Origin of the sequence: Staphylococcus sp. AntiMn-1, from assembly GCF_001663395.1 — a bacterium.
Taxonomy (GTDB): Bacteria; Bacillota; Bacilli; order Staphylococcales; family Staphylococcaceae; genus Staphylococcus; species Staphylococcus equorum.
In genome coordinates, this window is sequence record NZ_CP012968.1 from 634386 (window position 1) to 865071 (window position 230686).

Consider the following 230686-nt stretch of genomic DNA (forward strand, 5'->3'; position numbering starts at 1 on the left):
CATCTGTTTGAATATACGCCTTCATATCATCTACATGTTTCATTGGTAAACCAGTAAGTTCTGATTCAATGTTCATATATTCGTGTTCACCTTCATAAATGATGTGACCATCTTGATAAGTTAATACAAACAACTCATGTTTTCTACAAAAATCTACAATTAAATCAAAATTTTCTTTTGTTATTGCACGGCTCACTTCAACCGCTTCATCACGAACATTGATTGTTTGACCACCATTATAACTAATCACATAACTATTATGTTGATCTAACTCTAATAATTTCGCAGTGGGTAGCATACCTTCAGTTGGACGACCTGAAGCTAAAATAACTTTATACCCTTGTTTTTGTATCTCAATTAAATAAGATTCTGTTTCAGGGCTGACTTTATTTTCAGCATTCATCAAAGTATCGTCCATATCCATTACTATAACTTTATATTTACTCATGTTGCCTATCTCCTTTCAACATCTTCAATCTATACTACACCAAATTAAAGATGTTGGTACAATACTTTAGATTCTACACCAGATTCGTTGATTGTAACAAGTTCAGATCGGCAATTTTCAAATTCATGCTTCAATTCCCTTACTAGCTCCCCACTTCGTTCAGGTGCGATTAAATTTAATACCGTAGGCCCTGCACCACTTATTACTGTCGCATAAGCTTGGTATTGTTTAGCAATCGCTTTAATCGATTGGAATTCAGGTATTAAATGCTGTCTATATGGTTCATGGAAGCCATCTTGCTCCATCATCTTGCCAGCGAGTTCATAATTGTGCTGTATGAGTGCACTAATCATCGTATTACTTATTGCACTGTTTTGAACCGCCTTTTTGTGTGAAAAAGTATCAGGTAATGCATTTCTTGAGTCAGTTGTCTTCAATTCATACGACGGAATTGTGATAATGATATCTACCTTAGGTGTATCAATATAAGACACATCTGTAACTTTTGTATCTGGATTATAATATCCGAGTACTAAACCACCATATATCGTCGGTGCTACGTTATCAGGATGTCCTTCAAATTCTGTAGCAAGTTGCAGCAATTCATACTTAGACAGCTCTATGTCACCAAAATAATTAGCAATATAAAGCGCACCAACCAAAGCAGACGCTGAAGAGCCTAATCCTCTCGCCAATGGAATTTCACTTCTCATTTCTATCTCTAGGTTGGGTAACATAACGTTATATTTACGCGCAACCTTTTGAGCAACTTGATAAATATAGTGACTGTTATCAGTTGGTAATCCTTCAACATTGGGCCCAATATGGTTAAATGTCCAAACATTACTTTCACTTACTTTCACATCTAAATATAAAAATTTATTTAAAGCCATTCCTATAGAATCAAAACCGACACCTAAATTTGCAGTAGATGCCGGAATTTTTAAATATAACCTATCGCTCATGCTATAGTGCTCCTTTGATGTAGTCTAGAATACTCTTTCTATCATTTGGTAAAGGTTTAATAGGGTTATCTAATAAAGAAATTGCAGTATCAGGATCTTTTAAGCCATTACCTGTTAATATGGCCACTACTTTTTTATCTTTTGGTAATTTTCCAGAACGGTGTAGTTTAATTAATCCCGCGATTGAAGCATTACTTGCAGGTTCACTAAAGACGCCTTCTTTTCGTGCCATAAGTTGATATGCTTCTAAGATTTCTTCATCAGTCACACTGTCGACTAATCCATTAGATTCATTCAATGCATTTGTCGCTTTATCCCAACTTGCAGGGTTTCCTATTCTAATTGCTGTTGCAACTGTATCAGGATCCTTTACTACTTTATTTTGTACAATTGGTGAAGCACCTTCAGCTTGAAATCCATACATGTTAGGTAATTGCGTATCATGTTTGTCGTGATATTCTTTAAAACCTTTCCAATAAGCTGAAATATTTCCAGCATTACCTACTGGTATAGATAGAATATCAGGTGCAACACCGTCTAATTGTTGAATTACTTCAAAGGCACCTGTTTTTTGACCTTCAATACGGTATGGATTCACTGAATTTACAAGTGCAATTTCACCGTTTTCAGCAACTTCCTGAACAATCTCTAAAGCTTCATCGAAATTGCCTTCTATTGAAACAATTTCAGCACCATACATAACTGCTTGAGATAATTTGCCTAAAGCAATTTTCCCTTCAGGTATTACTACGATTGCTTTTAAACCAGCACGTGCAGCGTATGCTGCAGCTGATGCTGATGTATTACCTGTAGAGGCACAAATCACTATCTTTTTGCCTTCTTCTTTTGCTTTAGCCATAGCCATAACCATGCCTCTATCTTTAAACGAACCTGTTGGGTTTGCACCTTCATACTTCACATGTAATTCAATACCAAGCATCTCTGACATGTTCTCACAGTATATTAATGGAGTATGACCTTCGTTTAATGTTAACTGTGGTGTCTCTTCATTTACTGGTAAATATGTTTTAAATTCTTCAACTAATCCTTGCCATCTTTTCATAAATATTAAACCCCTTCTACTGGATAAATTTTCTTAACAATATAACCTGACTCTGTAATAGAGGTCTCTGGTGCTTCATCAATACCCACAATGACTATACCTACAGTATGTGCATCGCGCTCTGATACTGATAATGATTTATGGAAAGGTAATTTACTTTTAATTTGAGTTTCAACTTTGTTTATTTCTTCACCATCTGTTTGGACTACTAAGTAATAACTTTCTTTATCTTTAAGAGAAATTGTATCATCGTCATCCATCATTTCTTTTGTTTCTGCAGTTTTCAATTCAAAGTGTGGTGGTAATGTATGCAAATTCGTTTCGAAATTTAATGTGACATTTAATAAGTCACTTACTACAGCACTACCTGTAGCTAAACTACCCGCACCTTTACCATAGAACATCGTTTCACCGACAGCATCACCAATAACATAAATTGCATTGAATTCATCTTCAACTGAAGCTAATTGATGTGCTTTATTAATTAGTGTTGGCGCAACAGAAGCTTGTACTTGGCTATTTTCATATGTACCTTTACCAATTAATTTGATTTTATAGCCTAATTCATCGGCTACTTTAATATCTGAAAGTTCAACGTCACTAATACCATGTCTATCTACATCAGCTAAATTGATAACTTGATTAAATGATAAATAAGACGTAATTACTACTTTTCTTGCTGCATCGATACCTTCCACATCATCAGTAGGGTCTGCTTCTGCAAAACCTAATCTTTGTGCTTCATCTAAAGCATCTTTAAATGATGTTTCTTCTTGAGTCATTTTACTTAAAATAAAGTTTGATGTTCCATTTAAAATACCCATGAATTTACTGATATTATTTGCATTCAAACCGTTATTTATCGCATTGACGATTGGTATACCACCTGCAACACTAGCTTCATATTTTAAAGCTACATCATTTTTTTGCGCTAATTCTTCTAATACATTCAAGTGAACTGCCAATAAATCCTTATTTGCTGTAATAACATGTTTTTTCTCGCTTAAAGCACTTTTCAACCAATCTACTGTTGGTTCAATACCACCCATGACTTCTACGACGATATCAATTGAATCATCCTTTAATATTTCATCAATATCTTCCGTCAAATGATACTTCGAAACATTTATAGGTCTTGAACGACTCTTGTCGCGTACCAAGATATGTCTAATATTAATATCTTTGTTCATTGTTTCTTTAATTTGTTCTCTATTCTCTTCAATAATTTTTACTACACCTGAACCTACAGTACCTAAACCGAGCAGGGCTACATTTAATTCCTTCATAAATTCATTCCTCCGATTGTTCTTCTAAAAAATACAATTGTACAGTTGAAAAATACTTGAATATGGTATAGTATAAATTCATTCATTATTTTTGTAAAGCTTGAAAATCTAAATCGTATATCTATCCTATCACTCTCGTGATAAAAACTAAACAAAATTTTCTGATTTTTTAGAAAGGTTGTATGTCACTATGAAAGTTTCAAAATTTGGAGGAAGTTCTGTTTCCAACGCAGAACAAATTAAAAAAGTATTAAATATTATCAATTCGGATGAAGATAGAAAGATCACTATTGTTTCTGCACCAGGTAAACGACATAAAGAAGATGTGAAAACAACTGACTTATTAATTCGTCTATACGAAAAAGTAATCGATCATTTAGACTATATTTCTAAAAAAGAAGAAATCATTCAGCGTTATGCCGATATTATTCATGAATTACATATGAGTGATACATTACTATCTACGATTGATCAAACTCTAGAGTCTTACATTGCTACATTAAAAGACAAACCTTCTCGTTTGTTAGATGCATTATTATCTTGTGGAGAAAATTTTAATGCTCAATTGATCGCTGAGTATAATAACAGCCAAGGTATTCCTACCCGTTATATTTCGCCCGGAGATGCTGGCATAACTGTTACAGATTTACCTCAAAATGCCCAAATCTTAGATCAATCTTATGAAGCGTTATATAAATTAAGAGAATATGATGAAAAATTAATCATCCCAGGTTTCTTTGGTCTTTCAAGACAAAATTACATCGTTACATTTCCTCGTGGCGGATCTGATATTACTGGAGCAATTGTCGCTAGAGGCGTTAGAGCAGATATATATGAAAACTTCACAGATGTATCTGGTATTTTTAGAGCCAATCCTTCTATTGTAAAAGATCCTGAAGTGATTGATGAAATTACTTATAGAGAAATGCGTGAACTTTCATACGCTGGCTTTGGTGTCTTCCATGATGAAGCATTGCAACCATTGCATAAAGATAGAATTCCTGTCGTTATTAAAAATACGAACAGACCCAATGATATAGGGACATATATTCGTCATGATAGAGAAATCAACTCTAATAATGTTATCAGTGGTATAAGTTGTGACAAAGATTTTACAGTACTGAACATCAAAAAATATTTAATGAATAGACAAGTAGGTTTTACACGTAAAATATTAGGTGTACTTGAAGATTATGAGATTTCATTCGATCATATGCCTTCAGGTATAGACAGTATCAGTATCATTATGCGTTCAAAAGAAATTCAACATCGAGAAGAACAAGTCTTGAACGATATTCGCGAACGTTGTGATGTTGATGAGTTGAGTGTAGAGCACGATTTAGCTGTACTCATGATTGTAGGAGAAGGCATGCATAGAATTATCGGCACAGCCAATACAATAACGCATGCGCTTGCTGAGGCTAATATAAATTTAAAAATGATGAACCAAGGTGCTTCGGAAATATCTATCATGTTCGGAATAGATGTATCAGATGCAGAAAAAGCGGTTAAATCAACATATGAATACTGCTATAATGGTCAATGTTTAAAGATTTAACATGTTTTATTCATAAATATTAGATAATAAAAATCCTTCAAATCAAATGGTTCTTAAGTTAAAAGACTGACATTCTAATTTGAAGGATTTTATATTGCTTTCTTTTCTGAAATTAATGCTTGGTTAATACGTTCATCTCCTACAACTAAGCGTAAAATAACAAATTGATAATAACTTAATGAATCAATAACGCTCCTGTAATTAGGAATTTGATGATAATCGATAGGATCTAACAATTCATACATCAAGACAATCTCTGGTTTAACATAATCTACATCCCATTTGATTGAATGGAAATAAATATGTTTCTCAGGCATCCTGATATTATGATTCCATCTAAACATCCAATCTTCATCTTCTACATCATAAACAATAATCGTCATGATGATTTCTTCATTATCAAAGATATTGGCATGTGTCACTTTAGGAAAATCAATTTTCGTGAAATCTGACGTTGAGGATGTGCCATCATAAAGCACAGATTTAAATGTTTTTGGTATATATTTTAAAACTTCCCCTAAAAATTTCCTTTCAACACTGATATCTACTTTTCCATTTAAATTAAATTCATCATGCAAAAATAATTGTTTAGCAACTTCACCATTATATTTAAATAAACTAGCTACATTTTCGTTTAACGTCTCTACAATTTGTTTAATATTTTTATTTTTAGTATCTGGCAAATGAGCACCTCCTATTCAAAGTAAGCGTTTCCAATAATATTCATTATATAATTTGTAGAAGCGTTTTTCAATGTATAAAACATGAAAATGTGAAATAAAACACATTTAATTTTAAAAGTCTCCTATATGTATAAAATCATGTGCTAATCTGGTATTTAGAAATTCAGGTCTATTTATAACCAAAAACTGATCAGCACTTTGTTTTAGTGCAATTTGAATTTCAGCTACTTCAGGTATAGTCTGATACAATGAATTATCTGCCATATAAGGCATTGCAGCAAAATACCGACTAATACGATATTTTGAAAATGTTTGAGCAACATCTGTGCCTACTATAATATGATATTCACTACTTACCACGCCATTTGATAATATAATGTTAAAGTTTGTATATTTAGCTACATATTTAATAATATCCGTAGAATAACTAATCACTGAGATTTTAATTCCATTATAAAATAATTGATCAATTATTTTATAAGCAGCAGGATGATTATCAAATGCAATAATTTCATTTTCATTGATTTTCTCAGTAATTTGTTCGAGATAACTTTTAATTGCACTCAAATTGTCGTCCTCCATCTACACTATTTATATTGCGCATAATTTATTATATCTATTTATGGTCATAAATAAAACTATAAATCATTGTTCAAACGTTCGTTTTGTTAACTTTTATTATAGAATTAATCGTAACAATCATTACAATCATTATTAATAATTATTTTATTGTATTTTTATAACAATTTAATAAATACAATTTGTACTACTTTAAAGAAAGGCGTAAAATAAACCTTGTTAAAAATTAAATTAAGATTAGGATGGTACACATGTTTTTAATTTCTATTTTACTCATAATAATTGTTCTATTAATTATTATTGTATTTATAAATCATCACCTTATGAAACATAAGCTTGATACTGAAATATATTCTAAGAATCAATTAGTTAATAAAATCAGTATGGTTACGAGTGAAAACACACATTTAAAAAATCAGATGTTAGATATTGACGCAAATAACGATACATATCATCATGGATTAAGAAAAGCTAAACAAGTTTTAAATGAAATTTTATCACAATACAAAACAGATGCTCAGATTAAGTTTTATGACATTATTGCTACGAGTAATCTTGCGGTAAAACATCCGTTATTTGAATATGCAAGAACATTCGATTATATCATCATAACTGATAAAGGGCTCTTCAACATTAATGTTAAAAATTGGAAACAAAAAACGTTCTACCATTTTAATGCTGACTCTAACTTAGAAACTTTATCTAATAATGACGACACTGTAAATCAAACTGTCGGTCGCTACATTGCGAATCAATACCATTCACAATTTCAAACAAAGCGAAAAACAAATTATACATTTATAGAACGTATCAAAAATAATTCAGTAATTTTTGAATTTTATAATTATGATCCATATGAACAATCTTCGCAAAATGCCAAAGTATTAGAAGATAAAATAAATGAACATCTCAAACGTCAAATCAAGAGTATAGGCCTTGTTTATTTTACAGATGGTAGTGTGAATATCATAGATGGACCAGCAATTAGAGGAAATTACGCAGAAACCGTCTCTTCAAAATCATCTTTAAAAGAAGTCATTGGTGAAACACTAGCATCTTCTAACGAATCATTAACTGAAGAACAATATAATAAATTAGTAAATCATATGCATTAATCGAATTACAACAAATGTCATTTCAAAATCGATATTACTAGAAAGAATAGTAGCAAAAATAAAAGGTAGCTTCCTAAAATGGGAAGCTACCTTTTATTTTGTGCACAAAGTCACATGATTTCTTTTAGCATTTATGTGCATACCTTGTACAAAAATGTTCAGTTAATTACTTTAACTCCAAATATTCTCATTGTTATTTTTTGCTTGTTGTTCAGCTTTTTCAAATATATCTCTGTATTTACCATTAGGTGCATAGTATTTTTCTTTAGCCAAACCTTTTTTTATTAACTCTTCATTAAACATTGTATCCTTATCTAACCATAAATAAGCTAATGTTCTTCCATATTGATCTTCTTGCTCTTCATCATATTCCAAAAAAACGTCTTTGTTCGTTAATTGTGCTTTAGAATAATCTGAAGCTTCTTTACCATATGGTTGAACTGGTGTATCAGGTTTAACTGTTTCTGGTGTATCCACTCCGATAAGTCTAACCTTCAGTTCTTTATTATTGTCATTTTTGGCAACCAAAGTATCACCATCAACAACACGTTCAATGTGCACTTCTTCAGTTTCTTTAGGTCCAGATTCTGATTTTGATCCATTATTTTGAAAAGGCCCTGTTTCATTTATAAATTGAAACGCAAGTACACCTAACACAATCATACTAACAACTAATATTGTCATTTTTTTAGTCGATTTCACAGTTGCACCTACTTCTTTTGAATTGTCCAAATTATCATATAGAAAATCAATTAAGTCGTCAAGTTAGCGTAGTCCACAATATTTTATACTTTAATTCAAATGACAAAATTCTGTTATAATATCCAACGTAAATATAATGACGAATAATAATATTTTATTTCATATCACTGATAAACTCGTGCTATAATACATTAGATAGGAGTGAACAAATTGAGTATATTTAAAGAGAATATGATTACAATCATCGCAGTGATTATTGCAGTGATTGTGGGGCTCATATTACAAAATCAATTTCAATTACCATTAATGGTATCAGCAGTCGTAGCGGTTTGTTTAGGTATCCTTATTGGGTTCATTGTTTTTGTTATCCAAACAATCGTAACGAAATATAAAAAGAAATAATCTTTACTGCCGCATATCAAAATGCAGGCAGTTTTTTTATGTATCATTTGAATACGTATTAACCATAGGATGAGAAAGGATGAAACGTGTTTTTTAGTTTACATAATTATATTATAGTTGAATTAATTCCTTTTAAAGCTTTTTAATTAGTTTCATTACTCTATACGTTGATTTCACTAAATAAAAAAGTCGTGTAAAAAGTTTTATAACTTCATACACGACTTTTTATTTTAATCATTTTTTACGAATGTCAGTATAGCATTAAACTCTTCTTCATTCGATGAGTATGTGCGTTCCTCAACTTCTCGCACTGTAGCATTTAGTAACTGATAACCTGCAACTTCATCATCTTCTAAAAATGCATTAATACTACTCTCTAATTCTTTTAATGATGCCGCTCTCAATGTACTTAGTTTAATCTTGTTCATCTAACCATCCCCTTATCAAGATAAATAATATTTATTAGTTACATATTACTACTTATACATCATACATACAATTAATAATACAATAGCATCAAATATTAACGTGGATTTAAATGCTCTTTGTTGACTCTTATAATCTTTTTATCTTAAAATTAAGTTTCAGTTTATAATGATTGGGGTGATTATTTTCTTCAAATCAAAAGAAGCGCGTGCATTTATTATATACTTTGGAATATGTCTTACTTTATTAACATTATATTTATTACCTTTCGTGCACGCGATATTCGGTTAATATAGTCGTATCATTACAATTATATTATCTCAACAAACAAACAGGTTCAAATCACTCAATAGATTGAGCGATTTGAACCTGTTTTTTAATAAAAATAATTTAGCATAGAATATTCTTTTAAATTCACAAAAATCATTCGTTCACTTCGGTATAAATTTGAAATCTTACCCCAAATTTATCTTTAACTACTCCAAATGCCGGACTAAAACTTGTTTCAGATAATGGCATTTCAATTTGACCTTCTTTTCCTAAAGTTTCAAAAATTTGGCTTGCTTTATTTTTATTATTTAAAGTAATACAGATTATAACTACATTACCCTCTTGAGACGGATAACCTGGGAACGTATCTACAATCATAATTTTCGAATTCTCTATTTCCAACGCTGAGTGAGAAATTAAATCTTTTGTATTTTCAGGAAGTGAAAAACCTGGGTCCTCTGGAAGATCCCCATATGTCATAATCCCTAAATTCTTAGCTCCAAAAGTATTTTCATAAAACTCAATTGCTTCTCTAGCATTTCCATTTAATTGCAAATAAGGACTTAACTCCATCTTTTAGTCTCCTCTTCATCTATTCACACAATTTTCACCTTAATATATTTTAACAATACCCTAGATAAACAAAAGTTAACGATAAAAGTACCAAAAACGAGCATTAAGTGGACCACAACTTTCATAACAATCATTAGTATATGAAACTTTTGAATAAAAGTACTTACATATTTGTCCTTTATGTTCAATTTCTTCAATCTTATTTTCAAAGATAATATTTGGGTCTTCAATTCCAAGTGTGTTTGATATAAAATGATTCATAGGCGCATAATCTCTCCTTAATTTATTTGGTAGGATATTTAAATTATAGATATTTTTGCGCCTTTTTCATACAAAAAACAACCCGAAATCATTCATTCAGAATGACCCGAGTTGTTGATATTACTAATATTATCCCTCTTGCTTAGCACCTAGTATTCTTTAAGGTATTGTTCTCTTTCCCATTCAGAAACTTGTGTTCTATAATAATCCCACTCAATTGATTTAGAGTTAATAAATTGATTATAAATATGATTGCCTAAAGCTTCTTTAATTGGTGCGTTATTTTTCATTGCTTTTACAGCAGTGTATAAAGTTGAAGGTAAATCTTCGATACCAACAGCTTCACGTTCTTCACGATTCATTTCATAAATGTTTTGGTTAACTGGTTCTGGTACTTCTAGTTTATTTTTAATACCATCTAAACCTGCTTCTAAAAGTGCTGCTAATGCTAAATATGGATTGGCAGCTGGATCTACTGAACGTACTTCAACACGTGTAGATAATCCACGAGAAGTTGGTACACGGATTAATGGTGAACGGTTTTTACCACTCCAAGCGATATAACATGGTGCTTCGTAACCTGGAACTAAACGTTTGTATGAGTTTACTAAAGGATTACATACAGCTGTGAAACCACGTGCGTTTTTTAAAGTACCTGCTATGAAATGATAAGCATCTTTCGTCATTTGCATATCGCCATCTGGATCATAGAATGCGTTCTCTTTGCCTTTGAATAATGACATGTTAAAGTGCATTCCACTACCATTAACACCGAATAAAGGTTTCGGCATGAACGTCGCATGTAGATTATGTTGACGTGCAATTGTTTTTACAACAAGTTTAAATGTTTGAATGTTATCACAAGCTGTAATTGCATCTGCATATTTAAAATCTATTTCGTGTTGACCTGGTGCGACTTCATGGTGACTCGCTTCAATATCAAAGCCCATGTCCTCAAGTTCTAATACAATATCACGACGACAATTTTCACCTAAATCTGTTGGTGCAAGGTCAAAGTATCCACCATTATCATTTAATTCTAATGTTGGTTCACCTTTTTCATCTAATTTAAATAAGAAGAATTCTGGCTCAGGCCCTAAATTCAAATCTGTGAATCCTAATTCTCTCATATTTTCTAAGACACGTTTTAAGTTTGAACGTGGGTCACCTTCAAATGGTGTATTATCTGTTTTATAAACATCACAGATCAGTCGTGCAACTTTTCCTTGTCCTGCCGTCCATGGGAAGATAACCCATGTATCTAAATCTGGGTATAAATACATATCTGACTCTTCAATTCGAACAAAACCTTCAATTGAAGAACCATCAAACATCATTTCATTATCTAATACTTTTTCTAGTTGGCTAACTGGTACTTCTACGTTTTTAATTACGCCTAAAATATCAGTAAATTGTAAGCGTAAATATCTTACGTTTTCTTCTTTAGCAAACTTATGAATATCTTCTTTAGTAAATGTACGTTTTTGCATTGTAAATGTCCCCCGTTAATATTATTTGATAAAACGTGATAAGTCACCACGATTTATCGGTATTGCTTCTCGCTGTGGTTTCTGGGTAGCTTCAACTATCATTTGTTTTCTTGTTTCTTGTTCATCATCAGAAAGATGACTTTGCTCTTCATTAAGAATTTGCTTAATACCCTTGATATTAAATCCTTTTTCAATCAGTTTTTTAATTTCTAAAAGTCGTTCCAAATCATTTAATGAAAAGAGCCTCTTATTGCCTTCTGAACGTTGTGGTTTAATCAGTTCATGTGTTTCATAGTAGCGAATTTGCCTTGCGGTTAATTCGCTCAATTTAGTTACAACACTGATAGAGAATACAGGCATATTGCGTCTTAATGTATCGTTTGACTTCAATTCCCTCACCTCTATTTTTGAACTTGTTCTAAATTTAGCACAATTTTTCAATAATTTCAAAAATATGTAAGGTTTCCTTACATATCCTTTGAACCCTTGGTATCACTAGCGTACGTCTTATCAATACTCGTGAATCATATTAATTTTTAGAAAATTCCTTTAATTTGTTCAAAAAAAATCCATATATTTTATCAAAATTCACATCATTAACAAGTATATTACTTCAAAATGTGTGTTTGATAGAATACATGGATTTCAACTTCTTTTTATATCAGTTGCTGTGATTTAAGATTTGCTGCAGCTCTTGTTACTGCCAATTTCACATGTTCGTAGGTTAAGCCACCTTGTACATAGGCTTCATAAGGGGGGCGAATTGGACCATCAGCTGATAATTCAATAGACGAACCCTGGATAAATGTACCAGCAGCCATAATAACATCATCTTCATAGCCTGGCATAGAAGCAGGTTCTGGCTTAAAGTGCGCATTGATCGGTGAAGCTTGTTGAATACTTTGGCAAAATTGAATCATTTGCTCTTTAGTATCGAATTCAACCGTTTGTATAAGATCGGTTCTAGGAACATCGTATCTTGGTTTTGTACGCATGTTCATTTTTTCTAATAAAAGACTTGTAAATAATGCACCTTTTAAACTTTGGCTAACAACATGAGGTGCTAAGAAAAAGCCTTGGTACATTTCTTGTAATGAGTTAAGAGAAGCGCCCGCTTCTTTACCTATACCAGGTGCAGTTAAACGGTATCCACATCTCGCAACCAAGGATTCTTTGCCAGCAATATAACCACCAATTTTAGCTAAACCACCACCTGGATTTTTAATTAATGATCCAGCAATTAAATCCGCACCACATTCTATTGGTTCATGCGTTTCAACGAATTCACCATAACAATTATCTACAAAAATAATCACGTCTGGATACTGTGCTTTTATTGTTTGAATTGCACTCTCAATTACTTCTAAATTAAGAGATGGTCGTTGGTCATACCCTTTAGAACGTTGAATTGCAATAACTTTAGTTTGTGGTTTGATTTGATTCATTACTTCTTCTATATCTATATCATCTTCTTTTAAATCAACTTTATTATAACTCACGCCATATTCTTTCAAACTTTCAATACCATTTCCATTTATGCCAATAACCTCTAATAAAGTATCATAAGGATTTCCTGTTATATATAACAGCTCATCACCATACTTTAATGTGCTTTGTAAAGCAATCGTTATTGCGTGAGTACCTGAAATAATTTGTGGTCTGACAATAGCATCTTCTGCTTTAAAAACATGGGCATAAATTTCTTCTAAATGGTCTCTACCAAAATCATCATAGCCATAACCAGTAGTGCCTTGTAAATCATTTTCAGTTGCTCTTACCGCATGAAATGCATCTAATACTTTTTCCTGATTAACATATGCTGTTGCCTCAATGTTTCTAAAATATGGTGCTAATGTTTCTTCTGTATTAGCAATCAGCTGTTTCATATCTTCCATTAATCATTACTTCCTTCTATTCTTTTTTATATCCTTTAATTTCGTAAGTTGCATCATCTTCATTAAATATTAATTCTGACACAAGTGTATGCTGTTTAAGAAAGTATAATCTATCCGCATTCGCACTTGGGATGGTTTCTTCATAATATGTGAGTATTTTTTTGACTTGATCAAATAGTAATTGTTTTACTTTGTCTATATCTGTTTCATCCCGACTAGAAACAAATACCGATGGCTTATTCGTTGTCGGCGTCGCACCTTCATGCAAATCTTTTTTATTAAATATAATTGCTTGCGGAATTTGTGCCATATCTAAATCTGCAACAATTCCATTCACAGTATCATATTGTGCTCTATACTCAGGATGACTACTATCAACGACATGTAATAATAGATCCGCATTTTTTGCTTCTTCAAGCGTTGATTTAAAAGCTGCAATTAATGTCGTTGGTAGCTTTTGAATAAAACCAACTGTATCAGAAATAATTAAGTTAAACCCATCATTTATCTGGATTTGTCGTGTTTTAGGATCAAGTGTTGCGAATAATAAATTCTTTTCATATGTTGTTTCATTGGCAAGCATGTTAAACCAAGATGATTTACCTGCGTTCGTATAACCTATGAGTGCAACTTGGAAAACATGGTTCTGTTCACGTTTATTACGATAACGTTCACGATGTTCAACCACTGTTTCTAATTGGTGCTTAATTTCGTTCATTCTCGTTCTAATATGACGACGGTCCATTTCTAGTTTCGTTTCACCAGGGCCTCTTGTCCCAATACCGCCACCTAAACGTGACAAACTACGTCCATGTCCTTGCAATCTAGGCATTAAATAATCAAGTTGCGCTAATTCAACTTGTAATTTACCATCTTTACTACTTGCTCTTAATGCAAAAATCTCTAATATTAATTGCGTTCTGTCGATAATTTTCACATTTAAATTTCCATTTAGCGCTTTTGATTGTGCTGTTGTTAATTCATCATTAGCAACAACGACATCGATATCATGATATTCAATATACGCTCGAATATCTTCTAATTTCCCTTTACCAACATAATATTTTCTATCAAAATGTGTTCTGTTTTGAGTAAACTGTTCTTGAACGTTTAGTTGACACGTTTCTGACAATGATGCTAATTCTTCCATTGTCGACTCAAAATCAAATTCGTCATCATTTTGAGCATGTACTCCAACTAAAATAGCTGTTTCTAATTCTTTTTTTGTATTATAAGTTTGTTGTTGGGTCATAACATGCACCTCTTTTCTTAGCTATTCTATCATAGTGTATATATAAAGACTACAGCGCCAAATTATGTTAGATTACTTATAAGAGGTGAATTAAAATGACTATATATGACATAGAAGTTCAGAAACCAAATGGAGAATCGTACAAATTAGATACGTACCAAGGACAACCCATGTTAATTGTTAACACGGCTAGTGAATGTGGTTTTACACCACAGTTCGAAGGACTTCAAAGTTTATATGATAAATATAAAGTTCAAAATTTTATAGTATTAGGTTTCCCTTGTAATCAATTTGGAGGTCAAGAGCCTGGCACTGGTGAAGAAGCTACACAAAACTGTAAAATTAACTACGGTGTTACCTTCCCAATGCATGAAAAAGTTGATGTCAAAGGTGAAAATCAACACCCACTATTTGAATTTTTAACTAAAGAACAAAATGGTGTCTTCAATGAAAAAATCAAATGGAACTTCACTAAATTCCTAGTAGATAAAGATGGTAAAGTTGTAAAACGCTTTTCTCCACAGAAAAAACCTAATCAAATCGAATCAGAAATTGAAGCATTATTATAATTTGAAAATTCTATGATTTTCTGAAACAATATTAAGCATTACAATATCTATAAACAAATATAAGCTACACTAGATATCAATTAATCTAGTGTAGCTCATTTAGTTTTTAACTTTTAATTATATATTTTCTAATTATGATGTTTGAGGTGCATCATCAATAGTGAAAGTACTAATAGCATGTTTATAAATAAAATGCTGTTTACCTTGAGATAATAAGCATACTACATACTTATCATAATCCTCAATAACACCTTTCATTTGAAAACCATTCATTAAAAACACAATCACTTTTGTTTGATCAGTCTTAAATTGTCCTAGGAATTTATCTTGGATGTTTTCTGTTGTCTTCATGTTCTATACTCCTTTTCTTTATTTGGACTGAAACTTCATCTAACATCGATGAAAGTGACATTTTCTCTTTATCTAACCATACTACGTCTAGCTTATTTTTGAACCAAGTCATCTGTCGCTTTGCATAGTTTCGAGAATGTTGCTTTAATTTATCTATTGCGTCATTTTTATTTGTACCGCACTTCACTACAGGCAACATTTCTTTATAGCCTATAGCCTGCATACTTTGACATGATTCATATCCCGCATCTACGAGTTGTTTCACTTCATCAAGTAAACCACGTTCCAACATTATATCTACGCGTTTATTTATCCTTTGATATAATATGTCACGCGACATTTCTATCCCTAATAATAATGTATCATAATTTTCTGTATATTGTTGAACTTTCTTTCGAGAACTTAAAAGTTTTTTTGTTTTTAAATAATATTGAATTGCTCTGCGCACTCTTTTTCTATTATTGGGATGAATATCTTCTGCAGACTCACTATCAAATGATGATAAATACTGATGTAACGCTGCATTTGATAGCTGATCTAATTCTGCTAACTTTTTGTCTACTACTTCACTTTCTTCGTCTGTGATTGTTTCATCTTCAAACGCATAATCGTGTATCAAAGACTGGATATATAAGCCCGTGCCTCCAGCAATTATAGGCACACATCCTCTATCAGTAATCTCAGTTATTAATTGCTGCGCTCTATTTTTAAAATCAAACGCAGAAAACGTTTCATCTGGCTCTAATATATCTACCATATGATGTGGCACACCTGACATTTCATCTGACGTTATCTTTGCTGTACCTATATCCATATGTTTATATACTTGCATTGAATCGCCACTGATAATTTCACCATTAAATTTTTTCGCTAATTCAATGCTGAATTCTGTCTTTCCTACAGCAGTCGGACCTACAAGTACGATTAAAAAAGGTTTATCGTTATGCACGTGTATATCAACTCTCTTTATTTACTATTGTTATTTATCTTTTTTAAAATTTGCTTTTCAATCCATTCATACATGTTATTCCATGTAATATCAGAATCCGTATCGAATAAAACTTCATGGCGTTTATTTTTGTATAAATGGACGGTTACATGTTTCACGCCGCAGCGTTTATATAATTTCCCTAGTTTTCTAATACCTTTACCTTTGCCACCTAACGGATCATCTTTTCCCGATATGAGCAATACAGGAAGTTCTGTGTTCATTTTTTCGATGTTTTTTACACGGCTTGTGCCTAACGCGTGTTTTATTATTTGGTATATGAGTTGATTGGAAACTAAAAAACCAGTATTTGGATCTTTGATAAATTTAGCAACTTCTCGAGCATCGCTAGATAACCAATCGCTTGAAGTTTTTTGATTTTTAATATCTTTATTAAATGATTTATACATTAATCGATTAACCCACTTCAATCGACGTCGTTTTCCTAATATTAAAGTAATGATTTTCATTAACACAGCAATAGGTAGACCTAAATACTTTGGATATTGGGCTGTGCCACTAAGAATTAAACCTTGCGCTGCATCAGGATATTTTTGAGCAAATATACGGGCTATAATAGAACCCATAGAATGACCTATCATAATGTATGGGATGTTCGTGTAGTGTGTACACATTGTCTGCGCAATTTCATATGTATCATCCGCAACTTGCGATATATCATCTATATGTCCACGTTCTTTTTCCTTTATTTCTTTCCCATGACCTCTATGGTTATGGCGTAATACATCATATCCTTGTTGATTAAACGATTCAACAAGTTCATCATATCTTCCCATATGTTCTGCCATACCATGAAGCAAATGTACAACACCAATTGTTTCATGCTTGGCTTTATCTAATTTCACTTCTAACATTGTGCCATCTTCAACAGTAATCTTAAATTCCTTTTGACTCATGTGATAGCCCCCAAATCATGCATCATTTCAAACTTCTTATACTATACAATATACCCTCAAAATTCAATGTTATCAAATAGAATGCAAAACGTTAACCACTAGACAACGATATATTAAAAAACATTGATTTTATAAAAACTCAAGCAAGTGTTTTACTTAATAAAAACGTAATTATTATTCGAAACACTAATATAATTCTATTTTAAAAATGTTATACTCAATATCAAGTATTAAGTCAGGTTGTCGACTATATCAATAACTTTGTTGATAGTTTATTGGTTAAACTATATGGAGACAAATGCATACAAACCTTTTTCTTCATTTCTAATTAATTATTAAATAAAGCAATTAATGAACACAGTTTGTCTCAAAGAAAAATATTTTTTAATATCAAATGCTCTTATAGCAATTGGTTTAGCTACATTTTGAATCAGTAAGTAATAAGTATCGAGTTATTTGTACTCAACATAAAATGTAACACAGACAACAATTCATCGAGGAGGGCATCTAATGGATATAACAATTTTTATTTTTATTTTATTAGCTATATTCTTAGGTGCTTTAGTACGTACATACTTTGGCTTTGGAGAAGCTTTAATAAGCATGCCTTTATTAGCTTTAATAGGTTTAGACATAAAAACAGCAATATCTTTAGTTGGTATCGCTGGTCTAACTGTAGCTTTATTTAATATTTTTTCTGAAATGAAGTATATTAAATATAGAACTTTGGCAGTCATGATGTCAGGTAGTTTAATCGGCATACCTGTAGGCATATGGATACTCCATCATTTTGATACTGGGAAAATCCAATTACTATTAGCTATTTTTCTAATTCTTTATGGTATTTATGCTTTTATCAAAACCGTTTTTCTCACCCACCATTCTAAAATCAAACTAAAATCTTCTCTATGGGAAGGTTTGGCAGGACTTGTTTCTGGTGTATTAGGCAGTGTTTATAATTCACACGGTGTACCAATCGTTATTTTCGGAACGCTAAGTCAATGGCATATTAAAGACTTTAAAAGTACAATTCAAGCTCATTTTCTATTAACAGCTATCTTTGTTGTCATGGGTCAATTATTAGGCGGTATATGGACGAGCCAAACTATTCGATTATTCTTAGCTACTTTACCTATATTGATTGTTGCAGTTTTATTAGGTAAGTATTTATCGAAAAAGACACACCATAATCATTTTGAAAAATGGATTTATATTTTTATAGTTATCTTAGGTATATTAATGCTCTCAACACAGTAATTGGCTTTTTGTATAATTTGCTTCTGAAAACAAAAATACAAATATAATTTAGCAAAGGTTGGTTTATTATTATGTTTGAAGAATATGCTTCTAAAAAGTTAATAAATAAAATGGATGAAATGGTAAATGACTTTTCCCCAGTTAATTTTGAAATTGAAAAATGGAATCGTGAGTATGAAGGTTTTAATTTTAGCTTAACTCATCACACTTTTAAAAGTCGTTTAGCTAAGAAGACACCTAAAAAAACTGGTTATTTCGTTGCAATGTGGCAAAAAAATGAAATAGCTAAAAATATCCCTTTTAATTGCGAGAATTCTAAAGATTACTTGGTTATTAATATTATTGATGGTGCCCGTACAGGACAATTTATTTTCCCGAAAGATATCTTGTTAGCAAACGGCATAATAACATCTACTAAACACAAAGGAAAAATGGCAATGCGTGTTTATCCGCATTGGGAATCCAATTTGAATAAGACTGCACTAAAAACACAAAAGTGGCAAAGCCCTTACTTTTTAGATTTATCTACCACCCTCAATGAAAAAGATATCTGTACATATTATGAGATAAAGTAACACGAAGATATATTGAGATAGACAAACCATTTGCTCTAAAGGCATTTAGTTTATTTTTTTATAAATATAACTTAATTTTAAAAACAAAAAGTGGTCTTTCAGACCATTTCTGGCCCTTTTATAAGCCACATTACCATTTTCTTAAGATTCATGGCAACACTAATCAGCGTGGTATCCATGGAAACTTTTTTGATACCTCTATATCGTGTCCATCTCATACCATGCTGCTCTTTTGCATCTCCAAATCTTCTTTCAATTGTTAGGATTGGATACATACAGTCTGTGACCTATTGGCATTGTTCGTTTAAATATTAATGTTTCATCGTTAGGACAAATATAATTATCATAGTAACCAGAGTCCGGATCAGGCGTACTTACTTTTTTTACTTTTGTATTCCTCCTTCTTTTTCTTTTTTATAGGCTTTTTTCCTTGAGATAATCTTTGTTCATTAATTTCATTATCTAATTCTTCTTGGAAATGAAGAGAATCTTTCTTTTTTCACTAATTCAGTTATATATTTATTTTTATTTGCGTTTGCTTTTATGTGGGTTGAATTAATGAATAAAGATGAATGATCTATTAAATTATTTTTTATTGCGATTTTAAGAATTCTTTCAAATATTTGTTCAAATAAATCTGTATCATGAAAACGACGTGTATAGTTTTTACTAAATGTACCGAAATGAGGTACTTTATCTAAAAAGCTATAACCTAAATACCAACGGCAAGCTACGTTCGTTTCTATTTCTTTTATCTTTTGTCTCATTGATTTTATTCCAATTAATCTTTGAATAAATAATATCTTCACTAAAATTACAAGGTCAATTGATGGTCTTTCATTATCAAGACAATATTTGTCTTCGACAAGTTCATAAATGAAATTTAAATCCAATATATTATCTACTCTACGTAATAAGTGATTACTAGAAACTAATTCCGATATTGAAATCATTTCATATTGATCTCTTTTATCAGTTGATTTATTCAACATTACAAACACCACCATTGTTTAATTTAAATATATTATATTATTTTTGTTTAAAAATGGCAGTAATTTGTGCCGACTCCTGCGGGAAAAGCACTAGCCGAAGACTATAGGCTGAGGCTGTGCCCGCGGAAAGCGTGCACAAAAAAGTGCCAACAAAGTCGGAGACTTTGTCGACACTCTGAAACTGGCGACAAAGTCCTAAGACCTTGTCGCCAGTTTTAATATTTACGCTTTAACTGCTGGTTGGTTATTACCTGTTTGTGCTTCTTTAATCGCAGTTTCTAATTCTTTTGTATATAATTCTTTTTGAATGTTTGTATAGCCTAATAATTCAGCCATTACATCGATTACTTGTTCTTTATAATTTAATACATCATCAATTTTGAAATATAATTTACCTGTACGACGGATAAAGAAATCAGTTGGACGGTGAACCATTTCATTTTGAATTGAATAAATTAATTCTGTGTAGATATCTAACGGTAAACCAGTTTCTTGATATTGCGCAGTTTGTGCAATTTTGAATAACTCTTCAGCGTTTGAACCATATTTAGATACAAAGTGACGTGCAGTCGCTTCGTCGATTTGATAAGCTTTTGCATCTTCAACTTTTTGTTCAATATATTTATCAAAGTTTTTACTGCCGCCTACATCGCCACCAGAGATTGTTAAGTGTTTTGTTGCCGCTTTATCAAAAGTAAGTTTATATTCTGATTTTAAGCGTTTTGCTAATAAATCAACAATCTCTACTGCCATATGACGGTAACCAGTTAATTTACCACCTGCAATTGTTAATAAACCAGATTTACCTTCCCAAACTTCGTCTTTACGAGAAATTTCTGAAGGATCTTTACCTTCTTCTAAAATAAGTGGTCTTACACCAGCCCATGATGATTCGATATCTTCATCAGATACATTAACATCAGGGAACATATAGTTAATTGCTTCAATTAAATAATCTCTATCTTCTTGGTTAACTAACGGTGATGTCTTAACATTGTCATAAAATGTATCTGTAGTACCAACATATGCTTTACCTTCACGTGGAATAGCAAAAATCATACGGCCATCGTTTTCTGTATCAAAGTATACAGCTTGACCTAGTGGGAATTTAGATTGATCAATTACAACATGAACACCTTTTGTTAAACGTAATTCTTTATTATTACGTGCATAATCGCCACTACGTACTTCATCTACCCATGGACCACTTGCATTGATAACTTTTTTAGCTTTAATTGGGTAAGTTTCATTGCTAATTTGGTCTTCTACTTGAATACCATTAACTGTTTCATTTGAGTCATATGTGAAATGAACAGATTTTGTATGGTTAATGATAGTAGCGCCTTTTTCTTCAGCACGTTTCATTACTTCAATAGTTAATCGTGCATCATCTGTACGGTATTCAACATAAGAGCCACCAGCTTTAAGACCAGCTTTCTTAACAAGTGGTTCTTTTGCAAGTGTTTCTTTTGCATTTAACATTGTTTTACGTTCAGCTTTTTTAACACCTGCTAATCTATCATAAACGCCTAAACCAATCGATGTAGTGAATTTACCCATAGATCCGCCTTTATGCAATGGTAACAGCATACGTTCTGGTGTCGTTACATGTGGACCATTTTCATAAACAATCGCACGTTCGCGACCAGTTTCTGCAACCACGCCTACTTGTAATTGTTTTAAATAACGTAAGCCACCATGTACTAATTTAGTAGAACGTGAGCTTGTACCTTGTGCAAAGTCTTGCATCTCTACTAAAGCGACTTTCATACCTCTGTTACTAGCATCTAAAGCAATCCCAGCTCCGGTAATTCCGCCACCGATAATCACAACGTCATAAGCGTCATTTTTCAATTCTTTCTTAATCTGTTCTCTTTTTAAAGTTGATAAACTCATAAAATCCAGCGCCTCCTAAAGTATTAAAAAAGAGAGACTCATCCCATACATATATAATTGTACGAATTGAATCTCTCATTTCTCATCTCGATATTATTAACTTACCCGTATTGTAGCATAGATAACACTTTTAAGTCTAATTTTTTTACTCATCGTCTAATTTAAAGACTTGAGTAGCTTCTACAGCTTTCTTCCAGCCTTTGTAATGTTTTTCTCTTTCTTGTTCTACCATATCTGGATTGAATTGCTTATCTAACTTCCAACGGTTAGCAATTTCATCTTTACTATCCCAGAATCCAACTGCAAGTCCAGCTAAGTATGCTGCACCTAATGCTGTTGTTTCACTAATTTCTGGACGTTCAACACCAACATTTAAGATATCAGATTGGAATTGCATGATGAAATTATTTTTAACTGCGCCACCATCAACACGTAAATTATTTACTTTGATACCTGAATCTTTTTCCATAGCTTCTAATACGTCACGTGTTTGATAACATAATGATTCTAAAGTAGCTCGGATGAAATGTTCTTTTTCAGTACCGCGTGTAAGTCCGAAAATAGCACCTCGTGCTTCTGCATCCCAGTACGGTGTACCAAGACCAACAAATGCTGGCACAACATAAACACCTTCTGTTGATTCAACACGTTCTGCATAATTTTCTGATTGTGGTGCTGAATTAATCATTCTTAATCCATCTCTTAACCATTGAATTGCAGAGCCTGAAACAAAGATAGATCCTTCAAGTGCATAGTTGACTTTACCATCAATACCATATGCAATAGTCGTTAATAAACCACTTTTAGAAGTAACTGCCTCTTCTCCTGTATTCATTAACATAAATCCACCAGTACCATAAGTGTTTTTCGCATCACCACGTTCGAAACATGCTTGACCGAATAATGCTGCTTGTTGGTCACCAGCGATACCAGAAATCGGCACTTCTTTACCGAAGAAATGATAATCTACAGTATTAGCATAAACCTCACTTGAAGATTTTACTTCAGGGAGCATTGAATTTGGAATTTCTAAAATATCTAATAATTCTTGATCCCATTCCAAATCATGAATATTGTAAATTAATGTACGACTTGCATTTGTATAATCTGTGATATGTGCTTTTCCACCTGATAATTTCCATACTAACCATGAATCTATTGTTCCGAATAATAAATCGCCATTTTCAGCTTTTTCTCTAGTACCTTCTACATTATCAAGTATCCATTTTACTTTTGTACCTGCAAAATAAGGATCTAATAAAAGACCTGTTTTTTCACGGAATTTACTTTCTAAGCCTTGGTCTTTTAAGTTCTGACAAATACTTTGTGTTTGACGAGATTGCCATACAATTGCATGATATACTGGGCGAGACGTATGTTTATCCCATACTACTGCTGTTTCACGTTGATTTGTAATACCGATACTCGCGATTTGATCTGCGCCAATATTCTCTTCATTTAACACTTCAGCAATAACTGCTAAAACAGATGTCCAAATTTCATTTGCATCATGCTCTACCCAACCTGATTTAGGAAAATATTGTTTGAATTCACGTTGTGCTACACCTTGGATTTTTCCATCTTGATCAAAAAGAATTGCTCTTGAACTTGTTGTACCTTGGTCAATTGACAAAATATATTTTTTCATAATGATAATCTCCCTTATATTATGTTTGTAGGATGGACAATAATGTATGTAAAATGAATAATTCCCAACAACATATTTATATACATTCTATTTTAATAATCCAACAAACATATTCATATTATTTATTTTTTATAATATAAGACCTGTTTATATTTTAACGTATAAACAGGACAGTTAAAACTTATTTAATAAATTGATTCGATACCTTTTGCACTTTTTGCTTTATTTAAAGCGATTCCAAGCGCAATTGTTACGATTAGCAACACTATTGATACAACAGACATCATATCAAAAGCACCTTTATAGAATAATCTATAAATAACTGCACCCATCATACCACCTGTAATAGGCCCTAAAATTGGAACAATTGCATAACCCCAATTTGAGTTACCTTTTCCAGCAATTGGTAAAATGGCATGTGCAATACGTGGACCTAAATCACGAGCAGGATTAATGGCATATCCAGTTGGACCACCTAAACTTAAGCCGATAGCAACGATTAAACTACCAACAATTAGTGGATTTAAACCATCAGCAATTTTATTCATCCCAATGAATAATAAGCCCATTGTTAAAGCAGCAGTACCAATAATTTCACTTAAGAAGTTGGCAAAGTAATTTTTTATTGCTGGTGCTGTAGAAAACACAGCTAATTTTGTATCTTTGTCTTCAGTTGCTTTCCATTGCGCTAAGTACATTAACCAAACTAAAGTACCACCGATGATACCACCAAGTATTTGACAAATGATGTATCCTGGAACCATACCCCAGCTTAATGCACCGTCCATTGCGAACGCTAATGTAACGGCCGGATTTAAATGCGCACCAGATATTTCACCTGTAGCATAAACACCCATGGTTACAGCAAGTCCCCAACCTGTGGCAATTACAATCCAATCAGCACCGTTACCATTGCTTCGTTTTAAATTAACGTTGGCAACAACGCCACCCCAAATAATACTAATATTGCTGTTCCCAATAATTCAGCAAAATATACACTCATAGAGACTCCTCCTAAAAAAAGACAAAGAGATTCCTACAATTATGTCCAGCGTTAATACACTGGTTTAATGACTGTAGAAATCTCCCATCTCTGTTCTAATTATTAACTTGTGTTTATCTTACACCTCTATTGAAAGCGTTGTCAATCTTTTTTGTGAAAAAATTGCCACAATTTAAAAATCAATAACAGCGCTTTCTTTAATTTCGAATTGCTGAGTATAACAATTTATTTTTGCTGATAAGCCATAAGGCATGCTGTGCTTGGGCTCATTGTGTCCAAATGACAAATTATATAAAATTGGAACGTTTGGATTTTTACTTTTTTTAATAATTTTTAATATTTCATTTTTATACGCTTCATAATATATTTGATTAAATGGTTTACCAAAAACAATGCCTTCAACTTTATCTAACACACCTATTTGTAATAATTGGTTAAACATTTTTGAAAATTCTAAAGGAGATGGTGTATCTTCTGAAGTTTCCAAAAAAAGTATCGCATGATTAAATTGCTCTAATTCCGGAAATATGGAAGTATCTATCAAACTCACAAACGTTTCTAAATTACCTCCGATTAAATGACCACTCACAATATCGGCTCCATTTATAACTTCATAACTTTGGTTATCTCGTTTAGTCCTAGCAATATTTTTATTTTCTACTTTCCATTCTAATCCTGTTGGTCTTGTATAAGGCGTAGGCAATCGTTCGCCAATCGCTGAACTATTGAACCAACATTTTTCAATATCATTAATTGTAAAGCTATCCATTTCTATATTCTCCGCAAAATCTGTTAATAAGGCTTGTCCATAAAAACTAACAATACCCATTTTATAAAACATCATGTGGACAGTCGTTGAATCAGAGTAACCCGAGAAAATTTTTGGGTTATCGTAAATTGCTTGAAAATCTACATAAGGTAATATTCGAATGGCATCTTCACCACCAATACAACTTATAATCGCTTTTACATCACTATCTTGTAATGCTTCATTTAAATCAGAAGCACGCAGTTCAGGGTGTTCACGTACATATTTAATACCTTTGAGTGCATTGGGCATGACTTTCACATGCAAACCAAATACGGATTCCAGTCGTTCGATTCCTTGTTTAGTTCGCCATAAAATCGAATCTTCTCCGGCTAAACCAGAAGATAAAGATACAATTGCAACAGTGTCGCCTCTTAATAATTTTCTTGGTTTTATCATTAAATCTCCCCCTAGGATTTTAATTTATATAAATTAATACTATTCATTAAAAAATGGTAAAAAAAAAGAATTAGCTATAAGCTTTAGAAATGATTATACATTAATAAAATGATTTAATGCGTTTCTAAAATAGCTAATTCTAGTAAGACAATTACATTATAGTCAATGCCATTCAACCTTTATTCTTTATTAGAACGACTGTTAATTTAACTGCTTTAGTTGTATTACCATAAATCCCTATCGCTTGTAGTGATATATTTCGCACCATTTTCCACCGCAACATCAACTTCCTCAACATCATTAATCAAACCACCAGCAATCACAGACGTATTTGTCTCTTCATTAATGATTTTTATTGCCTTTGTTGCTATACCAGGCAACACTTCAACAAAGTCAGGTTCAACACGTTTTATAAGCTCAATACTTCTAGTTAATGCATGACTATCTAGAATAAATACACGAAAAACAGTAGTCGTATTCAACGCTTTGGCTTTGTTTATAACTTTCGTTTTTGTTGATACGATGCCTTTGGGATGGTAGTTTTGAATGATAAATTCACAAGCAAATTCATCGTGACTCATACCTCTAATTAAATCGATATGCATATACACTTCTATATTATTCTTCTTCATCAATTCCATAATGCTTTTGATATGACCTATATGCGTATCTAATAACACACATTCTTTATAATCTGTCTGTATCAGTTTTTCTAAATCTTTCATTGAGCGAATAGCCGGTAAAATATATGGCTTCATCCACTAACCTCCTATATAATACGCTTAAATAAGCGTTCTAATTCATAATTTGAAAAATTAATGATTATCGGTCTGCCATGTGGACATGTAAACGGATCTTCTGTTTCTCTCAATTGATTCACTAAATCTGCCATTTCATTATTTTTTAAATAGTGATTTGCTTTAATTGATTTCTTACAACTCATCATAATAGCAGCTTCTTCACGTATTTTTTTAACATTCACTTTTTTATGCTCTAAGACATACTCAATCATATCTTTAATAATTTCTTCCGCTTCAGCAGCAGGAAACCACACTGGATAACTATCAACAATATAATCATTACCACCAAACGGTTCTAAATGCACGCCTACTTTATCTAATTCTTCTACGTGTTGATTGATAATCATCAACTCGTCTTTTGAGAAGTGAAAAGTTAAAGGAATTAATAAATTTTGTATTTCATTAGAGACATCGCCTATTTTTTCTCTAAAATATTCGTATTTAATTCGTTCCTGTGCAGCATGTTGATCAATCATAAACATACCGTTCTCATTTTGCGCAATAATATATGTGCCATGCACTTGACCTACGACTTCCATATAAGGTATACGCTGTGAAGGGTTGCTACTGATACTTCCTTTAATATCTGATGCCTCAGATACATCTTCAGAAGGTGCTAATGTATCAGTAATATCTTGTTCTTCCATATCAGTCAACACATCTCTTTGCGTCTTAGCATAATCATAAGTCGATTCTTTCACTGAATAGGAATCGTTTGAAGTGGTATTCGGATTTGAGAATGTATTATCTAAGGTTTGATTAGATTGATTTGTTTCATTGGGCTGATTATCATCAAGGTCAAAATTCAAATTCGTTGAATGTGTAGCATCTCTTTGCTGTTTGCGTTTCTCAAAATCAATTTTCTGTTGTTCAAATTTATCCAGCACTTTATTTTTCTGCGTCAATTTATTCATATCATTTTGCGGTATTAAAATACGATCTTTAAAAGCTTCTCGTATTTTTTCTACGATCAGTTCAAACAACTGATCTTCTTTAGATAAACGCACCTCTAATTTAGTTGGATGCACATTGACGTCTACCAGTATCGGATCCATTTCAATATTAATATAACAAATTGGAAATCTGCCAATCATTAGCAGTGTATGATAGCCTTCTAAAATTGCTTTGTTTATTAAAAAGTTTTTTATATATCTACCATTAATAAAAATAGATATATAATGTTTATTACTTCGTGAATGTTCTGGTTTAGCAACATAGCCTTCTAAGCGATAGTCGCTTGTTTCACCCGTAATGTGTACTAAATCCTTAGCCACTTTCATCCCATATATTTCTGCCATAACTTCATTTGTACGTCCTGAACCATTTGTTTTTAGAATCGTTCTGCCATCTGAAATAAGTGAAATACGGATATCTGGATGACTCATCGCCATACGATTTACGATATCTGTAATTTTACCTAATTCAGTATATAAACTTTTAATATATTTTAAGCGCGCTGGTGTATTATAAAATAATGATTCAACCAATATATCAGTACCTTGTTTCGCTTTTGCAGGTTTTTGATTAAGAATTTCACCATTTTCCACATAAATCTCTTGGCCTTCTTGATTATCTGTACATGTTTTCAGTGTCACTTTGGAAACAGAAGAGATACTTGCTAACGCTTCTCCACGAAATCCAAGTGTGCGAATATGAAACAAGTCATCGTCTGCATCTAGTTTACTTGTTGCATGTCGATGAAAGACGAGACCTAAATCTTCTATATGAATACCCGTACCATTGTCAACGACACGAATAGATGCTACGCCAGATTGTTCAACTTCGATATTGATTTCAGTCGCTTGGGCGTCAATGGCATTTTCTAATAACTCTTTGACTACTGAACCTGGACGTTCAACAACTTCCCCAGCAGCAATCTTATTCGCTAATGATGTTTGCAACTCTTTAATCTTACCCATTTGACTTCACCTCTATTTCAATTGTTTTTGTAATTCACTTAATTTAATTAATGCTTCTATCGGTGTCATATTAGATAAATTCAACGTCTTAATTTCATTTTCTATTTCAGATTGCTCGACCGGTACATCAAATAGTTCAAATGCTGTTTGTTCAAATTGATTTTTTTTATCATCCTGTTTTGCATATTCCGATTGCTCAGGATATGTTGCAACTGGTTCTACTACATTTGAGTATTGTGCATCTTGAATACTTGAGTCTACTTCAAGTTTGTTAACTACGACTTGGTTTTCTTGTTTGTCAGTCTGTTCAAACGCATCTAATATGACTTGCGCACGTGAAATTACTTCGTCAGGTAGATGTGCTAATTTAGCTACTTGAATACCATAACTATCATCTACTGCGCCATCTTTAACCTTATGCAAGAAGATAAGTTCACCTTTGTATTCGTTTGCTGCTACATGCACATTTTTCAAACAAGATAAAGACTGATCTAAAGTTGTTAACTCATGATAATGCGTAGAAAATAGTGTTTTAGCATGAGACGTATTCGCAACATATTCTATCATTGATTGTGCAAGTGCTAATCCATCGTAGGTCGAAGTACCTCTTCCAATTTCATCAAAAATAATCAAACTATTTTCTGTCGCATGTGCGAGTGCTTTCTGCGCTTCTAACATTTCAACCATAAATGTACTTTCACCTGATACAAGATCATCTGCGGCGCCTATTCTTGTAAATATCTGGTCAAAGACTGGGAGCGTTGCCGATTCACAAGGGACGTATGCTCCCATTTGAGCCATGATACTAATTATGGCTACTTGGCGCATATATGTGGATTTACCAGACATATTAGGCCCAGTTATTAAATAGACAAATGTATCTTGATCTAATTCACAATCATTTGGCACATAATCATTATGGTCCATCACGCGTTCGACAACCGGATGACGCGAATTGGTTAATTGTAGTGTTTTGTCTTCGCTAAAAGTTGGACGTGCATAGTTATATTTTTGTGCAATTTCTGCAAAACTTTGTAAACAATCAAGTTCTGATATAACTTTTGCTTGTTTTTGTAAACGTTCTGTATAGGTTTTAATTTTTTCTCTTAGTTGAACAAACAATTGATATTCTAAGTCGATTGCTTTATCTTCAGCACCAAGAATAATGTCTTCTTTTTCTTTCAATTCATCTGTGATAAAACGTTCTGCATTAGATAATGTTTGCTTACGATGATATCCAAATGCTGTTGGGTCGAAACCTTGTAAGTTCGCTCTTGTAATTTCAATAAAGTAACCAAACACTTTATTAAAACTAATCTTTAACGATTTAATGCCAGTACGTTGGCGTTCTTTTGCCTGTAATTCAGCTAGCCATGACTTTCCATTTTTAGATGCCTCTAAATACTCGTCTAACTCACTATTAAAACCAGTTTTAAAAAGGCCACCTTCTTTTACAGAGATTGGTGGTTCTTCTTTTAAACTTTCTTCTAGTAAGCCAAGTAATTCTTCTAAAGGCTGTAGCGCTTTAAATTGTGCAGTCATCTGTTCATCAAAATCATTAAGTAGATTTTTAATATTTGGGATTTCTGAAATAGAATGTTTCAACTGAATTAAATCACGTGCATTGACGTTACCATAACTTACACGGCCTACTAAGCGTTCAATATCATAAACTTGATTCAAATGATTTCTTAATGTATCTCTTTCGATGAAATGATTAAGAAACTGTTCTACTGTATCTAAACGAGATTCTATATGTGCTTTATGGATAAGTGGTCTATCAATCCACTGTTTTAATCGTCTGGCACCCATTGGCGTCTTAGTCTCATCCATTAACCAGAGCAATGTTCCTTTTTTAGTTTTTAAACGAATACTTTCTGTTAATTCTAAATTTCGTTTAGCGTAAAAATCCATTTTCATAAAGTCTACCGCTTCATATTTAACAACTGCTTCAATATGGGATAAATCTCTTTTCTGTGTGTGATATATATAATCTAACAACAATTGTGTCGCATTAAACAAGTTGTGTTCTTTCATAGTATTTACATTATATTGTGCATCTGAAATTTCCGATAATACCGTTATCGTTTCAGTTGTTAAACTGATTTGTCGTTTTAAATCATCACCAATATTCTCGTTTACGACGATTTCATTAGGATTAATAGTTGTAATTTCATTCATTAGCGTCGCTTCATCTTCGAAATGTGTAACTTTCAACTCTCCAGTTGAAACATCACAATAACTTAATGCATAAGCGGCACTATCTTTCACAAAACTCAATATATAGTTGTTTTGTTTTTCATCAACGCCACCTTTATCCATTACCGTTCCAGGAGTAACAATTCTAACAACTTCACGACGAACCATACCTTTAGTCTGTCTTGGATCTTCCATTTGTTCACATATAGCTACTTTATATCCATTGCTAATCAATGTTTCAATATAGCCATCTGCTGCATGATAAGGTACACCACACATCGGTATTGGGTTCGTTTTTTTGGCATCCCTTTTCGTCAAAGTGATTTCTAATACTCTTGACGCCTCTTTCGCATCATCAAAAAACATTTCATAAAAATCGCCCAATCTAAAAAATAATAGACAATCTTGATATTGTGATTTTATTTTTAAATACTGTTGCATCATAGGAGTTTGGTTAGTCATTTTGATATTTCACAATCCTTCTATTAGTTTCTTACTTTTAAATTATCAATTTGGATTATACTTAATTTTGAATATGTAAGTTGCATTGTATCAATGTTTTTACATTTATCTATTTAGTAAAAATTAGCATTTATGTTATCGCTATCCATTTAATTTTCTTTAACTTAATTAGTTAATTTAACTCTTAAATTTTAACATAACTTTAGATATTACGCCTATTTATTCAATCATAGCGTTAAAGCTTAATTATTATCAAACGCTTTTATAAGCGTTTTTAGAAAAACCTTAATTTTAAGTATTCAAACTATATTGATGCGTATATATTATATGTATATTGTCTATGCAAATGTAATGATAAAGTCACACGAACAAAACCCCTCACTACTGGCACAGTGAGGGGTTTTGTATTTATACTACAAATCCTAATAATAATCAATTTACATATAATTATTTATGCTTTAATTCTTCATTTGCGGCATTGATAAAGTCATGTACTGTCGCTATATCCATATCGAGCATTATAAGTGAACGTAATGGTAAATTTTCAAAAAGTGGCGCAAGTTCTGGATCTTCTGTTACCTTACCTATGAGTTCGTCTAATTGATATTGTTTCAGTGATTGTTTGATTTCATTTTTTCTTAACACTAATTCATATACATAAGTATCTTCATGAATCCAATACGATTTTGTTTGATTAGTTATATCTAAAGTAATTGATTGCTCTAATCTGATATCTTCAACTGAAGAACCTACATATACTACGTACTCTCCATCATCTATTTGCCATTGTCTCGTATTATTATTAAACCAGCGCAAAGCTTTATAAGGTATATCAAACGTAATTATTTTTGATTCGTTTGCATCTAAAGCAATACGTTCAAAATCTCTAAGTTCTTTGAGTGGCATATCTATATCACTTGCACGATTTCCAATATAAACTTGTATAACTTCTTCCCCAAATATTTTCCCAGTATTTTTGATATCCAGATTAATTTTCAAGCTATTTTCTTGAGGAGCAATTTTGATATTAGAATACTCAAAGGTTGTATAACTTAAACCATGGCCAAATGGAAATTGCGTTTTGATATGTTTTGTATCGTAATATCTATAACCTACATATATGCCTTCTCTGTAATCTTCTTCTGCTTTACTTTGATTAAATGTTAAATACGAGGGAACGTCTTCAAGTCGTTTTGGAACAGTTTCTGTTAATTTACCTGCTGGATTTTGTTTACCAGTTAAGACATCTTTGATTGCTTCTCCTACTGCTTCACCTGATAAATAGGTTTCAACAATAGATTTCACTTTATGTGCCCAAGGCATAAGTACTGTCCCACCATTTTGTAAAACAACAGTTACATTTTGATTCTCTCTCGTTACTACATCTAATAATGTTAATTGATTGTCTGGTAATGCTAAAGCATTTTTATCGAATCCTTCAGTTTCATAACTTTCAGGATAGCCTAAAAATAATATTACTTGGTCGTTTTGTTGCGCTACTTTTACTGCTTCTTGTTGAAGCTTTTGATCTACTTCATGATTACTAATGTAATAACCCTGAGCATATTCAACTTGATGTTTATTAAAAGCTTCCAATGGCGTTACAATGTTATATGGATTAACTTTAGAAGAACCGCCACCTTGAATTCTTGGTTTAGCTGCAAGTTCACCAATCAAGCCTAATGATGATGAATTTATTGGTAGGTTATTGTTTTCATTTTTTAATAAAATAATACTTTTACTTGCTAGTACTCTTGAGAAATCATGGTAACTCGCTTTGTCATAAGACTGCGCTTCATCTTTGATTTGATGTTGTTTAATTAACGTTAAAACACGATCCACTGAGATATCTAGTATATGCTCGTCCAATTCGCCATTTTTTACAGCATTTGTTACTTCAGTCAATGTGCTTTGTCCCTTACCAGGCATTTCTAAATTCAGCCCTGCTTTTAATGAATTGGAACGATGTTTTATCGCCGACCAGTCAGAGACAACGACACCTTGATATCCCCATTCATTTCTCAGCACATCTGTAAGTAGCCATTTATTCTCAGAAACAGGAACATGGTTAATAGCATTATAAGAACTCATAATCGTAGCTGGTTGAGCATATTTTACAACTGTTTCAAATGCACTAAGATAAATTTCTCTCAGTGTTCGTTCATCTATATTAGAAGAATTGGTAAATCGTTGATTCTCTCTATTATTAGCGGCAAAGTGTTTTACACTTGATCCAATACCCTGAGACTGTAAACCATTAATATAAGCTGTTGCAAGCTTACCAGCTACTAAAGGATCTTCAGACATGTATTCAAAATTCCTACCAGCCAAAGGGTTTCTTTTAATATTTATACCAGGACCTAACAACACATTAACTTTTTCACTTTTTGCTATTTGTCCTAAATATTCACCATATTGACGTAGCAAATTTTTATCAAATGAACTAGCAATTAGTGCTAAACTTGGAAAACTAATAGTTTTTATGCTTTGATTTAAGCCTAAAGCATCAGCTCCCTCTTCTTGCTTTCTTACCCCAGAAGGACCATCAGTTAGTAGTAGTGCATTTAATCCTTTATCTTCTAGGTCATACGTATACCAAAATGCATGGCCAGTTACAATTTTAATTTTTTCTTCTAACGATAAATTTTTAATTATTTCATTGTTTTTCATAAGACATTTCTCCCTTAAAATAAGTATTACGAAATTTGTGTCGCTCCAAATGAATTTTTTACTTGTCAAAATTTTCTTGTTTAGTTTGTAATAAAATGAATAGTTTCTTCAAGTGCATCATCAGCTTCAGGTGAATATCCAAGATCATTTATGAATGCGTGATAAGCATTTTCATATAATAGGCATGATACTTTATGCCCAGATTTTTCTAATAACTCAGCGTATTCTATACCATCACTTTTTAGCCCATCATTTTCAGCTACCATAATTAAAGTATTAGGCATTTCAGTTGGTATATTTGCTCTTAATGGTGATACATAAGGTAAGTGTTTGTCCTTTTTGTTCTTTAAATATAAACGCTGACATACGAAAATTAGTTTTTTCATCCCTTGAAAAGCTGCACCTTGTTGTTTATAGCTGGGTTTGTCTAAAGAAACTAAATCTGTCAAAGGATAATATAAAATTTGGTTTTGGATTTTAATCTGTTCTTTTGCTAATTTTAATATTAATGCCGCTGCTAAATTACCACCTGCACTATCCCCGGCTATGCTAATTTGAGTTGTATCAATATCAAAATCACTCGCGTATTTCAATAAATAGTTTAAGCCCTTATAGCAATCGTTTAACCCTTCTGGATATTTAGCTTCAGGTGATAAGGTATAATCTACACTCGCAATAACGTAACCTGTTCTGTCAGCAAGTGCTCTCATGAAATTATCATTTACATAGGAAGAACCACCAATAAATGCACCACCATGAATAAAATAAAGTAGCGGTTTCTTGCCATCCGCGTTACTATCACTTCGATATATATTTAATGAAATTAAATTTTTCCAACCGTAAATTTTATACGTTTCTTTATAAATTGGTTGACTGTAATTTAATAGTTTTTGATCTTGATTTTCCATAGCTTTTCTAAAAGTTTTAAGATTGAATCTAATCAAATATTCTAATACAGGGCCAGGAAGTTTAGTTAATAACTTCATACTATTTATAGCATTTTCTTTTTTATCTTCACTTAATTTTTTTCTTACTATATCCACAGTAGCGTCACTCCTTTTATTTACAAACAGCGTAATAAATAAATCTTTTCTTATATCACTTATTCTATTCTTTTCCCAAAAGATTTAATTGCACTTTTTCCATAAAAATAGTATATTTTCTATCAATAAGGGAGGAAGCTTTATGAAATATGAAAAAAAGATGAACTTGATTATATTTGTAAAATGCTACAAGAAAATACTGGTATGAATATTTCAATAAGCAAGGCAAATATCACTATTAAAGAATTTAAGTTTGTAAATCGGGAAAACCCTTTTCTTCCCACAGATGGACTTTATCAAGAACTATTTACTGAAAATGAATCTATTTTTGAAATACCCTTCATCAGATCACTTAATGATATAGAATGTTTTTTATGTTTACGAACAACATACTTTGACTTAACTATAGGGCCTTGTGTGTTAGAAGAAGTGACTAACAGTCTTTTTTATGATTATATAAAGCGTTATAAAGTGCCACTTTATTTAAAAAAGAATTTAAGAATTTATTTTAACTCCATCCCTATCTATAAAAAAAATGACCTCATTAGTATGGGACAACTAGTTTATTTTCTGTTATTTAACAAACAACTATCTCCATTAACTATTAAAGAACAATCACTTAATACGTTAATCTTAGAAAATGATATTGATTTCGAGCTTTCAATTAAACGTCTTAATGAACAATTACATCATGATATTTTATTAGAAAATAAATTTAATGAATATATAAAACAAGGAGATATTGATAGTATAAAAAATATTTTTAAAAATACAATTGATTTAGAAAAAGTTGGGGTAGTTATGCCTGATAATCTTACTCGTAATGATAAAAATTTAGCTATTTCTGCAGTAGCCATAGCGAGTAGATCAGCAATCGAAGGTGGATTACACTATGAAGTAGCTTACTCAATGAGTGATATACTCATCCAAAAGATAGAGGTAGAAAAGGAAATTGACTTATTAAAATCAGTAGAATATATATTTATAGAATTTGCTAATCAAGTAAAAAAATTAAACAGTGATAAATATTCACAGCCCATTAATTTAGTGCAACAATATATTTATAACCATTTATATCAACTTTTAACTTTAGATATATTAGCAAAGCATGTAAATTTAAGTTCAAAATATTTATCTCATTTATTCAAGAAAGAAGTTGGTATTACGATAAGTGCCTATATTACAGAGAAAAAACTAGAAGAAGCTAAATTATGGCTAGATAACTCAAGTTTATCCATTTCTGAAATAGCTCATCAGCTCAGCTTTTCAGATCAAAGCTACTTTATTAAAGTTTTCAAACGTTCTATTGGACTAACTCCAAAACAATACCGCTTAAAAAATTATAAAACATAAAATACCTTTAATGTTATCAAGATTGTAAAAGTAAAGTAGTCATAAGTCTTTATTCATAAAAACGAGACCAAGTCTCTATAAGTAATCAAGAATATTAGCATGTCATAACTTGTTTCGTTATCCATCCAAAAACTTCATGATTAATTATTTGAGTCTTAATCTCGTTTCGTAAATCTTATATAGCTTATAAGAAGCGTTTTAATATACCTTTTCTTTTCAATATCATTAATAATATATAACTGATGATAGCACCAATAATGCTTGAAACGATAAATGCTAACATTAACGGTTTAATAGCAAAGTTAGAAAAGCCAAGTATCCAGGCTAATGGAATACAAACTATACTACCAATAATACCTGTCCCTATCACTTCCCCTACCGCAGCCATAAAGATATGCTTACGGTAATGGTAAAAACCACTTGCGAGTAGTACACCTACCATACTTCCAGGAAAGGCGAAGAAGCTACCAGTACCAAAAATCATACGTAATACAGAAGAAATAAATGCTTGAGCTAGTCCAAACCAAGGGCCAACAAACACGGCACATAGTACATTAATTAAATGTTGAATAGGTGCTGCTTTAATCGGGCCTAACGGAATGACAATAATACTACTCAACACTACATTGATAGCGATGAATATTGCGGTTAACGTTAACCTTTTCGTCTTAATTGACTTCATTCGGTTCATTCCTTTCCTGAAAGTACATTACTTGCTAGTCCTCATTTTGCTCATGTTGATTCAAACGATCAGACATTGTACTTATCATCATTTGTAATAAATCGTTGGCTTCAGTTTGCGATTCTCTGAATTCTTCCACTATCGGTAGAACATTAATATCTTGCTCAATACCTTGTATTTTACCTTCAGATTGTTTTAAAGCTTCTGTTTTACCGTAATTTTGTAAATTTACGGATTGCTTTTGTGTTTTTTTTAAATCTTTCATGCGTTGTTCAATATTTTTATTGTAATGAATTTGTTGTTCAACAGTGTGATAATCTTTAACTGTATCCAATGATTTGATTCGTTCACTAATGCGATTTGCTTCAGCTAATATGTCATCTTTTTCATACATTATTGAGTCACCACTGCTTTTTCACTCGCACGTAAAAATGTACCGTTTAATGAAAATTGCTTCGCTTCGTCAACTTGTACATCAACAATTCTGCCTATCATTTCTTTAGGCGCTTTGAAGTTAACAAGTTTATTTTTAGAAGTATAACCCGCTAACACAGCATTATCCTTCTTACTGGAACCTTCACACAATACTTGGATTACTTTGCCTTCATATTGCTTCATAGCTTGTTCTGAATAATAAGCCACTTTTTTATTTAATTGTTGTAATCTATCTTTCTTCACTTCTAAAGGCACATTATCTTTCATCTTCGCTGCTGGTGTACCATCTCTTTGTGAATAAATATAAGTATATGCATGTTCAAATTCAACTTCGTCATACAATGTTAAAGTTTCTTCAAATTGTGCTTCAGTTTCATTTGGATAACCTACGATAATATCTGTAGTCAATGCCACGTTAGGTATCTTCATTTTAATTCTATTTACTAAATCTAAATAGCTTTCACGTGTATATTTACGTCCCATAATTTTTAATACTGCGTTGTTACCTGATTGAACTGGTAAATGTACGTGAGGTACAATATTGCCCCCGTTCGCAATAACTTCAATCATACGATCCGTAAAGTCCCAAGGATGACTTGTAGTAAATCTCACTCTTGGTATATCAATTTGTGTAATATCTTCTAATAAATCACCCAAACCATATTCTAAGCCCTCTATATCTTTACCATAAGCATTAACGTTTTGACCCAGCAACGTAATTTCTTGATAACCTTGGCGTGCTAAATCTCTCACTTCAGCAATGATATCTTCTGGACGTCTACTACGCTCTTTACCTCTTGTAAAAGGCACAATACAATATGTACAGAATTTATCACAGCCATACATAATATTTACCCAAGCTTTAATATTACCTTTTCTTACTTTAGGAAGGTTTTCAATAACGTCTCCTTCTTTTGACCATACTTCTACTACCATCGCTTTTGATAAATAAGCTTCTTCTAAAATTTCTGGTAAACGATGAATATTATGTGTTCCGAAAATAATATCAACGTTCTGGTATGATTTAAGAATTTTGTTAACAACTGATTCTTCTTGTGACATACAACCACATACACCGATAACTGTTTCTGGCTTTTCTCGTTTTAAGTGTTTTAAATTACCAATTTCACTAAACACTTTACTCTCTGCATTTTCACGTATTGCACATGTGTTAATTAAAATCACATCAGCATGATTAATATCTTCTGTAGCAGTATAACCTAAAGCGCCTAAAATACCAGCCATGACTTCTGTATCATGCGCGTTCATTTGACAACCATATGTTTTAATTAAGAAGGTCTTCCCTTGACCCATATTGCGGAATTTTTCATCTATGTGGAAATCACGGTTATAGTTCACTTCTTCTTTACCACGTTTACGTGCTTCCTTTAAACTTGGTGGTTGATAGACATGCTCAAAATACTTGCTATAATCTTTAGTCTTCTTATCTCGTTCGGCTAAAATATCTATAGAAGTACTTTTTCTTTGCTCTTCATTCACTCTACAAAATCCTTTCTATATCATATAAACTATGAACACATGTTTTAAAATATGTTTTATATTTTGGTATTTCAACCTAGTCGTTCAAAGTTCTATAACTTTATCCATAATCATTACTTCATTATATTAAATTTAGCCCCAAAGTGCAAAAGTCTTTCCCAATAAGCAAAAACGATTCAACATCTTGATATGTTGAATCGCTTTTCTTTATTATATATTTTTTTAAATTTCGTCATATTTTCCAGTAAGTGTCTCGATTGTAATACCTTCAGGAACATGATAAAACTTAACCTGACTAATCGTACTCGGTATCTCCAATTCGACCATACGCTCATTTAACTTTTGAATCAAGATCAAACATTCATTCATCTCACCTTGTACTGTCGTTTCTAGTGGTCCAACTCTATAAGCCAAACCAGAATCATCAATTATTTTTATCGCTTCATCAACATAAGGTATAACATCTTCACCATTAGCAGTTTTCGGAATAATTTGGACACTCATTAACGTATCATGCATATCACTTCAGCCCCTTATCTGTTTTATTTATCTTTTAGTCTATCAAATAAGATGTTCAAGGCATAGATATAAAGCGTTAATCATTTATCTCATAAGATATATTTTAAAAATCTTCATTGATTTGTGTCATCATTATCATTTTAGCAACCATACCGCCATTGGCCGCTGCATCTATAATTTGGCCAGCGAAATTATCTTTCGTTTCTCCTGCAATATAAAAATGCTTAATTGAAGTTTCACCAAATGCATTGACTTCAAATTTTTCATTTTCATCACGCTCTAAACTCAAATTTTTCAAGAAATCAAAATGAGTATCCCATTGCATTTGGCTAAATCCACCTTCAACTTCAACTTTTTCATCATTTGCTAATGTAATATGAGTCAATTGACCATTTTCACCATTTAAATCAGCAATGAAATCGGTATATATATCAATGTTTTTAGCTTTAAGCCATGCTTTATCTTCGGTTGTAACACTTTCACCATTTGTAAAAACGATAAGATCTTTTGAAAAGTTACTTAATAATTTAACCATATGTGCCATCCTCTCAACTGTATAAATGATAGCCAATTTACGGTGACGCATTTCATAGCCATCACACCACGGACAATAAAATATTGATTGTCCATAAAATTCATTGAAACTAGGTATGTCTGGTCCTCCTTCTCTTAAACCTGTTGCGAGTAACACTTGTCTTGCTGTAAATGATTGTCCTGGGGTAAAAACTTCAAATCCGTCATCGTTTTCCTTAATATCTAAAACACGTTCTGCTAAAAATGATACATCTTTGTATTTAGCAATATCTTGTTTTGCTTTTTGTTTGAATTCAGTTGGTGAAATACCATCTTGCGTTAAATAACCATGTGATTCTGATGTCACTCGATTTCGTGGTTTATCCTCATCAATAACCAATGTATGCATCATACCTCTTCCAAAATTCAATGCTGCGCTTAAGCCAGCAGGACCGCCACCAATAACTATGATTTCATAATCCATTTACTCCACTCCTTTACACCTTTTAAAGATTCTTAATATCTATAATTAATTGAATAATATAAGGACTTAGTATTAAGCTAAGTCCTTTAATTTTTTTTGTTCTAAATTATTTATTAAACTACGTTCCGCTTCATCCATGATTTGTTTAATAGAACAACCTTCACCATGGTTAAAACTATCTTCTAGTAAGCTTTGTTTGCCATCAATAGTTACAATAATTTCATATATTGAAACCTCTTGCCATCCATTTTTTAATTGATAGCCGCCTTTAGCACCACTATTTGCTGAAATTATCCCAGCTTTTACAAGTCGTGTTAAAATTTTAGATAAATAAGTAGTAGAAACTTTCAATGCAGCTGCTAAGTCTTGTACTGGTATTCTTTTTGAATCACCGTTACTTTTTATCATAAATAATAAAGCGTGTAATGCATAATCTGTTGCCTTAGAACATTTCATTTGTTTATCAACTTCCTATTATCGATATCATATATCTATAATATCTTATTATGTTTTGTTTTGCAAATATTAATTATAATGTTGGTTAGAATGACATCATAAATGGTTAATTGGGCTCATGTTGATAATGGTTTACAGCGTCAACAATTGCTTGCGTAAAATTAGTCATTAATGGAGACCAATTATCTCGATTTTCCCTATCATAAAGATTATATCTTTTGTTAATAAAGAATTTTTTTCTTAGACGCGCAGTTATTTCTAGCTGAACGCCAGCTTTGTGTTGACAACAATTAACAAAATTATCATCGTGAAGTCCAGAAATATGAGCTGGCGCATCTTTAACGATGATATTAATTTCAGATAAATATTGTTTAATATAATTTATCAGTGCTTGATCTCTTCCACCAATATATACTTCTGGTTTATCACCCATACAACCGTGAACAGAAATCGCATGTCTATTGTCATTGATCATTTGTAAAAGTTTGGGCTCATCGAAATGTCTTGATGTCACATGTAGTTCGTGATTTTTATTGTGGCGTACCCCTTTAAAAGTATAAAAATCATAGTTACCGCGTTCGCTTATAGATTGAGCAAGTTCAGTTGTTCCACGTTCAATCGCCCCACCATGGACTGCCGTAATAATCATTGGCTGAGCTGTTTGCCGCGTATGAATTTCCCAATCTTCACCTTCACTTGTATGTAACATAAGTTCAGTCATTGAATTAAATTGGTCTATCATGGTATTCCCTCCAAAGTATAAAGCCCTATTTAGTTTCTATAATACTATAAATCAGAATATGTTATTCCTTCATTTACTAAAAAAGCTGATACTATACGGTGTTGAATGTGTCTCAATCCAACTCCGTATGTAATCAGCTTATATGCTATCATTTAATTATTTTTACTATATTAGTATTATCTATACTTCCAATTTAAACAAATTGTTTTGTTAATTCATTGAATTGCGTTTCATCAATATGAATATCTCTTTTAGCTAATGGCGTATCTTCCATTTCTTCAATTTGAGATTCATATGAAGGTGTTTCAGTATCTTGATAAACAATGCCTTTAATTAGCGAATCATACTCTAAAACTTTTTGTGTTGCTTTACTTTTATCTGTAACATCAAAACCTTCTATATCTTCAATGCTTGTAAGGTTTTCTTTAAACCAATCATAAGTATTCACTTTATTATATGTGACACATGGTGAAAAGACGTTCACAAATGAAAAACCGTCGTGGTTAATAGCATCTTCAAGCATTTTTGTAAGTCCTTTTATATCACTTGAGAAACCTTGTGCTACAAATGTTGCCCCAGAAGATAACGCGAGCTCTAATGGTTTAACATTTTGCTCGATATTTCCTTTTGGTGTTGATTTTGTAACAAAACCTGGCGCTGATGAAGGTGATGTTTGACCTTTAGTCAGTCCATAAATTTGGTTATCCATTACAATATATGTCATGTTCATATTTCTACGCAATGCATGAACGGTATGGCCCATACCTATTGCATAACCGTCACCATCTCCTCCGGAAGCAATAACAGTCAAGTCTTTGTTCGCCATTTTCACGCCTTGTGCTAATGGTAATGAACGACCATGTATACCATGTACACCATAAGAATTCACATAGCCAGATAAACGACCTGAACAGCCGATACCAGTAATGATTGCTACTTCTTCAGGTTCCAAGCCAATATTGGCTGCTGCTTTTTGAATCGCTGCTTGGACTGAAAAATCTCCACAACCTGGGCACCAATTGGGCTTAACATTATTTCTAAAATCTTTAAACGTTGCCATTTATACCAGCTCCTTTAAATCTTTGGCAATCTCAAGTCCTTTTGTTTCAATTTCATGTGGCAAGAATGGCGTACCATCGTATTTTGTTTGGTTCACTAATTTATCACCTAATGTAACATTCATTTTCAAGATGCTTGCAAGTTGTCCTTGGTAATTGTGTTCAACTACGACAACTTTTGATGCTTTATCAATGGATTTTTGTAGTGTTTCTTTAGGAAAAGGATGCAATTGTCTAATTTGTAAATGATTTACTTTTAAGCCTTGCGCTTCTAGTCTATCTTTACCTTCTTGAATTGCGCCCTTAGTAGAAATGAAACCTAAATATAAGATGTCTGCTTCATCATGTTGTTCATCTGCCTCTACTGGGTCTTTAATCAGTAAATGCTCAGTTTTACGCATACGTTTATCCATTTGTTGTTGTCTATTATCAGCCGCTTCACTCGTCTTACCTTCTTCGTTATGCTCTACACCTGTTACATGGTGTATACCGCCTTTAACACCTGGAATCGGTCTAGGTGATACGCCACTTTCAGTCAATGCATAACGTTTGAAATACGCTTTGTCATCTTCTTCTCGTTCTATATCAGATTGGATTGTTTCGCCACGGTTAATTTCTATTTTGTTATAATCTAATTTTTCAACAGTTTGTTTGCCTAATGACAATTGTAAATCACTTAAAATAATCACTGGGCACTGATACATTTCTGCTAAATTAAATGCTTCAATTGTTAGATAAAATGCATCTGCTGCATCTGTAGGTGCAACTACGATTTTAGGGATATCCCCATGTGTACCGTAAATCATCTGCATTAAATCAGATTGTTCTTGCTTGGTAGGCAATCCTGTAGAAGGCCCGCCACGTTGAGTATTAACCACTACAAATGGTGTTTCTGTCATACCCGATAGACCAATCGCTTCCATCATTAATGAAAGTCCAGGTCCAGCACTAGCTGTAAAAGCACGTACGCCAGCATAATTTGATCCAATAGCCATGTTTGCCGCAGCAATTTCATCTTCAGTTTGTACAACTGTGCCGCCTACTTTTGGTAGATTATCAATCATATACTCCATAATTTCTGAAGCAGGCGTAATAGGATATGCCGCCATAAATCTTGATCCAGCTGATAAAGCGCCTAAGCCGATTGCATCATTACCAATCATATATAGATGTGGTGTTCCATCTGTTTCTTCTAAAACAAAGTCACCTTCAACATCATTAAGTTGCTCCATCATTAAACGATAACCTTCATTTAATGCTTCTATATTCATTTCGACAACTTTCTCGCCTTTTCTAGTAAACATATTAGTAATAAGCGTTTCAAAAGCTGAAATATCTAATTTCATTACTGCACATGTAGCACCAATAGCAACCATGTTTTTCATTAAGGCAGTGCCTAATTCTTTTGCTGTTGCCGTAAATGGTAAAACTATAAGTTGCGCACGACAACCTTCAGGTTTTTCTGGTTTTGCCTTGCTGTCTGCAATAATAATACTATCTGTTCTCATTTCATGATGGTTAACTTCTATTGTTTCTTGATCAAAAGCGATTAATATATCTAAATCATCACTTATCGCATGTACAGGTGATGTTGAAACTCTTATTTTATTATTCGTATGTCCGCCCATTATTCTACTTGAAAAATGACGATATCCATATAAATAGTATCCTTTACGGTTCATCGCAGTAGCAAAGATTTCCCCCGTTGATTCAATACCTTCACCTTGCTGGCCGCCAACTTTCCATGATACTTGTGATTTCATACCATCTTGCCTCCTAATGGTTATAATAATTCATAATCAATCATATCAAAATAAACCACCCTATTACTATGTAAAGAGTGGTTTATTTTAAAATTCATACTAACGGACGATAATTAAAATGGATGATCATCGTTGATAAGTACGCGTTCAATATGCGTTGCTTTACCATCTTTATTAATATCTATTATAACACCAGACAAGACACTACGTCCTTCATCCGGCACTACATGTCTTTGTGGTAAGCTAGTAATAAAGCGTGTGATAACTTCTCCTCTATTGATTCCAAGTATACCATCGTAAAATCCAGTCATACCTACATCTGTAATATAACCTGTACCACCTGGCAATATTCTTTCATCAGAAGTTTGAATATGTGTATGTGTACCTACTACAGCACTCACTCTATTATCTAAATACCAACCCATTGCATTTTTTTCAGAAGTTGTTTCCGCATGAAAATCTACAAATATATAATCTGTCTCTTTTTGTGCTTCAGCAATTAATTCATCTGCTTTTTTGAATGGATCATCTATGTCTTGCATAAATGCACGACCTTGTAGGTTGATAATCGCCAATTTAAGATCGTTGATTTGAATAATGCGCATACCTACACCTGGCGCTTCATCTGGAAAATTTGCTGGTCGAACCATACGCTTAGCACTTTCTATAAAATCATAAATTTGACGTTGTCCGTATGTATGGTTCCCCATAGTCATGAAATCTACGCCTTCTCTTAATAATTCTTTATATATCTTTTCAGTTAATCCTTTACCATGTGCGGCATTTTCCGCATTTACGATTGTAACTGTAGGACGATGCGTTTGTTTAAGCTTAGGCAAGTACGTGTTAATTGCTTCTCTACCTACTTTACCTACGATATCTCCAATAAATAATATTCTCATTTACTTGTTCATCCTCTCTTAATGCTAGTTTAATGTAAATGATTTACATTGAAAAGGCTCTTTAGTAAATATTCCTTTAATTTTTAAGTTTTATATTTTGTAATGGGGGTATAACTCATTATAGTAATTATTTTAATCCACAATATAGGAGTTGGAAGTAATACATGTCAATTAATATCGATCCACAACATTTTGCTGATCTAGTTGTTACAGCAAACCCATCAAAAAGTGAAGATGCAGAAGATATAGCAAAAGATAGTCTAGAGCTATATATCAATGCTTACCGTTTAGCAGAAAGATATGCAAATATCGCTACAAATTGCTATGACACAGCTGAAATTATCAAAGAAGTTAAAGTTGCAGATTTGGAATTAAACAAATAAACATATAAATTGCTTAGTATAATGAAGTTTACTTCAATATATCGATAAGGAGTCTTTTAACTTTATAGTTAAAGGCTCTTTTTTGTTATTTGAGACTTTGAAGTTCTTTTACTATTTAAATAACATCATAAAACAGTAAATGATACGAATCATCAAAAAACTGCCAACAAGTCCCATGACTTTGTTGGCAGTCTCTAGTTAGACATTTAATGACTAACATTTATTTTGCATATTCAATTGCTCTAGTCTCACGAACAACTGTCACTTTTATATGACCAGGATATTGAAGTTCGTCTTCAATTTGGCTTTTTATATCTCTTGCTAAGCGATGTGATTTTAAGTCGTCGATAGTATCTGGTGATACAATAACTCGAATTTCTCTACCTGCTTGAATTGCAAACGCTTTTTCGACACCATCATAATTTTCAGATAGTGTTTCTAATCTTTCCAATCTTCTAATATAATTTTCTAAAGTCTCTTTACGAGCACCTGGTCTCGCAGCTGATAATGCATCTGCTGCTGCTACCAATATAGAAATAATTGAAGTTGGTTCAACATCACCATGGTGGGAATGAATTGCGTTAATTACTGTTTCATTTTCAGCATATTTTTTTGCTAATTCTACACCTATTTCAACATGGCTACCTTCAACTTCATGATCGATTGCTTTACCAACATCATGAAGTAGACCAGCACGTTTAGCTAATGTAACATCTTCACCTAATTCAGCCGCTAACATACCACTTAAGTGTGCAACTTCGATAGAATGTTTCAATACATTTTGTCCATAGCTTGTACGATATTGTAAACGACCTAAGATTTTAACTAAATCTGGATGCATATTATGCACATTTATTTCAAATGTAGCTTGTTCCCCTGCATCTCGAATAATATCGTCTACTTCTTTACGAGCTTTGTCTACCATATCTTCTATTCGTCCAGGATGGATGCGTCCATCTGAAACAAGATTTACTAATGCAGTTCTTGCAATTTCACGTCTGATTGGGTCAAAACCAGAGAGGATAACCGCTTCTGGCGTATCATCTATAATTAAGTCAATACCCGTTAATGTTTCTAACGTACGGATATTTCTTCCTTCTCTACCAATGATTCGACCTTTCATTTCGTCGTTTGGTAAATTAACAACTGATACTGTAGATTCAGAAGTATGTTCTGCTGCTAATCTTTGAACAGTAGTTGCTAACAATTCTTTTGCATTTTTATCGACTGCTTCTTTTGCTTCTTTCTCTTTTTCCTTAACAAGTATTGCAATATCTTGTGACAATTCATCTTCAACTCTTTGAAGTTGCTCTTGTGCTGCTTCTTCTTGAGAGAGACCAGAGATGCGTTCTAATTCTTGTTCATGCTTATTTATTAATGTTTGAACACTACTCTCTTTTGCATCTACTTGTTGTTGTCGTTCTTCAAGTTTAGACTCTTTTTGCTCTAAAATCTCATCTTTTTTATCTAATAAATCAGATTTTCGCTCTAAGTTTTCTTCTTTTTGCAGAAGTCGAGCTTCTTGCTTTTGAAGATCACCACGTCTTTCACGCAGTTCGTTTTCACTTTGTTCTTTTAAGATTTGGTTTTCTTCTTTAGCTTCTAGGAGCTTTTCCTTCTTAGTATTCTCTGCTTCTTTATTACCTTGTTCAATAATATCTTCTGCAGTTTGTCTTGCTTGTAATTGCTTTTGATGCAATAGATTACGGGCTACAATGTACCCTACAACAACTCCGAGAATAATACCTAGCAAAATGAGTAGGAGGTCTAATAAACTCACACAAACACCCCTTTTTATCTAGGATTTTGCTCTGTATATCAATTTCAATATGATTATATCAAGTTATATAAGAATCATACAATGTAATTGTACGGTTTTAAACTAAGAAGTGTCAAGGTTTCTGACACATTAATTCAATATTTGAGTCTCCTCTTTTACACTATTTCCACTATAATTATTGTTGTCACTTATATTATAAAGCTCATATAGCAAAATATTTGTTATATTATATTTTAAAATTCTTATATTGATGTAAAAAAATAAGCGCATATTTTTACATATACGCTTATTTTATAGTAAATATTTAATTAATTTTAGATAACACTATTCATCTTCAAGAAGCGTAGTTTGTTTTTCACTTTCGTCTTCTTTAACATCACCATCGATAATGCCTAGAGCTTCACGCAATCTACGATTAATATCTTCTTTGATTTCAGGGTTTTCTTTCAGATATAATTTAACATTTTCTTTACCTTGTCCCATACGATCTCCATTGTATGAATACCAAGCACCTGATTTATCTACAATTTCATTTTCAACACCTAAGTCAATAAGTTCTCCTTCTTTAGAGATACCTTTACCATACATCATATCCACTTCTGCAACTCTGAATGGCGGTGCTACTTTATTTTTAACAACTTTAATTTTCGTTCTATTACCAACAATATCTTGGCCTTGTTTTAATTGTTCAGCACGACGTACTTCTAAACGTACAGAACTATAGAATTTCAATGCACGTCCACCCGGTGTTACTTCAGGATTACCGAACATCACGCCTACTTTTTCGCGAATTTGGTTAATAAATACTGCTGTTGTTTTTGATTTAGAAATAGCGCCTGAAAGTTTACGCAATGCTTGTGACATTAAACGCGCTTGTAAACCAACATGTGTATCTCCCATTTCACCTTCAATTTCAGCTTTTGGAGTTAACGCAGCAACGGAGTCAACAACTACGATGTCAACAGCACCACTTCTAACGAATGCTTCGGCAATTTCCAATCCTTGTTCCCCATGGTCAGGTTGAGATAAATATAGATTTTGAATATCTACACCTAAAGCTTCTGCATAAACAGGATCTAACGCATGTTCAGCATCAATAAACGCCGCAATCCCACCATTTTTTTGTACTTCTGCAATAGCATGTAATGCCACTGTAGTTTTACCAGAACTTTCTGGCCCATATATTTCTATAATTCTTCCTTTAGGGTAGCCACCTACACCTAACGCATTATCCAAAGTAACTGAACCACTTGAAACGCTAGACACTCTTTGGGCTTTATTATCGCCTAATTTCATAACTGCGCCTTTACCAAATGATTTTTCCATATTTTTAATTACTGTATCTAAAGCTTTTTGACGATCGTTATCCAATGTTGGACCTCCTAATTGAGATTAATCTCTGTAAAATATCTTAATCCTACTATACCTTGATTTAAATAATTCTGCAAGCGTTTTGCGAATATTTGTTCGCTTATACAGACGGAAGTTACAACGAAAACAGAACACACGTACTATATTTTTAAATTTTTGTAGACTTTAAATGCTTATTTAAACCAATTTAGTAATCGTATTAGTACAAAATTTTGAGTTCTGCTTTTTATTGAATTTCTTCTTTGCGTCATTTTAAAGGACTGAATTCCAAGTCTCTCATTTTCTAAAATGCCTAAATAAATTTTATCCTTATGCTTCATTATTGAAATACCAACTTCTGTTTGATACAAAGCTTTAACGATATTGGCAGAGACAGAAAGTTGAGTTTCAATTGTATCACGTTCATCTATAAATTGTGTATGATGTGGTAACATTCCTTGAAGCAATTGTGATGTATTAAAATTCTGCAGTCTGGAATATAATTCTCCATCTGTAACAGCATCATATATAGCAAATGATTGGTGTATTTGATCCATCAAAGATTGTTCCAGTAATATATCATCAGAACCATAATAATATTCACCAATACGTGATAAAATTTCTGCTTTAATAGGAGCGATGAGTTGCTCGCATTCACGTTGCGTATCTCCATTTGCCGTTAATCTAATATTAACTTCGTGCGTTCCAGCCAATGGCGCAATCGTAGGATTTGTTTGTCCATCTATTAAATCCATTAATACTGTTTCTACTTTAGATTCGCCGATGCCTGCAAAACGCAATAATTCTGAGAATATAGTACTTTCACCATTGAAAAAGAATGGCAAAAGTTCGTTTTTAGCCATAGGTTGCATTTCTCTTGGTGGCCCTGGTAACAATACAATACGTCTTTCATCTTGATCTACTAACATACCTGGCGCCATACCGACTTTATTTTCTAATACATGTGAACCTTCTATAACTAACGCTTGTTGGCGGTTATTTGGAGTCATTTCAATATTCTGTTCTTCGAAGAATTGTTCAATGTAATTCAAAGCATGTTTATCAATTACTAATTCTCGACCTAATACCTTAGCAACCGTATGTTTCGTTAAGTCATCTTTAGTTGGGCCTAAGCCACCTGTTAGTATAACAGTATCATAATGATTAAATGATGCTTTTATGACTCTTTCTAATCGTTCTGGATTATCACCGATTACAGTATGCTCTACCACACTGTGACCTACACCATTTAGCAATTTTGATAAATATTGACCATTGGTATTAGCTATTTGCCCCAACAATAATTCTGAGCCCACCGCAATGATAGATATCTTCACAACTTCTCCTCCTCAACACTAAGTTACATAATTCACTTTAGTCTATACTTTTTACTCACTTAAAAGCGAGCGGAAAAATGTTTTACGATAAACTTAATTATAAATCTTAATTCCTTAAAAAACTAAAGATTAGATTTTTATGTCTTTTTAAAAGCTCCGTAAATCTTAACAAATCAATTTTTTTGTTATTTGATAAAATAACATAAAAACAGCCCAAATTTTATCGCTTTGGACTGTTTTGCTATATCATAGTACTTAATTTTATTGATAAGTATGGGAGTAGTAAATGTATTGGAACTAACCTCAATTATTTTGCTTTAAATACATCTCTACCTTTATAGAAGTATTCAATTCCAGATAACACTGTGAAGAATACACCGATGTATAACAGCACTTGTCCTAATTCAAAACCAATCCAAGTTGCTAAAGGATCACCTAGGAGAATCCAAACAATAGCAACCATCGTAACAGCAGTTTTAATCTTACCTAATTGCCCTGCAGCACTTACAAAACCTTGCTCAATTTGTAATAAACGTAATCCTGTTACAGCGAACTCACGTGCAATGATAATAATTGCAACGATTGAATTTGTTAAATCAATTTGCACAAGTGCGATTAAAGCACTTGAAACGAGTAATTTATCAGCTAATGGGTCCAAGAATTTCCCCATATTTGTTACAAGCTCCCATTTTCTTGCTAAATAGCCATCAACAAAATCACTTAACGACGCGATAATAAAAATAACACCACTAATTAATAATTCAATTCTAATTTCATTACCACCGATAAATGAAATGTTGCCAAATCCAAAATCTATCAGTGCAAATAGAAGAAATATTGGAATTAGTATAACTCTAAAAACAGTTATCCAATTCGGTATATTCATAAAAAGTCCTCTTTTCTTTTTTATAACTTAATCGTTGCTATATATTAATCAATTATAATACTAAAACAGCTAAAATCCATAATAGTGCTGAAATGATAATAACAACACTTACTATAACAGCTACTTGCAGCGGCTCTTTATTCTTACTACGATATGTCGGCTTATTTTCTTTAGAAAAAGCTTCAATCGTCTCTTGCATGCTTTCGTCATTATTTGGAATTTCGTCTCTATGTGCTTTAATTAACTGTACAGAATCAATATTAACGGCTTTTGCATATTTTTTAATAAAACCTTCTGCATAATCAACCTTATTTAATGATTCAAAATCGTTATTTTCTATCAAAGTCAAAGTTTGACGTTTTATCTGTGTGCGTGTTTCTAATTCATTTAAAGTCATACCTAAACGTTCTCGACGTCCCTTTAAAGTTTGACCAACTGTGTTCACGATGTTAGTCCTCCTTGATAACTACTCATTTTTTTATTCAAAGAAACCAAAACCGCCACCAAATTCATCGTTACCAAAATCTAAGTTGTTTTTACTTTTAACAGTTTGTTTCTTCATTTCTTCGTAATGAATTTCTTGGTTCTTATTTTCTCTTAATTCAATAATATAATCGAAATCGCTCATCTCATAGTCACTTGTTTCAACAAACAAGTCAGGATGTTCAACCACCTTGATTGAAGGCAAACTCATAACTTCTTTTACTAATTCTTGGTGTTTTACATTAGATTCTCTTGCTGTTACTGCTCCGTCAATGATATAAACATGATTAGTATCGTACTCACCTTTAATTAATGAGCTACGCACTGTTTGTTTGATTAATGTAGAACTGATGAACAACCAACGTTTATGCGCACAGACACTGCCAGCAACAATAGATTCTGTCTTTCCTACCCTAGGCATCCCCCTAATTCCTATTAGCTTATGACCTTCTTCTTTAAATAATTCTGCCATAAAATCAACGAGCAAACCTAAGTCTTCTCTTTCAAAACGAAATGTCTTTTTATCATCGGCATCTTGCTCTATGTACCTGCCATGTCTCACTGCCAATCGATCACGAAGTTCAGGTTTACGTAATTTAGTAATAGAAATATCATCAATTTCAGTGACAATATTTTCAAATCTACTTACTTTTTCTAAGTTATCAGACTTAATGAGTAAACCTCTACGACCTTCATCAACACCATTGATTGTTACAATATTGATGCCCATCATACCTAACAAACTAGATACATCGCCCAATAAACCTGATCTGTTCAACGTTATCTCATATTCTAAATACCATTCTTTTTTAGTAGCTACTGTCATGAAATAAACACCCCTTAGTTTAAAAACAACGGTTATTTTATAATAGATTGGTGCTCAAGAAACATCTATTAATATCACTTTTTTAAATCCTGTGATTTATTGTATTGTTATTATATCATTGAATGTTTCATAGTTGGCTTATTTTTTTACACAATATTAAAATTTATAAATACCATGCTCCGTTTACTTTTTGTATCGTTCCAGTAATACTCTTAGCTAATGGGTGGCATAAATAACTACATGTATGTGCAATCTCTTCAGGTTCAATCAATCTTTGTTGTGGCAGTTCTTTTGTTATCTCGCTAAGTTCATCTGCTGTCCAAACTTGAGTCATGTTACCACTGACAAACCCGGGTGCGATAGCATTAACCGTGACATTCGTCATAGCTAACTCTTGGCTAAGCGCTTTAACAAAACTAATTTGAGCACCTTTCATAGCTGAATAAACAGTCTCCATGCTGGAGCCAGTTTCACCCCATATAGATGAGATAACGATGATTCTACCATTTGTACTTTGTCTTAATTGATCTGCAAAATATCTACTTGTTCTTATAAATTGACGCACATGTATTTGATAACTCGAATCGATCATTTCGTCTGTCATATCCTGTAGTTGTCCATATAAAGCTGAACCACTAGCATAAATTAAACAATCCAAATTTTTTATGAAAGCAAAAGCTTTGTCCAAGTCATTACACTGAGTTAAATCACATTTTACAAATTGTACTGACTTCTGTTCATAGCGTTTTGTTATAGTTTCTATGTTTGATTTATTATAGTGTACGATGACTTCATACCCATCCGTTAATAAACGATCGACAATTGCAGAACCTATTGTACCAGATCCACCCATGACCAAAGCTTTCATTTTATTTCATCTCCAAACGACTATCTACAACTTGCGTTAGATTTAAACATGTATTTGCTGTTTCGTTCACGCTATCTAAAGTGATACTCTCAACAATGTCTAATAAGTCGAATAAACTTACGCCTTCAAAATAAAGTTTTGTGTATTGGTTAGCAATATACTCTGGAGAATTTAAACCTGAGATAAATTCTCCAATAAATTGTTTTTTTAATAAGTTAAAGGCCTCTGCATCACTTAGTTTACCTTGTGTGTTTTCTAATTCCTCTAATAATAGTGCTTTCAATTTATCAGGGTATTGTGTTGCACTCGTGATAACTGAAAAGCTATAGGTTGGTTCTAAAACAAATTGATAACCAAATGTTTCATCTATTAAATCTTGATTGAGCAACGTTTGATAAAAATCTGTCTCTTCACCAAACACCATTTCATAAAATAGTGTCATTTCTAAATCACGTTTAACATAGGCTTCGTTAGGTTCATTTTTTAAAGTTTCGTTTTTAAAACCAAGCATTAACCTTGGGGATTGAAGTTTCATAGATTCTGTTACATTGAATTCATTAACTTCACTTTTTTCATTTAAAGCATCTCTGACAATTTGTGGTTGATTCACTTTATCTCTTTTATTTTCGTGCTCAGCAATGACTTCATAAATGTGCTCTGCATCTACATCACCTACAACAAATAACACCATGTTCGATGGATGGTAGAATGTTTCGTAACATAGATATAAATCATCTTTAGTTATTTCATAAATGCTTTCAACACTGCCTGCAATATCCACACGAATCGGATGTGTTTCATACATAGCTTTTAATGTATTGAACATTAATTTATAACCAGGTTGTTCTTGATACATTTTAATTTCTTCTTCAATGATTCCTTTTTCTTTATCAACCGTCTCTTTAGTAAAATAAGGCGTTTCTACCATTGTTAATAAGCGTTTGATATTGCGGTCTACATTATCGGTAGCACTGAATAGATAGCTTGTTCGATCGAAGCTCGTAAATGCGTTAACTTGAGCATTGTCTTCTGCAAAAGCAGTAAATAAGTCTTCTTCTTCATTTTCAAATAATTTATGTTCTAAAAAGTGTGCCACGCCATCTGGAACTGTGACATATGTATCACTACCATGTGGTTTAAATTTATTATCTAATGAACCAAATTGTGTTGTATAAGTTACGAAGGTTTTTTGAAATCCTTTTTTCGGAATAATAAATAACTTGAGACCATTATTTAACTCCGCTTCATAAACTTTTTCGTCTATTTGTTTATAATATTTTTCATTCATCAGTCATTACCTCCTTTCGTCAAAATGTAAATCGTATCTAATATTGTTTCTTGTGCTAATTGCTGAATATCTGTTCTAGATACATTTTGTATACCTTCAATAAAACTAGTTTCTGACATATCTTCATCAAGTAATATATTATTATTTAATATTTCAATAATACTTTTCGGTCTATCATGAGATTCTTGACGTTGTGAAATAATCACTTTTTTCGCTAGCTCTAATTTATCGTCATCAAACTCACCATGTTGAAATTTTTCAAATTCAGCTATTATTGTATCTTTAGCTATTTCATATTTATCTGCTGAAACGCCACTAAGTACAAACATAAAACCATTTTTAGCATCCATTTGAGAGTGTATCGAATAAGCTAAACTTTGCTTCTCACGTACTTCATTAAATAATACGGAGGAAGGATCTCCACCAAACATGACATTTAACACGACCATAGCAAAGTATTGTGAATCTCCATATTGTGCTGGGAATTTATATCCCATATTTAGTTTGGCTTGATCCACTATATCTGTTTCAATAATTTCTTGTGGTAAATGATGTGATTTTGGCTTTGGCACTGCATGTGATAATTCAAATTGAAAAGGTTTAAGATCAAAATATGATTGAATTTGTGATTTCACTGCTTGCTCATCTACGTTACCTACTACATAAACCGCGCAGTAGTCATCTTTTAGCATAGATTGATATGTATGATATAAATTTTTAGGTGTTATGCCTGATATGTATTCTACTTGCCCTGACGCTATATGGCGATAAGGTTGGTCTCCAAACATATTTTTCAGTAAGTTTAAAAATGCAATTTGTGATTTATTATCAACTATAGCATCTAATTTTTTTGTTAATAACGATTTTTCTTGTGCAACAAAAGTTTCATCAAATTCACCATCTGTAATTAACGGGTTCCAAATCATTTCTTTTAGTAGATCCAAACCCTTTTCAAATAATGGTGTTTGATCTTTTAAATAACGTTCATTTACGATTTCTAAAGATATTGTAATTACATGCTTGTCTTTGAATTTCGAAATAAAACTGTTAACGTATGCACCATATAATTGTGATAAGTGTTGGTTAAATGCTTTATCCGTTGGCCATTGTTTTGTCGCACGAACGAGTACTTTGCTCAATAGTGAACGTGCTGTCATTGTTTCGCTATCTAATGGCGCCATAAATTTCAATGTGATTGTGGTTGTTTTAAATTTTGTTGTTGGCATTACTTTTATATGCAAGTCATTTTGCTGTTTATCTATCTTCAAATTGTCATGCCTCGCTTTCATAATTTTGTTTTTATATTCTATTTCTAACCGTTTTAAATTTTACTAAACTACTTTTGAAATAATTAAAAGAATAAAGTATTGGATTATCATCATTATCATAATGTATTAATTTCAAAAGCATGAGCCCTTCATGCGGTGATGCATCTAGCACATCCGAGATATGAGGTTCATAACTTATGGCCTCTATTTCTGTATTTGCATAGGCAACTTTTTTATTAGCATAAGCTTCAATCGCATTTAATAAAGATTCATCACTGTTTTGATACTGGGCACACGTTAAATCATCAGCAGGCACTTTATCTAAGCAATATACTACTGGTTGTCGATCTGCGAGTCTCACACGCTCTATAATGGTCACAGAAGCTTTATCAGGAATGTTTAATCTTAATGCATCCAATGAAGTAGCCGGTTTTTCATCTAAGCTTATAAATTCTGTTCTAGCGTTAAAGCCTTGTTGCTCTATCATTTGACTAATACTTACAAGTTCACCTAAAGGATAGAAGAATGGGTGCAGTGATTTAACACTCGCACCTTCCTCTAAATTATTAGATAATACTTGCTCTGTAATCAATTCATCCACAGCATCGTAAACGTCATCTGTTTTAACATTTAGTGTTCTAGCCACTGCTAAATTACTTGGCAATGGCTCTCCAGGACTCAATTTACCTTCTTTAATTTGTTGAATCATCCACTCTTTAACTTTATACACAGAAGTAAGTTCCATAATTACACCTCATCACTATCTAAATCCACAAGTATCTGTCTAGGTTTGCTACCTTTTTGTGGTCCAATAACTTGATTCCGTTCTAAATCATCCATCAATCTTGAAGCTCGATTATAACCAATTCTAAACTGTCTTTGTAACAAGGATGTACTTGCTTTTTGTTGTTCAATTATAAATATATATGCTTCATCATAAAGTGAATCTTCACTCTTCATTTCTGATTTTTCAACTGGTGCATCTGGTTCCATTTCTTTAACATAGTTCGCTTTTTGTTGTTCAACCACATAATTAACAATATCTTGTACCTCTTGATCGCTTAAAAATGCACCTTGCACACGTGTTCTCGTAGAACCACCATTTGCAACATATAACATATCACCTTTACCTAGTAACTTGTCTGCACCGCCACTATCTATAATCGTTCTAGAGTCAATTTGTGAACTCACAGCGAAAGCGATTCTTGATGGAATATTATTTTTGATTATACCAGTTATAACATCTACAGATGGGCGTTGCGTTGCAATAATTAAATGAATACCTGCTGCACGTGCCATTTGAGTAATACGTTGGATTGCATTTTCCACATCTTTACCTGCAACCATCATTAGATCTGCTAATTCATCAACAATCACCACTATATACGGTAACTCAGATTTTTTCTCTTCTAGTTCCTTATTTTGTCGTTTAATTGCTTCGTTGTAGCCTTCAATGTTTCTAGTTGAAGAATGTTGGAATAGATCGTAACGTCTTTCCATTTCAGCAACTACTTTTTCTAGTGCTTGTGATGCTTTATGTGGATTTGTCACAACAGGTATAAGCAAATGAGGTATACCATTATATACATTCAACTCTACCATTTTTGGATCAATTAACATAAGTTTTACTTCATGTGGCTTAGCATTAAGTAAAATACTTGTAATAATACCGTTAATACAAACTGACTTACCACTACCAGTTGAACCTGCTACGAGTAAGTGAGGCATTTTATTTAATTCAACTGTAATTGGATCACCCGAAATATCTCTACCTAATCCAACTTCTAATTTGTTTTTAGCAGGAAACTTCTCATCTAATACTTCTTTTAATGAAACAAGCGAGACCTTGTCATTCGGCACTTCTATACCGACAGCTGACCGTCCAGGTATTGGCGCTTCTATACGGATATCTTTCGCAGCAAGTGCTAAAGCAATATCATTATGTAAATTAACGATTTTACTTACTTTCACACCTTGCGCAGGTTGTATTTCATATTGCGTGACTGCTGGACCAATTTTTATTTGAGTCACCCTTGCATTCACACCAAAGTTTTTGAGTGTTGTTTCTAGTAACTGTCCTTTTTTTTGTACTTCTGCCTTAGATGTAGCTTTTTGCTTGGCAGGTTGATTAAGCAAAGAAAGCGGCGGTATTGTATATGCTTCGTTTTCAACTTCACCTGCTTCAGATATGGAATTTGCACCATCTTCATCTAATGGTTGTTCAGATTCATCTATCAACTGATCTAATGAAGCTTGTTCCTCTTTAGAACTTTGTTGTGATGATATTTGTCCATTGGTGTCTTCTTGATTTAGATTACGTTGGCTACGTTTATAATTTTTATTTTCGGTAGGTTGAGCGCTATCATCATCGTTATCACCATGTCCATATATAGGTATGGATTGTTGCTGTTCTGCAGTTAAATTTGAAACTTCAGGTAAATCACTTACATCTTTAACTTCATTATTGGCTTTATCCTGAGTAGCAGCTTGTTGTGCTTGTAATTCAGCTTTTTTCTCTGCTTTCACACGCGCTTTAGCATCTTTCTTAATTCTATTTTGTTTTCTTTTTTCTTTTAAGTTTACTGAAGCATCTTGACCTTTAACTTTCATCTTTTCAAATACGATTTTCGACACATCACGATGACTTTGTTTTAAAAGTAAAATTGCACTTGAAGCCATCAATAAAATTGTCACAATAATAATACCAATAATAGAAATTAAAGGCGTGAATAAAGTTAATAAGTAATATCCTATTAATCCTCCACCAAAATCAGGAAAGTTTGTCTGTTCATAAGCCTTATAGACAAATGACAATACTGGTTCCCGTTGAGCTTGTGCATTATTAGTAAAGTAAAAAAAGATTTGCGTCACTAATAGTAGTGCTAATTGTAATATAAAAGCACCAACTGTACGTCTTGTCTTTGGTAAAGCTTTATAATAAGTAATAAATATTGTACCTATAAATAGTAATATATAAGTTAAGTAACGGCTATTACCAAATAAATAATTCAAGAAACTATCTATCATTGTTCCAATAATACCAAGCTGAAACGCGCCTAGTACAATTAATACAAAGACGATAATAGCAAAAACATATCTTATAGGACTGTCGCTTTGTTTTTCTTTTTATTTGTTGTTTTTTTCTTGTATTTGTTGGTTTTCTCTTAGTTGTAGTTCTCTTTTTTGTTTGTGCCACGTTCCACACCTACTTTTCTAACTCTGATTTCAATTTCATTTTAATTATATACCCATTGATTCTTATGTGAATCACTTTTATTTATCGTAAATAATATGTATTTAGCTTTTATTATATAAGTATGATTGTATAATAAAAGTTTATTTGTATTCTATAATAACACAAAAGAGGTAAGACAATATTCGCTTTGAGTGGATTTAAAGGTTGCTTGCATGTCATATTTAAGATATAACAATCAACTGCAATCTACTTTTAAATATGTTTACCTAAGCGTTTGTCTTAACCTCTTTGTTTAGTATGGAAACTATTAAATTTCAGAAATAACTGGAATGATCATTGGACGACGTTTCGTGTTTTCAAATAATAATTTGCTAATTTGATCACGCATACTTTGTTTGATTTCAGACCATTCAATTCGTTTCTCTTGTAGTCCTAGTTCAACGATTTCACGTACTTTTTCTTCAGCTTCATTTAATAAAGCTTCACTTTCTCTAACATAAACGAAACCTCTAGATTGAATTTCTGGTCCGGCTGCAATTCGTCTATTTTTCGGATCAAGTGTTACGACCGCAATAAAGATACCATCTTCTGCTAATAAATGACGATCTCTCAGAACGATATTTCCTACGTCTCCAACACCTATACCATCGATAAGTACATTACCAAAATTTACTTTTTCATTTAAAATCATTTCGTCACCATCATAGTTAACGACATCACCTTTTTCCACAAGGAAGATTTTCTCAGGTTGTACACCTGATTCATTCGCTAATTTTGCATGAGCAATTTGCATTTTAAACTCACCATTTACTGGTATAAAGTATTCTGGTTTCATAATATTAATCATCATCTTCAATTCTTCCATGCAACCATGACTTGAAGTGTGTATTTTTTTACTACTAGGTAAGATTTCTGCACCAGCACGCGCTAATTCATTTAGCGTGTTACCAACGATAACTTCCATACTTGCAGAAGCAGTAATTGCTAGGAAAACAGAATCCCCTTGTTCAATATTCATTATTTTATGTTTCTTTTGAGCCATTTGACTTAATGCTTCTACTGGTTCACCTTGCATACCAGTTGCAATAATAATAACTTCATTTTTAGGATAATTTTCAACTTCATTAATTGGAATTAATAAGTCCTTAGAAATATCAAAATAGCCCATCTTTCTAGCAATATTAAATGAACTCTCTAATGAACGGCCTAGGAAAGAAACTTTTCTATTCAACCTCTGAGCCAAATTCAATACTTGCTGAATGCGGATAAAGTTCGATGCGTAACAAGAAACAATCAATCTGCCTTTTACTTTAGTAAATGCATCATACATATGTGATTCAATTACATTTTCTGTGTATTATAACCTTTTTTCTGCCTCAGTCGAATCACTGATAAGCGCAAACACACCCGCTTCGCCTATTTCAGTCATTTTTTTCAAGTCTGGTGCGTAATGACCTTGTAGACTTTGATCAAATTTAAATTCGCCTGTATAAACGATAGCACCATATGATGTATGAATACATACGCCTAAACTGTCTGGAATACTATGCGTTGTATTGAAAAATGTAATGTTTACTCCTTTAAAACGCATAACTGATTCATTATTCACTGTATAATATCTTACTTTTTTATTAACATTACGTGCTTTCATATTTTCTTTAATTAACGCAATTGTCAGTTTAGAACCATACACAGGCGCATCTACTTGTTCTAATACATATGTGACAGCTCCGATAGCGTGTTCGTGCCCGTGCGTTAAAAATATACCTTTTAATTTATCTTTATTCTCAATCACATATTGAATGTCAGGAATTACAATGTCCACACCTAGCATTTCATCTTCTGGGAACATCAGTCCTGCATCTAACATAAACATTTCATCGTCTACTTCAACGACATACATATTTTTCGCAATTTCTCCAACTCCGCCAAGTGGAATTATACGAATATTTTTATTTTTTTTCTTTATTAAACTCAAAATGTTACCTCCTATTTAAATTCCCGTCCATATATAAACTCATAGTATATTATAAGTTAAAATAGGCTTTATGTACACTATTAAAGTAATTACTATAAATAGTTTGGGATTGATATCAATAAATAAACAATTACTTATAAATCTTCGATATTTTCATATTCACGCTTTTACTACAATAGACACTATGAATTTACCAAAAATTAAACTTTAGTCTTATAAACTTATGTATTCCATTATTCATGGAATGATTCTAACTACTATTTGCATTGGAATTAAATAAAAAAGAAACCAGTTACTCTAATATGAAAACCGATTAAAATAGAACGGAAACATTCTATCGTAACGCGATTCATATCATTTACTAGTTTCTAATAAAATTCGATTTTTATTTTATATTAATTTGATAAAAGTACTTTATGAGACGCATTCACGCGACCTTGTTTATCAATTTCTGTTACTTTTATTTTAAATGTATCTCCAATTTTCAATACATCTTCTACTTTATCAATACGTTCATTTGCAATTTGTGAAATATGAACTAAAGCATCTTTACCAGGGAATAATTCAACAAATGCACCGTATTTTTCGATACGTTTACTTTGCCTTCATATACTTGGCCAACTTCAGCTTCACGTGTAATGTCTTCTATGATACTACGCGCTTCGGCGATTGCATCTTTATCAACAGCACCTATAAAGATTGTACCATCTTGTTCAATATCAAGTTTCACACCTGTTTGATCAATGATTTCATTGATTTTCTTACCACCAGGACCAATAACATCTCTGATTTTTTCAGGTTTGATTGTCATCGTAACGACTTTAGGTGCAAATGCACTTAACTCACTGCGTGTTGTATCAATTGTCTGTAACATATGATCTAAAATAGCTAAACGACCTTCTCGTGCTTGATCTAAAGCTTCTCTAATAATCTCTTTTGTTAAACCATCAATTTTAATATCCATTTGTATTGCAGTGATGCCTTCAGGCGTACCTGCTACTTTAAAGTCCATGTCACCTAAAGCATCTTCCATACCTTGAATATCCGTTAAAATAGTATAACTATCATCACGTGTTACTAATCCATAGCAATACCTGCTACTGGAGCTTTAATAGGAACACCTGCATCCATTAACGCTAACGTAGAACCACAAATTGACGCTTGTGAAGATGAACCATTTGATTCTAATACTTCACTCACAATTCTTACAGTATAAGGGAAATCTTTAGTATCTGGAATCACATGACTCAATGCACGTTCACCTAAAGCACCGTGTCCAATTTCACGACGTCCTGGAGAACGAACTGGACCTGTCTCACCAACTGAATAATTAGGGAAATTGTAATGATGCATGAAACGTTTTTGTTGTTCCTCACCAAGACCATCAAGAATTTGATATTCGCTCATTGAACCTAATGTTAACACAGATAGTGCTTGTGTTTGACCTCGTGTAAATAAACCAGAACCATGTACTCGTGGTAAGACGCCAACTTCTGATTCTAGTGGACGAATTTCATTTGATTTACGGCCATCAGGTCTGATTTTTTCTTCAGCGATTAATCTTCTTACTTCTTCTTTTACTAAACTATTTAAAATGCCATGAACATCTTTAATTAGTTCAGCATTATTAGCATCTTCTTCATCAATAAATTCTGCAACGACTTTTTCTTTTAATGTGTCAAGATTGATATCACGTTGTTGTTTGTCAAACGTTAATACAGCTTCTTTTAAACCATTGGCTTCAGTAAGCTGTTTCACTTTGTCTTCAAGCTTTTCGTCTTGTTCAACGGGTGTAAATGGTTTTTTCACTGGTTGGATGTGATCAACAATTTCTTGCTGGAAATTAACTAAACGTTGTATTTCATTATGACCAAAGAAGATTCCCTCAAGCATTTCACTTTCAGTAATTTCACTTGCCCCTGCTTCAACCATATTTACAGCATCTTTGTGTCCAGCTACTTCTAAGTCAAGACGCGACACTTCTTTCTGTGCAACAGTTGGGTTAATCACGTATTCACCATCAACATAACCTACGTTTACACCAGCAATTGGCCCATGGAATGGAATGTCCGAGACACTAAGTGCCATAGATGAACCTATCATTGCTGCCATTTCTGGAGAACAGTCAGGATCAGCACTTAATACGGTATTCATGATTTGTACATCATGTTTATATCCTTTAGGGAAAAGTGGACGAATTGGTCTGTCGATTAAGCGCGCAGTTAATGTTGCTTCGTCACTTGGACGTCCCTCACGTTTTTTAAACCCACCAGGAATTTTACCTGCTGCATACATTTTTTCTTCATAATTTACCATTAATGGGAAAAAGTCAACATCGCGTGGTTCTTTTGAAGCTACTGCAGTAGATAATACTACTGTATCACCATAACGAACTAACACAGCACCGTTAGCTTGTTTAGCAAGTTGCCCTGTTTCAATCGTTAATGATCTATTTGCCCATTCAGTTTTAAAAACTTTTTTCTCTTGAGACATTACGAATCTCCTCTCATATATCTATTAGTTATATCATATCATTTCTCAGAAAAATTTTATATTAGTATATTACTTTTTAAATAATATGCTTTCTAGATTATAAAAAAGGGAAAGGACCCTAAAGGTTCTTTCCCTATCAATATCCATATTAAAATTAACGACGGATACCTAATGATTTAATTAATTCACGGTAACGTTGTACATCTTTGTCACGTAAATAGTTAAGTAAATGTCTACGACGACCTACCATTTTTAATAGTCCACGACGTGAATGGTGATCTTTCGTGTGTTGACGTAAATGTTCGTTTAATGTAGTGATTTCTTCAGTTAACACAGCGATTTGTACTTCTGGTGACCCAGTATCCGCTTCGTGTGTACGATATTCTTTAATTAGTTCATTTTTACGTTCTTGTGAAATTGCCATAGTCAATTTCCTCCTTTTATTTTTATGCGCCTTTAACCGAGCGAACCGTTGGAGACTCGGACTGCCAAGATAAAGGTGCCTTAAATGTGTAAAACACATTCGACTTAAATATTATATGATATTTCGTCTCCAAAATCAACCGATAATAAGTATTTTGCTTTTTCTTTATCTTTATTCATTTGTTCTACTAAAGGATCTATCCCATCAAATTTAATTTCTGGTCTTAAATAATGATGCCAAAATACAGTGACACGCTCGCCGTAAATATTTTCGTTAAAATCAAATAAATTCACTTCTATAACTACTTGTGCTTTAGAAGGATCATGAAATGTAGGTTTTACACCCACATTGGCCACACCTCTATAAACTTTTTTATTTGCCCCGATTTCCATACTAACTGCGTAAACACCATTTTTAGGCAATACATAATCACCACTAGGTTGAACGTTTGCTGTTGGAAATCCAATTGTTCTGCCACGTTTTTCACCTTGTACTACTGTTCCTTTAATGCGGTAGAGATAGTCTAATTCTTCATTAGCCTTTTGCAAGTCGCCTGTTTTAAGCGATTTTCTAATTTCCGTCGTGGAAATTTTTTCGGATTCTATTTCTTGTTTACTTACAACTGTCGTATTAAATTCAGTCATTTCATTTAATATCATCATATTACCTTTTCCAAATTTACCAAATGTAAAATCAAAACCAGCTATTACTTCTTTTACATTATTTTTTATAATATATTCTTCTATAAAAGTTTCAGCGGGTACATTGGCAAATTTTGAAGAAAAGTTAATAACAATACAATAATCTATGCCATAAGACTCTAATATTTCAACTTTATCTTGTATTGGTGTTAAATAATCAGTACGTTTCCGTTCAGGATTTAGAACTACCGAAGGATGAGGATCAAACGTCATCACAGCTTTTTTTAAATTGGATGATTTTGCTTTTTGCTCTAGAGTATCAAATACTTTCGCATGTCCCTTATGCATGCCATCAAAAAAACCAAAAGCCATGGCAACGTCTTCCGTTATATATTGATCTTCTTGAATTGGATGAGCTACTTCTATCACTTTCATGCGTATTTCTCCTTTAGTTAAATACCTTCTTAGGCTTAATTTCGTCATTTTTTTCAGGATGTGGTGCATAAATTGCTAAGACTTTATTGTCTGTAACATCTACTAATGCCACTATCGTATCTATTGCTTCTGTGAATTCTTTTTTATAAAATTTTTGGCCGTTTAAAATTTTGCTTTTTACTATTTCATCTGAAATCAAAATTTGTTTTAAACCTTTTAACCCATATTCTATAGGAAATAACTTTTCTTGTAACGTGTCATGCTCATGTAATTCTGCAACGTCATTGAGTGTGAGACTCTCCTCTAAATCAAACCCACCACTTTGAATTCTAGTTAATTTTGACATATGGGCTGGAAATGCTAAGGCTTTTCCAATATCTGTCGCTAAAGTTCTGATGTATGTTCCTTTGCCACATTCAACTAAAATATCGAAATGGCAACTTTCGTCTTCAAAGCGAAGTTCTGATGTGCGTTTAATTTGTATAATATTAACTTGTCGCTCTGGTCTTTCTACTTCTTCATTATTCCTTGCATATTCGTATAATTTTTTCCCATTCACTTTTACTGATGAGTACATCGGTGGTATTTGAGTAATCGTTCCTTCAAATTGATTCAATATTTGATCAATGTCCTGAGCTATAATTTCATCTTGAGCAATAGTTGTTTGCTCAAGGATTTCACCAGTTTGATCTTCAGTAGTTGTACTGCTTCCAAGTGTAACAGTCGCTTTATAAGATTTTCCCATATCCATGATGTAATCACTAACTTTTGTTGCACCACCAATACATATAGGTAAAACGCCTGATACTTCAGGGTCTAAAGTACCAGTATGTCCAACTTTTTTTGTTTTTAAAATTTTCCTCAATTTAAATACTACATCGTGGCTTGTTAAACCACGTTCTTTATACACAGGCAAAATACCATTATACATTTCCACGCCACCTTTAATGCTCTTTTTTTACATTACTTACATATTAACATGACTCAGCTTACTTTGTGTTACGTAAAAAAGCTGAAACATAAAATCTAAAGAGATTTTGTTCCAGCTTGTTATAATAATTAATCTTTTTTGTGTAAATCTTGAATCATTCTTTCAATTTTATTTCCGTAATCAATTGATTCATCATATTCAAAATTCAATTCAGGAATAATTCGTAATCTCATTCTTGAACCTAGTTCAGATTTAATAAAACCTTTTGCCTTTTCTAACCCTTTAAAAGTATCTTCTTTTTGTTTTTCATTACCTAATACTGTTAAATAGATTGTTGCAATTGATAAATCATTTGTTAATTGCACATCTGTAATCGTTAAAAATCCGATTCTTGGGTCTTTGACTTTGTTATTAGCGATATCCATAATTTCTTGCTTCATCTGTTCGCCAACACGTTCAGCTCTCATATTCATTATATTCACCTCACACGATTTATTTGTCCGGGAAATGTTTCCTTACTTAAAGATTATATGACAGTTCATTTCATAACGTCAAACAAATTTATTATTTCAGTAACTACTATTTTCAAAAGTTTTGTTCGAGTCCTGTACACTTTATATTGTACATTATTAACAAAAAATAAACATTTTATGACACTTAGGCATTATTTTAATTCCTAACTGTTATATTATGAAACATTTTTTCATTAATAGTCAATAAAATCTATTTTAAATTTCTTAAGTGTTTAATATTATGCCCAACTGTTATTTTAAGTGGATTTTCTGACGTACAAATGCATTTCCTTTGTCTATAAATATTTTTTATATAGTTTCACACATTATATAAACTATAATGTTATACTATAAGACAACTTAATAATTAATTTTATTTATTTTAGGAGTTGTAAATGATTGGAAAAACCAGAAAGACTTTTATATATTTATACCCGCTTTTTAAACGGAAAGAAACTCAATAAAGAAGAACTCGCCCAGCGACTAAATGTCAATGTTCGTTCCATACAGCGAGATTTTAGTGATATTAATAATTTTTTATACGAAGATAATGAATGGCATGGCCTTGATGGTGAAATAATATATGATAATAACTTTGAAAAACATTGTTTAAGAATCGACAGATATAAATTTAAAAATAATAGATTACTTAACTTGCTCTTTAGATTGAAAAATTTCACACCGATAATACATGAAGATACTTATAATCTCATTAGAGGGCTGAACGCAAACTCTAATCTTGCTGAAAAAATATTGTCTAACAAACTCTTAAGCCAGTTCAAAGTGACTCGTGAGATGAGCAAAACCACGTTAATTTTTAGACTCCAACTAGCAATTGAAAATAATAACTTTGTTGCAATTCATATAAGTCATGATTTGACTATAAAAGTAATACCTATATATACTAGATATTTTTCAAACAAATATTGGTTTACTTATTTGTATCAAGGAAAGATACAAATATTAAATTTGTCATCAATTATAAATATCGATCAACTTGACGAAGTGTTTGATAAAGCTATTTTTTCAGATATTCAGGCTGTAAAAATACTTATTAAAGATCCTCTTTGGTCCGAAATACAAAGACAGTTCATTATTATTGACACAACTAAAAGTGATTATGGAACTATCGCTAATATTATTATTTCAAAAAAAGAAAGCCTACAAATTGCATATGAATATCCACAGTATATTACAATCATAGAACCTCAATATTATGTAGATGAATTCAAAACACATATCCAGACTATATTTAAAAACTATGACATTTAAAATTAGCCTATACTCGCCTTAGATATCTTCTATGCTGAATATAGGCTTTTTTATAATTTATATTTTAGTGTTGATGTTCTACATCTTTTTGCATTGTGCTAATTTTTCTATAAAAATCTGAATTACCTTTTTCTCGTTTTTCTCTTTGTTCTTTATTCCAATTGTAGTATTCTATTTTACTCAATTCTTGTTTTTTTCTTAAACGTATTTTGTGTTCTTGGTAACTTAGCACATTGCATAAAGTAACATGCCGATTTTGTTTTGAAGCAAGTACAAATAAATGATCAATTAGATAGTCACATAAAGAACTATGAGCAAAGTTCTTTAAAATCGAAATATATAGTTCTTCCTCACTAACAAGATATATACGATGCTTATCATCGTTTAAAAGTTTCAACAACAAATCAAAACTCATTCGCTGAGAAGGTAAGCCATGTTTAAATGTTAAAAAATCTTTAGGTATTCCTGCAGTATGACCCGATTGATAAGGGAAAAAGTTAAGTACCATAACTCTGTTTGGATCAATATTAAAACGTTTTAAAGTCGAAGAAGCGTTATATAAATATTTCATAAACCATCTATGTTTATCGATATAGGGTAAAAACAGTTTCTCTCCATTAAATGTTAATCTACCTTGTATATCCAATAATATTCTTTGGCGATAATCTATCACTACAGATTCTGGTATATCGGGTTCATACATTTTAAAATCATTTTCGGGCTGTTTTTTTAATATAACAATATCTGCTAAATCAGGGTTTCCAAAATATGGTCTAGCTATAGCAGGGTTTATTTCTGCATTTTCAAATAAAATTCTTTGTCTATTTTTATCAATAATTACTTTTCCATTTGCAAAGTCTATCATTTTTTTAAATCTAGGTATTTCAGTAAAGTTATTCCCAAAATGTTCTTTAAAATACGCTAAATCCTGTGGATGTAAAAATGCTGTTGTATCATCATTTTTTATAATTTGTTCTAAAGTATTTTGATCATAAATAGAGTTATATTGCTTTAAATATTCTTGCCAAAATTCATTGATTTCCCTTAAATATTCACTCATCATTTATAACCTCCTATTTCATTTAATTGTAATTAAGTACATAGACAACTAGTGTCAATAAAATAGTTATCCCCAAATTTTACTACAATATTTTTACTTATTCGCAACCAAATAAGTACATATGATGTTGAAAAACATATGTTACCCTTTTAATATAAGATTTAATTGTTGTGAAAATTGTTTCGTTAAGGCGTTTTTTAATTTGATATTTAAAGTAAGCTACATTATTACGAGGTGTTAAAATTTCTATTTCTAGTTGAAGTTGTATAGTTGAGTCGTGTTATATTTTAATCTATAAACTAAATTGTTAGATTTTTATGTAATAATATCATTATACTTATATATTTCACTTTTGGATAGCACTTTAATTCTAATAATTACATTAAAAAATCCACTCATATTTTCAACATAAAATTATAAATTGAAGTGATTATCTGCCATATATACAAATCTGAAGTCAATATAAAAAGCCTCCAAATTATTGGAGGCTTTCTTGTCATTAAATTGGATTAATCTCCAATTACTTATCTTTTTATTTCAACCATTTCGAAAGCTTCGATAATGTCGCCTTCTTTTAAGTCATTGTATTTCTCAACTGTGATACCACATTCGTAACCTTTAGCAACTTCTTTAGCATCATCTTTAAAACGTTTTAGTGTATCTAATTCACCTTCAAATTGTACAATATTGTCTCTAATGACACGAACGCCAGCATTACGCGTGATTTTACCATCAATAACATAACTACCTGCGATTGTACCAACTTTAGAAACTTTGAACGTTTGACGAACTTCTGCTTGTCCAATAATTTGTTCTTCGAATTCTGGATCTAGCATACCTTTCATTGCGAATTCAATTTCTTCTATAACACTATAAATAACGCGGTGTAGACGCATATCAACGCCTTCAGTTTCAGCAGCACGTTTCGCACCTGTATCAGGACGAACGTTAAAGCCAATAATGATACCATTTGAAGCGTTAGCTAGTGTAACGTCAGATTCGTTGATTGCACCCACAGCAGTGTGAATGATACGTACATTTACGCCTTCAACGTCTATCTTCATTAGAGATGCAGCAAGCGCTTCTACTGAACCTTGCACATCGCCTTTAATAATGACATTTAAATCTTTCATTTCACCTTGTTTCATTTGTTCAAACAAGTTATCTAATGAAACACTCTTACTTTCATGACGTTGTTGAATTACGTTCGCTTCATGGCGAGATTCACCAATACGTCTTGCTTGTTTTTCATCTTTGAAAACAACAAATCGATCGCCTGCTTTTGGCACATCATGAATACCAGTAATTTCAACTGGTGTAGATGGTCCTGCAGTTTTTATACGTTGACCTAAGTCATTGACCATAGCACGAATTCTACCATACGTATTTCCAACTACTAAAGAGTCACCAACGTTAAGTGTACCGTTTTGTACTAATAATGAGGCTGATGGTCCACGTGATTTATCTAATTCAGCTTCGATTACTGTACCAACAGCTTTTTTGCTTGGATTAGCTTTTAATTCTTGTACTTCAGAAGTAAGTACAATCATTTCTATTAAATCATCAATGCCATCTCCACTTAATGCTGAGAGTGGAACAAAGATTGTATCGCCGCCCCAATCCTCAGGTACTAAACCATATTCAGTTAATTCTTGCATTACACGATCTGGATTTGATGTCGGTTTATCAATCTTGTTAACAGCAACAATCGTAGGTACATTTGCTTCTTTAGCATGATTGATTGCTTCAATTGTTTGAGGCATAACACCATCATCAGCTGCTACAACTAAAATAGTTATATCCGTTACTTGTGCACCACGCGCGCGCATTGTTGTAAATGCTGCGTGACCTGGAGTATCTAGGAATGTAATTTTTTTACCATCATTTTCAATTTGGTAAGCACCAATATGTTGTGTAATACCACCAGCTTCTCCAGCTGTTACTTTTGTATGACGAATAGAATCTAGTAACGTTGTTTTACCATGGTCAACATGTCCCATGATTGTAACAACTGCTGGACGTTCAACAGCATCTTCATCTTCAGTTTCATCATCGAAGTAAATTGATAAATCTTCTTCATCAATAACAATTTCTTTTTCAGCTTCAACACCGTAATCATCAACGATTAACTCTAGTGTTTCTTCATCTAATGATTGATTAATATTAGCCATAATACCAAGTAAGAATAGTTTTTTAACAATACCTGAAGACTCTACGTTTAATTTCTCCGCAAGTTCACCTACTGTAATACCTTCTTGATAAGTGATTTTTTCTGGAATTTCTTTAGGTTCTTCTTGTTTGATTTGTTTTGATTTTTTATTATTCTTTTTGTTATTCGGTTTATTGTTGTTTGATTTATTATTTTGGTTACCTTTATTATTTTGATTATTCTTGTTGTTTTGGTTACATTTATTATTTGATGATTGTTGCTTGTTTTGAGCAGTTTTTTGTTGTTTTTTCTCTGCTTCTTTTGCTTTTTCAGGTTTGTAAATTTTATCTAATGCGTGAATTTGATTATCTTCTAACGTTTGCATATGACTTGTTACCTCAACGTCCATCTTCTGCAATTCGTCGATAATATCTCTACTCTTTAATTTTAAATCTTTAGCGTATTCGTAAATTCTTTGTTTACTCATATAGTCACTCCTTACGATATTCATCAATCATTGACAATAACTTTTTAGCAAAGCCTTGATCAGTGATTCCAATGTTTACACGTTCTGCTTTACCTAAAGCTTGTCCTAATTCAGCTCTTGTTCCAAATATACGTAATGATATATGGTAACTTTCACATTTGTTCTGCATCACTTTCATTGTGTTGTCAGAAGCATCTGTTGCAATGATTACGAGCTTTAATTTATTATTCTTCAAATCATTTATAATGACTGATTCGCCTGTTTTAACTTTTCCTGCACGCATTGCTAAACCTAAAAAATTCACGATTTTTTCTTTGTCATTTAGGTATCTCTTCACGATAAATAAGACGTATAATCTCTTTATAAACAGGCTCTAACGTTTCAGCATCAGATTTGAAATATCTTTCTAATGTTTCTTTTTGTTGCGCTTCTTCTACTAATTTAACATTTTTAGATACATAAGCGCCACGGCCTTGTTGTTTGCCAGTTGCATCAGCAAAAATTTGTCCGTCTTTATTAATTACAACTCTAATCATGTCATTCTTAGGGTACATTTCATTTGAAAGTATACATTTACGCATTGGAATTTTTTTCTTTTTCATAAAGTTATCACCCCAAGTTATTTTTCAGCGTCTTCTTCTTCAGTTACTGTTTCAGAGTCTTCATTGACTGTGTCTTCCAAATCAACATTCTCTTCGTCAACAACATCATTAAGTTGATCTTCTGTGCCTTCAACATCTGTCGGGTAGACACCTGCTTCTCTAGCATCTGTTTCTGATTTAATATCAATTTTCCAACCAGTTAATTTAGCAGCTAAACGGGCGTTTTGTCCGCGTTTACCTATAGCTAATGATAATTGATAATCTGGCACTACAACTACAGTTGATTGATTTTCTTCATCAACAATAACTTGTAATACTTGTGACGGGCTTAAAGCATTTTTTACAAACACTTTAGGATCTTCATCCCATTGCACAATATCAATTTTCTCGCCGCCAAGTTCTTCAACAACAGCTTCAACACGACTACCTTTAGAACCTACACAAGCACCTACTGCATCGATGTCAAGGTTGTCTGAGTGTACACTGATTTTTGAGCGATCGCCAGCTTCGCGAGCTACAGATTTAACTACTACTGTACCGTCAAAGATTTCTGGTACTTCTTGTTCAAATAAACGTTTTAATAGACCTGGATGGCTTCTTGAAACGTATATTTGTGGTCCTTTTGTAGTTTGTTCAACTTTGTTCACATACACTCTTATTCTTTCATTTGGAATATAGCTTTCATTTGGGCTTCTTTCTGCTTCGGACAATACAGCTTCAGTACGCCCTAAATTCACATATACATAACGATGATCTACTCTGTCAATAAGACCAGTAACAATATCATCTTCTTTGTCGATGAATTCATCATATAGTATTTCACGTTCAGCATCACGTAAACGTTGCATAACAGCTTGTTTAGCTGCTTGCGCCCCTACGCGTCCGAAATCACTTGGTGTTACGTCTTCTTCGTAGATATCACCAATTTCATAAGCAGGGTTTTTTACTAGTGCCGTACTTAAGTCGATTTCTTCTCTGTTATCAAATGATTCTTCAACCACTTCTTTACGTGCGATAACATTAAATGTACCTTCGTCCATGTTTAATTCAACACGAACGTTTCTTGCACTTTCATAGTTCTTTTTATAAGCAGTAATTAATGCCGCTTCGATAGCATCAATTAATACTTCTCTAGGAATTTTCTTTTCTTTTTCTAAGTACTCAGTAGCTAATAATAATTCATTACTTGACACGATTTATCATCCTCCTCGTCACGTTATATAATTACTGCATGACGTGCTTTAGCGATTTTACTTCTTGGTATTTCAACTTGTTTTGTTTTTGATTTCTCTTTAACTTCCATAACTATTGTTTCATCATCAACTGATTGCAATATACCTAACCATTCTTTTGCGCCTTCGATTGGAGCATATAAAGAAACAAATACTGGTTTAGTCACAGCGTTGCGATATTCTTTTTCTTTTTTAATTGGTCTTTCAGCACCAGGTGAGGCAACATCTAAATAATACATCTGTTCGATAGGATCTTCTGAATCCATTACTTCACTTATTTTTTCAGAAGCAAGCGCACAATCATTTAAATCTACGCCACCTTCTTTATCGATAGATACTCTTAAAAAATGATCGTTTCCTTCTTTTGTAAACTCAACTTCTACTAATTCAAAATTTAAGTCGTCAAGGACAGGTTGAATTATTGCTTCAACTTGCTCAGTTATTTTACTCATGCTGACCTCCTGTTTTGGCAAATAGAAAAGAGCGGGTATTATGCCCACTCTTTCTGCCTGAGTCTAATTTTTTAAGCACTGTTATTATATCATATGTTTATTTGGTAGACAAATAACTATATTTGTAAAAAGCCTATAATGACAAGTTAATTCATGCTTTTTGTTATTTATTAAGTCTTTTTGTTTATTACATATCAAAAATTGATAATTGCGCTTTATCAGGTAAATTAGGTAAAGAACCTAATTCATCTAAGTATTCTATTACTTTTTGTGATAATCCAGCTTTTTTATTTAAATCTTCTTTAGATAAAAATGGACCTTCTTCACGAGCTTCTACAATTCTTTGTGCAACGTTTTCACCTAAACCTGGAACAGATATAAATGGTGGAATCAAAGTATCGCCTTCAATAATAAATTCAAATGATTTACTTTTTTCTAAACTGATTGGCTGCATACGGAAACCACGTTGTGCCATTTCATTCATTATTTCAAGCACTGTTAAAGTATCTTTTTCTTTTTTAGCTAAATCCATATAACGTGAGTACATATCATTAACAGTATTACGAATACTTTCTTTATCTTTAATCATTGTAATTAAATCAAAGTCAGATGCGCGTACTGTGAAATAACTTGCATAATAATATAGTGGATAATGTACTTTAAAGTAAGCAATTCTTACCGCCATTAACACATAAGCTGCGGCATGGGCTTTAGGGAACATGTATTTTATTTTTCTACATGAATCTAAATACCAATCAGGTACTTCATTGTCTACCATTGCTTCGACCATATCGTCAGTCAACCCTTTACCTTTACGCACAAATTCCATTGTCTTAAAGGCAAGTGACGGCTCTAAACCATTATACATTAAATAAACCATAATATCATCACGACAACATATTACACTCGCTAAATCACATTTACCTGAACGTATTAAATCTTGAGCGTTCCCTAACCATACATCTGTACCATGTGATAATCCTGATATTCTAACAAGTTCTGAAAATGTTGTTGGTTTTGTGTCTTCTAACATTTGTCTAACAAAGCCAGTACCAAATTCTGGTACACCAAACGTGCCAGTTTTACATAAAATTTCCTCTTGTGTAACACCTAAAGGTTCAGGCGAACTAAAGATGCCCATCGTTTCTTTATCATCCACTGGAATTGTTTTGGGATCTATTCCTGATAAGTCTTGTAACATGCGAATCATTGTTGGATCATCGTGTCCAAGTATATCTAACTTTAGAACGTTATCATGTATGGAGTGGAAATCAAAATGCGTTGTCATCCAAGATGAAGACTGATCGTCCGCTGGGAACTGTACAGGTGTGAAATCATATATATCCATATAATCAGGTACTACAATAATACCACCTGGATGTTGTCCAGATGTACGTTTAACGCCTGTACAACCTTTAACAAGTCTATCTACTTCTGCGCCACGTTTATGGATACCTTGGTCATTTAAATAACCCTTCACATAACCAAAAGCTGTTTTCTCTGCGACTGTACCAATTGTTCCAGCACGGAATACTTTATCATCACCAAATAATTCTTTTGTATAATTATGTGCATTCGGTTGATATTCTCCACTAAAGTTCAAGTCAATATCTGGTACCTTATCGCCTTTAAAGCCTAAGAATGTTTCGAAAGGAATATCTTGACCTTCTTTAATAAGGTCGCTGCCACAAGTTTCACATTTTTTATCTGCTAAATCAAAACCAGAGCCAACAGAGCCATCATCAAAGAATTCACTCGTTTTACATTTTGGACAAATGTAATGTGGTGGCAATGGATTAACTTCTGTGATTTCTGTCATAGTTGCTACAAAACTTGATCCTACAGAACCACGTGAACCAACGAGATATCCGTCATTTAAAGATTTTTTAACAAGTCGTTGTGAAATGAGGTATATAACAGAGAAGCCATTACCTATAATACTCTCTAATTCTTTTTCAAGACGATCAATTACAATTTGTGGTAAATCATCACCGTAGAGGTCTTTTGCATTAGAATAGCTCATTTCTCGAATTTCTTCATTTGCGCCTTCCATTCTTGGTGTATATAGCTCATCTTTAATTGGAACAACACGCTCTATACGATCTGCTAGCTCATTAGTATTCTTAATGACAAGTTCATAGGCTTTTTCTTCACCCAAGAAGTGCAATTCGTCTAACATTTCGTCTGTAGTTCTAAAATGCGCCTTTGGCAATGTAGAACGGTTTAATGGATTACCAGGTTGTGCAGCAATCAATATTTTACGCGCAATCGAATCATGTTCATTCAAATAGTGTGCATTTCCTGTAGCTATAACGGGAATATCGTTGACTTCACCCGCACGAATTAAACGATTATATATTTCATATAATGTTTCATTATCACGTATCAGTTCTCTATCAATTAAGCCTTGGTATAAAGCAGGCGGTTGAATTTCTATGAAATCATAGTATTGAGCTATACGTTCAACTTGAGACTGATCTTTTTGCATTACTGCAGTAAATACTTCTCCTTCGTCACATGCAGAACCAACGAGAATACCTTCACGATATTCATCTAATAATGAACGTGGAATTCTAGGTGTTCTATAATAATATTGGACTAAGGACGCACTTACAATCTTGAATAAGTTTTTAAGACCTTGTTGATTTTGAACAATAAGCGTGACGTGATTCGGACGTGCACGTTTGTATGCATCTTCATTTGATAACGATGTATTAATATCTTGGTGATTATGAACGTCAAGTTCTTCTAATTGTTTAAGCATTTTAATAAACATATAAGCTGTTGCTTCCGTATCATAAATTGCTCTATGGTGTTGTGTTAACTCTACGCCGTATTTTTTGGCTAAGAAGTTCAATCCATGTTTACCGTATTCAGTATTGATTGTTCTTGATAATTCAAGTGTATCTATTACAGCGTTTGTAGACGCACCAATACCGACATGTTCATATCCAGTATCTATAAAGCCCATATCAAAGGATGCGTTATGAGCAACGAAAATAGCGTCCCCTACCCATGCTTTAAACTCAGTAAGAACTTCTTCTATCTCTGGAGCATCAACTAACATATCATCCGTAATATGTGTCAAATTAATAATAACATCGGATAAACGTTCATGTGGATTACTAAAACGTTCAAACTTATCAATGATTTCCCCGTCTTTAACTTTGACTGCAGCGAGCTCGATAATTTTATCGTATTGATTGGATAAACCGGTCGTTTCAACGTCGAATACAACATATGTTGCGGTTTTCAAATCACGGTCCATAGGTTTGTATGCAATAGGTACACCATCGTCAACCAACATACCTTCCATTCCGTAAATCATTTTAATACCATTTTTTTCAGCTGCCGCATGTGCGTCTGGAAAGGCTTGTACACCATTATGGTCAGTCACTGCAATAGCTTTATGACCCCACTTTGCTGCTTGATCTACGTACGCTGAAATATTAGGTATGCCATCCATTTGACTCATTGCCGTATGCAAATGGAATTCTACTCGTTTTTCTTCAGATTTATCTTGTTTCGTAGCTTTTTTAATTTCTTCAATATCTGACATCATCATCACTAAATCACGAACAAATGAATCTTCTTCTATGCGTCCTTGTGCGCGAACCCATTTACCGACGCTCAATGCCTTAAAGTTATCTAAATCATCTTTGTTTTTACGAGTGAACATTTTTAATACGAGCGAATCTGTATAGTCAGTTACCTTCAACTCTACAATGTGTCGCCCACTCTTCAACTCTTTTAAGTTAATATCAAAAATAACACCTTCAACTGCTACTTTGAATTCTTCTTCAATAATAGAATCTATAGGTTTAATATTATCAATTGGGATTGGTTTACCAATTTGACACTTAGTTACCGAACTTTCATTATTATCTTGTTGTTTTGCCTTCTCGGCTTTCATTTTTTCTAATTTTTCAGTAGCTTCACGTGCACTCTTTTCATCTTCTTCTTGAATATGTGCTTCTAATGATGCTAAATCATCTTCGTTTCCAACGCTATCCGTTTCAAAAACTATCTTACTAATATCGAATCCACACTGTTGAAATGCTTTAACTAAGCTACCATTACAGGCTTTATCAAAATGATCTCTCTCGATATCATTTTGACAAGTTACTTTTAGCACATCTCCCGACATAATTAAGCGTTTTTGCTTTAATTGTCCTTTTACTTTAGGTGAAAGTTGTGTTTGATCAATACAATGATTAAAATACTTTATCGCATATTCATCTTGGTTTGATTTATTATTTATCGTAATATTACATTCTACATTTGCAATTGATTTAAACTCTTCTGTAATTGCACCTGTAAAAAGCAAATAATCTTCTATTGATAGAAAGTGTGGTAATGTGATTTGAAACACCCATGTACGATCTGTTGTCTTAACATCCACACGCGTTAGTTCACTTTGTTCCAAAATTTCTGGTTCCAAATGGTTTGTTATTTTAATTTGGTCAGCTAGGATTTTAAATTTTTCCTGATTTGTCATTGCCATGACGATAACCACCTTACTATTAATTACACTGCTTTACTTGTATATGCTTACTTACATTAAATGACGGTGTATGTATTATTATTCCATTCTCTATATTATAACGGATATGTGTGAAATTCTAATAGTTAAACTTAATAAATTAAATTCATATTTTTGTGAATAATAAATGGGAGCGGAACAGAAATCAAACTTTAAAATTTGATTTCGTATTCCCGCCCCCTCCTTAAAAGTTTGAGTCAAACATATCTAAAAATGAGACAGCTAGTGTATATTTTTTAATTTACACTCACAAATATAGATTGTTGAATTTGTGCGTCAGCCTTATGATTTTATATAAGTAACATCTAGCAATTCCCTTATAGATTATAAATTTGTATATAATTCATTTACATAATTGATTAAATTATCGATATGCACATCTTCACTGTCACCAGTATCGCGACGTTTAACTTCTACAATGCCTTCTGCAGCATTTTTGCCTACGACAATACGTATTGGTAAACCGATTAAATCAGCATCATTAAATTTCACACCAGCACGTTCTTTACGGTCATCATAAAGTACATCATAATTTTCTTTTAATTGCGTATATAATTGATCCGCTAATTCACGTTGGTCATCTTTTTTAGGATTGATTGTGATTAAATGTAATTCAAATGGTGTGACTGATTTTGGCCAAATAATACCATTTTCATCGTTATTTTGTTCAACGATTGCACTTAATGTTCTTGAAATACCAATGCCATAACATCCCATTAATAATGGTTGTGCTCTACCTTGGTCATTTAAGAACGTAGCGTTCATTGATTCAGAGTATTTTGTTCCAAGTTTAAAGACTTGGCCTACTTCAATACCTTCTGCAAAGTGCGCTTTGTCTGAGCTATCTGCTAATAATTCACCTTCTAAAATGAATCTAAAATCTCCATAGGCTTCTACTTCAAAGTCACGATCGACATTTGCGTTTAACAAGTGATATCCATCTTCATTCGCACCAACGACGATATTATTCAAATCTTGAATGAAATTATCTGCATAAATTTTAATGTCTTTATCGAAAACTGGACCCAGTGAACCTGGTTTTGCACCTAAAATATTAATAATTTCACCTTCAGTTGCTAACTCCACATTGTCAGTACCAAAATAAGCTTTTAATTTAATATCATTAATTTCATGGTGACCTCGAACTAATACTAATATAAATTCACCATCGACATTAAATATCATAGATTTAGTAATTTCGTCTAATGGTTTGTTTAAAAATGTCGCAAGATCTTGTGCTGTATGCACATTTGGCGTTTCAATTTTTGTTAACGGTTGTACATCTTCATGTTTTTTATTAGGATGGTAAACCACTTCAGCTTTTTCAATATTTGCAGCGTAATCACTTTGCTCACTGTACACAATCGTGTCTTCACCGATTTCGCTTAACGCCATAAATTCATGTGTATGACTACCACCAATTGCACCTGAATCAGCAACAACAGGTCTCGCGTTAATACCTACACGATTAAAGATGCGACCATATGCATGGTACATATCTTCATATGCTTCATCTAGTGACGCTTCATCAGCATGAAAAGAATAAGCATCTTTCATTATAAATTCTCTACCACGTAATAGACCGAAACGTGGACGCTTTTCATCTCTAAATTTAGATTGTATTTGGAAAAGTGTCATTGGCAGTTGTTTATATGATTTCAATTCATCACGAACAATTGAAGTCACAACTTCTTCATGTGTTGGTCCAAGCGCAAATTGACGGCCATTACGATCTTGTAAACGCATAAGTTCTGGACCATATGCACTCCAACGTCCTGATTCTTCCCATAATTCTGATGGTTGCAATGCTGGCATTAATATTTCAACCGCATCAATACGCTCCATCTCTTCGCGTACGATAGCTTCAATATTATTTAATACTCTCGCTGCAATTGGTAAGTAACTGTAAATTCCACTTGTACTTTGTTTGATTAAGCCTGCTTTTAATAATAGTCGATGGCTTAATGCCTCAGCACCAGCTGGCACTTCTTTCATAGTTGGTATAAATACTTTTGATTGTTTCATTTAAATGCTTCTCTCCCTCTTATAAGAAATAACGCTGAATATCGTTCCAAGTCACTAATACCATAACGATTAATACAAATACGGCACCAATGGCGATAATTGTAGTTTCTGCTTTTTTATTTACTGGTTTTCTAAAGATTGCTTCATAAATGACAAATAAAATTCGTCCACCATCTAACGCTGGTACTGGTAGTAAATTCATTAATCCTAAGTTAACGCTTAGCAAAGCAGTCCATGAAATCAAGTTAATTATACCAGTTTTAACGACAGAGTCGACAGTATGATATATACCTACTGGACCATTCAACATATCAAATGAGAATTCTCCAGTGAAAATGCTTGCAATCATACTTACAATTGCAGTGAAAATAATTTTACCTGCACTAAGTGTTTGTTCCACACCCGCTGCAATTGGTTTGAAAATAGTGTGTTCAGTCGCTGCACTATAACCTAATAAATATTTTGTTTCTGAGTGTGTTTTCGTTACTTTTTGTTCAACCTTTTTAGGTTTAATATCAAATGTTTGCTTGTTGCCATTACGTTCGACGACTAATTTTGTCTTGTTATCTTTAATTTCTTTTACTGCTTTATCAATATCATCTTTACCATCAATATTATGGTTTCCTACTTTAACAATCGTGTCACCAGATTTAAGACCTGCTTGTTCAGCAGGTGAATCTTTAACAACTTCATCAACTGAATTTGTTGCTGTACCTTGATAATATGCTAGACCAATAAATAATACTAATGTAAGTAAGAAATTAAACAATGGTCCTGCGAATAAAGTTAAGAATTTTTGATAAGGCTTTTTATACGTGAATTGACGATCTCTAGGTGCAATTTGAATTAAACTACCATTCTCTACAAAGTAAGACGTTTTAGCTATTGCATAGCGTTGTCTTTCTTGATTATATGATGTTACCCCTTCAATGAATAAGCCATCTTTAAAATCACATTGTTTTACTTCTATTGCTTCAATTTGTTGAAATTTGTGTTGATCATCTAAAATGATGTGCGTAATTTCATCTTTGTCATTTAATTTTATTTTTACATGCATACCTGGTTGAACTGGTGGTTCTTCTAAACCATCACCAGCCATGCGTACGTAACCTCCGACAGGTAATAATCGAATCGTATATAACGTTTCATTCTTTCTGAAACTAAATATTTTAGGTCCCATACCAATTGCAAATTCCGGACACATAATGCCTGCGCGTTTTGCAAAAAACATATGTCCATACTCATGAACTGTGACAAGGACACCAAAAACGATTATAAATGAAATAATTGTTACTAGAAAACTCACTTTGCTACACCTCATATTTTCGAAATAAATTGTTTGCTCATACTTCATATATTAATTCATATGATTCATTTTCTTATGACTAACTGCTTACTTTAGATTATAAAAGTATAACACAACAATGCTGAGTGACACACGTAACTTTAATATGTCTTCTAGTCACTCGCTTACATTATTCTTATCATTGTACAGTCGTAATTACACAAAGTATTTTTGCTTGTGAAAAGGAGTTAATAAATAAAATAACTGCATTGAAGCACTCAGTTATTTTATCTCATTAACTCCTTATTTTTGTTTATATAATTGTATAGTATCACTTTGAATTTGTAGTTAAGCTTGTATTAACAAGATGTTTAATAGTGGCAATACAAACATAAAACTGTCAAAGCGATCTAAAATACCACCATGACCAGGCAAAATTCGACCAGAGTCTTTCACACCAAAATGGCGTTTGAAACCTGATTCAACAAGGTCACCAAGTTGTCCAAACATACTTAAAATGATCGTAACAATTAATAATATCCACGTTGCAATATTAAAGTCTACAAACATAATCATAACAAGTGGAATAATTAAACTACAAATCAATCCACCAACAAAACCTTCTATTGTTTTATTAGGACTAATCACAGGCCATAATTTATGTTTGCCCATTAAACGACCAAAAATATATGCCCCTGTATCTGTTGACCATACGATTAGAAATGCAAATAGTATGTAGTGTAAGCCTTCAGATCGTGTTTCATAAAGATACATGAAACCAATACCAACATACGCAATCGTCATTAAACAAAATGCAGCGTCCATAAAACTAAATCTATTTTTAGAAAGCACTGTATAACTTAATAAAATAAAACTCATTGCTATTAATGACTTTAATTGTAAATCATTAACCCAGTTACCCGCACCTTGAGGTAACATAATAATTAAAATTCCTAACGCACTTATGATACCTGGCACCGATAAAAACTTAATCATATTCATATTCAGCAATTCTTTCAATGCTATGAACGCTAATAAATACGAAAACAGCATTAATATAACTCCGCCCTTTAGTAAGACCGGGAGGAAAATGATAAGTCCTATGATTGCCGTCAAAGTTCTAACTTTCATACTATTCTCCTAACTACTTATAATCCCCCAAAACGCCTTTGACGAGATTGATAAATTTTAATACAGTTTATTAATTCTTCTTTATCAAAATCTGGCCATAATTTTTCATTAAATAAAAATTCACTGTAAGATACTTGCCAGATTAGGAAATTACTAATACGTTGCTCTCCTGATGTTCTAATCAAAAGATCTGGGTCAGGGTAGCAATGAGTCATTAAATGCTCATTAATCATTTCTTCAGTGATTGCTTCACTTGTTAAACCTTCAGCAGTCAATTTGTCGTAAATTGATTTCACACTGTGGACAATTTCGGCTCGTCCGCCATAATTTATAGCAAAGACCAATTTTAAGCCCGTATTATTTTTTGTTTCTTCTTTTGCTTTATCTATCGCTTTAAGTGTAGATGTTGGTAAATGCTCAATAAAACCAATCGTCTCTACTTTAACATTATTTTCTATCAACTCTGGTAGAAATGTTCTTAAAAAGTTAACTGGCAAGTTCATGATGTAATTCACTTCATTTTTAGGTCTTGTCCAATTTTCTGTAGAGAAAGTATACAATGTTAAATATTTAATTCCTAAATCACTAGCTGCTTTAGTAATTTTTTTAACAGTTTGCATACCTTGGTAGTGACCTTTTATTCTAGGCAATTTTCTTTGTTTAGCCCAACGACCATTACCATCCATAATTATAGCAACATGTTCGGGTATATTATGTACTTCCAAATCTATATCGGATTGCTTATACTGATTTTCTTTCTTCTTTTTTAACTTTTTAAACATGGTATTTCCTCCGAGCTTGATCATCTCTGTTTATTATAATTAGATTCTAGATGCAATTATCTACCATTTTATCATAATAGATAGGTGCATTGAATAAACAAATAAAAAAACTGTACCAAAGTCTGATTTGATACAGTTCAGATAAATAAATGATATACCTCTTCTTCAAGCTCTAACTATAAGTAATTATATACCTTAATGAGTGAATAGAAGTATAATCATCATTACCATGTTTATACTGACATTATATCTTTTTCTTTTTCTTCTAATAATTTATCAATTTCTTTAATTGAGTTGTCAGTTAATTTTTGTACATCATCTGTTTGTGATCTTAAATCATCTTCAGTGATATCGCCATTTTTTTCTTGTTTTTTAAGTACATCATTTGAATCACGACGAACATTTCTAACTGCTACTTTCGCATCTTCGCCAATTTTCTTAACTTCTTTTACAAGCTCTTTACGGCGGTCTTCAGTTAATGCTGGAATAACAATACGTATAACTTCTCCGTCACTTGAAGGATTCACACCTAAGTTAGCAGCATTGATTGCTTTTTCAATATTACCGACAGATGATTTATCATATGGTGCAATTACTAATAAACGTGCTTCTGGCACATTGATACTAGCAAGTTGTTGAACTGGTGTTGGAGCACCATAATAATCAACATTTACGCCATTTAATAAATTGGAGTTGGCTCTTCCGGCACTAATATTAGCTAATTCTCTTGAAAGATTATCAACAGATTTTTGCATTTTTGATTTCGTATCATTAATAATGTCGCTCATTCTCATACACCTCTAATTATTTTGTTATTATTGTTCCTATTTTTTCACCCATTACTGCACGTTTAATATTACCTTCTTCAGTAATTGAGAATACATTCAACGGAATGTTATTATCCATACAGAATGAAGACGCTGTTGAATCCATTACTTGTAAACCATCTTGTAACATTTGAATATGAGTAAGATGTTCATACTTAATAGCATTAGGGTCTACTTTTGGATCAGCAGAGTAAACGCCATCAACATTATTTTTACCCATTAAGATAACATCGGCTTCAACTTCAGCCGCACGTAGAGCTGCTGTAGTATCAGTTGAGAAGTATGGATTACCAATACCCGCTGCAAAAATAACTACACGTTTTTTCTCTAAGTGTCTAATTGCACGACGACGAATGTATGGTTCTGCAACTTGTTTCATTTCAATTGAAGTTAAAACGCGTGTGTCACATTCTAATTGTTCAAGGCTATCTTGTAGCGCTAAAGCATTCATTACTGTAGCTAACATACCCATATAATCAGCAGTACCACGATCCATGCCTAGGTCACTACCCGTTTTACCTCTCCAAATATTACCTCCGCCAACGATAACTGCAATTTCGCAATCCATCTTTGCAACTTCGGCTACTTGTTCAGCCACACTTTTAATCGTAATTGGATTAATTCCAAATCCATCGTTACCTGCTAGTGCTTCGCCACTTAATTTTAAAACAACACGATCGTATTTAGAAGTTTGAGCCATTGTCTTATCCTCTCTATTGTAAAAATATGTAATTGATACAAGTAAAGAAGACACAATAGGTCTTCCAATACAAAAGTAAATCTTTCATACGGAGCACAAAGGTGTCTTCTTTCTTGTTTTAACTATGAAAAATTATTTCATTTGTCCTTTTACTTCGTCAGCAAAGTTTTCTTCGCGTTTCTCCATGCCTTCGCCTACTTCATAACGTAAGAAGTCAACAAGTTTTCCACCTTTTGATTTCAAGAAAGCTTCAACTGTTTGATCAGGATCTTTTACAAAGTTTTGGTCAACTGCACAAATTTCTTGTAAATATTTACGTAAACGACCTTCAACCATTTTTTCTACAATTTTCTCTGGTTTGCCTTCGTTTAGTGCTTGTTGTTTTAAAACTTCTCTTTCGTGATTGATTTCATCTTCGCTTACTTGTTCAGATGAAACATATTTAGGGTTGATTGCAGCAATGTGCATAGCTACGTCTTTAGCTGCTTGGACATCAGTTGAACCTTCAACTACAGTTAACACACCGATACGTCCGCCCATGTGTAAATAAGAACCAAAAGCATCATTGTCTGATTTTGTTCTAATAGCAAAACGACGGATACTTAATTTTTCTCCGATAGTTGAGATAGATTCTTTAACACGTTGGTCTACTGATTTACCATCAGCTAATGTAGTTTCTAATAAGGCTTCTACTGTTTCAGCCTTTGTTTCTAATACTTGATTAGCAATTTCTTTCACTAATTCTTGGAAACCTTCGTTACGAGCTACGAAATCAGTTTCTGAATTAATTTCTACAATTGCTGCTTCATTGCCTTTTTCTTCAACATGAACTAAACCTTCTGCCGCAATACGGTCAGATTTTTTAGCAGCTTTTGCAATACCGTTTTCACGTAAGTAATCAATAGCTTTGTCGATGTCACCATCAGTTTCTGTTAAAGCTTTTTTACAGTCCATCATACCTGCACCAGTTTTTTCACGTAATTCTTTTACAAGTTTAGCTGAAATTGCCATTTCATATTCCTCCATTATTTAATGAATTTTAATATATTTGTTTTTAAAAAAGGGTGATAAGCTTGAATATCTTATCACCCATTTTACATTATTCTTAGTTTGATTCAACAGAAGTGTTTTCTTCAGTTGTTCCTGCTTCAGTAGCTTCTTTTGATTCTTTTAAATCAATATTTTGTTCTGCTGCTACTTCTTCATTAGATACACCTTGTTGACCTTCTAAGATCGCATCTGCCATTTTACCAGTTAATAATTTAACGGCACGAATAGCATCGTCGTTTGCTGGGATAACGTAATCAATTTCATCTGGATCACAGTTAGTATCCACAATACCAACGATAGGGATGTGTAATTTGCGTGCTTCAGCAATTGCGTTGCGCTCTTTACGAGGGTCAACTACAAATAATGCTTGAGGCATTGATTTCATATCACGAATTCCGCCTAAGAATTTGATTAAACGGTCGTATTCTTTTTTAAGTTCTACAACTTCTTTTTTAGGTAATACTTCGAATAAGCCATCTTCTTCCATTTTTTCAATCTCAGAGATGCGTTTGATACGTTTAGAAATTGTTTTATAGTTAGTTAAGATTCCACCTAACCATCTTTGGTTTACATAGAATTGACCCGCACGTTCTGCTTCAGCTTTCACTGAGTCTTGTGCTTGTTTTTTCGTACCAACGAATAAAACTTTTCCGCCATCTTCTGATACTTGTTTAATGAAGTTATAAGCTTCTTCTACTTTTTTCACTGTTTTTTGTAGATCGATAATGTAAATACCGTTTCTTTCAGTGAAAATGTATCTTTTCATTTTTGGGTTCCAACGACGTGTTTGGTGACCAAAGTGAACGCCTGCTTCTAGTAATTGTTTCATTGAAATTACTGCCATAATTAAAATCCTCCTATTGGTTTATTACCTCCACAAAAAGCTCATATAAACACGATAACTAAATATCGCACCCTTTATACTTGCACTTTTTGTGTGCGTATTGGCTTCATAGCCGTGAGTAAATATATCATATTTGTATTTATAAAGCAATACTTTCACATTACTATTTCACACATTAAAAGAACATCTAAAAGTCTTATGATTTAGACGCTCTTTTTGATGATATATTTTTAAATTAATTTACGTATCGATTATTTAATTCTTTCTAGCTCATCTAAGAATTTTTCTTTTTTCACTTTAATAAATGTACCTTTCATTCCTAAAGAACGTGATTCAATAACACCAGCACTTTCAAGTTTACGCAAAGCGTTAACAATAACTGAACGTGTGATACCTACTCTATCAGCAACTTTTGATGCAATAAGTAATCCTTCTTTACCGCCTAATTCTTCAAAGATATGCTCGATTGCTTCACTTTCAGAATATGATAAAGAATTAATTGCCATGCTAATAGAAGCTTTGTCTCTTGCTTCTTGTTCAACTTCACTATGTTTTTCACGTAATATTTCCATACCAATAACTGTGGCAGCATATTCACCAAGAACTAAATCATTCTCAGAGAAATCTTCTTGAACACGTCCAAGTACTAAAGTACCTAATCTTTCACCGCCACCTAAAATTGGAAAAATTGTAGTTCGGCTAATTTTGAATAAATCTTTATTTTCTGGTGGGAACACAGATAATACGTTTTCTATATCAATATTAGATTGTGTTTCTCTAACATCCATTAGTTTATCCGTATATTCTTTAGGGATATGTCTATTTTCAAGCATTTGTATAATACGATCATTTTTCAACAATTCGTTTAAGCTTGACCCTAAAATCTTTCCTTTTCTAGACACAATAAATACATTTGTTACTGTTACACTACTTATTGTTTGTGCTACATCCTTAAAATCAACGGCAATACCTTTGTGCTTTTGCAAAAGTGTATTTAATTCTCTAGTTTTCGATAATAAGCTCATATTCCTTCTCCTTTTTATTTATATTATAAAATAAATGCACTTAAATCTTTGTTTGTTGAAATTGATTTCAACTTATCATCAACATATTGTGGTGTGATGTCTACAACCGCATTGGGCATACTTGGTGCTTCAAATGATAAATCTTCAAGCATTTTTTCAAGTATAGTATGCAAACGACGTGCGCCAATGTTATCAGTATCTTGGTTTACCTGGAACGCAATTTCTGCCAGACGTTTAATCGAGTCATCGGTAAAGTTGACTGTCACTTCTTCTGTTTGAAGTAGCGCTTCATATTGTTTGATAAGTGATAATTTCGGTTCAGTCAAGATTCGTACAAAATCTTCTACTGAAAGACTTTCTAATTCAACACGAATTGGGAAACGACCTTGCAACTCAGGAATTAAATCACTTGGTTTAGCCACGTGGAATGCTCCAGCACCAATAAATAGCATATGTTCAGTGTTAACAGTACCATATTTCGTTTGTACCATGCTACCTTCAAGTATTGGTAAAATATCTCTCTGAACGCCTTGTCGAGACACATCTTGACCTGAATTTTGATTATTTGTTGCAACTTTATCGATTTCATCAATAAATATAATACCCATTTGCTCGGCAAGTTCAATTGCTTGTTGATTTGCTGATTCTTGATCAATCAGTTCGTCGGCAAATTGGTCAGTTAATATTTTACGCGCTGTTTGTACAGGAACTTCTCGTTCAACTTTTTTCTTAGGCATGAGTTGTTTCATCATATCTTGCATTTGTTCATTTTGATTTGTGCCTAACATGCCCATAGCACCTGGGTCTTGTTCTACTTTTAATCTTACTTTTTCTTCTTCTAGTTCACCATTCAACAATTGTTGTTTAATTTCAGAACGTTTTGTCTTGATTTCTTCTGTAGGTGTATCCTCTTCTTCATCATTATTCTGACCAAAGTTTGGCATCGAACCACCAAATAGTGATTCTAGAGGGTTATTCCCACCGTTATTCGTATTATTCGCTTTTTGCTTCATGCTAGGTACTAAAAGTTTTACTAATTTTTCATTTGCTTTTTGTTTCGCTTCTTCTTCAACTAAAGCTTTCTTTTGTTCTTTAACTAGTCTAATAGCTACGTCAACTAAATCTCTTACCATGCTCTCAACATCTCGACCTACGTAGCCTACTTCTGTAAATTTAGTTGCTTCGACCTTTATAAAAGGTGCACCTACAACTTTAGCCATTCTTCTTGCTATTTCCGTCTTACCTACACCTGTTGGTCCGATCATCAAAATATTTTTGGGTGCAATCTCTTGTTTAGCTTCTTCAGCTAAAAGACTTCGTCTATATCTATTTCTTAATGCAATTGCTACTTTGCGCTTTGCATCATCTTGCCCAACAATGTATTCATTCAATTTTGAAACGATATCTTTTGGTGTTAATTTAATGCCAGTCGTTTCCATAAGATAAATTACCTCCGTAATTTTGATTTCAATTATTCTAAAAATTATTTGTAAATTTATTTATTATTACTATATCCTAAATTTTTACGATTATACATTTTTATTTTTCATTGTGCTTTTTTAGTTTCAATTTTTATAATTTTTCAACTACGATTTGATCATTTGTAAATACACAAATATCAGACGCAACTTTTAAACTTTCATAAGCCATTTCTTCTGCAGTTAAATTTGTGGCATGACGTTTCAAGGCTCTTCCTGCACTCAATGCGTAATTGCCTCCTGAACCAATTGCTATTAAAGCATCGTCTGGTGCGATTACTTCTCCTGTACCACTTACTACAAGGATTGAATCCTCATCCATAACGATTAGCATTGCTTCTAGTTGACGCAGTTGTTTGTCACCTCTCCATTCCTGAGCTAATTCAACTGCGGCTCTTTCTAAATTACCACCGAATTGTTGTAATTTAGTTTCGAATTTTTCGAATAATGTAAATGCATCTGCAACGCTTCCTGCAAATCCGGCTAAAACTTTATCATTGTATAAGCGTCTAACCTTTCGTGCTGTTTGTTTCATAATCACTTGTTCACCAAGTGTTACTTGTCCATCACCTGCCATTGCTGAATGGCCGTTATGTTGCACTGCAAAAATCGTTGTCGCGTGAATAGATGTACTCATAATCTAATTCTCCTTTTTTGCACGAGGATGTGCGTTTAAATATACTTTTCTTAATTGTTCATTTGTAACATGTGTGTAACGACCTGTAGTTGATAAATTCACATGACCTAACAAGGATTGAACGGTACGTAAATCAGCACCCTGATTAAGCATGTGTGTTGCAAATGTATGTCTTAATTTATGTGGGTGAATATCCGTTACGCCAGCTGTACGTTTTACAACATCGTTTAACACATAACGAACGCCACGCTCTGTGATAGGCGCACCGTTCATATTTACTAATAAATAATTATGATCATTTTTAATTTTAGGTTTAAATAATTCTAAATATCGTTCTATACTTTGCTTGCAAAATTCTCCAAATGGAATAAAGCGTTCTTTACCACCTTTACCTAACACCTTCACACCAGGTAAATTCATATCTAAATCAGACTCTTTTATATGGACTAACTCCGAAACCCTTATGCCTGTTGCATAAAGAAGTTCCAAAATCACTCTATCTCTCAAACCTTTTTTCGGGTCTTTTTCAACAGTGTCAAATAAAGCTTCCATTTCTTCTTCATAAAAAAAGTGTGGTAAATATTGTTCTTTCTTGGGATGCACTAATTGAATAAATGGATTTATAACTTTTTCATCTTGTGTCATCCAATATTCGTAAAAACTTCTCAGCGTAGAAATTTTACGAGAAACTGAGGTTCTTTTCAAGTTTTTCGAATATAAATAACTTAGATAGTTTCTTGCATCTTTATATTCGAATGCAGATAGCTCTAAATATTCTTGTTTTAAAAATACATTGAACTGTTCTAAATCATCGTGGTATGACTTTAAAGTATGCTCTGAAAACTGTCGTTCAACTTTTAACATAAATAAATATGCCTGTTGGATTTCTTCCAATAAAAACCCCTCCATCAATATGAATTGTAGCATATTGATGAAGGGGACTGCGAAAAATAACTATTAAATTGAGTCAAACTTACAAAATTTTTAGAAAATGGTTATATCTACGAATATTTTATAAAGTTTGCTTATAATTATCTAAATATGATAACGCGCGGTCTGCAAGTTTTTCGTAACGTAATTTTTTATCTTTAACACGTTTTTCTAAAGTTGGCAGTAAACCAAAATTCGCATTCATTGGTTGGAAATTTTTCTCGTTTTTAGCATGAGAAATATAATAAGCCATACTTCCAATCATTGTTTCTCTTGGAAATACTACGCCGCCTCTATCTTTAATTTTATGAGCTACATTGATGCCTGCTACTAAACCACTTGCTGCACTTTCAACATAACCTTCAACGCCAGTCATTTGACCAGCAAAATGAACTTCTTCTCTACCTATCAACTCATACTTTTCTGTCAACACATCTGGCGAGTTAATAAATGTATTTCGATGCATCACACCATATCTTACGATTTCTACATTTTCTAAACCAGGGATTAAACGTATAACGTCTTTTTGTGCCCCCATTTTAAATGTGTTTGGAAACCTACAAGATTATATAATGTACCTGCAGCATCATCTTGTCTCAATTGTACAACTGCATATGGACGTTCACCTGTTTTAGGATCTTCTAACCCTACTGGTTTCATAGGTCCAAACAATAAAGTTTTACGTCCACGTTCTGCCATAACTTCAAAGGGCATACACCCTTCAAAATACTTTTCCTTCTCAAATTCATTTACTGGTGCAACTTCTGCTTCCATTAATGCATCATAAAATATATTGAATTCTTCTTCAGTCATTGGGCAGTTCAGATATGCTGCTTCACCTTTGTCATAACGAGATTTCAAATATACCTTATTCATATCTATACTTTCTTTTTCAATTATTGGAGCTGCGGCATCATAAAAATACAATTGATCTTCACCAGTAGCTTCAACAATTTCAGCAGCCAATTTTTCTGTAGTTAATGGACCTGTAGCAATGATAGTGTAACCATCAGGTATGCTGTTAATTTCTTCATTTAACACTGTTACATTGGGATGATTTTTCAAAGTTTCTGTAACGTAACCAGCAAAATCATGTCGATCTACTGCTAACGCACCACCAGCAGGTACTCTTGCTTTATCTGCTGCACTAATAATAAGTGAATCAAGGCGTCTCATCTCTTCCTTAAGAACACCAACTGCATTTGTTAATGCATTGCCACGTAATGAGTTTGAACAAACTAACTCTGCAAATTGATCAGTATGATGTGCTGGTGTTTGCTTCACTGGCCTCATCTCTATTAAATTAACTTTTATCCCTCTTTGAGCTAATTGATATGCTGCTTCTGAACCGGCTAGACCAGCCCCTATAACATTGACAGTTTGAGTCATTTAATTTCCTCCAATACATTAAAAATAGCAACTACGACATCATATCATAATTATAGATATATGCGTCTACATTATAAATATGTGTCGTTAGTTGCTTATAGAATTATTAACAATATTCGTAATGTACGTTTGAATTACGCAATAATTAATAAATGATATGATTGTTTATTTTTGCAGTTCTTCTTTATAATCACAGTTTGAACAAATAACCTGACTTTTACGTCCTTGTTTTTTCTCAACAAGATATTGTTCACATTTAGGACAATCACGACCTACAGGTTTATCCCATGTAACAAAGTCACACTCAGGATATTTTGAACAGCCGAAGAAAATACGGTTCTTTTTAGATTTGCGTTCAACGACATCGCCCTCTTTACATTTAGGACAAGTCACGCCAATCGTTTTGATAATTGCTTTCGTGTTACGACAGTCTGGGAAGTTAGAACATGCCATGAATTTACCATAGCGTCCCATTTTAATTACCATTGGTGATCCACATAGTTCACAATCTTCTCCAGCTGGTTCATCTTTAATTTCAATTTTTTCCATTTCTTCTTCTGCACGTTCAACATCTTGGCTAAAGCTACTATAAAAATCACGAATTACTTTTTTCCAAGGAATTTCGCCATCAGCTACTTTATCCAATAATGTCTCCATGTTTACAGTAAAGTCGACATCAATGATTTCAGGGAAATAATCCTTCACTTGTTCATGAACGATTTCTCCTAGTTCAGTTGGAACAAATCGCTTACTTTCATTTTTTACATAATTTCTCTTTTGTATTGTATCTATTGTCGGTGCATACGTAGATGGTCGTCCAATTTTCAATTCTTCCATTGTTTTTACTAAACGCGCTTCAGTATAACGCGGTGGTGGTTGTGTGTAATGTTGAGAAGGTTCAATATTAGTTGCTGTAACCATTTCGCCTTCTTCAATTTTAGGTAATTTATTTTCTTTACCGCCTTCATCGTCGTCTGTAGTTTCAATGTATAATGTCATGAACCCTTTAAACTTAATCGTTTGTCCGTTCGCACGGAATTTCAAATCATTTTGTGTTAAATCCATAGCAACAGTATCTAGAATCGCAGGTGCCATTTGACTTGCTACAAAACGTTCCCAAATTAATTTGTATAATCTGTGTTGATCACGTGTTAAATAATTTTTCATTTCATTTGGTGTACGCAATGTTCCAGTTGGTCTGATTGCTTCATGGGCATCTTGATCGCCTTGTTGTCCTTTAGCTTTACGATTTGACAAATAGTTATTACCATATATTTCTTCAATATAACTTTTCGCTTCAGATTTAGCTTGATCAGATACTCTTGTTGAATCTGTACGCATATATGTGATTAAACCGACTGTACCTTGTCGTTTCAAATCAATACCTTCATACAATTGTTGCGCTAGCATCATTGTTTTTCGGGCTTTGAAGTTCAATTTACGCGCAGCTTCTTGTTGCAATGTTGATGTTGTAAATGGATTAGCTGGATAACGTGTTTTTTCTTTTTTCGTTACTTTCGTTACCTCAAACTGATCTCCATCTAACTGTGCTGTAATTTTTTCTACATCATCTTTATTAGTTAACTTAAATGGCTTGTTTTTTAAATGAAGGAATTTGGCATTGAATTTGGATTTCTTGTATCTAAATTCACCATCAATTTTCCAATATTCTTCAGGTTTAAAGTTTCTGATTTCATTTTCACGATCAATAACTAATCTAAGTGCTACAGATTGGACACGTCCAGCCGACAAACCTTTTTTAACTTTTTTCCACAATACTGGTGAAATATTATAACCAACTAAACGGTCTAATATACGTCTCGCTTGCTGAGCGTCAACAAGATTCATTTCTATGCCTCTAGGATGTTTAAAGCTATCTTTCACGGCATCTTTTGTTATTTCATTAAATACTACTCTATTTTCTACTGATTCTTCTAAATTTAATATGTTCGCCAAATGCCAAGCAATTGCCTCACCTTCACGGTCAGGGTCACTCGCTAAGAATATTTTTTTTGCTTTCTTAGCATGTTTTTTAAGTTCTTTAACAACTGGACCTTTGCCGCGTATCGTAATATATTTTGGCTCAAAATCATTTTCATCATCTACGCCCATTTGGCTACGTGGCAAGTCTCTAACATGCCCCATAGATGCGATAACTTTATATTTTTTACCTAAATATTTTTCAATGGTTTTAGCTTTTGCAGGCGATTCAACTATGACTAAATTTTCTGTCAAAGTAGTTACCCCCTTGCATTTCTAATTACAAAGATAAATGATAAACGGTCTATTTTGTTTTTGTCAATGTTTTTAATTTTAAGTTACCTGGATTTCTCAGAATATTGACTAAAAAAACAAAACAAATGTCATCGTAATTTCATAATTATAAAATGCCTTTTCTTTCATTAATAAACTTCCATTTAATGTCCATTAGATTCAAATAAATTTCAATTATAATCTATTAATATATCACTTGCTTTTAATACAATTTTTGCTCCTTCTTGAGCACTTAATAAATTCCCTTCAGTCATCGGATTAAAAATAGAACCTGGTAGTATGTATACTTCTCTATTTTGTTCTAAGGCAAAATTTGTTGTAATACATGTTCCACTATTTGCTTTAGATTCTGTAATCAATATACCTTTTGACAATCCACTTATTATTCTATTACGCTCAGGAAAATGATGCTTTTTCGGTCTCTGAAAAGGAATGTATTCACTTACTACAAGTCCTTCGATTTCTAATCGTTTTCTAATTTCAAATGTTTCTTTTGGATAATGTTGTAAATGGCCGAAACCTAGTACTGCAATTGCAGACATGTTCATTGATAGAGCGAGTTCGTGTGCCATTTTATCTGCGCCTTTAGCTAAGCCAGAGATTATAGTTAAGTTTTCTTTTTTAAATGAAGGAAAAAGAATGTTCAATGCTTTTTGACTATATTCTGTCGCATGCCTTGACCCTATAATAGCAAGAGTTTGAGGAGATTGCATTAAAGATATCTTTCCTTTATAGAAAAGGATGAGTGGTGGTTCATAGATTTCACGAAGTAATATGGGATATGAAGACTGCTCTATTGAAATGTACTTTAAATTCCATTGTCGTAACGTTGTTAATATGTTTTTAACTTCTATATTTAGATATTGCTCATAAATTTCTGTTTTTCTCTTTGTTTTTAATGTACTTAAAAATTGTTTGAGTAGTTGATTTTGTTCCACTTGATTATAGTCTAAAAAATTAGAATTATACCTTAACAGTTGATGTATTTGGTGGGTCGTTAAACCTGAAAAACGTAGTTTTAAATATTGGTGTTCTCTCATAATGATTCTCCTTTTCACCTCAATTATAATGGAAAACAGCAATGGTTTAGATTACAAAACCACATCTTTTTCTAGTGAAAAGTAACAAGGTTTTAAGGAGTAATTCTCTATTTTAAATTCACTTCAAACTAGAATTTCCTTATATTTTAATGACTAAAATAAAATTTATACACGTATTACTTTTAGCTAAGCTCTACAAATTTTCAATCGTTTTTCTTCTATTATAAAAGTAGACATAACAAATGTTATAAAATTAAGATTATTCAACATAAAACATCTCTTCTACAAATTGAATCTTTCAGTTTTATAAATCATAAAAATTTCATACAACAAAAAACGGTTGATAAGAAAAGAACATCTATCCCTATCAACCGCAAGTATTATTTTATCTAAAATGTTTGAATACTTAAAATAGCACAAACTCCGACATATTTTCGGAATTTGTGCTGGGTTTTTACAATACAATTATTGTTTTACAGTTAATAATTGCTCATAGATGCCTGCTTCTTTAGCGGCATCTATTAATGTTGTACCAATTTCTGATGGTGTATCTGCAGTTTTAACACCACAATTATTAAGTGTTTTAACTTTTTCTTCAGCAGTACCTTTACCACCTGAAATAATCGCACCGGCATGGCCCATACGTTTACCTGGAGGGGCTGTTTGTCCTCCGACGAAACCTACTACAGGTTTAGTCATGTTAGCTTTAATCCATTCAGCAGCTTCTTCTTCTGCTGTTCCACCGATTTCACCAATCATAACGACTGCTTTTGTTTCATCATCTTCATTAAATGCTTTTAGCACATCAATAAAGTTTGTACCATTGACTGGATCGCCACCGATACCTACAGCTGTTGTTTGACCAATACCTTCTTCAGTTAATTGGTGTACAGCTTCATAAGTTAAAGTACCTGAACGAGAAACTACGCCTACGTGACCTTTTTTATGAATATAGCCTGGCATGATACCAATTTTAGATTCATCAGCAGTAATAACACCCGGACAGTTAGGTCCAATAACACGTGTTTCTTTACCTTCTGAGTAACGTTTAACTTTAACCATATCAATTACTGGAATATGTTCTGTAATACAGATAGCTAAATCTAATTCTGCATCTATACATTCTAAAATTGCATCTGCTGCGAATGGCGCAGGTACATAGATAACAGATACTGTAGCACCTGTTTCTTTTTGTGCTTCTTCAACTGTGTTGAATACTGGTACACTTTCTACTACTTGTCCGCCTTTACCTGGTGTTACCCCAGCAACAATTTGTGTACCATATTCAAGCATCTGTTTTGTATGGAAAAGGGCAGTTGACCCTGTGATACCTTGTACAATTACTTTTGTATTTTTATCAATAAATACGCTCATCTTAGTGCTCCCATCCTTTCCTACGCTTCTTTAACAAGTTTTACGATTTTTTGTGCGCCTTCTGCCATAGTTGCAGCTGATTCAATTGCTAAGCCAGAATCTTTAAGAATTTCTTTACCTTTTTCAACATTTGTACCTTCTAAACGTACAACAAGCGGTAAAGTAAGTTCTACTTCTTTAACTGCAGCAACGATACCTTCAGCAATAATGTCACATTTCATGATTCCACCAAAGATATTAACAAAAATACCTTTTACGTTGTCATCACCTAAAATGATTTTAAATGCTTCAGTAACTTTTTCTTTAGTTGCACCGCCCCCTACATCTAGGAAGTTTGCCGGGTTGCCGCCAAAGTGGTTAATTGTATCCATAGTTGCCATAGCTAAACCAGCACCATTTACCATACAACCGATATCTCCATCTAATGCAATATATGATAAATCGTACTTAGAAGCTTCGATTTCTTTTGGATCTTCTTCTTCTAAATCGCGTAATTCTTGGATATCTTTATGTTTAAATAATGCATTATCATCAAAGTTAACTTTTGCATCTAATGCTAAAACATCACCATCATTAGTTGTTACTAATGGGTTGATTTCTACAATAGAACAGTCTTTTTCGATGAAAACATTATAAAGTGAAACTAAAAATTTAGCTGCTTTATTAATTGATTCTTTTGGAATATTAATATTAAAAGCGATTCTTCTAGCTTGATATGGTGCTAAACCAACAATAGGATCAATAGTTTCTTTGAATATTTTTTCAGGTGATTCAGCAGCAACTTCTTCAATTTCAGTTCCGCCTTCTTCTGATGCCATCAAAGTAACACTGTCAGTCGCACGATCAATTACAAATCCAACATAATATTCTTTTTGAATATCGCAGCCCTCTTCTATGTAAAGGCGTTTAATTTCTTTACCTTCAGGACCAGTTTGATGTGTTACAAGCGTCTTACCTAATAATTCTTTAGCGTAAGTTTCAACTTCAGATAGTGATTTAGCAATTTTAACTCCACCTGCTTTACCTCTACCCCCAGCGTGAATCTGTGCTTTTACCACATATACTTTTGAATTTAATTCTTTTGCTTTTTCTACCGCTTCGTCAGCAGTGAACGCTACGCGTCCTTCTGGGACAGCAACGCCCATAGTACGAAATAATGCTTTACCTTGATACTCGTGGATATTCATTCTCCATCCTCCTGTTTCTTAGGTTAAGTTCATAACTAATTATATGAAATGTAAGCGCTGTTGTAAACTCATTTAGCCCAGTTATTTAAATCTTTTGTTTTTTACCATTAATTTGAAAGTGATTTAATTGGTTCAAAAGTTTTTCTGTGTTCATTTATTATGCCGTGTTGACTAATACCATCTAAATGTTGTTGAGTACCATACCCAACATTTTTTTCGAAACCATAACCTGGGTGTTTAACTGCAAGTTCGCGCATATATCTATCTCTATGTTCTTTGGCTAATACACTTGCTGCTGCTATAGATACGCTTTTAGCATCTCCTTTAACTAAGGATGTTTGAGGAATATCTACATCTAGTGTCATCGCATCTATCAGTAAATGTGTAGGCTTAACAGATAAAGCCTCAACTGCTCTTATCATTGCCAATTTAGTTGCTTCATAAATATTAATTTGATCTATTTCCTCAACTGTTGCCACACCATACGCATATGCATATACTTCTGATAGCAATTGTTCTTCCAAAATATTTCTTTTCTTTGCAGAGAGTTGTTTTGAGTCATTTAAACCTGTGAAATGGTGATCTTTATTTAAAATAACTGCGCAAGTAACAACAGGACCAGCTAATGGCCCTCTTCCCACCTCATCTATGCCACAAACTAACGCTTTGTCATCATCAGACAGTATTTCATTTTCATAATGAGACATCTCTTTATAATTTTCTAGTAATTTTTGAACTTTTTCCAATTGTTTTCTTCTAGAAACAATTGCGTTTTGTACACCTTTACGATCATCGTCATTAACAGAATGATTTTTTAAAGTTTCTAACGAATGAATATCTTGTAACAATAATTTAATTTGTTGAATGGTTTGACTCATAATATATTTACACGTCCATTTCACTAGCGATATCAAAAGTGTAAGTGCCGATTCTGGCATTTCTCACTTCATGTATAACTAGATCAATAACCGCTTCATAATCAACTTCATTACCACGTCTTAATAATCCACGACGGCGCCCTATAGCATCAAACCACTCTAGGTTCTCTGCATCGATTGGCACATCGACTTTGTAATGTTCTTTTAACCCTTCGTAGTCGTGTTCTTTCATAAATTCTAAACCATAAATTGCTACTTCATCTAAATGCACAATACTATCTTTGATAGCTCCAGTGATACTTAATTTTTTTCCAACTAATTGGTCTTCAAATTTAGGCCATAAAATACCTGGCGTATCTAACAATTGCAATGATTTCCCTACTTTAATCCATTGTTGTTGTTTTGTTACACCTGGCGTATTACCTGTTTTAGTGACAGATTTATTTGCTAATTTATTAATTAATGTTGATTTTCCAACGTTAGGAATACCAACAATCATCGCTCTAATAGCACGTGGTTTTAATCCTTTTTGCTTTTCTTTTTCGAATTTCTCTGTTGTTGCTTTTATTGCTGCTTGCTCTACGAGTTTTAAACCCTTGCCGTGTTTTGCATCAATTGCTACAGGATAAAAACCTTTCCCTTTAAAATAGTTTTCCCATTTTACTAGCTCTTTTAAATTTGCCATATCTTTTTTATTTAAAATGACTACACGTGGTTTTTGTTGTATTACTTCATCTATCATTGGATTTCTTGAACTGTAAGGGATACGTGCATCTACAAGTTCAAACACTACATCTACTTTCTTTAACTCTTCGGATACTTCTCTTTTTGCTTTAGCCATGTGTCCTGGATACCATTGAATTACCATATATATCACCTTTCTCTATTTACGCTCTATTTAATTAAAAGTTTTAATTTTACACTTGTGCTTTTATTTCATTTTCTGTTCTTTGACTTTAAAATCATAACACGTCACCTATAACGATATAAATAAAATAATGTCATTAACTTTAATTTTACAACATTATTTAGTAATATACTTCAATTTATTTTAGACACCACGTTTAGATCTCTAAAAACGATTAAAATTCGTTTATTTTTTATTTATCCTCTTTAACTTTTAAAACGTTTAAGACTTAATGAATTATATTTTTCTAAATAAATAATAGTTATTTTTATCTTAATTCATAAAATATCGTTACAATGGAATTATATTTATTACATATACAGGAGTCGTTTATGAAGCGTAAATTTTTGTACACATGTTTATTCTTATTACTAGCTGTTATTGGACACAGTTATGTTATTTATAGATTTATCCATGATGGCGTTTTATTTACAGGGCCTAATGATGGTATGGAACAAATGGTGCCAATTCAAATGTATTTGTTTGATAATTGGAGTCATGACAATTGGTTTTATGCTTCTGACTTTGGTCTAGGCGGAGACTTTTTTACTGACTTAAGTTATTACTTTTCGACAAATATTATATTTATTTTGAATGTCATTATCATTGTCTTACTTAAAGTAGTCATACCGATGGATACCTCTGATGTGATGTTTTGGATGACAAATGCCTTAGTCGTTTCTATAATTAAATCTTCTATAGCAATGATAGCAACATTTATCTATGTTCAATATGTTTCACACAATCGCAAAATAGCCGTATTATCAGCATTTATTTTTGTAATGTCACCACTTTATTTTAGGTTCACAGTTTATTGGCCATTTTTTAGTGACGTTTTTATATGGTTACCGTTACTACTATGGTCCATCGAACGCTTCTTAAAAAGTGGCAAACCAGGTTTCTTTATAATTATCGTAACCATTTCATTAATTAATAATTTTTATTTTGCCTATTATCAATTAATAACAGGTCTTTTATATTTTATGTCTAGGATGGTTTTCAAACATAAGAATGATCTCGTAACTAGATTCAACGCATTAATGACATTATGCATTTCAGCATTATTTGCACTAGGTTGCAGTTTGTTTTTCTTTTTCCCAGCAATACAAAGTTACTTTAATAATAGACGTATCCCTTTTGATGGAGATGTAGACTTATTTGAACCTTTTAACCAAAATACAAATATATTTTATGACAATTATTTAATCGTCATACTTTTCTTAACGATTCAAGCATTGCTATCATTCAAATTATATAAGCATTTTTATTTCAAATTATTCGCAATTTTTACTTTGATTTCAATTTGTGCTAGCTTTCTACCTTTTGTAGATCAGTTATTTAATGGCTTTTCAGCACCACAAAAACGCTGGCACTATCTCATTGCTTTTAATTCGGCCATTTTAATAGGATTTTATGTAAAATATTTCCGAACATTACCTTTAAAAACGTATATATTATCTTCTATAGTCGCTCTAGGGTTTATCTTTGCAAGTGCTTGGCAATATGACAAGTTTGTTTCGTGGCTATGGTATATGCCTATAGTTAGTGTGATTGGTTTACTCATACTTTTCGTTAAAGAACCTAAAATAAGAACGAAATTAACGCATCTCTTTATATTGTCTATTATGATACTTTCTGTTTTAGTGTCTGTCGTATTTATACGCAACCAAATTTATTTTGATGATCATGTTCAACGCGCAAATAGTTATTATGTTAATGCCAGTCTCTTTAACACACCGCTTCAGCAGCAGTTAGTTACTAATATGAAAAAAGAAAAATCTGAAGATGAGCGGATTGATTGGCGCGTTAATGAGCAAGATAATACACCGATGTATCAGCATTTTAAGGGAATGAGTCTTTATTCAAGTATTTTTGACCACAATATACTTGATTATTATTACGATGATTTGAAAATTAATATGAAAGAAGAATCTGTAAGTAGATACCAATCAACGAATGGTAGACAAAACATTAATAGTTTATTATCTGTTCGTTATTTAATGTTAAAAGATTACCAAAATAGCGTGCCTGCACATTTCAAAAAAGTTAAAAAAGATGGACAATACCAAATCTATGAAAATACTTTAAACTTGCCTTCCGTGCGTGTTTCAGATCAAGTCTTTGATGCACAAGAACTTAAAGAACCTATAGATAGAGAACATGCAATGATTGATGGAATAATTTTAAATAATGAGGGTAAAACATACACAGATAAAGCTGAAAACTTATTAAATCAAACCAAAATCACCTATCAAAATATGAATCGTAAAACAGATAAAAAAATATATATTCCTAACAATAATAAACAGGGACAAGTACAAATCCATGTTCCAAAAAACATTAGATCACAATATAAAGATTTTTACGTGACGCTAAAAGTTAAAAGAGGCAAACCTGATAGTAATTTTTCTGTAAATATAAACGGTTATTCGAACAATCGGTTATTCAACAATTCTACTTATCGTACTGGGGTTGATACACAACTTTATAGAACACAACCAGATAAAAATGGTGATATAAACATTGCACTTAGCCCTAGTGGTAATTATGAATTTGAATTACAAAGTTTACATGGAGAAAATTATAAAAAGCTTGAAACCGCACATAGCACACAGAACAATGTGGGGCATTATCAAGATATCAAAAATGGCGTTAAAGTAATATTAGGTCCCCATAAGAAAGGTATTGCTTCTATTAATATTCCTTATAGAAAAGGTATGACTGCATACGTAGATGGTAAAAAAGTAAAACCATTAAAAGTAAATTATATGATGACAGGTGTGCCTGTAAATAAGGATAGCAGTGAAATTACAATTAAATACAAACCACAATATTGGTATGCTATGATCGCACTTTCAGTCATTAGTATCATCTTGAGTGTAGTTTGGTGCATTCACATAAATAAAAAAACACAGCGCAATTTAAATTAATATTTAAAAGGAGTTTGTCAGAGATGAGGTATGACGATGTTTCGTAAACTTTGGGCCCACAAAGTTACAAGATTTATTTGTATTGTTGCGCTGGGTATAGGCGTTGCTTTACTAACATTCACACCATATATCTTTCGTTATTTAACTGAAGGGATTGTTTTTAGCGGGAGTGGTGATGGCTATAGACAAATGATGCCATTTCAAATGTATTTGTATGAACATTTTAGCCAATTCAAAAGTTTTTATGATCATTCATTTGGTTTAGGTGGCGATTATGTAAAAGATTTAGCTTATTATTATGCTACTTCGCCATTTACTTTGATTAATTTTATTTTTGTCTGGCTATCAGAAGTATTATTTAATAGTAATCCAAGTAACATCACGTATTGGGCAAGTAACCAACTGATTGTTGCTTTTGTAAAAGGTGTAGTAACGTTCGTACTAGCCTTTTACTATTTTAGATATATAAAATTTAATCGTCATGCTGTTTTTTTGGCTTCTATGTTATATGGTGCCTCAACAGTAGTAATTTATTTTAATTTTACTTGGTCATATTACGGAGACTTGCTTATTTTTCTTCCACTCTCCTTATTGGCTATTGAACGATTTTATAGAGAAAAGAAAATAGGGTTATTTATTTTTGCTGTAGCTCTAACTTTATTTTCAAATTTCTATTTTAGTTATTATGAATCGCTTGTACTATTTGCATATTACTTTTATAGATTAGTATTCCCTCACCCGAGTGATATCGTCACTCGCAAGCAAAAATTATGGATTATTCCTGTAGCAATAGTATTAAGTACACTAGTCAGTATTTGGGGATTCTATACCGGGGTTACTTCGTTTTTCAACAATGATCGAGTAAGCAATCCACATTTTAAAATAAATATGTTTACAGATTTTGCACGACAAAAACACTTTTTTAGTAATGGGTTTTATATCACTGTTTCGATTATCGCTATAGTAGCATTGCTATCATTTAAGTTATATAAACATTATTATTATAGATTTTTTGCAATTATGATTTGGATTATGTTGGTTGGTTCATTGACACCCTATTTTGATAGTATGTTTAATGGCTTTTCGACACCCGAACGCAGATGGGTTTACATATTTGCTTTCACCACAGCAGGATTAATTGCATTGTTTATTCAACACATTTCAGAATTAAAACTCAAGCCATATATCTTAGCATGTGCCCCCGCCTTGCTTTTCATGTCAATCATGACAATTATAGTTGAAAAAGAAAAAATGACATGGATGCTCGCTTGTCTCATTATTATGATTTTTATCGGGATACTTTTATTTAAAAGGTCTCTACTAAAAAAACGTTGGCCTTTAGCAGTATTATTAGTATTATTTATTGTTCAACAAAGTATGATTCTTTCTAATCATCACTACAATAATGTAAGGAATTATGAATCAACCAAATCAGCTATGCATGCTTCAAAATATAAAAGTCCTGCTTTATCTAAGAAAATAGACGAGATTAATCAACGGCATAATGATGATCCACTGAGTAGAATTGATTATATGTCGCAATATGGTCTTAATTCACCAATGATTTATCATTTTAATGGTATTGCTTTATATTCAAGTATTTTTGATGGTGACATATTAAAATATTATGATCAGACATTACAAATTAATATGCATACTGATAAAAATAGTACTTATCGATTATTATCAAATAGAGCGAATTTAATGGCATTATGGAACGTTAATGATCGTATACGTCGACCAGATGATTCGAATATGTCTTTCGGTTTTGAACCTAAAGATACGATTCATCATTCAAAAAAAGAGTCATTTATTCATTCAACAAACGAAATTAAATATCCAAGTGCTCATATAACCAACAAGGTGTATGATTCGAAAGATCTTAAATCACCGCTTGATAAAGAACAAGCAATGTTACAAGGTGTCGTGTTCAACGATAAAGATGCTAAACCAAACAGCCAAATTAAGTCTAATGAAAATTTATTAGACAAAACCTCTACCTCATTAAATAATGCGCATAGAGATAAAGACGGAAAGCTTACAGTGACAAAAGACAAAGGTGGCATAACTTACACCCTACCATCCTCCATTGCAAATAAATACAAAGACATGTATATAGAAATGGATGTTGAACTATTAAGCCCTGACAAGCAACATGACGTCGGTGTGAACGAATACAATCAAAGTCGTAATGAATTGACTTATAAATATCGTCGGTTTGTCACGCCTGTTACAATGCGTGTAAAAGCAGATGAAAAACTACAAGTTAAATTATCACAAGGTAAATATCGCTTTAATATTAAAGGCATTTACGGTGAAAACTATGAAACTTTAAATAAAGCGTCTAAAGCGTTAGATAATGTACAAGTGTCTGAACAACGTTCTGGTTATACAATTAAAAAAGACAAAAATGACGAAGGCTATCTTGTCTTACCAATGGCATATCGTGATGGTATGAAGGCATATGCCAATGATAAAACACTCCCTGTAAAACAAGGCAATGGCATAATGACCGTAATCCCCGTTGAAAAGGGGCAAGAAAAAATAGAACTCAAGTATACGCCACCACATACAACTATCTTGGTAGTTTTAAGTGTTCTAGGTATTATATTGAGTATTGGATTCACGAAATGGATTAAACCAAAAAATTAAGCATAATATTAAAGTGCTAAATCTGTTATTTTCTTATACGCTAAAGGGAATGAGACAGAAATCTAATTTTTCTAACAAGATTTCGTCGTCTCACACCGGCAAAGCTGGCTAGAAAATGGAATACAAGCGCTTTAGCTCTTGCATAAGAACTACTTATCTTCATAAATGAAGTAGTAGTTCTTTAAAAGCTTGATATAAACGCATTTTCAGTTCAGTCAGCCACTGCCAATATAATAATTGAGGCTGAGAACATGTATTTTATCTCAACCTCTTTAATGAGCTACTTAGGTTTGCTAGAAACTTCGACTAAATTTATTTTTCTAGCAAGACAACCTAATGTAGCTTATATTATATATATGCATCAAAAAAAGCGACTCCCATTGGGGAATCGCTTTTTTTATGTCTAATTTGCTGATTAACGAATTTCTTTAATTCTAGCAGCTTTACCACGTAATTCACGTAGGTAGTATAATTTAGCACGACGTACTTTACCACGGCGTTTAACTTCAATTTTTTCGATTTTTGGAGTGTGTAATGGGAATGTACGTTCCACACCAACACCTGAAGATATTTTACGTACAGTGAAAGATTCTGAAACTCCTCCACCACGGCGTTTAATAACTACACCTTCGAATAATTGGATACGTTCGCGAGTACCTTCAACAATACGTACGTGAACTTTTAAAGTGTCACCTGGACGGAATGAAGGTATATCTGTGCGTAATTGCGATTGAGTTACTGCTTCGATTAATTTGTGATTACTCATTATTTTTCTCTCCTTCAACCTATGTTCTTGCCTAGACAAAATATAGCAGCGGATCATAGTGATTTTCGTGTGTCGCACACTTAAAATATATTAGCATACTACTAATCTTTTTTCAATTGCTTTTTATATCTTTCTATAATTTCTTGGTCTTTTTTAGTCAACGGATACTGTTCTAATAAATCCGGACGTTTTTCCCATGTTCTTAAAATTTTCTGTTCATAACGCCAGTTATCAATGTGGGCATGGTTACCTGATAATAAAACGTCTGGTACATTCAAATCTTTGTATATACGTGGTCGTGTATATTGTGGAAACTCTAATAAACCATCTTGAAAGGAATCATCCATGTGAGATTGTTGATTACCTAAAACACCAGGTAAAAGTCTAACTACCGCATCTGTCATTACCATCGCCGGTAGTTCACCACCAGTCAATACATAGTCCCCCATTGAAATTTCATCAGTGACTAAATATTCACGGATTCTTTCATCGTAGCCTTCATAATGCCCGCAAATAAATACTAAGTGCTCTGCCTGACTGAGTTCATTAGCAATTGCTTGAGTAAAGGGACGACCTTGAGGGCACATTAAAATGACCCTTGTGTCTTCTGTTCGCTCAATACTATCCATTGCATTGAATATCGGTTCCGGCTTTAACACCATCCCCTGACCGCCTCCAAATGGGTAGTCATCCACTTGATTATGTTTGTTTTCAGCAAAGTGTCTAAAATCCACTGTATTTACTTGTAGCAAATCTTTTTCTTGGGCTCGTTTTAAAATAGATTGGTTTAAAACACCTTCAAACATGCCAGGAAATAATGTTAAATAGTCGATTCTCATTAATCTAATAATCCTTCCATAGGCGTGATTTGAATACGTCTACCTTCTACATCAATCTCTTTGACCACATCCGCGATATAAGGAATGAGGTATTCTTTGTCGCCTTTGACTACCCACACATCGTTTGCACCTGTTTCAAATATCTCAATCACACGACCAATTGGAGTATCTTCATTAAAAACGGTACAGCCAATGATATCTGAATAATAAAATTCATGTTCTCCAAGTTCTATTTCTTCATGATCACGTTCTTGTAAAAGTGTTTCACCTTTTAGGTACTCGATATCATTAATATTATTGATACCTTCAAACGTAAGCATATGCAGTCCTTTATGCATACGATATGAAGCAATTTTAAATTCAAGTGGCGCTTTATCTTTACGTGCTATTTCAACTATTTCTCCTGGTTGAAAACGTTTATCTGTAAAATCAGAATTAGACTTTATTTTCACTTCACCTTTAATGCCATGTGTATTAACAATTTTTCCAACTTCAACTTTCATATATGTGCCTCCGATAAATGTATCTTATAAATGTTGTGTAATTTTTATGTATTATTTAATTATTATAACATGTATAAATCTAACATAGTAATACATTCCTCAATAGAAAATTTTCTTATTCTCAACTATGTTAAAGCACTGATTATAATATTTTCCATTAAAAAAAGAGCACCTAAACGGTACTCTTACAAACACTATATTTGTTTAATAAGTTTAAAACTTATTTTTGGTCGTCGAATTTTTTCAAAATACCTTCTCTTGATAAGATATTGTGAACTGTATCAGTCGGTTTAGCACCGTCTTTTAACCATTTAAGTGCTGATTCTTCGTCGATTTTAACTTCTGCTGCATTTACATTGTTAGGGTTGTAAGTACCAATTTGTTCGATAATACGACCGTCACGTGGTGCACGAGCATCTGCAACTACGATACGATAGAATGGATTTCTTTTTGAGCCTAAACGTGTTAAACGAATTTTAACTGCCATTTATATTCTCTCCTTTTAATTTCATAAGTATTTATTTTCTACAAGAAATAATGATACCAGTTCTTCTAATATTTGTAAAGAGGTTATCCTTTACCAATTTTAAAAAATCATTTTTTCTCATCAATTACCTTTTAAATAACGCGCTTTTGTCAATTTCCTCTTTTCACGCACTTTACACCACTATGATATGCCTTGTCTTATATTAAGTCTCTTGACATCTATATTTAAAAGCTATACATTGAGATTAAATTAAATAAGCACATGCACTAGGGGTGTTTTTAACTGAGATGAGTACAACTCAAACCCTTTGAACCTGATCTAGCTGAAACTAGCGGAGGAAAGTGTGAAAGATTTTATATCCTATATTCAAGGGGCAATCTTGCCTTTTTGCAATATTACTATTCTATCATTTCTAATACACAACTTTCTATAGTGAGGGTTGTGTATTTTTTTAATTTTACTTTTTAAAATTTTAGGAGTGAAAGTTATGAATAAAACTATTTTAGTAACTGGTAGTAGTAGAGGCTTAGGTGCAACGATTGCAAAAACACTATCGCAACAAGGGTACAATATTATAATCAATTATTACAAAAATAAATCGTTAGCAGAAGATCTTGTTTCTGACATCGGCTCTGACCATGCAATTGCCATTCAAGCTGATGTCACAAATAGAAATGATATTGACCACTTAATTGAACAAGCTACCCAATATTTCGGGAAAATTGATGTCGTGATTAACAATGCATTAGTAGGTTTTAAGTTTGATCCTACACAGCAAAAATCATTTACAGATTTAGCATGGGATGATTATCAACAACAGATAGATGGCACTTTAAAAGCTGCCTTCAATGTAACACAAAGTGTCATGCCTCAATTTTTGGAAAGACAGCAAGGCATTATTATTTCTATCGGGACAAATTTATATCAAAATCCCGTTGTACCTTATCATGAATATACAACTGCAAAAGCAGGATTAATTGGCTTTACTCGTAATATTGCTGCCGAGCTTGGTAAATTTGGTATTAGAGCTAATGTCGTGTCAGGAGGCCTGTTAAAAACAACTGACGCAAGTGCTACAACCACGACTGAAGTATTTGACATGATTGCACAAACAACACCGCTTAAACGAGTGACTTCGCCACAAGACATTGCAAACATGGTTGCATACTTAGCTTCTGAACAAGCTAATGGTATAACAGGACAAAATTTCACAGTTGATGGTGGCTTAACAATGAATTAACAAATTAAAATTAGGAAGTGCTTTCTATGTCTGATAAAAATCAAAAACAACTTAATATTGGCGTTTTATTATATGCTTGTGGTCATCACCAAGCTGCGTGGTTAATGCCGAACTCTAGTGTGTCACGTATCGGTGAAATTATTTATTATCAGGAATTAGCTCAACTTGCTGAAAAGGGACTATTCGACGCAGTATTTTTCGCGGACAATCAATCTTTTCCTGCGAAATCTTCTACTGATATGCCGGCATTTTGGTTCGATCCTATCGTCAGTTTATCTGCTATTGCTCATGTGACAACACATATTGGACTTGTCGCAACAATTTCAAGTACATTCTCAAATCCTTTTACCGCATCTAGACAGTTGCTCAGTCTAGATCATCTTTCAAATGGACGTATAGGTTGGAATCTTGTCACCTCTATGACAGATTTAGAAGCTTTAAATCACAGTATGGAAATGCTCCCTGATCATAATGAACGCTATGAAATTGCTGCTGAATTTGCAAAAGTGATGAATCGGTTATTCACATCTTGGGATAAAAAACATTTTTTACATGATCGAAAGAATAAAAAAATTATTAATGATGATGACATTAATGCTATTAATCATCATGGTAAACATTTCAAAGTTAAAGGACCATCAACAACGCCAAGTAGTCCACAAGGTCGTCCAGTAGCTATGCAAGCTGGTGCATCTTCACAAGGTATTGCTTTAGCAACTCAATATGCAGATGCAGTGTATTCAGTATCCTGGAACTTTAAACAAGCACAAGCTTTTCGAGAAAAGCTCGATCAACAATTACAATTATCAAAAAACAATAGTAGATATATCAAAATTTTTCCCGGTCTAGTTACATATGTCGCTGAAACTTATGAAAAAGCCTATGCTAAGAAAGAAAAGTTAGACAAAGCCTTACCGGTGGAAACCGCATTAAAGCAATTAAGTTTCTTTATTCAACAAGATTGTCAAAACTGGGAGTTAGATGAACCCGTGCCACCCCTGCCTCCTGTAGAAGATTTTACAGGACCAGTTGGCCGTTACGAAACAATATTGGAAATTATTCGTGATACTCATCCAACTGTAAGAGAACTACTCGGTTACTTAAATGCTGGTGGCGGGCATTTCACCTTGATTGGTACTCCTGAAGATATCGTAGATCAAATGGAGTACTGGTTACTAAGTGGTGTAGCCGATGGTTTTAATTTGATGCCGCCTGTCTTTCCAGATAGTTTAGAGGATTTCGTAGCATTTATTGTACCCGAATTACAAAAAAGAAATTTATACAGAACAACTTATGATGGTCATACTTTCCGTGATCATTTAGGATTAGAAAAAATTTAATCATTCTTCAAATAATACAATTGACGAGAAACCAGAACGGTAATTTGTCAAAGAATCATTACAGAACGAAGACAAACCAAATGACCTTACATCATTTGGTTTTTTTAATAAGTCTTAATTTTTAGGATTTATGGCAAGACAAATCAGCGTCGTATTTATAGATTTTTTATTCCTCTACACTTTCTCATATCATATCTTTAGTATCTTCAAATCTTCTTTCAATTATTTGAGACCACAATTTTCACTAATTCTATTATACATTTGTTTTTTATTTACCTTTATATAAGTTGCATCAATAAATAACGATAAATGATTTATTAAATTCATTTTATTTGAAATGTGGCAGTGGGTTGGGCGTACTCCTGTGGAAAAGTATTAATCGAAGAATACAGGCTGATACTATTAACTAAGGAAAGAAAGCACAAAAAAATGCCAACAAAGTCATAGACTTTGTCGACACTATGCAACGATTTGTCTAAGCATCGTTGTTTTGGTTTTTATTATTTATAGTTATACAAAATTTATGATTTTAGAATGGTAAGTTCATGCCATTCATCATATTTTCCATTTGTTTGCGTTTGCCTTTTTTGCCTTTACCGCCACCGGAAAATTGTTTCATCATTTTTTTCATATCAGTGAATTGTTTCATCAATCTATTGATTTCTTGCACTGAACGTCCTGAACCTTTAGCAATACGTTTTTTACGAGAAACATTTAAAGTTTCAGGTTTGTTACGCTCATTAGGCGTCATAGATTGAATGATGGCTTTAATATGATCAATTTGCTTATCGTCCATATTCATATTTTCAATGCCTTTCATTTTGTTCATGCCAGGAATCATTTTCATAATGTCATCAAGAGGTCCTAAACTTTTAACTTGGTCTAATTGTTCTAAGAAATCTTCCAATGTAAACGAAGATGTACGCATTTTCTTTTCTAAGTCTTTTGCTTTATCTTCATCCACATCTGTTTGTGCTTTTTCAATTAAACTCAATACATCTCCCATACCTAATATACGAGATGCCATACGTTCAGGATGGAATGCTTCTAAGCCATCTAGTTTCTCACTCATACCTACAAATTTAATCGGTTTTTGAGTAACTGATCTGATTGAAAGTGCAGCACCACCACGTGTATCACCATCTAATTTTGTTAATGTTACGCCAGATAATTCTAATTGAGAATCAAAAGATTCTGCAACATTCACAGCATCTTGACCTGTCATCGCATCAACAACTAACATAATTTCATCTGGTTTCGTAATTTCTTTTACATCGCTTAATTCTTGCATTAATGCTTCATCAACGTGTAGACGACCAGCAGTATCAATAATAACAAAATCTAAATGCGCTTCTTTTGCATGTGCGATTGCATTTTCAACGATTTGTTGTGGCTTAACTTGATCGCCTTCACTATAAACTGGAATGTCGATTTGTTTACCTACTGTTTGCAATTGATCAATTGCCGCAGGACGATAAATATCTGCCGCTACCAATAATGGCTTTTTATTATATTTTTTACGCATTAATAATGCTAATTTACCAGCAGTGGTAGTCTTACCAGCACCTTGTAAACCAACCATCATCACTACAGTTGGCGGCTTGTTAGCCATTTTAATCGTAGCATTTTCCCCTCCCATAAGTTGGGTAAGTTCTTCTTGCACAATTTTGATGACTTGTTGTCCAGGTGTTAATGACTTCATAACATCTGAACCTAAAGCTCTATCTGATACAGTTTTGACAAATTCCTTTACCACTTTAAAGTTAACATCGGCTTCTAATAATGCTAATCTTACTTCACGCATCATCAATTTAATATCTGCTTCAGTAACTTTACCTTTGCCTCGGATTTTTTGCATCGTTCCTTGTAGACGATCGGATAATCCTTCAAATGCCATATCAAATACCCTCCTTTATATACTTTTATTCTAAATCTTCAAGTGCTTGAATGTATTGTTTTATTTTTTCTGGATCATTTATGTGCTGTTTTATATGTTCATATAATTTTTGTCTTTGTTCAAAATTCTGGTATAATCCTAATTTTTTTTCATAATCTTCCACTAAATCGCCAGTTCTTCTTATATTATCATACACTGCTTGACGACTCACATCAAACGTATCAGCAATCTCACTTAAAGAATAATCTTGTAAATAAAATAATTCTAAATAGTTTCTTTGCTTATTCGTTAGTAATGATTGGTAAAAGTCAAACAGATAATTCATACGTATCGTTTTAATTAAATCATTTTGACTCATCTGAATTACCTTCAATTTCTGCTTCACTCTGATTTGACTCAGGTGCTTCTTCGACATTTTGTTCAATCATATCAGCGAATAATCCATACACATAGCTCTCAGGATTGAATGGTTGGAGATCATCTAATTTTTCACCTAAACCTACGTATTTAACTGGGATATGAAGTTCATTACGAATCGCTAATACGATACCACCTTTAGCAGTACCATCTAATTTTGTTAATACAATACCTGTAACATTTGTAACCTCTTTAAATGATTTTGCTTGTGACAATGCATTTTGACCTGTCGTTGCATCAAGACAAAGTAAAACTTCATGAGGTGCCTCTGGTACAGCACGTCCAATAACTCGTTTAACTTTCTCTAATTCATTCATTAAATTGGATTTGTTTTGTAAACGGCCAGCAGTATCACATATTAAAATATCTACGTCTTTACTTTTAGCTGCGTTAATTGCATCATACATTACTGCAGCTGGGTCTGAACCTTCTCTTTGGCTCAACACTTCAACACCAACGCGTTCGCCCCATACTTTAAGTTGTTCAATTGCACCAGCTCTGAATGTATCTCCAGCAGCAAGCATTACTTTTTTGCCTTCAGCTTGGTAACGATGCGCTAATTTACCAATTGTTGTTGTCTTACCAACACCATTCACTCCGACCATAAGGATTACATTTAATCCTTCATTTTCTATATTCATCACTTCTGAGTTATCATCATCTTGGTGATAGATTTCTACAATTTTCTCAACAATAACTTCACGTAAATCCTCTGTTTCAGTAATATTGCGACGTTGCGCTTCTTCACGTAATTCTTCTACAAGTTGCATCACAGTATTAAATCCAACATCTGCAGTAATTAACATTTCTTCTAATGCTTCGAAGAACTCTTCATCAACTTTACGATAACGTGCGAGTAAATTATTAAGTTGTGCTTGGAAATTCTCACGCGATTTTTCTAAACCAGCTCTAAATTTGGCACCAAGCTGTTGCGCTTCAATTTCTTCAAAATCTTCAATAGAGATTAATCCATCATCATCAAAGTCAGCTTCTTTTAATTTTTTAACTTTTTTCGCTGGTTTATCTTGAATTTCGGTTTCTCTATCTTGTGATGCTTCACCTTGTTGTTCTGATTGTTGTTCTGCGTCTTGTTGTTCTAATTCTTCAAGTTGTTGCTTTTGTTCTTCTGAAGGTGCTGAAAATTTATCTTTTAATCGTTTGAAAAAGCTCATGTTTGTTCCTCCTTAATCACTTCATCAATCGTATTTAAATTAACACTTACTAGTTTGGAAACTCCAGATTCTTGCATTGTTACACCATATAAGCGATCTGAGAATTCCATTGTACCTTTACGGTGTGTAATCACAATAAATTGAGTTTGGTCTGATAGATTTTTTAAGTATTGTGCATAACGTATCACGTTTGCTTCATCAAGTGCCGCTTCAACTTCATCTAAGATAACAAATGGCGCTGAGCGAACTTTTAAAATCGCAAATAATAATGCTATAGCACTCAAAGCACGTTCTCCACCACTAAGCAGTGACAAATGTTGTAACTTCTTACCAGGTGGTTGCACAATGATATCTACACCTGCAGATAGATAGTCATCATCTGTTAAGCGTAGTTCTGCTTGACCCCCACCAAACAATGATTTAAACACATCTGAAAAATATCCTTGAACGGCATGAAATGTTTCTTTAAAACGATCTTTCACTTCTTGATCCATTTCTTCGATAAGTTGTTCTAAAGTTGTTTTCGCTGCTCTCAAGTCAGCACGTTGTTCATCTAAAAATGTAAAACGCGTATTAATTTCTTCAAATTGTTCAATCGCATTTAAATTAACTGGTCCTAACTCTTCAATAGACATTTTAGTTAATTTTACTTTTTTGCGTAAAACGTCTATATCTTCATCTAAATCATATAATTCACTCGCACGTTCATATGTTATGTGATAATCTTCGCTCAAATGATCAATCGCATAATTAATTAATACATCTAAACGTGACTGCTCGGATTTAATATCTTGATAACGATTTTCTATAGAAAGAATATCTTGATTTGCTTCTTGAAGTTTTTGATCTGTCACTTCAATTGTATCATTCAATTCGAGTCTACGCGATTTAACGTCTTCTATGTTTTGAGATAATTTTGCTTTCTCGGCTTTACTTTGTTCCATATTATATTGAATCGTTTCAAATGCTTTTTCGCCTGTCATTTCATCTGAATTAAAGAGTTTAATTTGTTCTTCTAATTTTTGATGTTGCACAATAACATCATTGAGTTGTTTTGCTATTTTTGACTCAGTTTGTTTTTGAGTATTTAATCGTTCTTTTACAACTGCCAAATCGGATTGCTTTTGATGTAATTGTTGCTGGATTTGTGTTGTGCTTTCTTTACCTTCTTTAGAAAGTTTTGTATAAAGATTGATATCATCTTCTAATTTTTGTAGCTGTGTTTTGATTTTAGATAATCTTTGCTTTTTATCATCAAGTGTTTGTTTACTTGTTTCACTTTGGTAGCCATCATTTTTTTCAAATTCAAATTCTTCATGCTCGTCTTTTAAATGCGCTTCACTTTTACGTAATCTGTCTAGTTCTAATTCATAATTATGAGCACTTTGTTTAATAGCATTATAATGTTGACTTGTATCAAAATATTTTTCGCTCAGTTGATCTGACTCATTTTTAATATTTTGAAATTGTTTTTCAAATGCTAATGTTTGCTGTTGATAATCTTCGAGTTGGGCACGCATCGTTGTCAGTTCATCTTTTTGAGCTAAAATACTTTTAGATTTACGATCTCCGCCACCCGTCATTGAACCACCAGGGTTCACGATATCGCCTTCTAAAGTCACAATACGCGTACGATAACGGATTTTACGTGCTAAGTCGTTGGCATTTTTCAATTCATCTACAATTATTGTATTACCAAGTAAATTTTGAACTACATTTTGATAATCTGAATCTACTTCAATTGCTTGTGCAGCAATATTAATAAAACCCTCACTATTTTGTGCAGTTTTCATAATTTCATTACCAATTTGGCGAGGTTGAATTACATTGAGTGGTAAAAACGTCGCTCTACCGAAACCGTTTTGTTTTAGATATTGAATTGCCTGTCTACCATCTTTTTCTGAATCTACAATCACATGCTGTAGTGATGCACCAAGTGCAGTTTCGATTGCTTTAGTTAAATCGGATGGCACTTGAATTACTTCAGCAACTGCTCCACGTATCCCTGAAAGTTTATTGTCTTTAGCCTTAAGTATATGTTTTACACCATTAAAGAAATAGCTATATTCTTCCTGTTGCGTGGCCAAACTATCGATACGGGATTTTAATTTATCGTTAAATCTATACGCTTGATGCAATTTTTCTTCGTACTCAGATTGTTGTTGTTTAAGTTGTGTTAATTTCTTTTCATAATTATTGAGCTGTTGCTCAGATTTTTTCAATTCTTTTTGAGCCGTCGCGGTTTGTTTTTCAGCTTCATTGATGTCGCTTTGAATTTTCTTCAGTTGTTCAAAGGCTTCAAGTAATCTACTATCTAAACGTGATTGTTTCGTTTCATTTTCTTGGATGGTATGTTCTAAAAAGCGAATGTCATTATTTACATCAGATTGTTCAGACATGAGTTGATAATATTCATCTTTGATTGTTTCTAATTTTTCGTCATGTTGTTCATCACTGACATAGAGTTGTGATTCAAAGTATTGAATTTTTTCATTCAACTCTTTTTGTTGTTTTTTTAATTTATCTATTTGATTTTGTGCATCTATCTTTTCTTGTTTTAAGGTTTCTGTTTGTATTTTAAGACTTTCTTGTTCTTCTTCAAAACGAGCGTTTGTTTGTGATTGATTTTTCTTACGTTCTTCTAACACGTTAAGTTGTCCTGCATACTTTTCAACTTCTTCTGTCGCTTTAACAAGTTGAAAATTTAATGATTCAATATGTTCATCTAGTTGTTGTCTTTCAGATTTATATTTGTTTAATGCTTGTGTATATTGTACTTTCTCTGCATCTTTTGTAGCTTGATGACTCTTTAAATTATTTAAATTATCATCAAGTTCATGAATATTCTTACTATATTGTTCAATATCATAAACCGTTACAAGTACATCACTTCTTTCCATTTCTTTGGAAAGATGTTTATATTCTTTAGCAATTGCTGCTTCTTCTCTTAATGGTTCAACTCGCCCCTCTAAATCATATAGAATATCTTGTATTCTTGAAAGGTTATCTTCTGTTTGATCGAGCTTTTGTACAGAAGCAGCTTTGCGTTTTTTATATTTTAAAACTCCTGCAGATTCTTCTAGTATTTGTCTTCTATCCACTGGTTTAGCATTTAGTATTTCATCTACACGACCTTGCGAAATAATACTAAACGCTTCTTTTCCTAAACCTGAGTCTAAAAACAAATCAATAATATCTTTTAATCTTGCACGGTCATTATTAAGATAATACTCACTTTCACCACTTCTGTATAATCGACGTGTTACGACGATTTCTGTCGCGTCTAATTGTAACTTGCCTGAGCTATTATCTAATTTCAATTTAACTTCTGCATAATTTTGAGCTTTTCGATGTTCTGCGCCTGAAAAAATAATATCTTCCATTTTAGCGCCACGTAGTGATTTAGCTGATTGTTCACCTAACACCCATTTTATTGCATCTGTTATGTTACTTTTCCCACTGCCGTTAGGGCCTACAATTGCTGTTACACCTTCATCAAATTGTACATTTGTGTGCTCCGCAAACGATTTAAACCCAAAGGCATCTATTGATTTCAAATATACCATGCTATTCTCCTTTAAAGTGTTCCTTGCTGCTTCACAGTTTAGAAATACTCATGCATTAACCTGAAGGCTAATATATTTCTTTATTAACTACATTGCTATTGCGAAGGTCTTAACAATATATGATTTTTTTATCATATTGTTTTATAACAAAGTTATTTAGCTTTGTTTTTCATTGATTTATATGCACTTTCTGCTGCTTTTTGTTCGGATTCTTTTTTAGTCTTCCCTTTACCCTCTGCTACTGCAGCATTTTCTAATATCACTTCAGAAGTAAATAGACGATGATGCGCTGGTCCTTCTTCATTGATTAAACGATAAGTGACATCACCTTTATTTTGTTTATGGACAAATTCTTGAAATTGGGTTTTAAAGTCTACAACACCATCAAGTTCTTCATCTTCGACATACGGAAAAATAATTTGTTCTGCAAATTTCCACACAGATTCTAAGCCTTGGTCTAAATATAACGCACCTACAAATGCTTCAAATGCATCTGATACGAGTGAAGGACGAGTTCTGCCACCTGTTTTCTCTTCACCTTTACCTAACAAGATAAGTTCATTGATTTGAATTTTTTTCGCAAATATTACAAGTGAAGGCTCACAAACAATTGTTGCACGCATTTTTGTTAAATTACCCTCTGGCAATTCTGGATATTTATCAAATAAATAACGTGAAACCGTCAATTCTAATACCGCATCTCCTAAAAATTCTAATCGTTCATTATGCTCTAAACGATTCATATTAAAATCATTTATAAAACTCGAATGCGAAAATGCTTGCTGATATAATTCTATTTGTTTAAAATTCAAGTCTAATTCTTGCATCTTCTGCGCAAATTTTTTTCAAATGCTTTAACCATTTCTATTTTTTTATAATTGGACAATCTATTCCCTCCTCAGATTTAATGATAAAGTACTAATACCTTTATATTTTACGTGAAAATACAATAAAACTAAAGAAAAAACTGTCTACTGTATTTACGATCTATATATCTAGTGATAATCGTTATAGCACTATTATCTTACAATATAAATTCTGTTTAAAATCAATAAAAAATCTGAGCCGTCATCTCAACGACTCAGATATTTTTTTATTATTTTTCGATACTATTAATAAAGTTTACTGCGTCACCAACAGTGTTGATTTTTTCAGCTTCTTCATCAGGAATTTCAGTACCAAATTCGTCTTCTAATTCCATAACTAATTCAGCAATATCAAGTGAGTCAGCGCCTAAATCATCTTTGAAAGATGCCTCTTTAGTTACTTTTTCAGCGTCAACACCTAAACGGTCAACGATGATATCTTTTACTTTGTCGAAGTTTTCCACGTCGATTCACCTCCTTTAAAAAATCTTATTATAGACTTATATATTTTCCCACTTTATCAATTGAAATACAAGTAGTATTTCAATTGATTGTACTGTATAAACATTATATAAATGGATCTTATACAATAAAGTGTAGTAATGAAGTTGTGACACAATCATTTTAAATCTATACTTTATACCATATCATAATCTCTTATATGAGTTCAGAAGTTTTATAAAACAAGATTTGTCATGTTGTGTAGCACTTACTTACATATACATACCACCATTGACATGTATTGTTTGACCCGTAATATACTTCGCTTTGTCTGAAGCTAAAAATGCTACAGTATGAGAAATATCTTGGTCTTTCCCGAATTTAGCTAATGGGATTTGTTCTAACATTTTTGCTTTAAGCTCATCACTTAAAGCATCAGTCATATCAGAAACAATAAAACCTGGTGCAACAGCATTTACTGTGATGTTTCTTGAAGCCAGTTCACGTGCTGATGATTTCGTTAAACCAATTACACCAGCTTTAGTCGCAACATAGTTTGCTTGCCCTGGATTACCCATAGCTCCAACAACACTTGATAAATTAATAATTGCACCACTCTTTTGTCTTAGCATTTGTGGTGTCACTTTTTGAATACAGTTGAAAACGCCTTTTAAGTTTGTATCAATTACGTCATCCCATTCTTGCTCTTTCATACGCATAAGCAAATTATCACGCGTAATACCTGCGTTATTAACAAGGACATCAACAGAACCAAATTCGCTAACAACCGCTTTAATCATTGCTTTTACTTCATCACCATTTGCAACATTTGCTTGAATAGCAAAACTTTCAACGCCTATCGCTTTAATTTCTTCAACAACAGCATCCGCTTTTTCTTTGTTTCCCGAAAAATTCACAGCAACATTGTATCCTTCTTCTGCCAATTGTATCGCTATACTACGTCCTATACCTCTCGAAGCACCAGTTACTAATGCACTTTTAGTCATTTTCATTCCACGCTTTCATATCTTCTAATGTTTGAATCGAAGTTATTTTCACATCTCTATTTATCTTTTTAATTAAACCTGAAAGTACTTTACCAGGACCAATTTCAATAAAGTGATCTACACCTTGATCAATTAACCATTGTGTTGAATCAATGAATTGTACTGGTGAATATAATTGTTTAATCATATTATCCTTAATTACATTGGCATCTGTTTCACCTTTTGCATGCACATTTTGAACTACAGGGAATTGTGCATCATTCCAGTCAAATTGTTCAACATACTCAGCAAAATCGTCTTTGATCACCTGCATCATAGATGAATGAAATGGGCCAGATACAGCAAGTGGTAGGACACGTTTCGCACCTAATGATTTGCCTTCTGCCACTAATTTATCTATTAATGTTTTGTGTCCAGAGACAACGATTTGTCCAGGAGAATTTATATTTGCTGGTTCAATAATTTCTTCATCTGTTGAAAGTTTTTGACATATTGCATTAACATCATCAAAATCCAAACCTAATACTGCTGCCATACTTCCAACACCATCAGGAAAAGCGACGGCCATCAGTTGTCCACGCTTACGAACAATTTGAACTGCATCATCAAATTTCAATACACCACTCGCTACTAGACTCACATATTCACCTAAACTATGGCCCATTGTATAATCAGCATTTAGATTATTAAGTGCTTGTAATAAAGCTGAGCTATGTGTGAGCAACGCCGGTTGTGTATTTTCTGTTTGACCTAATTTATTTTCTTCATCTGAAAACATTGTTTCTAAAATATCAAAATCCATTTGTGCTTGTGCTTGATTAAGAATCGTTGTTGCAGCATCATTTTGATTAAATAAATCATTTGCCATCCCGACTTTTTGTGATCCTTGGCCTGGGAAGATAATCGCAGTTTTACTCATTTACTTTACCCACCGTTTCTCTCATAGTTTCCACAATATTTTGTTCTCCCGCTATTTTAGCTTGACGGATTGCTGAATAAAAAGCTTTCGCACTAGAACTACCATGTGCTTTTACTACAATGCCATTCAATCCTAATAATACCGAGCCACCATATTCTGCATAATCCATTTTTGACATTAAACCATTTAAGTCTTTACGTAATACAAATGCGGCAATTTTATTCTTGAAACTACTTAGAAGCGTTGTTTTAAGCATTTTACCCATCGCTTTTGCAACACCTTCTAAATTTTTAAGAATCATATTACCAGTATATCCGTCTGTAACTACAACATCAGCTGCGTCGTCCATTAAGCCTTTTGCTTCTACATTTCCTGTGAAATTGAAGACATTTTGTTCGTCCATCAAACTAAATGCTTTTTTAGTTAACGTGTTACCTTTAGCTGCCTCTGTACCAATATTCAACAAACCTACTGAAGGCTGTTCAACGCCCCTGATTTTTTGGGCATAAATATTGCCTAATTGGGCGTATTGTAATAAGTGTTCCGGCTTGGCGTCTGCATTAGCACCTACATCCATAAACACAAATCCTTTTCCAGAAATTGTTGGCAAAGTGAGGACTAATGCGGGACGCTCAACACCCTTAATACGTCCTACTATAAACAAACCAGCAGACATCAATGCACCTGTATTTCCTGCAGATACACAACCATCTGCTTCACCAGCTTTAACTGCTTCAGCCATACGTGCCATTGAGCTATCTTTTTTACGTTTAATCGCTCTAACTGGTTCATCGTCCATCGTAATTTCTTCTGTACAATGACGTACTTCTACACGACCATGTTTGAGTGTGCATTTAGTTTGATCACCAAATAAAATTATTTCTAAATCTTTAAAATCATTCACAGCTTTTTCAACAGCTTCTAAAACGATTTCAGGTGCATCGTCTCCACCCATCATATCAATCGCTATTTTAACCATCTTGTTCATCCTCACTTGTATAATACATTTTGAATGTACCTCTAAATACCAAAGTATCTTTGACATACGAATTTACTTTTATCATATAATATTTACTTGTAATTTCAATCGTTTGTGCGTCAGCACGTACTGTATCATTTAATTTCACTGTTTTTAAAAATGCTACATTACTTTCCTGAGTTAACACAACAGGTTTATGTATAAGCGCTACACACAGTGAATTCGCTTGTGCAAAAAGTACATGTCCTCTGGCAATTTTATTTCTAGTAAATACAGAATCTTCATCAATATCTATAATTGAAGTTGCGAGTTGATCAGGCTGAACATTTATTACATCGCCTATGATTTCACTACCATCAATGGATCGAATACTTTCATAATTTTTTCTTGCTACGGATTTAATTCGTTTTCTTAGTTCTGGAATATCTAAGTATGTACGATCTAACCTAATAGTTTGAATACTCACTGAAAAAGTGTACTCAAATCCAAATCTGTAATAAAGGGGTTTTTTTCAATCTCTTTTTTAATTGCTTCGCGTCGTTCTTGTTTTTTTAACTTCATTTTGTTCTAACCACCTAAATCACCTAATTTTTAGTACCAAGTCTTAAACATTCCTAACACATCATAACACTTTCTATTTCATTAGCTCAACAAAAAACATACTTCCTTAGATGTTTTTCATGTCAGATAACCAATATAAGAAATATTATAACGTTTAAATCGATTTCCAAGGGGGTTAATTATCAAAATAAATACAAACACTAATCATTCTATATAAATATTTATTAAGATATTGAATTAAATAAAATTGAAATGTATAATTTGAATTGTTTTAAAGGTGTATTATATTTATTTTTCAAAAATTATTCCATTAATTGGATAATTTATTTAGGAGGATCTAATGAAAAAAGTATTATCAACTACATTACTGTCATGTTCATTATTAGCCTTTACTACAAGCTATGCTCATGCACAAGAAAGTAATAGTATTAAACCTGAAAGTTTAGAATCATCAAATACCCCTACGATTAATAATAATGCAGATGTAGAACAATTTTTACAAAATAATGCACAATCTCTTGTTAATCAATCATCCAAGACCAAGCAAGAAACTATAAATAAAGAAGCTTTCAAACAATACAACGTAATAGATAAGCAACAAGATAAAACTGGTGTCACACATTACGCATTGAAACCAAAGGTAAACGACGTTACATCAGAAGGCACAACAATTAAAGTACATGTCAATAATAAAGGTAATGTAACATTAATAAATGGTAATGTAGATAAACCATACATAAAGGTAGAGAATGAAGCTAAATTATCTTCTGCTAACGCTGAAAATAAAGCTTTTGAAGCTATAGGTAAAGCAAAGTCTGATGTAAAAAATATAAAAAGCTATCCTGTAGTCAGTAAAAATAACCTTGATATAAATAGTGATAAACAAAGACTTGTTTATGATATCGAACTTAATTACATTTCCCCTAAAGCAGCACATTGGAAAATTCAAGTTGACGCTACTACTGGTGAAATATTAACAAAACAAAACGTTATCAAAAATGCAACAACTGAAGGTAAAGGAACAGGCGTTAATGGAGATGAAAAACAACCTTTAAGCGTTACAAAAGCAAATGGTTCATATTCATTACTCGATACTTCTCAAGATGCAGTTATAGAAACTAAAACTGCAAATGAGACCACAAATGCCTATTCACCTATTACAAATGACAGCAATAATTTCAATAAAGAAGATCAGCGCGCTGGTGTAGACGCTCATTACTACGCAAAAGAAGTCTATAACTATTTCCTCAATAAACATGATAGAAACAGTTATGATAATAACGGCGGTGACATTGATTCGGTAGTCCATTATGACAAAAGCTTTAATAACGCTGCTTGGACCGGTCAGTATATGATTTATGGTGACGGAGACGGCCAGACGTTTAAAGCATTGTCAGGTGCGAATGATATCGTCGCCCATGAGCTCACGCATGCAGTAACAGAACGAACTGCTGGTTTAGAGTATAGTCATCAGTCGGGTGCATTAAACGAATCTTTCTCTGACGTTTTTGGTTATTTTGTTGATTCAGACGATTGGTTACTAGGTGAAGATGTATATACACCAAATAAAGATGGCGATGCATTAAGAAGTTTAAAAAATCCAGAACAGTATAACCAACCTGCCCATATGGATCAATATTTACAAGGTAGCCAAGATAGTGGTGGGGTTCATACCAATAGTGGCATTCCTAACAAAGCTGCATACCTAACAATTAATGCAATTGGCCAAGAAAAAGCTGAACAAATTTATTATTTAGCACTCACACAGTACTTAACACCAAACGCCCAATTTTCTGATGCAAAAGCATCATTAAAAGAAGCTTCTAACCACCTTTATGGTACGAATAGCGAAACATCTAAAGCAATTGAAAAAGCTTGGACTGGCGTAGGTGTTAATTAAAACACTAGCAAACATTATACATTCTCGTTTCAGCGGGAGCTGGGACATAAATATCCCATTCTCAAATTTATAGCACTAATCTATTAATTTATAATAGATTAGTGCTTTTCTATTTAAAAGCGCGTGCCTTCCTAGGGTATCGGACTCGGACAGAAATCTAATTTTTCTAACAAGGTCTCATCGTATGAACCAGCCCAGCAAAGCCCCCTAGAAAATGGAATACAAGAGCTGAAGCTATTGCATAAGCACTACTTATCTTCATAAATGAAGTAGTAGTGCTTTAAAAACTTAGTATAAAGGCATTTTCAGTTCAGTCATCTACCGCCAATATAACAATAAATGCTGAGAGATTATTTACTTTACTCACCAACCGTTAAAAGTCTATAGCCAAAATAAAACACTTTCGTATAAATTCATTTTAGTATGAATTCAACGAAAGTGTTTTTATTTTATTCCCACAATTTGGGATTAGTTCATAATAGCACTTGTTTTGTTATTTTGTGCCTTCTTTATTAATCAAAACTCATATATAATAAGTTTTCTTCTACAAATGTTCTCAACATTTGATATTGTGATTCGAAAAAGACACCAGACTGAATTAATTCAGCCGCTTCATCTCTTGCTACTTCTAACATTTTATAATCTTCAACAACATTTGCGACTAAGAAGTCAGGCAAACCACTTTGTTTCACACCAAAGAAATCACCTGGACCCCTCATTTCTAAATCACGTTCACTTAATTCAAAACCATCTGTCGTTTGCGTCATAATATTCATTCGTTCAATACCCGTTTCTGTTTTCGGTGAAGCAATGAGTACACAATAACTTTGCTCTTCACTTCTACCTACACGCCCTCTTAATTGATGTAATGTAGATAAACCGAAACGATCAGCATCATAAATCATCATGAACGTTGCATTAGGTACGTTAACCCCTACTTCTACAACGGTAGTTGATACTAAAACGTCTATTTCGTGATTACTAAATTGCTGCATTACTCTATCTTTTTCTTCTGAATGCAACTTACCATGTAGTAGTCCTACTTTTTCAGAACCATAATATATCTGTAGCGATTCATATAACTCAACAACGTTCTGTACGTCTTCTAAATGCTCAGAACTTTCAATTAGAGGACAAATTACATATGCCTGCCTACCTTTTTTTAATTCCGAAGTCATTTGATTGAGTACACTTTCATAGGCTTCATGTTTGGACCATGAAGTAATAATCGGCTTTCTGCCTTTTGGTAATTGTTTAATGGATGACACATCCATTTCTCCAAAAACGGATATAGCTAATGTTCGTGGAATGGGTGTAGCAGTCATGAAGAGGACGTTAGTCATCGCACCTTTTTCTCTCAACAATTGACGTTGATTCACACCAAAACGATGTTGCTCATCTGTAATCACTAAACCAACATTATTAAATACTACATCATCTTGTATTAAGGCGTGTGTGCCGATAATACAATCAATTTCATTATTTTGTAGTTGTTCTAACAACAGCTTTCTCTTTTTACCTTTCACTGAACCTGTAAGTAACGCCACATTCATCCTGTCACCGAAAATTTCAACTAAACTTTCTGCATGCTGTTCCGCTAATATTTCAGTAGGCACCATCAATGCTGATTGAAATCCCGCAGTTTTCAGTGCATACATACAGATTGCTGCTACGACAGTTTTACCTGAACCTACGTCACCTTGTAAGAGACGATGCATTCTTATTGGTGCTTTCAAGTCTCTGAATATTTCATTTACACTATGTTTTTGCGCATCAGTGAGTTCAAAAGGAAGACTATCAATGAAATATTTCACTAAATTGATATTATAATCTACTTCAATCGCTTCATCTGATGTTTTTTCTAAGCGGTTTAACCATTGCATTCGTAATTCAAACATAAATAATTCTGTAAAAGCATACGTTCTACGTGCTTTTAACAAAGATGACTTATCTGTCGCAAAATGCAACGCCTTAATCGTATTCTCTAATGACTCTAATTTATATTTTTGTCTCAATTCATCAGAGAGCCATTCATGTATTGTGACTTCTCCCAATGATTGTCGAATCATATCTCTCAATGGTTTTTGTTTAATGCCTTCTTTAACACGATAAACAGGTTCAAATTGTGAGTTTTGAGACTCTTGTTGATTGAAGAACATCCTACTGCCATTTATCTCTTGCTTACTTCTATTCCATTTACCTTTTACCGTAACCGTACCATGCAATTCAATTTTCTTTTTTAAATAAGGTTGGTTGAAAAAAGTGCATTTTACAGCAATATTATTGACCATGATATGTACGGTTAACTTAGATTTATTACGACCAAAAAAAGCGACAGTAGGTGTCGAATATACTTCTCCTACCACTGTCACTGTCGCTTGATCTTCGGCCGTATTCAAGTCAATTACTGTATTATCTTCGTAACGGGTTGGTAAATATAAAATTAAATCCTCAACAGTATGGATATTTAATTCATTTAATACGGACAACCTTTTTGGCCCCAGTCCTTTTATCTGTGATAAAGGAAAAGGACTATCTATTAAATTGACTTTTGACATTTTTAATCACCAAATATTTCTTGTTTTAGACGCTGACCTGTTGGTGTACCAGCTAAACCTCCACGACCAGTTTCACGCAATGCTGATGGCATTGTTTGGCCGATCTTGTACATTGCTTCAATCACTTCATCTGTAGGGATTCTTGAAGTTACACCTGCTAAAGCCATATCAGCAGAGACAATTGCGTTTGATGCGCCTGCAGCATTTCTCTTCACGCAAGGCACTTCGACTAAGCCAGCTACTGGGTCACATACTAAACCTAGCATATTCTTCAAACAAATTGCAAAAGCTTCAGCCGATTGTTGTGGTGTTCCGCCAGCAAGTTCCACGGTCGCACCAGCTGCCATCGCTGCAGCAGAACCAACTTCTGCCTGACAACCGCCTGCCGCACCTGAAATTGATGCATTGTTGGCAACTACAAAACCAAATGCTCCTGAGGTAAGTAAAAAGTTCAGCATATCTTTTCTAGTAGGTTCAAGGCGTGGTTTGAGTCCAAATAATACGCCTGGTACTACACCTGCAGATCCGGCAGTAGGAGTTGCACAAATTTTACCCATTGCTGCGTTGACTTCGTTTGTCGCAACTGCTTTACTCACTGCATCCAATAAAGTTGGGCCAGATAATGATTTACCTGTCTTCAAATAATTTTTGATTAACACAGCATCTCCACCAGTTAATCCGGTAGTTGAAGTTACCCCTTCTAAACCTTCATCAAGTGCATTTTCCATCGTTTGTAAGTTTTTATCCATACCGGCATAAATATCAGCTTCAGATAAGCCAGTAACTTCCATTTCTTGCTCGAGCATGATTTCATGAATTTTTTTATTTTCTGTTTCGCATTTTTCTACTAATTCTTTCACACTTTTAAACATGCGTTACCCTCCATTAGGCGTCGCCCATGAGTGAAACTGTCACTACACCTTCGACGTTTTTAATTTTATCTATAATCTCATCTGTCACAGATTCATCTAACTCACAAGTCATTAATGCTTGGTCGCCCTTTTCTTTTCTAGAAACTTGCATACTACCAACATTAATACTAGAATCACCTAAAATATTTGCTACACGACCAATTGTGCCGAAAGTATCTTTATGAAAAACAAGCAGTGCTGGATAATTACCGCTAATCGCAATATTAAATCCATTAATCGCAACTACCTCTATTTTGCCGCCACCTATAGAAACACCTTCAACAGAAATTTCTTTATCCGCATCTCTCATATTAATAATAGCAGTGTTAGGATGTGATCTTTCTTCAGCCATTTCTATAAAATTCACTTTCATTCCCATTTGCTCAGCCGTTTCTAAGCTTGTTTGTATACGGTCATCATCTGTATCATAACCTAGTAAACCACCAACAAGTGCTACATCTGTACCATGTCCTTTGTATGTTTCCATAAACGAACCGTAAAGATAGATATCAGCTTGTTTTGGCAATTGATTAAACAAATCTTTTGCTACTAATCCAATTCTTACTGCACCAGCAGTATGAGATGAAGACGGCCCCACCATTGTAGGTCCTATAATATCGAAAACTGTTTTATATTTCATAATTATACCCCACTCTTATTTTTAATGTTTCTAATGTAATGCGCTTACATTTATATGCATGCAACTCATTATAACAATTAAGCTAGACATTATAAACCAATACTGGTTGCATTATCCTTATTTAAAACAAGAATATTGTTGTAGAAGGTTTAAATAAATAAAAATGTTTCCATTTAATTTAATTATACAAATTTTTTCATACGATAAAATAATTGCTATCAAAAATTTTATCCTTAGTAGACTAACTCTATATTTTTTAGTTTCTGAATTTTTCATCTAAGACGCCTGTCATAATGCGAATTATCCAGTATGAGTCAATGACTATAAACTGAGGTCATGCCCTAGATAAGCGAGGATGAAATTTAGAATGAAGCTGTAGTTATACCAACGTAAAGCGTACATAAAAAAATTGCCAACAAAGCTTTTAGACCTTGTCGACAACTTAAAATAGCTTCCTAAAATGGAAGCTATCCTTATATACAAGTGTTCAATAAATATATTTATTCTACAGAGAAAAGATACTGATATACAGGTTGTTGGCCATCATGTTGATCTAATTCAATTTCTGGATAAGATGTTTCAAGCCAAGTTTCAATATCCGAAGTCAATGATGCATTTGCATCTTCACCGACAATCATCGTAATGATTTCACTATCATCTTGAATCATTTCAGACAATAAACCTTTAACAGTTTCAAATTCATTTTCGTTACTCGTAACGATTTTATCTTCAACTAAGCCCATAAATGCGTCTTTTTTAATTTCAACGCCATCAATTTTTGTATCTCTTACAGCATATGTCACTGAACCTGACGTCACTGCTTCAAGTGATTCAACCATACGTGTTTTGTTAACTTCAAGAGCATCTGATTCATCATAATTAAAGAGTGCAGCAATGCCTTGTGGTAATGATTTAGTTGGGATAACTACAGCTTCAGCACCTACGATATCTGCAGCCTGTTCGCTAGCCATCATAATATTTTTATTATTTGGTAAAATAATTGCGCGTTTACATTGTGACTGCTCAATTACTTTAACAATATCTTCAGTTGATGGATTCATTGTTTGACCACCGCTAATCATATGTGTTGCACCCATTGATTTGAACAATTCAGATATACCATCTCCCATTGAAATAGCAATAACTGCTGTTTCAACTGTTTCAGGTGTTTGAGCATCACTTTGACTTACTTGTTCTTTTTTTACAACTTCTCGGTGTTGTTCACGCATGTTTTCTACTTTTAATTTAATAAGTTCTCCATACTGTTGACCATAATTAAACACATCACCTGGTTTTTCACTATGTACATGCACTTTAACGATTTCGTCATCGTTTATGACTAATAATGAGTCACCATATGTACTCATATCTTCTCTAAACGTTTGTTCGTCAAATACTTTTTTATTTTTACCGAAACGAACCATCATTTCTGTACAATAACCGTAAACGATATCTTCAGTATTAATTACACCATGAAAATCATGTTCTTCATTAACTAAAGAATCTTTATCTAATTTGGCTGTTTCAGCACTTACCGTTTCACCTTTTAACGCTTTAAGGAAGCCAGCATAAACGACAACTAAACCTTTACCACCGCTATCTACTACGCCCACTTCTTTTAATACAGGCAATAAATTAGGTGTATTTTCGAGTGAGATTTCTGCTTCTTCTAAAATATATGTCATCAATTCGATACAATCTTCAGTTTCTTCTACTTTGCGCATAGCAGCATCTGCAGCATCTCTAGCTACGGTTAATATCGTACCTTCCACAGGCTTCATAATTGCTTTATATGCAGTTTCTACGCCAGCTTTGAAACTTTCTGCTAATTGTTGTGCATTGATTTCATCATACGCTTCTAAATTTTTACTGAATCCTCTAAATAGTTGTGATAAGATGACCCCAGAGTTCCCTCTAGCGCCCATTAACAAACCTTTTGAATATGTTTTTCCTAGTTCACCGATATGCTGCGACAAGTTTTCTTCTACTGATTCTCTTCCAGATGTCATCGTTAAATTCATGTTTGTCCCTGTATCTCCATCTGGTACTGGATACACGTTTAATGAATCAACCAAGTCTGCATGATTTGATAAATTTTGTGCCCCTTGTATAATCATTTCGGCAAATAATTTACCATTAATTTTGCTAACCATTCCGTATTGTCCTCCTAGTTCTTAGTGCCATTATTAACTCGAACACCTTGTACAAATATATTTATTGAATTTACTTTTACTTTTAATGTTTGCTCTAATGTATATTTTATTGTTGACTGTAAATTGCTTGCTACTTCAGATATCTTAGTACCATAACTTACAATGATATACATATCAACATCTATAACGCCATTGCCTTCTCTTACAACAATACCTTTAGAATAATTTTCATGCCCTAATATTTCAGCAATTCCATCTCTTACTTGTTGTCTAGAAGCCATTCCTACAATCCCATAACATTCTACTGCTTTGCTACCCACAACTGAAGCTATTACTTCGTTTGAAATGTCTATACTACCATAATCATTTGTGATTTCTAATGTCATTTAAATTGGGCCTCCTAGTTTATGGTTGTTTAATTAACTATAAAATTAACAAATAATATAATTTATCTAATTAAGCAAATTTTTACATTTATCCACAGTTTATAATTATACCATAATTTGATTTTAACAAAAGTAGAATCTATGTAAATAGAAAAATTCATTCTTCTTATTTACATCTAATTTTATTTGTGGTACATTATTCAAGTATGTAGTAGATGCGTGTATTTATATTTATTAAAGGAGGTACTTTCATGGGCAAACAATGTTTCGTAACAGGTCGTAAAGCTTCAACTGGAAACAATCGTTCTCACGCTTTAAATTCTTCTAAAAGAAGATGGAATGCTAACCTTCAAAAAGTTAGAATTCTTGTAGACGGAAAACCAAAAAGAGTTTGGGTTTCTGCACGTGCTTTAAAATCTGGTAAAGTAACTAGAGTTTAATAAATATAATGCACGAAAAGACCAGTCCTTATGTGGAGGAATGGTCTTTTTTTATGCGCTCATTTAAATTAACTCATAAACATAAGCGTTATTATGTTATTGGATTTTAGTCTTTACTTCTCACCATTAATACGTTGCCTTCAGTAATATTCACATCACCTTCTGTTTGGTTAAGTTCGTTGGAAATCGTAAGCGTAGATCCTAGTTTAAGTTGTTCCTTTTCTAGATTATATTTAAAATTATTTAACGAGATAACCGTAGGATAAGTGACTGGAATAAATGAGATATAACGGTAGTTGTCATTTTTCTGAATCGTATATGACCCTGTTTTTAAAAATTGAATTTCATTATTCACATCAATAAGTTTAATGACAATATTTTGCTCTGTATATTCTGGTTTTTCTAAAATTTGTAACGCGCCCATAAAATGATCTAATCGACCACCTGTAGCACCATAAACACAAATCTCTTTATAACCATTGGTCACTGCTTGATCAATACCTAAAGCTAGGTCTGTATCATTTTTTTCCGAATTAAATGGATTAATGTCAATTCGTTTTTCAACAAATGCTTTTTCCTCACTTGTAATTGAGTCAAAATCACCTACAGCAAATCGAGGTATTATCCCTGCTTCTATCAAAAGTAACGCTCCTCGATCAACCCCAATCCAATGCTCATCTGTTTCTGTCTTTAATAAACCTTCAGGCAAATTTCTATTGCCACACAATAAATTCACTTTCATTAGCTTCAGCCTTTCAATGTTTTCGTTACTTCTTTGTAATCATCATGTTTAAAGAAATATGACCCCGCAACTAACATTGTAGCACCATGGTTTATAACAGTTTCAACAGTCTCATTGTTAATACCACCATCTACTTCGATTTCAAATTCTAAGTTCAATTCATCTTTGATTTTTGATAGTTGATCTAATTTTACAACAGTATCATTAATAAATGATTGACCCCCAAAACCAGGATTCACCGTCATCACTAATACAAAATCCACCATTTTTATCACTGGTAAGATTGCATCTACGGGTGTGCCAGGATTGATTACAACACCTGCTTTTACATTTTCATTCTTTATTTGTTCTATTACTCTATGAATATGTGGTGTTGCTTCTACGTGCACTGAGATCATATCAGCCCCGTAGTCGGCAAATAATTCGACATATTTTTCTGGTTTTTCAATCATTAAATGAACATCAATTGGCAGTCGTGTACCTTTACGCACTGCTTCAAGTATTGGTAAACCAATCGAAATATTTGGCACGAATTGACCATCCATAACATCAAAGTGTACACCGTCTACACCTGCTTCTTCTAATGCTGTTAATTCTTCTTGTAATTTTAAAAAATCAGTTGATAATAATGATGGATAAAGTTTTGCCATTTAATATCTTTCCTTTCTATTTGCAATTTCGTTAAAGAGTTGTAAGTAATGGTCATATCTGAATTGTGCAATGTTTCCATTTTCCAACTCATTTTTCACATTACATTTTGGTTCATTAATATGATTACAATCTCTAAATTTACACTTTTCGCCGTATTCATTAATCTCCATAAAGTAATTTTTTAATTCGTCTTTTTGGATATGTGTAAAATCTAACGCACTAAACCCAGGCGTATCTGCTATATAACCATGGCTTCGTTCAAAAAGCTCTATATGTGTTGTAGTATGACGACCGCGGTTAAGTGCTTTTGAAATATGTTGCGTTTCAATATTCAGTTCTGGAAAATATTTATTTAATAGTGTTGATTTACCGACACCAGATTGACCGCTTAATACAGCAAGTCCTTCCCCCAAGCAGCAAAAACAGGTTCAATATCATCATCGATACTAATGAATTGTGTTTTATAGCCCATATTTTCATAAATATTTAACAATTGTGTAACTTTTTGCTGCGTTTCAACTGAGGCTAAATCTCTTTTAGTTATGAGAATACGCGGGCGCATATGATACGAATGCGCAATGACTAAAAATCTATCTAGTAATTGCGTTGAAAAATCAGGTTCTACTGCACTCATTACTAATATAAGATGATCCACGTTACTAACAAGTGGCCTTTTTAATTCATTTTTTCTATCATGAACGTATTGAATATATCCTTCTGTTATATTTTCAACTTCGAAATCAACTACATCACCAACGATTGGTGAAAATTTATTTTTTCTGAATAAACCGCGTGGTTTCGTATCGTACATTTCACCTTCTACATCTACACGATAAACGCCACTTAATGATTTTATAATGCGTCCTGTCTTCACTTAGACACCTCTCTTTAAAAACTATTATCTTATATATTATAGCAAAGCCTTTTTAATTTAAATATGATTTAAGACTATTTCGTATAAAAATCAGCATAAACCATCTTACTATTCTTATATAAACAATAAAACCTATAAAATAAAACACCATTTCAACAGACTTTATATCAGTTGAAATGGTGTTCACTTATGTTTATTTGACTCTAAGATAAATTAGCAACACTAAACTCTCTTTGTTCGTTAAGTGCCAGTTCAGATCGCAAGCTTTGGCTTGCATTAGCAACACTAAACTCTCTTTGTTCGTTAAGTGCCAGTTCAGATCGCAAGCTTTGGCTTGCATAAGCAACACTAAACTCTCTTCGTTCGTTAAGTGCAAGCTCGGATCGCAAGCTTTGGCTTGCATAAGCAACACTAAACTCTCTTCGTTCGTTAAGTGCAAGCTCGGATCGCAAGCTTTGGCTTGCATAAGCAACACTAAACTCTCTTCGTTCGTTAAGTGCAAGCTCGGATCGCAAGCTTTGGCTTGCATAAGCAACACTAAACTCTCTTCGTTCGTTAAGTGCAAGCTCGGATCGCAAGCTTTGGCTTGCATAAGCAACACTAAACTCTCTTCGTTCGTTAAGTGCAAGCTCGGATCGCAAGCTTTGGCTTGCATAAGCAACACTAAACTCTCTTCGTTCGTTAAGTGCAAGCTCGGATCGCAAGCTTTGGCTTGCATAAGCAACACTAAACTCTCTTCGTTCGTTAAGTGCAAGCTCGGATCGCAAGCTTTGGCTTGCATAAGCAACACTAAACTCTCTTCGTTCGTTAAGTGTTGCTAAAAATCATAAGGGATATCTTTATCAGCAACGATCTTATCATCAACTCGAATGGTATATCCTGCTGTCTCACCTTTTTGAATTGTCATTGGGATTTTTACTGTTTTATTTTCTTTTATCTTGTACGTCTGTGAAGGTGAATCGCCTTCGTCATCTTTATCTCTTACATAAACTTTGACTTCTTGGCTCTCATCATCATCACCTGTATACTGTACTTGATATGTCTCTGTATACGTTTTGTCTAGTTCATCATCTTTAGACTTATCTTCATCTTTTTTATCAGAATCTTCTTTATCCTTGTCTTTGTCTTCATCTTTTTCCTCAGGTGCTCCTTTAGAAACTGTGAATCCAATAGTTGAACCTTCATCAACTTCTTCACCTTTTGGTGATTGGCTGATAACGTGATCTTTCTTAACTTTGTCGTCGTCTTGTTCTTCATTAACCACAACTTTAAAGCCTTTAGCTTCTAACTCTGATTTAGCTGTTTTAAAGGATTTGTTTTCATAATCTTCGACATAAACTTGTTTTGTACCTAATGATTCAGTTAATTCGATATTACTATCATTCACTTCAACTTTATCGCCAGGTGATACGTTTTGTCCTTCGATTAATCCTTTAGCTACATTTTGGTTCGTATACGCTTGTTTTACTTTAGCGTCTTTAATGCCTAAGTCTTTCAACTTATCCATCGCTTCTGCTTTAGGGATACCATAAAGACTAGGCATTTCTGCTAATTTAGGCCCTTTAGATAAAACGATATCCACCTTACTATTCTGTTCTAAACGCTCACCTTTTTTAGGTGTTGTTTTAATGATTTTATTTTCAGAGTATTTATCACTATACTCACGAGAAATATCACCAAGTTCTAATTTATTATCTTTTAATATCGTTTCTGCTTCTTTTTCAGTTTTACCAGATAAGTCAGGCGTCTCTAAATACTTACTCCCAAACATTCCCATAGCCATAAAACCAAATAAGCCAAATAATAAAAGAATAATTACAATAGCGTAGAAAAACTTCTTTTTCTTTGAACGTTGTTTCGTTGGCACTGCATATATATGCTCTTCACTAGATTGGAATTTTTGTTGATTCACAATAGGGATTTGCATCGTTTCTTTAATATTTTTATGTTGATTTTCTGATTGTGTTTGATTAGCAATTTCTTCTTTATTTATAGGCACTGTTTTAGTGTTCGCATCATCTGACAGATATTTTGCTTCATACTCTCTACTTTTTGACAATGCACTATCAAGATCTTCTTGCATATCTTTAACAGTTTCATAACGTTCAGATCTATCTTTTTCAGTTGCTTTTAGCACAACATTACTTATAGCTTGTGGCACATCTGATCGATGCTCCGTAACATTGGGCATCGGGTCTTGTATATGCTTAATTGCAATACTTACTGCGGTTTCTCCTGAAAATGGAGGCTTACCAACAAGCATTTCATACAATACTACACCGATGGAATAGATATCAGTTCCATTATCTGTAGACTTTCCTCGTGCTTGTTCTGGAGATAGATACTGTACTGTACCTAACACATGATTCGTTTCGGTCATTGTTGTTTCACTTAACGCTTTAGCTATACCAAAATCTAATATTTTCAAAGTTTTATCCTTTTCCACCAAAATATTTTGAGGTTTGATATCACGGTGAACAATTTTAGTATCATGCGCATGCTTGATACCATCGATAATTTGTCTCGTGAAATTCAACACAGTTTCAATATCTAATGGATGATTTTCTTGAATGTATTCTGATAATGTTGGACCTTTTATGTATTCCATCACTAAAAAGAAGTTCTCTTCATTTTCTGTGACATCAAATACACTAACAATATTGTCGTGTGAAAGTTGAGTTAAGTTATGTACTTCGCGCTCGAAACGTTTAATTGTTTCTTCTTTTTCACCCGAGGGAATTCTAATTGCTTTAATTGCAACTTGTCGGTTGAGTATCGAGTCTTCAGCAAGATAGACAGTACTCATACCACCGCCACCAAGTTTTTTAATCACTTCATAGCGTTCATTTATTAATTTGCCTATCATACTTTATCACCTTCAATCTCAGCCAAAATTAAACTTACATTATCATTCGTATCTTGCGATAATGCAAGTTCTATTAAATTTTGTCCATGTGTTTCTAATTCATTGTCTTGAATTAATACTTCTTGAATCATATGATTACGAACAAAATCAGTTAGACCATCAGAATTCAACATTAAAAAATCATAAAAATTCGTTTTTTTCACAAAAATATCTGGCGTAACTAATTTATCCGTACCCATCACTTTCGTAATAATATTGCGTTGTGGGTGCGTAAATGCTTCTTCAGCGCTAATTTGGCCGATCATCATAAGATGATTCACGAATGAGTGGTCGTTGGTAATTTGTTCAATATCTCTACTATTCACTAAATACGCACGTGAATCTCCAATATTTGCAACAACTACATAATTATCAAATACTAATGCACAAACACAAGTCGTACCCATACCTTGGTATTTTGGATTTTCTACTGACAATTGATATAATTCACGGTTAATCGCTTTTAGTGTTGTTCTCAACCAATCTTCAGCTTGATCTGCCTCGATGAGATTTTCTTCTTCAAATCGACTTTGCAGTTCATTGGTTACAAATTGGCTCGCGACTTCACCTGCAAGATGTCCACCCATACCATCACAAAGCACTAATAACTGTTGCTCTGTTTGATTATAAAATACGCCACCTGCATCTTCATTCTTATCACGATATTGACCCGTGTCAGTAAAAAATTGTGCTTTTAGCATGTCTCTACCTCGTTTCTACTTTTCGTTCCTTCGCTCTTAATTGACCACACGCAGCATCTATATCTGCACCTTGTTCTCGTCTAATTGTTGCATTAATACCTAAACGTTTTAATTCTTTTTCAAATTTAAATATGTCTTCTTTAGGCGTCTTAACGTAATTTCGTTCTGGTACGTGGTTAACAGGAATTAAATTAACATGACAATTTAAGTTTTGAATTAAATGAGCTAATTCTCTAGCATGTTCAAGTTGATCATTAACGCCACCAAACAATCCATACTCAAACGTAATACGTCTATTTGTTGTTTCTTGATAATAATTAATAGCTTCCATTAATTTTTCAACGTTGTATGCTCTGTTAATAGGCATTAATCTAGAACGTATTTCATCATTTGCACCGTGTAAACTCACAGCAAAATTAATTTGAATGTCTTCGTCTGCGAAATCATATATACGTGGAATAATACCTGAAGTTGATACCGTAATATGACGGGCACCAATATTCAACCCATTATCGTTATTGACAATTTTTAAGAAATCCATCATTTCATCATAGTTCTCAAACGGTTCACCAATACCCATGATAACAATTTGTGATACGCGTTCTTCTGATTCATCTAGTGCTTTTTGAACAGTAAGTACTTGCGATACTATTTCACCCGCTTCTAGATTACGTTTCAACCCACCTAATGTAGATGCACAGAACGTACAACCAATACGACAACCTACTTGTGTCGTAACACATACTGAATTCCCATATTCATGTCTCATTAGAACTGTTTCAATTGTATAGCCATCTTGTAGTTCAAATAAAAATTTGATTGTACCGTCTCGGCTCTCTTGTTTAACGACTGTCGTCATAGTTGTCATTGTAAAACTTTCTTTTAAAACTTCTCTAAGTTCCTTAGATAAATTCAGCATTTCGTCGATGCTATCTACACGTTTTTCATAAAGCCATTCAAAAATTTGTTTCGCTCTGAATTTTTGCTGACCATTTTGTATCAACCAATCTTGCATCTCGTCATATCTAATTGAATAAATGGACTGCTTTTCAAAATTGGGAAGAAACTTATTCTTTTTCTTCTTTTCTTCAGTAATCATAATTTAATTTTCCTTTCTTCTAATCCTAGTAATGAAAAAGCCATCAGAGTTGAAATCTTGAGGTAGTACTTGCATCGTTTTCACTTTTTCTCCAGTAATCGGGTGTTCAAATGTGTCAAACTCAAAATCTTTATTATCTTTTAAAAATGTATATACTACATTCTCATTTTCTAATTGTTCAATTGTGCATGTAGAATAAATTAACGTGCCACCTGGTTTTAAATTATCTTTCACATTATTTAAAATTCCCAATTGAATTTCGACTAATGATTGAATCGATTGTTGCGATTGTTCATATTTAATTTCAGGTTTGTGTCTTAGGACACCTAAGCCACTACATGGTGCATCAACTAAAATCTTATCATACACTTTACCATATTTTTCAGTAGCGTCGTGTTCAAAAGCAGAAATGTTAGACAATCGTAATTTTTTAATATTGAAATCTATCAAATCTATCTTATGTTCATAGATATCAGTTGCATCAATATGGCCTGTGCCGTTTAATACTTCTGCAATATGGCACGCTTTTCCACCTGGCGCACTACATGCATCTAATACTTCGTCGCCGTCAGTTAATCCCATTAATTCCGCAACGAACATAGAACTTTTATCTTGGATAGAAACTAAACCATCTTTGAACATACGTGATTCGATAATTGGTTTGCCACTGATATGCAAACACGTATCAATTTCGTTATCTTGTTCCACGATGTAATCATCTTCAACTAATCTTCTAATTGCATCTTCAATTGAAATCCTTGTTAAATTCACACGTACAGTTGTCGCTACTTTTGTTAAAAATGATTCCGCGATTGCTTCAGTTTTTTCAATACCAAAGTGTGTCGACCAATGATCTACTAACCATTTTGGCAAACTGTATTCGATAGCGATTCTTTTTTTATCATCAGTGATTTCAGTGAAGTCTGGCAAGTCACTGCGCATAATATTACGTAATATACCATTCACTACGTTACCGTTATGCGGTCCACCCTTACGTTTAGCAATTTCTACTGCTTCGTTAATAATCGCATGTTCAGGAACCTTGTCTAAATAAACATATTGATAAATACTCATCCATAATAATTGTCTTACCCAACCTTTGAGCTTTGTTTGAACGAAAGGTTTTAGTAGGTAATCCAGTGAAAATTTTCTTTTTAATGTGCCATAAACGAGTTCAGTAAATAATCCTTTATCTGCACGATTTAATTCATTATTAGATAAAACATCATTAATGATGATATTGCTATAAGCCTTGTCATTAATGATGTCTTGTAAAGTTTCAAACGCTAACTGTCGTACATTCGTGTCTATTGTCATAATAATACCTTCCCAACGAGTGACGTTTGCACTCCACTTAAGTAATTTGCAGCAAGCATTCGTTTTTTACCTGCAACTTGTATGTCTGTTAAAGCAATAGCATCTTTAGAACCCGTTGCCACGATGATTGCTTTTTTAGTTGTTTCTATAATCGTACCTGGTTTTCCCGTTTTATCTTTTTCAATTCTAGATGCATATATTTTTAAATTTCCGTCATCCATCACCGTGTAAGCAACAGGCCATGGTGATAAGCCGCGAATATGGTTATATATCTGTTCTGCTGATAGTGTCCAATCAATTTTCTCGTCTTCACGATTAATATTAGAGGCAAATGTCGCTTCACTTTCATTTTGAACAACACTGTCATTGGTGCCATCTATTATAGAGGGCAACGTTTCTTTCAGTAAGTTTGCACCTAAAAAACTCAATTTCTCGTGCATCGAACCTACATCATCTTGCTGTTCTATCTCGATAGCGCGTTGAGATATAATATCACCCGCATCTAATTTTTTAACCATATACATAATAGATATACCTGTTTCCTTTTCACCATCAATAATTGCTTGATGAATTGGAGCGCCACCTCTATATTTAGGTAATAATGATGCGTGGACATTAATCGCACCCAGTTTAGGTGATGCTAATAATGATTCTGGTAATAATTGTCCAAAAGCTGCTGTGACGATTAGGTCTGCATTTAAATCAATAAGTACTTTTAAATCTTCTGATTGTGCTAATTTTTCTGGCTGGTAGACCGCAATGTCATGTTCTACTGCCACTTTTTTTACTGGTGGTGGTGTGAGTGTACGCTTTCTACCAACTGGTCTATCTGGTTGCGTTACAACTGCAATTACATCATGTTCAGCAATTAGCATTTCTAAAACTTTAGTTGAAAAATCAGGTGTCCCCATAAATATAATTTTACTCATTGTCAAAATACGCCTCCATTTCAGCTTCACTTAAAAATTTACTTACGCGCTCAGTAAATAACTTACCTTCAAAATGGTCAATCATATGTAATATCATACGTGCAATATCATCATATGCAGTCATTTCAACCTCATTACCATTTTTATCATTACTTTTAACAACGATCATTTTGCTTCTGGTCACTTCACCATATACGTTAGGTATACTAATAGAGCCTTCTAAATCTGTAACTTTCTCATTAGATTCGCTTATTAATTGAGGATTAATCAGTTGTAACAAGCCATCTACTTCCATATCTATAATCGCTACTTTTTGCGATATACCAATTTGTGGTGCACATATAGCGGATGCACCTACATCATACATTGTATCTTCTAAATCGAGTAACAACTCCGCTAATTGAGCGTCAAATAAACTAACATCAGGTATTGATCTTTTTAGAAGTGGGTGTTGACTCGTAACAAGCTGTTTAATTGTCATCATAATTCTCCTCACAAAAATTCATCATATCATTATAACTTATTTTGACCAAAAATGCATCATGCATTGTGTAACAGCTAATTTAAATAACCGTACTAGCCGTTTATACTTTAATTTGAAAATATATTTCATCCATTTTAATTACTACATACAGCTTAACAATTCCAAACAAAAAAAGGAGATATTTTATCAGTTTACAATAAAATATCTCCTTCGTTTTACATGTAATTCAATTATATAAATATTAATTCTCTTTTTTAATTCATAGATAAACTAGTAAGCTGTATGCCAAACTCATCAAAATTATAAGGATTCAGCCACTTTTCAAATTCTATTTTATTTTCATGCCATTCGCTATCTATCATAGATAACCAACATGTATCTCGACTTCTATTTTTATAAATTGTATGATTTCTAAAAATGCCTTCATATTTAAATCCAAGTCGTTTGGCTGCCTTAATAGAAGGTTGATTCAAAGCATCACATTTCCATTCATATCTTCTATAACCTAATGTTTCAAATACATACTTTGCTAATAAATATTGAACCTCAGTTGCAATACGTGATTGTTTTAAAACATTTGAATAATGAATATGGCCCACTTCAATAGATGCATTTTTTTGATTTATTCTTAACAATGATAAAATACCAACCGCTTCTTCCGTTTTGTTGTCAATAATTGAAAAGAAATAAGGATCTTTTGATTTAATTTTATTATTTATGTAGGCTTTAAATTGATTGAAATCTTGAGTTTGTTCATCAGGTAGATATGTCCAATTCGGCGCATCTGCTTCTACACTAAAATGGTTGAATAAATCATCGATATGTTGTGTTGACAATTTTTCCAAGTGACTATATTGTCCTTTTAATGACTTTGTTTCAGGAAAACCAGGCATTTCAAAATCATTTATTATATCACCAATTGGTTGATTGTATTCATTATATACCATTGCAACATCGCCCCTTTATTCACTCGTACTATGCCGAGATTTATAGGCTCACTATACACTAATATTTTAAATTTTGTCTATTTATTTTAAATATTAATTTATAACGCTAAGCTCAATATTTAACAAGTGCGATGATGCGCACACTTTATTGTTACACACTTATTTGGATGAATTTTTGAAGTTTGCTTGATTCACATTAAATCTTCAGAGGTTGTATTAAAAAATTCAGCCAATATTTGTGCGTCTTCATTTTTTAACGTCGTTTGCTTACTTTCTATGCGTTCAATTAATTCAGGACTTAATTTCGTATTATATAAAGATGCGATGCGATTTGATAATTCAACTATGCTTAATCCTGTAGCTTCTCTCTTATTCATTAAACTCATAGACAAAACCCCTTAGATATTGTATTTAGATGATGAAAAATACTCAGCAATGTATTTTATTGTTGATTTTAAAATCTCAGACCTTTATTTTAAATAAGTTCGATTTCAATTTATATTGGACTCGTTACTATTCAATATAACTGTACAAATCATTAAATGCAAATTTTAAATTTGATATGTTTTATATATATTGAATTTGCATACATAATAATTGTTATAGACATTTAAAGTTTTAAAAACAAAAAGTTAAAAAGACCTTTATAATAAATAGTAGCTCACTATTCACTTTTAATAACATTGTTAATTTAACTTAAAGATTTAATTACATTCACCCTATGTTATTGATTTTAGTTATTCTTTTATAATATGGTTACTATATACTTTTACAAAGGATGAATAAGTTTGGATAAAGAAAACTGGTTTATAGCTATTCTAGTAATACTTATGTTTTTAGCGTATTTATTCCCCTTCATAGATGCTATTTATAATCATTAGCAATATTAATAATCTCTTTTTTCCTCACAAAACTCCTCTAATATAATATTTCAAGGATGCAAATCGACGAATGCCAAATATATTAACCAACATTGTTAGCAATCATTCAAATATATAACATTAAAAAGGACAAACAGTTAACTAAGACTTTAAAAACGTCTCAAATTAAACTATTTGTCCTTTTTTGTAGTTTATTTAATTATACAAACCTCTCTAAACTTTGGATCAACTGTAGACAATACATTTAACTAAGTTGCTTACATCATCATTTGGGGATTAAAAAGTCTGTTTTGTCATTGTTTCACAGTGTCTATAAAAGCTGTCACATCAAGGTTTTAAGGGTATTACACTAATTATAAATTCCCACAGTGTGTGCCCTTTTCTAATTAATCTGCCCTTTTTTTGCCCTTAAAATACCTACCTTTAACGGTGGGTTATTTTATTTCCACAATATCCTTCAAATTAATCTTACTTAAACCAGTTTCTTCATATAAATAGAGTAACTGTGTGTGAACATCTACTTTGTGTATGTAACCCTCTATTGTTTGTATATACCCTTGTACAAAATAGCGCACTTCTATAGCTGGGTCGTTGTACATTTTAAATATCAATGTATCGTTTAATATATTCAATTGGTCATCGCTTAATTCAGGCTTTTCTATTTTGTTTTGGTCTTGCATATATTCTTTTAAACGCTCATGCTGCTCGGGTATTGTGGCAAACGGCGCCCACTTAACCATGCCACGACCTTCTGGTATACGTGGATTTAAATATTCACGTGGTATATTGCGATAATCAGATTCGTATTTATATTCATCTGGTGCATCTTGGTTAATAATCATATTAATCACCTCATGAACATAATAGAACACTTGTTCGCATATGTAAATAAAAAATAACCGCATCAATTAAGATACGGTTACTGCCTTTCTTCTTCTTTATCTTCAACGTTATTATTTTGTGATTCTCCAGTAAATATTCCTAGCATTGATATAAATGTGAACCCAACAAATATAGTTCCTAAAACTGCATGCCCTTTTAATATTAAGTAGAAACTGCCAAACCCAAATAATATAGCTAAAACAAAAGCGAGTACAAACCTAAAATAAAAACTTCTTGCAACATGATTTATTGTCTTTGCTTCCATTTTTCGTCTGTGGTCAGATTCCCCTATGCCGTTATCAATTATCCTTTTAGCTGAGCCTGGATCTAATTTATCGTAACCCTCTAAGATTTTGGGGTGTGGAATAGGACCATTATACATTTCTAAAGTAGCAATTAAATCCTTTTTGTCTTCATCATCAACATCTGACCGTTTTACAGCATCAATAATATCTAAGTCGTGATTTTCTTTTTCGTTATCTGGCATAATTTTTTATAGCCTTTCTAATATCGTTTCCTACTTTGGTGTAATCTCCATTTATTTTTTTCCAGTCTTCAGAAGTTTTATCTTTCTTATGGTAATAAACGTTTACATTATTTATTGTTTTTTTCTTATCGTGAGGAGAAATAATATTAGTAAAAGAACTAGAAAATCTATTAATATCCTTGTTTATATTTTTGTAAAATTTATTTATTATATTCATATTCCTCACCTCCTGTTTTCTTAATTATAATACATTTAATTTCAAAAAACCAGTTTTACACAAAAAAACAGGGCAAGTGCATGACGACACTTACCCTTAGTATGATAGCTATTTATATTGTAACATATTATTTAATTGTTCCCCATAATGGACCTACCGAATGATTAGGAGGTGTGCCACTTGCTGTTCTTATCGGTAAATAATATCGTTTACCTTTCCATGAATAACCAATCCAAACATGACCGTCCTGAATCATTACTTCGTCATAATCGCACCATCCGCCGGGTTGGAACATATACGCTTTAGGACAACTTAAGAATGGTCCAACTGTTCTAACTTGGATAGGTTGGTTGCCATTTGTGAATCTCGCCTTTTCAGATTTATAATAAGTACCGTAAGGGTGTTAACCTTCCAACCCGAATTGTTGCTTGGTTTTGGTACATCTTTTTTCGGTGGCAGTTTATCCTTACTAGCACTTGCCCCGTAAATTGGTGCATCGTGTATAGCACCTGCCAACGCTTTACTAAAGTCGTCATAGTTCTTTTTAAGATAATCCATATCGCCTTTATTAGTAATGAATCCAAGTTCTACCAATCTATAATTCATATTTAAATTAGCTGCCACATTAGCGTTCAATAAGTTGCCACGTTTGTCGATTGGTCGAATTGTACTTACAGTGTCCTTCAACACTTGGTCAATATTTTTATCAATTTGGTCTGCACTGTGACGATCTGATATGATAACGTGACCTCCACTTGCGCTTGCACTTGCTGCATCAAGATGTAATTCGACAACCACATCGTATTTCTGACGTTTAACCCAATACATGCCGTAATCTTTGTGATTTCCGATACGTTCACCGTAAGCAGTGTCGGCATATAAGTTTTGAGATTGTTTAGAACCACCGTATAAATCAACAGTGTGTCCCGCTTGTTTCAAATACTTTTGGATATTTGGTGCTATATATTTACGAATGAAGTCACGTTCATTTGTGGAATTTCCGACTGCCCCCGGATCTACACCACCATGACCAGAAACGATAAGAATTTTCTTAGGTGTAACCTTCGGCTTCTTAGGTGTTGTTACTTTATTTTTTACTTTATCTTTTACTTTATTGACAACATTTGCTTTGGTTTTATAATCTGGTCGCCAGAAGTATACGGGATTGTCATAACTGTGTGTGACAAGTTGGGCAACCTCTGTTTTATTCAGTCCACCCCCATACCAATTTTGATCCAAGCCTTGATACGTGTTAATATTAGCAGACCAAACTATCCCAGTGTGTCCAGCACCTTGACCATATCTTCCGTTCATGATGAATATATCGCCCTTTTGTGGTAAAAAGTTCGGTGTGTTTTCATAGATGGTACCATATTTTTCAAGCACTGATTTATTATCTATATGGATATCTTTCGCATACAAACCATATAAACGTTCACCAGTTAGATGGTTATAATATTGATTGACAAGGTCATAACACTGCCAACCAAACGCATTATCAAAGTCCCAACCTTTACCTTTTAACTTACTCATATAACTATGTGTCTGTGCTTTAGTTTTATTAATAGTCATTTAATCTCTCCTATATTTACAAAATTCTATATTTGTCCGTCTTTATCTGCGTCAAAGTCACTAGGTGCGCCACCAGCATGAGTTTTTTTCTCGTGTTTTAGTTCCTTCAATACATCGTTTGCTTCCTTACCTTCTTTTGTGAAAGGATTGTCTTTATAAGCTGTCCAAGCACCGACCACCCAAACTACAATATCACTCAATAACTGGTCATCTGCGGGAATTGGTGAGATACCATGTTTTGCTAACTGTTGATTTATTAATGCTAAAATTAACGCCAATACTCTGACGATTGTTCCATTAGTTAATTTCATGTTTTCAATCTCCTTTTTTGCTGAAATAGTGCGCTGTGTGGCGCTTTGTACTGCATCGAGAAACGATAATGCCTATAGTTATCCGTTCACGAATATAATAAAAAGCCGACTCAATGAGCCGACTCTAAAAAAATACTTGCGCAAAACCTATAGCTGCTGCAAAAATACCACCTAACGTCGTTATGATGGCAATTGTTACTTGAACAGCGCCCGTTTTCTTTTCTTTAGTTGTTGCCTTAATTTCCTGTATTGCATCTGTATTTGATCGTGTTTGCGTTTCAATATTAGAAACACGTTTATCAAATCCAGTTAAATTATTATTAATCTTGTCTAAACTATCTATCATTTTATCTTGTTGCTTTATCGCTTGTTCGCCTCGTTGTTGATCTAATTCTAACTTTTTATCTAGTTTATGGTATAAATCTTTTAACTCTTGGTCGCCTCTGTCAATGTACTGATATATTTTTCGTTCACGTGTATTAAATACATCGTGTGTAACAAACTTATTTTCGTCTACCATATAACTCCGCACCACCTACAAACGATGTAACACCAGTCCACGCTGTTAATATTAAAAAGTTGAATGGTGTTAGCCAATTTAAGTTATTGTACAACCCAGCGCTTGTCATAACAAAATAGAATATCGACGAGGTTAAACCGCCTATAAAGATGAAGAAATAATATTTGCTGTTTTCTTCCATACTTGTTACAAATAGTGCGCTCATGGTATATAGAAAACCAGTAACCATAATTATTAAACCCCATAACCAAATAGGCATGATTTCATTTAAAGCTAGATAAAAAGGCGAATCTTTCAATATTGTTTCTGGACTTGTAAACCAAAGTACACCCCGTCCAAATATGGTCGAACCTAGTAGTAGGGATTGAGTGATTAACAATATTTCTTTTGTGTCTAACTTACTAATACTAAATGTCCTTTTCATTCACTCACCCACTTTTTATAAAATAAAAAGCCCCAACCTATTCGGGTTGCGACTCTTTGTATTCTTGTAATTCTCTGTATAACTTTTCAATTTGTACCTGTAATTTAACTTTCACTGTGTTCAATTCGTTAATAGTATTTTGTTGGATTGCGATTTCAATGTCTTTATCATCCATTTGTTCCATTTTCTAATTCCTCCAGTCGTTTTTGTTGTTCTTTTATAATAGGTATTAAGTGAACCCAAAGCCTGTCGTACTGAATAGACTCAACGCCACCTTCTGTGTTGTAATCTACATATTCGCTTAGTCCGACACTCTCAACATCTTCTGCAATTAAACCTACATGTCGTTTGAGTTTGAAAGCATCATCACTTATACGACATCCTTCTTTACATTCTTCTGATACTATTTCAGATTCTGCTTTATCGAACCATGATTTTACATCTAAGTTTAAAATGTTCTTAGAATGTTCTAATTGATCGTTTGGTTCAGTGTATTGATTTTCAATAGATAATTTATACTTACTAGCAGATGTTGAACGTCCGAGTGTACCTTCTTCTGTGATTACCATATTAGCGCCCATAGAATAAGTACGTTTGTATATAGCATCAGACCTTACACGTCTACTTGAATCACTACCCACTGCAAAGTAATCATAATTAATTAAACTTATATAATCATTACCACTACGTCTATCTACAGTATTAAATTCACCATTACCAGCTTCTATTGTAGTATCTCCGCCTGTAGAGAAACTCTTATCAACAACTTCTACACGTGCCGAGTTCTTATTGAAACGTAATCCCGAATTATAAATATCACCGCTACTAGTACCGTTCATACCGTACATTAAATATCCGTCTGTTGCGCCACTTTTACTTAATGTGAAGTCAAAAGTATGGTTAGCAGTAAAATCTTCTGTATATGGTCTAACATATACTGGGCCTTTTCGACTTTCCAAGTTTACTGACGCACCAGCGTCTAACATGATACGGTTACTATCACTATATAATGCAACAACGCCACCGTTACTACTCATTGTTATTCCGTCTGCGTTAGTCGGTGAATACGTTTTATCCCACCAATAAATAGAACCACTTGACCCGGGTGAGTCTGCCCATTCACCATCGCCATCTAGGAAAGTGGAAAAACCAAAGGCACTAAAGTTGATTGCTTTATTTCTATTCTCGTCACTAAACCTTATATAACCACGTGATAATGTTGTTGTTACATCATAATCGTATGATTGTCCTAACCATCTACGGCTATATTGTCCACGTTGAGTTATTCTATTATTGGTTATTTCAGTAAACTCTCTAGAATTACCACCACGCACACTAATTAAATTAGCGTTCAACGTACCAGTAGTAATCGTATCTGCCACTATACCCTCCGCTGTGATTGCAGTTTTAGCGGTCTTACCACCATCAGTAGAGAGTAACAACCCACTACTGTTTTGTGTCATAATATTGTTATTGTTCTTCTTATCCATGAAGTGTTGACCGTTTGTATCATATATAATTTCACTGGTAGTATTTTGTATTTTAGTTACCATTGATTTACTTATAATGTCTAACGCTTGAAAAGGTAGCGATTTGCGACCTTGTATCAAGTCTGCTATATCTTTGGCAGCAGTGGATAAGTTGCTTCCATATTGGTCTGCCATGTTACCTGTACCGAATGTGATTTCCATGTCCAATATTTGTTCTAAATCATTAACGGACTTCGATATTTTAACCACACGTATTTCAGTATCTAATCCAATACGTTCATCAACTAGGAATACTCTATCACCTATCACAGCGTGTTGGTAGTTATAACCTTGTTGTGACATGTCATAGATATCAGCAGTGAATGAAATTTGAACACTTTCATCAACTATCTTTTTAAGGTTAGCGTCCATTGTCGCTTGTTTAGTCACACGACCATCTCGAATAGGTGGTGCTTCTCTCACACCGATAATGTCGGCAAGTGGTGAAGTATATTCACGTTTTAATTTAGCTTTATCAATTACATCTGTATTTTCGTCATCATCTGAATAGTTACCAAAACCTTTAGCATGTGTCCACATTTCAGATGCATCTACTTCTTTTGTAATGTCTTGTGTATTCACTTTATAACGATACTCAAAGTTAGCGTCATTACCGAGTCTGTTTTGTAAGTAAACTACATTACCAACGATGTTAAATTCATAACCATATCGGTCTATAAACGTTTTAAATATTTCTAATCGTGTTTCACCTTCGCCAATACCTTCAAAGCTATTACTAGGTGCAGACTCTACTGTGGAATATGTGAAAGGCGTATCATTAAACACAATGTTAAACGCTTCTGTAACGGTTAAACTTTCATCTATACGTTGATATATACGACTTGTGTTCAACCAATCAAGCATGTATAGAACAGCTGTAACAGATATTTGATATTTATTACCGAACCCAGTTTGCTTACTGGATATAATACGGTACTCTTTACCTTCGAATAGGATAATCCACATTTTTAAATCATCCTGCTTATCAAGAAATTCACTGTTCATATCAGTATATTCTATATCTATATCAATACGTTCATCACCGTTTAGCTCTTGATCGTGCTTAACGATACCTTGCAAGAAGTATTCTTCACCTTCTAAATCTCTAATGAACATCAATGTTTATCACTCTCCTTTCTCAAAAGAAAAAACCACTATTAATAAGTGGTTTCTGGTTCTAGTAATAATGAGTTTTCAACCGATGTGACACTACCTTCTGTAGTTGCAGTAACGATTGAATAATCGCTATCATTTGATACACAGTTGAATAAGTACATTTTAGATTTACCAACGTTACCATTTTTAAAACTTGTATTTGAAATCGTTCCAGTTGTAGCACGTGAACCATAAGAATGTACACCTATGTTCACAGATACTGTACCTTCATTTACATCGATTACGTTTGGTCCACCGTTGTTGTGATACTCTCCACCGATACGGATTATTTGTCCCCCATCGTGCATAGTTGAACCGTTATTCTGGTCTGCGCCATTACGTCCATTGTCAAAACCAACACAATCAATTTCAATAACTTTAGGTAGAATACCATTCTTAATGTGGTAGTTAAAACCATCCATCGTTGCGTGTTTAGCCACGCATGATTGTAAGATATTGTAATCATACCCCTCAATACTTAAGGCATTACCACCACTACCAATAGAGAAGTAACAATTTTTTGCGAAGAATTTATTTCCAGCTTTAGTTGCTGACAATTTAACGCTATTAGTAAATCGTATGTTTTCAAAATAAACCTTTGGATTATCAGTAATCTTAACCGTATCACTAAACATGTTCGGTAGTATTTGGTCATCTGGTACTCTGTCATCATGTGTACGAACATATATATTGTTAGAACTGTCGATGTAATAAGACCCAACGTTGTCCGATACTTCTTGTACGCTATTACGCTTAGTTAAAAACTTAATATCATCAATATTATTGTAGTCGATTACTTCAACAACGTTTGTTTGGTTAGTTTGATAAACATTTGTATGAGTAGGGTTTTGTGTCCACGCAACACCATCACGATGTGCGCCGATTAATACTTTACCTTTTCCAATTAAGTTGAAAGGTTTCGTTTGTGAAAATCCACTAAAACCATGTGTCCAACCGTAAGCACCTTCTTGTACCACAATTTCATCTGCATCACCATAGCGTATGGCTCTATTGATTGATTGAAAAGGTGCTGATTCTGTACCAGCGTTTGTGTTATCACCTGTTTTAGCATCTACATAGTATCGTTTAGTTACTGCGTTTTTATTTACGCCAACATCATAATTTACTTTTACATTACCATTCAAAGCAGATTGCACTGTGAATGGAACTGCGATATTTAAATCAGATGGTACTTTTAAATTAGTAAGTGTTCCATATAACTTATCGTATAAAGCACTCTTTTGTGATGCGTCTATAACACCAGTTTGCACATTATCAATACGTGCTTTTAATGTGTCACTAGCCACACCGTTAATGTCCACACGTGCCTGTGTAACTTCCGCATCACTTTGACCATTATCTATAATCAATTGATCTATTTGTTTTTGAACACTTTTATTTTCTGCGTTTGCTTCTTGTGCTTGTTGTATTGCTTGTTCAGCATCTGAACTGATTTGTAACGTCTTTTCTACACTTTCAAATAGATATTTGAAGTTATTTTCATATGTTTGTACCTTTGTAGCAAGATCATTACTAATGCCATCCACATTTGTTAGCAATTCGCTTATTTGGGAAAAAAGAAAAACGAAGTTATTATTAACTCCGTTCACATTCTTTCTATCCCAGAAGCCATCTAATACATGTCTATTAGCCATAAAATACCTCCTATTTATAATAAAAAGGGAAATCGAATTGAATGTTATCAACCGTTCCCCCACTGATTGTTATTTCGTTTTCACCCGGTACCAAGCTAATAAATTTACGATTCGTTTCACGTAACCTATTTGACGCTAAACCAACTAAAGCTTTAACACCGTTTAAATCAACAGTGTTACCCGTCCTAGGTGCAGTATATTTAAACACTTCACCCGTTGTTTTGTTTGTCATAGTGAAACCACCATCAGTTACTAATCTGTATAATCTGATTTTTAAATCCATATTACGTGGGTCAACCGTTACATTCCCACCATTCCACACCTTGAATGTTGTATCTGTGAATGTGTATTTAAGATAGTCAACGTGTAAACCATCAGCTGTACCATACTTCTCAACTAGACCACTATATCCACTACTTTCAATTTCTTGCGTTGTATACTTCGTACGCCAAAAAGGTAATCCTGTGATTCGTGCGTCTACTTCAAACGTTGAGTACCAATAACCGTAACGTTCTGGTGTAAACGATCCATCGACTGTTATTTTTAACATTCTTGAAGGTACTGTATCATCGCTTACATATAAAAATGGGTGTTCATCAAACAAGTTGTACACTTCATCACGTTGTAACCTGTGGTCAAACGTTCCATGATAGTGTTCAGTCATGAAGTTCATTTTAACTTCTCTACCTTTGTAGTTGTATCCGTAATCTACGACACCTGGTACACCGTCTATTTGCTGTTCTTTACGTTCCTTTTCTATAGATGAAACAAGTAAATCCAGCGGGCGAACGCCCACCGGATAATCTACTTTGTTCATATTTGGGTCATACAGTGTAAAGGTCAAATGTATATACCCCCTTTATCTCATTAATTGTGTTGCGCTGTTTAATGCCATGTTTTCATTATTCATTTTCGTCATTTCACGACTACTAGGGAAGTAATTTTTATCTCTAATTTCTTGGTTAGATGTTTCGATATTTTGATTAGAGTTAAGTAAAGCATCCATCTTACCTAGTAATTGTTTGAGTAGTCCGTTTTGTTCTTTGATGTCTGTATTCTCTCTACTCAATCTACTTAATTCTTGTTGCTCACGTGTAGCCACTTGTTGTTTCTCTCTTAGTTGGTCTGCATATTGTGATATAGCGTCATATACTGCTGTTTGTGTACGATTGAAGATGTCACTTGTTGCAATCTGTTTAAATGCTTGGATTGAAACGTCATTAGGAATAACAGTTTCGCCACCACGCATTTGCATGATTTCGCCACCTTCTTCAAATACTTGGTTAAAACCACGTCTAGCATTGTTAGTACCTGTAGCGTAACCTCTACGACTACCAGTCGGTCCCCAACCAGTTGAACCTCTAGCCATTCTTCGTTTCCACGCTGCTAAGTCACTTGACCAGTTCGAGTTATTGAAGAACGCCATTAGTTGGTGATAACCATTTTTGATATTCTTTTTACCTTTGGCAGCATAACCTCTAAATGTACCAGGAGTGTATTGTAATAGTCCTTGTGCTTCATTACCACCGGAGTTAACATCTTGGATTTGTTGTGTAACTCCTGCACGTCCGCCAGATTCAGTTTGAATAAGTTTAAGAACATCATTTAATTTTGACCCAGATAATTTTACACCTGTGGCTTTGGCAGCTTGTTTAACTTTAGATTTCCATTTACCGTTACCTCCGCCACCACCGTCATTTTTCTTCAACCATTTCAATGGGTCAATTGGCGTTCCATTTTTTTGAACTTCAAAGTGTAAGTGAGGTCCTGATGAACGACCGCTGTTACCAGATACACCTAAATAGTCGCCTGGTTTTACATTTTTACTTCCACTGAAAGCGTGTTTACTCATGTGACCATAAATAACTTTAGTTGCACCTTTAACAATGTCAACCATGTTACCAAAGCCACCGTTCCAACCTTTACGAGCAGTAGCTTTACCATTTAGAACTGAATATAGTTTGTCATTAACATAATTTAAATCGACACCCATGTGTGGTCCAGCAAATGGGTAACCTGGAGCTCTACCGTTTGGACTGAACGGGAAATTAATACCTTTAGAAAGGTCGATGTATCCTCCATCGCCTTCTGCCGATTCTTCCATCCATGAAGTAAATGTGTTTATAGTAGCTTTTTTAAGTTTGCTAAACATACCTTTCATCATATCAAAAGGTAAACTAGCTGCTTTACCAATTCCGAAAGCCCCCATATCTACGCCAAAGCCTTCTAATACTTTATCGAGCAGTTTCCCTGGCTTATCAACCCAATCCATTACATCACCGACTGCATCTCCAAGCCATTTTGTACCTTTAGCAGCTCCTTCAAGTGTTTTAGTTACTGCAGCTTTACCACCTTCAACAACGGTACCTTTTAAAGCTTTACCACCATTGACGATATCACCGAATATGTCATCGTCTTTCTTATGTTTTTTAGGTTTAGGGCCACCACCACCAAGCATGTCCCATCCTGTTCCTTTAGCAAATTTAGGTATTGTACCACTTGCAAATTCCGAGCTATTGTTACTTAGCATCGCATGTGTTTGTGCGCCATTCATAATAGCAGTGCCTTTACTGATTGGCATTGTCGTATCTCTGTTAGGTGTAATGAACGGTTTACCTTTAGGTGGTATGATCGTTTCGTGTCTGAATCCACCCGGACCATTACCTTTACCTTTATCTCCTACAGTAGCCATAGTATCTTGAGAAATCTTACCATTCTTAACTAAGTTAGTTTGTGTATGAGTCGTACCTGTGTGGAAGTTGACTGGGTCAATCTTATCCATACCAAGTTTTTTACCAACGAAGTTAACGCCGTCGATAAGTTTATTGAGTCCACTTTTTACACTGCCTATCATGTCAGTGAAGAAACCTTTAATTTTACTTACTGTGCCTTTGATACCGTCACCCATTTTGCTCATAATTCCAGTGACTCTACTCTTAAGACTGTCAACAAGATTCACTGTACCATTGCGGATAGATGACCACTTTTTGCTCATGAATCCACCTAAAGAATTCATAGTATTTCGTGTCCCTTTAGAGAGAGACGACCAAGCGCCACGTACACCAGACCATGTATCTTTAGCTTTATTTACTGTGTTTGATTTGACGCTAGACCATTTAGAACTCATAAATTTACCGACAGAATTCATTGTATTTCTGGTACCTTTACTTAAGTTACTCCAAGCACCTTTTACACCCGACCATAACGCTTTAGCTTTGTTTATAGTGCCAGATTTAATACTGTTCCATTTATTACTCATGTAACTACTAACCGCATTAAATATATTAGTCGTGCCTTTTTTAAGTGCATTGAATGTATTACGTACACCTGTCCACAACGCTTTTGCTCTTGAAATGGTTCCATTTTTTAAGTTAGTCCATAGTTTTAAAGAGAAATTCTTAACCGCATTAAATATTGAGGTTACACCTTTTTTCAAAGCGTTGAACGTATTGCGTACGCCATTCCATAATAATTTAGCATTTGCTATTATTCTATTCTTCATCAGCGTCCATACTTTAATACTAAAGTTTTTAACTGCATTAAATATAGAAGTCACACTATTCTTTAAGCTATTAAAATTATTTTTTACGCCATTCCACAATGCTTTTGCTCTCGAAACCACTGCATTTTTAACTGTTGTCCATACTTTAATAGCAAAGTTCTTAATTGCATTAAATATGGATGTAACACTGTTTTTCAATGAATTAAAAGCTTTACGTACGCCATTATATAAGGCAACAGCAAGCGAAATAACCTTACTTCTTATTGTTAGCCATACTTTAATAGCAAAGTTCTTAATTGCATTAAATATGGATGTAACACTGTTCTTAAGCGATGTAAACGCATTTTTAACGCCAGTCCATAAACCTTTAGCTAAATTTACTACTGTGTTCTTAATAGCAGTCCATATTCGGATAGCTATTGATTTAGCTGCGTTGAATACGGTCGATATGACTGTTTTAACGGTTGTTATATACCATTTAACACCATTGACTAACGCTTTAACTATGTTCACAACACCTGTTTTTAAGGTGTTCCATATCCAAATTGCAGTCGCTTTAATATCCTTCCATATTGCAGACAACACATTCTTTAACGCTTGCATTGGATTTTGTACTGCAAATTTAATACCGTTCCACGTTGCAACTGCTGCTGATTTTAATGTGTTCCAAATCCATATAGATGCTGTTTTTATTCCGTTCCATATTCCAACAATATAAGGTTTAAGGAAACCGAACGTCGCTATTGCGGCTGATTTAATACTATTCCAAATACTGATAACAGCATTTCTGAATGTAGCGTTTGTTTTCCACAAATGCATGATCCCTGCGACCAGTAATCCAATAGCAGTAATTACCCAGCCTATAGGACCAGTCATGAATCTTATTGCTAACCCTAACCCTCTTGAAGCTACTGCAGCTAATTTAGTTGCAAGTGAATACTTGCCTGTCAGTACAGTTTGTAATGCCAATTGCCCTCTAGCAACTTTCATAGCTGTGCTTAACAATGTTATAGTTGCAGTCCATAACTTAGTAGCAGTCTTAGCAACATTAGTCTTAATCGCTGCTATTGCACCTGCATTACCGAATAATTTAGTCGCACCAGTAGCACCTAGCAAAGCACCTCTTAATAGAAGTATGGGCTTAGCAGCAAGTAACGTCACGCCACCTAATGCAGTCATAATACCTAGTATCTTACCAATTATTGGATGTGCGTTTGTCATTGTGGCAGTCCATTTGAAGAAGGCACCACTCATACTTAATACTGCAGCGCCAACTGGTGCCATACCTTTAGCTAATCCCCATAATGTAGAGGTAATGTTCTTAATTAATGTCCACACTTTAGGACCATTCACTTCTAGGTATTGAACAAACTGTTTGAAACCATCAGATTTTTTCAATCCTTCTGACCATTCTGCAAATCCTTTAGTTACATTCTTTATACCAACTAATACATTATGAGAATGACCACTAAATGCTTGGAATAAACTAATAATACCTTTAAATACATTTCCGAATATACTACCTACAATAGGTAAGTTAGTTTTCGTATATTCAATGAAACCATTAATTGCTTTAGATCCCTGTACTGAATTAGCCCAGTTATCAAAACTCTTAGCCATATTAGCAAAGCCTTTAGCAGCCCAACCATATAATGGACTTAGTTTATTAAACAACGCAGCCGAGCCATTAACAAAACTCTGTGTAGCATTTAACAAGTGTTGGAATATCTTAGGCCCTTGAGTGTTTAAAATATCAAAAGCTTTCTTAGCATTAGCTGAATTTTTAGCCCAATCAAGCATTTTGCCACTTGCTGTTTCTATCTGTGTTGCTGTTTTAGTTAGGAAGGGATTCAATGTGTTTAGTGCAAACCTAGCTGTGTTAATACCATTTGTCATAGTATTGAATATAGCTGCTTGATTCTGCGCAATTAAGCCTTCCCATGATGATTTAAGTCTATCTAATGCAGTCTGGTAAGTCGTTACTTCATTTGTTACTCGTAACTGACCATCTTCTAACATTTTGAGTGCGTAAGTAGCTTGACCAGCAAACGCTTTAACAGCTACGCCAGCAATACCAAATGCGCCACCCATTCCGATAGCACCACCAGCAGACGCAACTAACATGCCACCTAATCCAGCACCTAAACTAACGATTGAACCTAATATTGGTACGAGTGCTGAAAAGTGCGTAGTCATAACACCACCCACAATGCCTTGTGTTAGTTCACCTAAACTACGTAATGTGGTAGCGATACGATCCATTGAATCTCTTGCGCCTTCCCAAGCACGTGTAGCAGTACCCATTAACCTTTGTTGGCGTTGGTACTCTTTTAACTCGTCTGTAGTTTCATCAATACGACCTTGCAACACTTGGAAAGCGAGCGCTTCTTTGATAATATCGTTTCTTAATCCTTTAGCTTCACGACTGTTACCTTGTTGCGCTCGTTCTAACTCTCTTAAATTACCTTTAAGTAAATCGGTGTGCGCTTTTTGTTTTTGCATTGTGTGGCTAAGTTCAGTTAACCTATTTTTGTAACCACTAACGCTTTTCTCTGATTGTTTAAATCGCATTTCAGTTAACTTAGCTTCGTTACGCAATTGACCTAAACTATTTTTAACTGTATCTGTGGAACGACCTAGTAGCTTTTGTTGTGCCTGTGTTTGCTTTAACTCGTTTTCGTAACCATTCAACTGATTTTCTGCTTGTTGTACTGCACGACTAGCATTCTGTAGCTTTATCTTTTGTTCATCAGTCACATTGTTACTCTGCTTCATTTGACGTTGCATTTCATCTAGCGTTTTATTACGTTGTTTTAGCAAACCTTCTTGTAACTTAACTGCACGCCCTAAATCTGCTTCTTGCTTTGCCAACGATTCAGCGCTTGCTTCATTCTGTTTAAATTCCTTACGTTGATCACGTAAAGATTTGTTTATAGCTTTAAGGTTACGCTCAATCGTGGTCTTGGAAGCTTTGAGGGGATCAACGTCCATCGACACCTCAGCACTTAAATTAAAATCTGCCATTCTCTCACCACCTTTTTATAACATCGCCATCATTTGTTCTGGACTTAATGCGCCAGACTTAGCAACTTTAGATGCCTTTTTCTTACGTTTCTTAGTAGAGAAGTATTTATTGAAGTCCTCCATTATTATTTGGTCAACTTCATGTGGTTTGTATTGAGCATTCTCAATAAAATCACGATATACTGCGTAAATATCTTCTACTACTTCGCTTGCTGTTTTGTCTTTGTTGTACTCGCTTTTTTCGTTTGCTTTCCCGTATCGTTGTGGGCGAATATCTTCATATAAGCATCTTCGATACCACCATCGAGTTCTAATCCGTCGAACACTTCATCTTCTGTAAATTTGTCGTCAAATACTGTTACAAGTAATTTAGCGAAATCATCAAAGATTTGAACGCTATCAACTGACTCGTTTTCTATTTCTTCAGCAAGTTCTTCGGCTCTTTGTACATATTCTTGGTAGCCTTCCATTTGTTCTAGTTCTTCGCCAAGTTTTTCTACTTCTGCTAATTCTTCATCTGTTTCTGCTTTTTCTAATTTTTCACTGTGCTTTTGTTCAGCTTTCACAAACTCTTTGTTATCACGAGTGAACTTTTGGAATTTACCAAACGCTTTATTACCTTCTTGGATATACTTTTCAAATTCTGCTTGTGCTTTCATTGCACCTAAATTTAATTTATCTTTTGAGAAAACTTTGTTCTTACCATCAATTTTTAAAGTTACTTTTGCCATATTTATAAAACTCCCTGTTTAGTTATTTTTGTATACAAAAATAGACGACCTTTACGGTCGCCCTAAGTTAATTTATGCTACTGGTTCGCCTTCTGGTTCTGTTGGTTCAGTCGTCACTGTACCATGAATAGCGTTAAGAAATTCTAGTTCGTCAAAATCTGGGTCGCCACTGTGAATACGAGCGAATACTAATTTATCTTCTTCACGTTGCATGAACGATCCTTCCATTTCGATTTGGTCTTGTTGTTCTGGTGAATCTTCCATAGTAGATGCACTAGTACCTGGAATATTGAAGTTACCACGTGTTAAACCGTAATGAATGTATGTTCCATCATTACAACGGTATTTCCAAGTTGCAGAAACATAAGGAGGTACTAAATCTGATTTGTACATTTCAATACCTTTTTCATTCGGCACGCCTAGTAATTCGTTACGTTCTTCTTTAGTAAGTTCCATTAAACTTGTAGTTAATGTTGCACCAGTAATACCACTGAATAACGCTAGTTTTTTAACACCATCTGCGTATACTGGTTCATTACCTTGTTCTAGTTCTAATTCGATTTCTTGTAATCCCGGTACATCTGTAATTTCCCCAGCTGTTTCTACACCGTTACCTACTTGTTTACGTACTTTAAATCCTTCACATGTAATTGCTACTTTTTTATCTGCCATAGTTTATTTCTCCTTTTTATTTAAAATAATATTAAAGCTAAGCATTTGGTTATAAAGACTAAAGTCCTCATCCTTGCTCAACTCTCGTTCAAAACAAATACCGTTGAGGCCATCGATAATTTCAATCACACGCTCATTAATTGAATGAACATCGTTGATTGATTTACCAAAGGTTTCAACAGCAAATAAATAACGATAATGACTACTGCCACCATCGTTTTCTAACGCATTGCCATTCATGATTTCTGTCAAGCGCATGAATGGTGCTTCTTCTGTTTTCTGATATGATTCGGGTATTTCAAATGTGTATATTAAAGGCTGTTTAGCGCTTGTTTTACGGGCTTCATTCATAAGGTTAACCAACTGTTCATCTTTACGTAATACGTCCCACATACGTACAATAGGGTGCCTATTTGACATCGAATACATCTTCCATAGCTTGACGGTAGATTTCTCTTATCGGACCTTTAGCTTGTTCGTGAGATTTACGCAAAAAGTGTTGAGCTGGTTGTCTGACTGTACCTTTAACTTTTGTACCAACGTCTGGGAAATGGATATACCAACCAGCATCTTTACGAGATTTACCCATTTGGTAACCAACATCTTTTTTAGGATAAGCTTCATCACGTTGGAAGTTAGATATTTTGGTAACGTCTCTCGCATGATCATTATGTGTTTGTTTATCAGACACTGGTGTATTCATTTTGAGTATGCCCTCGTAAGTTTTAGAAGCGTCTGTAACAGCTTTACGTGCCTTTTTCTCGCTTTCCCATATCAACTTGTTGAGCTTATCTGAAATATCTTTATCTGAATCTCTACGTTTCGTCATTCAACCACCTCACATTTCAACTGTTGGCGTTCCATATCTTGAAAGTCCGTTTCAATAGTTTTGATTTCATATTGCTTGCCTTTAAAGTCCACATATAAACCCGAATGTATATCTGTTTGTTGTCGATAACGTATGATGAATACTATCGTTTCACGTCTTGTGTCTAGGTCCTCATTTCTAAATTCTTTAATAGTAGTTTTTGACACTTCACAAAACGGAGTAGCGATAGTGGTCGGTACTTCTTCGTATCCACCTTCATCATTTATTGTGTTCTCGACTGTATATATCTTTATTCTGTGTTTGAGTTTGCCGATTTCCATTTTGCATACTCACCCCTTAACGCTTGAATTAACGCAAGTGATGATTGAGGTATATCGACTTTCTCAAATTGCGTTGTGATAGAACGATTCTCGTAATGATGTGCAACATGATTAATAACAGCCAAATTAAAAAGGCTATTCACTTCATCGTTAGATGTGTAAAAGCCTTCTTCATTCGTTACTGCACCTTTGACCTGTCGCTTCGCAGATGGCAAGTAAAGGTGTTCTATTTCGTTATCATCAAAATCATGATCTACACGAATAGCATTTTTGATGTTCTCAATTGTAAGCTCATACACATGTACCACCTACTTTTTGTCTGAACGTTTTAAAAAAGGACCATCAAAACCATTTGCTTTTAAAGTATTTTCTACTTCATCAGCACGTTTGACAGTCATTTCTACCTCGTCATTTTTCTTTAGTTTTTTATCTAACTCTAAATCATTGTATGGTTTTAACACTTTGAATTTAGCCATCTATTTCCCTCCTATTATGCTACCGGTTCTGAACCTGTGCCTAAGTCTCCAGCAGTACCAGTGTAAGTAATGAAACGACCTGCTTCTTCTACGCCTTTTTTAACGTCGAAACGCATGTAAGCTGCTAAGATTTGACCATAGATTTCATTTTCTACCCATTTAACTGACGCTTGTTTACGGTCTGCAAAGAATACTGCATAGTTTAAGTCACCGATAAATGCTTTCTTATCACCTTTAGCGCCAAACAATTCATCTTTGATAATAAATACTGGACGACCGAATAACACCGTGCCAGTTGGGCTTGTGATATCTTGTTTTAATAGGTATTGACCATTTTTGTCTTTAAGTGTGTCTAACGCTTGGTAGAACGATTGAGATACAACTAATGAAAGATTATAAGCTGGGTCAATGTCAACGTTGATGATAGCTTTGATATCATCTAAGTTAGCAGTATCAACTGGTGCAAATGATTTCATTACATCAGCAATGTATTTGTTAGTAGTGTTAACTGCTTGGCGTGCGTTATTTTTAGCAATGATATTTGCTAAGTTAGCTTCTGAATCATCAAGTGCTTCTTGTGACACTGGAATTTGACCACGGTAAGTTTTAACTTTGTAATCAATATCAGTGAATTTAGGAGAAGCAAGCTCTGGGTTCTTAGCTAATTCTTCCACACTTACCATTGTTTCTTGTGCTGGATTTAAAATTGGGTGTGATCCAGACGCTGTTGTTACTGGTTGTACGTTAACGAATTTTTTCAAGTCAACGAATGTTTCTGGTAATTCTTCTGGAGTATATTTAATATCTTCCGGAATGATTGGTTGTGCTTCTACAGATGTAACGTTGTCACGTTGCGCACCTTTCGATTTAACATAATTTAAAAACGCTTCTGTTTCTTCTGAAAACTTGTCTTGGTTACCTAAAATTTTTCTCGCCATAGAACGTTTGCCCCTAGTTTCTTTTTCTTTTCTTCTTCTAATTCTTCTGGTGTTTTTTCTTCAACCGGTGTTTCCGGTTTTTCTTCCGGTACTTCTTTCTCGTCTGCTTTAGTTTCTTTGTCTTGTTCCGGTTTCGCTTCTGCATCTGTTTCGGGTGCAGATTCAGCGTCCGGTTTGTCGTTCTTTTCTTCTGTTTCAGTTGTTTCTTTTGGTGCTTCTGAATCACCACTGATTTTTTCTTCAGATGATACAGAATCCACAACTTCTTTTTCAGAGTTGTAAGCTTCTTTTGCTTGTGTAATTTCTTCTTGCAGCTTACGAGCGCTTTCAATATCGCCTTTGTTAGCTGCCGATTGTGCTTGGTCAATTAAATCATTAATCGACTTCGCCTGTTCCTGTAAAGTTGGCATACTTAAAATCCTCCTTTTAATAGTTAAAAATTGGCATAAAAAATAGCCTACGCATCAATACGCAAGCCTTCTAATTCAAGCTCAATCTTTACTTTTTCTAACTCTTTAAACTTGTCTAAGCCTTTGGCTCGTTGACCAACTGCAACTGTTGTTTCTTGGTACGCTGGTATTGTTACAATACTTACTTCAATCAGTTCATCAATTTTATTGATAGTTTGTACGTATTCGCCTTCTACTTTTTGCCATGTTCTCGCTGTATCGTCATTGGGTGGTAGCGTAAAAAAGAAACTACATTGATTCACATTGCCTGCTTTGATATTTTCGTATATATCTTTTGCGTATGATGTGTTTGGTAAGTAACATTTAAAATACAACCCTTTACTATCTAGCGTTAATTCTAAAGTTTCGGCTTTGGTACGTCCTACAACTTGATTGAAATCATGATTGATTAAGCACTTAACATCCGATATATCTACTTCGCTTAGTGCATTCGGATTTATAATTTCTTTAAACCCTCCTAAGTCGTCACTCAATGTATCGAATATAATCGCATACCCCTCAACAACCATTTCTTGTTGTCCAGTATCAATCTGACTGTTCGCCACTCGGTTCACCCCCTTTTTGTAGGGAATCGATATTCTTCTGAACCTTACTGTTTTGATAACCAGATAAATCTTCTAAGTAAATACTATTCAAGTCAGCAAGTGGTTTATCACCACCCGGTAATGGCTCTTTGCCAAATTCGGCACGTGCTTCGTTGAGCGTCAGTATTTTCTTCTGGAACAATTGTGTTACACGTTCCAACTTAATCTCTGGATCACTATCAACTAATCGTGATACATCATAATCAAGTGTTACTTCGTATGGCGCTTGTGCGAATAGCTTTTCTTCTATCTCAGCATTCATCATTGAGAAGATTGGATATAGTGTGTTTCTGTAATACTCGATGCCAGAATCTTTAAGTGAAGTGTTAACTGTTTCAATACCTAGCTTAGACAATGGTAATCCGAACGCTTTAGCAACCTGTTGTGTACTGAACTTATAACTGTTTAAGAAGTTCAATACTTCGGTAGGCACTTGCAGTCGTTCGAAGCTCATAGTGTCATCAAGCATTATAAAACCACTATTGTTTTTTAATTGGCTGTTTTCAAACTGTTCTTTCAATGCGATTATTTGTTCGTCGTTATATTCAGAATCGTTATATTTAAGTATTGCAGTAGATGTACCGCCATTTTTAAAGAAGTCATCTAAGAAACGTTTACTACCCATTGATATGCCTATCTCATTAGCGAGAGAGAATAGAGGGCTGTAACCATTGAAACCATCTAACGTAAACATACGGAAATGCAATACATCTTCCACATCCAACTGAACATGACCATCAAGTTCATCAATATAGTGATACTTGATTTTGTCATCTTCCTGTTGAATAGAAGTTGCGCTATTCTGCATGTGATACAGTTCAATAGGATCGCCATTTTCATTACGCACAATCTCAATGTATGAGTTGCCATTTAAAAGCATGTTAGCGACGATAATGTATTTGAAGTGCCAAGCATCTAAATATGGATTAGGTCGCTTATTCAGCAGCTTGAGTATCTTCTTATCAGCGTCTAAATAACTATCTCGGTCATTAAACTTAATACTGGTAGAAGCGATGTCTTTAGATATAATGTCGATAGCCGTAAATACATCACTATTTTTAAGCGATTGTATTCCGGACCATGCCATTCCACCTACGCCACCGACTTCGGTTAGCATTCGTAATGTACTTTTATCCACTGATACGTTGTTACTACGTTTGAAACCATTAAAATTAAATACTCCCATTATTTATTTCCACCCCCTTCTTGAAAGGTTCGTCTATTGTCATAGCAAATCCTGTTAGCAATACCCCACCTATTATAAAGCCAAGAGGTTGCCACGCTAAATAAGCACCATAAGCGATTGATACAACGCCTATAAGCACGAATAGGATAACTAATATATTCTTTGTTAAGTCCACGCATACACCCCCTTAAATGATGATTGGCATTCGTTTTGGTTTCTTCTCCCATTCATGTTCACTAGCTATAACATAAGCAAAGATAGTTGCCATGAGTGGGTCGATTTTATGCCTGTTCATTTTCTTTTCTATCATTACTGCATCGTTCGTATTTTTAGCAATTGCGTTCTTAACTGCAATATCTAGTAAAGGATTCTTATGATGTTTGATTTCTTCATTAATAACTTTGAATCTAAAATCAATATTCGGATTGGATAATGTTTGCAACCCTTGTCTGATTTCGATTAGATCATAACGCCAATTACGACGTTCTATTTCTGGCAAGTAAGCATGTATAACGTATGGGTCATAACACACTGCTTGTATATCTAAGTTATTATTAGCAACATACTTTTCAATGTAATCCAATACTTGCACTGGATTAATAAGTCCTGTGCGCAAATTAGTAATCGTACAGTAACCTTGCTGTTCAATTTGTCTGTAGTCGATTAAATCACGCTCAATCTTGCCTTGTAGACCACCTTTAGTAGCCACAAATGAATGACTAGTTACATAATATTGTCTGTTTGGCTCGTCTAAATGAATGAACGACACTGCGGTTAAGTCGTCTGCACGTGATAAATCTAAACCAATGTATGTTTTAGTACCTTTCACATCAAAGTCAGTTTCATTTTTCTTCCAATCTTCAAAGTTTAAATAACTTTCTTCGCTTGCTTGCATCCAATAGTTGAAGTTTTTTACTAATACTTTAAACATCGTGCCTTTTTGTACCGCTTCATCAACACGTTTCTGCAAGAATGTATCGATTTGTTCCTTTAATTCGTCTGATTCGTTAATAAGTGGATTGGATTTCGCCCACATTGAACGGTCTTGCCATTCATCTTCACTGTCTTGTTCATAAATAACTGCAAAATATTCTTCATCTTCATAGCTATTGTCTAAAACTTCTTTTGCATAGGGCCATTCGTCTGTATACATGGGTGCATTAAGGTTAAAACCTGCAGTAGAGATAATAAATATCATCGATTGTAGTAAGTTCCCTTGACCAGATTGTATAAGTTCGACCATTTCATTCGTTTTAGCTGCATGATATTCATCCACAACCGCTAAGTAAGGCTCAAAACCGTCAACTGCTCCTGTATCTCTCGATAGTGGCATGACGTATGATCCATCTTTTAAGTTTTGTAACAACTCACGTACCTTTTTAACATCTTTTTTTAACTCTGGTACCTGTGATACGAAATACATCAATTGCTTTGCAACCATATTGAATACGATACTAGCCTGTTTCTTATCATTTGCACTTGTGAATATTTGTCTACCTTCTCTAGGTTCGTTATCGAATAGAAAAGAGTAGAGGACAAGCCCACTAACCAGTAAACTTTTGCCCCCTTTTCTTGCTAATGATATAAATGCTTTCTTGTATCGCAAATAATTATCTTCGGTAAACCAACCACGAACATTTGCCACAATAAACTTTTGAAACAATGCTAACTTATGAAACTGGCCTTTAGTATCTGGTAGCGATTCCATAAATTTAATAACCTTCTTAGCACGCTTAGGCTTGTACACATAAGGAAAGTCGTCATCTGTGATACTTCGTTTAATATCTTTTAAATGACGCACACACGCAAGCCTAGTGTCCTTACAAGTAATGAATGTACCGGACAACACCATGACGCAATATTTATATGCATCATCTTTGTATTCATCGGGTATATCTAACAAACTTTCGTACTCTTTAGATAGTTTTACGCTAGTCATCGTCATCAACACCAAACATATCGTACACAGATTGCTTTTTCTCGCTTTCTGTAGGTACAACCAACTTCATTCGAGAGTCAATTGTCATTCCTAACGATCCACACAATGATTTTAATTCCTTCAACCCGTCAATATAGTTGAAATAGTACGGTGTACGTTTAGTACCTTCTTCGTTAATGGAACCAAACTTCATCATATACTTATATGCTTCATCAGTCAGTGCGACTAATTGGCAATAACGCTTAATTCTGTCGTAATCTAACTCTGCAATAGGCAATTGTTGTAATAAAGGCACAACTCGTAACCATTCCTTTTTACCATCTTCAGTTAAATCCTCTGGTATTTGGTCAACGTTGATTTTGTTGAATTGTTCTAAGCTGTTTTCTCGCATTTCTGATTCTTCTAGTTCTGATTTATTGTGATTACCTGTCTTTGCTGCATTTAATTTTCTTGGTCTAGCCATTTTTACACCTCCAATTGCCTAAACAGGCATGATTTCGATTTATAGTTTCTAGAATTTGGTCACAAATGAGTATCGACCGATTAAATAAAAAAAGAATTAAAGTGGCCGTCAAAGCAACCTACCCCTTTTTATATTATATAAAATAATTATACAATACCTCCGGCATTTAATGCTTATGGTCTAGCTGGTTATGACATGCTGTACATACTGTGACTAAATTATCTGTATTTAATCTCTGTTTCCAATCATCTTTCAACTCTACAATATGATGGACCATCAGACGTTTATCATTCACAATACCTTTCTTCAAACACTCTTGACACATGTACTTATCTCTAACCAACACTCTCTTACGTTTAGAGCGCCACTGTGACGATTGGTAGAACTCTGTATACTTAGTATCCTTACCATAACGAACGCTTGCATTGTACCTCTTACTGTTGCGTTTGCGTTCCTCGTGTAATTGGTCTTGTGTTAACGTCTTATTGCCAATACGAACCTTTGGTTCCATGAATGACAATCAATCAACTTCTTTCATTTATATTTATATTTAATTAATAAAAGTTTATTCAATTATTATTATTTTATTCATTACAATAATAAAAAGAAAAGACAAAACAAAATTGATTTAATCTTTGACGAAAAAATAAACACAATTCATTTTGTCTTAACAAAACATTTCATCAATCAATTGCAAATCAATCATTAAAGTTTATGATCAATGAAACATTCTTATTCAATTGTTCTAATCAACTTAATATATAATTGTTTGTTTACATCAATCTCTTAAACTGATTAAACATTGTAAGTTAATATGTTGATTAGTTTGTTCATTATTATCACATTCATATAAGTTAATGAGTAAATGTAATTGAGCTTATGTTGTGACAACAAAAGAAAGACACATCTTAATCACGAAAGATGTGCCTCAATATAATATAGTTTGTGGTAGTTGTTTTACCTCGTTACCACATCGAGCATAATATAGTATTGTTTATTTATAATGTACCTCTGAATCAATAGGCCATAATATCATAATAGACGTGTTTATTATGGACTTAAATAGGGTGTAAGTCCGTTCCTATACATACCCGATATATTCAGCCAGCTTAATTAGCATAGCGTTTCTTCTTCTTAATATAGTAGTCTTGCTTACATAGAACCTATCAGCTATCTGTTCCCACTGATTACAGTCAATAGGACAATCCCAGTATCTTAGGCGTATCATTTCCAATGACTGCTCGTCTAACTCGTCTAGTAATCTATCCACACCTCTTACAATATTATGAAGGTTGTTATACTTCTTGTCCTTCATCTTCTTCATTACCTCTTGCTCTACTGGTCTACCTGGCATATTAGACTTGCCACCTTCAGTATTGATGACCTCATGGTTCTCTAACAGTTCATACTCTCTATAACGCAACTGTTTACGATATTGCTTAATATTTTGTATATAGTCCTCTAATTTTCTAATATCATATCGCTCAATTACTATCATCTAATACCTCCAGTTATTTAATTCGTTTATCCCACTTATCTTTAATCTCTCTAATATCTTCATCAGTGTATTCATCTTCCTTCAATCTCAACACCACATCGCCATGATCATTGAATATAATATCTAGCAAGTATGCCACTTCATATTCAAGTGCATCTATCTTCGTATCTTTAACTGCATTGTATATAATTGCTATGACTGCGATTACGCCTAGAAGTATAGTTGCTATTATCCAGAACATCATTCACTCACCTCATAATCCATCGGGTACTGATCCACCGCATCGTTCGCTTGTCTGCGTGTAATAATTTCATTAGTAACGTATTTGCTTAGTTCGTATAGGGTAATGATTAATAGTGTTTTGAGTACTTTCATTGGTCGTCCTCCTTATTTCATCTTCTGATATATGTTCAATATCCTTAAACTTGTTTATCGCTTGATACCTAGTATCTGCAGTTACAAATTTATATCGTTCATTATCTCTAATCGGTATCACGTCGTGAAACACTTCACCTGTTATATGTGTTGTAGTTTTGATTAGGTATGATTTATTGTCTTGTTGTGTTTCGGTTGATTTATCATATCCGTAAGGTACTGCGTGGTCATGTGCAAAGTTGTTATTCTGTTCAGTCACGCTGTAACACTTCCTTTACCTTTTGCAGTATGTCCTTAGTACCCTGTACTTCCGAAGCCTGATCGTTCACTTTCTCTTTCAAAACTTTCCACCTCTGTAATTTCTGGATAAACAATCGGTGCCACAATTAACTGGGCCAACTTCTTACCTTGTTCAACTGTGATTGGTCGTTTTCCTATGTTGTCTACGATAATCCCAATACTCTTATGATATGTTTGGTCAATTGTACCAAGTTGTACTCTTAACTTAGTCTTAGCAGTCACGCCACTTCTAGGTCTAACCTGTGCTTCATAGCCTTCATCTAAATGGATAGCGATACCTGTATCAATAATTGCTGTTTCACCAGGATCTAGAGACTTAGCTTCACATGTAAATAAATCTAATCCACTGTCAGTAGCGTTTGCTCTATATGGTGTGATTGCATCTTCATGATTGCGTTTGAATATTAGTTTGTTCATAACTATCTCCTTATTTATCCTGATTAATAATTCCTACAATAATACTTCCTACACCAGCTAAAATTACTGGCACAACCTTTGTTGCAATATCCTTACCGCCATTCTTCATCGTTACTTTAGTTGCGTCTGTAAAAGTCTTTTTATAATCCATTTTGTTTGTCCTCCGTGTATTTCAATTCATGTTCAATTGCTCGTAATATGATTTCACTGTCTGTATCACTACCTAAAGAACGACCATTTTTAACAATGCCTATTATCCTATTTAAAATTTCTGCCTTGAAATAGACTTCTTCTAGTTCTTTATTGGCTTTAGGCTGATTTATCATCACTGCTTCTTTATTTTCTTTTTCATACTTGTACCCCATTCTACTCGTCCTCCAAATGTTCTTGTATAATATCATCAACATTGTCATAAGCTTGATATAATCCGAAATCGTAATCACTTAATAACGTACGTGGTTTTTCTTCTTCTTCTTCTTTTAACTTTCTGATTATAAATCCTTTTACTTCATCTAAAATTTTTGCTTTGTGATATACTTCTTCTATTTCATTAATAATTGATTGAGTTTTTTCTATAGTTCCTTGTTGCTCATGTACTTTCTTAACACAACTTTCAATAGCTATTTTATTTTCATACGCCATCTAAATCACCCTCCTCAATCCCAATACTATCCAACTTCGCTCTAAAATACTTATACGTGCTGCTCGATGGTTTGTTGCCGATGTGTTGTGAGATTTCGGAAAGTAGGGATTTATATTTATCCGATTCTTTAGATAAATCTGTATACATAACACTTTTAAACCTCCAACTTTCAAAGAAACTGTCGCTTTTTACTCTTAGTTTTCTATTCTCCCGTTCCAACCTACTAACTTTTGCTTTATACCAAGATAGATCGTCGATAAGACTGTTACGTTCTGCTAGCATTTTGTTATATTGTTCTGATAGCTTTTCATAATCTTTAACTGTGCGTATCATTGCCACCACTCCTTTACATAGTTGTCCACATTGCCAATAGCATCATTACCAGTATAATTACGACTGCTAGCCAAACTGTGAATTGTTTCATTCGTTATCACCTTCTAGTAAATGTGGGTGTTCATATCGATTACCAATGATTTCAAAAAGTCCATTTAAATCTTCATGCCATGACAAATACTGTTTAACACCTTCTGAATAAAATTTTGTACCGCCGTATTTGACTACACCAATGTGCCTGCCATGTTCACCGTATTTTGTTTTAACTATATCTCCCTCAAATATCTCCACACCATTCTTGTCTTTAAGCCCTGTGGACTGCATAATAACTAAAGGTTTATCTCCAAGAAAAGACTTAGGTTCCGATAATCTGAACCCAACTATTGCGGTATATCTATGAAAATCTAAATTAAAAACTTCTTTCATTCTTTCATCTTCTTTATCCCATGCTCTAAATTTACTCATCTACTCCACCAGCCCTTTATCACGCGTCCAAATTAATTTCAATATTCCATTTAATTTTGCATAAATTACAACTACAGCACTGTTTTTCTCTCTATTAATTGTTGCATCAGTGCAGGTATAAACAGTGCCATCTTCGACTATTTTAACTAACGTGTGAAATACTGTATATTCATCAATTTCGATTTCCTCCTCGACTTCGACTGTGAAAAGTAACGTAGGTGTTAACGATTCCTCAAAGTACAAATCTCCACCTTTATCGAAACCTAATCTATAAGTCACTCCATCGAAGTTTGGATTTGATTCAAATACTCTGTGTTTAATTTCATTTTCCATTGCCCACTCAATCAACTGTGGTAAGTTTAATTGTTTCTTTTGTTTAATTTTCATTCCTTATCCCCTCCATTATCTTCCTGTTCCGTTTTATATCCTCACGTGGAACTGCTACGATTACGTTTCTTTCATTCGAGGATATTACGAATCCCTTAACACCTTTATCATGTAGTAACTTTGCAACTTCATGTGTCTGTAGCCCACATGTATCTAATTTATAACTTAACTTTTATAGTATCAGATAGGATCATAGCGCTAACTCTTTCTCTATCTCTGCAATACTTACTTTTTCAGCGACTACCCGTTTGCCTTTATCTCTCTTTTTAAATGCATCAGATGATATAAATTTTATCGTCGCTTCTTTCACGCCTAACTGTTCTGCGCACTCACTCTGTGTGCCATGACAAATAACTTCATCGCCTTTATATATTACATATTCACATTCTTCATTCATTTACTTCACATCCCATTTTTCATATGCACGTTCGATATACCATTTAGCTTTAGCTACGTCCTCTTTACCGTTCTTGTGTGGTGAACGTGCTAGATACTTAATTGCATTACCAATGTGATAAGCTACATTAGCATTGTAATGTTGTGTTACCTGCTCTATGAAATTTATGACTTCAATATCACCATAGTTATAATGTGATGGGTGGTTGACTGTGTCCTCTGCATACTCTGGTACTGCATTCCACTCTATTATTGTGAAATCATAATTATCGATTATAACTCTATACACACCATCATCTACTTTTATTTCAGCAGATTTACCATTATCGGCTATTTCAGAAACTTCACCTATCATATTGTCGCCTAACACTTTGACTTTGTAACCGACTTTTAAATCCTTAATCTTAAATAATGCAGTATCTTCATTTTTACGCTTACGTTGTTGTACGTCGTTGGATAATAATTTTCGAGATTTCTCCGTATTCTCTTTATCAAAGCCAATATGTTCCGTCTTATCTTCAATACTCTTAGTCCACAAATCAAAGTAGTTATCGTCTGTAATGTCGTATAAGTTACCTAACGAATTTATAGTAGCTGCATTCTCTCCATCGTCATTGAAAACAATTTCTTCCACACGTCCTACAACAGTCATGCCTTTATGATTCTCACTCTTACCAATGTCATACACAATTACATATTGATCTAAGTCTAATTCTCTAATCTTCATCTACTTCACCACTTTCGGGAATACATCATTCTCTGATAAATGTTCGAACCACTTACTTCTACGCTTAGCGTCCTCTATCATCTGCAGGCGTTCCTGTTCCTTACGCTGCTTATGTTCTTCTAGCTCAACCTTACGTTCAGCACGCTCTCTGTCTTCTGCATTGAGTCTGTCCACACCTTGACGTTGTTCATACTTTCTAATGTAGTTTTTTAAGTGTCGTCTGCCTTTTTTCGCATGGTGTTTAATTCTCGTGTAATGGATACCAAGTTGTTTTGCTTCCTTGTAATCTTCCACATCTACAAACACTTCTTCGTTATCATCTATCATTACGAAACATAAGTTACCTTTATCATCTTTAGCTCTACTTAAATTGATGTTCATTTTTATTCCTCCTAGAATCCTCTATCTATAATTGTCGGCTCGCTATGTCCTTTAACTTCTGCGTCTGTGTAATCGTCCATATGATTGAACATGTGATTACCGATACGTTCTTCTATCTCATAATCTTCTTCATTCACATGTGTAGGTACGATCATCGTTTTCTCGTAAGTCACGTCGTATCTAACCTTTATTGTTTCTTCATTCATCGGAATCACCTTCTATAAATAAATGCATGATTATCTTTGGTTCTTCTGCATACTTCTTGAAACTTGTAATCTCTACAATTTGGTTATCGTCATTCCATAAGTGACCATTCGCTGCATCTAACACTGTTTTGATTAAGTTGTCTATATCTGGTTTAGTTCGTTTATACTGTCCAACCATCGCCACATGTTTCTTCTTACTCCATGACTTCAACAATGGGAAGTGAAACTCTATTGTTAGTTTGATTGGTTCATCTATCATTAACATTGGCATTTGCCACTGTAAGTCTTTCTTATGGTCTGTATACTTCTTAGGCATGTATGTCTGTACAAACTTGCCAGCGTTCCTAAATCGTGGTCTAGGCGATGACATAGGCGCATCAACTTTTAACTCGATTGTTTCCATGTCCTCACTCCTATAGATCAAATATATTTATTTGCGAGCCTAACTCTTGTTCGTAAAATAAGTTATGTGCTGCTTTGAAATTTAATAACTCATCATCAGTCATATTCCTAACTCCACCCGAGAAGTAAGCACCAGTTATATTTCCGACGCTATTCACATTTGGTGACAATGGTAAGACAGACACTGCTTTTTCATCGTCATCTCGGTATAAGTAATATTTGTTCTTGCTACCTTCAATTAATCCCATCTGTATTCACACCTTTGTAATTTTTAAAGATAATATCTTTCTTTTCTTCATAATCATCAAAGGGCGTTAAGCGCCCATTTTTAAGCAATCTCTTAATTGTGTAACCTAACTCAAGTAAACACGATTGAACGTCTTTATCGCCTTTGTATGTCTCTCTGTATAGGTAGCCCAGTAATGTTTGGAATTGCCCTATACTCATGTGAAAAACCTCTGCGTTTTCTTATAAAATTCAAACTCAATAACACCTGTTTCACCATCTTTATTTTTAGCGATGTTACACTCAACAATTGACTTACCGGAATCGTCCACATCTTCCTGCTCGTAATAGTCATCTCGGTACAACATCATTGCCATACTTGCGTCTGCTTCTATTCCACCAGACTCTTTCATATCTGATAACATTGGGCGTTTATCATTACGTGATTCAACACCACGGTTTAATTGTGAAAGGACCACTATAATTGCACCTGTTTCATTCGCTATGATTTTTAAGTCACGTGATATCTTTTCAACTGCCACTCGTCTATCAACATTTGTATCTGTTTCCATAAGTTGTAGATAGTCTATGAATATAACTTGTGGCTTATCACTCTGTTTCATTGCTTGAGATCTAATGTCTTGAGGTGTTGTTGTACTATCATCATTAATATTGATTCCTAATTTAAGAATTTGGTCTACTGCACCTGTTAATTGAGTTAATTCATCTGGTGTTAGGTCTTGTACGTTCTTAATACGATTCAACTCAATGCCTGTGATAGTCGCTAACAGTCTTTGCAATACGTTTTTACCTGTTGTTTCGATACTAAAGAACGAAGTTTGATGACCTTGCTTAGCGATATTCCATAACATATTCAAAGCAAAACCAGTTTTCCCAACACTAGGTCGTGCTGCTATTACAATTAATTGACTCGGTTCAAATCCACCAATCTTATAATCCATAAGTTGATACTTTGTTTTCACACGTTCTACTGGTTCATCACTATACAAATCTTCAACTAACTGCTTAGCATAGCGTTGCGTACCATCTTCTTTTTAGTTGCGATACTCGTTAAATCTTTAAGTTGTTCCACCATTTCATTAAATGTTTCTGGTGTAGCAGATCGTTTGAAGTCATCAGCAAGTTGGTTTGCTTTAATGATTTGATAATTCTGTAATAAATCTTGTTGGTATCTTTCGAAGAATCCATAACCAATAAAATCAGTTTTGTATAATTGACCTATGACATCATTGTTCAAAAATTCTTTATCCTTAATACTTTTCAGATATATCTCATTCAAATCGACTTTGCCTTGATCTAGGATATATTCCATGAACCCTTTAAAATGTTCGTCTTGGAACATGTAAGGTTTAATTCTTAATTTCTCTAGTAAGTCTGGTTTCTTTAATAGACTGGCAATGACTGTGCTTTCAATTTCGTATTGCTCATTAATCAATGTCATCACCTCTATCAAATTCTGCTACCTTACGTCTAAATTGTTCTAACGCCTGCTTACGTTGTTTAACATAGTCTGGGTCGTTAGCCATCTTCCACCTATGCAGCTTAGTTTCTTCATCTGGTTCATCATCTTTAAATGTCTTAGGAAACTTACGCATGATATTAGGTATCTTAGGTGGGTAAACGTTGCCATCTTTAATATATTTCTTAGCCATCTTCATTGATGGTTCGTAATCGCCATCTTCACATAAGAAGTTAATCCACAAATTGAATTTAGTATCATTCAATTCCATGTTGTATACATTGGCTAACATCTCAATGATTTCGAAAGCTTCTTTTTTAGTCATTGACATGGTTTATCCTCCCATTAATTCTTGACGTTTCCTTTCGAGGAAGTTGTCTGATTCTTTTTTAGGTTGCTTACTTTTTTTAGGCGCTGCTTTGGCCTTAGCTTTTTCTATAGTATTGATTCCTTCTTTATTCCAATTCTTTAATATAGATATTAGGTAAGGTATTCCTTTGTTCTTTTCTTTACAGTAATCAACAGCTATCTTAGTTATTTCATAAGCATCATCTTTTATCAGATTGATCTCATACTCTATTTCATCTATCTTCAATGGACTTTGAATCATCTCTAAATTATTACTAATGTATTCAAATATTTTTGTGGTCACGTCACTTGTTGTATTCTCTGTTGTAGTCTCTGTAGTAATCTCTGTTAAAGATTCTTGAGTTTCTTCGGTATCCATTCTTGAGTTTGTTAAGTTTCCATTCTTAAGTTTCTTAAGAATCCATTCTGAAACTTCTTTAGTATCGACTTTGTAATGTAAAGTCGGTGCGCCATTCGCTTTTTTTAGTGATGTTTCTACTAAACCTAGACTCTTGAGTTTATTGGTACCACGTCTAACTTGGTATTCTGATAAATACAATTCTTCATTCCATTCTTGATAAGATTTATAAAAATATCCATCACGTCTTTTAGTTCTGTCAGACCAATAAACCATTTGATTTAATAATGCAGCTGCCGGATAATCTTCTGTAATCTCTAAATAGATGACTGGAATTGGTATTACATTATTTTGACCACTGAATTTACTTATGACTGATGCAATATAATCTCTATTGTTCATTTACTTTCAGTCCTTTCAACATTCTGCTTAACTTCTCGTCTACATCCACCCAACTATCTGTTAAATGGTATTTATTGTTGAAGCTATTCATACCAATCGTGTGCTGCTCTTGATGATGTGAATGACATAATGCAAGCACCTTATTACCAAAGTGTTCAATCTTGCGTCTGTTACGCCCTCTACCTACTGCTTGATAATGTGCAAGTTCTGCATGTTTGCCACAGATAACACACTTTCTATTGATAGTAGCCATGTATAGAAACGTTCTATCATTCTTGATAAGGTCACTAGTTTTGTATCTAAGTGGTACATCATTTTCAAATATCCATTCGATTGCTACATCTATAATTTGACCAGCTACTTTACGTGAACAATCTGCTAGTGATATTCGATTCTCATAGGCGTGTAAGACACGAACATATTCTTGGAACACATTCCTCATATAATCTTGCGGTTGCCCTGTATGAGCTTCTATATCGTTCATAAGTGCGAATATCTTTCTGCGTTGCTTATCAGTTATTGTGTATGGATCATTGACGATTACATCAACTTCTAAATCCATACCGTTATCTAGTAATAATGTTTCTTTATTTCCTAGCTCTACACCTTCAATGACAACGGTAGTTGTACCGTCATCTTGAATGATGTAATTTTGTATCTTAGGCATTTAATCAGTCCAATCAGAACGGGAGATCGTCAGTATTGATATCTGCATTACCATTAGCAAAAGGGTTATCCTTAGCAGGTGCTTGTTTTGTCTTACCTTGCCCACTTTGTTGTTGAGATTGTCCGTTAGATTGACCTTTAGTATCTAAAAATTCAATACGGTTAGCTGTAATACGTACTACTGAACGGTTATTACCTTCTTTATCAGTGAATCTATCTTGTTTAAGTGTTCCGTCTACACCTATTTTTGACCCTTTTCCGCAATACGTATTTAGTAATTCTGCTGTCTTACCGAAAGCTACAATTTCAAAGAATGATGCGTCGTCTTTTTTATAAGGGTTTTCTACTGCCATTGAGAAGTTGATTACTTGTGTTTGTCCTGCTTGTTTAAGTTCTAAATCTTTCGTGATTCTTCCTGTGATTGCTACAATATTCATAATTATTCATTCTCCTTTAGTTTTTGAGCGTTGGCTCTGATTAGTTTGATGTGTCCTATTGCATCTGATTGACTTAATTTAGTTATGTCACCGATTTGGAATTTCTGTTTAACTTCATCTGGTGTGATTTCTGTACCTTTTACGGTTAATAAGTCTGTGAATCGTTGTATCTCATTCATTAACTCTTGTCGTAAATTTTCGGATTCGTCTGGTGCATCTTCACCGTGATAAATGTATAATCCGATTCCGTGTAATGCTGCTGCTTTTACGAAGGCACGTTTATAAGTTTTGTTTATTTGGAACATGTCAGCTTGTTTATATGGTACTGATTTGTTTTTGAAATCTAATACTGGTAATGTTTCGGTTTTAGTTAATCCTTTTAGTGTGATTGATACCGTTACGCTGTAACCTTCCGGACTTGCTAAATAAGGCACGAAGTATTGTTCGTTAGCTACTTCTGGATGCGGGTATTCATGTATCTTCATTTCATAGTTAGGGTCAATCTTCATCAACTCTTGGTGAGCGTATGACCATGCTAAGTAAGATAAACCTTGTTTCTTCTCAACGTGATCGTTCACGTTCATTGAGTTAAGTTGTTGAAATAATGTTTGTTCAGTCATATTCAATCTCCTTATATTTCGTTTGTTCAGTTACAACTTTTTTAATAGCAGTGTGTTCAGTCATATCAATGCTGGCATCTTCTAATCCGTTGAAATCTCTTGCTCTACTGCGATTGCGTGTGTAACTTGCATCTTCTGGTGTCATCGGCTTGTTTGATAGGTATAAGTCAAAAGGGCCATCTTTAACTTTGATTAGGTACGTAACAGTTTCTTTCATCTGTAACCAACCTTTCACTAGTCAATATGTTTTTCATCTGTCCAAATATTTTCATACCTTCATCTGTTGTATGATGTTCAAAGATGAATAGAGTTTCACGACTTTTGATACAAGTGTTTTTAAAATATGTGAGATTAACACCGAACTCGCCATCTTCAAATTGTTGGAGTGTCACACTACCTTCAATATCTGAGTGGATTAGTTTTTCGTTCAAATCAGATGCGATATTTAATAGTATGTGTTTATGCATTTGATTACCTCCTGTGTTTTGGGGTATACTGTTTGTATAAATTATTTGTAAACTTTCTGACTGTTAGGCGCTCCAACGCTTTTCAGTCTTTTTTTCTGTCTTTAAATAGTTAATCCAACTATCCCAAGCCATGTAGCTAAAACAAACGGCTACCCAGTAGATTAGAAACAAGTGGATAAAGTCTTTCGTGAATATCAAAGCTATGAAGAATACGACTACTGCTGTTGATAATGCTAGTAAACCTCTCATTTAATCTCTCCTCACATCCATTTTTTATTTCTAAGCTTTAAATACTCTCTCAACTTTTCAATATCGATTCGTGTCATGTTTGCAGATAAATCAAGGTACAAGTCTTTAACACCTAAATCATCTTCATCATAATCACGTAACCATCTGTAAACAGTTGATACTCCAACATCAAATATTTTCGCTATAGTTGGTGGTTTTCCGTATAGTGGGTAAAACACAACTTGATTAACATCTTCTACAACATTTTGTTTGGTTGGTAAATGTGTCATCTTAGCCACTCCTTTCTGGTATAATTTATTTATCTGTGTGCAAAGGGGGTGAATAATATGATTAGCATAATTTCTTTAATAATTTCATTTCTAATAATGGTTTTTACAGTTTGGAATTACACAAAAAACTGGTTGAATAGTCGCTTTCAAATCAAAATTAAAATCAATAAAATATACTGGGATACTGATGGATCTTTTGTTGCGAAATATACATTGGCAAACGAATCGTCTAATCCTATTTCTGTAACTGGTATAAAACTAAACAATGAACATGCTACTAATAATTTAATTAGTATTAACAAAACTAGAATCATTAATGAAAAACTTCCAATACATATTGGTGCTTATGGTGCGCTTGAAAATTTATCTTATTTCGAAGATCTAACTGAAACTTCAGACCTTACGTCATTTGAAATAACAATTTTTACTTCTCGTGGTGAGTCTAAAGATAGCCAAGAACTATCAGAAGATTTATTATTACCAATATCACAGATAGAATTATCGGAATGATTCCAAGTACATGATCTTTAAAATCCATAATGATTACCTCTTTCTTCTTAATTTTCAATGATTACACTAGTTCGATTTTAGAATTACCCTTTTCATCAATAGTTGTTCTGATGCCAGAACCACTAGTTTTTATATGATGTGAATCTTTAGTTCTAACGTAAATTTTCGGTTTCCCAACACTCTTAATCTCTTCCGCCAAGATGACGATTAGGAGTGTTATTTTTAATGCTTGTTTTAAATTCATTCTTAATCCTCCTTTAAATTGTGCTACGTGGTATAATTCTTTTATCTCCTATAGGAAGGAGGTGTTATTATGGCTAAACTTGAATATGTTATGAATATGCCACCTTCGTTTTGTCCTGCATGTGGACGTGAATTTAATTTTGATTCTTCTAAATCTACTAATAAATGCAGTAAACAAAGCTGTGGCACTAAAGTAAAAGTCAAATAACTTTTCTCCCTAGTAGTTGTTACAGCAACTGCTAGGTTTATTTAATTTCAAGAATAGTGTCAATAGATCTAGTTAAATCTAAAATCGTGTCTGCTTCGTTAGCGATTTGTATTTTTTTGAGTAGTGCGATAATCGTTTCTTCTTTTACTTTTTTTAGTTCTTTCATTCCGTTTCCTCCTATACATTCAATTTGTAAGTTGTTGCTACGCTGCCTATGAAAGTTACGACTAGTGTTATGATGAGTAATGTCATTTGAGTTCCTCCTATATTTCTATTTGTGATGATCTAACATCTTTAATAAATTGGATTGCTAAGTCTACATCTTTTCGTTTGATGTGGTTGTTAGGTGCATTACCTTTCATGCCTAAGTGTTTTTTAGTAGCTACTAGCAAACGACTTTTAACTTTTCCTAACTGATAACTGTATTCTTCTTTAGCTTTCTTATTAGCCACTGCTTGTTCGTACACATCGCCTACTAATAAAGTTTCTAGTGTCATTTGAAGTCCTACATTTTCAAGTGTTTTCTCTGATTTTGCTTTAACTGCAAACTTGATAGCGTCAATATCTTGTGGTGTAACGTACTCACCTTCGAATTTGTTATTTAAGGCTTCTAACTTTTCATTGCTTACTTGCCCTGTTGAGATAAGGTAATCTAATTTGTCACTTACTAGTTGTTCGATAAGTTGATTCATATCTTCTTTAGATGTAATTCCGTATGCTTGTGCGATTTCATTATGTTGTCTTTCTACTTTAATGAAGTAACCTCTAATCTTACGACCAATATCACTACGTTGAATCATTGAAATTTCTTTAGCCATGTCTAGTGTCATGATGTGGTCAAACTGTTCATAAGCACGCGCACTTTTTTGTGTGTGTACTTTTTCACTCGTAACAATATAATCTGTATTTTCTTCAAATCCATAAGAAACCATTCTGTCCAACCATTGTTTATATGGTGTTTGAATTTCCAATCCTCTGTGTAATTCGCGTCCACTTACTGCGACTGTTCCGTCGTCGTTACGTTTGAAACTGAATAATGTTTGTAATTCGTTCAATTTGCTTTTCCTCCTTAATTTATTCGATTATCATCAACTAAAACGTATTTAAAATACGATTCATCTTTTAAAAAAATAATCTCATCGATTGAGACTTCTAAAGATTTAGCTATTTTAAAAGCGTCTTTAGGTCTAATAGCATCTGGATTGTTCTCCCAGATATTATACGTTGATGGTGAAATACCAATCTTTTTTGCTAATTCTGGTTGAGTATATTTCTTTCTAGATCTCCACTCTTTTAATGTGAGACCTGTTCTCGTATCCATCATTTTTTGCACCTCCTTATCTCAAGCTCTGATTAGAGTATATCGAATTATAAATGCGATTGCAAGTGTTTTTGATAAAAAGTTTTTGTTTTTTCGTAATTATTTTTCGATTAAACGTATTTTAGATGTTGCAATTACGATTTTTCATAGTATAATAATAAGTATAAAAACATTATATATATAAGGAAGGTGAACGAAATGACTTTCAAAAACACTATTAAAGAAATTCGATTGAACAATAGATTATCCAAAGTGGAAATGGCTAAAAAACTTGATGTTTCTGAGGGAACAATAAGAATGTGGGAAAATGGTAAAAACGAACCTAGAATGGGAATGATTGAAAAAATTGCTAATCTATTTAATGTTTCTAAAGGTTACCTTTTAGGAGAGATTGAAGAATCTAACTTACCAGAATTCGATACAGAAATTGAAATACCATATTACGGAAAGGTTTCTGCAGGAAATTTTGAAGAAGTGACTATTGAGAACGAAAGTATTAAAACTCCATCTTCTGTATACAATGGACGCAAACCTAGCGAATGTATAGCTTTGCAAGTTAATGGTGATAGCATGAACAAAGTACTTTCTAATGGTTCTTACATAATTGTACATGATTATAGAATGAATCAAGATTATAAATTGAATAGTAATGATATTCTTGTTCTGCGTCTCGGAGGTGAATATACAGTAAAACGTGTAAGACGTACCGAAACTAAATTGCATTTAGATCCAGCAAGTTATTCAGATGAGTTTAAAACAAATTCTTTTGATTTAAATTCTTTAGATGAAATAGAAGTCATAGGTAAAGTTATTTATAATTATCAAGTATTTGAATGATAGCGTCCTTAGTGGCGCTTTTATATAAAATTTATTATTAAGGAGAATGTGAAATGAAAAAGGTAATATTTTTATTATTAGCAAGTTTTTTAGTATTAGCTGCATGTGGTCAAGAGGAAAGTAAATTGGAGGATAAGAAAGAAACTAAAGCATCTGATAAAGAAAGTAATAAAGACGATAAGAAAAAAGATGAAGATAAAAAATCAGATGAAGAAAAAGACAAATCGGATGATAAGTCTAATGAAGAAGTAGCGAACGAAGAACCACAATCACAAGAACAACAAATCACTGAAGAACCTGTGCAATCACAAGAGCAAGTGAATACTCAAGAACAACAACCTGTTCAGTCGCAAGAGCAAGCAACTGTTGCTGAAGAACAACAAAAACCTTCAGAGTATGAAGATATGCCTAATGGGGATGCAATGTTCGATATGCCTGGTTCAGCTGACGGTTATTATTCAAATGACCAATTAGACCCTGACACGGGATTACCTAAAGATGATGCTGTGCCACATAAAAATGGTGAAGGTCCATTGGCTGAAAGTGAACAGGAAGAAAGTGATTGGGTAAAAGGTCAAGATGAATGGATGAACGCAAGTGAATCGGAAAGAACAGAAATTAGAAAAGCAGACGCTGAGAAATATGGGTATGAATATGACCCTAGCGACTATGAATAATTCCACGGGCATTTTACTATGCCCTATGTATTTTTATAAGGGAGAATAAAAATGAGAATCATTAAACATTTAAGAAAACAAAAGAATTTGTCACGTAAAGAGTTTATCGATAATTACAACAGTTTGTATGGTATGAATTTGGGAAGATTCAACCTTTTACTTATTGAAAATGGATACAAGAAAATATCACCTCGTATGGTAAGTAGCTTTGCAGAGTATTATGGCGTGTCGAAAGATGTAATTAGAGACAACGAGGAAATAAATTAATTCAAGGGCACTCCCGTGCCCTATATATTTTAAAATAGGATAAACACATATGCTGAACTTTATGGAGACATAAAGAAGCCACCGATAAAAAACGGTGGCGATAACATAATTGAGTATTGGAACTACTACCCAAGAGAATTCTATTTCATTATTATCTAGCGATATAACAAAAGGTATTGGAGAGATGGCTAACATGAAATTCAACTTTGACCCAACAGATTTCTCTACTTCTCGTATAGATGTACCTGAATTTAATTCGTCAAGTGTTTCGCTACCTGGTAATTGAATTGCCCTTCTATACAGTAATGTATAGTTTGCATCGGGTGAATTCAGAGAAAACCTAAGTCATAAGATATGGTGACTTTGAGCCAAGCCTTTTATAAGGAAGGTGCAACGCATAGTTTCTGAAATAACGAAACCACGAGCGCCCGATATCCTATTCACACCAATTATAACATATACCTATAGATTAATCACTTTTTCATAGTTTTTTTCTATGGGTATATATTTTTATCTTTTTTAGGAGGAATAACCTATGTGGAGTGAACAATTCAAAGATAAAGAAGGCAAAACTAAATATCGCTACTACGAGAAGTATAAAGACCCTTACACAGACAAATGGAAACGTGTGAGTATTGTTATGAACAAAAATACTAAAGCTTCTCAAAAAGAGGCTGTGTTCCAATTAGACGATAAGATAAAAAGCAAGTTGTCTACTAGTACTAATAACAATTTAAAATCATTAACGGTTCACAATTTACTAGATGAATGGTTTGATTATCATAAAAATACTTCTGGTTTAAAAGTAACAACTCTAAATAACTCTAAAGTTCGACTGAATAATTTAAAAAACAATATAGATGAGTATACATTAGTTTCAAAGTTAGACGTAAAACATGTTCAAAAACTAATCAATACATTATCTGAAATTTATTCAGAAAACCAAGTTAGACGACAACTCAATGATATGAAAAAAGCTTTAGCGTATGCAACGAAATTTTACGGATATACTAACAAACACATGTTAAATGATGTGGAAGTACCCAAGAAGGCTAAAACACTAGAAGATATAGAAAAAGAAGAACAAAAAATATATAACTATCTTGAAATGAATCAAGTGTTAAAAATACGTGATTTTATATTAACAAAAAAACATTCTGACAAGAGGTTAAATTTATTTGTAGCTAGCTTAATAGAACTACAAGCACTTACTGGTATGAGAATTGGAGAAGTTCAAGCATTACAAGAAAAGGATATCGATTTTCAAAATAAAACAATAGATATAAACGGAACAATTCATTGGATTAAATATGAAAATGGATATGGATATAAAGACACAACTAAAACTAGAGGTTCAAGAAGAACGATTTCTATTAATAAACGTGCAGTTGAAATCTTAAAAAAAGTAATATTGGAAAATAAAAAATCTGCACATTGGGAAAAAGATTACATTGATCGTGGTTTTATCTTTACTACAAGATTTGGAAATCCATTATATTCTCATAAAGTAAACAAATTATTATCAGATACTGTGATTGAATTAGGTATTAATAAAAAAGTAACATCCCATACCTTCAGGCACACCCATATAAGTATACTCGTTGAAATGAATGTATCACTCAAAGCAATTATGAAAAGAGTTGGACATACTGACGAAAAAACAACGATTCAGATATACACACATGTAACAGAAAAAATGGACAAACAGTTAACCGAGAAGTTAGAAAACATTCCCAATTAAACAATCTGCCCTTTTTCTGCCCTTTTTATAATTCCAGTACCCTCTATAACCCTTGAAAATACTGGTGTTAAGCTATTTTAAACCCCTTGTTACATCATCATTTGGGGATTAATATCAATTTTTAACGATAGCTTGTCTTTTAAATATTGGTCATGATAATAATCATCTAAATACTTAAGCGCTTCGTGGAGCGCTGGTTCACTTTTATATTTAATTAAGATTTGAAAGCGATATTCATTATTTATTCTTGATAATGCTGCTGGTGATGGTCCTAACACTAATGCTTTATCCGATAAATGCTGTAATAAAATTTTATGAATATGTTTCGATGCTTCCATGACTTTCTTCATATCTTTGTGTGAGATAGTGAAATTAATTAAAAAGAAGTAAGGAGGATATTTACCTATTTTCCTATAATTCATCTCTTTGTTAAAGAAAGCCGGATAATCATTTTCTTGAACATCTTTAATCGCATAATGTTCTGGGTTATAAGTTTGAATGATTACTTGACCTTCTTTTTCGTGACGTCCTGCACGACCTGATACTTGCGTTAATAATTGGTAAGTACGTTCACTTGCTCTGAAGTCAGGAAGGTTCAACATTGTATCCGCGTTGAGTACACCTACGAGTGTGATGTTAGGAAAATCTAACCCTTTCGCAATCATTTGAGTACCTAATAAAATATCTCCTTTACCTGAGCCAAAATCATTCAATAATTTTTCATGAGCACCTTTACGAGATGTAGTATCAACATCCATTCGTATAATGCGTGCTTCCTGGAACACTTCTTGTAATAACTCCTCAACTCTTTGTGTTCCAGTACCAACTTGTCTGATATGTTCACTTTCACAATTAGGACATTTGCTCGGTGGTGTTTCTTGATGACCACAATAATGACACTTCAATTGATCCGAAGACTTGTGATAAGTTAATGAGATATCACAATTAGGACATTGTGGTACATGACCACAATCTCTGCATAACATAAATGATGCATAGCCTCGACGGTTTAAAAACAATACAATCTGTTCTTGTTTATCTAAACGAGTTTGAATGGCTTCACGTAATTGTTCGGAAAACATAGACCGATTACCTGAACTTAATTCAGCTCTCATATCAACGATTTCAATTTCTGGCAACGCCTGTTGATTGACTCTGTTTGGTAAAGATAACAGTTCATAAACGCCCTTATCTGCGCGCGCGTATGTTTCTAAACTTGGTGTGGCACTCCCTAATATCAATGGGCACTGATGATATTGACTGCGCCACTCTGCGATATCACGTGCATGATATCTAGGATAATCCTCTTGTTTATAAGATGATTCATGTTCTTCATCAATAATGATCATGCCTAAATTTTTAAATGGCGCAAACACGCTTGACCGTGCACCAACACTTACCCGAGCTTTACCATCTCTGATTTTTTGCCATTCATCATAGCGTTCACCTTTCGACAAACCTGAGTGGAGCACGGCAACTTCGTCACCAAATCGTTGCTTAAACCTTAAAACCATTTGTGGGGTTAATGCAATTTCTGGCACTAGCATCATAGCTTGTCTATCTAAATGCAACACTTCCTCAATTGTTTGCAAATAAACTTCAGTCTTTCCTGAACCAGTCACACCATGGAGTAAAAAAGTTCTCTGTTCATGTGCCTTAATATTTTTAAGTATTGCTTCAAACGCTTGTTGTTGATCAGCTGTGAGTTGTTGCTTTTCATCTTGTTCAAATACACGCGTTTCAAAGGGATCACGTTCCACGATTGCATCGTATTTTTCCACAAAGCCTTTGCGCATCAGTGTATCAATACTTGATTTTGAAAAGTTCATTGCTTCTAATTGTTTCAGTAGTACAATATGATGACGTTCATCAATTAAATAAGCATATAAATCATATTGCTTTTGAGACTTTTCTAAAGAACCCAATACAGCATCATATTCAAAACCTTCTACCACTCTCACAGCACGTTGTTTCTTTTTGCTGAGACTTTGAGAAAGCAATGTCACTTCACTAATATCACCTTGCTTTAATAAAGGAGAGATGGCGGATAGATCATCATTATATTGAGCTTCTTTATACGCATAATGACCTTCACTATCAAAACGGAGTCGTAACTGTTCCGGAATCGCTTCATCATTTTCAATTGAAAAAACTTTTGTATATTTAGCTTTAATTGCACTTGGTAACATCACTTCTAACATAGAAATACGCTTCGTCACAAAGTAATTATTATACCAATCTGTTAACTTAATAAGTTCTTCAGTTAATTCTGGTTTAATATCTTGAATTTCTTTTATCTCTTTAAGCTTAGCTATATCTATATTTGCATCGGGTTGTTCTGTTATTTCCATAATATAGCCTTGAATTGTCCTTGGTCCAAAAGGCACAATGACACGCATACCAACTTGTATCATAGATTGTAGTCTTGTAGGAATTATATAATCGAACGTAAAGTCCACACTTTTAGAAGGTATATCAACAATTACTTTTGCTATCATTTTATTCCCACCTTGTTTCTAAACTATCTAAGATATGCTCCGCTAATATGACTTTTTTGTGTTTTCCTAAACTCATAGGATTTCCATTTTTAAAGTACATCGTATAGTCATTATCATCTGAACTAAACCCTATTGAACGATCTCCTACGTTATTAGCAATAATCACATCTGCATTTTTATGTTGCAGTTTTTTCTGCGCATATGTTTCAATATTTTGTGTTTCTGCTGCAAAGCCTACTAAGAATTGCTTTGTTTTGTGTTCACCTAGATATTTCAAAATATCTGGTGTACGTTTAAAAGTCACAGATAATGTACCGTCTTGTTTTTTTAGTTTGTGCTCTAACATTTCAGCAGGCGCATAATCTGATACTGCTGCAGCTTTAAATACGATATCTTGTTCATCAAAGTGTGTTTTCACCGCTTCAAACATTTCCTCAGCACTCTGAATTTGAATAACATTCACATTTTCTGGAGGTGTTAGATGTGTAGGTCCAGATACGAGTGTGACGTTAGCCCCACGCTTAGTTAGTGATTCTGCCAATGCATAACCAATTTTTCCTGATGATCGGTTAGATAAATAACGTACTGGGTCTAACTCTTCGACAGTCGGTCCAGCAGTGATTAGTGCATTCATACCTTCAAATCGACTGTCTATCGAATAAGATGCTTGGTCATTGTGTTTAAAAAACTGGTTTAACCTTTCAACAATTTGCAAAGGTTCTTCCATACGGCCTTTTGCTACATAGCCACATGCTAAAAAGCCCTCACCAGGTTCAAGAAAATAATAACCATCTGAACTCAGTGTAGCGAGATTGTGTTGTGTTCGCTTATTTTCATACATATGCACATTCATCGCTGGCGCAATAAATTTAGCAGTTTCAGTAGCGAGCAATGTCGACGTTACCATATCATCTGCAATACCATTTGCAAGTTTAGCAATGATATTTGCTGTCGCTGGTGCCACTACGATTGCGTCTGCCCAATCACCTAATGCGATATGTTGAATTTCTTCCGGATTTTGTTCTAAAAAAGTACTTGTATAAACTGGATTTCTACCAATTGCTTGAAAAGCTAATGGAGTCACAAACTCTTGTGCATGATCTGTAAGCATGACTCTAACGTCATAGTCTGCTTGCGTTAATTTACTTGTTAAATCAATTGCTTTATACGCAGCAATGCCACCTGTAACAGCAAGTAATATTCGTTTCATTGCAAATCTCCTCCAAATAATTTAAATATGACCTCTTAATGGACTATAACTTTATATTTTTAAATAAAACAAAGGTTAATTTGTTATTGAATGCTTTAAATAAATGATTAATCACCATTATACACAAAATTTTAAATTAAATAAAAAAAGGGAGCAGGATAGAAATCAAAAATTTGATTTCGTATTCCCGCTCCGCAAGCCTTATTAAAAAAGAACACAAGAACTGAAGCGCTTATATCCGCACTACTTTCTCTTCATAAATGAAGATATAGCACTTTAAAAGCTTGAAACAAGTACAATGAGATATCAAACAACTACTGTTCAATCTAACAAATGAGTCTGAGACACGCATTTATGACCCAGACTCATTTTGAAAAACTTTAAACTAGCAGCGTGCTAGTTATTATTTATATGTTTCAAGATTAACTTTTAATTACTTAGATGGTATTTTATATAGTCCGTCCGGATAAACATCTCCGCCAGCGATTTCTTCTAGCGCTTTACCTACAGGTTTTTTTGCATCATATTTACTTAACAATGCTGATTCTGGATTTTCATCTATTTCACGAGCACGTTTTGCAGCAGTAGTTGCAATTAAATATTTTGAATTAACTTTTGCTGTTAATTCGTTTAATGGTGGGTATAACATTATTTTTTTGCCTCCAATATCATTTTTCTATATTTCGCTTCAATACGTTCTCTCTTCAAATGCTCAGCTTCTACAATAGATTGAATACGTTGTTTAGCTAACTCTACTTCATCATTAACTACAACATAGTCATACAAGTTCATCATTTCGACTTCTTTACGTGCTTCATTCACACGACTTTGAATTTTTTCATCAGATTCCGTACCACGACCGACTAATCGTTCACGTAAATGATCTAAACTTGGCGGGGCAAGAAAAACAAACAATGCATCTGGGAATTTCTTACGCACTTGTTTCGCACCTTCTACTTCAATTTCTAAAAATACGTCATGGCCTTGCTCCATCGTATCTTTAACATATTGAACAGGCGTCCCATAGTAATTTCCTACGTATTCAGCATATTCTATAAATTCATCTTGTTTAATTAATTCCTCAAATTCTGCTTTTGCTTTGAAAAAATAATCAACACCATCTACTTCACCTTCACGTTTACTACGTGTGGTCATTGAAATAGAATATTTATAAGATGTGGCTGGATCATCAAATATCTTTTTTCTAACTGTCCCTTTTCCTACACCAGAAGGTCCAGATAGTACAATCAATAAACCTTTCTCATTATCCATGACTTACTACCTCTCTAAGCTAATCTTCTATTATTAACATATGATACCATAAGAAACATTCAATTGTATAGCGTCCCACAACACAAACTTTGCTCATGACCTAATCTTTGCGCCATGTTACAATATGTTGAATGACTAAAAATAAGGTGGCTGATAGTAATGGCATATGATGGTTTATTCACTAAAAAAATGGTGGAATCTCTACAATTTCTTGTAGGTGGTAGAATCCACAAAATAAATCAACCAGAAAACGACACACTTCTTGTCGTCGTGCGTCAAAATCGTAAAAATCATCAGCTTCTACTTTCTATCCATCCAAGTTTTACTAGAATGCATTTAACTAATAAAAAATATGATAATCCATTTGATCCTCCTATGTTTGCACGTGTGTTCCGTAAACATATTGAAGGTGGCTTTATAAAAGCAGTAAGACAAATTGGTAATGATAGACGTGTAGAAATAGATGTACAGAGTAAAGATGAAATTGGCGATACAATACATCGTACAATTATATTGGAAATTATGGGTAAACACAGTAATTTAATTTTAGTAAATGAACAGCGCAAGATTATTGAAGGCTTTAAGCATTTAACACCAAATACAAATCAGTATCGTACTGTAATGCCTGGTTTTCAATATGAAGCACCACCTGCGCAAAACAAAATTAATCCATATGATATATCTGGAGAAACTGTATTAAAATATATAGATTTTAATAGTGGAAAAATAGCACGACAATTACTAGATCATTTAGAAGGTTTTAGTCCATTAATCACTAATGAAATTGTTAGCAGAAAACAATTTATGACTGCTCAAACATTGCCTGAAGCATTTGATATAGTAATTGAAGAAACTAAGGGGAGCCCACACCTGTTTTCCATAAAAATCATGAAACAGGTAAAGAAGATTTTTACTTTATGAAATTAAATCAATTTTATGATGATGTTGTAGAATATGATTCACTGCATGATTTACTTGATCGCTATTATGATGCACGTGGCGAGAGAGAACGCGTCAAACAACGTGCGAATGATTTAGTTAAATTTGTACAACAACAACTTCATAAATATCAAAATAAATTAAGTAAACTAATTGATGAGCAAGAAGGTACAAAAGAAAAAGAATTACAGCAACTGTATGGTGAGTTAATAACTGCCAATATTTATCAAATTAAGCAAGGCGATAAAGAAATTACAACGCTTAATTATTATACTGGTGAAGAAATTACGATTCCTCTTAACCCAACTAAAGCCCCTGCTGTTAATGCGCAGAATTATTATAAAAAATATAACAAGTTAAAAACAAGAGCACACGAGTTACTACGTCAAATTGAATTAACTCAAGAGAATATTGCTTATTTTGAAAGTATTGAACAACAACTCGCACATATCTCTGTTGATGAGATTGATGATATCCGTGATGAGCTTGCAGAACAGGGCTTTATGAAACAACGCAAACAAAATAAGAAGAAAAAGAAACAAACCATTCAATTACAAGAATATGTTTCAACTGATGGTGATACAATTCTTGTCGGTAAAAACAATAAACAAAATGATTATTTAACGAATAAAAAAGCGGCAAAAAACCATCTTTGGTTCCACACGAAAGATATACCAGGCTCACATGTTGTGATACTTAGTGATGCACCAAGTGAAGACACGATTAAAGAAGCGGCCATGTTATCTGGTTATTTCTCCAAAGCTGGTAATTCCGGACAAATTCCAGTAGATTACACAGAAATTAGGCATGTACACAAACCTTCAGGTGCCAAACCAGGTTTTGTAACATATGATAATCAGAAAACGCTTTTTGCTACACCAGATTATGATCACATTCAAAAAATGAAAGTAAAATAATTTTTATTATAAGCATTAGGATTATCAAAGCGCATAATAAAAAAGCTAGGATAAAGTCGTTTGCTCTTTCAAAAACGATTATATCCTAGCTTTTTTCATTTTATAATTTAAGTTTATTCTGGCAATGCTAATTGAAAATTAACACCAAATTTATCTTGTATCCAAGCAAATTCTCTAAATGGTGGCATCTGAGTTTTAGGCATTAAAATAGCCCCACCACTTTTCAGATTACTGAATAAGCGTTCCATTTCTAACGCACTGTCTACAGTGACATACAATGATACGGCTGGATTCATTTCTATATCGACACCATTCATGTTATCAATTGCCATAAACACTTGATCTTTCAACCTGAAAATAGCGTGTTGAACAGCACCTGTTGGTTCTTTATCACTTTCACTATATCTTACCAATGCCAATATTTCAGCATCTTCAAATGTATTAACATATAAATTAATTGCTTCTTCTGCATCTCCATTGAACATTAGAAATGTAGTTATTTTTGGTATAGCCATTATCCAACCTCCTTAATTCTTCTTAATACTAGAATAAATGATAAATTGTAAAAAATCGAATATACAACGCTATTATAAATTGTAAAATATTTACAAATTCTTATTTGCAATCGTTTAAAATATTGGCTTATGTTAAATTAATAAATCCACTGCCTAGCACGTCACGTACATCATGTATAACTAAGAAAGCTTTGTCATCTTCTTCATTCACCAATTTTTTGACTCGCGTGACTTGGGATTGTGGCACTACAACATATAACATACTTGTTTCTTTTTTACCGAAACCGCCTTTCCCTTTAAGTAAGGTTGAGCCTCTGCCTGTAAAACTGTTAATTTTATCACTAATATTTTCATTTTTATCTGAAATAATTGTAACAGCTTTTTTAGGATTAAATCCTTCAATTATAAATGCAGTTGCACGTTCGGTAATGAATATCATAATAATCGTAAACAACACATTTTCTAACGGTAAGACAAACAAGAACGATAGGACAACTAAACCATCTAATAAGAATATACCTTGTGAAGTTTTTATATCAAAGTACTTATTCAGCATTTTAGCTACAACTGAAGTTCCTCCAATGACACCACCTGCTGCAATAACCAAGCCGATGCCCACGCCTACAAACACACCACCAAAAGCAGCGTTGATTACAAAGTTATCTATACCTGTACTAAAATTTTCAGTTAAATCTAAAAATAGAGAAATTGCCGTATTTGCAATAAAAGTATATACAGCAGTTCTGGTACTTAAAAATTTCCAACCTACAATAATAACGATTGTATTAATAATTAAAGAAGTTAAAGCTGGCGACCAACCAAAAGCATATTTGAGCGCTAAAGATATACCAACTGTGCCTCCATCCCCTAGATTAGATTCTAAGATAAAGCAATTTACTGCAATTGCACTGACAAATGCGCCAATTAAACAAACAATGACATTTTTAGTATGATCACGGAATAATTGTTTCATCATTTTCATTTAAGCACCCCTTACATTTTCAAAAATTATACCTCTTTGGCAAACAATTACGAGTAGTATTTTCAATTCAGTCAGCTAAAATCAATATAACTATTGAGGCTAAGACTTATATTTATGTCCCAGCCTCATGAAAATATATTATTGTAATTCTAAGTTATACATCGTATTATAAATGTAAATGTACCACAACAATAGTAGTCACACCATTTTGTAATTTTTGTAAAGCTTTTAGCCCATTACTTTCAAAAAATGTATAACAGTCAACTCTTTTTTTAGTTGAATGACTATATCATCTTTATTTCTTTTACTTTTTCATATTTACAGTTAGAATAAATATAAATCTAATTGGAGGTATTTCATGTCTTTTTATATTATTCCATTACTTATCGCAGCATTAGTATTATTAGTAGGTTATATTATTATTAAACTTATGGTCCGCTAATAACTATACTACACAATTACACAATTTAGTTTTAATACGGTCAGCACATATAATAAGTACTATATTGATAGTCTTTATCGGTAAAAAATGACTTTAATTTAACAAATTCCAACAAAAAGTTTACTATATCAAAATGATTTAATATAAAGAGGAAGGTCAAAATGGAATTCATTTTGATCTTCCTCTTTATTATGGTCTTAAATACGTCTATACATATTACATGTTATGATTTACTTAATGTGTCCTTTTTGTTTAATACTAGACTTTGATTTCTTGTATATATTTGCTTCAGATGTGTTAGCTAGCCATTCGTTTTTATCGTCTGAATGAGATGGATGTCTATAATCGTCTTCTTTTTTTAAAAAATCATTTAAATGTGCAAAGTGATTATATGCTTTTTTCGGGTCTTCTGTCATAATATCCCCTCCAACTCATATTTTAAGACAAGTTGTCTCGCCATTCAACTAATGTATCAATATCAATGTCAGAAATTTCTCCCTTTTCTTTAGCTACCTCAATTAATTCATTATAATTACTTAAAGTAAAGAAAGGTATTTGGGCTGCTTTAAATTGTTCATCCGCTTTTTTTAGACCGTACGTAAATATAGCTACAACGCCTAGAACATCAGCTCCTGCCTCTTTTAACGCCTCCACAGCAGTTATAGAAGAACCTCCTGTTGAAATTAAGTCTTCAATGACAACCACTTTTTTACCTTTGCTCAATGCACCTTCAATTTGGTTTTGTTTACCATGGCTCTTACTTTTAGAACGCACATAATTCATCGGTAAATCTAGCACTTCAGAAACATAGGCAGCATGTGGAATACCAGCTGTTGCAGTGCCCGAAACGATTTCGACATCCGCAAAATTATTTTTAATTAATGTAATTAAACCATTTCTAATATTACGTCGAACAGAAGGATGACCTAATGTCACTCGGTTATCGCAATATATAGGTGATTTAATACCTGAACTCCATGTAAACGGGTCGTTTGGCGAAAGTGAAACTGCTTTAATATCTAATAGTGCTTTTGCTATTGCTTTAGCCATTTTAACTTAACCAACTTTCTTTAATTTTATGATAACTTGCAACCGGATTATTACTTTTTGTAATTGGTCGTCCTACTACAATATGTGTCGAGCCTAATTGTTTTGCTTCTTCCGGTGTAGTAATTCTTTTTTGATCGTCCAAATGCGTATTCGCTGGCCTAATACCAGGTGTTACTTTTAAAAAGTTTTTGCCGAGTTCGCCTGTGAGTAATGCCGATTCAAGTGGTGAACATACGACACCATCTAAACCAGATGTTTTGGCTAGATGCGCATAATTAAGCACTGCATCTTCTATAGAACTTTGAATATTTTGTTCATTTCTTAACATGGTTTCTGTAGTTGAAGTAAGTTGCGTAACTGCCACAATTTTAATATTTTGGTTATGTTTTTTTAAGCCTTCTAATGCGCGCGTCATCATTTCAGTTCCGCCAGCAGCATGTACGTTGACTAAATCAACGTTTAATTTACTTAATCCTTCCATTGCCTTACCCACAGTATTAGGGATATCATGTAATTTTAAATCCAAAAAAATATCGTGTCCGCGTGCTTTAATAGACGCTATTAATTGTGGTCCAGTTTGATAAAAAAGTTCCATACCTACCTTTACAAAAAGTGGCTCATCAAATTGGTCTAAGAATGTATCCACCGCTTCTGATGAATCAAAGTCTAGTGCAATAATTGGTAAATTATTCATAATATGTTCTACACCTCGTATTTTAAAAACTTCTACTATATGAACTAAGATAAAAAAATTATTGCGCAATCACGCTATTATTTTATCTTAGTTGATAGCAAACTTAACTATTACATATTTTTCATGGTAAATGTCATGCTTTCAATCACTGACGTTAGTGCATCAGCTGTGTCTAATGAAGTGAGACAAGGCACGCCATTCTCAACTGATGTACGTCTGATTTGGAAGCCATCACGTTCGAATTCCTTACCTTTCGTCATCGTATTCACTACAATTTGTACTTCGCTTTGTTGAATACGCGTTAATAAATCATTTTCTTTACCAATTTTACCGACAATTTCTGTTGGTATATTATGCTCAGCTAATTTATTGGCAGTACCTTCTGTTGCTAAAATTTTATAGCCTACTTCATTTAAACGATGTGCGATACTGACTACTTCTTCTTTATCTTTATCACTCACTGTCATCAATACAGTACCATGATCTTTTACTTCCATACCGCTGGCTGTTAATCCTTTGAATAGGGCTTTTTCCATTGTTGTATCTTTACCCATAACTTCTCCTGTTGATTTCATTTCAGGTCCGAGCGTAATATCAACATTTTTCAACTTATTAAAGCTAAACACTGGCGCTTTGACAAAGACACCTTCAGTATATGGCTGAATACCTGCTTTATAACCTAAATCTACAAGTTTTTCACCCATAATCGCACGCATCGCTAGCTGAGCCATTTGGATGTTCGTAATTTTACTTAAAAATGGTACTGTACGGCTCGAACGTGGATTCACTTCTAAGACGAAGACACCATCACGCGCAATAACAAATTGGATATTAATTAATCCTTTAATATTTAATCCTTTAGCTAACCTAATCGTATAGTCCTCTAACGTAACCATTTCTTCTTGCGTTAATGTCTGTGGTGGATAGACTGCTATAGAGTCTCCTGAGTGAACACCAGCTCTTTCGATATGCTCCATAATACCAGGGATTATAACAGTTTCCCCATCAGATATCGCATCCACTTCAATTTCTTTACCTGTCAAATAACTATCTACTAGTACTGGATGATCAGGACTCGCTTTAACCGCTTGGTTCATGTAATCTTCTAGTTCGGCATCACTATTCACAATTTCCATCGCGCGTCCACCTAATACATATGAAGGCCTTACAACAACTGGATAACCTATATTTCTCGCATTTTCTAATGCTTCTTTTGGAGACGTCGCTGTTTTACCTTGAGGCTGAGGTACATCAATCGTGTGTAATAATGCTTCAAATTCTTTACGGTCTTCAGCACGATTTAGATTTTCTAAAGATGTTCCTAAAATTTGAACGTCATGCTTAGCAAGTTTATCTGCTAAGTTGATTGCTGTTTGGCCACCAAATTGTACAACTACACCTTTAGGCTGCTCTAAATCAATAATATTCATAACGTCTTCTTCTGTTAATGGCTCAAAGTATAATTTATCAGAAATTGAAAAGTCTGTTGATACGGTTTCTGGATTGTTATTAATGATAATTGCTTCATAACCTGCACGTTGTATTGCCCACACCGCATGCACTGTTGCATAATCAAATTCTACGCCCTGTCCTATACGAATTGGCCCTGAACCGAGCACAAGAATTTTTTCTTTGTCTGTAACAATAGATTCATTTTCATATTCATACGTACCATAATAATATGGCGTTGCTGATTCGAATTCTGCCGCACAAGTGTCTACCATTTTATAAACTGGCGTTATACCATTTTTTATTCTTAAATCATGAACTTCTTCTTCGGTCATATCAAAACGGTGTGCAATGACACGATCACTAAAGCCATAATCTTTGGCAAATTTCAGATATTCGATATCACCTTTATTGGCCTTCAAATCATGCTCAATGTTGATGATATGTTGGAATTTATTTAAGAAGAAGTAATCAATTTGTGTCATATCATGAATTTCTTCTAATGTTGTTCCACGGCGTATCGCTTCACCTATAAAGAATAAACGTTCATCATCTTGATCATTGATACGAGCTTTAATGTAATCTAAATCATAAGAATCTCCGTTTGGTAAACCAAGGTGATGTACACCATACTCTAAGGAACGAATTGCTTTCAGTAGTGACTCTTCGTAAGTTCTACCAATTGCCATAACCTCGCCAGTTGCTTTCATTTGAGTTCCTAAAACACGTTCACCTTTTTCAAATTTATCAAATGGGAAACGTGGAATTTTCGAAATAACATAATCTAAAGTTGGCTCAAATGCAGCATAAGATGTACCTGTAATTGGATTTAACATTTCGTCTAACGATAAGCCAACTGCGATTTTAGCTGCTAATTTAGCAATTGGATAACCTGTTGCTTTAGAGGCTAATGCCGACGAACGAGATACACGTGGATTTACTTCAATAATATAATAATCCATAGAGTGTGGATCTAAAGCTAACTGCACGTTACAGCCGCCTTCTATACCTAAAGCACGGATTACTTTTAATGACACATCACGTAGCATCTGATATTCAATGTCTGACAATGTTTGACTCGGCGCCACAACAATCGAATCGCCTGTATGTATACCAACTGGATCAATATTTTCCATGTTACACACAACGATAGCGTTATCGTTTTTGTCACGCATTACTTCATATTCAATTTCCTTGAAACCAGCAATTGATTTTTCAATTAAACATTGTGTTGCTGGACTATAATGTAATCCATTCGCTACAATTTCTTTGAATTCATCATCATTATGACAAATACCGCCGCCAGTACCTCCCATTGTAAATGCTGGTCTTACGATGAGTGGATAGCCAACTTTTTCTTTAAACATAAACGCTTGTTCTACAGTGTTTACAATATCACTTTCAGGCACAGGCACCTCAAGTTCATTCATTAATGATCTAAATAATTCTCTGTCTTCTGCCTGTTGAATAGATTCTAATTTAGTGCCTAAAAGTTGTACATTGTTTGCTTCAAGTTCACCGCTATCATGTAATTGAATGGCCATGTTCAATCCTGTTTGTCCACCTAATGTAGGTAATAATGCGTCCGGCTGTTCTTTACGAATAATGCGAGCTATGAAATCATGTGTTAATGGTTCAATATATACTTTATCTGCAATTTCTTTGTCAGTCATAATTGTTGCTGGATTAGAGTTTACTAATATTACACGGTAGCCCTCTTCCTTTAATGCTAGACAAGCTTGTGTTCCTGCATAATCAAATTCTGCAGCTTGACCAATGATAATTGGTCCGGATCCAATAACTAAAATCGTTTCTATATCTGTACGTTTAGGCATTTGACATTCGCTCCTTCGCTTTAAAATCATTCATCATATCGATAAACTCATCAAATAAGTAATTTGAATCAGATGGTCCTGGACATGCTTCAGGGTGATATTGAACTGAAAATGCTGGTAATGACTTATGTTTTAAACCTTCTACCGTTCCATCATTGATTGCAATATGTGTAATTTCTAAGTCACTATCAATTAATGAGTCTTTATCGATTGCGTAACCGTGGTTTTGACTCGTTATTGCAATTTTTCCTGTTTTGAGATCTTTTACAGGATGATTGGCACCTCTATGACCAAATTTCATTTTGAATGATGTGGCACCTTGAGATAAGGCGAAAAGTTGATGTCCTAAACATATACCAAAGAACGGAACGTGTCCTAGTATACCTTTAATCATTTCAACTGCGATTTTTACTTCTTCAGGGTCTCCTGGTCCGTTAGAAAGCATTACCCCATCTGGAGTCATTCTCATAATTGCCTCAGCTGAAGTATCATATGGTACGACGGTTACATTACAACCACGCAAATTCAATTCTCTAACGATATTCTGTTTTTTACCAAAATCGACTAATACGACACTCAAATCATAACCAGTTGAAACGTAAGGTGTTTTCGTTGATACTTCTGTCACCTCATTTTTAGGTAATTCAGTCGTTTTTAACTGTTCTACTAATGATTCAATTTCAGCTTTATTATCAGTATAAGCTGCTTTTAACACGCCGAAATTTCTGATTTTTCTGGTAATACTACGCGTATCAACACCTGAAATACCTGGAATATCATATTCTACTAATACGTCATGTAATGTCTTTTGTTTTCTGAAATTGCTTGGATGATCACTTGCTTCTTTAACAACTACACCATTAAGGGTAGGTACAAGTGATTCAAAGTCATCTCGATTTATACCATAATTTCCGATAAGTGGATATGTAAATGTAATAATTTGACCCGTGTATGACGGGTCCGATATTGTTTCTTGATAACCCGTCATTGCAGTATTAAAAACAATTTCTCCTACTGTTAATTGGTCAGAACCAATGGGATAGCCTTCGTAATATGAACCGTCTTCTAAAACTAGATAGCGTTTCTTCAACATTATTGTTCCTCCTTAAATTTAACTTCACCTTCAACCATTGTTAATACTGGCGTACCATATACTTTATAACCTATAAATGGCGTATTACTTCCTTTAGATGCAAAATCCTCTGCTTTTATTTCACTTTCCTCATCTAGGTTAATAATTGTTAAATCTGCTAATCCGCCTTCTTCTAATGTACCATAAGGTAACTCGAAAGTCTGAGCTGGTTTAATCGTTAAATAATCTACTAACTGTTGTAACGACCAATCACCATTTTTTACAAAATGCGTATACAATAATGGGAAAGCTGTTTCGCTTCCAACAATACCAAATGGCGCTTTTGTCATAGGCTGTGCTTTTTCTTCTGTAGCGTGTGGCGCATGGTCTGTTGCAATACAGTCTATCGTACCATCTAATAGGCCTTCAATCAGTGCTTCTCTATCTTCTTTGCTTCTTAATGGAGGATTCATTTTATAAATCGCATCATCACCTGGAACATCATCTTCAGTTAATAATAAATGATGTGGTGTAACTTCTGCTGTCACATGTATCCCTGCTTTTTTAGCATCACGAATTGCTCTGACACTCTCTTTCGTAGATACATGACATACATGATAATGTGCGCCAGCCGCTTCTGCTAATAGCACATCACGTGCAATTTGTACTGCTTCACAAATATTTGGAATACCAGGAATGCCTAAAGCTTTACTGCGTTGTCCTTCATGCATAGAGCCACCATAAATTAAACTGTTATCTTCACAGTGTGCTACGACTGCTTTATTCACTTTTGCTGCTGCTTGCATCGCCTCATACATCATATTAGCTTGTTGAACACCTACACCATCATCTGTAAATGCAAATGCACCGTTGTTAGCAAGTGTTTCAAAATCGACATGTTCTTTACCAGCTTGTCTCACTGTAATAGCTGCGTAAGGTAATACTCTTACTTCAGCATTATCTTCTATTAATTGATTTAAATGATTTAGATTTTCTTTTGAATCAGGCACTGGACGCGTATTTGGCATTGGACAGACGGTTGTAAATCCACCTCTAGCAGCTGCTTTCGTACCCGTTGCTATTGTTTCTTTATGCTCCCCACCTGGTTCACGTAAGTGCACATGCACATCTACTAAACCTGGAGAAACAAACTGTCCTTTAACATCAAGTATCTCAGTATTTGTATCTACCTCAATTTGCGTAGCTATTTGTTTAATATGTTGTCCTTCAACTAAGATAGACACCGTTTCAAATTCACCGTTTTTTAAGATTTTAGCATTCGTTAATAATTTCATTTGTTTCTGCCCCTTTCGATTGTAAAATATAATCTATAACTGCCATGCGTAAGTACATGCCATTTTCCATTTGTTTGAAAATACGTGATTTTGATGCTTCTACAAGTGAATCTTCTATTTCCACACCTCTATTTACTGGTGCTGGATGCATCACGATTGCTTGTGATTTTAGCCTATTATATCTCGCTTGCGTTAACCCGTATTGATTATGATAGTTACTTACTTCAAATTGTGTTGTGTTCTCGTCTGTATGTCTTTCGTGTTGTACTCTTAATAACATTACTATATCTACCTCATCTATTACAGTATCAATATCTTTATACGGCGCATCTAAGGAATCATCTTTCCAAGCATCTGGGCTAGAAAACATTACGTTAGCACCCAGTGCTGTTAAACTTTGAAAATTACTTCGAGCGACACGAGAGTTTTTAATATCACCACAAATCAAAATATTTAAGCCCTCAAAAGTTTGATATTCTTCATAGATTGTCATGATGTCTAGTAAGCTTTGTGTCGGGTGTTGCCCACTGCCATCTCCTGCATTAATAATTGGTACGTTAAGCGATTTTAATTGATCATAATAAGTGGTTTGTGAATGTCTTATTACCAGAACATCTGCACCTACTTGTTCTAAAGTTTTACACGTGTCATATAATGTTTCCCCTTTTTGAACAGAAGATGTATTTGTTTCAAAATCAATTAATTTCAGTCCTAATTTTTGTTCTGCTACTAAGAAACTACTTTTCGTACGTGTTGAGTTTTCAAAAAATAAATTTGCTACAAATTTATCTTCATAACGTCGAGGTTCTAGTTCACCTTTTTTTATTGCACTCGCACGTTTGACTAATTCATATATTTCATTTGTAGTTAGATGTTCCATCGACAATAAGTTATCCAATTTTTTAGCCTCCTCATAATGATCAATGCTTATTTATTCGCTGGTGTTTCCTTAGGTAAGATAAGATTGAGTATAATGCCTGCTAAAGCTGCTAATGCCATGCCTTCTATTTGCATATTGATACCGACGCCATTTAAGTTAAAGACGAGATTACCAATACCAATTACAAGGATAACTGATGCAATAACAAGGTTACGGTTACTTGCAAAATCAACTTCACTTTCGACTAGCATTCTTAGACCACTTGCTGCGATAATACCGAAAAGTAGTATAGATACACCACCCATTACTGGGGTAGGTATAGATGAGACGAGTGCTGTAAATTTACCAACAAATCCTAAAATAATAGCGATAACTGCTGCGCCACCGATGACGTATACACTATAAATTTTTGTGATGGCTAAAACACCAATATTTTCACCATAAGTTGTGCTCGGTGGCCCGCCAATCAAACTTGCAAACATGGTAGAAACACCGTCACCAATAATCGAACGATCTAAACCTGGATCCTTAAAAAAGTTACGTCCTACAATTTTGTTAATGACCATTTGGTGACCGATGTGTTCACTTACAGTCACAAAGACAATAGGTATCAGGACAATGATTAGTCCCATGTGAATGGATGGCGTGTAGTCTTTAAATGGCAAGTACACGTCTGGAAATTGTAACCATTTTGCTTTCGCTATTGGAGCAAAATTGACAAGTCCCATAAATGCTGAAAGGATGTAACCTGTGACGATACCAATTAATACAGGTATCAAGGATAAGAATCCTTTGAAGTACCCTTGCACTACGATTGTTACTATCAACGTGGTCATTGCTACTGCTAAATAACTCAGATTATAGCCTTGAATCTCTGAGGAATTCTCAAACATTGCCATATTAACTGCTGTAGGTGCCAAACTTAATCCTATAACCATAATGACTGGTCCTACAACAACCGGCGGCAATAAATGCATCAACCATGCTGTTCCAGTTAATCTAATTGCTAAACCGATGAGTACATACATTACACCGCTCATGAATAACGCCATCAACATGTCACCTAAGCTATGTGAATTAAGTCCTGTAATAATGGGTGTAATAAATGCAAAGCTCGACCCTAAGTATGCTGGTATCTTTGCTTTGGTAATTAGTATGTATAACAATGTCCCAACACCAGAAGCTAATAACGCTGAAGATATAGGTAATCCTGTTAAAAATGGTACGAGTACAGTTGAGCCAAACATCGCAAATAAATGTTGTGTACTTAGAAATGCCCATTGTCCTAATTTAGGTCTATCTTGCACATCTAATACTGGCTTAACTGTCCGTTCAAACATTGTTTCATTTTCCATGTTTTATGCTTCCTCTCATAAAAAAATCTCTTTACATTAAATTCATGTAAAGAGACTAAAAAGTATATATCTTGATTATTGCTATGTTGAATTATAGCCATTTACATTTAATGACTATAGATAACTCGCAATAAAACAAAGTATATGTGAAGAGGAATGTTATCAACATCGTGCATTTGACAACTATAAATGAATTGCTTACGTATCTAATGGTTAGATCGTAGCTGAAAATTTAAATCCTCTTCCCTTTTTCAGTCTCTCGTACTGAATTAAAAGGTGCTATTCAATTACTACTGCATTTCTATCATCAATTTCTTCAAGAAAAACTGCCACAGCTTCTTCCCTTGCTGTTGGTATGTTTTTACCAACAAAGTCTGCACGTATCGGTAATTCTCGATGTCCTCGATCTACTAGTGTAGCTAAACCTATTTTCTTAGGTCTAGCGTACTGTAACACTGCGTCTAAGGAGGCCCTGACTGTTCGTCCTGTATATAAAACATCATCAATGATAATTACGACTTGATTTGTAATATTAACATCAATTTCATATGCGCTTTCTTCAGCTTCGTTTATTGTCTGTTCTAAATCATCTCTAAATTGAGTGATATCAATTGTTCCAGTTGGCACAAGTTTCTCTTCTATGCGCTCAATTTTTTGTTGAATACGTCGTGCTAAAAATGCACCGCGCGTTTTAATACCTAACAATATTAAATTATCAGTACCTTTGTTATATTCTAAAATTTCATGTGCAATACGTGTCACCGTTCTTTGAATCGCTGCTTCATCCATAATAACTCGTTCTGACATTTTAGGCACCTTCCTTAATTTGATAAATATTTATCTTATTTAATATAAAGAAAACCTCATGTCTTTTTAGACATGAGGTTTAGTTATAAAGTATCATAAACAAACAAGAGATTTATCTTCACTTAACTTAGATGCTTTCTCTTCACAGGGAGTTAACCACTATGTTTCCCATTGCGCGATAAACTTCAGCTACAACAGTGTTCATTTGTCTTCACAAACATACAATATGTTTATGTACCTTATATTAAATCCATGTCTTCGAAGCCTCTCTGGACTTTCATTTAAAGACGATATGGCGCTCTATTAAACTGTCACTATATTACCATGAATATAATTCACTTGCAAGCGGTCAAATAAAATTCAAAATAATCATTTGACGCTATTTCACGTCACTCATATGATAGATTGGGAGCGGGACATGTATTTTGTCCCAACCTCATAAAAAAGCTACTAGGTTCTAATATAGAATTCTAGTAGCTCGTTCTTATTTATTAAATTTAAGCCTTCAAAACTTTATATTTCAAATTTACTTTTATTAGTTAGCTGTCACTTTTACGAATATCTGCTAATAATTGTTCAAAATCCTCAGGAAGTGGTGTAGACTTTTCAATATATTCTTGCGTCACTGGGTGTTCAAAACCAATGATACCGGCATGTAGCGCTTGTCCGCCAATATTCAAGGTTTTCTTCGGTCCATATTTCGGATCGCCTACAAGCGGGAATCCAATATACTTCATATGTACACGTATTTGGTGTGTACGCCCTGTTTCTAATTCACATTCTACTAAAGTATAATTATTAAAATGCTCTAATACATTAAAATGTGTAACTGCTTCTTTACCATCATCAACAACGGCCATTGATTGACGATCATTTTTATTTCTACCAATTGGTGCCTCTATCGTACCGTAATCATGCGGTATATTCCCATGAACAAGCGCTACGTATTTACGTGTCACAGTTTTCTTAACTAATTGATTCACTAAACTACGATGTGCAATATCATTTTTGGCTACCATTAATAGACCAGATGTATCTTTATCAATACGATGTACAATACCTGGACGTACTTCACCATTAATGCCAGATAGATTTTTCATTTGATACATTAAACCATTTACAAGTGTCCCTGTTGAATGCCCAGCTGAAGGATGCACCACAATACCTTTAGGTTTATAAACGATTGCTACATCATCGTCTTCATAATATATATCTAAGTTTAAATTTTCTGGATTGATGTCTGCTTCTACAATTTCTTTTTCAGTTACTACAATATGGTCGTTTAACTTCGTCTTATAATTTGGTTTAATTAGCTTATCATTTACTTTTACAAGTGATAATTTTATCCAATCTTGAATCTGTGTACGTGACCAATCTGAATTGAATTCAGGTAATACTTTGTCGATACGCTGGCCTGCGTCATCTTTATTTTCTATCTTATACTCATGTATTGTCATGCAAAATCTCTCCTATTCTTCGTTCTTCATATCTGTTAACAAAGCGATAATAATTAACAAAACGCCTATCGTCAAACTAGAGTCAGCTACATTAAATATTGGAAAGTTATAACCAAATATATATGTGTCAATAAAGTCAACAACTTCACCGTGTAATACGCGATCAATAAAGTTACCTAAAGCACCTGCAAATAATAAACTAATAGCGATTTGCATTAACAAACTGTGTTTTGCTTCTTTAATATAAAATACAATGAGCACTACGAGTATAATAACTGTAATAATATAGAAAAAGCCCATTTTCCCGCTCATAATACCCCAAGCGGCACCATCATTTCTGTGAGAAGTTATATTTAAAAAGTTGGGAATAACTTCAAATGTTTCTCCAACCTTCATTGAACTAGCAACAATAAATTTTGTGATTTGATCTAATATTAATATAACGATTGTTATGAATAAAGAAATACCAATATAGTACGGACGTTTCATGTCTGTACCTCCTATTCTAATCTCAGTCGCTTTTACAACATCTTTCATTATATCCTAATCAAACTTATAAAAAAAGTTACAGTTTGAATATCTGATAAAAAAGTTACATTATTAATACTAAATCACTAATAATATTCACATATACAATAAGGTAATTTAAAAATTCATCTACAGTTAACAATAAAATGGCGCACCATGTTGCCTATTTTTAATAGTTAGTGTAGATGAAATATTTTATGTTCAAGTAGTGACAATATTGTATTGAAACGTCGGCACCTAGTCGAATAGTTCAACATGAGTTGAATACTAAAGGCTGTGGCCGCGGAAAGCATGCAGAAGAACTGCCACAAAATAAAAAACTATACAAATATATATTAAATCAAGGTAACGACTTGTGCTGACTCCTGCGGAAAAAACACGAGCTGAAGACTACAGGCTGAGGCTGTGCCCGCGGAAAGCATGCACAAGTATTGTCTCTAAATACTATTATGTTTAAACACTAGCGTTTTTCTTAGGATGGATATATTTATAATCTTTAACTTCGTCTTTCGTTATAATTCGGTTTGATATTTCAAAAGGCTTGTTATAATTCATTTCACTAACTTCTAATGAACCATTGTCATTTCGTTGTTCAATATAAGCTACATGACCATACTCACCTTCAGTAGTCTGTAAAATGCTCCCTACCTTGGGTGATTGATTGACTTTATAGTCACTTTTTTGTGCATACGATGCCCAATACTTTGCGTCGTTCCATTTCTTCCCTATTTTCATTCCATCTTCTCTTACTTTTTCAAAGACGTAGTGCGTACATTGTCCTTTAGTATACGTATTATATTTCATTGGATCTAACGACCAGAAATGATTTGTTGGCTCAGTCATATCTTGGTTATCTAATCCTTCATATGCAGCAGCAACAGTAATAATAGCACTTATCGCAAACATCGTACCAAGTCTTTTTTTCATTTAATCACACGACCTTATTATAATTAAATCGAAATTGTATACCATCTGGTCCTGTTAATAATTTGTGCGTAGTCTCAGGGTAATGAAAATCAATAATTGCTAAACCATACGTTCTATTATTTTCAATTCGTTTAATGCTAGATAACCAATTATTAACCACTAAATGTTGATGATAACCATTAGAGGATAAGTAAAATGCGCCATCTGTTTCTAATGATGATGTTTCAAGTCCGAAATAATTATTATAGTACTGCTTAACTTTGCTTAAATCAATTGATTTTAAATTCAAATAACCAATAACACTTTCATCAGGTATACCTTGCCATTTTTCATTTGAAGTATACGCTAATAGATTAGGCACGTTAATCGGTTGCGTTTCAAGCACTACTTTTTCATCTTCAAATAACCAGTCTTCAATTGGATTATCAACATAAAATTCTAAACCATTACCTTCAGGGTCTTCTAAATATAATGAGGTTGTCACATCATGCTCCCCACCGTGTACTGGAATACCAGACTCATCTATTTGTACAAGCAAATCTGCAAGGTCTGTCTTAGCAGGTAACTTGATTGCCAAGTGAAATAATCCTGCTTCTGAACGTAACGGCTCTCTGCCCTGTATAACCTGGTTAAAAGTCATAAAATGATTTAAATTACCAATCTCATATTGGATTGTTGAATAAGATTCATTTACCACATTCATACCTATGATGTTTTCATAAAATTGTTTCATTTCATCTTTATCTCTAACATTTAATGTAATGCCATTTACAAAATGCGCGCTTTGACTATGGAACATGTATAACACCTTTCTAAAACTCTAATAAATTCAGTATACTTGAAATCCATTTTTATACATTAAAAAAGCTCATTCAATAGTATTATTTTTATCCATTTCTTCATAATTATCTTAATAGTTCAAACATTAAAAAGGCTATATGCTTTGCGCGAGGCAAAACATATAACCTAATTTAATTATTTCATTTTTATTTCTAATTAATCACACTACGTTTTATACGAGTGTTTTAACGACTTCTTGGCAACGTGGACATAAGTCTTCAAGTTCGCCAACTGAGCCTAGTTCTTCACTATAATTCCAACAACGTTGACATTTTTCACCATGCGCGTGTTCAATACGGATATCACCATATTGATAAGCCACACCATTTTCAACTGATTCCACTACTTCTGCTTGAGAAGTAATAAATAACTGCTGTAAATCAGAGAATTGTTGTAAAAATGATGTTGCATCAAAGTTGTCATTGCTACCGATTACAACTTTTGCTTCTAATGATTTACCAATTACTTTTTCACCACGTGCTACTTCTAATGCACGGTTAACATCATCACGTAAATCCATAAATGTATTCCATCTATCTAAAAATTCACGGTCTACTTCAGCGCGTTCTGGCATACGAGTTAAGTGAATACTTTCTTCTTCAACATGCGGAATATGAGACCAAACTTCTTCAGCAGTATGCACTAAGATTGGTGCTAATAATTTCGTCATATCCACTACAATTTGGTATAACACTGTTTGCATACTACGACGTTTATGAGAATCACGTTCTTCAATATATAAAATATCTTTACCATAATCTAAATAGAAATTACTTAATTCTACGTTAATAAAGTTTTGAACTTCTTGATAGATATCTAAGTAATCATAGTTATCATAATGATCTAAAGTATTTGCTGTAAATTCACGTAGTCTATTTAATAAATATTTATCTACTTCTAATAAATCTGCTTCAGCTAATGCATCAGTAGCAGGATTATAATCATTCACGTTACCTAACATAAATCTTAATGTATTTCTGATTTTACGATACACATCAGAAGTTTGTTTTAAGATTTCATCTGAGATACGAACGTCAGCTAAGTAATCAACACTACTTACCCAAAGTCGTGCAATATCTGCACCTTTTTGTTTAACAATTTGATCTGGCACAATAACGTTACCTAATGATTTACTCATTTTTTTACCTGAGCCGTCCATAACAAAGCCGTGAGATAAGAGCATTTTATATGGTGATTTACCTCTTGTCGCAACAGAAGTTGTAATTGATGAGTTAAACCAACCACGGTATTGGTCACTACCTTCAATGTATAAATCTGCTGGATAAGATAATTCAGGACGCCCTTCTAAAACGCCTCTGTGAGATGAACCAGAATCAAACCAAACATCCATAATATCTGTTTCTTTAGTAAATTCACCGTTTGGACTACTTGGATGTGTAAATCCTTCTGGTAGTAAGTCTTTTGCATCACGTTCAAACCAAACATTAGAACCAAATTCTTCAAATAAATCTGCAACATGATTAACAGTTTCGTTTGTCATGATGATGTCACCATTTTCAGCATAAAATACTGGTAGAGGAACACCCCAGACACGTTGACGTGAAATAACCCATTCACCACGGTCACGGATCATATTGAAAATACGTGTTTTACCCCAATCTACTTTAAAATCAGTTACTTCAATTGCATCTAAGATGTCTTGACGAACTTTATCAATAGATGCAAACCATTGTGGCGTTGCTCTGAAGATAACAGGTTTTTTCGTACGCCAATCATGAGGATAACTATGTGTGATAAACTCTAAATTTAATAAAGCATCTTTTTCTTTTAACACATCCGTAATTGCTTTATTGGCTTTGTCATAGAACATACCTTCAAATTGACCAGCTTCTTCTGTAAAGACACCTTTATCATCAACTGGGCTAATTACTGGTAATTTGTACTTCTGACCAACGACATAGTCATCTTCACCATGACCAGGTGCTGTATGCACACAACCTGTACCAGCATCAGTAGTAACATGTAAGCCATTGATAACCAATGAAACTCGGTCAACAAATGGATGTTGTGTCTCCACATACTCTAATTCGCTACCTTTAAATTCTTTTTCTAATTCAAGCGTATTTTCATCCCAGCCTAATGCTTCAACAACATCACTCGCTAAGTCTTTACCGATAATGTATTTTTTACCGTTCACATTATATTGACCATAAGTTAAATCAGGATATACTGTAATCGCCACGTTAGAAGGTAATGTCCATGGTGTTGTTGTCCAAATGATGAATTTCGCATCTGAATCTACAACGCCTTTACCATCTTTAACATCAAACGCTACATAGATAGAAGCTGAACGTTTATCTTGATATTCAATTTCTGCTTCTGCAAGTGAAGATTCACTTGATGGTGACCAATATACAGGTTTTTTGCCTTTGTAAATTAACCCTTTATCTGCCATTTCGCCAAATAAACGAATTTGTGCTGCTTCATATTCTGGTTTTAACGTGATATATGGATTATCAAAATCACCTTTAACACCTAAACGTTTAAAATCTTTTTTCTGATTTTCAATTTGTTCTAAAGCAAATGCTTCACATTTTTTTCTGAATTCAGCAATAGATAATTCTTTACGTTTAACACCTTTTTTAGTTAGTGCTTGTTCAATAGGTAAACCATGCGTATCCCAACCTGGGACGTAAGGTGCATAAAACCCACGCATTGATTTATATCTAATCATCATGTCTTTTAAGATTTTATTCAGTGCATGTCCCATATGCAAATTACCATTAGCGTATGGTGGGCCATCATGCAAAATGTATGATGGATTCCCTTCATTTTTATCTAACACTTTTTGATAAATGTTTTGTGCTTCCCATTCTTCTTGGATCTTAGGTTCTTTATTTGGTAACCCTCCGCGCATTGGGAAATCTGTCTTTGGCATTAATAACGTTTCTTTATAATCCATTTTATACACTCCTTGTTCCGATTTTCATAATAAATTCAATTCATCCGTACAATAAAAAGAACCCTAAGTTCAATTAACAGGGACGATTAATACCGCGTTACCACCCTGATTAACTCAACTTAGAGTTCTCTCATTGTTAATATATTTTTTGAAATTACAGTGATATAAACATCTTACATATGAAAGGCTCTCACTGTCCCTAACTCGCTTTGATATGCAAAAAGATGCTTACGTGTCTGTTATTTATATTAATTACTATTTTTTATCTTTTTCAGTATTTGTAGCCTGAGCATCTGCTTCTGTAGTACTATCTGCCTCTGCTTTCGCTTTCATCGCTTTTTCTTCTTCAGTCAAATCATTTTCATGTAAATGATTAATATTTTCTTGAGTTACTTGTTCAGAATCAAGATCATAATTTAATAAATAATCCCAATCTTCACTTTTTAGTAAATCAAGTTGAGCCTCAACTAACATGCGAAAACGTGATCTAAATATTTTTGATTGTCGTTTCATGTCTTCAGTTTGGAATGAGAGACGACGTGCTTTTTCAACCGCATCATTAACAATTTTATTAGCCTCACTTTGTGCTTTAGAAACTGTTGCTTCAGCATCTTTAGTTGCAGCTAATTTCGTTTCTTCCCCAGCTTGTTTCGCATGAATTAAAGCATCACTTACAGATTGATGAACATCTTTATATGACTGTATATTTGTATCTTTATCTTCAATGACTTTCTCTAATTGCTTTTTATCTTCTTTTAAACGTTCAATTTCGTTACTTAGTTGTTCTAAATAGCTTTCAACCTCAGTTGGTTCAAAACCAGTTTTTACGCGTGTAAAGTCTTTGTTTTTTATTTCATTTGGTGTAAAAGGCATGCGTTATCCTCCTTCTATAATACACTATTTTAGCACTGCTTTAAATATCTGAAATAGTGATTTATGTCTATATTTTCTATTTTTTTATAATCATTTGTATGCATTCTTATTGATAGAAATCTAATTTAACTTGTTTATACGTTATATAAGTATAACATTATTTGAATAAAGTTTTGTACGAAATTCTTACTTTATCTTTTTTTGTTTTACCACCAATATCAGTAATCATTGCTCTACCATAACCTTGGATTGACAATAAGTCACCACTATCAAGTTGAAAATCTGTAGCGTCGATCATTGTATGATTGACCTTGACACGCTTTTTATCAATTAATTGTTTAGCAATTGTACGGGATTTGCGAATCATTTCTTTTAAGATGACATCTAAACGCAAACCACTCACAGTAGTTTCATATGTTTGCCAATGCTCTTTTGATTGTATCATATCTTTTATAGGAATAGAATTAAGTTTAACTGTAGCACCCTTAATCCTATTTAGTTCTAACATAATATAAGATTCCAATTGTTTTGTCAAAGTAAATTGAATTGAATCATCTACAATAATATCTCCTAATTGCTCTCTTTCTATCCCTAAAGACATAATTGTTCCTAATATATGTTGATGTTGTAGCGTTACAAACTTTTGAGGATAGTCTATTTCAACCAATACAATTTCAAACAGTTCTTCTTCTGGCACAAGATAATCAGGTGCAACAATAGCCCTTTTGCGTTCTGCATATGGCCCACCAAAGAATGTGACTTCTAAATCATCGTAACTACCCACTATAACACTTATAATATATTGTCCACGTGGGTCTAGAAAAGGTGTTAATATAGGCGCATACTGCTCATTCGCACGGTTACACTTATCCATAAGTTGATCTATTAATTCATGTTCTTCTTTTCTAAAATGCTGGTAAATATCGATGTTAATCACTCCACATACAAGAGAAAGCACCTCGCGTCATACAACGTTAGGTGCTTCTCATTTATTTTATACATTAGTTATAAGTAAACTTAAATTCTATTTAACGTAAATTGATTTAAGCTAAATTACTCAAAATTAAATTAAAAATACTTGCTAAACCTTGTCGGAATAAGACAAGTACAATTATTGCTACAATTGATGATATATCGATCATACCAATTGGAGGAATAATTTTACGGAATTGTTCTAAAAATGGTTCATAAATTTTAGCTAAAAATTGACCGAATTTATTTTCTCGTGCATTAGGTATCCATGACATAAAGAAATAAACAATCATTCCGTAATAATAAATTTGAACCAAGAATAAAATAAAACTAAATATACTTCCTAATAAACCTATATCCATTTATTATTACCTCTATTCACCTTGGTATTCCATATTTTCTATGTGATCTGTAATACTACCAGCGACTTCAATATTATCTGGAGTACATAAGAATATATCTGACCCTACGCGTTGAATGTCTCCACCGATTGCATAAACTGTACCGCTTAAAAAGTCGATAATACGTTTAGCAGAAACTTTATCAATACGCTGTAAATTAACTAAAGTTGCACGACGATTTTTGAGTTCGTCTGCGATATCTTGAGTATCTGAAAAAACACGTGGTTCAAATAAACACATTTTAGAACTTTCTTCTGTAAAACCGAATTGATCTTGTTCTTGATTATTCATATTCACAACGTTCCTTGCATTATTTTTTGATGAAGTGTTATTCATTTGATACTTCCTTTCACCTGAGGATTGCTGTAATCTTGATGACTGCTTTTTGGGAACGGATTGTATGGATCTTTGTCGCTCTGTATTTTCATTATTTTTATATTCATTGAAATTCGTTTGAGACTGCGCTTGTTGCTTGTTTTGTTGTCTACCTTGTTCTTCTTCTGGTGCTTCTAATTCGTCATCTTCTTCTTCAACCACGAAAAATCCACTAAATAAATCTTTTAAAGCCACGGGGCTCACTCCTCTTTTCCTACAAGTTTAGTCCCAATTCTCACAAATGACGCACCTTCTTCAGCAGCTAAATGGAAATCATTACTCATTCCCATCGATAACTCAGTGCATGGTGCATAATTTAAATTGAGCGCTTTAATCTCATCTCTTTTATTCTTTAATGATTGAAATAAGCTTTTTATATATGACTCGTCATCAGTTAATGGAGCCATAGTCATAAGACCAACTACTTCTATATTTTCATATTGTTCCAATGTTTCAATAAAAGTATTCACATCTTTCAACGCAACACCTTGTTTAGAATCTTCACCTGAAACATTTACTTGAACAAAACACTTTATTTTGTGTTCTGCCCTTTTGTTAATTTCTTTTGCTAATTTAAGACGATCTAATGCATGAAAGTAATCAATTTCATTAATCACTTCTTTTACCTTTCTAGTCTGCAATGAACCAATAAAGTGCATTACTATATCGTCAGGTAAAGCTTCTTTTTTTAGTTGAAATCCTTCTAAACGATTCTCACCAAAATGTCTAATCCCCGCATTATAAGCATCATTAGCTCGGTCTATTGTAACATACTTTGTCACTGCAATCACGTTTGGCAACGTTGAAATATTACCTTTTTCGCAGTGTGTTTTTAATTGTTTTTCAATTTGTTCTAAATTATATTGTACGTTCAAATCTCTACACCTCTTCATTATTGACCGATAAATGCTAACATGCGGCCAGTATTCCCTTTCTCTACTCTATATGAGAAAAATAAGGATAAATCGTCAGATGTCGCATAGTTAGTAATATAAATATTGTCTTTAGGAACACCTGTATTTTCAATTAATAAAGCATTCGCGCGTTTTAAATCAATGCCATGTCTGTCATTGTCTCTTGTCTCAATATATTCATTCATGTCTATCGATAATGATTCAAATTTTGATTTAATATCATCATTAATTTCATAAGTTGTAGATGTTGCAGGTCCAATTACGATATTCAAATCATTTAAATTAAAATTGATATGGCGAATGACTTCATTCACAATTTGACCGACAGTTCCTCTCCAACCAGCATGTGCCAAACCGATGTAATGATGTTTTTCACTATAAAAATATATAGGTACACAGTCCGCGTAACACATTGTAAGCAGAATATCAGATTCATACGTATATAATGCATCTACACCATGTAGAGCATCCGTTAAAATATCAATATTCGTGCCTTTATCTTTAGCTGTCACCTCTACAACTTTATTTTCATGCGTTTGTATAGGGAATACCCATTGTTCTCTCGGGTATTGAATTACAGCTGCAAGCTCTTCTTGATGTTGTGTAACGTGTTGTGGATTATCATTAATATATCTAGCCATGTTAAAAGCTGATTTAGGATAGGGACTCAAACCTTCTTCTCTTGTTGTTATACCCAATTTTACATTGTTTAAATGGCTATCCTCATATTTCAATATATGATTATCTTTAATAAATTTATCATGCATACTATGACCCTCCATTAATTAAAACTGTAATTCCTCGCTATGACTTCATATAGGAGACCCGCGACAATAATTTATTCTAAAATTTTAGACAGATATATGATTAAGTTATATTCACAAATAGCAATAAAATTCAAAAAAGTCATCAGATCTTTGGACCTGATGACATCATTGTATTTATTATTGACTACTTTAAGCTTTAAGCCTTATGTATACAAGGCGAGCTAGTTCGAAAATTAACGTCTAGTTCTTCTTGAACGTCTTTCTTCTCTATTTCTGATAAAGCTTGGAATGTCATCTTCATTTGTAGTATGACTTCTGCCTTCACTAGCACTTTCTGATGGTTGAGAAGTATTTGCTGTATTTGATGCAAATGAATCTTCTTTTGAACTGTTACTACTTGTTGCGCTTGTACCGAACCCAGTATTTGAAGCTTTACGTGCTTGTGATGAAGGTTTATCTTCAAATCCAGTAGCGATAACTGTAACTACAATTTCGTCTTGTAATTCTGGATTAATTACAGTACCGAAGATCATATTTACATCTTCGTCTGCTGCATCTTGTACGATGTCAGCTGATTCTTGTGCTTCGAAAAGTGATAGTGACTCTCCACCAGTGATATTCATAAGTACACCCTGTGCACCAACGATTGAAGTTTCTAATAATGGTGACGAAATCGCCTTTTTAGCTGCTTCTACTGCGCGGTTTTCGCCGGAAGAAACACCAATTCCCATTAATGCTGAACCTTGGTTAGACATGATTGTTTTCACATCTGCAAAGTCAAGGTTTACTTCACCTGATACTGCGATTAAATCAGAAATACCTTGAACACCTTGACGTAATACGTTGTCGGCTTCTTTAAATGCTTCCATCATAGGTGTTGATTTATCAACGATATCTAATAATCTGTCATTAGGAATAACGATTAATGTATCTACAGCTGCTTTCATTGATTCTACACCAGCTGCTGCTTGTGTTTGACGCTTACGACCTTCAAAACCAAATGGACGTGTAACGACACCTACTGTTAATGCTCCCATTTCTTTAGCAATTTTTGCTACGACTGGAGCAGCACCAGTACCAGTACCGCCACCCATACCAGCAGTTACGAATACCATATCTGCGCCTTGGATAGCATCTTCAATCTGTTCACGAGACTCTTCTGCAGCTTTTTTACCAATGTCCGGGTTAGCTCCAGCGCCTAAACCACGTGTTAATTTTTCACCAATTTGGATTTTAGCTTCAGCTTTAGACAGGTTTAAAGCTTGTCCATCCGTATTGATTGAAATAAATTCAACATTATTCATACCATGGTCAATCATACGGTTTACAGCGTTGTTACCGCCGCCCCTACACCGATGACTTTCAACGTCGCTAAATGATTAAATCCTTGTTCAAATTCTAACATTTATATTTCCTCCTAGTTTTAATGGCCAATCAATCGAATAGAGATTTCATAAGTTTTTTGAATTTACCTTCTTCTTTGTCCTGAGGTTTACGTTCTTCATCTTGGTTGACGTCTACTTTTTCGTCGTATTCCTCAGGTGCTTCTGGTTCTTCCATTTCAGAAGCTGACGTTTGTGGCTCTTCTTGTTTGTTTGATTTTTTCTTGAACCAGTCAAATCCGCTTGATTTTGTGCTATGTTCTCTTTCATCAGATTCGATGACTTCTTCTTCGAATTCTTCACTGTCATGATTACTAATTGTAACATAATCTAGCAATTCGTCGAAAGTAATGCTACTAGAAATTGTTGAAATTGCTGAAGAAAATTCAGGTTTTCTAATGCCCATTTGTGACGGTGTATGAATTCTTACTTTTTCACTTACCATATCTTGTAGTAATTCTTTAACACCTAATAGGTTTGCCGAACCACCAGTAACAACGAAACCACCGTTAACTTTAGTAAGTCCTAGCTCTTGTAATATATCAAAAACATTAAAGAAGATATCTTCAACACGTGCTTCAATAATATCTGCTAAATCTTTTTGAGTAAATTGAGCTTCTTCTTCACTATCCACTTGGTCTACACTAAATACGTCATGATCAGAAGCAGATTCAAAGAAAGCGTGACCATATTGATGTTTAATCTTTTCTGCTGTTTCATAAGATGTGTTTAAGCCTTGCGAAATATCTTCTGTGATATCTCGACCAGCCATCTCAATTGCCTCAGCATCAACAAGCTCGCCACGTTCATAAAATGCAAGTTGTGTAATATCTTCACCGATATCGATGATACATGTACCTAGCTCTTTTTCAGTAGCTGATAGCACTGAACCATAGTTATACGCATCTGAATACACATCTAATACATCTACGCCACAAGATTCAACACATTTAATCATATTGATTAAAATTGATTTTTGAATTGCAATAACACCAGCTTCTACTTTCAAACCATGTCTAGCAATTAATTCTTTTGGATCTGAAACTTCATTTTCCCCATCAACAATAAATTTAATCGGGAATGCATTTATAATTTCAGTTTCTGGCACATCATTTTTTTCACGAATACCTTCAAGCACACTTTCAATATGTGTACCATTCAATTCTGTATCTTCATAAAATTCTATTTCATTTACTTCATCAAATACTTCAGTTCCGACTATTGGAAGTTTTAAAAACACTTCTTTAATATCTACACCTGAAGCAATAGAGGCTTTTTTGATTGTATCTTTTACCGCTTGTTTAGCGATATCGAAATCATCAATAAGACCATTTTTAATCCCACTTGTGTAGGTCTGTCCTGTACCTATCACATTTATACCATTGTGAAATTTTTCGCCCACTATCGTTTTAACGCTTGATGAACCAATATCTATACTTACATAATAATGCTCTTCCATAGATAGGCACCTCCTGACAATAACTTATTCAAGTTCACACTATTAACAGTTTACAATACGTTTTGATGCTTGTGAACTATAAACACATGTATTTGTCGAAATTTTTTAATTATTTTTATCTGATTCTTTATTTATTTTGTTTAATGCACTTTGTAACTCATCTTTTGCTGCATCTGTTTCTGTTGTTTGTTCGTCTACATTTTTGTCACTTGCTGATTTTGTTTCATTACCACCACTATAAGGAATAAATGATGCACCTACTGATAAATCAATATATCCTGACTTTTTCAATTCGCCTGATTCATCACGTTCTAGCGATTGAGACATTTGCGGATAATATTTCATTTTATTAGCAATCGTATTGAGATTACCAAGAATTTGAATATCATCAGATGTGAATAGTTTGATTTGATTTTGTAAATTTTCTTGAGGATCATATTTAATTTCTGCAATCATACCTCTTACATTTGCTGGCATTTTTGCAAGTTCATTAATAATTTTTTCTTTCTCCTCTTTTTCAAATCCTACTAAAATGGGTCCATCATCCGTTGCATTACCATCATAGTTTTTCAATTCTGTACCATTTTCTAGAATAGGCACGTAATTATCTTTCTTTTTCGTCATTCCAACAATTTGATTTTCAGAGATCTCAATCGTTAATTTGTTAGGCATTTGTTTCGTGATTTTCGCGCTTTTTATCAATTTGTTTTCTTTTAATTTATCCGTCGCTTTTGAAGTGCTATATGTGTACATTCTAGAGTTGTCTTTAACATCAATTGCTTTATTGATTGCACTTTTGGAAACATTATCATTGCCTTTTATTTCCACACTACTTATCTTACTTAAAGGCGTGAACATATATATAAGAATCAAAATGATAATAAATAACAATACACCAAATACTGAATATTGAATTTGCTTTTGTCGTTTTCGACGTTTTGCTCGTTTTTCTTTTAAGTATTCAGAGTCAAATTCACTTACTTTATTAGTCATTCATTTTCACACCCTTTAAAAAGAAGGTAAGTGCGCTTGGAAACTTTTTATAAATTTATTTCCACGCTCTTCAAAAGTATTGTATTGATCCCAACTTGCACAGGCTGGAGATAAAAGTACAACGTCATTTGGCTCTATAGCGTCTTGTATTTTATCGACTGCGTCTTGTACATCAGTCGCTGTTATTACGTATTTGCCCTGACTTTCACCTAGTTTCACAAATTTACTTTGTGTTTCTCCAAATGCGACCATCACCTTGACGTTTTTCATATAAGGAATAAGTTCATCAAAATCGTTACCACGATCTAAACCACCACACAACCAAATAATTGATTGATCAAATGAATTTAGTGCAAATTGTGTTGCAAGTGTATTGGTTGCTTTTGAATCATTGTAATATTTATTCGTTTTATTTGAACCCACATATTGTAATCTATGTTCAATACCAGAAAATGTAGTAAGACTATCGATGATTGCTCTTACTGATATACCAGCTAAAAGTGCAGCTAACGTCGCTGCAAGTATATTTTCTAAATTATGTTCACCTGGTAATACTAAATCGTCTTTATGAATAATTCTAAATCCTTGAAACACAATAAAACCATCTTTTACATAAATACCATCAACTTCTTGTTGTGTAGAAAAATAATAGGTTTTGGCACTTAATGATTCCGATTCAATTAAATGACGTTGGTGATAATTACAAATTAAATAATCGTCCTCTGTTTGATTTTTATAAATTTCTTTTTTAGCATTTTGATAGTTCTCTAACGATTCATGGTAATCAAGATGTGCCGAATATATATTTGTAATAATAGCAATATGCGGCTTGTATCGATCTATACCAAGTAGTTGGAATGAAGATAGTTCCGTAACTAAATAATCATTTGCTGTAACCTCTTGAGCTACTTTAGATGCAACATATCCAATATTCCCTGATACTTTACCTGTTACTCTGCTTTTTTGAAACATATCTCCAATTAATGACGTTACTGTAGTTTTACCATTGGTACCTGTGACACCAATAATAGGTGCTTCTGATATCAAATAACTCAATTCAACTTCTGTTAAGATTTTCAAGCCTTTTTCTACTGCTGCTTCAAGTAAAGGTACAGTGTAGGGTATTCCAGGATTTTTAACTATAATAGGATTACTATCAAGTAAAGACAATGGATGTTCTCCACCAATGACTTTAACCCCTCTATTTTCTAAATCTTTGGCATGTGAATCTTGGCTTAAATCTTTGCCATCATTAACTATGACATTCGCGCCCAACTTACTTAACAACTTCGCTGCTTCATAACCACTTTTCGCTAATCCAATTACTAATACATTTTTATTTTCTAATCCTGTATATTTCAGCAATTTAATTCACTCCAATCCATAGGCCAATTAGTCCTGAAATCAAACCTACTGTCCAAAATACCGTCACAACTTTCTTCTCATTCCAACCAACTAATTCGAAATGATGATGTAATGGTGACATTTTGAAAATTCGTTTTCCTGTTAATTTGAAAGATGTAACTTGAATAATTACTGATAAAGTTTCTGCAACAAACACGAAACCAATAAAAATGAGTGATAATTCTTGATTTAACATAATTGAAATTGTGGCAAATATACCACCTAACGCCAAGCTACCTGTATCTCCCATAAATACTTTAGCTGGGTTTAAATTGAATGGTAAGAACCCAACTAAAGCAAAAATCATAATAATACAGAACAGACCGATAGAGGTAGCACCTTGGAAATAAGCCATCATTGCATACATAACAAATCCAATTATAGACAAACCAGTTGCTAGTCCATCTAAACCATCTGTTAAATTCACTGCGTTTGAGAAACCTACTTGCCAAAACACAATGAATATTACATATGCAATAGATAGTGGTATTTCTGTATTCGTAAATGGAATATGTATTCCTGTAGAAAAATCAGTTAAATTAAACGCTTGGCTCAAAATGAAGAAGATGACTGCTATCGCAATCTGTGCTAAGAATTTTTGTTTACTTGTTAACCCTTCATTGTTCTTTTTCACAACAATGATGTAATCATCTATGAATCCGATTAAACCAAACCCTATTGTTACAAATAATAGTAAAATAATTGGATTAGGATTTTCCATAAAAATAATTGCGAGTATCGAAGTTACAATGATACTAATCAAGAAAGTAAGTCCACCCATTGTAGGTGTGCCTGTTTTTTTCATATGACTTTGCGGGCCCTCTTCCCTAATACTTTGCCCAAATTTCATTCTTTTTAATGTTGGTATCAATACTGGGACTAATATAAAAGTGACTAAAAGTGCAATAATTGCGAGTAAATAAACCATATTATGCTCCTTTATATATTTAATTGGATTATTTCTAAGTGCTAAGTGGCTACAGTATGTATAGAGGTAAGTAGCTTTATCAGTTATTTAATTAACGTCATACGCTACTAAATACTGACAAGCTACTATTTGTGAACACCTCATAATCATGAAACAAATATTCTAACATGATTTAAAATTGAATTCAGAAGTTGTGCTAATTAAATTTATTCTTTATCTTCTTTATTTTCTTCATTGTCTTTAGATTTTGATTCGTCATCAGCTGTTTCTCCATTAATTTCTTCAGAAGACAACGTTACTTCTATCTTATCTTTTTTACTTATCTTTTGACCTTCTGTTATCGATTGCTCTGAAACAAATCCACTACCTTTAGTAGTTACTTTTGTATTCGTAAGCTTTTCAAATGCAACGACTTCTTCTTTAGTCCAGCCGGACATGTTTGGCATCGTAACATCGCCATCAGTCAATAATAACACCCTACTATTAGGCAATACTTCTTTATCTGCAGTAACAGATTGTTTTGTGATTTTCTCACCGTCACCTATAACGATAGGTTCTAGAGACTTACTATTCACTTTGTCTTGTGCTTTTTGTGTTTCTTGGCCTTCAACGTCAGGCACTTTGCTGTATTTCACATCTGATTTGTCTTTCGAATTTTTATCGCCGACGTTCAGATATTTCAACGTGTTCTCCATAATTGGTTTAAAAGCCTTACTTACACCACTTTCATAAGCTTCTTGGTCATTTTTCTGAGCTAAACTCATACCAGCATAAACGACAACTTCTGGGTCATCTTTTGGTGCATCACCAATAAAGCTTACGAAATATGGATTTTCACCCTCTACGTATCCACCATTATCTGGATCCGCTACTTGTGCTGTACCGGTTTTACCTTCTATTTCATACCCATCGATTCTATAGTTTTTAGCATTACTCTTTTCGCTGTTGACAACCTTATCCATTTCGGTACGTACTTTTTTAGCGGTATCTTTTTTGATTGGTTTACCAGCGATTTCTTTTTCACCTTTGTAGAAAGTATCATTACTTACAGGATTAGATACACTATCTATAAACCATGGTTTCAACATATTACCTTCATTATAAAACGCTGATTGCGCTTGTAACATTTGTACTGGTGTTACAGTCGTTGATTGACCAAATGCAGATGTTTTTTGCTGTGCTTCATTATCCCATGCGATATCACCAGTAGCTTCACCATCAAACATGCCGTTCGTTGATTCACCGAATCCAAATTTTTCATACCATTCTTTCATCTTATCTGAACCAACTAAATCTTGTAAATGCATCATTAAGGTGTTTGAAGAATATGTGAACCCAAGTGACATTGGTATTTCTCCCCAACCTACTTTGTTCCAGTCGGAAATTTTTGAGCCCATGACTTCTTTAGGTTCTGCTGTATATTTTTTATCTGGCTTAAATTCTCCTTCTTCAATTGCTGCTGCTAAACCAAAGTTTTTAAATGTGGAACCTGGTTCATACGTATTTTGATACAAATCATTCGCCCACTTTTTACCAAAATCTTCACCAGTTTCTGGATTGAACGTAGGTCGTTGACTGTAAGCGAGAATTTCGCCTGTATCTGCATCCATGACTACAGCAAATAAATCTTTCGGTTTATAATGCTCAACCATTCCATCTAGTGCTTCTTCAACAAAGACTTGAATATTGGAATCTATCGTTAGATGGACATCATCACCGCGTTGTGGCGTTTTCTCTTTTTTAGTATTCGGCGCAATATAGCCCCAAATATCATGAATATAAGATAATGCACCTTTTTGTCCTGATAAATAACTATCGAATATCTTTTCAACACCCATAGCACCATTTAATTCACCCGTATCAGCATCTTTTTGTGCTATTCCAATAAGATGTGATGCAAAGTTACCATTAGGATAGAAACGTTCAGTTTCTGGATAAAGCGTAACTCCAGGTAAATTCATTTTCTCTATCTTTTCTTTTTCTTGATAGGTTAAATCAGAACCTTTTTGTCCAAATTCAACTTGAAATGCTTTCTTGTTATCCAATCTTTTCTCAATATCTTCTTCAGACATGTCTATCACTGTCGCTAATTTTTTTGCAGTTTCTTTTTTGTCTTTAACATGTTTCGGTTTCTCGCTACCTTCACTCGCTTTTTTATCAACAATGGCAACGACTTTATATCTTTCTACGTCTTCTGCTAGTACTTTTCCATTACGGTCATATATTTTTCCACGTTCAGGCTGCTCTTGGCTTTGGACTAAATATTTTTCGTTTGCCTTCATTATTAAATCTTCACCGGAAGAGTGACCTGTCAACATAATATATGAGTATCTTAAAACCAACGTAAAAAAGAGCAGTCCAAATCCGAGAACGAGTAGGACTGCCCCTATTTTACTTTGTTTAATTAAAAAGTTCGGTTTTTTAAATCTAATTTTTCGCTTCGCCATTATTACGCACTACCTTTACATTGTCGTTCTTAAGGCTCATTCCTTCGTCTTTTGCCTTATCGTAAATGCGTTCATATGAAGAGTTCTTTTTAATTTCAGATTCTATTGCGCTGTTTTCACTTGATTGTTGTTCGATTTTAGTATCTAAATCTGCAATTTTTCCTCGAGTATCATACGCATCCATTTTTAAAGATAGCATATAAATACTTATTAAAGCAATTACTGTTATAAGTCCTATGTATAACATTTTCTCAAACTTTGTAAGTTGAACTACTACTTTGCGTTTTACGGTTTTGGTTTTAGGTTGCGTTTTAGGTTGTTTCCTCGGCTGTGATTCGGGAATCTGTTGTTCTGATCCATTATAAGGTTGATAAATCTTCTCTACTGCCACTCATCATTCACTCCTTATTTCAATATTTCTGCAACACGTAACTTCGCACTACGCGCACGGTTATTATTATCTAGATCTTCTTCAGCAGCGGTAATGGGTTTACGGTTAACGCGTTTCAATTTAGGCGTGTACGCTTCAGGTATGACTGGCAATCCCCGTGGAACATCTGGACCTTTTTCATATTCTTGAAACATTTGTTTGCATAATCGATCTTCCAATGAATGGAAAGTTATGACTGAAATTCTACCATCAATTTTCACTGCACCTATCGCTTGTTCTAGCGAATCTTCGAATGAAGATAATTCATCATTCACTGCGATTCTAATTGCTTGGAAAATCCTTTTTGCAGGATGACCACCTTTTCGTCTAGCTTTTGCAGGTATACCTTCTTTTATTACATCAACGAGTTCTAACGTTGTTTCGATTGGCTTTTGTTCTCTGTTCTGTTCTATACGTCGGGCAATTTGTTTTGAAAATTTTTCTTCACCATATCTATGAAAGATTCTGACTAATTTTTCAAATTGCCAATCATTTACAACTTCATAAGCTGATAACGATTGTGTTTGATCCATCCGCATGTCTAATTTGGCATCGTTATGATAACTAAACCCACGTTCAGGTACATCCAATTGTGGACTGGACACACCTAAGTCGTAGTAGATGCCATCTACTTTTTCAATATTCAAATCATTTAAAATTTCAGTTAATTTTCTAAAGTTGCTATGGACAAAGGTCACTTTATGTAAGTGTTCTTTCAAAACTTCTTTAGCATTTTCAATCGCTGTTCTATCTTGGTCGATTGCTATAAGCCTACCTTCGCCACCCAATTGATTTAATAAATAGAGAGCATGCCCTGCGCCACCTAATGTACAGTCGACATAGACACCATCTTCTTTAATATTTAAATAATCAATGGTTTCTTTAAGCATAACGCTGACATGATGAAACAAATTTAACTCCTCCTATTAAAAATCAAAATCAATCAGGTCTTCAGCAATATCTTCGAAACTATCTTCAGATTCTTCATAGAAACTGTTCCAAGTTCCTCTATCCCAAATTTCAATACGATTTGAGACACCTATTACTGTACATTCCTTACTTAAGTTAGCGTATTGTCGCAAATTTTGCGGAATGTTAATACGCCCTTGTTTATCTAATTCTACTTCTACGGCTCCAGAGAAGAACATACGCATAAATTTACGGGCGTCCTTTTTAGTCATTGGTAATGTCTTCATCTTCTCTTCGATAATTTGCCATTCTTCCAAAGTATAGCCAAACAAACATTTGTCAAGGCCTCGGGTGATTATAAAACGCTCATTTAAGTCATAGCGAAACTTGGAAGGCACTATCATACGTCCCTTTGTATCCAACTGATGCTCGTATTCTCCCATGAACATTTATAATCACCTCACCTTCTCATATATATAATTTACCACATCTCACCACTATCCTCCACTAATTATACAATTTTCACCAAAATTTCTTATTCAACGTAAAAAAACACCCGATTCATCATAATGATGAATCGGGTGCACCCTTACTGCCTCTAAGGTTTTATTATAATATGATCAAAAGTGTAAGAAAGTGGTGGATAAGTGGAGGGACTGAACACATTCATCCCAAAATCATTCATAATTTGTAAAGGGTTCCATATTCTTTCTTGCAATCCTTCCATTGGATGAAGTGCGCCACTTAATTCTTTGAAATGTTTCATACTAATTTCATTTTCTCGTTCTATATTTAATAAATATCTATTTATCAAATAATCGTATTGCTTTTGATGAATTGAATTGTTTTTTTCTAATAACAATGTATTATCATTGTTGCCTTTTACTTCTGATTTTAACGATTGATATAGTGTTTCTTGTTGTGCTTTCATTGATTCGATTTGATCAATAAATGCTTGAGATGCTTGTGCTCTAACAAATTTTTGTTTTGCATCTTCAATTCCATTTTCGATAATTTGGTTTTTATCCAGTTGATATTGTGTTAATAATTTTTCAATTCTGTGATTAATATAAGTAATTCGCAAGCGTGGTAGGACGATTGGCATTGCAACATCCAACGTTCTAAACACATCACTCAATTCAGTCCAATACTTTATTTCACTTGGTCCGCCAATAAAAGCAACAGTATTAAATAACCATTCTTCCATTACAGGTCTTGTTACCACATTATTTGAAAATCTTTCTGGTTCAGAATCTACTATACTTAAAACCTCTTGGGGCGTCATTGTCTTATCTGATTTATTCAAATAGAATTGTCCCTCTTTGAATGTTAGTAATTGTCTCATATTGTCTTCGTGTAAAAACAAATGCACATTTGTATCTGTTTGAATCATTTGCTCTAAACCACTATTTGTTGTTTGTGTTTGTGTTTTCCTAAAGGCTGCATCAACATCAAGATGATTTTCCACAATCTTTCTAATCAACGGTTGCTCTAACCGACGTAGTTCAGGATCATTAGCATCTATCATTAATAAACCATATGTTTTAAACACTTCATGTAGCAATGCTTTAAACATATCGGACCAACTATCATGTGCATCAATAATATTACGGCACATTTCAATTAAAGGTCGTGAATGTTCAGTTTCATTCAGTTGTTGGAAAAATTGATTCAAAGTTTCTTTAAGTTGGGCTTTATCAGGATTATAATGTGAGACGCTTGCTTCAGGTGGCTCCATTGTATGATATTTGATTTTATGTAACTTAGCATCTTGATTATTGTATGCATAAGTATGATTTACTTCGTCAAAATCATGGTCTTCCCCTGCAATCCAAAACACAGGTACAATATGTTTATTATAATCTTTAGATAGTTTTCGGCTTAGCGTAATAATAGAAAATATTTTATGGAATGTATACAAAGGTCCACCAAATAAACCTGCTTGTTGTCCACCAACAATTACTTTTGCGCCATTACTTAATAATTTAATATTACTTTCTTGTTCTTCAGTCAAAGATAAATCACTCATATAGTTTTCAATCACTTTTGCTAATGCAACTTCTCTTCCATTATTTTCACTAAGAAGTCTGTGTTTATAGTTCTTCTCATCCATTGCATCTAAATGATAGAACTGAGCTAGTGTTGAATCACTTTGTTTAATTTTTGAAATAAATTGATCTTTTTCGTTAAGTTTCGTAGTCATACAATCCATTCGTAATTCTCCTTATGTTACTCTATTCCTAATCAGTATAAAGTTTATGTACTATATTGACAATTTAACGGCTTAAAATAACCTGTATTTTTTACTTCTTTAATTCAATGTATATACTATAATAAACGATTTTTGAAAAATTTAAAAAAAGTGTGTTTATGTATTTGAAATAAGTATCGTATACAGACCATTTTAATAGTATGTTTCGCGTCGTCATTTTTGTGAAATATCATTAGAAATAAGGTATAATAAAATATAATAGTACAAAGGGGGAAGACGCTATGAGTAACGTGAAACGTCTCGATATAAATTATAAAACAGACGAATTATTCGAAGATTTTAGAAACTTCGGCAACAAAGACTTGTATATGGTTGATGAATTACGTGGAGAAATGATAGATGCGAGTTCAGATTCACCTTTTTATGGTATTCAAATTGGTGATAGATTAGGTGCAAGAATGGCATTGTATCGTAAAGGGGATGTTGAAGAAGTCTACTTCCCTGATTTCGACGATTACAACGTTTTGTGGAAATTAGAAGTATTAAACGACTTTCAAAATCGCGGTTACGGTAAAGAATTATTAGATTTCGCGAAAAAACAAGGACTTCCTATTAAAGTAATCGCTCGTAATCAATCTAAAGCATTCTTTATTAAACAAGGATTCAAAGACGTAAATGCAGTAAACAAGGATGGACATGATGTTCTAGTTTGGACACCATAAACAAGAGTACGAAAGATAAACATATGTCTTAGTTATTTATTTTCATCAGCAGTCCGACACTCAATGTATTTGTTTTCAACTTTAAAAAAACTACGCGTATACATTAATGTATACGCGTAGTTTTTATACGATCATTCCAACTCTTGGAATCCTCTTTAGTCGGCCGAGTATGGGTCAGAAATCTGAAATACAATTTGATTTCGTATTCTTCCCCTCTTCTATTCCATATAAATTAGTAATTCATTGAGTGATGTTATTGTAAAATCTGGTTTGATATCAGTTTCATTTATTTTATTTCTAGGATTAAACCAACACGTGTCAATTTGGGCATTTTTGCCGCCTAATATATCTGACGTCATAGAATCTCCGACAATTATGGCATTATCTCGTTTGTCTTCACCGATTTCCTTAAATACATAATCAAAAAATTCAGTCATCGGTTTTTGGTAACCTGTTTGTTCTGAAACAAAAACACCTTTAAATAATTGACCAAACTGAGCCTTCTCAATACGGCGCTTTTGCGTTTCTAACACACCATTCGTCACAATATATAAATCATGATTTTGTTTTAAATACTTTAATGTTTCAACTGTGTCAGGAAAGAATTTTATTGGTGCTTTCGCTAATTCATCTCTAAATATGTGATCCGCTTCTTTACCATCCACAGTCATTTCATGTAAATCAAAATATACTTCAAATCGTTTGCTTAAAACTTCTTCTTTCGTTAATTTATTAATTTGAAAAGCTTCCCAATGCGCTTGATTCACTTTCATAAATGTTTTTAAATCGTCATGATTAGCGATTAATTTATATCTTTCTGTCATTTTGAAAAATGCATGTGATTCTGCATCATGAAAATCTACAATTGTATCATCAAAATCTATGAGCAGGCTTTTAGAATTCATTTTTATTTCTCCTCTTTTTATACATATTTATTATTATAATTGGATGCACTTATTGTTTATATTCACACAATAACAGTATACACATTTTGAACACACAAAAAAATGGCCAAGGTTGTTACCCTGACCATTGCTTTCTATTTTAATAATTAGAATCCAAACAATTGTCCTAATAATCCAGCGCCGCTTGATACGATATCTACAATGCTTGTCCCTAATTCCACACCATTACCTGATTGTGCTGCTTGTATAGTATTTGCAATAGCTTCTGCTAATTTAGTCATAAAAAATCTCTCCTCTGTTTATAAGTTTTATAATTTATTTTTACTAGAATCCAAATAATTGTCCTAATAGACCTACACTGCTTGATACGATATCTACAATGCTTGTCCCTAATTTAGCTCCGTCTCCTGCAATACCAGCTTGTACCGTTTCTTTTATTGCGTTAAATAAATCTGACATATCGATTATCTCCTTTAAAGTATTATTTTTTTGAAATCTACTTAGATTAAAATCCTAATGCTTGAGAAATTAATGCTGCTCCATTAGAAATGATGTCTAAAACGCCACTTCCAATTTTGATGCCATCTCCTGCAATACCAGCTTGTACTGTATTTTTAATTGCTTCAAATAAACCTTCCATTATAAACACTCCTTATAAAATAAGATTTCTCTGACTGAAAACTATGTTGAAAACGATACTTAATAAAAAATTTAGTTTGTGTATCGCTTGTTATATATAATATAAGATAATCCTTAGTTATATTGTTTAATATTCCTTACTTAATCATAAAATTGCTTTATCTGTTATTTAATTGCTAGTTTAAAACAGTTATGAATTCCCGATTGTATTTTGTACAATTAAATAACACTTTATAATATTAATGTATTATTAATTTCGTGTTAGAAAATCATTAATTTTATCAGAAACTTTAAAGATTAATGTATAAGTAGAATTACTTTGTAGTATGCTTATATAAATAAATTCAACAGACTATCTTAATAGATTGGGAGGAATATTATGAAAGCAGTGCTTAAAATTAATAACCATATACGTCTTAGGGATGCTCAAACAAGTGACATTGAAGATTATCTCTCAGTCCCTTTTAATGAAGAACTTTTGAAAATGTATGGCTCTGATATGAATGTAGAAACAGAAAAGCAAAAATCTGGTGCTAAATTACTAATTTCTAGAATTATTAATAACCCATATGAATGGGTTATTGACTATGACGCTTTATTTATAGGACAAGCTCGTTTATCTTTAGATAAAACAAATAATAAAGCAAAATTTGCAATAGGCATATTTAACCCGAATTTTTGGAATAAAGGAATTGGCACTCAAGTAACACATCAAA

222 protein-coding genes, 14 pseudogenes and 1 riboswitch (2 of these 237 only partly in view) are annotated in these 230686 nt (G+C 33.5%); of the genes and pseudogenes, 25 read left to right on the plus strand and 211 right to left on the minus strand.

The features are described 5' to 3' along the window. The 4 genes in view from AOB58_RS03165 to AOB58_RS03180 are tightly spaced (at most 44 nt apart) and all read right to left on the minus strand, a layout consistent with a single transcriptional unit that may run on beyond the window. Positions 1-448, minus strand: partial view of a Cof-type HAD-IIB family hydrolase gene (locus AOB58_RS03165; RefSeq protein ID WP_064782949.1) — the 5' portion only. It extends 359 nt beyond the left edge of the window; 448 of the gene's 807 nt are visible here — the first part of the coding sequence; its start codon is at positions 446-448; the stop codon falls past the left edge of the window. 44 nt (positions 449-492) lie between these two features. Next, positions 493-1413 carry a homoserine kinase gene (gene thrB / locus AOB58_RS03170; RefSeq protein ID WP_021338786.1) on the minus strand — a complete coding sequence of 307 codons (921 nt, stop codon included), beginning with the start codon at positions 1411-1413 and terminating at the stop codon, positions 493-495. Position 1414: 1 nt separating this feature from the next. Then, complete coding sequence (gene thrC / locus AOB58_RS03175; protein WP_021338785.1) at positions 1415-2476, minus strand: threonine synthase; 1062 nt, start codon at positions 2474-2476, stop codon at positions 1415-1417. A gap of 5 nt (positions 2477-2481) precedes the next feature. Then, entirely contained in the window at positions 2482-3762 is a 1281-nt protein-coding gene (locus AOB58_RS03180) for a homoserine dehydrogenase (protein ID WP_002512325.1), read from the minus strand. 190 nt (positions 3763-3952) lie between these two features. Here AOB58_RS03180 and AOB58_RS03185 point away from each other — a divergent pair, with 190 nt between their 5' ends. Beyond that, entirely contained in the window at positions 3953-5320 is a 1368-nt protein-coding gene (locus AOB58_RS03185) for an aspartate kinase (RefSeq protein WP_021338784.1), read from the plus strand. 89 nt (positions 5321-5409) lie between these two features. Here the strand turns inward: AOB58_RS03185 and AOB58_RS03190 are convergent, their stop codons facing one another. Both AOB58_RS03190 and AOB58_RS03195 read right to left on the minus strand, forming a co-directional pair. Then, positions 5410-6003 carry a hypothetical protein gene (locus AOB58_RS03190; RefSeq protein WP_002507783.1) on the minus strand — a complete coding sequence of 198 codons (594 nt, stop codon included), beginning with the start codon at positions 6001-6003 and terminating at the stop codon, positions 5410-5412. Positions 6004-6114: 111 nt separating this feature from the next. After that, on the minus strand, positions 6115-6570 hold the full coding sequence (locus AOB58_RS03195; RefSeq protein WP_021338782.1) for a sugar phosphate isomerase family: 456 nt from the start codon (positions 6568-6570) through the stop codon (positions 6115-6117). A gap of 263 nt (positions 6571-6833) precedes the next feature. Here AOB58_RS03195 and AOB58_RS03200 point away from each other — a divergent pair, with 263 nt between their 5' ends. After that, positions 6834-7697: a hypothetical protein gene (locus tag AOB58_RS03200; protein ID WP_021338781.1), complete on the plus strand. Its 864-nt coding sequence runs from the start codon at positions 6834-6836 to the stop codon at positions 7695-7697. A gap of 171 nt (positions 7698-7868) precedes the next feature. Here AOB58_RS03200 and nucI read toward each other — a convergent pair whose 3' ends face one another. Next, a complete protein-coding gene (gene nucI, locus AOB58_RS03205; protein ID WP_046465290.1) occupies positions 7869-8399 on the minus strand; it encodes a thermonuclease NucI in 531 nt (176 codons plus the stop codon). A gap of 210 nt (positions 8400-8609) precedes the next feature. On the opposite strand from nucI, the gene AOB58_RS03210 reads away from it, so the two are divergent. Next, positions 8610-8801: a hypothetical protein gene (locus tag AOB58_RS03210; RefSeq protein WP_002507787.1), complete on the plus strand. Its 192-nt coding sequence runs from the start codon at positions 8610-8612 to the stop codon at positions 8799-8801. A 230-nt stretch (positions 8802-9031) separates the two neighbouring features. Here AOB58_RS03210 and AOB58_RS03215 read toward each other — a convergent pair whose 3' ends face one another. From AOB58_RS03215 to hflX, 6 genes are all read right to left on the minus strand, one after another. Then, entirely contained in the window at positions 9032-9229 is a 198-nt protein-coding gene (locus tag AOB58_RS03215; protein ID WP_021338779.1) for a hypothetical protein, read from the minus strand. Between the two features lie 421 nt (positions 9230-9650). Next, a complete protein-coding gene (locus AOB58_RS03220; protein ID WP_064782950.1) occupies positions 9651-10070 on the minus strand; it encodes a VOC family protein in 420 nt (139 codons plus the stop codon). Positions 10071-10480: 410 nt separating this feature from the next. After that, positions 10481-11821, minus strand: coding sequence for a type I glutamate--ammonia ligase (glnA, locus tag AOB58_RS03230; protein ID WP_064782952.1), 1341 nt, complete (start codon positions 11819-11821; stop codon positions 10481-10483). Between the two features lie 21 nt (positions 11822-11842). Next, entirely contained in the window at positions 11843-12211 is a 369-nt protein-coding gene (locus AOB58_RS03235) for a MerR family transcriptional regulator (protein WP_002507792.1), read from the minus strand. A gap of 266 nt (positions 12212-12477) precedes the next feature. Continuing rightward, positions 12478-13716, minus strand: coding sequence for a methionine gamma-lyase family protein (locus AOB58_RS03240; protein WP_021338777.1), 1239 nt, complete (start codon positions 13714-13716; stop codon positions 12478-12480). 16 nt (positions 13717-13732) lie between these two features. Continuing rightward, positions 13733-14968 (minus strand): GTPase HflX, encoded by a 1236-nt coding sequence (gene hflX, locus AOB58_RS03245; protein WP_002507794.1) that lies wholly within the window; start codon positions 14966-14968, stop codon positions 13733-13735. A gap of 95 nt (positions 14969-15063) precedes the next feature. Here hflX and AOB58_RS03250 point away from each other — a divergent pair, with 95 nt between their 5' ends. Continuing rightward, the gene (locus AOB58_RS03250) at positions 15064-15537 is read left to right on the plus strand and encodes a glutathione peroxidase (RefSeq protein WP_064782953.1); all 474 of its coding nucleotides are present in this window, start codon (positions 15064-15066) and stop codon (positions 15535-15537) included. 132 nt (positions 15538-15669) lie between these two features. Here the strand turns inward: AOB58_RS03250 and hfq are convergent, their stop codons facing one another. Genes hfq through AOB58_RS03265 form a run of 3 tightly spaced genes read right to left on the minus strand, consistent with a single transcriptional unit; the run spans position 15670 to position 17793 of the window. Continuing rightward, complete coding sequence (gene hfq, locus AOB58_RS03255; RefSeq protein WP_002507796.1) at positions 15670-15888, minus strand: RNA chaperone Hfq; 219 nt, start codon at positions 15886-15888, stop codon at positions 15670-15672. After that, positions 15860-16837 carry a tRNA (adenosine(37)-N6)-dimethylallyltransferase MiaA gene (gene miaA / locus AOB58_RS03260; RefSeq protein ID WP_021338776.1) on the minus strand — a complete coding sequence of 326 codons (978 nt, stop codon included), beginning with the start codon at positions 16835-16837 and terminating at the stop codon, positions 15860-15862. The genes hfq and miaA overlap by 29 nt, the downstream gene beginning before the upstream one ends. Before the next feature lie 17 nt (positions 16838-16854). Continuing rightward, positions 16855-17793 carry an alpha/beta hydrolase gene (locus tag AOB58_RS03265; RefSeq protein ID WP_021338775.1) on the minus strand — a complete coding sequence of 313 codons (939 nt, stop codon included), beginning with the start codon at positions 17791-17793 and terminating at the stop codon, positions 16855-16857. A 510-nt stretch (positions 17794-18303) separates the two neighbouring features. On the opposite strand from AOB58_RS03265, the gene AOB58_RS03270 reads away from it, so the two are divergent. Further along, positions 18304-19050 (plus strand): sulfite exporter TauE/SafE family protein, encoded by a 747-nt coding sequence (locus tag AOB58_RS03270; protein WP_021338774.1) that lies wholly within the window; start codon positions 18304-18306, stop codon positions 19048-19050. A 110-nt stretch (positions 19051-19160) separates the two neighbouring features. Further along, positions 19161-19625: a MepB family protein gene (locus tag AOB58_RS03275; protein WP_102134925.1), complete on the plus strand. Its 465-nt coding sequence runs from the start codon at positions 19161-19163 to the stop codon at positions 19623-19625. A gap of 98 nt (positions 19626-19723) precedes the next feature. Here AOB58_RS03275 and AOB58_RS14020 read toward each other — a convergent pair. The 10 genes and pseudogenes from AOB58_RS14020 to AOB58_RS03325 form a co-directional block, all read right to left on the minus strand. Continuing rightward, positions 19724-20617: pseudogene (locus tag AOB58_RS14020) on the minus strand (transposase). Positions 20618-20839: 222 nt separating this feature from the next. Further along, positions 20840-22513, minus strand: coding sequence for a glycerol-3-phosphate dehydrogenase/oxidase (locus AOB58_RS03285; RefSeq protein WP_002507804.1), 1674 nt, complete (start codon positions 22511-22513; stop codon positions 20840-20842). A gap of 145 nt (positions 22514-22658) precedes the next feature. Beyond that, entirely contained in the window at positions 22659-24161 is a 1503-nt protein-coding gene (glpK, locus tag AOB58_RS03290; RefSeq protein WP_021338770.1) for a glycerol kinase GlpK, read from the minus strand. 185 nt (positions 24162-24346) lie between these two features. Further along, positions 24347-25164, minus strand: a pseudogene (locus AOB58_RS03295) (MIP/aquaporin family protein). Between the two features lie 172 nt (positions 25165-25336). After that, positions 25337-26371: a S66 family peptidase gene (locus AOB58_RS03300; protein ID WP_021338768.1), complete on the minus strand. Its 1035-nt coding sequence runs from the start codon at positions 26369-26371 to the stop codon at positions 25337-25339. Between the two features lie 224 nt (positions 26372-26595). Continuing rightward, positions 26596-27129 carry a glycerol-3-phosphate responsive antiterminator gene (locus AOB58_RS03305; RefSeq protein WP_002507808.1) on the minus strand — a complete coding sequence of 178 codons (534 nt, stop codon included), beginning with the start codon at positions 27127-27129 and terminating at the stop codon, positions 26596-26598. An 11-nt stretch (positions 27130-27140) separates the two neighbouring features. Further along, entirely contained in the window at positions 27141-29090 is a 1950-nt protein-coding gene (gene mutL, locus AOB58_RS03310; RefSeq protein WP_021338767.1) for a DNA mismatch repair endonuclease MutL, read from the minus strand. 12 nt (positions 29091-29102) lie between these two features. Then, positions 29103-31751, minus strand: a complete 2649-nt coding sequence (gene mutS, locus AOB58_RS03315; RefSeq protein WP_064782954.1) for a DNA mismatch repair protein MutS — start codon at positions 31749-31751, stop codon at positions 29103-29105. 447 nt (positions 31752-32198) lie between these two features. Then, a complete protein-coding gene (locus tag AOB58_RS03320; protein ID WP_021338765.1) occupies positions 32199-34421 on the minus strand; it encodes a beta-glucosidase in 2223 nt (740 codons plus the stop codon). Positions 34422-34501: 80 nt separating this feature from the next. Then, positions 34502-35464, minus strand: coding sequence for an alpha/beta hydrolase (locus AOB58_RS03325; RefSeq protein ID WP_021338764.1), 963 nt, complete (start codon positions 35462-35464; stop codon positions 34502-34504). A 183-nt stretch (positions 35465-35647) separates the two neighbouring features. Here AOB58_RS03325 and AOB58_RS03330 point away from each other — a divergent pair, with 183 nt between their 5' ends. Then, positions 35648-36817, plus strand: a complete 1170-nt coding sequence (locus AOB58_RS03330) for a helix-turn-helix domain-containing protein (protein ID WP_064782955.1) — start codon at positions 35648-35650, stop codon at positions 36815-36817. Positions 36818-37001: 184 nt separating this feature from the next. Here the strand turns inward: AOB58_RS03330 and thiW are convergent, their stop codons facing one another. From thiW to AOB58_RS03380, 10 genes are all read right to left on the minus strand, one after another. Beyond that, entirely contained in the window at positions 37002-37499 is a 498-nt protein-coding gene (gene thiW / locus AOB58_RS03335) for an energy coupling factor transporter S component ThiW (protein ID WP_002507815.1), read from the minus strand. Between the two features lie 34 nt (positions 37500-37533). Then, a complete protein-coding gene (locus tag AOB58_RS03340; RefSeq protein WP_002507816.1) occupies positions 37534-37893 on the minus strand; it encodes a YlbF/YmcA family competence regulator in 360 nt (119 codons plus the stop codon). Continuing rightward, entirely contained in the window at positions 37893-39434 is a 1542-nt protein-coding gene (gene miaB / locus AOB58_RS03345) for a tRNA (N6-isopentenyl adenosine(37)-C2)-methylthiotransferase MiaB (protein ID WP_021338762.1), read from the minus strand. Before miaB ends, AOB58_RS03340 begins: the two co-directional genes overlap by 1 nt. Before the next feature lie 222 nt (positions 39435-39656). Then, positions 39657-39953 carry a thiamine-binding protein gene (locus tag AOB58_RS03350; protein ID WP_002507818.1) on the minus strand — a complete coding sequence of 99 codons (297 nt, stop codon included), beginning with the start codon at positions 39951-39953 and terminating at the stop codon, positions 39657-39659. 103 nt (positions 39954-40056) lie between these two features. Further along, on the minus strand, positions 40057-40950 hold the full coding sequence (locus AOB58_RS03355; RefSeq protein ID WP_064782956.1) for an NAD(P)/FAD-dependent oxidoreductase: 894 nt from the start codon (positions 40948-40950) through the stop codon (positions 40057-40059). Positions 40951-41022: 72 nt separating this feature from the next. Next, a complete protein-coding gene (locus AOB58_RS03360; protein ID WP_046465286.1) occupies positions 41023-41406 on the minus strand; it encodes an RrF2 family transcriptional regulator in 384 nt (127 codons plus the stop codon). Positions 41407-41512: 106 nt separating this feature from the next. Beyond that, complete coding sequence (locus AOB58_RS03365) at positions 41513-42148, minus strand: poly-gamma-glutamate hydrolase family protein (RefSeq protein ID WP_021338759.1); 636 nt, start codon at positions 42146-42148, stop codon at positions 41513-41515. Positions 42149-42341: 193 nt separating this feature from the next. Then, positions 42342-43208, minus strand: a complete 867-nt coding sequence (locus AOB58_RS03370; RefSeq protein WP_021338758.1) for a 2-oxoacid:ferredoxin oxidoreductase subunit beta — start codon at positions 43206-43208, stop codon at positions 42342-42344. Continuing rightward, entirely contained in the window at positions 43209-44969 is a 1761-nt protein-coding gene (locus AOB58_RS03375) for a 2-oxoacid:acceptor oxidoreductase subunit alpha (RefSeq protein WP_021338757.1), read from the minus strand. 113 nt (positions 44970-45082) lie between these two features. Then, positions 45083-45871, minus strand: a complete 789-nt coding sequence (locus AOB58_RS03380) for a TIGR00282 family metallophosphoesterase (protein WP_002507824.1) — start codon at positions 45869-45871, stop codon at positions 45083-45085. A 164-nt stretch (positions 45872-46035) separates the two neighbouring features. Between AOB58_RS03380 and AOB58_RS03385 the strand changes: the two genes are divergently transcribed. After that, complete coding sequence (locus AOB58_RS03385; protein ID WP_002507825.1) at positions 46036-46254, plus strand: hypothetical protein; 219 nt, start codon at positions 46036-46038, stop codon at positions 46252-46254. 220 nt (positions 46255-46474) lie between these two features. Here the strand turns inward: AOB58_RS03385 and rny are convergent, their stop codons facing one another. The 18 genes and pseudogenes from rny to rbfA form a co-directional block, all read right to left on the minus strand. Continuing rightward, positions 46475-48034, minus strand: a complete 1560-nt coding sequence (gene rny, locus AOB58_RS03390) for a ribonuclease Y (RefSeq protein WP_021338756.1) — start codon at positions 48032-48034, stop codon at positions 46475-46477. Between the two features lie 324 nt (positions 48035-48358). Continuing rightward, positions 48359-49405 carry a recombinase RecA gene (recA, locus tag AOB58_RS03395; RefSeq protein WP_021338755.1) on the minus strand — a complete coding sequence of 349 codons (1047 nt, stop codon included), beginning with the start codon at positions 49403-49405 and terminating at the stop codon, positions 48359-48361. Positions 49406-49578: 173 nt separating this feature from the next. After that, positions 49579-50721 carry a CinA family nicotinamide mononucleotide deamidase-related protein gene (locus AOB58_RS03400; protein ID WP_021338754.1) on the minus strand — a complete coding sequence of 381 codons (1143 nt, stop codon included), beginning with the start codon at positions 50719-50721 and terminating at the stop codon, positions 49579-49581. A 307-nt stretch (positions 50722-51028) separates the two neighbouring features. Further along, positions 51029-51607 (minus strand): CDP-diacylglycerol--glycerol-3-phosphate 3-phosphatidyltransferase, encoded by a 579-nt coding sequence (gene pgsA / locus AOB58_RS03405; RefSeq protein WP_002507829.1) that lies wholly within the window; start codon positions 51605-51607, stop codon positions 51029-51031. Between the two features lie 52 nt (positions 51608-51659). Continuing rightward, on the minus strand, positions 51660-52052 hold the full coding sequence (locus AOB58_RS03410) for a helix-turn-helix domain-containing protein (protein WP_002507830.1): 393 nt from the start codon (positions 52050-52052) through the stop codon (positions 51660-51662). A gap of 33 nt (positions 52053-52085) precedes the next feature. Further along, positions 52086-52916 carry a YmfK family protein gene (locus AOB58_RS03415; protein ID WP_021338753.1) on the minus strand — a complete coding sequence of 277 codons (831 nt, stop codon included), beginning with the start codon at positions 52914-52916 and terminating at the stop codon, positions 52086-52088. Between the two features lie 163 nt (positions 52917-53079). Further along, positions 53080-53784: an elongation factor P 5-aminopentanone reductase gene (gene ymfI / locus AOB58_RS03420; RefSeq protein WP_021338752.1), complete on the minus strand. Its 705-nt coding sequence runs from the start codon at positions 53782-53784 to the stop codon at positions 53080-53082. 1 nt (position 53785) lies between these two features. Then, positions 53786-55072 (minus strand): EF-P 5-aminopentanol modification-associated protein YfmH, encoded by a 1287-nt coding sequence (gene yfmH, locus AOB58_RS03425; protein ID WP_021338751.1) that lies wholly within the window; start codon positions 55070-55072, stop codon positions 53786-53788. Continuing rightward, complete coding sequence (gene yfmF / locus AOB58_RS03430; RefSeq protein ID WP_031265898.1) at positions 55072-56361, minus strand: EF-P 5-aminopentanol modification-associated protein YfmF; 1290 nt, start codon at positions 56359-56361, stop codon at positions 55072-55074. The genes yfmH and yfmF overlap by 1 nt, the downstream gene beginning before the upstream one ends. 10 nt (positions 56362-56371) lie before the next feature. Then, on the minus strand, positions 56372-57085 hold the full coding sequence (locus AOB58_RS03435) for a GntR family transcriptional regulator (RefSeq protein ID WP_021338749.1): 714 nt from the start codon (positions 57083-57085) through the stop codon (positions 56372-56374). A gap of 2 nt (positions 57086-57087) precedes the next feature. After that, positions 57088-58533, minus strand: a pseudogene (locus AOB58_RS14025) (DNA translocase FtsK); the annotation flags it as partial. Positions 58534-58712: 179 nt separating this feature from the next. Then, positions 58713-59536 (minus strand): annotated as a pseudogene (locus AOB58_RS14030) (DNA translocase FtsK 4TM domain-containing protein); the annotation flags it as partial. 307 nt (positions 59537-59843) lie between these two features. After that, a pseudogene (gene rnjB / locus AOB58_RS03445) lies at positions 59844-61514 on the minus strand (ribonuclease J2). Between the two features lie 395 nt (positions 61515-61909). Next, positions 61910-64007, minus strand: a pseudogene (pnp, locus tag AOB58_RS03450) (polyribonucleotide nucleotidyltransferase). A 154-nt stretch (positions 64008-64161) separates the two neighbouring features. Further along, positions 64162-64431: a 30S ribosomal protein S15 gene (gene rpsO / locus AOB58_RS03455; protein ID WP_021338745.1), complete on the minus strand. Its 270-nt coding sequence runs from the start codon at positions 64429-64431 to the stop codon at positions 64162-64164. A 104-nt stretch (positions 64432-64535) separates the two neighbouring features. Beyond that, entirely contained in the window at positions 64536-65507 is a 972-nt protein-coding gene (ribF, locus tag AOB58_RS03460) for a riboflavin biosynthesis protein RibF (protein ID WP_002507840.1), read from the minus strand. 13 nt (positions 65508-65520) lie between these two features. After that, the gene (gene truB, locus AOB58_RS03465; RefSeq protein WP_002507841.1) at positions 65521-66438 is read right to left on the minus strand and encodes a tRNA pseudouridine(55) synthase TruB; all 918 of its coding nucleotides are present in this window, start codon (positions 66436-66438) and stop codon (positions 65521-65523) included. 128 nt (positions 66439-66566) lie between these two features. Further along, entirely contained in the window at positions 66567-66914 is a 348-nt protein-coding gene (rbfA, locus tag AOB58_RS03470; RefSeq protein ID WP_031265894.1) for a 30S ribosome-binding factor RbfA, read from the minus strand. 435 nt (positions 66915-67349) lie between these two features. Here rbfA and AOB58_RS03475 point away from each other — a divergent pair, with 435 nt between their 5' ends. Beyond that, positions 67350-68222, plus strand: coding sequence for an HTH domain-containing protein (locus tag AOB58_RS03475; RefSeq protein ID WP_021338744.1), 873 nt, complete (start codon positions 67350-67352; stop codon positions 68220-68222). A gap of 64 nt (positions 68223-68286) precedes the next feature. Here the strand turns inward: AOB58_RS03475 and AOB58_RS03480 are convergent, their stop codons facing one another. From AOB58_RS03480 to ylqF, 26 genes and pseudogenes are all read right to left on the minus strand, one after another. After that, positions 68287-69285 (minus strand): hypothetical protein, encoded by a 999-nt coding sequence (locus tag AOB58_RS03480; protein WP_046465283.1) that lies wholly within the window; start codon positions 69283-69285, stop codon positions 68287-68289. 521 nt (positions 69286-69806) lie between these two features. Then, a complete protein-coding gene (gene infB, locus AOB58_RS03485; protein ID WP_064782957.1) occupies positions 69807-71918 on the minus strand; it encodes a translation initiation factor IF-2 in 2112 nt (703 codons plus the stop codon). A gap of 4 nt (positions 71919-71922) precedes the next feature. Next, positions 71923-72201, minus strand: coding sequence for a L7Ae/L30e/S12e/Gadd45 family ribosomal protein (locus AOB58_RS03490; RefSeq protein WP_064783578.1), 279 nt, complete (start codon positions 72199-72201; stop codon positions 71923-71925). 34 nt (positions 72202-72235) lie between these two features. After that, positions 72236-72520 (minus strand): RNase P modulator RnpM, encoded by a 285-nt coding sequence (gene rnpM / locus AOB58_RS03495; RefSeq protein ID WP_002507847.1) that lies wholly within the window; start codon positions 72518-72520, stop codon positions 72236-72238. 17 nt (positions 72521-72537) lie between these two features. Further along, positions 72538-73713: a transcription termination factor NusA gene (gene nusA / locus AOB58_RS03500; RefSeq protein ID WP_002507848.1), complete on the minus strand. Its 1176-nt coding sequence runs from the start codon at positions 73711-73713 to the stop codon at positions 72538-72540. A 23-nt stretch (positions 73714-73736) separates the two neighbouring features. Then, complete coding sequence (gene rimP / locus AOB58_RS03505; protein WP_021338741.1) at positions 73737-74204, minus strand: ribosome maturation factor RimP; 468 nt, start codon at positions 74202-74204, stop codon at positions 73737-73739. A gap of 187 nt (positions 74205-74391) precedes the next feature. Then, positions 74392-78708, minus strand: coding sequence for a PolC-type DNA polymerase III (locus tag AOB58_RS03510; protein WP_021338740.1), 4317 nt, complete (start codon positions 78706-78708; stop codon positions 74392-74394). A gap of 363 nt (positions 78709-79071) precedes the next feature. Then, a complete protein-coding gene (locus tag AOB58_RS03515) occupies positions 79072-80772 on the minus strand; it encodes a proline--tRNA ligase (protein WP_064782958.1) in 1701 nt (566 codons plus the stop codon). A gap of 19 nt (positions 80773-80791) precedes the next feature. Continuing rightward, complete coding sequence (rseP, locus tag AOB58_RS03520; RefSeq protein WP_021338739.1) at positions 80792-82078, minus strand: RIP metalloprotease RseP; 1287 nt, start codon at positions 82076-82078, stop codon at positions 80792-80794. Positions 82079-82405: 327 nt separating this feature from the next. After that, entirely contained in the window at positions 82406-83188 is a 783-nt protein-coding gene (locus AOB58_RS03525) for a phosphatidate cytidylyltransferase (RefSeq protein WP_002507853.1), read from the minus strand. Between the two features lie 17 nt (positions 83189-83205). Further along, positions 83206-83970: an undecaprenyl pyrophosphate synthase gene (locus tag AOB58_RS03530; RefSeq protein WP_002507854.1), complete on the minus strand. Its 765-nt coding sequence runs from the start codon at positions 83968-83970 to the stop codon at positions 83206-83208. Positions 83971-84203: 233 nt separating this feature from the next. Continuing rightward, complete coding sequence (gene frr / locus AOB58_RS03535) at positions 84204-84758, minus strand: ribosome recycling factor (protein ID WP_002507855.1); 555 nt, start codon at positions 84756-84758, stop codon at positions 84204-84206. Positions 84759-84774: 16 nt separating this feature from the next. After that, positions 84775-85497 carry a UMP kinase gene (gene pyrH, locus AOB58_RS03540; RefSeq protein WP_021338738.1) on the minus strand — a complete coding sequence of 241 codons (723 nt, stop codon included), beginning with the start codon at positions 85495-85497 and terminating at the stop codon, positions 84775-84777. A gap of 132 nt (positions 85498-85629) precedes the next feature. After that, positions 85630-86508, minus strand: coding sequence for a translation elongation factor Ts (tsf, locus tag AOB58_RS03545; RefSeq protein ID WP_002507857.1), 879 nt, complete (start codon positions 86506-86508; stop codon positions 85630-85632). 94 nt (positions 86509-86602) lie between these two features. Beyond that, the gene (rpsB, locus tag AOB58_RS03550) at positions 86603-87391 is read right to left on the minus strand and encodes a 30S ribosomal protein S2 (RefSeq protein ID WP_002507858.1); all 789 of its coding nucleotides are present in this window, start codon (positions 87389-87391) and stop codon (positions 86603-86605) included. 251 nt (positions 87392-87642) lie between these two features. Next, complete coding sequence (gene codY / locus AOB58_RS03555) at positions 87643-88416, minus strand: GTP-sensing pleiotropic transcriptional regulator CodY (protein ID WP_002507859.1); 774 nt, start codon at positions 88414-88416, stop codon at positions 87643-87645. A gap of 23 nt (positions 88417-88439) precedes the next feature. Continuing rightward, positions 88440-89855, minus strand: coding sequence for an ATP-dependent protease ATPase subunit HslU (hslU, locus tag AOB58_RS03560; RefSeq protein ID WP_002507860.1), 1416 nt, complete (start codon positions 89853-89855; stop codon positions 88440-88442). A gap of 133 nt (positions 89856-89988) precedes the next feature. Then, on the minus strand, positions 89989-90531 hold the full coding sequence (gene hslV / locus AOB58_RS03565) for an ATP-dependent protease subunit HslV (RefSeq protein ID WP_002507861.1): 543 nt from the start codon (positions 90529-90531) through the stop codon (positions 89989-89991). Positions 90532-90534: 3 nt separating this feature from the next. Next, the gene (gene xerC / locus AOB58_RS03570) at positions 90535-91425 is read right to left on the minus strand and encodes a tyrosine recombinase XerC (protein WP_002507862.1); all 891 of its coding nucleotides are present in this window, start codon (positions 91423-91425) and stop codon (positions 90535-90537) included. A gap of 118 nt (positions 91426-91543) precedes the next feature. Further along, positions 91544-92850, minus strand: a pseudogene (gene trmFO, locus AOB58_RS03575) (FADH(2)-oxidizing methylenetetrahydrofolate--tRNA-(uracil(54)-C(5))-methyltransferase TrmFO). Positions 92851-93015: 165 nt separating this feature from the next. After that, complete coding sequence (gene topA / locus AOB58_RS03580) at positions 93016-95085, minus strand: type I DNA topoisomerase (RefSeq protein ID WP_064782959.1); 2070 nt, start codon at positions 95083-95085, stop codon at positions 93016-93018. A gap of 209 nt (positions 95086-95294) precedes the next feature. Continuing rightward, positions 95295-96164 carry a DNA-processing protein DprA gene (gene dprA / locus AOB58_RS03585; protein WP_046465281.1) on the minus strand — a complete coding sequence of 290 codons (870 nt, stop codon included), beginning with the start codon at positions 96162-96164 and terminating at the stop codon, positions 95295-95297. Between the two features lie 465 nt (positions 96165-96629). After that, on the minus strand, positions 96630-97538 hold the full coding sequence (sucD, locus tag AOB58_RS03590) for a succinate--CoA ligase subunit alpha (RefSeq protein WP_021338736.1): 909 nt from the start codon (positions 97536-97538) through the stop codon (positions 96630-96632). Between the two features lie 20 nt (positions 97539-97558). Beyond that, positions 97559-98725, minus strand: coding sequence for an ADP-forming succinate--CoA ligase subunit beta (sucC, locus tag AOB58_RS03595; RefSeq protein WP_021338735.1), 1167 nt, complete (start codon positions 98723-98725; stop codon positions 97559-97561). Positions 98726-98832: 107 nt separating this feature from the next. Further along, positions 98833-99603 carry a ribonuclease HII gene (locus AOB58_RS03600; RefSeq protein WP_021338734.1) on the minus strand — a complete coding sequence of 257 codons (771 nt, stop codon included), beginning with the start codon at positions 99601-99603 and terminating at the stop codon, positions 98833-98835. Positions 99604-99610: 7 nt separating this feature from the next. Further along, a complete protein-coding gene (gene ylqF / locus AOB58_RS03605) occupies positions 99611-100471 on the minus strand; it encodes a ribosome biogenesis GTPase YlqF (RefSeq protein WP_021338733.1) in 861 nt (286 codons plus the stop codon). A gap of 371 nt (positions 100472-100842) precedes the next feature. Between ylqF and AOB58_RS03610 the strand changes: the two genes are divergently transcribed. Together AOB58_RS03610 and AOB58_RS03615 are read left to right on the plus strand one after the other, a co-directional pair. After that, positions 100843-103440, plus strand: a complete 2598-nt coding sequence (locus AOB58_RS03610; protein WP_064782960.1) for a YfhO family protein — start codon at positions 100843-100845, stop codon at positions 103438-103440. 36 nt (positions 103441-103476) lie between these two features. Beyond that, positions 103477-106092: a YfhO family protein gene (locus tag AOB58_RS03615; RefSeq protein ID WP_046465280.1), complete on the plus strand. Its 2616-nt coding sequence runs from the start codon at positions 103477-103479 to the stop codon at positions 106090-106092. Between the two features lie 415 nt (positions 106093-106507). Here AOB58_RS03615 and rplS read toward each other — a convergent pair whose 3' ends face one another. The 4 genes from rplS to rpsP form a co-directional block, all read right to left on the minus strand. Further along, entirely contained in the window at positions 106508-106858 is a 351-nt protein-coding gene (rplS, locus tag AOB58_RS03620; RefSeq protein WP_002507872.1) for a 50S ribosomal protein L19, read from the minus strand. A 101-nt stretch (positions 106859-106959) separates the two neighbouring features. Continuing rightward, a complete protein-coding gene (trmD, locus tag AOB58_RS03625) occupies positions 106960-107697 on the minus strand; it encodes a tRNA (guanosine(37)-N1)-methyltransferase TrmD (RefSeq protein WP_021338730.1) in 738 nt (245 codons plus the stop codon). Beyond that, positions 107697-108200 carry a ribosome maturation factor RimM gene (gene rimM, locus AOB58_RS03630; protein ID WP_021338729.1) on the minus strand — a complete coding sequence of 168 codons (504 nt, stop codon included), beginning with the start codon at positions 108198-108200 and terminating at the stop codon, positions 107697-107699. The genes trmD and rimM overlap by 1 nt, the downstream gene beginning before the upstream one ends. 220 nt (positions 108201-108420) lie before the next feature. Then, the gene (gene rpsP / locus AOB58_RS03635) at positions 108421-108687 is read right to left on the minus strand and encodes a 30S ribosomal protein S16 (RefSeq protein WP_002507875.1); all 267 of its coding nucleotides are present in this window, start codon (positions 108685-108687) and stop codon (positions 108421-108423) included. Positions 108688-108945: 258 nt separating this feature from the next. Beyond that, positions 108946-109044, plus strand: a riboswitch (TPP riboswitch). Between the two features lie 130 nt (positions 109045-109174). Here rpsP and AOB58_RS03640 point away from each other — a divergent pair. Together AOB58_RS03640 and AOB58_RS03645 are read left to right on the plus strand one after the other, a co-directional pair. After that, positions 109175-109927: a 3-oxoacyl-ACP reductase gene (locus AOB58_RS03640; RefSeq protein ID WP_064782961.1), complete on the plus strand. Its 753-nt coding sequence runs from the start codon at positions 109175-109177 to the stop codon at positions 109925-109927. A 26-nt stretch (positions 109928-109953) separates the two neighbouring features. Then, positions 109954-111267 (plus strand): NtaA/DmoA family FMN-dependent monooxygenase, encoded by a 1314-nt coding sequence (locus AOB58_RS03645; protein WP_064782962.1) that lies wholly within the window; start codon positions 109954-109956, stop codon positions 111265-111267. 529 nt (positions 111268-111796) lie between these two features. Here the strand turns inward: AOB58_RS03645 and ffh are convergent. The 10 genes and pseudogenes from ffh to fapR form a co-directional block, all read right to left on the minus strand. Continuing rightward, complete coding sequence (gene ffh, locus AOB58_RS03650; RefSeq protein WP_002507878.1) at positions 111797-113164, minus strand: signal recognition particle protein; 1368 nt, start codon at positions 113162-113164, stop codon at positions 111797-111799. A 25-nt stretch (positions 113165-113189) separates the two neighbouring features. After that, entirely contained in the window at positions 113190-113522 is a 333-nt protein-coding gene (locus tag AOB58_RS03655; protein ID WP_064782963.1) for a putative DNA-binding protein, read from the minus strand. After that, a complete protein-coding gene (gene ftsY, locus AOB58_RS03660; protein WP_021338725.1) occupies positions 113509-114753 on the minus strand; it encodes a signal recognition particle-docking protein FtsY in 1245 nt (414 codons plus the stop codon). The genes AOB58_RS03655 and ftsY overlap by 14 nt, the downstream gene beginning before the upstream one ends. Continuing rightward, positions 114750-118319: a chromosome segregation protein SMC gene (smc, locus tag AOB58_RS03665; RefSeq protein ID WP_021338724.1), complete on the minus strand. Its 3570-nt coding sequence runs from the start codon at positions 118317-118319 to the stop codon at positions 114750-114752. The genes ftsY and smc overlap by 4 nt, the downstream gene beginning before the upstream one ends. 152 nt (positions 118320-118471) lie before the next feature. After that, a pseudogene (gene rnc, locus AOB58_RS03670) lies at positions 118472-119205 on the minus strand (ribonuclease III). A 210-nt stretch (positions 119206-119415) separates the two neighbouring features. Continuing rightward, positions 119416-119649 (minus strand): acyl carrier protein, encoded by a 234-nt coding sequence (locus AOB58_RS03675; protein ID WP_002507883.1) that lies wholly within the window; start codon positions 119647-119649, stop codon positions 119416-119418. A 249-nt stretch (positions 119650-119898) separates the two neighbouring features. Continuing rightward, a complete protein-coding gene (gene fabG / locus AOB58_RS03680) occupies positions 119899-120633 on the minus strand; it encodes a 3-oxoacyl-[acyl-carrier-protein] reductase (protein WP_002507884.1) in 735 nt (244 codons plus the stop codon). After that, positions 120626-121552, minus strand: a complete 927-nt coding sequence (gene fabD / locus AOB58_RS03685) for an ACP S-malonyltransferase (protein ID WP_002507885.1) — start codon at positions 121550-121552, stop codon at positions 120626-120628. Before fabD ends, fabG begins: the two co-directional genes overlap by 8 nt. Then, a complete protein-coding gene (plsX, locus tag AOB58_RS03690; RefSeq protein WP_002507886.1) occupies positions 121545-122531 on the minus strand; it encodes a phosphate acyltransferase PlsX in 987 nt (328 codons plus the stop codon). The genes fabD and plsX overlap by 8 nt, the downstream gene beginning before the upstream one ends. Beyond that, a pseudogene (gene fapR, locus AOB58_RS03695) lies at positions 122524-123092 on the minus strand (transcription factor FapR). Before fapR ends, plsX begins: the two are co-directional and overlap by 8 nt. 340 nt (positions 123093-123432) lie before the next feature. Between fapR and AOB58_RS03700 the strand changes: the two are divergent. Beyond that, entirely contained in the window at positions 123433-124992 is a 1560-nt protein-coding gene (locus tag AOB58_RS03700; RefSeq protein WP_064782965.1) for a M4 family metallopeptidase, read from the plus strand. Between the two features lie 512 nt (positions 124993-125504). Here AOB58_RS03700 and recG read toward each other — a convergent pair. From recG to AOB58_RS03725, 5 genes are all read right to left on the minus strand, one after another. Beyond that, a complete protein-coding gene (recG, locus tag AOB58_RS03705) occupies positions 125505-127550 on the minus strand; it encodes an ATP-dependent DNA helicase RecG (protein WP_021338720.1) in 2046 nt (681 codons plus the stop codon). Positions 127551-127552: 2 nt separating this feature from the next. After that, positions 127553-128422 (minus strand): L-serine ammonia-lyase, iron-sulfur-dependent, subunit alpha, encoded by an 870-nt coding sequence (gene sdaAA, locus AOB58_RS03710; RefSeq protein WP_002507890.1) that lies wholly within the window; start codon positions 128420-128422, stop codon positions 127553-127555. A 13-nt stretch (positions 128423-128435) separates the two neighbouring features. Then, positions 128436-129101, minus strand: a complete 666-nt coding sequence (gene sdaAB, locus AOB58_RS03715; protein WP_002507891.1) for an L-serine ammonia-lyase, iron-sulfur-dependent subunit beta — start codon at positions 129099-129101, stop codon at positions 128436-128438. 500 nt (positions 129102-129601) lie between these two features. Next, positions 129602-131254, minus strand: a complete 1653-nt coding sequence (fakA, locus tag AOB58_RS03720) for a fatty acid kinase catalytic subunit FakA (protein WP_064782966.1) — start codon at positions 131252-131254, stop codon at positions 129602-129604. Between the two features lie 14 nt (positions 131255-131268). Continuing rightward, the gene (locus tag AOB58_RS03725; protein WP_021338719.1) at positions 131269-131640 is read right to left on the minus strand and encodes an Asp23/Gls24 family envelope stress response protein; all 372 of its coding nucleotides are present in this window, start codon (positions 131638-131640) and stop codon (positions 131269-131271) included. A 251-nt stretch (positions 131641-131891) separates the two neighbouring features. Here AOB58_RS03725 and rpmB point away from each other — a divergent pair, with 251 nt between their 5' ends. After that, positions 131892-132080 carry a 50S ribosomal protein L28 gene (rpmB, locus tag AOB58_RS03730; RefSeq protein ID WP_002507894.1) on the plus strand — a complete coding sequence of 63 codons (189 nt, stop codon included), beginning with the start codon at positions 131892-131894 and terminating at the stop codon, positions 132078-132080. Between the two features lie 106 nt (positions 132081-132186). Here rpmB and AOB58_RS03735 read toward each other — a convergent pair whose 3' ends face one another. The 68 genes and pseudogenes from AOB58_RS03735 to AOB58_RS04040 form a co-directional block, all read right to left on the minus strand. After that, positions 132187-132822, minus strand: a complete 636-nt coding sequence (locus AOB58_RS03735) for a thiamine diphosphokinase (protein ID WP_046465278.1) — start codon at positions 132820-132822, stop codon at positions 132187-132189. 5 nt (positions 132823-132827) lie between these two features. After that, positions 132828-133472: a ribulose-phosphate 3-epimerase gene (gene rpe / locus AOB58_RS03740; protein ID WP_021338717.1), complete on the minus strand. Its 645-nt coding sequence runs from the start codon at positions 133470-133472 to the stop codon at positions 132828-132830. After that, a pseudogene (gene rsgA, locus AOB58_RS03745) lies at positions 133473-134347 on the minus strand (ribosome small subunit-dependent GTPase A). Positions 134348-134540: 193 nt separating this feature from the next. After that, the gene (locus AOB58_RS03750; RefSeq protein WP_158649095.1) at positions 134541-135128 is read right to left on the minus strand and encodes a hypothetical protein; all 588 of its coding nucleotides are present in this window, start codon (positions 135126-135128) and stop codon (positions 134541-134543) included. Between the two features lie 36 nt (positions 135129-135164). Then, positions 135165-137213, minus strand: a complete 2049-nt coding sequence (pknB, locus tag AOB58_RS03755; protein WP_021338714.1) for a Stk1 family PASTA domain-containing Ser/Thr kinase — start codon at positions 137211-137213, stop codon at positions 135165-135167. After that, on the minus strand, positions 137210-137953 hold the full coding sequence (locus AOB58_RS03760) for a Stp1/IreP family PP2C-type Ser/Thr phosphatase (RefSeq protein ID WP_021338713.1): 744 nt from the start codon (positions 137951-137953) through the stop codon (positions 137210-137212). Before AOB58_RS03760 ends, pknB begins: the two co-directional genes overlap by 4 nt. Positions 137954-137957: 4 nt before the next feature. Beyond that, a complete protein-coding gene (gene rlmN / locus AOB58_RS03765; RefSeq protein ID WP_002512298.1) occupies positions 137958-139052 on the minus strand; it encodes a dual-specificity RNA methyltransferase RlmN in 1095 nt (364 codons plus the stop codon). A 3-nt stretch (positions 139053-139055) separates the two neighbouring features. Beyond that, positions 139056-140363, minus strand: coding sequence for a 16S rRNA (cytosine(967)-C(5))-methyltransferase RsmB (gene rsmB, locus AOB58_RS03770; protein WP_237283177.1), 1308 nt, complete (start codon positions 140361-140363; stop codon positions 139056-139058). A gap of 2 nt (positions 140364-140365) precedes the next feature. Further along, on the minus strand, positions 140366-141298 hold the full coding sequence (fmt, locus tag AOB58_RS03775) for a methionyl-tRNA formyltransferase (protein WP_031265888.1): 933 nt from the start codon (positions 141296-141298) through the stop codon (positions 140366-140368). Then, positions 141291-141779: a peptide deformylase gene (locus AOB58_RS03780; RefSeq protein WP_064782969.1), complete on the minus strand. Its 489-nt coding sequence runs from the start codon at positions 141777-141779 to the stop codon at positions 141291-141293. The genes fmt and AOB58_RS03780 overlap by 8 nt, the downstream gene beginning before the upstream one ends. Before the next feature lie 257 nt (positions 141780-142036). After that, positions 142037-142729: a GNAT family N-acetyltransferase gene (locus tag AOB58_RS03785; protein WP_021338709.1), complete on the minus strand. Its 693-nt coding sequence runs from the start codon at positions 142727-142729 to the stop codon at positions 142037-142039. A gap of 191 nt (positions 142730-142920) precedes the next feature. After that, a complete protein-coding gene (locus AOB58_RS03790) occupies positions 142921-143115 on the minus strand; it encodes a helix-turn-helix domain-containing protein (protein ID WP_046465253.1) in 195 nt (64 codons plus the stop codon). A gap of 929 nt (positions 143116-144044) precedes the next feature. Then, positions 144045-144452 carry a YolD-like family protein gene (locus AOB58_RS03795; RefSeq protein WP_064782970.1) on the minus strand — a complete coding sequence of 136 codons (408 nt, stop codon included), beginning with the start codon at positions 144450-144452 and terminating at the stop codon, positions 144045-144047. A 77-nt stretch (positions 144453-144529) separates the two neighbouring features. Then, the gene (locus AOB58_RS03800) at positions 144530-144979 is read right to left on the minus strand and encodes a DUF2335 domain-containing protein (protein WP_064782971.1); all 450 of its coding nucleotides are present in this window, start codon (positions 144977-144979) and stop codon (positions 144530-144532) included. Continuing rightward, complete coding sequence (locus AOB58_RS03805) at positions 144969-145196, minus strand: hypothetical protein (protein WP_064782972.1); 228 nt, start codon at positions 145194-145196, stop codon at positions 144969-144971. The genes AOB58_RS03800 and AOB58_RS03805 overlap by 11 nt, the downstream gene beginning before the upstream one ends. 127 nt (positions 145197-145323) lie before the next feature. Next, positions 145324-145593 (minus strand): annotated as a pseudogene (locus tag AOB58_RS13440) (SH3 domain-containing protein); the annotation flags it as partial. Beyond that, positions 145509-146768: an N-acetylmuramoyl-L-alanine amidase gene (locus tag AOB58_RS13445; protein WP_064782973.1), complete on the minus strand. Its 1260-nt coding sequence runs from the start codon at positions 146766-146768 to the stop codon at positions 145509-145511. The gene AOB58_RS13445 and the pseudogene AOB58_RS13440, both read right to left, overlap by 85 nt. A gap of 26 nt (positions 146769-146794) precedes the next feature. Further along, positions 146795-147079: a phage holin gene (locus AOB58_RS03815; protein ID WP_064782974.1), complete on the minus strand. Its 285-nt coding sequence runs from the start codon at positions 147077-147079 to the stop codon at positions 146795-146797. A gap of 124 nt (positions 147080-147203) precedes the next feature. Next, the gene (locus tag AOB58_RS03820; RefSeq protein WP_064782975.1) at positions 147204-147599 is read right to left on the minus strand and encodes a hypothetical protein; all 396 of its coding nucleotides are present in this window, start codon (positions 147597-147599) and stop codon (positions 147204-147206) included. Next, positions 147583-148023 (minus strand): hypothetical protein, encoded by a 441-nt coding sequence (locus AOB58_RS03825; RefSeq protein WP_064782976.1) that lies wholly within the window; start codon positions 148021-148023, stop codon positions 147583-147585. Before AOB58_RS03825 ends, AOB58_RS03820 begins: the two co-directional genes overlap by 17 nt. A gap of 37 nt (positions 148024-148060) precedes the next feature. After that, the gene (locus tag AOB58_RS13615) at positions 148061-148207 is read right to left on the minus strand and encodes a hypothetical protein (protein ID WP_203226409.1); all 147 of its coding nucleotides are present in this window, start codon (positions 148205-148207) and stop codon (positions 148061-148063) included. Then, positions 148191-150668 (minus strand): phage tail spike protein, encoded by a 2478-nt coding sequence (locus tag AOB58_RS03830; protein WP_064782977.1) that lies wholly within the window; start codon positions 150666-150668, stop codon positions 148191-148193. The genes AOB58_RS13615 and AOB58_RS03830 overlap by 17 nt, the downstream gene beginning before the upstream one ends. 41 nt (positions 150669-150709) lie before the next feature. Beyond that, positions 150710-152362, minus strand: a complete 1653-nt coding sequence (locus tag AOB58_RS03835; RefSeq protein ID WP_064782978.1) for a hypothetical protein — start codon at positions 152360-152362, stop codon at positions 150710-150712. A 10-nt stretch (positions 152363-152372) separates the two neighbouring features. After that, positions 152373-153206 carry a phage tail domain-containing protein gene (locus AOB58_RS03840; protein WP_237283168.1) on the minus strand — a complete coding sequence of 278 codons (834 nt, stop codon included), beginning with the start codon at positions 153204-153206 and terminating at the stop codon, positions 152373-152375. 15 nt (positions 153207-153221) lie between these two features. Further along, positions 153222-158888 carry a peptidoglycan DD-metalloendopeptidase family protein gene (locus tag AOB58_RS03845; protein WP_064782979.1) on the minus strand — a complete coding sequence of 1889 codons (5667 nt, stop codon included), beginning with the start codon at positions 158886-158888 and terminating at the stop codon, positions 153222-153224. Positions 158889-159088: 200 nt separating this feature from the next. After that, entirely contained in the window at positions 159089-159619 is a 531-nt protein-coding gene (gene gpG / locus AOB58_RS03850) for a phage tail assembly chaperone G (protein WP_046466093.1), read from the minus strand. A gap of 72 nt (positions 159620-159691) precedes the next feature. Beyond that, entirely contained in the window at positions 159692-160291 is a 600-nt protein-coding gene (locus AOB58_RS03855; RefSeq protein WP_064782980.1) for a major tail protein, read from the minus strand. Positions 160292-160294: 3 nt separating this feature from the next. Next, positions 160295-160711 (minus strand): hypothetical protein, encoded by a 417-nt coding sequence (locus AOB58_RS03860; RefSeq protein WP_064782981.1) that lies wholly within the window; start codon positions 160709-160711, stop codon positions 160295-160297. Then, positions 160701-161120, minus strand: coding sequence for an HK97-gp10 family putative phage morphogenesis protein (locus tag AOB58_RS03865; protein WP_064782982.1), 420 nt, complete (start codon positions 161118-161120; stop codon positions 160701-160703). The genes AOB58_RS03860 and AOB58_RS03865 overlap by 11 nt, the downstream gene beginning before the upstream one ends. Then, on the minus strand, positions 161117-161440 hold the full coding sequence (locus AOB58_RS03870; RefSeq protein ID WP_064782983.1) for a head-tail adaptor protein: 324 nt from the start codon (positions 161438-161440) through the stop codon (positions 161117-161119). Before AOB58_RS03870 ends, AOB58_RS03865 begins: the two co-directional genes overlap by 4 nt. After that, entirely contained in the window at positions 161410-161739 is a 330-nt protein-coding gene (locus tag AOB58_RS03875; RefSeq protein WP_064782984.1) for a head-tail connector protein, read from the minus strand. Before AOB58_RS03875 ends, AOB58_RS03870 begins: the two co-directional genes overlap by 31 nt. A gap of 9 nt (positions 161740-161748) precedes the next feature. Continuing rightward, a complete protein-coding gene (locus AOB58_RS13620) occupies positions 161749-161916 on the minus strand; it encodes a hypothetical protein (RefSeq protein WP_176722558.1) in 168 nt (55 codons plus the stop codon). Between the two features lie 14 nt (positions 161917-161930). Continuing rightward, a complete protein-coding gene (locus AOB58_RS03880; RefSeq protein WP_082920394.1) occupies positions 161931-162854 on the minus strand; it encodes a phage major capsid protein in 924 nt (307 codons plus the stop codon). Beyond that, a complete protein-coding gene (locus tag AOB58_RS13280; RefSeq protein ID WP_082920395.1) occupies positions 162836-163264 on the minus strand; it encodes a hypothetical protein in 429 nt (142 codons plus the stop codon). The genes AOB58_RS03880 and AOB58_RS13280 overlap by 19 nt, the downstream gene beginning before the upstream one ends. A 47-nt stretch (positions 163265-163311) precedes the next feature. Next, complete coding sequence (locus tag AOB58_RS03885; protein ID WP_064782985.1) at positions 163312-163869, minus strand: HK97 family phage prohead protease; 558 nt, start codon at positions 163867-163869, stop codon at positions 163312-163314. Then, positions 163850-165094, minus strand: a complete 1245-nt coding sequence (locus AOB58_RS03890) for a phage portal protein (RefSeq protein WP_237283169.1) — start codon at positions 165092-165094, stop codon at positions 163850-163852. The genes AOB58_RS03885 and AOB58_RS03890 overlap by 20 nt, the downstream gene beginning before the upstream one ends. Then, complete coding sequence (locus AOB58_RS03895) at positions 165081-165269, minus strand: hypothetical protein (RefSeq protein WP_064782986.1); 189 nt, start codon at positions 165267-165269, stop codon at positions 165081-165083. Before AOB58_RS03895 ends, AOB58_RS03890 begins: the two co-directional genes overlap by 14 nt. Positions 165270-165281: 12 nt before the next feature. Then, positions 165282-167033 (minus strand): terminase large subunit, encoded by a 1752-nt coding sequence (locus AOB58_RS03900; protein WP_064782987.1) that lies wholly within the window; start codon positions 167031-167033, stop codon positions 165282-165284. After that, a complete protein-coding gene (locus AOB58_RS03905; protein ID WP_064782988.1) occupies positions 167026-167496 on the minus strand; it encodes a phage terminase small subunit P27 family in 471 nt (156 codons plus the stop codon). Before AOB58_RS03905 ends, AOB58_RS03900 begins: the two co-directional genes overlap by 8 nt. 166 nt (positions 167497-167662) lie before the next feature. Further along, the gene (locus tag AOB58_RS03910) at positions 167663-168007 is read right to left on the minus strand and encodes an HNH endonuclease (protein ID WP_064783581.1); all 345 of its coding nucleotides are present in this window, start codon (positions 168005-168007) and stop codon (positions 167663-167665) included. 570 nt (positions 168008-168577) lie between these two features. Continuing rightward, positions 168578-168994: a DUF722 domain-containing protein gene (locus AOB58_RS03915; protein ID WP_064782989.1), complete on the minus strand. Its 417-nt coding sequence runs from the start codon at positions 168992-168994 to the stop codon at positions 168578-168580. Between the two features lie 13 nt (positions 168995-169007). Further along, positions 169008-169238, minus strand: coding sequence for a DUF1514 family protein (locus AOB58_RS03920; RefSeq protein WP_064782990.1), 231 nt, complete (start codon positions 169236-169238; stop codon positions 169008-169010). Continuing rightward, positions 169235-169369, minus strand: a complete 135-nt coding sequence (gene rinB / locus AOB58_RS14035; protein ID WP_102134912.1) for a transcriptional activator RinB — start codon at positions 169367-169369, stop codon at positions 169235-169237. The genes AOB58_RS03920 and rinB overlap by 4 nt, the downstream gene beginning before the upstream one ends. Beyond that, the gene (locus AOB58_RS13605; protein WP_064782991.1) at positions 169308-169628 is read right to left on the minus strand and encodes a DUF1381 domain-containing protein; all 321 of its coding nucleotides are present in this window, start codon (positions 169626-169628) and stop codon (positions 169308-169310) included. Before AOB58_RS13605 ends, rinB begins: the two co-directional genes overlap by 62 nt. A 35-nt stretch (positions 169629-169663) precedes the next feature. Beyond that, entirely contained in the window at positions 169664-170086 is a 423-nt protein-coding gene (gene dut / locus AOB58_RS03930) for a dUTP diphosphatase (protein ID WP_064782992.1), read from the minus strand. 10 nt (positions 170087-170096) lie between these two features. Then, positions 170097-170237: a hypothetical protein gene (locus AOB58_RS13535; RefSeq protein WP_158649096.1), complete on the minus strand. Its 141-nt coding sequence runs from the start codon at positions 170235-170237 to the stop codon at positions 170097-170099. Continuing rightward, positions 170227-170451: a hypothetical protein gene (locus tag AOB58_RS03935; RefSeq protein WP_064782993.1), complete on the minus strand. Its 225-nt coding sequence runs from the start codon at positions 170449-170451 to the stop codon at positions 170227-170229. The genes AOB58_RS13535 and AOB58_RS03935 overlap by 11 nt, the downstream gene beginning before the upstream one ends. A gap of 1 nt (position 170452) precedes the next feature. Further along, positions 170453-170728, minus strand: a complete 276-nt coding sequence (locus AOB58_RS03940; RefSeq protein WP_064782994.1) for a hypothetical protein — start codon at positions 170726-170728, stop codon at positions 170453-170455. Continuing rightward, a complete protein-coding gene (locus AOB58_RS03945) occupies positions 170718-171062 on the minus strand; it encodes a hypothetical protein (RefSeq protein WP_064782995.1) in 345 nt (114 codons plus the stop codon). The genes AOB58_RS03940 and AOB58_RS03945 overlap by 11 nt, the downstream gene beginning before the upstream one ends. Positions 171063-171149: 87 nt before the next feature. After that, positions 171150-171527 (minus strand): YopX family protein, encoded by a 378-nt coding sequence (locus AOB58_RS03950; RefSeq protein ID WP_064782996.1) that lies wholly within the window; start codon positions 171525-171527, stop codon positions 171150-171152. After that, positions 171528-171914 carry a hypothetical protein gene (locus AOB58_RS03955; RefSeq protein WP_064782997.1) on the minus strand — a complete coding sequence of 129 codons (387 nt, stop codon included), beginning with the start codon at positions 171912-171914 and terminating at the stop codon, positions 171528-171530. Positions 171915-172104: 190 nt separating this feature from the next. Further along, a complete protein-coding gene (locus AOB58_RS03960) occupies positions 172105-172311 on the minus strand; it encodes a hypothetical protein (RefSeq protein WP_064782998.1) in 207 nt (68 codons plus the stop codon). Continuing rightward, complete coding sequence (locus AOB58_RS13750; RefSeq protein ID WP_237283170.1) at positions 172312-173037, minus strand: DUF3310 domain-containing protein; 726 nt, start codon at positions 173035-173037, stop codon at positions 172312-172314. Continuing rightward, on the minus strand, positions 173038-173418 hold the full coding sequence (locus AOB58_RS03970; protein ID WP_064782999.1) for a hypothetical protein: 381 nt from the start codon (positions 173416-173418) through the stop codon (positions 173038-173040). Between the two features lie 11 nt (positions 173419-173429). Beyond that, complete coding sequence (locus tag AOB58_RS03975; RefSeq protein WP_064783000.1) at positions 173430-173624, minus strand: hypothetical protein; 195 nt, start codon at positions 173622-173624, stop codon at positions 173430-173432. Further along, entirely contained in the window at positions 173617-174027 is a 411-nt protein-coding gene (locus AOB58_RS03980) for a RusA family crossover junction endodeoxyribonuclease (protein WP_064783001.1), read from the minus strand. Before AOB58_RS03980 ends, AOB58_RS03975 begins: the two co-directional genes overlap by 8 nt. Before the next feature lie 10 nt (positions 174028-174037). Next, positions 174038-174274 (minus strand): DUF3269 family protein, encoded by a 237-nt coding sequence (locus AOB58_RS03985; RefSeq protein WP_064783002.1) that lies wholly within the window; start codon positions 174272-174274, stop codon positions 174038-174040. Beyond that, positions 174261-174473, minus strand: coding sequence for a hypothetical protein (locus AOB58_RS03990; RefSeq protein ID WP_064783003.1), 213 nt, complete (start codon positions 174471-174473; stop codon positions 174261-174263). Before AOB58_RS03990 ends, AOB58_RS03985 begins: the two co-directional genes overlap by 14 nt. Beyond that, positions 174470-175713, minus strand: a pseudogene (locus AOB58_RS03995) (DnaB helicase C-terminal domain-containing protein). Before AOB58_RS03995 ends, AOB58_RS03990 begins: the two are co-directional and overlap by 4 nt. Continuing rightward, positions 175700-176062 (minus strand): replicative helicase loader/inhibitor, encoded by a 363-nt coding sequence (locus AOB58_RS04000; RefSeq protein ID WP_064783004.1) that lies wholly within the window; start codon positions 176060-176062, stop codon positions 175700-175702. The pseudogene AOB58_RS03995 and the gene AOB58_RS04000 overlap by 14 nt, the downstream one beginning before the upstream one ends. A 3-nt stretch (positions 176063-176065) precedes the next feature. Further along, positions 176066-176839 carry a DnaD domain protein gene (locus tag AOB58_RS04005; RefSeq protein ID WP_064783005.1) on the minus strand — a complete coding sequence of 258 codons (774 nt, stop codon included), beginning with the start codon at positions 176837-176839 and terminating at the stop codon, positions 176066-176068. Continuing rightward, complete coding sequence (locus AOB58_RS04010) at positions 176829-177506, minus strand: putative HNHc nuclease (RefSeq protein ID WP_064783006.1); 678 nt, start codon at positions 177504-177506, stop codon at positions 176829-176831. Before AOB58_RS04010 ends, AOB58_RS04005 begins: the two co-directional genes overlap by 11 nt. Positions 177507-177519: 13 nt before the next feature. After that, positions 177520-177945: a single-stranded DNA-binding protein gene (locus AOB58_RS04015; protein ID WP_064783007.1), complete on the minus strand. Its 426-nt coding sequence runs from the start codon at positions 177943-177945 to the stop codon at positions 177520-177522. After that, positions 177945-178562 carry a Sak single strand annealing protein gene (locus AOB58_RS04020; RefSeq protein ID WP_064783008.1) on the minus strand — a complete coding sequence of 206 codons (618 nt, stop codon included), beginning with the start codon at positions 178560-178562 and terminating at the stop codon, positions 177945-177947. The genes AOB58_RS04015 and AOB58_RS04020 overlap by 1 nt, the downstream gene beginning before the upstream one ends. Further along, entirely contained in the window at positions 178555-178779 is a 225-nt protein-coding gene (locus AOB58_RS04025; RefSeq protein ID WP_064783009.1) for a DUF2483 family protein, read from the minus strand. The genes AOB58_RS04020 and AOB58_RS04025 overlap by 8 nt, the downstream gene beginning before the upstream one ends. Beyond that, positions 178745-179029, minus strand: coding sequence for a hypothetical protein (locus AOB58_RS04030; RefSeq protein ID WP_064783010.1), 285 nt, complete (start codon positions 179027-179029; stop codon positions 178745-178747). The genes AOB58_RS04025 and AOB58_RS04030 overlap by 35 nt, the downstream gene beginning before the upstream one ends. A gap of 63 nt (positions 179030-179092) precedes the next feature. Further along, positions 179093-179278, minus strand: a complete 186-nt coding sequence (locus AOB58_RS04035; RefSeq protein WP_064783011.1) for a hypothetical protein — start codon at positions 179276-179278, stop codon at positions 179093-179095. Between the two features lie 11 nt (positions 179279-179289). After that, the gene (locus AOB58_RS04040; RefSeq protein WP_046465213.1) at positions 179290-179547 is read right to left on the minus strand and encodes a helix-turn-helix domain-containing protein; all 258 of its coding nucleotides are present in this window, start codon (positions 179545-179547) and stop codon (positions 179290-179292) included. Between the two features lie 132 nt (positions 179548-179679). On the opposite strand from AOB58_RS04040, the gene AOB58_RS04045 reads away from it, so the two are divergent. Continuing rightward, positions 179680-180057, plus strand: coding sequence for a hypothetical protein (locus AOB58_RS04045; RefSeq protein ID WP_158649097.1), 378 nt, complete (start codon positions 179680-179682; stop codon positions 180055-180057). A gap of 61 nt (positions 180058-180118) precedes the next feature. On the opposite strand, the gene AOB58_RS04050 is transcribed toward AOB58_RS04045, so the two are convergent. Continuing rightward, on the minus strand, positions 180119-180301 hold the full coding sequence (locus tag AOB58_RS04050) for a hypothetical protein (protein WP_064783013.1): 183 nt from the start codon (positions 180299-180301) through the stop codon (positions 180119-180121). A 69-nt stretch (positions 180302-180370) separates the two neighbouring features. On the opposite strand from AOB58_RS04050, the gene AOB58_RS13540 reads away from it, so the two are divergent. After that, positions 180371-180508 (plus strand): hypothetical protein, encoded by a 138-nt coding sequence (locus AOB58_RS13540; RefSeq protein WP_158649098.1) that lies wholly within the window; start codon positions 180371-180373, stop codon positions 180506-180508. 37 nt (positions 180509-180545) lie between these two features. Here the strand turns inward: AOB58_RS13540 and AOB58_RS13945 are convergent, their stop codons facing one another. The 3 genes from AOB58_RS13945 to AOB58_RS04060 form a co-directional block, all read right to left on the minus strand. Continuing rightward, complete coding sequence (locus tag AOB58_RS13945) at positions 180546-180674, minus strand: hypothetical protein (RefSeq protein ID WP_257737065.1); 129 nt, start codon at positions 180672-180674, stop codon at positions 180546-180548. Positions 180675-180771: 97 nt separating this feature from the next. After that, complete coding sequence (locus AOB58_RS04055) at positions 180772-181563, minus strand: antA/AntB antirepressor family protein (protein WP_064783014.1); 792 nt, start codon at positions 181561-181563, stop codon at positions 180772-180774. Between the two features lie 14 nt (positions 181564-181577). Then, a complete protein-coding gene (locus tag AOB58_RS04060) occupies positions 181578-181832 on the minus strand; it encodes a helix-turn-helix transcriptional regulator (RefSeq protein ID WP_064783015.1) in 255 nt (84 codons plus the stop codon). A 195-nt stretch (positions 181833-182027) separates the two neighbouring features. On the opposite strand from AOB58_RS04060, the gene AOB58_RS04065 reads away from it, so the two are divergent. The 5 genes from AOB58_RS04065 (at position 182028) to AOB58_RS04080 (ending at position 185351) form a co-directional block, all read left to right on the plus strand. Next, entirely contained in the window at positions 182028-182666 is a 639-nt protein-coding gene (locus tag AOB58_RS04065; protein WP_064783016.1) for an XRE family transcriptional regulator, read from the plus strand. 53 nt (positions 182667-182719) lie between these two features. Beyond that, entirely contained in the window at positions 182720-183343 is a 624-nt protein-coding gene (locus tag AOB58_RS04070) for a hypothetical protein (protein WP_064783017.1), read from the plus strand. Between the two features lie 51 nt (positions 183344-183394). After that, positions 183395-183610: a helix-turn-helix domain-containing protein gene (locus AOB58_RS04075; protein ID WP_064783018.1), complete on the plus strand. Its 216-nt coding sequence runs from the start codon at positions 183395-183397 to the stop codon at positions 183608-183610. A 109-nt stretch (positions 183611-183719) separates the two neighbouring features. Beyond that, entirely contained in the window at positions 183720-183896 is a 177-nt protein-coding gene (locus AOB58_RS13545; protein WP_158483916.1) for a hypothetical protein, read from the plus strand. Positions 183897-184145: 249 nt separating this feature from the next. Continuing rightward, positions 184146-185351 (plus strand): tyrosine-type recombinase/integrase, encoded by a 1206-nt coding sequence (locus AOB58_RS04080; RefSeq protein WP_064783019.1) that lies wholly within the window; start codon positions 184146-184148, stop codon positions 185349-185351. An 89-nt stretch (positions 185352-185440) separates the two neighbouring features. Here the strand turns inward: AOB58_RS04080 and priA are convergent, their stop codons facing one another. The 4 genes from priA to gmk form a co-directional block, all read right to left on the minus strand. Beyond that, positions 185441-187849: a primosomal protein N' gene (gene priA, locus AOB58_RS04085; protein WP_046465206.1), complete on the minus strand. Its 2409-nt coding sequence runs from the start codon at positions 187847-187849 to the stop codon at positions 185441-185443. Between the two features lies 1 nt (position 187850). Further along, the gene (coaBC, locus tag AOB58_RS04090) at positions 187851-189059 is read right to left on the minus strand and encodes a bifunctional phosphopantothenoylcysteine decarboxylase/phosphopantothenate--cysteine ligase CoaBC (protein WP_002507907.1); all 1209 of its coding nucleotides are present in this window, start codon (positions 189057-189059) and stop codon (positions 187851-187853) included. 433 nt (positions 189060-189492) lie between these two features. Further along, complete coding sequence (rpoZ, locus tag AOB58_RS04095) at positions 189493-189708, minus strand: DNA-directed RNA polymerase subunit omega (protein WP_002507908.1); 216 nt, start codon at positions 189706-189708, stop codon at positions 189493-189495. Further along, complete coding sequence (gene gmk, locus AOB58_RS04100) at positions 189708-190331, minus strand: guanylate kinase (RefSeq protein WP_002507909.1); 624 nt, start codon at positions 190329-190331, stop codon at positions 189708-189710. Before gmk ends, rpoZ begins: the two co-directional genes overlap by 1 nt. A gap of 159 nt (positions 190332-190490) precedes the next feature. On the opposite strand from gmk, the pseudogene AOB58_RS04105 reads away from it, so the two are divergent. Further along, positions 190491-192187: pseudogene (locus AOB58_RS04105) on the plus strand (Rqc2 family fibronectin-binding protein). A 113-nt stretch (positions 192188-192300) separates the two neighbouring features. Here AOB58_RS04105 and AOB58_RS04110 read toward each other — a convergent pair. The 32 genes and pseudogenes from AOB58_RS04110 to bshC all read right to left on the minus strand — a co-directional run bounded on the left by AOB58_RS04110 (position 192301) and on the right by bshC (position 227704). Next, positions 192301-192702, minus strand: coding sequence for a VOC family protein (locus AOB58_RS04110; RefSeq protein WP_002507911.1), 402 nt, complete (start codon positions 192700-192702; stop codon positions 192301-192303). 127 nt (positions 192703-192829) lie between these two features. Then, positions 192830-193684 (minus strand): YitT family protein, encoded by an 855-nt coding sequence (locus AOB58_RS04115; protein WP_002507912.1) that lies wholly within the window; start codon positions 193682-193684, stop codon positions 192830-192832. A 672-nt stretch (positions 193685-194356) separates the two neighbouring features. After that, positions 194357-194542 carry a hypothetical protein gene (locus AOB58_RS04120; protein WP_002507913.1) on the minus strand — a complete coding sequence of 62 codons (186 nt, stop codon included), beginning with the start codon at positions 194540-194542 and terminating at the stop codon, positions 194357-194359. A gap of 22 nt (positions 194543-194564) precedes the next feature. Further along, on the minus strand, positions 194565-195176 hold the full coding sequence (gene pyrE, locus AOB58_RS04125; RefSeq protein WP_021338707.1) for an orotate phosphoribosyltransferase: 612 nt from the start codon (positions 195174-195176) through the stop codon (positions 194565-194567). Between the two features lies 1 nt (position 195177). Beyond that, positions 195178-195870 (minus strand): orotidine-5'-phosphate decarboxylase, encoded by a 693-nt coding sequence (gene pyrF, locus AOB58_RS04130; RefSeq protein WP_002507915.1) that lies wholly within the window; start codon positions 195868-195870, stop codon positions 195178-195180. A gap of 110 nt (positions 195871-195980) precedes the next feature. Next, entirely contained in the window at positions 195981-199154 is a 3174-nt protein-coding gene (gene carB, locus AOB58_RS04135; RefSeq protein WP_046465204.1) for a carbamoyl-phosphate synthase large subunit, read from the minus strand. Further along, positions 199147-200247: a carbamoyl phosphate synthase small subunit gene (locus tag AOB58_RS04140; RefSeq protein ID WP_046465203.1), complete on the minus strand. Its 1101-nt coding sequence runs from the start codon at positions 200245-200247 to the stop codon at positions 199147-199149. Before AOB58_RS04140 ends, carB begins: the two co-directional genes overlap by 8 nt. Further along, the gene (locus tag AOB58_RS04145) at positions 200247-201521 is read right to left on the minus strand and encodes a dihydroorotase (protein WP_046465202.1); all 1275 of its coding nucleotides are present in this window, start codon (positions 201519-201521) and stop codon (positions 200247-200249) included. Before AOB58_RS04145 ends, AOB58_RS04140 begins: the two co-directional genes overlap by 1 nt. Beyond that, on the minus strand, positions 201499-202419 hold the full coding sequence (locus tag AOB58_RS04150) for an aspartate carbamoyltransferase catalytic subunit (protein ID WP_046465201.1): 921 nt from the start codon (positions 202417-202419) through the stop codon (positions 201499-201501). The genes AOB58_RS04145 and AOB58_RS04150 overlap by 23 nt, the downstream gene beginning before the upstream one ends. Positions 202420-202448: 29 nt before the next feature. Continuing rightward, positions 202449-203756, minus strand: coding sequence for a uracil-xanthine permease family protein (locus AOB58_RS04155; protein ID WP_046465200.1), 1308 nt, complete (start codon positions 203754-203756; stop codon positions 202449-202451). Between the two features lie 279 nt (positions 203757-204035). Continuing rightward, on the minus strand, positions 204036-204563 hold the full coding sequence (gene pyrR, locus AOB58_RS04160; RefSeq protein WP_002507921.1) for a bifunctional pyr operon transcriptional regulator/uracil phosphoribosyltransferase PyrR: 528 nt from the start codon (positions 204561-204563) through the stop codon (positions 204036-204038). 539 nt (positions 204564-205102) lie between these two features. Continuing rightward, positions 205103-206020, minus strand: coding sequence for an RluA family pseudouridine synthase (locus tag AOB58_RS04165; protein WP_002507922.1), 918 nt, complete (start codon positions 206018-206020; stop codon positions 205103-205105). 12 nt (positions 206021-206032) lie between these two features. Next, positions 206033-206509, minus strand: a complete 477-nt coding sequence (gene lspA / locus AOB58_RS04170; protein WP_002507923.1) for a signal peptidase II — start codon at positions 206507-206509, stop codon at positions 206033-206035. 492 nt (positions 206510-207001) lie between these two features. Further along, entirely contained in the window at positions 207002-207475 is a 474-nt protein-coding gene (locus AOB58_RS04175; RefSeq protein WP_021338700.1) for a CHAP domain-containing protein, read from the minus strand. A 4-nt stretch (positions 207476-207479) separates the two neighbouring features. After that, the gene (locus AOB58_RS04180) at positions 207480-208274 is read right to left on the minus strand and encodes a VOC family protein (RefSeq protein WP_021338699.1); all 795 of its coding nucleotides are present in this window, start codon (positions 208272-208274) and stop codon (positions 207480-207482) included. A gap of 213 nt (positions 208275-208487) precedes the next feature. Then, positions 208488-211238 (minus strand): isoleucine--tRNA ligase, encoded by a 2751-nt coding sequence (ileS, locus tag AOB58_RS04185; protein ID WP_064783020.1) that lies wholly within the window; start codon positions 211236-211238, stop codon positions 208488-208490. A gap of 255 nt (positions 211239-211493) precedes the next feature. Then, complete coding sequence (locus AOB58_RS04190; RefSeq protein ID WP_046465199.1) at positions 211494-212111, minus strand: DivIVA domain-containing protein; 618 nt, start codon at positions 212109-212111, stop codon at positions 211494-211496. Positions 212112-212268: 157 nt separating this feature from the next. After that, the gene (locus AOB58_RS04195; protein ID WP_046465198.1) at positions 212269-213048 is read right to left on the minus strand and encodes a YlmH family RNA-binding protein; all 780 of its coding nucleotides are present in this window, start codon (positions 213046-213048) and stop codon (positions 212269-212271) included. A gap of 106 nt (positions 213049-213154) precedes the next feature. After that, positions 213155-213445, minus strand: coding sequence for a YggT family protein (locus AOB58_RS04200; RefSeq protein ID WP_002507929.1), 291 nt, complete (start codon positions 213443-213445; stop codon positions 213155-213157). Between the two features lie 12 nt (positions 213446-213457). Continuing rightward, positions 213458-214054 carry a cell division protein SepF gene (locus AOB58_RS04205; protein WP_002507930.1) on the minus strand — a complete coding sequence of 199 codons (597 nt, stop codon included), beginning with the start codon at positions 214052-214054 and terminating at the stop codon, positions 213458-213460. A 5-nt stretch (positions 214055-214059) separates the two neighbouring features. Continuing rightward, positions 214060-214734 carry a YggS family pyridoxal phosphate-dependent enzyme gene (locus AOB58_RS04210; RefSeq protein WP_046465197.1) on the minus strand — a complete coding sequence of 225 codons (675 nt, stop codon included), beginning with the start codon at positions 214732-214734 and terminating at the stop codon, positions 214060-214062. Between the two features lie 17 nt (positions 214735-214751). Further along, positions 214752-215540 carry a peptidoglycan editing factor PgeF gene (gene pgeF, locus AOB58_RS04215; RefSeq protein WP_064783021.1) on the minus strand — a complete coding sequence of 263 codons (789 nt, stop codon included), beginning with the start codon at positions 215538-215540 and terminating at the stop codon, positions 214752-214754. Between the two features lie 233 nt (positions 215541-215773). Next, positions 215774-216945 (minus strand): annotated as a pseudogene (ftsZ, locus tag AOB58_RS04220) (cell division protein FtsZ). Between the two features lie 29 nt (positions 216946-216974). Then, positions 216975-218381, minus strand: a complete 1407-nt coding sequence (gene ftsA / locus AOB58_RS04225; RefSeq protein ID WP_021338693.1) for a cell division protein FtsA — start codon at positions 218379-218381, stop codon at positions 216975-216977. A 105-nt stretch (positions 218382-218486) separates the two neighbouring features. Then, positions 218487-219374 carry a cell division protein FtsQ/DivIB gene (locus AOB58_RS04230; RefSeq protein ID WP_052730996.1) on the minus strand — a complete coding sequence of 296 codons (888 nt, stop codon included), beginning with the start codon at positions 219372-219374 and terminating at the stop codon, positions 218487-218489. A gap of 15 nt (positions 219375-219389) precedes the next feature. Next, the gene (gene murD / locus AOB58_RS04235; RefSeq protein ID WP_002507936.1) at positions 219390-220739 is read right to left on the minus strand and encodes a UDP-N-acetylmuramoyl-L-alanine--D-glutamate ligase; all 1350 of its coding nucleotides are present in this window, start codon (positions 220737-220739) and stop codon (positions 219390-219392) included. Between the two features lies 1 nt (position 220740). Beyond that, positions 220741-221706, minus strand: coding sequence for a phospho-N-acetylmuramoyl-pentapeptide-transferase (mraY, locus tag AOB58_RS04240; protein ID WP_064783022.1), 966 nt, complete (start codon positions 221704-221706; stop codon positions 220741-220743). Between the two features lie 206 nt (positions 221707-221912). After that, positions 221913-224153, minus strand: coding sequence for a penicillin-binding protein (locus tag AOB58_RS04245; RefSeq protein ID WP_046465195.1), 2241 nt, complete (start codon positions 224151-224153; stop codon positions 221913-221915). Continuing rightward, a complete protein-coding gene (ftsL, locus tag AOB58_RS04250) occupies positions 224134-224544 on the minus strand; it encodes a cell division protein FtsL (RefSeq protein ID WP_021338689.1) in 411 nt (136 codons plus the stop codon). The genes AOB58_RS04245 and ftsL overlap by 20 nt, the downstream gene beginning before the upstream one ends. 14 nt (positions 224545-224558) lie before the next feature. Further along, positions 224559-225473, minus strand: a complete 915-nt coding sequence (rsmH, locus tag AOB58_RS04255) for a 16S rRNA (cytosine(1402)-N(4))-methyltransferase RsmH (RefSeq protein WP_230621993.1) — start codon at positions 225471-225473, stop codon at positions 224559-224561. A 36-nt stretch (positions 225474-225509) separates the two neighbouring features. After that, entirely contained in the window at positions 225510-225941 is a 432-nt protein-coding gene (mraZ, locus tag AOB58_RS04260; protein WP_002507941.1) for a division/cell wall cluster transcriptional repressor MraZ, read from the minus strand. Positions 225942-226090: 149 nt separating this feature from the next. Further along, complete coding sequence (bshC, locus tag AOB58_RS04265) at positions 226091-227704, minus strand: bacillithiol biosynthesis cysteine-adding enzyme BshC (protein ID WP_064783023.1); 1614 nt, start codon at positions 227702-227704, stop codon at positions 226091-226093. 281 nt (positions 227705-227985) lie between these two features. Here bshC and AOB58_RS04270 point away from each other — a divergent pair, with 281 nt between their 5' ends. Further along, positions 227986-228426 (plus strand): N-acetyltransferase, encoded by a 441-nt coding sequence (locus AOB58_RS04270; protein WP_021338686.1) that lies wholly within the window; start codon positions 227986-227988, stop codon positions 228424-228426. 218 nt (positions 228427-228644) lie between these two features. Here AOB58_RS04270 and AOB58_RS04275 read toward each other — a convergent pair whose 3' ends face one another. The 4 genes from AOB58_RS04275 to AOB58_RS04290 all read right to left on the minus strand — a co-directional run bounded on the left by AOB58_RS04275 (position 228645) and on the right by AOB58_RS04290 (position 229971). Further along, a complete protein-coding gene (locus AOB58_RS04275) occupies positions 228645-229331 on the minus strand; it encodes a YjjG family noncanonical pyrimidine nucleotidase (RefSeq protein WP_046465191.1) in 687 nt (228 codons plus the stop codon). A gap of 146 nt (positions 229332-229477) precedes the next feature. Beyond that, the gene (locus AOB58_RS04280) at positions 229478-229612 is read right to left on the minus strand and encodes a beta-class phenol-soluble modulin (protein ID WP_002507945.1); all 135 of its coding nucleotides are present in this window, start codon (positions 229610-229612) and stop codon (positions 229478-229480) included. A gap of 43 nt (positions 229613-229655) precedes the next feature. Then, positions 229656-229790, minus strand: coding sequence for a beta-class phenol-soluble modulin (locus AOB58_RS04285; RefSeq protein WP_002507946.1), 135 nt, complete (start codon positions 229788-229790; stop codon positions 229656-229658). A gap of 46 nt (positions 229791-229836) precedes the next feature. Then, on the minus strand, positions 229837-229971 hold the full coding sequence (locus tag AOB58_RS04290; RefSeq protein ID WP_002507947.1) for a beta-class phenol-soluble modulin: 135 nt from the start codon (positions 229969-229971) through the stop codon (positions 229837-229839). Between the two features lie 378 nt (positions 229972-230349). On the opposite strand from AOB58_RS04290, the gene AOB58_RS04295 reads away from it, so the two are divergent. After that, positions 230350-230686, plus strand: partial view of a GNAT family N-acetyltransferase gene (locus AOB58_RS04295; protein ID WP_046465190.1) — the 5' portion only. The gene runs 221 nt beyond the window's last position; 337 of the gene's 558 nt are visible here — the first part of the coding sequence; its start codon is at positions 230350-230352; the stop codon falls past the right edge of the window.

Coding starts and splice junctions, on each gene's coding strand:
- mraZ (WP_002507941.1), bottom strand. CDS start 225,941: ATGTTCATGGGAGAATACGAGCATCAGTTGGATACAAAGGGACGTATG.
- sdaAA (WP_002507890.1), bottom strand. CDS start 128,422: ATGTTTAAAAGTGTGAAAGAATTAGTAGAAAAATGCGAAACAGAAAAT.
- thrB (WP_021338786.1), bottom strand. CDS start 1,413: ATGAGCGATAGGTTATATTTAAAAATTCCGGCATCTACTGCAAATTTA.
- rlmN (WP_002512298.1), bottom strand. CDS start 139,052: ATGATTACTGAAGAAAAGAAGAAAAAGAATAAGTTTCTTCCCAATTTT.
- AOB58_RS04145 (WP_046465202.1), bottom strand. CDS start 201,521: ATGAAATTATTAACGAATGCTAAAATCTTAAAAAACGGTGAATTTGAA.
- AOB58_RS04035 (WP_064783011.1), bottom strand. CDS start 179,278: ATGAGAGGTTTACTAGCATTATCAACAGCAGTAGTCGTATTCTTCATA.
- AOB58_RS03795 (WP_064782970.1), bottom strand. CDS start 144,452: ATGATTATTAACCAAGATGCACCAGATGAATATAAATACGAATCTGAT.
- AOB58_RS03835 (WP_064782978.1), bottom strand. CDS start 152,362: ATGGCTAATAGACATGTATTAGATGGCTTCTGGGATAGAAAGAATGTG.
- pyrF (WP_002507915.1), bottom strand. CDS start 195,870: ATGAATAATTTACCAATTATTGCACTAGACTTTGATTCATCAGAAGCG.
- AOB58_RS03860 (WP_064782981.1), bottom strand. CDS start 160,711: ATGTCAAATAGGCACCCTATTGTACGTATGTGGGACGTATTACGTAAA.
- AOB58_RS13540 (WP_158649098.1), top strand. CDS start 180,371: ATGGCTAAACTTGAATATGTTATGAATATGCCACCTTCGTTTTGTCCT.
- AOB58_RS03830 (WP_064782977.1), bottom strand. CDS start 150,668: ATGTTCATTAGAGATTTAGAAGGTGAAGAATACTTCTTGCAAGGTATC.
- AOB58_RS03790 (WP_046465253.1), bottom strand. CDS start 143,115: ATGAGTTTAATGAATAAGAGAGAAGCTACAGGATTAAGCATAGTTGAA.
- tsf (WP_002507857.1), bottom strand. CDS start 86,508: ATGGCAATTTCAGCTAAACTTGTAAAAGAATTACGTGAAAAAACTGGT.
- AOB58_RS13615 (WP_203226409.1), bottom strand. CDS start 148,207: ATGGAACAAATGGATGATAAAGACATTGAAATCGCAATCCAACAAAAT.
- AOB58_RS03510 (WP_021338740.1), bottom strand. CDS start 78,708: ATGGCAATGACAAATCAGGAAAAATTTAAAATCCTAGCTGACCAAATT.
- rimP (WP_021338741.1), bottom strand. CDS start 74,204: ATGAGTAAAATAACTGAGCAAGTTGAAGCAATAATTCAACCTGTCCTT.
- AOB58_RS04065 (WP_064783016.1), top strand. CDS start 182,028: ATGACTTTCAAAAACACTATTAAAGAAATTCGATTGAACAATAGATTA.
- rnpM (WP_002507847.1), bottom strand. CDS start 72,520: ATGAAAAAGAAAAAAATTCCAATGCGTAAATGTATACTTTCAAATGAA.
- AOB58_RS03985 (WP_064783002.1), bottom strand. CDS start 174,274: ATGGGATTAATTGAAGGTAGCAAGAACAAATATTACTTATACCGAGAT.
- AOB58_RS03820 (WP_064782975.1), bottom strand. CDS start 147,599: ATGGTAGACGAAAATAAGTTTGTTACACACGATGTATTTAATACACGT.
- bshC (WP_064783023.1), bottom strand. CDS start 227,704: ATGGATTGTATGACTACGAAACTTAACGAAAAAGATCAATTTATTTCA.
- ylqF (WP_021338733.1), bottom strand. CDS start 100,471: ATGGTAATTCAATGGTATCCAGGACACATGGCTAAAGCAAAAAGAGAA.
- AOB58_RS03515 (WP_064782958.1), bottom strand. CDS start 80,772: ATGAAACAATCAAAAGTATTTATACCAACTATGAAAGAAGTGCCAGCT.
- ftsY (WP_021338725.1), bottom strand. CDS start 114,753: ATGAGCTTTTTCAAACGATTAAAAGATAAATTTTCAGCACCTTCAGAA.
- AOB58_RS03805 (WP_064782972.1), bottom strand. CDS start 145,196: ATGAATATAATAAATAAATTTTACAAAAATATAAACAAGGATATTAAT.
- rplS (WP_002507872.1), bottom strand. CDS start 106,858: ATGAGTAATCACAAATTAATCGAAGCAGTAACTCAATCGCAATTACGC.
- AOB58_RS03355 (WP_064782956.1), bottom strand. CDS start 40,950: ATGGATTATGAAATCATAGTTATTGGTGGCGGTCCTGCTGGCTTAAGC.
- glnA (WP_064782952.1), bottom strand. CDS start 11,821: ATGCAAAAACGTACATTTACTAAAGAAGATATTCATAAGTTTGCTAAA.
- rpsB (WP_002507858.1), bottom strand. CDS start 87,391: ATGGCAGTAATTTCAATGAAACAATTACTAGAAGCAGGCGTTCACTTT.
- AOB58_RS03975 (WP_064783000.1), bottom strand. CDS start 173,624: ATGAATGAAGAAACAATAAAGGTTAGATACGACGTGACTTACGAGAAA.
- AOB58_RS04005 (WP_064783005.1), bottom strand. CDS start 176,839: ATGAACAATAGAGATTATATTGCATCAGTCATAAGTAAATTCAGTGGT.
- AOB58_RS13280 (WP_082920395.1), bottom strand. CDS start 163,264: ATGCCAACTTTACAGGAACAGGCGAAGTCGATTAATGATTTAATTGAC.
- AOB58_RS03900 (WP_064782987.1), bottom strand. CDS start 167,033: ATGACTAGCGTAAAACTATCTAAAGAGTACGAAAGTTTGTTAGATATA.
- AOB58_RS04175 (WP_021338700.1), bottom strand. CDS start 207,475: ATGAAAAAAAGACTTGGTACGATGTTTGCGATAAGTGCTATTATTACT.
- sucC (WP_021338735.1), bottom strand. CDS start 98,725: ATGAATATCCACGAGTATCAAGGTAAAGCATTATTTCGTACTATGGGC.
- AOB58_RS03990 (WP_064783003.1), bottom strand. CDS start 174,473: ATGAGTATAGGGCAATTCCAAACATTACTGGGCTACCTATACAGAGAG.
- AOB58_RS04280 (WP_002507945.1), bottom strand. CDS start 229,612: ATGACTAAATTAGCAGAAGCTATTGCAAATACTATACAAGCAGCACAA.
- AOB58_RS04285 (WP_002507946.1), bottom strand. CDS start 229,790: ATGTCAGATTTATTTAACGCAATAAAAGAAACGGTACAAGCTGGTATT.
- AOB58_RS03725 (WP_021338719.1), bottom strand. CDS start 131,640: ATGACATTAGAAATCACAAATGATTATGGTAGTATAGACATTTCAAAC.
- AOB58_RS03655 (WP_064782963.1), bottom strand. CDS start 113,522: ATGAGTCAAAATGATTTAATTAAAACGATACGTATGAATTATCTGTTT.
- AOB58_RS04060 (WP_064783015.1), bottom strand. CDS start 181,832: ATGATGGATACGAGAACAGGTCTCACATTAAAAGAGTGGAGATCTAGA.
- AOB58_RS04200 (WP_002507929.1), bottom strand. CDS start 213,445: ATGGATATAGGTTTATTAGGAAGTATATTTAGTTTTATTTTATTCTTG.
- AOB58_RS04010 (WP_064783006.1), bottom strand. CDS start 177,506: ATGCCTAAGATACAAAATTACATCATTCAAGATGACGGTACAACTACC.
- infB (WP_064782957.1), bottom strand. CDS start 71,918: ATGAGTAAACAAAGAATTTACGAATACGCTAAAGATTTAAAATTAAAG.
- AOB58_RS03530 (WP_002507854.1), bottom strand. CDS start 83,970: ATGTTTAAAAAGTTAAAAAAGAAGAAAGAAAATCAGTATAAGCAATCC.
- fabG (WP_002507884.1), bottom strand. CDS start 120,633: ATGACTAAAAGTGCATTAGTAACTGGTGCTTCGAGAGGTATAGGACGT.
- AOB58_RS04245 (WP_046465195.1), bottom strand. CDS start 224,153: ATGGCGAAGCGAAAAATTAGATTTAAAAAACCGAACTTTTTAATTAAA.
- AOB58_RS03330 (WP_064782955.1), top strand. CDS start 35,648: ATGCTACAAGAAAATACTGGTATGAATATTTCAATAAGCAAGGCAAAT.
- trmD (WP_021338730.1), bottom strand. CDS start 107,697: ATGAGAATCGACTATTTAACATTATTTCCTGGCATGTTTGAAGGTGTT.
- AOB58_RS03920 (WP_064782990.1), bottom strand. CDS start 169,238: ATGATGTTCTGGATAATAGCAACTATACTTCTAGGCGTAATCGCAGTC.
- AOB58_RS03525 (WP_002507853.1), bottom strand. CDS start 83,188: ATGAAAGTTAGAACTTTGACGGCAATCATAGGACTTATCATTTTCCTC.
- AOB58_RS03385 (WP_002507825.1), top strand. CDS start 46,036: ATGTCAATTAATATCGATCCACAACATTTTGCTGATCTAGTTGTTACA.
- rsmH (WP_230621993.1), bottom strand. CDS start 225,473: ATGCTTAAAGAAACCATTGATTATTTAAATATTAAAGAAGATGGTGTC.
- pyrR (WP_002507921.1), bottom strand. CDS start 204,563: ATGTCAGAACGAGTTATTATGGATGAAGCAGCGATTCAAAGAACGGTG.
- ymfI (WP_021338752.1), bottom strand. CDS start 53,784: ATGAAAGCTTTGGTCATGGGTGGATCTGGTACAATAGGTTCTGCAATT.
- AOB58_RS04040 (WP_046465213.1), bottom strand. CDS start 179,547: ATGACACATTTACCAACCAAACAAAATGTTGTAGAAGATGTTAATCAA.
- AOB58_RS13535 (WP_158649096.1), bottom strand. CDS start 170,237: ATGGATTATAAAAAGACTTTTACAGACGCAACTAAAGTAACGATGAAG.
- dprA (WP_046465281.1), bottom strand. CDS start 96,164: ATGAGAGAACACCAATATTTAAAACTACGTTTTTCAGGTTTAACGACC.
- AOB58_RS03905 (WP_064782988.1), bottom strand. CDS start 167,496: ATGGCTAGACCAAGAAAATTAAATGCAGCAAAGACAGGTAATCACAAT.
- AOB58_RS03640 (WP_064782961.1), top strand. CDS start 109,175: ATGAATAAAACTATTTTAGTAACTGGTAGTAGTAGAGGCTTAGGTGCA.
- AOB58_RS03815 (WP_064782974.1), bottom strand. CDS start 147,079: ATGAAATTAACTAATGGAACAATCGTCAGAGTATTGGCGTTAATTTTA.
- pyrE (WP_021338707.1), bottom strand. CDS start 195,176: ATGGCTAAAGCAATAGCAAAAGCACTATTAGATATTAAAGCAGTTTCA.
- AOB58_RS03610 (WP_064782960.1), top strand. CDS start 100,843: ATGAAGCGTAAATTTTTGTACACATGTTTATTCTTATTACTAGCTGTT.
- AOB58_RS04020 (WP_064783008.1), bottom strand. CDS start 178,562: ATGACTGAACAAACATTATTTCAACAACTTAACTCAATGAACGTGAAC.
- pknB (WP_021338714.1), bottom strand. CDS start 137,213: ATGATAGGCAAATTAATAAATGAACGCTATGAAGTGATTAAAAAACTT.
- AOB58_RS03275 (WP_102134925.1), top strand. CDS start 19,161: ATGGATGAAATGGTAAATGACTTTTCCCCAGTTAATTTTGAAATTGAA.
- AOB58_RS03645 (WP_064782962.1), top strand. CDS start 109,954: ATGTCTGATAAAAATCAAAAACAACTTAATATTGGCGTTTTATTATAT.
- fakA (WP_064782966.1), bottom strand. CDS start 131,254: ATGGTTAGCAAAATTAATGGTAAATTATTTGCCGAAATGATTATACAA.
- rpmB (WP_002507894.1), top strand. CDS start 131,892: ATGGGCAAACAATGTTTCGTAACAGGTCGTAAAGCTTCAACTGGAAAC.
- ffh (WP_002507878.1), bottom strand. CDS start 113,164: ATGGCATTTGAAGGATTATCCGATCGTCTACAAGGAACGATGCAAAAA.
- AOB58_RS03950 (WP_064782996.1), bottom strand. CDS start 171,527: ATGAGTAAATTTAGAGCATGGGATAAAGAAGATGAAAGAATGAAAGAA.
- carB (WP_046465204.1), bottom strand. CDS start 199,154: ATGCCTAAACGTACAGATATAGAAACGATTTTAGTTATTGGATCCGGA.
- AOB58_RS04190 (WP_046465199.1), bottom strand. CDS start 212,111: ATGCCTTTTACACCAAATGAAATAAAAAACAAAGACTTTACACGCGTA.
- AOB58_RS03285 (WP_002507804.1), bottom strand. CDS start 22,513: ATGAGTTTATCAACTTTAAAAAGAGAACAGATTAAGAAAGAATTGAAA.
- AOB58_RS03350 (WP_002507818.1), bottom strand. CDS start 39,953: ATGCATGATACGTTAATGAGTGTCCAAATTATTCCGAAAACTGCTAAT.
- thiW (WP_002507815.1), bottom strand. CDS start 37,499: ATGAAGTCAATTAAGACGAAAAGGTTAACGTTAACCGCAATATTCATC.
- AOB58_RS03360 (WP_046465286.1), bottom strand. CDS start 41,406: ATGAAATGTTCTAAGGCAACAGATTATGCATTACACGCTTTATTATTT.
- sdaAB (WP_002507891.1), bottom strand. CDS start 129,101: ATGAAATATAAAACAGTTTTCGATATTATAGGACCTACAATGGTGGGG.
- AOB58_RS04290 (WP_002507947.1), bottom strand. CDS start 229,971: ATGGAAGGTTTATTTGAAGCAATTAAAAATACAGTACAAGCTGGTATT.
- AOB58_RS03785 (WP_021338709.1), bottom strand. CDS start 142,729: ATGGTATATAATGAATACAATCAACCAATTGGTGATATAATAAATGAT.
- recG (WP_021338720.1), bottom strand. CDS start 127,550: ATGTCAAAAGTCAATTTAATAGATAGTCCTTTTCCTTTATCACAGATA.
- AOB58_RS03960 (WP_064782998.1), bottom strand. CDS start 172,311: ATGAATGAAGAATGTGAATATGTAATATATAAAGGCGATGAAGTTATT.
- AOB58_RS03910 (WP_064783581.1), bottom strand. CDS start 168,007: ATGGAACCAAAGGTTCGTATTGGCAATAAGACGTTAACACAAGACCAA.
- AOB58_RS03970 (WP_064782999.1), bottom strand. CDS start 173,418: ATGAACATCAATTTAAGTAGAGCTAAAGATGATAAAGGTAACTTATGT.
- hflX (WP_002507794.1), bottom strand. CDS start 14,968: ATGACCCAACAACAAACTTATAATACAAAAAAAGAATTAGAAACAGCT.
- AOB58_RS03780 (WP_064782969.1), bottom strand. CDS start 141,779: ATGACAATTAAACAGCTTGTTACGAGTCAACACCCACTTCTAAAAAGA.
- AOB58_RS04120 (WP_002507913.1), bottom strand. CDS start 194,542: ATGACAGAAGACCCGAAAAAAGCATATAATCACTTTGCACATTTAAAT.
- AOB58_RS04155 (WP_046465200.1), bottom strand. CDS start 203,756: ATGGAAAATGAAACAATGTTTGAACGGACAGTTAAGCCAGTATTAGAT.
- AOB58_RS04000 (WP_064783004.1), bottom strand. CDS start 176,062: ATGTCAATGACTAAAAAAGAAGCTTTCGAAATCATTGAGATGTTAGCC.
- AOB58_RS04140 (WP_046465203.1), bottom strand. CDS start 200,247: ATGTTGAAGAAACGCTATCTAGTTTTAGAAGACGGTTCATATTACGAA.
- AOB58_RS03435 (WP_021338749.1), bottom strand. CDS start 57,085: ATGGAACTTACTTCTGTGTATAAAGTTAAAGAGTGGATGATTCAACAA.
- gpG (WP_046466093.1), bottom strand. CDS start 159,619: ATGGCAAAAGTAACTTTAAAAATTGATGGTAAGAACAAAGTTTTCTCA.
- plsX (WP_002507886.1), bottom strand. CDS start 122,531: ATGGTTAAAATAGCGATTGATATGATGGGTGGAGACGATGCACCTGAA.
- glpK (WP_021338770.1), bottom strand. CDS start 24,161: ATGAAAAAATATATTTTGTCAATTGACCAAGGTACAACAAGTTCAAGA.
- AOB58_RS03270 (WP_021338774.1), top strand. CDS start 18,304: ATGGATATAACAATTTTTATTTTTATTTTATTAGCTATATTCTTAGGT.
- fabD (WP_002507885.1), bottom strand. CDS start 121,552: ATGAGTAAAACTGCGATTATCTTCCCAGGCCAAGGATCACAAAAAGTC.
- AOB58_RS03380 (WP_002507824.1), bottom strand. CDS start 45,871: ATGAGAATATTATTTATTGGAGATATCGTAGGTAAAGTAGGTAGAGAA.
- AOB58_RS04270 (WP_021338686.1), top strand. CDS start 227,986: ATGAGTAACGTGAAACGTCTCGATATAAATTATAAAACAGACGAATTA.
- yfmF (WP_031265898.1), bottom strand. CDS start 56,361: ATGAAAGCGAGGCATGACAATTTGAAGATAGATAAACAGCAAAATGAC.
- AOB58_RS03750 (WP_158649095.1), bottom strand. CDS start 135,128: ATGCAAGCCAAAGCTTGCGATCCGAGCTTGCACTTAACGAACGAAGAG.
- AOB58_RS04110 (WP_002507911.1), bottom strand. CDS start 192,702: ATGGCTATACCAAAAATAACTACATTTCTAATGTTCAATGGAGATGCA.
- AOB58_RS03200 (WP_021338781.1), top strand. CDS start 6,834: ATGTTTTTAATTTCTATTTTACTCATAATAATTGTTCTATTAATTATT.
- pgeF (WP_064783021.1), bottom strand. CDS start 215,540: ATGCATGATAAATTTATTAAAGATAATCATATATTGAAATATGAGGAT.
- AOB58_RS04180 (WP_021338699.1), bottom strand. CDS start 208,274: ATGTTCCATAGTCAAAGCGCGCATTTTGTAAATGGCATTACATTAAAT.
- AOB58_RS03865 (WP_064782982.1), bottom strand. CDS start 161,120: ATGACGAAACGTAGAGATTCAGATAAAGATATTTCAGATAAGCTCAAC.
- AOB58_RS04075 (WP_064783018.1), top strand. CDS start 183,395: ATGAGAATCATTAAACATTTAAGAAAACAAAAGAATTTGTCACGTAAA.
- coaBC (WP_002507907.1), bottom strand. CDS start 189,059: ATGAAACGAATATTACTTGCTGTTACAGGTGGCATTGCTGCGTATAAA.
- AOB58_RS03415 (WP_021338753.1), bottom strand. CDS start 52,916: ATGACAGTAGCTACTAAAAAAGAATGGTATTTAGAATATGAGATAACG.
- lspA (WP_002507923.1), bottom strand. CDS start 206,509: ATGAAACGTCCGTACTATATTGGTATTTCTTTATTCATAACAATCGTT.
- AOB58_RS03935 (WP_064782993.1), bottom strand. CDS start 170,451: ATGGGGTACAAGTATGAAAAAGAAAATAAAGAAGCAGTGATGATAAAT.
- AOB58_RS03365 (WP_021338759.1), bottom strand. CDS start 42,148: ATGATAGACCAATTTAATTCAATGACTGAACTTATGTTACATACAAGT.
- AOB58_RS03940 (WP_064782994.1), bottom strand. CDS start 170,728: ATGGCGTATGAAAATAAAATAGCTATTGAAAGTTGTGTTAAGAAAGTA.
- AOB58_RS03855 (WP_064782980.1), bottom strand. CDS start 160,291: ATGGCAGATAAAAAAGTAGCAATTACATGTGAAGGATTTAAAGTACGT.
- AOB58_RS03890 (WP_237283169.1), bottom strand. CDS start 165,094: ATGGGAGTATTTAATTTTAATGGTTTCAAACGTAGTAACAACGTATCA.
- smc (WP_021338724.1), bottom strand. CDS start 118,319: ATGGTATATTTGAAATCAATAGATGCCTTTGGGTTTAAATCGTTTGCG.
- AOB58_RS03370 (WP_021338758.1), bottom strand. CDS start 43,208: ATGGCAACGTTTAAAGATTTTAGAAATAATGTTAAGCCCAATTGGTGC.
- AOB58_RS04230 (WP_052730996.1), bottom strand. CDS start 219,374: ATGACTAATAAAGTAAGTGAATTTGACTCTGAATACTTAAAAGAAAAA.
- AOB58_RS13445 (WP_064782973.1), bottom strand. CDS start 146,768: ATGACTATTAATAAAACTAAAGCACAGACACATAGTTATATGAGTAAG.
- mutS (WP_064782954.1), bottom strand. CDS start 31,751: ATGACTAACCAAACTCCTATGATGCAACAGTATTTAAAAATAAAATCA.
- fmt (WP_031265888.1), bottom strand. CDS start 141,298: ATGAGTAAAATTATATTTATGGGGACACCTGATTTTTCAACTAAAGTT.
- AOB58_RS03375 (WP_021338757.1), bottom strand. CDS start 44,969: ATGAAATCACAAGTATCATGGAAAGTTGGCGGCCAGCAAGGTGAAGGT.
- AOB58_RS13620 (WP_176722558.1), bottom strand. CDS start 161,916: ATGGCTAAATTCAAAGTGTTAAAACCATACAATGATTTAGAGTTAGAT.
- AOB58_RS03615 (WP_046465280.1), top strand. CDS start 103,477: ATGTTTCGTAAACTTTGGGCCCACAAAGTTACAAGATTTATTTGTATT.
- truB (WP_002507841.1), bottom strand. CDS start 66,438: ATGTATAATGGTATTTTGCCTGTGTATAAAGAACGTGGTTTAACAAGC.
- pgsA (WP_002507829.1), bottom strand. CDS start 51,607: ATGAATATACCGAATTGGATAACTGTTTTTAGAGTTATACTAATTCCA.
- AOB58_RS03180 (WP_002512325.1), bottom strand. CDS start 3,762: ATGAAGGAATTAAATGTAGCCCTGCTCGGTTTAGGTACTGTAGGTTCA.
- AOB58_RS04115 (WP_002507912.1), bottom strand. CDS start 193,684: ATGAAAATGATGAAACAATTATTCCGTGATCATACTAAAAATGTCATT.
- rpsP (WP_002507875.1), bottom strand. CDS start 108,687: ATGGCAGTTAAAATTCGTTTAACACGTTTAGGCTCAAAAAGAAATCCA.
- AOB58_RS04070 (WP_064783017.1), top strand. CDS start 182,720: ATGAAAAAGGTAATATTTTTATTATTAGCAAGTTTTTTAGTATTAGCT.
- AOB58_RS03490 (WP_064783578.1), bottom strand. CDS start 72,201: ATGCGTGCAGGAAAAGTTAAAACAGGCGAATCAGTCATTATAAATGAT.
- AOB58_RS04025 (WP_064783009.1), bottom strand. CDS start 178,779: ATGAAAGAAACTGTTACGTACCTAATCAAAGTTAAAGATGGCCCTTTT.
- frr (WP_002507855.1), bottom strand. CDS start 84,758: ATGAGCGACATTATTAATGATACGAAATCAAAAATGCAAAAATCTGTT.
- AOB58_RS03760 (WP_021338713.1), bottom strand. CDS start 137,953: ATGCTAAAAGCACAATTTTTTACTGACACGGGTCAATATCGTGATAAG.
- AOB58_RS03340 (WP_002507816.1), bottom strand. CDS start 37,893: ATGTATGAAAAAGATGACATATTAGCTGAAGCAAATCGCATTAGTGAA.
- AOB58_RS04080 (WP_064783019.1), top strand. CDS start 184,146: ATGTGGAGTGAACAATTCAAAGATAAAGAAGGCAAAACTAAATATCGC.
- ribF (WP_002507840.1), bottom strand. CDS start 65,507: ATGAAAGTGATAGAAGTAGCTCATCCAATTCAAGAAGATCAATATATA.
- rpoZ (WP_002507908.1), bottom strand. CDS start 189,708: ATGTTATACCCACCATTAAACGAATTAACAGCAAAAGTTAATTCAAAA.
- AOB58_RS13945 (WP_257737065.1), bottom strand. CDS start 180,674: ATGAAAGAACTAAAAAAAGTAAAAGAAGAAACGATTATCGCACTACTC.
- AOB58_RS04050 (WP_064783013.1), bottom strand. CDS start 180,301: ATGAATTTAAAACAAGCATTAAAAATAACACTCCTAATCGTCATCTTG.
- hfq (WP_002507796.1), bottom strand. CDS start 15,888: ATGAAGACAACAGAAAACATCCAAGATAAATTCCTAGGACAATTTAAG.
- hslU (WP_002507860.1), bottom strand. CDS start 89,855: ATGGAAACGACTGGCATTAAATTAACACCAAAAGATATCGTTTCAAAA.
- rinB (WP_102134912.1), bottom strand. CDS start 169,369: ATGAAAGTACTCAAAACACTATTAATCATTACCCTATACGAACTAAGC.
- AOB58_RS03305 (WP_002507808.1), bottom strand. CDS start 27,129: ATGAAGCCATATATTTTACCGGCTATTCGCTCAATGAAAGATTTAGAA.
- AOB58_RS03240 (WP_021338777.1), bottom strand. CDS start 13,716: ATGGAAGATATGAAACAGCTGATTGCTAATACAGAAGAAACATTAGCA.
- ileS (WP_064783020.1), bottom strand. CDS start 211,238: ATGGATTATAAAGAAACGTTATTAATGCCAAAGACAGATTTCCCAATG.
- AOB58_RS03955 (WP_064782997.1), bottom strand. CDS start 171,914: ATGAAAATTAAACAAAAGAAACAATTAAACTTACCACAGTTGATTGAG.
- rpsO (WP_021338745.1), bottom strand. CDS start 64,431: ATGGCAATTTCACAAGAACGTAAAAATGAACTAATTAAAGAATATCGT.
- AOB58_RS03215 (WP_021338779.1), bottom strand. CDS start 9,229: ATGAACAAGATTAAACTAAGTACATTGAGAGCGGCATCATTAAAAGAA.
- AOB58_RS04030 (WP_064783010.1), bottom strand. CDS start 179,029: ATGCATAAACACATACTATTAAATATCGCATCTGATTTGAACGAAAAA.
- AOB58_RS03480 (WP_046465283.1), bottom strand. CDS start 69,285: ATGATGAGTGAATATTTAAGGGAAATCAATGAATTTTGGCAAGAATAT.
- sucD (WP_021338736.1), bottom strand. CDS start 97,538: ATGAGCGTATTTATTGATAAAAATACAAAAGTAATTGTACAAGGTATC.
- AOB58_RS03870 (WP_064782983.1), bottom strand. CDS start 161,440: ATGGAAATCGGCAAACTCAAACACAGAATAAAGATATATACAGTCGAG.
- AOB58_RS03880 (WP_082920394.1), bottom strand. CDS start 162,854: ATGGCGAGAAAAATTTTAGGTAACCAAGACAAGTTTTCAGAAGAAACA.
- thrC (WP_021338785.1), bottom strand. CDS start 2,476: ATGAAAAGATGGCAAGGATTAGTTGAAGAATTTAAAACATATTTACCA.
- AOB58_RS03980 (WP_064783001.1), bottom strand. CDS start 174,027: ATGGAAACAATCGAGTTAAAAGTTGATGCGCCTATGTCATCGCCTAGA.
- AOB58_RS03300 (WP_021338768.1), bottom strand. CDS start 26,371: ATGATAAAACCAAGAAAATTATTAAGAGGCGACACTGTTGCAATTGTA.
- AOB58_RS03800 (WP_064782971.1), bottom strand. CDS start 144,979: ATGCCAGATAACGAAAAAGAAAATCACGACTTAGATATTATTGATGCT.
- AOB58_RS03915 (WP_064782989.1), bottom strand. CDS start 168,994: ATGATAGTAATTGAGCGATATGATATTAGAAAATTAGAGGACTATATA.
- mraY (WP_064783022.1), bottom strand. CDS start 221,706: ATGGTTTATTTACTCGCAATTATTGCACTTTTAGTCACTTTTATATTA.
- AOB58_RS03600 (WP_021338734.1), bottom strand. CDS start 99,603: ATGAGTCAAACCATTCAACAAATTAAATTATTGTTACAAGATATTCAT.
- ftsA (WP_021338693.1), bottom strand. CDS start 218,381: ATGGAAGAGCATTATTATGTAAGTATAGATATTGGTTCATCAAGCGTT.
- AOB58_RS13750 (WP_237283170.1), bottom strand. CDS start 173,037: ATGAAGATTAGAGAATTAGACTTAGATCAATATGTAATTGTGTATGAC.
- pyrH (WP_021338738.1), bottom strand. CDS start 85,497: ATGGCTCAAACTTCTAAATACGATCGTGTTGTTTTAAAATTAAGTGGC.
- AOB58_RS03185 (WP_021338784.1), top strand. CDS start 3,953: ATGAAAGTTTCAAAATTTGGAGGAAGTTCTGTTTCCAACGCAGAACAA.
- AOB58_RS03265 (WP_021338775.1), bottom strand. CDS start 17,793: ATGAGTCAAAAGGAATTTAAGATTACTGTTGAAGATGGCACAATGTTA.
- mutL (WP_021338767.1), bottom strand. CDS start 29,090: ATGGGTAAGATTAAAGAGTTGCAAACATCATTAGCGAATAAGATTGCT.
- AOB58_RS03945 (WP_064782995.1), bottom strand. CDS start 171,062: ATGATACGCACAGTTAAAGATTATGAAAAGCTATCAGAACAATATAAC.
- rimM (WP_021338729.1), bottom strand. CDS start 108,200: ATGAAAGTTGAAGTTGGAAAAATTGTTAATACACATGGCATTAAAGGT.
- gmk (WP_002507909.1), bottom strand. CDS start 190,331: ATGGATAATGAGAAAGGTTTATTGATTGTACTATCTGGACCTTCTGGT.
- AOB58_RS03700 (WP_064782965.1), top strand. CDS start 123,433: ATGAAAAAAGTATTATCAACTACATTACTGTCATGTTCATTATTAGCC.
- AOB58_RS04275 (WP_046465191.1), bottom strand. CDS start 229,331: ATGAATTCTAAAAGCCTGCTCATAGATTTTGATGATACAATTGTAGAT.
- rpe (WP_021338717.1), bottom strand. CDS start 133,472: ATGGCAAAACTTTATCCATCATTATTATCAACTGATTTTTTAAAATTA.
- AOB58_RS03250 (WP_064782953.1), top strand. CDS start 15,064: ATGACTATATATGACATAGAAGTTCAGAAACCAAATGGAGAATCGTAC.
- yfmH (WP_021338751.1), bottom strand. CDS start 55,072: ATGAATGAAAAATATTATAAACAAATAGACGAAAAAGTTTATGAAGCG.
- AOB58_RS03320 (WP_021338765.1), bottom strand. CDS start 34,421: ATGAAAAACAATGAAATAATTAAAAATTTATCGTTAGAAGAAAAAATT.
- AOB58_RS03845 (WP_064782979.1), bottom strand. CDS start 158,888: ATGGCAGATTTTAATTTAAGTGCTGAGGTGTCGATGGACGTTGATCCC.
- codY (WP_002507859.1), bottom strand. CDS start 88,416: ATGAGCTTATTATCGAAAACTAGAGAATTAAATACACTTTTGCAAAAG.
- hslV (WP_002507861.1), bottom strand. CDS start 90,531: ATGAGTACATCTATTCACGCGACAACGATTTTTGCAGTGCAACATAAC.
- AOB58_RS04165 (WP_002507922.1), bottom strand. CDS start 206,020: ATGACAATACATGAGTATAAGATAGAAAATAAAGATGACGCAGGCCAG.
- priA (WP_046465206.1), bottom strand. CDS start 187,849: ATGATAGCAAAAGTAATTGTTGATATACCTTCTAAAAGTGTGGACTTT.
- AOB58_RS03220 (WP_064782950.1), bottom strand. CDS start 10,070: ATGGAGTTAAGTCCTTATTTGCAATTAAATGGAAATGCTAGAGAAGCA.
- AOB58_RS03825 (WP_064782976.1), bottom strand. CDS start 148,023: ATGAAAAGGACATTTAGTATTAGTAAGTTAGACACAAAAGAAATATTG.
- AOB58_RS03735 (WP_046465278.1), bottom strand. CDS start 132,822: ATGAAAGTGAATTTATTGTGTGGCAATAGAAATTTGCCTGAAGGTTTA.
- dut (WP_064782992.1), bottom strand. CDS start 170,086: ATGAACAAACTAATATTCAAACGCAATCATGAAGATGCAATCACACCA.